A 230,686-nucleotide genomic window follows, 5' to 3' on the forward strand; every position below is an offset into this window, starting at 1 on the left:
TCGTAATTTTAGTTCATGGTGATGCTGCATTCCCTGGTCAAGGTGTTGTGTCTGAAACACTCAACTTAAGCAGATTAAATGCATACCAAACTGGCGGAACGATTCATGTTATCGCTAATAATGCAGTCGGCTTTACGACTGATAGCTATGATTCTCGTTCTACTAAATATTCAAGCGACCTTGCAAAAGGTTTCGATATTCCGATTGTTCACGTAAACGCTGATGATCCGGAAGCTTGTCTTGCTGCTGCTAACCTTGCGATCCAATATCGTACGTTGTTCAAAAAAGACTTCTTAATCGATTTAATCGGTTACCGCCGATATGGTCATAACGAAATGGATGATCCAGCAGTTACGCAACCACAAGTGTACAAAAAAATTAAAAATCACCCAACTGTAAGAGCAATTTATGCAGATCAATTACAATCTGCTGGCGTTCTGAATGCAGATGAGATTGAAACAATTACTCAGTTTATACAAGAGGAATTAAAGGCTGAATACGCACAAGTGCCGCCAGCTGATACGAGCGCTGCAACAATTCACGTTAAAGTTCCAGAGGTTGTTGCAAAAGGAATTCAACCGATTGATACTGGTATGTCAATTGACTCACTTCGTGCAATTAATGAAGGACTATTATCTTGGCCTGAAGGCTTTAACGTATATCCGAAAGTGAAGAAAATTCTTGAGCGTCGTAAAGATGCTCTTGAAGAGAACGGTAAAATTGAATGGGCACTTGCTGAATCGTTAGCATTCGCTTCTATTTTGCAAGAAGGTACGCCAATTCGTTTAACTGGTCAAGATTCACAGCGTGGTACATTCGCGCACCGTCATATCGTATTACACGATACTGATACAAACGAAACATATTCACCATTACACCGTTTACCGAACATTAACGCTTCATTCTCTGTTCATAACAGTCCGTTATCAGAGGCTGCTGTTGTTGGTTATGAATATGGTTATAACGTATTTGCTCCAGAAACTCTTGTTATGTGGGAAGCTCAATATGGTGACTTCTCAAATACTGCGCAAGCATTATTTGATCAATATGTTTCATCAGGAAGAGCAAAATGGGGTCAAAAATCTGGTTTAGTTCTTCTATTACCACACGGTTATGAAGGTCAAGGGCCAGAACACTCTAGTGCACGTCCAGAGCGTTTCTTACAATTAGCTGCTGAGAACAACTGGACGGTTGCAAACTTAACGAGCGCGGCACAATACTTCCATATTTTACGTCGTCAAGCATCTATCTTAGGAACAGAAGCTGTTCGACCGTTAGTGCTTATGACGCCAAAGAGTTTATTACGTCATCCACTTACGCTTTCAACTGCTAGTCAGTTAAGCGAAGGACGTTTCCAACCTGCTTTAGAACAAGAAAACCTTGGCACAAAGCCAAATAAAGTAAAACGTCTTGTTTTAAGTACAGGTAAAATGGCGATTGACTTAGCTGCAGAAATTGAGTCTGGAAAACATGAGTACAACTTAGATGAAGTTCATGTTGTTCGTATTGAACAGTTGTATCCATTCCCTGCTGAAAAAGTTCAATCTATTATTAAACGCTTTAAAAACTTAGAAGAAATTATTTGGGTTCAAGAAGAACCTCGTAATATGGGCGCATGGCATTACATGGCTCCAATTCTGTTCGAACTAGCTGGAGATAAAGTGAAAACAGGTTACATTGGACGCCCGGATCGTTCTAGCCCATCTGGTGGCGATCCATTCGCTCACAAAGCTGAGCAAGAACTAATTGTTGCACACGCTTTAGATGTGAAGTACAACTTCCGTCAAGATAAACAAGAAATTGAAGTTTTCAGCAACTGAAAATAACAATGAGTTTTTCCGGCTCGACTTGGGCAGATATTCTGCCCAAGTCGAGCTAACAAATGGAGATTACCGAAGATTAAAGAAGACAAAACACACCGTTAGGCAAATAAGGGGAGGACATTTAAAATGATCGAAATTAAAGTACCTGAGCTTGCAGAATCTATTACCGAAGGAACTATTTCACAATGGCTTATCAACGTAGGTGACAAAGTTGAGAAAGGTGGCAGCGTTGTTGAGCTTGAAACTGATAAAGTCAATGTAGAAATCATTGCAGAAGATTCAGGTATTGTATCGAAGTTACTAGGCGAACCTGGGGATACAGTTGAAGTTGGCGCAACTATCGCAATTTTAGATGCAAACGGAGCACCAGTTGCAGTAAGTACACCTGCACCATTGGCTGAGCAACCAAAACAAGAAACTACTGAAGCACCGAAAGCAGAAGCTCCAAGTGCTGAACAAAATAAAGTGTTGCAAGGTTTACCAAATACAAATCGTCCTATCGCATCACCAGCTGCTCGCAAAATGGCTCGTGAATTAGGAATCGACTTAAACGACGTACGCAGCACAGATCCACTTGGACGTGTGAGACCACATGATGTACAAGCTCACGCTGCAGCACCAACAGAAACACCAGCTGCTCCAAAACAAAGTCCAGCTCCTGCTCCAGTTGCAAAAACTGAATTCGAAAAACCAGTTGAGCGTGTGAAAATGTCCCGCCGCCGTCAAACAATTGCAAAACGTCTTGTAGAAGTTCAACAAACATCTGCAATGTTAACAACATTTAACGAAGTTGATATGAGTGCAATCATGGAATTACGTAAAGAACGCAAGGATGCTTTCGAGAAAAAACATGATGTGCGTCTTGGCTTTATGTCATTCTTCACAAAAGCAGTTGTTGCAGCATTAAAACAATTCCCATTATTAAATGCTGAAATTCAAGGCGATGAGCTTATCATTAAAAAATTCTATGATATCGGTATTGCAGTAGCAGCTCCAGATGGATTAGTTGTTCCAGTTGTACGTGATGCTAACCAATTGAACTTCGCTGAAATTGAAAGCGAGATTCGTAATTTAGGTCTAAAAGCACGTGATAACAAACTTTCATTAAAAGAGCTACAAGGTGGTACATTTACAATTACAAACGGTGGTGTATTCGGTTCTCTAATGTCTACACCAATCTTAAATAGCCCACAAGTAGGTATTCTAGGAATGCATAAAATCCAAGTACGTCCAGTTGCGATTGATAACGAGCGTATGGAAAACCGTCCAATGATGTACCTTGCACTATCTTATGATCACCGTATTGTTGATGGTAAAGAAGCAGTTAGCTTCCTTGTTGCTGTTAAAGATATGCTTGAAGATCCAAAATCATTATTATTAGAAGGTTGATAGATTAATAATCTATTAAAGGCTGTAGAATGAATTATTCTACAGCCTTTTTTTATTGTGTTCATACGGGACAAATCACACTACATAGACTAATAATGTATGCCTAAAGCGTAAGGGGGATAAACATGAATAACCTTCCAGTTCATGCAAAACTTAAAGCAAATAAGGATACTTTCTTCCTCCCCGATTCAAACGGGGGTGTTTACTTTCGAAATAACTCCAGTTCATTCCGTATGGATGGTGATGGAATTTATGACTGGATTGAGAAATTAATGCCTATGTTTAACGGTAATCACTCTTTGACAGAAATAACAGATGGTCTCCCTCTCCCCTATCAAAATCGTGTATTTGAAATTGGAGAGATTTTATATGAAAATGGTTTCGTCCGTGATGTAACCCAAGATGCTCCTCATGAATTAAACAGTGCGTTACTCGACAGGTACGCTTCACAAATTGAGTTTTTAGAAGCCGATTCTCATTCAGGCGCTTTAAAATTCGAGACGTATCGTGCGGCAAATGTCCTTATAATTGGTTCTGGGGATATGCTTACTTCCTTAGTTTCTTCTTTACTAGAATCCGGATTACCTAAATTTCATTACCTTGTCACAGATTATGCGGAAACAAATTACGACCGAATTCATGAACTAGTAGAACGTGCATATGAACTTGATGACAATGTATTTATTCAAGAAATAGATACTACAACGGATCGTCCTTTACATGAAGTATTCGAGCCTTTCGACTGGATTTTATACGTTTCTCAAAATGGAGATATTGAAAGTTTAAGAGCAATACATGCTATTTGTAGAGATGAGGGGAAAAATTTCATACCAGCTATTTGCTTATCAAGAGTCGGTTTAGCTGGTCCCGTCGTAATAGCAGATCGTGAAGAATGCTGGGAATCCGCATGGCATCGTCTACACGAAACTACTTTGCAAAATGAAAATCCGCCAGAGCCTTTCTCACCAATCACATCTGCAATGTTAGCAAATGTTATCGTTTTTGAATTGTTTAAACATGTCGCTGACGATTTACACCGGCAGCATAATCCTCAATTCTTTTTATTAAACTTTGAAACACTTGAAGGAAAGTGGCACCCTTTTATAAAGCATCTTCTCGCAACCGATGAAATCTTTACAATTGATACAGTGCAAAATCTTCAGGAAAACCTTGCCCATCGTTCTGGACAATATACTTCAACTGAACTTTTTCGTTTTTTTGATACATTAACTTCTAAAGAAGCTGGCATATTCCACATGTGGGATGAACAAGATTTGCACCAATTACCTTTATCACAATGCTATATTCAAGTTGCAAATCCATTATCAGACGGACCTAGCTCTCCCCTTCCTACTATAACTTGTGGTGGTTTAACTCATAATGAAGCACGCCGCGAAGCTGGTTTAACAGGAGTTGAAACGTATGTAGCTGAAATGATTCATCGTCTTATCCCCGAACATACTGATATCGGTATTGGTGCTGGGGAAACGATGACAGAAGGTGTATACCGTGCACTGCAAAAACATTTAAATAATAAGTTGTGTGAACGCCAATCACATATGTTAGCAGAGATTACAGAGCTTGATTTAACCGAAATTCATGATAAACATTGTAGGTTTTACTATGATGCTCTCTCTACAATCCATGAGATACCTAAAGTGGGAATGGGTGAGGAGTTACTCGGTTTTCCTGTCATTTGGATCGGTATAAATGATAGATGGTACGGTGCGGCAAATATTAATATAACATTGGCGTTAAGAAACGCTCTGCAACAAGCACTCCTTCATATTCAAAATGAAGAGATTCCTTATAAAGCTAATATTTTGCCGGAATCATCCGTTGTTTTATATAGTACAGATTCTGTTAGAGTAGCAATACAAGAAGAGGAAGAAATTCCAGGCGTCCAGTCTTTACAAGTTGCCTTACAAAATTTAGCGAAAAATAATTTTTATCCATTCGTTTTTGATTTAGCTATTGAATCATTTTTAAGAGACAACTTAGACGGTGTATACGGGGTATTAATTGCAAAGGAGGACGGTCTATGATTCAAAATATATTACTTACAGGAGATGGCTTACTTGCAGACTATGTACATGATCAATTATGCAAACAATATTCCATCATTCGTCAACATACAATTACAGACGAAATGCCTGAAAATATTCACCTCGCTCTCGTATTACATGACGGCTCTCTTTCTAATATTCATCATGATGCTGAGCTGACATTTCGTTCGAACCATATTCCGTGGCTTCGTGCATTTACTTCATTTGGTGAAGGCGTTATCGGTCCTTACATTGACCCTCTTGCAACGGGATGTACCCATTGTGCCGATGGACGACGCTTTATCGCTGGATTTGATCAAAAAGAAATGTGGGAACTACAGCGGAAATATGCGTTAAAAGCGGATAACGAGACGAGGCGTGATGTACGCGCTACTCAAAATGGTATGTTACAAATGTGCCAGCTCATTCATGCTGAAACGGAGAAAATATTAGCTCACGGACATTCTTCTTTAGAAAATGAACTCATTTTACTAAACTTACAAACGCTGCAATGTATGCGGCATTCTTTCCTTCCAGATCCTCTCTGTCCTGTATGTAGTAATTTACCTGATGATACTGCGGATGCAGCAGAGATTTCTTTACAACCGAGCTTAAAAACAAGTACTGAAGCGTATCGCTGTCGTTCTATTCATGAGCTAAACACATTTTTAACGAGAGACTATTTAGATTACCGGACTGGTATTTTGAATGGAAAAATGCAGCATTCTTTATTGCCATTTGCTGACGTCATTATAAACATGCCGTTACTGTTCGGAAATGAAGGTGTTGCAGGCCGAACTCATTCATTTGCACTGAGTGAGGCAACTGCTATTTTAGAAGGTTTAGAACGATATTGCGGTATGTCACCTCGCGGGAAAAAGACAAATGTGCATGGTAGTTTTCATGATTTAGAGGATCATGCACTGAATCCCCTCACACTCGGTGTACATACAAATGAACATTACAATCGTGATAGCTTTCCGTTTAAACCATTTGATCCTGATTATGAGCAAAACTGGGTATGGGGATATTCTTTATCACAAAACAGGCCCCTTTTAGTTCCAGAATCAATCGCTTATTATAGCCTCGGTCATCGAGATGCTTTCGTATATGAAACATCAAATGGATGTGCAATTGGTGGTAGTTTAGAAGAAGCAATTTTTCACGGCATTTTAGAAATTGTAGAGCGTGACGCCTTTTTACTCACTTGGTATACAGAATTACCTCTTCCCCGTCTTGATCTTAATTCAGCAAATGATACAGAATTAGAATTAATGATCCAGCGGTTACACACGATTACGGGGTATGAATTATACGCTTTTAACGCGACGATGGAGCATGGTATCCCGAGCTTATGGGTCATTGCAAAAAATACGCGTGACAATGGGATGAACGTTGTTTGTGCGGGAGGCGCTCATTTAGACCCAATCCGAGCTCTAAAAAGTGCGATTCACGAAATTGCTGGGATGTTACTTATAACAGATGAAGAGCTTGAACAAAAAAGAGAGAAATATGAAAACTGTTTACAAGATCCATATCTTGTTTCACAAATGGAAGATCATAGTATGCTGTACGGATTGAAAGAAGCAGAAGAACGTCTTCACTTCCTTTTACGTGAAGATTCTCCGGTGCAAACGTTTCAAGAAATGAGGGCATTACAATCATTTGATATGGATTTAACATCTGATCTTCATCAACTTTTAAACAGGTTACATCAATCCGGACTTGAAGTAATCGTTGTAGATCAAACCGTTCCCCTTATAGAAAAGAACGGCTTACATTGTGTAAAAGTAATAATTCCAGGCATGTTACCGATGACGTTCGGTCACCATCTCACTCGGGTTACAGGATTAGATAGAGTGTATACCGTACCGATGACACTTGGATATTGTGCTGAGCCTTTAACGAATGAAAGTTTAAATCCACATCCGCATCCTTTTCCATAATTCATAGCGAGGGGGAAATTTGATGCAACCTGATACTTTTTTACATCATCTCCATTTTTCTATTAATGAAATTATGTCGTCCGATAAAGAGATTGACTGGGAAGACGCACCACTTCCTTATAAATTATATCGAAATTTACCAGTAATCCCTCTCTCTTTAGAAATCCCATTAACTTTGCGGAATTCTTCTACTAAACCTAACTTAGAGGAAATCGGTCATTATCTTTGGTACTCATTTGGTTTAACACAATTATGTCAGCCTACTACTAACCTAGAAAATAATAAAACAACGACTCTATTTCGAAGATTCATCCCTTCTGGGGGTGCTTTATATCCAAATGAATTATATATGTATTTAAAAATTGATCATTATCCAGACGGCATTTACCATTACGACGCCGCGCACCACCGTCTTATCTTACTTCGTGAAGGAAATTTTGATTCTTATCTTACAGAAGCACTCGGCAATCGTTGTAACATACATTCTTGTTTTGGTGCTGCATTTGTATCCACTATGTTTTGGAAAAACTTCTTTAAATACAATAACTTTTCGTATCGTCTGCAAGGATTAGATAGCGGTGTTCTCATCGGTCAATTACTTGAATGCGCAAAACAATTTGGTTATACAAATGGTGTATATTTTCAATTTCTAGACCGGGCAATGAATCATTTACTTGGACTGTCAGAAGGTGAAGAAAGTGTGTATGCTGTTATTCCTTTAAGTACAGAACCGAATACAGATTGGTTTCACGATAATCATCACGAAAATAAAACTATTACTTCTCATGACTTGTTGCAACAAATCCCGCCTTTAACACATGAGCATTTCGTTCGCTCAAAGCATGTAGATGAATATCCGATGATAAAAAAAATAAACGCGGCATCTATGATTGAATCGACAGAACACTTCCAAACATTTACCTGTGAAGAACGACAACAATATAGTGCACACGCTGTACAGTTACCTAAAGTGGAACGTTTATCCTATGATTTCTTACATCTTTGTAAAAAGCGATATTCACCTGATGCTGACTTTACTTTAACAAAGTGGGATACTCGTTCACTTGCTACTTTATTACAAGAAGCGAGCCTCGCCTTCCCTTATTACAACGATCTTGATGGCAATTCTTTAAATGAAAATGCACGGGTCTCATTATATGGATGTTTTTATAACGTAGCAGGTATTGAAAACGGTGCTTACGCTTATAACAGTAATTCGCATTCCATACAGCCAATACGATATGGAGATCTTCGTTATCCCCTTCAATCAAGTATGACGATGGATAACGTAAACCTTTTTCAAGTACCACTTTGTCTACATGTAGTCGGAAAGAAAGATTACTATACACATACATTAGGCTATAGAGGATATCGTATTCACCAAATGGAAGCTGGTATACTCGTTCATAGACTTGTTTTAGCTGCGACCGCTATGGGAATGGGTGGCCATCCTTTACTTAGTTTTGATACAAATTCATGCGATCAATTGTACGGAATAGATGGCGGCAATGAAACGTCTCTCATTCAAATTCCGGTTGGGGCGTATCGAGCGCGTAATTGGTTGAAGGGGTATTTGTATAATTAGAAGCACGCCGGTTGATGGCGTGCTTTTTTTAGAGGAGTTAAATTATTAACAGCGAAATGAGTATATATTCTTACATAAAAAGGAGCGTTTAAATTGGGCATTTTACAACGTTTAATCAAACAAGCGAAAAACCCTCGTGGGACAATCGGTTCCTCAATGCTTTGTATTATGAACTCTGCACATACGAGACTAACAAATTGGGCTTTACAAAAAATACATATACGTGAAGATGCAGCTATTTTAGATATTGGTTGTGGGGGTGGTAAAACAATACATACGCTTTCGAGACTAACTCCGTTTGGGAAAATATATGGAATTGATTACTCCGATCAAGCTGTGAAAGATTCTATACATACGAATATGAAAGATGTACAAACACAAAAAGTAACTGTTCAAAAAGCAAGCGTCTCTTCTATTCCACATCATGCGAACTTCTTCGATCTCATTACCGCTTTTCAAACACACTACTTTTGGCCTGATGTGGAACAAGATATAAAAGAAGTATTTCGCGTCTTAAAACCGAACGGATCCTTTTTACTAATCGCTGAAACTTTCAAAATTCAATATCATATGGATAAATTTAAGACGACAGAAGAATTAGTAAACCTTTTTTATACGACGGGATTTAAAAGTGTAAAATGTTATGAAGAAAGAGGTTGCCTTTGCATAATAGGAAATAAATAAAAAGCAGACCTTTCAGGGCCTGCTTTTTCACTAGATTAATTTAAAGATACTCTTAATTTGTCTTGCAAATAACCAGTTTTTCGTACCGTAGTTATCATTTAGACTATCTAAATCGATAGATTTCCCGTTAGCAAACTTTAATTCTAACGTTGTATTTTTGTCATTTGTTTTTAAGTTGCTATTTGTAATATCATCATACTTTAATTTTTCAATCTCAATATACTCTTCCTTCTCTTCTCCGATAACGACGTGATCTTGGAAGAAGAACAATACTTCTACTTTCTTACCGAAACAAAATACGTTTTTCGTATAAATTAATGTCGCGTTATCAAGTCCGACACATACTTCTTTCATCTCTTCAACAACGTTTCCTAAGTCTTCTTCGTTTCTTGCATTTGACTCAGCAATCCATTCTTCGATTGTATTCATGTTAATTGCCATACTGTGCCCCCTGGTTCGTTCATTGCTTTATTAAAAAATAAATACTATATGACAATATAAGCGATACGTACTATGTTTTCAAGGGCGAACGGTATATTCAAAATAAAGTGAAACTTTAATCAGTGGTGGGGTCTTCATCCCCCACTGATTATCAGCCCTCACCAATCGGGCTTTTACGGGCAGTTGATCCCCCACCTAACTTCTTCGCTTTCGCTGGATTTTGAGGTGGAGATCTTACTGCCCACAAATAGCGGGATAAAGTTAAATTTCAAAGTAATATATCAGGGGCACCTATTTCATTATACTTTAAACGTCTGAACGAGGCATTCTTCACCATCAATTAGCTGTTTTCGTTCATCAAATTCAATGTTTAGCTCTCTATATACTTTCTCCCAAAAAGAAACAGCTGGTACATTTTTTGCAAGTTCAATAACGAAATATTTGCCCCGTTTCTCTTTTAGTAAGTTTTCAATGACTTGTTTACCGATTCCTTTTCCCTTGTATTGATTTAATATGAAAATATCATTAATACCAAAGTCGTTTTCTTTCTTCAAAAATGGACGTTCCAATAGTAATAAAAATCCTACAATACTATGATCAACTTTTATAAAATACGGAGTGATTCCGTCATTTTTCCAAAACATGTCTAAATCTTCGTATTCAAAAAACCCATCCGCTCCAATCTTTATATTAGTCGTAAATTTAGAGAGGTCATGAAGATATAGTGAATATAAGTTACGTAAAATCATTTTTTCTGATTCTTGAACTTTTTGAAGTACTACAACCATTTGTAAACTCTCCTTCCCTATATGTAACTATTTCCCAAACCTCTTTATTCGACAAAACTGATTACTCCCCTTTAACGAAAAAATAGCACTTAAAAAAGTGCTATTCCGCCCGCCTTGCCGCTTGTTGAATTGGATCCCAAACGCTGTTATATGGTGGTGCGTAACTTAAGTCGACATCTTCTAAATCGTGAATGCTCATTTTATTGAAGAGTGCCATTGCGATTACATCAATACGCTTATCTACACCTTCTTCTCCAATTACTTGTCCGCCTAACAATTGTTTTGTGTCAGAACGATATAGTAATTTCAAGTAAAGTGGTTTGGCATTTGGGTAATAACCTGCCATATTTGTGGAGTCTACTTTGACTGTTTTATACGGGATATGTAGCCCTTTTGCTTCTTTTTCATTTAAGCCTGTTCTTGCGAGCGTCAAATCCATAAATTTAATAATACCTGTACCTAACGTACCTTTAAATGCTCTTCGTTTATCAACCATATTGAGTCCAGCAAGTCGCCCTTGTTTATTGGCAGTCGTTCCGAGCGGGATGTGATCATGCATTTCCTTTATAACATGATAATGTGTGGCGCAATCACCAGCTGCATATACGTCCTGCACATTCGTTTGCATATATGCATTTACTTCAATTGCCCCTTTATGATTTGTACGTATATTTGTTCCTTCAATAAAATCGGTATTTGGCTTTACTCCAACAGATACTAAAACAAGATCTGCTTTATACGTACCTTTATCCGTTTCAATTTGTTCCACTCTTTCGTTTCCTTTAAATGCTTTTACATTTTCATTCGTTAAAATTTCAATATTATGTTTATCTGCTTCTTTATGTATATATTCAGCCATATCGGCATCATAAATCGTACCGATATGATCATTTCGCTCAATCATTCTTACTTTCTTACCAAGTTCTACAAATGTTTCTGCCATCTCCAGTCCAATCGCACCGCCGCCAATAATGGTTACATCTTCAACTTTATTCGTTTCTAACGTATGTAATATGCGCTCAGCATCAGGAATTGTTTTTAAAAGATGAACACCTTGTAGCTCTCGGCCTTCCCATTCTGGCATAACAGGGCGCACTCCAGTCGCAATTAATAAACGATCGTACGGAAATTCAAAAACATCTTTCGTCTTCGTATGCTCTGCGTACACCATTTTCTTTTCCGTATCTACTTTCGTTACCTCATGACGCACTTTCGCATCAATTCCATATTTATCACGAAACGTCTTCACATTGCGCGCAACTAATTTTTCAGTTGAAGCAATAGCACCACTAATCACATACGGCAATCCACACTGAGCGTACGAATAAATTTCACCTTTTTCTAACGTCACAACATTTGCAGTTTCATCGTTTCTAACAATTTGCATCGCTGCACTCATACCAGCTGCATCTCCGCCAATAATGACATAGTTCACTTTACCACTCCTTCTTTTTTACATACTCTTTACGTTTTCCATATTTTGTAGAAATAACACCTACTTCTATTGTAAAGAAAGAGAATTTCATCTTCAAATTTGGTGCACAAACCTATGCTTTACTAGGTAAGTGTCGTGTCTTATAAACAACATGTTTAATATGCTATAACAGTAGCTATGGAAAGTAGGTGAAACATACATGTGCGCTGGCCTTCTCGTCCAGCTTCCAGAGGAACCGATAGAACCGAGAACCGCCCTCCCGCTTGAACAAGAGTTTTCCATTAACACAACTTTATACAGTGCTCGTGCTTGGCTATCTGACAATGACACTTTCTCACAGACTATTTGGAAAGCGACTCGCTTCGCTTCTGCATCACACGCTGGCAAATCGATTTTCCCAGTCGGTACTGTTAAAATTGTAAATTTTTCTGAGGATACAATAACAGTTACTATATCCTCAGAATCAGATGATGCTCTCAAAATAATCGTCCCTCCTCGTTCCGAAGCTGCTTTAACGTCTAGTTCTTTATCTGATGTGCAAGCAAGTACATCAGGAGGAGCAAGCAAGGTCACATTCCTCTTTCATATCTTTTTCTCAAGGGATCCTGGTCCAGCTAAACAACCATAGAAAAGGTACAGTAATATACACTGTACCTTTTTCATGCACTCTATTCTCTTGATTTAATCAGTTCAACATTATAAGATTCTACACTCGTTAACGTTCCTGTAAAATATGGATTTTCTCTGTACCAAGACTGTTTTGAAAAATACGCTTGCATATCTTTCGTTTGAAACATATGTCCATGCCTTGCGTATATTTCATTTCTAGCAATTTTCAACTGTTCTTTCGATAAATATGTTAAGTCCGCACTCGTTAATTTTCGAATATCACTATCAGGGAAGATGAAACCATTATATACATAATGAGTAGTAGGCGGTGGAGTAACATTGTAAACAACTGTTTTTTCTACACTTTTCTTTTGAAATGGAAGATTATAAGTCGAAAGTGCTGTTACCGTTTCTACCTTTGTCGTTTCCCTTCCGCTTTCTCCATTTCGTTCTAAATAAATCGCCGCACTTCCATCAGTCGCTACCGGTCCCCACGTAATTTCTTCTCCAGTCAACGCAGTAACTGGCTTTTGATTCACGTACAATGTTGCACCAGGCGCATTCGTTTGAACTGTAATATATTGCCCTTGCAACGTTAAATCTACCGTTACATTATTTTGACTTTGTTTTATAAGTACAACCTTTTCCTCTCGTGATAGTTTTACATAGTCATTTTTATATTCCGCTTGAAACACTTGAGTCCCTGGAAGAAAGGGTCCATATTGCTTCTCAAACTTTTTGTCATTTGTCTTATCAATTTCTTTTCCGTTCATTTTTAAAGATGTACCTTTTTCATTTGAAAGCAGAGTCGTATAATACGTCTTCGCTTTCAATTTATACTGATCAAATATAAAGAAATACTTCCCGTCTTTCGTTAAAGAAAAATCTGCTCTTTCTATTCCATCCCCTTGTTTTTCACCTTGCCTCAAATATTCTTTCAATTCATTCACGTAAGATGGATTTTCTTTTATATATGAAAATAGAGGCGTTACACTCTCTCTTGTGACAATAACGGCTGGATCATCTGCCGTGATGATCTCAGCTAATTTCTCCCCGTCCCTCTCTTGTAAAATAGTAATCATTCGGTCTACTTGTGCTGTCTGCTTATAATACGATGATCCATACAAATACAATCCAACAATTACTATAACAAGTAAGGTTAAGAGTGTAATGCCAACTTTTGTACCGCCGCTCATTTTCTTCTTTACTACAAGACTTTCCCTCTTCATCCCGCAATTTTGGCAAAATTGCACTCCATCCTCAAAATGAGTCCCACACTTTGTACATACATTCATCCATTCAACCACCTTTTTGTTAGAAGCCAGTTAATCCCTGTGTAATGGTTTGAATTATCGTGCTAATGTAAGACCAAAGTACAATGAATGTTACGATTCCAATTAAAACATTTGCGATAATAAGTGTGTAAACAAGATCTAATCCGCCGTTGTCTAATTTTAATATGGCAACAGTTATACTAATCCCTATATAAGTTGTAGCTACAGATAATAATATCGGTAAGAAAAAGATTAATAGGAAACTAAAAAGAAAAGTAAGAACTAATATAGCGATAGCCGGCGTTGCTATCGTTCCCCATACGCCGAATACTTCAAGAAATGAAAAAGAAGATTTCATCATCTTACCACTTACAAAAATAATAAATCCGACAAACAAGGTTAAAATCAATAAAAAGAAAAAGACCGTTACAGCTTCTCCAAAAAATGTAGGAGTAGAAACATCTGGCACTAACGTTCTCGTAACTGCTGCCCCAGCACTCATTAATCTATAAAAAATACATGCTCCTAAAAAACAAATAAGTACAAGGCTTGCAATTCCATTTCGCACTTCAATATTTCCACTTTTCATAACGTCCGATGGTGATTTAAAAGCATTTTTAAAGAACTGAAAATAGCCACTTGCAAATTGTTTTGCTTGCTCTACTGTTTCATTTGGGCGAGTTTCCTTTACTTGTTCCTTGCGCGATTGCTGCCCTTCTTCCTGCCCACCAGTCGCTACCACTTCTTCCGTTAACGAATGTCCACAATTCCCGCAAAACTTTGCTTCAGCTGCATTTTCTGTATGACATGCCGGACATTTCATTCTCTCATCCCTCCTTAAGCATATACCTTATAGGGTGTTACAAATTCAATATATGACTTTGGACATAAAACATGACTACAAGAAAAAGAATATGAAATCCTTCTTTTAAACGAAACTATGTGTGCTAGTAATATAGAAAAATAATGTTATTATGAAACAGAGCAAATAACATTTTTAAAAGATTGGATGAAGACAGTGGAATTTGTAAACTCAATTTTTCAAACACTCCTTACAAGCGTGATTCAATTATTTTCTTTAATTGGTGTCGTCATTGTAATTGGATTTATATTAGGTTATTTAGAATCTCTCACACGAACGTATTGGTCGAGAGCTTTTGGTAGGAAAGGCTTCCTTTTAACTGCGTGGATTGGTGTCCCTATTCATGAACTTGGACATGCAATTATGTGTGTACTATTTCGTCATAAAATTGTAGCAACGCAGTTCTTCCCGACAGATACAAGTCAAGGTGCTCTAGGTTACGTACAACACCAATACAATCAAAAAAGCGTATATCAACGAATCGGGAATTTCTTTATCGGTATCGGTCCTATTATTTCTGGTATTACTGCCTTAATACTTTTAATGCGCTATTTCGTGCCAGATTCATATTCTTTATTTAATACGACTCTCGAAACAACTGTTGCATCGACTTCTATTAACTTAGACATGATCCAAAACATGCTACTATCGACGTTTATATTATTGAAAAGCTTATTTACATTTAACAATTTATTGAATCCTTCCTTTTGGTTATTTTTATTTATCGCCATTTGTATTTCCGCACATATCGCTTTAAGTAAACCCGACATTAAAGGATCAATAGACGGTGTCATCGTCATGTTTATCATATTATTTTTATTCAATATAATAGCAGGACTTTTTCAGTATGATAGTAACCAGCTAATCGGCAAAATGATGAAATATAATATGTATCTCATTGCATTTTCTAGTGTAGCGCTTCTTTTCTCTTGTATTTCTACACTTGTTAGTTTTGGGTTTTATAAAATAAGAGGAGGGCGTTCTTTTTGAACACCCTCTTCTCATTAATTATTTTTCTTATAATCACAATTCTCAACCTGAACACGAGCATGCCCCTCTTCATCGGTACACCATGATTGCGACTGAAAGGCAAGGAAAATACCTACCCACTCTTCCCTCTTCTCAAAATGAATAAGTAGTCCACCGTCTTGCCATATACCATCATCACCGTGCCATTTCTCTACATTTCCTTGATTCATATGAATATCGTGTATACCGTTTCCAGGTGTAAAGTGGAAATACGAATCCGGAACCTTTTCTTCTGGTCCCCACCTTTCACCAAACGCATAAATAATTGCTTTCTCATCTATTGCTCTTTTTATATAATGTTCTATCTTTTCATTTAAATCATTATCAACTCCTGCTCTTTCAGCAGGTAAAGGAATCATTTGATTCGAATCAAATAAATTACCTCTTACATAATCTAAAGCAACTTTGGGCTCGTTATTTTCCACTTCCGTAAAACCAAACGGTAATGTCGGTAAAATATGAATCGCCTCTGACCGAATATTTTCACTCGAAAAATATAAAACTTCTGACGGATAACTTTGCGACTTCACGTTAATTGCAATACGATAATCTACTTCTGCTTCGCCTTGTAAATGAACTTGATAATGAGGCGTTTTCCCTTTTCCAATCTTTGATTGTATAACTGTACCTTTTAACACACCATAGTTTTTTAAGGGCATACCTTTCATCTCCTATTCATTTAGTAGAAGCTTTTCATATTTAAAACATTATCCAGTCATAAAGAAAATCCTCCTATGTTAGGAGGATTTTTAATTTCTCAATATATACCAAAAAATAACTTCCACTACTACAAGCAACACCGCACCAAGGATCATTAACGTCGTCTTCTTTAATAGTTCATTTTCACGATACGGGATATTACATAAGTAAGCACCGAGTGTAATTCGTGATGGACAAGCGATTGTCGCTACTGATGATGCGGTGTTTTGAATTGTTGTGACGTATTGCCACGGAAGTGCTACGTTTTGCGCTGTTTGCATTTGCAGTTTTATAAACATTGCATTTGACCCTGCGTTACTACCAGTTAAAAAGCCGCCGATTCCGCCAATGAACGGAGCAACGAAAACGAAAAATATACCAAATGTTTCACCAGCTGTTTTTGCGAGTAATGAATGCATACCAGATGCGCCCATTAGTTCTGAAATTGCAATGAACATTGTCGTTGTAATAGCGAAAGGAATCCATTGTTTTATCGTTTGTGAGAGTGATTGTTTCATAATATTAGATGGAATGCGGAAGAAAATACTTGTAAACAAACAAGTCATGGCGAGCCAAAATCCTGGCGAATATAGTAGTTCTAGTTTGTAAGAGTATGATTTTAAATCGAGAACCGCATATGACCTGAGCAGATCATGTAATGCTGGAACGAGGCGAGATAGTAAAATACAAACTGTTAAAAATATATAAGGGCTAATAATTTTTATAATGGATACTTCCCTCTCCGTAGCCGCCGCATGTTCTGTTAAAAGGTGTTGTTCATTTTTCCCTTTTAATTTTATGATAAGAAAACCAAATGTAATGGTAACGATAGAACTTAATATCCCTGCTAGTTCAACACTTACGTATGCGTTAGAAAGATAGATTCCGAGAGAGAATAATAGAAAGAAACCGAATCCTTCCTTCCACTTTTCTATAACTGCCTGAAAGCCACCGACAACGTATAAAGAAAGGAAGATAAAGTATGCAAAAATCGGGATGCTTAATAATGCTGTATTTGTGCCAAGAGTTGTGAGCGGCATGTTAATAAGCTGCGAACCGATAATCGTACCTGTTGCCATCGCGCCCCATGAACTTGCAAGTAGACCGATAAACGAGAGCAGTACAGCTTGAAACGGTCTATAGCCTAACGAAAGAAAGATTGGCGCCGCAACCATAAAACCAATTCCGAACCCACTCACTGATTCAATGAGTGGACAAATACCAAAACACATTAGAAGCATTTGTAATAAGCGATCGTGTGTGACTTGTTCTAGAAAACGCGCTACTTGATCGATGTACCCCATTTTGTTCATGAGGTGAAATAAAAAAATACCGAAAAACAAAACGTATCCGACAATAAAACAAATTAACCAACCTTTAATCGTTGCGTGCACAGTTTCACTTATCCCTAATTGGAACGTTGGCGAAAGTAAAACGATTCCAACAGACACCGCATAAGAAATTAACGAGGACCTTAATGACGTTTGTTTAAATAAAAATAAACAAATGAAAATCATCATAATTGGGATAAGTGCCAACAATATGGCCATGTCATCATCTCTTTTCATTTAAAATACAATTTTTAACTATTATATAACAGATGTCATATTTTTCAATTGTTTTTACAACAGATTCAAAAAAGGAGCCGTTTGGCTCCTTTTTGAATCACTCCCATTTTCTTTTATCCTGAAAAACCGTCTGTTGTCCGATTATTTTTTCTAGCACAACAAACACAATATAAGCACATATTACTTGCAGTACAATATTCCCAAATTTCATTAATGAAAATGAATAAATCCCCCGAAATAACTCGTTTAATAACACAATCGAAACGATACTAAATAATTCTATACTAATCGAAAATATACATACTTCTAAAATAGATTGCTCTTGTATTCGATTTAATTGGGAAAAGATGAATACATATCCTAAAAACAGAGCCATCAACTCTATTTTCGTCATGCTAATGAGCCAAGCGTATAGTGGTACAGTTAAAAGAAGATATAGTAGTTTACGTCTTAGCATGCCTTCTCACCCTCTGAATTATATGTATTTTCTGTATATTTTAACATTTATTACGCAAAACAAAAAGAAGAGACTTATGCCTCTTCTTTTTGTTTTGCTGCCTGTATTAACTCACGTATTTTCTCTAGCTTTTCATTTTCTAAAAGCTCAATAACTTTACTTCCAACGACAACGCCATCACATATTGTAATCATTTCTTCTACATGTTCCTTCGTTGAAATACCGAACCCTGCCACTACCGGTAAATGCGTATGTGATTTTACTTTTTCTAAATAACTATGAATCTCATCTTTAAAGTTTTGACGTACTCCCGTTACACCCGCTACTGTAACGGCGTAGACAAATCCCTCTGATTCACTCGTAATTTTTTCAATTCGCTCAATTGGGCTCGTAACGGTAACGAGTGGAATTAAAGCTATATTCGCCTCACGAAGAAGTGGTACAATAATTTCTTGTTCTTCATACGGTAAGTCTGGAACGATTATGCCATCCACACCCGCTTCAAGGCAGTTCTCGATAAATCGTTCTTTCCCAAATGCAAGTACTGGATTTAAATATGTCATGAGTACAAATGGAATTTGAACTTCTTGCCTCACCTCTATTAATGCTTGAAAAATACCTTTTAATGTTACACCGCTATCTAATGCTCGTTTCCCTGCCCTTTGAATAGTTGGCCCGTCTGCGACTGGATCTGAAAATGGGATACCGATTTCAATGATGCTTGCTCCTGCTTCATCAAGAAAACGGATTCTTTCTTTTAACTTTTCAAGTCCACCATCTCCGCCCATTACGTACGGAATAAATGCTTTCTTACCATTTTTAAACGCTGCTTTAATTTTTTCTACTCCCATTTTTTACACCTCTTCCATATAACGTTTTATACTCTCTACATCTTTATCACCGCGGCCGGATAAACAAATGACAAGCCCCTCGTCTTGCTTCATTTGCGGCGCTAGTTTTAAAGCGTATGCAACAGCATGTGAACTTTCTAATGCCGGGATAATCCCTTCTTTTTTCGTTAATAATTGAAATGCTTCTAACGCTTCTTCATCCGTAATTGAGTGGTAAGAAACACGGCCGATGTCTTTTAGCAAGCTATGTTCTGGCCCCACACCCGGGTAATCGAGTCCTGCTGAAATAGAATGAGCTTCTTGAATTTGTCCTTCTTCATTTTGCAGAAGGTACATCATCGATCCGTGTAAAACACCGACGCTTCCTTTCGTTAAAGTTGCTGCGTGCTTTTCTGTATGAACACCTTTCCCAGCTGCTTCTACGCCGTAAAGGGCAACTTCTTCATCATGTACGAACGGATAAAACATTCCCATTGCATTACTACCACCACCAATACAAGCAACGACCGCTTCTGGTAATTTCCCTTCTAATGCTTCATATTGTTTCTTCGTTTCTTTCCCAATTACACTTTGGAAATCACGGACAATTTGCGGGAACGGATGCGGTCCAAGAACTGATCCCATAATGTAGTGCGTATCATGCACGTGTGAAACCCAGTAACGAAGCGCCTCGTTTACCGCATCTTTTAATGTGCCGCTACCTGCCGCTACGCTTTCTACTTTCGCTCCGAGTAATTCCATTCGGAACACGTTTAATTTTTGACGTCTCACATCTTCTTCTCCCATAAAGATCACGCATTCTAATCCGAGAAGGGCACATACAGTAGCTGTTGCAACTCCATGTTGTCCTGCTCCTGTTTCAGCGACAACTTTTTTCTTGCCCATTCGTACTGCAAGAAGTGCCTGACCGATTGTATTGTTAATTTTATGTGCGCCTGTATGATTCAAATCTTCACGTTTCAAATAAATTTTTGCACCGCCGCAATACTTCGTCATATTTTCAGCGAAATAAAGCGGTGTTTCTCTTCCTACGTACGTTTTTAAATAGTGATTTAATTCCTTTTGAAACTCTTCATCTTGCATCGCTTCTTTATATGCCTCTTCTAGTTCTAGTACGGATTGCATTAACGTTTCTGGAACGTATCGTCCTCCGTATATACCGTAGTGACCTTTTTCATCTGGATATGCGTAGTTCATTTGGAACACTCCTTCGCTTTTTTAATAAATTGTTTTATTTTCTTTAGATCTTTCTTTCCTTCTGTCTCTACTCCGCTACTCACATCGACCATATATGGCTGAACGGTTTGAATGGCTTCTTCTATATTAATGGTGTTTAATCCGCCAGCTAGTATCGTTTTCTCTCGCGACTCTTTTGGCATATGTGCAAGTAACTTCCATGAAAATTTCTTTCCATTTCCTCCATGAAACTTTTCTTTCGGACTATCAAACAATATATAATCCACTTCGTATGTTTGAGCGTTTTTCATATCGTCCTCCGAAGTCACTCCGAGCGCCTTTATAGACGGAATATTCAATCTTCTAATTTGATGATTGTCTTCATCCCCATGTAGCTGCACATGTGTTAACCCACACTCATCTGCAATTTTCTGGATCACTTCTACTGATTCATTTACGAAAACACCGACCTTTAACACGTTTGCTGGAAGCTCCTGAATGATTTCTTTCGCTAGCCCTGGGGTGATTTTTCGCTTACTTTCTGCAAAAACAAATCCAATTGCATCTGCTCCGTATTCGCAAGCATGTTTTGCTGTTTCAACATCAGTGATGCCGCAAATTTTCACTTTCATATGTTCACCTTACAGTCTTCAAAAAAGTTACTTATAGAAGATGATGTCATAAGTGCTTCTCCAACTAATACACCTTTTGCTCCAGCTCGTTTGACGCGAATAATATCTTCCTTTGAATGAATGCCGCTTTCACTAATCCAAAGTAATTTCTCCTCATTTAATCGTTTTCCAAGCTTTTCTGTTTGGCCTAGATCCACTTCAAACGTTTTTAAATTACGGTTGTTAATGCCGATAACGTGCGGATTTAATTGGATTGCAATTTCTAATTCCTGTTCATCATGAACTTCAACAATCGCTTCTAATCCTTTTTCTAGCACATAGTTATAAAGCTCGTTTAATTTCTCTTTTGACAATGCTGCAACGATTAATAAAATAAGATCTGCTCCTGCTTCATACGCTCTATCAATTTGGATTTTATCGATTATAAAATCTTTACATAAAAGCGGAATGTTACTTTCTGCTCTTGCCGTTTGTAAGTCGTGAAACGACCCTTTAAAAAATTGACCGTCTGTTAAAACCGAAACTGCTCCAGCACCGCATTCTTCATATGTTTTCACTTGTTTTGGCACATCAACGTGTAAATTAATATCGCCTTTTGATGGAGACGCTCGCTTTACCTCTGCGATTACAGTAAACTGCTCTAAAGCTTTTACAAGTGAGTGTGTTTTCCTTTTTTCTTTCACTGGTGAATATGTTTCATATAACTCCGCAACTTCTACTTTCTTTTGCTCTACAATTTTGTCTAAAATCGTCCCCATTTTAATTCACCCTTTCTAATTTTTCATGGCTTGCTGCAATTAATAAGTTTAGTTTGGCTAATGCTTTTCCAGAGTCAATGCTATGTGCCGCTAGTGTAATTCCTTCTTCAATCGTTTCTGCTCTTCCATTTGCGAAAAGGGCTAGACCTGCATTTAATAAAACAGTATCGCGATAGACACTCTTTTCTCCGCTTAATACTCCGAGCGTAATCTTTGCATTTTCTTTTGAATTCCCGCCTCTAATTTCTTCATTTTTCACTCTTGAAAAACCATATTTTTCAGGCTCAATACTCATTTCGATTATTTCATTGTCTTTTAAAATAGCGACGCAGTTTTCTCCTTGTAATGATGCTTCATCTAAAAAGCCACTTCCGTTTACGACGAGCGCTTGTTTTCTGCCAAGTTTCTGCAACACTTCCGCTACTGGCAATAACATATCTCGTTTATAAATACCGACAAATTGTGTTTCTAAGTTAACAGGATTCGTTAAAGGGCCAATTAAGTTAAAGATCGTTGGAACGTTTAATTCTTTTCTTATTTTCATAATGCGTCTTAATGCTGGATGCATCGCTGGTGCGAATAAGAAGGCAATTCCTACATTTTCTAATAAATAGTCAATCTCACCCGGCGTACAGCTTATGTTTACACCGAGTTCTTCTAATAAATCAGCACTTCCTGTTTTACTAGAAACAGCGCGGTTTCCATGTTTCGCAACCTTTACGCCAGCTCCGGCAAGTACAAATGCCGATGTTGTACTAATATTAAATGTTTGCGCACCGTCACCACCTGTTCCGCAATTGTCCATTGCCCCTTTTATATGATTTGAAAACGGTAATGCCTTTTCGCGAAGAGCACGAACGAGACCGTATATTTCTTCTGCTGTCTCACCTTTCGCTTTCAGCAATACTAGGAAAGCTGCAACTTCACTTTCCAATATGTTGTCACTTAATAAAAGGAGCCCTGCTTCATACATTTCTTCTTCTGTTAAATGTTGTCCCTCTACTAATTTTCGAAGATAACTGTTCATACTCTCTCCTCCTCTTTCACTTGTGCTAAAAAGGCACGTATTAATTTTCCGCCTTCTTCTGTTGCAATTGATTCTGGGTGAAACTGTAATCCGAAGAGCGGATAATAGTTATGACGAACTGCCATGATTTCTCCGTCATCCATCGCCGTCGCGAGTATGTCAAAGCATTGTGGTAAACTATTTTGCGCTGCGACGAGTGAATGGTAACGCATTGCCGTTAGCGGCTGCGTAACGTAAGAAAAGATTGACGTTCCGTTATGTTTCACACGTGATGTTTTTCCGTGTTTAATGCGCTCTGCTCTAACAATTTCTCCTCCAAATGCGGATATAATTGCTTGATGGCCAAGGCAAATTCCTAAGATGGGAACGTTCTTATAAAAGTGACGAATAACATCGATACAAATTCCAGCATCTTCTGGTTTCCCAGGTCCTGGTGAAAGCACAATTCCTTTCGGCTTCATCTCCTCTAATTGTTCAATTGTTATTTGATCATTTCTTACGACGACGATGTTTTCTTCGTACTCGCCTAATAGTTGATACAAGTTATATGTGAAGGAATCATAGTTATCAATCAGTACAATCATTTCATAACCTCCAAAAGCGCTCTCGCTTTACTTAATGTTTCCTCATATTCAGCAACCGGATCTGAATCGTAGACGACACCCGCTCCTGCCTGAACGTACGCTTTCTCATCTTTCACAACCATCGTTCGAATTGCTAGCGCCATATCAAGGTTTCCTGAGAATGAAATATATCCAACTGCTCCGGCATATACATTTCTTTTTTCATGCTCTAATGTATTGATAATTTCCATCGCCCTTATTTTCGGAGCTCCTGACACTGTGCCAGCTGGTAAACAATACGCTAGTGCATCAAATCCGCTCATTCGTTTTCGCAATGTTCCGTAAACTTCAGATACAATGTGCATAACGTGAGAGTATTTCTCTACTTTCATATATTTATCTATCGTCACAGAGCCAATTTCACTTACTCTGCCAATGTCATTTCGGCCTAGGTCCACAAGCATCATATGCTCTGCTCGCTCTTTCTCATTTCCTAACAGTTCTTTTTCGATTTCCTCATCTTCCTGCTTCGTTTTCCCTCTCGGCCTCGTACCCGCAATTGGGTTTGTCATCACCTTATCGTCTCTTACTGATAGTAAACTTTCTGGCGAAGAACCTAGAGCGACGTAATCTTGAAAATCGATATAGAACATATATGGTGATGGATTGGCAATTCGAAGTTTCCGGTATAATGCAAATGGATCTCCAATACATTCACTTTGCAAACGCTGGGATAATACAACTTGGAAAATATCTCCGGCCCGAATGTATTCTTTCGCTGTTTCTACCATTTCACAAAATTCTTTTTTCGTTATTGAAGAAGTAAATGATAACGATGATATTACTTCACTCACCTTCTCTTCTTCTCCGTTTAGCACTTCCTCTTTGTATCTTTGCAACCTCTCATATACTTCTTCATAAGAAGCTGATTCATCTTCTCTGAATACATATACAAACGATAGTTTTTGGCGTAAATGATCGTAAACGATACACTCGCGATACAGTAATACGTGTACTTCTGGAATATTTAATGGATCATGTAAGTCTACTCCTATATTTTCATACTGCCGAATTACGTCATAGCCGATATATCCAATCGCTCCTCCGCAAAACGGAAATGGACTCTCTACTTGTTCTGGTGCGATTACCTCTTCTAATACTTGTAATACGTTACCTTGCAATTTTTCTGTTTGCCCATACATCGTTCGTTCTACTTCTATACCGTCGCTTTTCACTTCTCCATAAGGATTACACCCTAAGTAAGAATAGCGCCCTTTATCTTGATGAAGCTGTGAACTTTCTAGTAAAAACTTTTTCTTACCCTTCATACGTCTATATAAAGAAATTGGCGTAATGCTATCTCCTTCTTCTTCAGCGATTACTAAAAATGTTTTTCCTTGTTCTTTTTGCTTCATAAATTCCTCTTTTGTCATCATGCCTTTCACCTCACTCTGAAAAATAAAAAAAGTCCCCTACATATCGAAATATGTAGAGGACGATAAATTTACCGTGGTACCACCTCATGTTGGACGCAAAAGCATCCCGCTTTATTCAGGTACAAAATATATACCTTATCCTTGTAACGGCGGAACCCGGGTTGCCTACTGAAAACAATTGTTCAGCATACCTCTCGTAAGCCCATTCCGTATATGGCACCGCACCGGGCTTCCACCTGCCCCCGGCTCTCTGTAACGTCTCCAATATACGTACTCTTCTTACTTAAACGATTTCATTTATTTAATTTTTTATACACAAAAAGGGAGTACTCATCCTATAGAAAGGACGGGTACTCCCGTGGTGCCACCTTAATTCGTTACGAATGTAACGCACTTTGCCGTATCAAAAAATAATACGTGTCTCTTATATCGATGAGATCATGTCGCCAAAGCCTACTTCTTTCGTTTCGGTTTGGAAGCTCCGAAGCCCATTCCACATCAATCCCATACTGATTCGCACCAACCATCAGCTCTCTGACATGTTCATCATGTGTACTCTTCTTCATCAACGCTTGCATTTTTTTAAGTTGCACTCATTATATTCCTCGCATTTCTAATAAGTCAATACTTTTTCAAAAAAAAATATTTTTTCTTCATCCAATATTATATTGACAAAACAACCGGTTTTTATGTAAATATAATAAATACTCTATTAAAATTACGGTTTTTTGTCAGAAAATCATATATTACAAAAGTGAAACATTGTCAAAAAACGCTTACATTTCAGAAAATTCATATTTCTGAATGGATTTTTCTGAATAATCATGATAGATTATAAATATGCATAACGCATCAAAAGACATGACAAAAGGAAGGGGAACTACATGAGTACGCAGATGTTAACTTTAACTTCTATCTCTATTTACATGCTCGGGATGTTAGTAATCGGCTATTTCGCCTACAAACGAACGTCCAACTTAACAGATTATATGCTTGGCGGGCGTACACTAGGCCCCGCAGTAACAGCATTAAGTGCTGGAGCATCAGATATGAGCGGTTGGCTTTTAATGGGCTTACCCGGTGCAATGTTTAGCGTTGGATTAAGTAGTAGTTGGATTGCATTCGGCCTAACATTAGGCGCATACGCAAACTGGCTATATGTCGCTCCTCGCTTACGTACCTACTCTGAAATTGCAAACAACTCTATTACTATTCCAGAATTTTTGGAACACCGTTTCCACGACAAATCTCACATGCTACGCTTAGTATCCGGACTTGTTATTATGATTTTCTTTACTTTTTATGTAGCTTCAGGATTAGTTTCAGGCGCTGTATTATTTGAAAATTCATTTGGTATGAACTATCATGTTGGATTATTCATTGTAGCAGGCGTTGTTGTAGCTTACACATTATTTGGTGGTTTCTTAGCAGTAAGTTGGACAGACTTCGTGCAGGGAATCATTATGGTTGTTGCTCTTATTCTTGTTCCTATCGTAACAATTATGAATTCACACGGACTTGGACCTGCATTTGATACAATTCGATCGGTAGATCCAACACGTTTAGATATTTTTAAAGGTGCCTCTACTTTAGGAATGATTTCTTTATTCGCATGGGGCCTTGGTTATGTTGGACAACCTCATATTATCGTACGCTTTATGGCAATTTCGTCTGTAAAAGAAATTAAAAGCGCACGAAGAATTGGTATGAGCTGGATGATTTTCTCTGTTGTCGGAGCTATGTTTACTGGTCTTATCGGTATTGCTTACTATTCACAACAAGAGTTGACATTATCTAACCCAGAAACAATTTTCCTTGAACTAGGAAAAATTTTATTCCACCCACTTATTACTGGATTTTTATTAGCAGCTATTTTAGCAGCGATTATGAGTACAATCTCATCTCAGCTTCTTGTTACCTCTAGTGCTATAACAGAAGATTTATATCGTACATTCTTTAAACGCTCTGCTTCTGATAAAGAGCTTGTATTTGTCGGTCGTATGGCTGTACTTGTTATCGCCTTAGTTGGGTGCGCATTAGCGTTTAAACAAAATGATACGATTTTAGCTCTTGTTGGATACGCTTGGGCTGGATTTGGTTCTTCATTCGGACCTGCTATTTTATTAAGCTTATATTGGAAACGCATGACAAAATGGGGCGCGCTTGCTGGTATGATTTCAGGTGCCGCTACAGTAATTATTTGGACTCAATTCAAATTCTTAAAAGATTTCTTATATGAAATGATTCCTGGTTTCGCTATTAGTTTAATAGTAATCATAATTGTTAGTTTACTAACTAAACCTTCAAAAGACGTTGAAGAGCAATTTGAGAATTTCGAAAAACAACATAGTCATAATCTATAAAAAGAAAGCTCTGCTGTTATCATAACAGCAGAGCTTTCCTTTTATTAAAGTTCGACAATCTTCTTTTCAAATTTAACAAATTCTTTATGTTTCGTTAAATTTAACATAACACTACTCATTTATAGTATTAGTATCAGCACTTATACAGAAAGGGGACTCCAACATGTTAGCAGCTTTCCAGCGACAACATATAAGAAAATTTTCACCTATCACAAATACTTCTACTTCTTGTTTAAACATACAACCTAATCCACCCAAAATTTCTATTGCTCCTTCTGTTATTTCAGTCATCGGTGTTCATATGGAAAAAAATAAGTTGAAAGTGAGAACTGGACAAAGCACTGAGTTATCAGCTTCCGTTTTGCCAGTGCAAGCAACGAATAAAGAACTTATTTGGACAAATATGAATGCTGATGTCATCACAATGTATCCAAAAGGTGATACGGTAGCGATTACTGGAAAAAGTGCAGGAAGAGCAGTCGTAATTGTTACAACTGCTGAAGGAAAATTCCGTGACCTATGCGTCATTCATGTACAACCTTATATGACAAATCCAAAGTAAAAGAGTGGCTTCATAGCCACTCTTTTATTTCATTTCAATGTGCGGATTTTTACTTTTCACAAAATTAATAAATTGTTCTTTATTTTTAGGAGAAATAATCTCTGTTTCATATGACCCGTAAACAATTTCAAGTCGATCGAATGATAAAGTGAAACTTTAATCAGTGGGGGGGTGTTCATCCCCCACTGATTATTAGTTGAACCAATCGGGCGTTTACGGGCAGTTGACCTCCCACCTAACTTCTTTGCTCCAGCTGAATTTTGAGGTGGGAGTTTTACTGCCCGTTAATGCGGGATAATGCATGGGCTGCTATTGGGTTTTTCGTATTTGAAATTTGTTTTATATCTCGTATAAATATGCGCTTTTTAACGAGACCTGATTTAATAGTAATTGTTTCTTCTCCGACAATATATTTTGTTGAAAACCAACTCCAAATAAATAATATTGCTAACGGAATTGTAAAAAATAAGAGAAAGTATTCTCTCCCTGCAAATATGGGAGCAAAACACGCTCCAATGACAACGAAAAAAATCGGATATAACCATACATCTTTTTTTGATGGAAATTCCACTAAACTTCCCCTCTCTTGATTTAAGTTAATGAATCCCCTCCTCTTCCCTATTACAATGAACACAACATTAGAATAGGAGGACGTATTATGACTGAGCGAAAATTCGCCTTATTTGCAGGCACTTCTCTTCTTATCATGGCATTCACTGCATTTTTTTCTTACGGTTTTGTTCACGGAAATCTCGTTGTACCAAGTAATGCGAGCACGACACTCCATAATATTCAAACTTCAAGTTCACTTTTCAAAGCAGAAATTTTCGGATGGATTATCATTTTTATTATGGATATTATCGCCTCGTGGGCTCTTTATTTCTTTCTAAAACCTATCCATGCTAGCCTCTCATTACTAGCTACCTGTCTTCGTCTTATGTATACAGCTATACTTGGGATTGCTATATTCAATTTAACATTTGTATTACTTCTTTCAAAAAGTACAGTTGCTAATTCAGAAGCATATACAATGTTATTTCTAGAAGCTTTTGAATACATTTGGTCTGTAGGGTTAATCATTTTCGGCTTACATCTTTTCGCTTTAGGATATGTAACTTTTCTATCTAAACAAATTCCGAAATTTATTAGTGTATTACTATTCATCGCTGCTATCGGTTATATCGTAATTCACGTCATGAATACAATGTTTTCACAATATGATGCGATGATTTCCATTCTTAATGTTGTCTTTCAACTACCGATGATCGCAGGTGAACTAGGATTTAGTATATGGCTACTACTTAGAGGTGGAAAAAACTCTACTGTTTGAGTCGTTTCTTAATTCTGCTTAATGATTCGGGCGTAATACCTAGATAACTTGCCAATTGATATTGAGGAACACGATCGATTAAATGAGGTCGTTTTTGTAATAATGATTTGTAGCGCTCTTCTGGTGTCGATGCAATAAATAATGTAAGTTCTTCTTGCACTTCACCAAAATTGTATTCAATCATTTGGCGCGTCATTTCTTCTAACTGTGAATATTTCTTATACATGTCCTTTTCACTATTAAGGTCACCGGTGACTACTATGCAGTCTTCTAAACACGTTAACGTATGCGGGGATGATTTATCTTGTTTATGATGGTTGAAATTTGTGATTGCTTGTTCTTCTGTATAAAAATTTGATGTAACTTCTTTTCCAGATTCATCTACACAATGTTGCCTCACGCATCCTTTTAATACAAAATAACATTTAGACGGAACATCTCCTTGTCCTAAGAGCACTGTTCCTTTTTTATATTCTGCAATTTGTAATTCTTCCACGATTATACGCTGCTGCTCTTCACTTAATGTTGTAAGCTTTGTCATGTATTTCATTAAAATATCTTTCATTTGGTCTCTCCTCCCCTTCTATATTTGTATGAGAAGCGTATGATGTAACTCCGCTATATATTATCTTTTTCATGCTATATGGCGGGAATTCCCCCTATTGATCTGTTTTATTTTCTGCATGGAACAAAAAAAGAGAAGTTACCAATAACTTCTCTTTTCGTATATTAGAATAGGCTCGTTATAATTCCTGTGTATAAGCCGGTTCGTTCACTACATTTTTTGCTGTTCGTTTTTGTTGCTGTAGTAAGAAAACAGATACACCAAACAATACGAGTATGCTGCCGATAATTTGCATTGCATTTAATTTTTCTCCAAGTAAGAAGAACGCTAGTATAGATGCCCCAACTGGTTCTCCTAAAATACTCATTGAAATTGTTGTTGCATTTACGTAGTTTAATAGCCAGTTATTAATGACATGTGACACTGTCGGCACAATCGCAAGTAAAAGAAAAACAGTCCAGTCCCACTTCGTATAACCTGTAAAAGGTACTTGCAGCACGATATTATAAATCCCCATAAAAATACCTGCGAATGCAAAAACTGTAAAGCTATAAATCCAGTGTGATACTTTCTTTACTGTCGTTTGTCCGATAAATAAATAACCGACAACCGCTATTACACTTAAAAAGGATAATATATCTCCATAAATTGCTTGTTTACTTAAACCTAAATCTCCCCAACCAATACACATTACACCTAATATAGCGATACCCATCGTCGCAATGGCTGAATAGGTTGTTCTTTCTTTAAATAAGAAAAAACCTCCAACTAAAGATACGATCGGTTGAAGTGCTAAAATAATCGTTGAACTAGCAACTGTTGTATGCTTTAAAGATTCAAACCATAAAAGAAAATGAAGCGCTAAAAAGAATCCAGATCCAATTAAAAATCCCCAATCTTTTATTTGAATCTTATGGAACTCTTTCCGCTTTTTCCAAACGATTGGCAGCATAATAAGTACGATAATCCATAATCGGTACATACTTAAAATAGAAGATGGTGCTGAGGACATCTTTACAAAAACTGCTGCGAATGAAATTGCTATAATAGAAATTGCTAATGGTAGTGCGATTGATTTTTCTTGTTTCAAACCCTGTCTCCCCTCTCACCTGTCAAAAATCCCACTTCATTATATCCGTTTTCTTTCATAACTTAAATACTAATTTTTTAGATTCTTCGTACCATTATGGTAAAATAGAAATTGAGGCACCTATTAGTGAATATTTCTTTCCTTTTCACTACAAGCGTCGCTCTTACAATCATAGTAAATTTTTATTTAGGGGGATATACATGAATCAAACAATAGGGAGAATTGAAGAAATTTCATTTTTTAGTACATCACTTCAAGAGGAACTTACACTTCTTGTTTATTTACCAGTAAATTACACACCTCTCCATAAGCATACGGTTGTTATTGCACAAGATGGTAGAGATTATTTTCAGCTCGGTAAAGCGCACCGTGTAATTGAGCGCCTTCGTGAAACTGAAGAAATTGACCGCACAATTATTGTCGGTATTCCATATAAAAATGTACACGATCGTAAGGAAAAATATTTCCCGAATGATGTAAAGAATGCTGCTTACATTCGCTTCCTTGCTCACGAGCTTGCTCCATATATTGATGAAAATTATCCAACGTATCAAATGGGTAAAGGACGCGTTTTAATTGGAGATTCTCTTGGCGGTACAGTTTCTTTCATGACTTCACTTATGTATCCGCATACATTCGGTAAAGTCGTTATGCAATCACCATTTGTTGATGAAACAGTCATGAACTTAGCAAAAGAATTCAAAGATCCACAGGCGTTAGAACTTTATCACATCATTGGGACAGAAGAAACAGCTGTAAAGCGTACAGACGGACAAGTATCTGATTTCGTAGAACCAAATCGCGAGTTAAATAAACTTCTTACAGATAGAAATTTCATCACGCATTATGAAGAGTTTGAAGGGAATCACACTTGGAAGTATTGGCAAGCTGATTTACCGAAAGCTTTCTCTCATATTCTATCACTGAAATAATAGAGAGCAGTATTCAGAATAATTTGATATAATAGATAAAGAGATTTATTTTTCTCAAAATCTAACTAGACTTACAAAGGGAGGAATTGGAACATGAAATTAGGCATTGTAATTTTTCCATCTAAAATGATTCAAGATAAAGCGAACGGATTGCGTAAACGTTATGATCCGCACTACGCATTAGTTCCGCCACATGTTACATTGAAAACACCCTTTGAGACGCAAGATGATCAACTGGAATCGATTGTAAACGAGTTACATACAATCGCAAGTAAAACGAACCCTTTCACCCTTCATGTTGGAAAAGTCGGTTCATTCGCACCTGTTAATAATGTCCTTTATTTTAAAGTAGAAAAAACACCTGAACTAACTTTCTTAAATGAAGAAATGCATAATGGTTTCTTTACACAAGAGCGTGAATACTCTTTCGTACCTCATTTAACAATCGGTCAAGACTTATCAGATGCAGAGCATGCTGATGTATTAGGTCGATTACGTATGAAAGATTTCTATTATGAACAACCAATCGATCGTTTCCACCTTCTATACCAATTAGAAAATGGAACGTGGACTGTACATGAAACATTCCACCTTGGAAAGGAGAACAACTAATTTGCACGCACAAATCGTACAAACAGACGAACAACTAAGAGATGCATTCTCTGTACGTAAGCAAGTATTTGTGAATGAGCAACGTGTTTCTGCAGAAGAAGAGTATGATGAGTTTGAAGAAATTTCAACACACGTTGTTATATATGATAATGATGTTCCAGTTGGTGCTGGCCGCTTCCGCATCGTTGATGGAGTTGGAAAGATGGAACGCATTTGCGTACTAGCTTCCCATCGCAAAAAAGGAATTGGCAAAATCATTATGGATGCACTTGAAGCATATGCGAAGGAAGAATCGCTACCAAAATTGAAACTTCATGCTCAAACGCACGCTGAAGATTTCTATAAAAAACTTGGGTATGCTACAAGTTCTGATGTATTTATGGAAGCCGATATCCCGCACGTCGTAATGATAAAAGAATTGTAAATTTGTAGCAGGAGGTAGCCCCTCCTGTTTTTTACATTGCTATTTTCTTTTTCTTCCGCTAAAGTTAAATGTTGATGCTATAGTTTTGAAGGTGAATATATGACACAAGAAAAATTTTCACAAAAATCGTTAACACACGCTGGCATTCCGCAAGCGACGTATCATATTCCGAAAACATCTACCCATTTAATTATGGAAGAAGATGCAGATGCGGCGTATTTCCGCGCTTTAGAACAGCAAGGTGTTTATTTAAATGAAAAACAGTTAGAAGCAGTGCGAACGACAGAAGGACCTGTCCTTACACTAGCTGGTGCTGGAAGTGGTAAAACATCTGTTTTAACAACTCGCGTTGGTTATTTAGTTAATGTAAAACATGTTCATCCGCGAAATATTTTACTGCTTACGTTTACACAAAAAGCAGCTGAAGAAATTCGAAGCCGTGTAGCGAATTTACCTGGTATGAATCATGCCGCGAGTAGCTATGTCGTTGCTGGTACATTCCACTCTGTCTTTTTAAAATTGCTTCGTAGTCAAGGATATAATCAGCAAATTTTAGCAAATGAAAAACATAAACAAATTATGATAAAGAAAATTTTGAAAGAATTGCGCTTAAAAGACGCTTATGATGCCGAAACGATACTCGCTATGATTTCACTTGAGAAAAATAAATTGAATCGTCCGAAAGATGTAAAAGCGAAAACACCGGTTGAACAAGAGTTCAAAGAAGTATACGAACGTTTCGAAGAGGTAAAACAACGATACAATTATATCGATTTTGACGACATCTTATTAGAAATGTATTATCTGTTAGAAAATAACGCTCCCCTGCTTACTCAATTACAAGAGCGTTTTCATTACATTGAAGTAGATGAGTTTCAAGATACGTCGTATGCACAATATGAAATTGTAAAATTGTTAGCCACGCCAAGAAATAATTTATTTATCGCAGGTGATGACGATCAAGCGATTTACGGCTGGCGAGGGGCAAGTCACCAAATTATTTTATCTTTTCCAAAGGAATTTGATAATACAACAATTATCGCGCTTAATACGAATTATCGATCTAATCCATTTATCGTCGGACTTGGAAATGAAGTTATTAAGCTCAATCAAGAACGTTTTGATAAAGAGCTATATTCTGTTCGTAACGATGGCATGCAGCCGTTTTATGCACGACCTGCGACAACTCTTGATGAAGCAAATCAAATTTTGCAACTCATTCAGGGAAAAGTAGATAGTGGTGAACGAAATTATAAAGATTTTTGTTTATTATATCGTACACATTCTGTAAGCCGTTCTTTACTTGATCAGCTTACGATTCATAAGATTCCATTTATTAAACATGGAGCGAGCCAATCTTTCTACGAACATTCTTTAATTAGGCCCGTATTAGATCACTTACGACTCGTGCTTGAACCGTTCCGCCTCGAATCACTTTCGAATATATTACCAACAATGTATATTGGCCGTGATGAGTGCATTTCATTTATTGAACGTGAACAATGGAAATATGGTGAGGGCCGGTTCCCTTCCCTTCTTCATTTCCTATTACTAAATCCAAGCTTGAAACCTTTTCAAGTTAAAAAAGTAAATGAACGCATCGATTTTATTAAATTTATAAAAGAACTTGAACCGAAAAAAGCATTGAAAGAAATTATTCATGGTAAAGGAAAATATTTAGAGTACTTACAAAGTAACGATCGTTCTTCCTTTACGATGCATAAGGACATACAAGAAGAAATGCTAGAAGAATTAATGGAATCAGCAACTCGCTTTACGGATATTCCAGCTTATTTACAATTTATTAATGAAGCAATTCAAGGTCAAAAAGAAATGGAAGCATTAAAAACAATGCCGCAAAAAGATGCCGTATCGCTTATGTCGATTCATAACGCGAAAGGCCTTGAGTTTCCATGCGTCTTTTTACTCGGAGCAAGCGATGGCATACTGCCACATACTTCTTCTTTAAAAGATGCCAATGACCGTGTGACGGATACTTCTGAAGCATTAGAAGAAGAAAGACGATTACTCTATGTCGCCATTACACGCGCTAAAGAAGAACTTTATATTTCCTCCCCGCAATTTTTCAGAGGAAAGAAACTAGATATATCTCGTTTTTTATATACTACGCGAAAAGATTTACCTGAAAAGACATCCATTAAATAAGGGTGTCTTTTTGCATATCACGTTATGTACATCCCCTCTATATAAATTCCCTGTTTCTATCCTGAGAATTAACGTAATATCAATCATATCCCGTTCATATTGTAATAGTGTATGTCAGAACTCACGATAAGGAGTGAACATAATGAGCTGCAATTGTAATGAAGATCATCATCACCATGATTGTGATTTCAACTGTGTATCAAATGTCGTTCGTTTTATACATGAACTACAAGAATGCGCAACTACAACATGCGGATCTGGTTGCGAAGTTCCATTTTTAGGAGCACATAACACTGCATCAGTAGCGAATACACGTCCTTTTATTTTATACACAAAAGCCGGAACACCTTTTGAAGCATTTGCACCATCTGCAAGCCTTACTAGCTGCCAATCTCCAATTTTCCGTGTAGAGAGTATAGATGATGATGACTGTGCTGTATTGCGGGTATTAACTGTAGTTTTAGGTGATGGTACCTCTGTGCCACCTGGTGACGATCCAATCTGTACATTTTTAGCTGTACCAAATGCAAGATTAGTATCAACCTCCTCTTGTATTACTGTTGATTTAAGTTGCTTCTGCGCTATTCAATGCTTACGCGATGTTTCTATATAAAACTGAATACTAATTTAAGCATGGATTGGGTGGCAGAATTATCTGCCACCCAATCCATGCTTAAAAGGTATTATTATGTATTTTTTATAAAATTGGGAACTTGTCTAGAACATAGAACCTGTCCTTTTCATTAACTAAAAGTAGAAACAGATAAAGGAGTGAAAAACATGTTCTCTTCTGATTGCGAATTTAATAACATTGATTGTGAGGCGCAACCAGCTAGTACACTACCTGCCTTCGGTTTTGCTTTCAACGCTTCTGCCCCTCAGTTCGCTTCATTATTCACACCATTACTATTACCTAGCGTCAGTCCAAACCCAAACATTACTGTTCCTGTAATAAACAATACAGTAAGTGTCGGAAATGGCATTCGAATTCAAGTAGCTGGTATTTATCAAATCAGTTATACATTAACGGTAAGTCTCGAAAATGTTCCTGCTCCACCAAATGCTGGCCGATTCTTCTTAACATTGGGCACACCAGATAACGTTATTCCAGGATCAGGAACAGCAGTCCGTGCCAACATTATCGGTACTGGCGAAGTAGACGTTTCTAGTGGTGTTATTCTTATTAACTTGAATCCTGGTGACTTAATTCAAATCGTACCAGTTGAATTATTTGGAACTGTAGACATCCGTGCTGCTGCATTAACAGTTGCACAAATTAGCTAGTAAAAAGCGGTATTTCTCCTTTGAAATACCGCTTTTTATATGTATAATAAAAAACACTCATAGTAACATGAGTGTTTCATTCTTCATAGTGTTTTATTATATTCTTTTTTTTCCACAATTACATCCTTTTTTCTTCACAAATCCTTGTTGTTGCAATTGTTCTTGATATGCCTGTTGTTGCGCTTGGTGTTGTTGCTGTATATTATACCACTGCTGCAGGTCATATGAATTTTGCCTTGGATTATTGCTCACAGCAAACATCTCCTCTACTGTCAATTCTGTCTATTTACTATATGAACAACTTCTTATTTCCGTTCCCTCATTCTTTTAAACTCCGCATTTTCTCGTATTATGAAAATATATTATTCTCCCATAAAATATCCTGTAATGGTTTCAATGATTGCTGCTGCACCTGCAATAGCTAATAATGCGAGTAACGGCTCCGCGACGATAGGGATCCAATTATATAAAACTAATAAAAAAGCACTAACCCATACACCTGTACACCAATAACAGCTTAATAATTCACCAATCCATTTTCTTAATCCTTTACCTTTTACTTTTGTAAACGTTGATACACTTCCATCAGGCTCCGTAATCTCTAATTCATCAATGAATGGTCTTCGCAAAAAGGCTGTAATTTTATCATAAACAATTAAACGAGTGAGCCTAAAAGCTGCTAACGCGAAAATAAAAAATAAAAGCCAGCTTGTAAACAGCATGATTCCACCTTCCCTTATCTTCTTTCGCCTATTTAAAAAAAAAGGTCTTGAGATTGTGACCAAATCTCCTCGACTCCAATATCTTATTAATGTAAATACAAACAAGAAGATAAGGAGTGACATTAATGAGTTGTAACGAAAATAAACACCATAGCTCTTCTCATTGTGTAGTTGACGTTGTAAAATTCATCAATGAACTACAAGATTGTTCTACTACTACGTGTGGATCTGGTTGTGAAATTCCATTTTTAGGCGCACACAATACTGCATCAGTAGCAAATACACGCCCTTTTATTTTATACACAAAAGCTGGAACGCCATTTGAAGCATTTGCACCATCTGCAAGCCTTACTAGCTGCCAATCTCCAATTTTCCGTGTAGAAAGCGTAGATGATGATAGCTGTGCGGTGCTGCGTGTGTTAACTGTAGTATTAGGTGATAGCTCTACTGTACCACCTGGGGATGATCCAATTTGTACGTTTTTAGCTGTACCAAATGCAAGACTAGTATCAACATCTACTTGCATTACTGTTGATTTAAGCTGTTTCTGTGCTATTCAATGCTTACGCGACGTTTCTATCTAATAAGTTAAATAAACTAAAAAACTATTTGGGTGGTAGAACACTTCTACCACCTTTACATATTTATAAACCGGCCATATCAATTGATTTGATATCTTCTATAGATAATCTAATATCTCTCATACTATTTGGCGGCATAATGACTACAATTCCATTACGATACGATATTATCGATCCGACATATGAGACTGTAGCCGTTTTTATTCTGCACCTTACTTTTGGAATATAATGAGGGCGGTTTAATAAAAAATGAATTTTTTCATCATTATTCATATCTTTGAATGATTTATTGTACGGGACCGTTCTCACCTGCTCTTGCTCTTCTTGTTCTGCGTGTTCTTCTTTTTCCTCTTCTTCTACTTGCTGATCTACTTGTTGTTCTTGTTGTTCTTGTTGTTCTTGTTGTTCTATTACCTCTTCCACAGCACTGCTCACAATATTTTCATTTCTATTACTTTGCTCTTTTGGATTTTCATTCCCGAAATTTGTCAGGATAATTCTTTTTATTTTCGGTGCAGCAAGTTCTAAACTTACTTGTGCAATATATAACAACGGTTTTCCAACTGTTGAACTTTTATTTTTATTCTTCACACTCGTCCCTCCCACTTCCATACGTAGCTGGATAAATCGTGTACTATTATAGTTATATTCATAACATGGCAAGAACTTTCGTTAAAAATCGTTCTTTCCAAGAACAAATAAAAAGGACAATCTCAACATTTAGAGACTGTCCTTTAAAAAATATAATGAATATTATATTTATCCTAGAATATGATATCCTGAATCAACGTGAATGTTTTCTCCTGTTACGCCACGTGCTAAATCACTGAATAGGAATACAGCTGTATCTCCAACCTCTTCCGGCGTTGTAGTACGACGAAGTGGTGCACGCTCCTCGATTTCTCTTAAGATTGAATTGAAATCGCCTACACCTTTTGCAGATAACGTACGAATTGGTCCTGCTGAAATAGCGTTGACACGAATGCCGTGTTGCCCTAAATCGTTCGCTAAATATTTCACGCTCGCTTCTAATGAAGCTTTTGCAACACCCATAACGTTATAATTTTTCACAACGCGCTCGCCGCCAAGATATGTTAAAGTTAAAATATTTCCGCCTTCTGTCATTACTTTCTTCGCTTCTCTTGCTACAGCTGTTAAAGAGAATGCACTAATATTTTGTGCAAGTAAAAATCCATCGCGAGAAGTATCTACAAATTCGCCTTTTAAATCGTCACGATTTGCAAAAGCAATACAGTGTGCAACACCGTGAATTGTACCAACTTCTTGCTTAATCGTTTCAAAGCAAGCTGTCAGTTCTTCATCATTCGTTACATCACAAGGTAATACAAGTGATTCTTGTCCTTCTAATGTGTCCGCTAATTCACGAACGTTTCTTTCTAAACGTTCTCCTGCATATGTGAAGATTAATTTTGCACCTGCATTATGCAAAGAGCGAGCAATTCCCCATGCAATACTTCTTTGGTTCGCAACGCCCATAACAACAAATGTTTTCCCTTGTAATAGTTCCATGATATATCCTCCCAGAAATACTTATACTTGTTATTAGTACCTGATACTATGATTATAGTAACATAAAACCGCTTAAAGGCAAACAAAAAAGTCATTAACATAAATTTGTTAATGACTTTTTGTTTCTATAAAAAAACGCTCTAAGCCTTCTTCCCAAGAAGGCATTTGTGCAAAACCATTTAACCTGAGCATACTATGTTGAAAGATAGAATATTTTGGTCTTGCAGCCGCCGATCCAAATTCTTCAGTTGAAACAGGTAATACATTCACTTTCATATTTGCATACAAAAATATTTTTTGAGCAAATTCAAACCAAGAACATGAGCCTCTATTTGATACATGATACGTACCGTATAAAGAAGTATGAATGAGCTTATTAATAATCATATTTAAATCTGCCACATACGTAGGAGAACCGATTTGATCCGCTACAACAGATATTTCTTCTCTTTCCTTACCTAATCGCATCATCGTTTTCACAAAATTATTTCCATACTTACCATATAGCCACGATGTACGAACGATAAAATATTTATTATGTAACTCTTTGACAAACTGCTCCCCCGCATACTTAGAAGCTCCGTATATATTTATCGGCGCTGGACTATAAAATTCATCGTATCCATCTGATCTGTCACCCTGAAATACATAATCGGTACTAATATAAACTAACTTTGCTCCTACTAATTGTGAAGCAACCGCTATATTTCGAGCTCCTATTGCATTGATTAAATAAGCAAGGTCCTGTTCTTTCTCAGCATGATCAACTTTCGTATACGCCGCACAATGAATAATTATATGTGGATTTATTTCTTGTACCACTTGCTGAACCCGGGATATATTTGTTACATCTAGTAACTTTTTATCAAATGGATATATGTCATATTCTTCAGGATTTAACTCTTCTTGCAGTTGCTTTCCTAATTGACCATTTGCTCCTGTTATGATAACTCGCTCTTTCATTTACATGCCCCTTACTGTTACTGTTCTTTTAGTGGTTTCCACCATTCCTTATTCTTTTCATACCAATGCACCGTCTCTTGTAGTCCTTGTTCGAACGTATATTTCGGTTCCCAATCAAATTCGTCCTTCATTTTCTCTGCATCAATCGCATAACGGCGATCGTGCCCTAAACGGTCCGTAACATATTCAATGTCTTTTTTTGTTTTTCCTAAGAGAGTAATAACTTGTTCCACAACTTCTACATTTGTTTTTTCGTTATTTCCACCTATGTTATATACTTCTCCTACACGTCCCTTATGCAAAACAATATCAATCGCACTACAATGATCTGTTACATGTAACCAGTCTCTTATATTTAAGCCATCACCATATAACGGTAGTTTTTTTCCTTCCAGTGCATTCGTAACCATTAATGGAATTAACTTTTCAGGATATTGGTACGGTCCATAATTATTGGAACAACGCGTTACTATAACTGGTAATTGATATGTTTTATAATAAGATAAAGCTATCATGTCGGCGCTCGCCTTACTTGAAGAATACGGACTATTTGGAGCTAACGGGGTTTCCTCAGTAAACTTTCCTGTTTTCCCTAAAGAACCGTATACTTCATCTGTTGATACTTGCACGAACTTAATATGTGGATACTTTTTCACTAATTCTAATAAAGTGACTGTCCCGATTACATTCGTATCATAAAAGGGAATCGGATTTTCAATACTACGGTCCACATGTGATTCAGCTGCAAAATTAACAATTACTTGCACATCACGCTCTTTAATAACATGCTCCAGCAGCTCTCCATTTTGAATTTTCCCTCTTACAAAAGAGTAATTAGGATGCTCTTGAATAGACTTTACATTATTCAAATTCCCGCTATATGTTAATGCATCGAAATTAATGATTTTATATGTTTCATAGCTTTGCAGCATGTAATGAACAAAATTACTTCCAATAAATCCAGCTCCACCTGTTATTAATATATTCATAAACAACTCTCCTACTTAAAAACTATCTTCATATTCCTGAAGTGGTGGTAATATTCGATCCTTATCAGATAAGATAGGGTTTGTTACCGGCCATGGAATTGCTAATTCTTTATCCTCCCAAAGTAATCCCGAGTCATGCTGTGCACTATAATACTCATCTACTTTATACATAACAATAGTATGTGGAACAAGCGTACAAAACCCGTGCGCAAATCCTTTTGGCACCAATAATTGCCGATGATTATCCGCACTTAAAATATATCCTCTCCACTGTTTAAATGTTGGTGAATCTTTTCGCAAATCAACGATAACGTCGTAAATTGCCCCTTGTATAACTTGAATGAGTTTCGTTTGTGCTTTCGGATTTTTTTGAAAGTGCAATCCTCGAATCGTTCCTGCCTGTGCTGAATAAGATATGTTATCTTGTACAAATGAATACGTAATCCCTAATGTTTCTAGCACCTTCTTATTATAACTCTCTGTAAAAAAGCCACGCTCATCTCCAAATAACCTCGGTTCTAACAATTTTGCATCGGTAAAGTTTGTTTCTACAACTTTCATATTCTCACCTATTCTCCGTTAAACTGTTTCCCAAAGTTTATATCTCGGGCTAACGTATTCGCCCTTTGAAGAGAAGCATGAGTTCCCGCATCCGTCCACCAGCCGCTCATTTCGTTATAAGTAAGTACCCCTCGTTTTAAATACCAATTATTTATATCTGTAATTTCAAGTTCTCCCCTTGCGGAGGGTTTTAATTCTTTTATATAAGCAAAAACTTTCGAATCATACAAATAAATTCCCGTAACAGCATAGGAACTTTTCGGTTCCATCGGCTTTTCTTCAATTTCAATTATTTTTTTGTTTTGAATATGTGCTACACCAAATCGTTCAGGATCTTCTACAGATTGAAGCAGTACTTTTGCACCTTCTTTTTGCTTTGTAAACTCTTCAACATACGGACGAATATCATCTGAAAAAATATTATCTCCTAATATAACTACCATGCGATCGTTCCCAATAAAATCCTCACAAAGCCCTAACGCTTGTGCAATTCCGCCCGCTTTATCTTGCACACGATACGTAAAGGACACACCAAATTCGTGACCACTTCCTAAGAAACTAACAACATCTCCCATATGTTCTTTACCTGTAATAATCATGATATCTGTAATCTCACATTGTTTCATCTTATATACCGCATGATAAATCATTGGATACCGCCCAACAGGAAGCAAATGTTTATTCGTTACTTTCGTTATTGGATATAGTCTCGATCCAGTACCACCTGCTAAAATAATTCCTTTCACCCTGCATCTCTCCCTTACGATGGAGATAATATATCTTTATAATGTTCTACAAACACTTTCCGGTACTTCTCGTATATATCCGCATCAAATTCATCTCCATTGTAATGAATACACCATAGATTTGCTTGATTAGGGATACCTACTAAATAACCAGCCTTTTGAAACTCTAAAGACTGTGACACATCATAAAAGTGGAATCCTTGAAACAAATCTTCGCGCCATGGAATATCAAACTGCGTTGCCATTAGCAAACCATCAATTGCCTGAACTGACATAAATGACTTATTTCCATAATACCCCTGGTCTAAATTTAATAATTGATAATTCCGTCTTCTGTACTCAATCACTTTCCCTACTAAATTTTTTCCTTCCCACCATATCCCATTACTCGGTAAAAATTGAGCACCAGCTACTCCAATTAAACCAAGCTTTTCATTATCTTTAAAAAGAGCAATGAGTGTATAAAACATCTCCCGATTAATAAGATAAGTATCTTGATGTATATATACTTTATACTTCGCCGGATATGAAAGTACTCGGTTGTACGCACTTGCCATACTTTTGGCATCTCGTATCGGAAAAATTTGCACAACATAACCAGGGGGAACAAAAATATTTCTTATTTGTCTCTCGCATTGCTTGAAAAGCTCTTCATTATTTATACAAACAACGACTAATATTGTATGATCTTTCATTTTTGTAGCCCCTTTATTCTTCCTTATTTACCTCTGACATATAGTGCTCCACAAATACTTTCCTATGCTTTTCATAGTTCGTCATATTCACATCGAAGTGATAATGAATACACCACGCATCACGTTGTACAGGTACACCGATTGTATATCCTGCTTTTTTAAATTCAAATGATTGAGATACATCATAGAAATCAAACCCGTCAAATATGTCTTCTCGCCATGGAATATCGTATTGTGTCGCCATCAATAAACCGTCAATACATTCAACAGGGATAAACGTTTTTGATTCATGAAATGGTTGCTCTAAACCTGCCATATAAAACAAGTCGTTCATATAACCAATGACTTTTCCAACAATCCCACGCCCTTCATTCCATACACCAGTTGGAGGAACATATTGCGCTCCTACCATCCCAATCATCCCAAGGTGTTCATGTTCCTCAAATAATTGAATTAATCCATATAGAAAAGCTCCATTTATAATAAAAACATCCTGGTGTAAATACACTTTATACTTCGCTGGATGTGAAATGGCTTGATTGTATCCGCTCGTCATACTTTTTGCATTTCGAATCGGCATAAATTGTACAAGATACCCAGGGGGTACTCCCAATTGCAATATATGTCGCACACATTGCGCATACAATTTCCGATCATTTATACACGTAACAAATAATATTGTTTTTTCGGCAGTACTCATACTTGTGATTTTTCTGCTTCAATAATATATTGAAACACAACTGTCTCAGCCATGAAGCCACTTCCAAGACGATATTTTTTACAAACTTCATATAACTCTTCAATAAGTGGCTCATACATTTTATGGTCAATATATACACGATCTACTTTACTAATAGAATATCCTGCTTTTAAAAACATTCTTAGCATTTCATTAAAGGTAAAGAAACGTACGTGCGTTTTATCTAGTAAGCCATATTCTGTATACGTCCAATTTCCAGAAAGTAAGGGAGCTAATACTGAAATGTGAGCAACATTTGGTATACTAGCTAAAATTACACCGTTTTGTTTTATATATGGTTTTACTTTTTCTATTACAGCCCACGGATCAAATAAATGCTCTAATACATCCCCAAATATGACGCAATCAAATTGCTCCTCCTCATACGGCATATCCATTGTCTCTATATCACCTAAAACAACATGATCCAGCTTTTCTTTTGCTTTTTCCGCTGCTTCTGGAAATGCCTCAATACCTGATACACGTGTGCCATTTTCTTTTATAGCCGCTCCTAATGCACCACTAGAACAACCAATATCAAGAACTTCTTTCCATTCCTTTTTTATATGCTTTAATACATTCGGATTCGCTGCATTATAATAATAATCGGATTTTTCTTCATATAAAGAACTTTTTTCGCGATTCATTTCACACACCCCTTATGCAAATTGAATTTGAAATATACATCTCATATGAACAGAATACATCTTACAAAGGATGTCACCTCTACTGATTTCATTACTAATACTCTAATATATAGCCAATCTATCATCATTAGAATAATAACAAGGTATTTCCTAAAAACAGCCTACATTACACTTTATATTGTTTATCAAAAACACCTCGAAAATATTTACGGTTATATTCGACTGCAGCATTATTCGGAACGTAAGAAGCTGCTAATTCATTGTAATAATAAGCTTTGTCTTGCTCTCCTAACTTGCTATAGCAAATACACATTTGCAAATATGGAAGCCATGTGTAGCTAGCTGGGCTGTGAAATGGACTATCCGCTGCTAGTGGTACTTCCGTTGCCAGTTTAAACCAGAAGATCGCCTCATTATATTTTTGTTGTTCCATGTATATATACCCTATTCTTGTACAATTCTCTCCTCTAGGGATATCGTACCGAAACGACTTTACACAAGATTCAATTGCCTTCTCCCACATTCCGATCTTTGCATAACAATCCCCTAACTTACCGCATGCATAAATTTTCTCTTCATACCATCCTTCGTCTTGATTTAGAAATGTTTCATAGAGAAGAACCGCATCGTTAAATTTTTCGTTATCCATAGACTCATTCGCGTAATAAAACAAATCTCTTGGACTCAATTCTTCTCCCGCCATTACAGTATTTTGAAAAATCTTCAAATTACGATTCGTCACTTCTTTTTCCTTTTTATGTGTAATAGCAACATTACTATTATAGATTTCACCGGAAACAGCTAAATACTCATGTACCTTACCAAACCATTGAAACTGTTTTTCACGCTTTACAAGTCGATATCTTTTTGTGCAATAAAGGGGGTTCCCGTTAGAATCCATTACAAGATGATACGGCATCGAAACAGCATCTACTTTAGCATCTAATTCTCTTTTTAAAAGTTTCAATGCTTCTTGAGCATTCTCTAATAATACGTCATCTGCATCTAGCCACAATATATATTCTTGCGTCGCTTTTGAAAAAGAAAAATTTCTCGCCGCCGCAAAATCATCAATCCACTGAAAATCATATATGTTAGAAGTATATTGCTCTACAATTTCTTTCGTTCGATCAACGGAACCTGTATCAACTATTACGATTTCATCAACGATTTCTTCTACCGCTTCCAAACATCGGGCTATTGTCTTTTCCTCATCTCGAACTATCATACATAAACTAATTGTAATGCCTTGCTTGTTCAATATAATCACCTTCTTCCAACTCAATCATATGTTATACAAATACAAAACTTTCCACTTTTTTATATTGTTCAAGTCATTTTAGAATTCTTTTCAATAATTCAAATGTCCGTGTCATTTTCTTACGAGTTTGCATCTACTATATAATGAAAGCTTTATGGAGGTGAATTTATGTCAAATAATAATTATTCAGATGGCTTAAATCCCGATGAATCATTATCCGCTAGTGCATTTGATCCTAATCTGGTAGGACCGACCTTACCACCAATACCACCATTTACACTTCCAACGGGACCTACTGGACCTACTGGACCTACTGGGCCTACTAGTCCTACTGGGCCTACTGGACCTACTGGGCCTACTGGACCTACTGGACCTACTAGTCCTACTGGGCCTACTGGACCTACTGGACCTACTGGGCCTACTGGACCTACTGGACCTACTGGGCCTACTGGACCTACTGGACCTACTGGACCTACTGGACCTACGGGAGACACTGGTGCGACTGGACCTACTGGGCCTACGGGAGACACTGGTGCGACTGGACCTACTGGACCATCTGGATTAGGACTTCCAGCAGGATTGTATGCATTTAACTCCGCTGCAATTAGCATATCTCTTGGAGTTAATGACCCCGTCCCATTTAATACTGTTGGATCTCAGTTTGGTACAGCAATTTCTCAATTAGATGCTGATACTTTCCTCATAAGTGAAACTGGATTCTATAAGATTACTGTTATCGCATATACTGCATTAGTAAGTGTATTAGGTGGTCTTGCAATTCAAGTGAATGGTGTTGATATCCCTGGCACTGGAACAAGTTTAATCTCACTTGGAGCACCTATCGTTATCCAAGCAATTACACAAATTACAGTAACTCCATCAATGGTTGAAGCGATTGTTACAGGGCTTGGATTATCGTTAGCTCTTGGTACAAGTGCATCCATTATTATTGAAAAAATTGCTTAATTTTTACTTAGCAGTAAAACTGATATCAGTTTTACTGCTTTTCAATTATGAATTCAATCATGAAACATTCACTACTCACATAATCATATTGTTGTATGACATTTTGCGGGAGGCACCAATATGGAAAACAAATCCGCTATTCAGCTTTATCTTGAGTTATTAAAGAAAACAATTTTGTTTGAAATATGGTTAGAATATGAACCATATTTACCTGCTACGTTACATATATCTAAAGAATTAACATATGAACCAGTTACAGTTCCACTCCCTTTATTTCTTAAACAGTACGCAGAAAATCATAATTTAAAAATCGTTGACCCTAACATTTCAAAAAGTGAACGTCAAGGTGGCAATGATTGGCCAAGAGCAGCACACAGTATGATCGGGCGAAAACGTATGAATCAATTACATGAGGCTATGGAAACTGTTGTCCGTGAAAATATAGAAGGTGACTTTATTGAAACTGGTGTATGGCGCGGGGGATCATGCATCTTTATGAATGGTTTTTTACAAGCAAACAACATCAAAAATCGTACTGTGTGGGTTGCTGATTCGTTTGAAGGTCTGCCAGAACCCGATTTAGAACAGTATCCGAAAGATTACGGTGATTATTTACACACATTCGATTACTTACGCGTTTCTTTAGAAAAAGTGCAAGAAAACTTTAGAAAATACGATTTATTAAATGATCAGGTGAAATTTTTAAAGGGTTGGTTTAAAGATACATTACCTTCAGCACCAGTAGAAAAAATTGCAATCGCCCGCCTTGATGGTGATATGTATGAATCAACGATGGATAGTCTTGTAAACTTATACGATAAAGTTTCAACAGGTGGATATATCATTATTGATGATTACGGATTAATAACATGCGCAGAAGCTGTAACAGATTTCAGAAATCAAAGAAACTTAAAAGCTCCTATTACTAAAATTGATGATTTCGGTATTTATTGGCGAAAAGAATAGCATAAAGTGAAAAATGTATTGGGGCTCCTCTACTAATAGCATAATAAAAAAGCAAGGGGCTCCTCGCCATTATCAGTTGTTTTAGAAACATTCTTTACATATCGTAATAGTTTAAATATCATTTTTCTCCTACTATAAAGTTTTAACTATATAGTAAAAACGGCAATGCTCTACTTTACTATAAGGAAGGAGTAAATTTATGAACGAAAATGAAAAGAAAGTCACATTACTCCCACCTCCAAAACTCGTTCAATATGTAGGTGGTGACTTCGAAGAGGTTGGAAACGAATTCATACAGTATTTTATTCAAATTGGTGATTTGAAATCAAATGAAACAGTGTTAGATATAGGTTGCGGTATCGGCCGAATGGCGGTTCCATTAATGAATTATTTAAGTGATGATGGAGCTTATTATGGATTTGACTTATTTAACGAGGGTATTACATGGTGCAAAAATAACATTTCAACAATCCGTAACAACTTCCATTTTGAACATGTCGACATATATAATCAGTTCTACAATCCAGAAGGAAAAGAAGATGCTTCCCAATACAAGTTTCCATATGAAGACGAGTCATTCGATTTTATTTTTTTAACGTCCGTATTCACACACCTCCTTCCGAAAGAATTAGAACACTATGTATCTGAGATTACACGAGTTCTGAAAAAAGACGGGAGATGTTTTATTACTTTCTTTTTAATTAATCCTGAATCATCCTATTACTTAAATACAGGACTAAGTGCATTAAATTTTTATCATCAAATTGACAATTGTTATGTTCTGAATAAAGATATTCCTAATTTCGCAGTTGCCTATCCTGAGGACGATATTCGCGTTCTATTAAATAAGTATGGGCTAGAAATAATGAATCCCCCCCATTATGGTTCATGGTGTAACAGAACTGAGTACACAAGCTATCAAGATATTATTCTTACACAAAAATTTTCTGAAAGGTAGTTGTATATGAATAATATAAAAAATCCGCCTCTCGTTTCCATCCTTATTCCCACCTATAATCGACCACATTATTTTAAAATTGCTCTAGAAAGTGCATTAGCACAGACGTATTCAAATATTGAAATTATTGTAGGAGACGATAGCACAAATAATGAAACAGAAAAATTAATATACAGGCATTATTTACATAAACATAAACATATAACGTACATTCGAAATGCTTCTACTCTAGGACAATTTAATAACTCCCTTATGCTCTTAGAACAGTCCAATGGAGAGTACATCAATTTCTTAATGGACGATGATATATTTTATAGTAATAAAATCGAAAAAATGATGTTCTATTTCCAACAAGACTTAGATCGGAACCTCGCACTTATCACATCCTATCGCACTTGGATTAACGATAATGGAGATATAATTGAACAACATTCCTCTATGAAAAAATTATGCGATGAAGATACTCTACTAAATGGGACAGATTTTGGAAACCGTATGCTTATAAAGGGACAAAATATTATCGGTGAACCTACAATTGTACTCTTTCGAAAACACCTATTAACAGAACCTTTCGGCACTTTAAATGGTAGAAAATATGGTTGTAGTGTTGATATGGCCTCTTGGATAAGTTTACTTTCAAAAGGTGATGCGATGTATATCACTGAGCCTTTAAGTTCATTCCGCCTTCATACTGGACAGCAAGTACATCATAAATTCCTTGAAGGCTGTGAAGATTTTTCACAGCTCGTTGTAACCTCGAAAAAGTATGGTTTCTTACAAGACGCCCAATATTATAAAAAGGGTTTGATAAGAGCTTACGGATGGTATAAAAATGCGGTCAAATTTTACAATCTATTTCCAAACCTCATTCCAGATATAAACACACATGCACGTCTTTCCTATTGTTTAAATATAATTACAAAAGAACTAAGCGCAAAATAGCACATCACAAGGGAGGAGCTATTCCTTCCTCGCGATGTATGACTTCCCACAAATAGTGGAATAAATGTATGAACAGTCTGCTTGCATATTATTTTTATCATGACGTCATCCATATACTTACTAGGTGATAGAAAGGACTACATACATTGAAACCAAATTCTCAATATCAAATAGACTACGTATTGCTATTCATCTTATTTGCCATTGGGACTGTTAGTTGCTTTGCTATTGCAAGTGCGCAAGCCTCTTTACCACCATTTTTGCAAAACGTAAATTTTGTACTAAAGCAAATTCAATGGTATTTCATTGGATTTATTGCTATTGGCGTTATTATGATTATCGATTTCGATCGTTATCAAAAAATTGCTTGGTATTTATATAGCTTTGCAATGGTATTACTTATTGGGCTAGAACTTCAAGTACCAGGTGCCCTTACAATTAAAGGCGCTACCGCTTGGTACAGGCTTCCAGGCATCGGAAATTTCCAGCCTTCTGAAATTATGAAATTATTTTTAATTATCGTCATTGGACGAATTATAGCAAATCACAATGAGAAATATTTTTCCAGAACAATACAGGGCGATTTTTTATTACTCGGAAAGATATTCGCAGCAAGTTTGCCACCACTACTCCTTATTGCAAAGGAACCGGATTTAGGGAATACGATGGTAATTTCAGCTATGCTCGCAGCAATGATACTAGTTTCCGGTATACGATGGCGTTTTATTTTCGGATTAGCCTCCGGCATTGTCACAGCGGGTTCTACATTAATATATATATTTTTTTCTCATACAGAGTTCTTTAAAACACACATTTTAAAAGAATATCAATTAAATCGCTTCTACGGCTGGTTAGCACCATACAAATATGATGCGCAAGGCTATCAACTAAGACAAGCATTCTTAGCTGCTGGATCAGGGGAAATGCAAGGAAAGGGTTGGGAAAATGGACAAGTATATTTTCCAGAACCACATACAGATTTTATTTTCACTAATGTCGCTGAACAATTTGGTTTTTTAGGTGCAAGTGTCATTATTTCACTTTTTTTCTTACTCATTTTCCGGATGATTCATATCGCTTTAGAAAGTAATGATCCTTTCGGTAGTTATATTTGCGCTGGTACAATCGGAATGTTTACTTTTCAAGTATTCCAAAATATTGGGATGACAATCGGATTACTTCCTATTACAGGGATAACATTACCCCTTATGAGCTATGGAGGAAGTTCGCTGCTTACATACATGATTGCGATTGGATTTATTTTAAATGTTCGCTCAAGAACAAAAATCTTTATGTTTAAATAAGCGACACAAAAAGCGGTACATTTTTATCTCTATCCTTTTTTAGATATACTAATGAAAAATATGATGGAGGTTTAAATATGAAATATGACATTATAGGGGATATTCATGGGTGCTTCCAAGAGTTTCAAAATTTAACGACGAAACTAGGATACAACTGGAATAGTGGCCTACCGATTCACCCTGACCAACGTCAGCTTGCGTTCGTTGGTGATATTACAGATCGCGGTCCTCACTCATTACGTATGATTGAAATTGTATGGGAACTTGTCATAAATAAAAAAGAAGCTTATTACGCTCCTGGAAATCACTGCAATAAACTATACCGATTTTTCCTTGGGCGTAATGTAACAATCGCTCACGGACTCGAAACAACTGCCGCTGAATATGAAGCACTATCTTCTCATAAGCAAAACATTATAAAAGAAAAGTTCATCACCCTTTATGAGCAATCCCCTTTATATCACATACTAGATGAAAAAAGAGTAATCGTATGTCACGCTGGGATTCGGCAAGATTACATAGGAAGACAAGATAAAAAAGTACAAACCTTTGTATTATATGGCGATATTACAGGAGAAAAGCATGCTGACGGCTCACCTGTCCGTCGCGACTGGGCGCAAGAATATAACGGGGAAACTTGGATTATATATGGACATACTCCAGTAAAAGAACCTCGCTTTGTAAATCACACAGTCAATATCGATACTGGTGCTGTATTTGGCGGAAAGCTAACCGGAATACGTTTTCCTGAAATGGAGACCGTTTCCGTCCCTTCCTCCCTGCCTTTTGTCGCTGAGAAATTCCGCCCAATTTCATAACTCCCCTTACTTAGTGCAATTCATGAATTGCGAGGGATTACCGTATTATTTAGGCACATCTCATATAAAAACTAGGTAATGTACTTAAAAAAAGATGCAATAAAGTGCATCTTTTTTTAAGTACACGGCATATACTGTCGCAGGAGGTGACAGAATGAAGAAAAAATCTTCTAAACAAAAAAGAAAATTCCCGCCTTTCTATCTGCCCATGTACGGAATTAACAATTGGTGTAGCATTCGAGCTGCAGCTTTAGAAGAACTGGACGAACAAGAATCATCAGAAAAAAGTAAAGCAAGAACAAAATATGTCTCTTTAGAAAATGCTGTAATGAGCCGCATAATCGATAATAGAAAAACAAAGATGCAGCAAAAACATAAACCTCTCTCTAATCATAATGAACAGGTAGTACAATCTGAGCAAACAGAGCAAAATACGGAAGAAAACATACCTGTAGCAATAAATAAAAAAGCGGAACCAGAAATTCCAGCTACTATTATAAATCAAGTAAAAAAAATAAAAGAAGCATTAGCCCCATCAAATGATATACAAACGGAAAAAACTATTATAATTCAGACCCCTACACCCGAAAATACAAAAGTTAAAAAAGGGAACCGGTATGCACATGCAGAAGGGCTTCACTCTAATGCAGAAGGTACAGCTTCACATGCAGAAGGGCTTCTTACACACGCAAAAGGCTCTTTCTCTCATGCAGAAGGATCAAAAACAAAAGCAACTGGACATAGTTCGCATAGTGAAGGAAGTGAAACGACAGCAGGCGGCTCTTATTCTCATGCGGAAGGAAAACATACAATTGCTTTAGGCGAAGCAGCACATGCAGAAGGAACCGCAACTATCGCTAACGGATTCTCTTCTCATGCGGAAGGTATGCATACATCAACAGCTCATTTTGCAGGCAGCCATATTATGGGGCGCTTCGGCACGGCAGAAGAATCTTATTCTTGGTTTATTGCAAATGGTACAAATGACACCGACCATAATATCGGTGCAAAATGGCTTGCTCACAACGGAGAAATGTATATCGATGGTGCTTCTTACAATGCAAGTGGAACGGATTTTGCACAAATGTTTGAGACAGCAGATCATAGTTCTATTGATGTCGGTCATTTCGTTACATTTAGTAGCGAAGAAAAAATTCGAAAAGCTACTTCAAATGATTTATTCATATTAGGAATATCTAGTGCTACTCCTGCTCTCATAGGAAATAGCGGTGCTTTAAGTTGGCAAAAACGCTATAAAACAGATAGCTTTGGAAAACGTCAATATGCGCGTACGGACACACAAGACACACAACCTCTTTTAAATACAGAATGGGATCCAGCTTGTAAATATATATCAAGAAGAGACCGTACTGAGTGGCTTCCTGTCGGATTAATTGGACAAATGTTAGTACGTGATGACGGTACTTGTGAAACACACGGATACTGTCTTCCAAATGATGACGGTATTGCTACAAAAGCTGAAAGTGGCTTTTTCGTTATTAAACGTACTGGTGAAAATCAAATTTTAATATTATTCCGCTAAAAAAGGGAACAAAATTCTTCATTCAGTAAGAATTTTGTTCCCTTTTAATTGTTATGTAAAGCGGATTGCATGTCATCTGGGATACATACGGTAAAAGTCATTTCCTTTTCTAAAATAGGGTGATAAAATGCCAAAGACGTACTATGAAGCGCTTGGCGTTTCATCACATCTCTTCGACCGCCGTATAAATCATCCCCGAGTAGCGGATGTCCTATATGCGCCATATGTACACGAATTTGATGCGTTCTTCCTGTTTCAAGCTCCAGTGCTACATGCGTCTTTTTAGAAGAACTTTCCATCACTCTAAAATGAGTAACAGCTCTTTGACCATCTTCACAGACAGTTCGCTCAATAATACTATCCGCTTTTCGTCCGATCGGTGCGTCAATCGTCCCTATCTCTTCTAGGATTATCCCATGAACGAGCGCTTCATACGTTCGTTTCACTCCTTTTTGTTGATGCTGCTTTGATAAAAGGTGGTGAACGAATCTATTTTTTGCAATTAACATCAGTCCTGAAGTATCACGATCGAGTCTCGTTACAATGTGCACTGTACTTGCAAGGTTCTGTTTATCATAATGATATAACAGAGCATTTGCAACACTTCCTGATGGATGCTCCCTAGACGGAATTGTTGACATATATGCTTCTTTATTTACAACAAGTACCGCATCATCTTCATATACAATATTCAAAGGAATGTCTTCTGCTTCCATCCCTTCACTTCTTTCCTCGAACGGAAAGAAGACCTGTAACTCTTCACCGGCTTGTAACTTGTAGCGTACACTCGTATGTTGACCGTTTACTTCAATAGCTCCGCCGTGAAACTTTATATCGGTTAAAGCAGCTTTCGAAATTCCTTTCGTTTTCAAAAACTCTCTAACTAAAGTCCCCTCATCTGCAAGCTGTATATCCCATTTCAATGTAAATCTGTTCAAATATATAAACCCTCTCTATTTATCTGCAACAAACGAATCACGGACACGTTTCCAGAACGGGAACGGACGGAAACGAACAAATCGTACTTTCTCGTTTGCAACGCGATACTGAATTGATTTCACATCTTGATGAACCATCGTCAAATGATCCACCGTAATTTGCAAGTTCATTCCTACAGCCGGCTTTAAAACGCATGTATGATGTTTCGGTAGCACGAGCGGCGAACCTACCGTACGAAATACACGATTGTTGATAGATGCCATTTCTGCAATTTGAATCGCTTCAATAGAAGGGTGAATAATCGCTCCGCCAAGCGCCTTATTATACGCGGTACTTCCTGAAGGAGTAGAAATACAAAGACCATCTCCGCGAAACGTTTCGAAATACTCTCCGCGTATTTCCACTTCTGTTACTAATGTACCTTCTGCACTTTTTACAGTCGCTTCATTCATCGCCAAATACTGCGACTCTTTACTACCATTCACATAGCGAATAATCACTTCTAAAAGTGGGTATTCAACCACTTGGAACGGTGTTTTAGCGATTGCAATCACCAACTTCTCTACTTCCGTCGGTAACCAATCTGCATAGAAACCTAAATGCCCTGTATGTACACCAACAAATGCGGTTTCATCTAATCGATTATAGTAACGATGGAATGCATATAAAAGCGTTCCATCTCCCCCAACAGAAATTACAATATCAGGTTCCTTTTCATCCATTGTAAACCCAAAATCTAACAAGTATTCTTTCATCGTACTTGCTAGTGTATCTGATGATTGATCTCCCTTTGACATAATTGTAAATTTCATCGCCCAACACCCTTTAGTTTATGATTCAGAATCTTTCGTTTCCTGCTTTCGTGAAAAGACCTTTTGCGCTTCTTGAATTTCAAGACGAATGGAAGACATTTCTTCATCTAATAAAAACGCCGCTTCCGCTGCACGTTGTAAGCGTATTTTAATATCTTCAGGAAAACGTCCACTATATTTGTAATTTAAAGAATGCTCAATCGTTGCCCAAAAATTCATTGCTAACGTGCGAATTTGAATTTCCACTAACACTTTTTTTTCTCCCTGTATCGTTTGAACAGGATAACTAATGACAACGTGGTAAGAGCGATAGCCGCTATCTTTCTTTTGCGTTACATAATCACGTTCTTCCACAATTTCAAAATCATTTCGTTTTCGAAGATATTCTACAACAGGCTTAATCTCATCAACAAATTGACACATCATTCGAAGGCCCGCAATGTCCTGCATATCTTCTCTAATTCGGTCTAGCGGTACATTTCTCTTCTCCGCTTTATCAATAATACTTGCAACCGACTTTACCCTTCCTGTTACAAACTCAATTGGAGAATGCTCCGTTAACATTGCAAATTGAGTACGCATTCCTTTTAGTTTCACTTTCAGCTCCGCCACCGCTTGGTGATAAGGCGCTAAAAATTCTTCCCAATTACGATTCATTTCAACCACCACCAAAATCAATCCATTTGCTTATAGAAACACTTTTTCTACAGCAGTTACTAGTTCTTCTCCGTAATTTGCATTACCTTCAATATTTTCAACTAAATATTCTACTTCTTCTTTTAATCCTTCTAATTCTATTTCAACATCATTCACGCGAATAAACATCGCTGTATCTTTATTCATCGCTTCATGCATTGCTTCCCAGCATGTATGCGGAATACTTACATAAATGAAAGATGATTCATTTTCTAAGATATATAAAAATGATAAATTGTCTGAGTCTACAAGTACGTGATTACGCGCACTTAACTCCTTTACCTCTATTTCAGTATTTTCCGCACAAAAAATAAGCGCATTCTCTCTCATTTCTACGCTCTTAACTTGAATTTTATTTTGCATGCTCAAACTCCTCCATCTCAACTTCCTGTCTTACTTAACAGTATTATTGTATCATAACATGGACGCAAACAAATAAAACATTGAACCAAATTTGCGAAAAAGCGATAATGTGGAAAGAATTATTTTTCAAAAGGAGCGTATATAATGACACAAGAAATTGAAATTGAATTTAAAAATATGGTTACAGAGAAAGAATTCCAAACATTATGCAAATCTTTTTCTATTGAAGCATTTACAAAACAAGTGAATCACTACTTTGAAACGCCTCACTTCTCTTTAAAAGATGCAGGCTCTGCACTTCGTATTCGTCATAAAGATGGAACTTATACATTAACATTAAAACAACCTGCTGAAATTGGTTTATTAGAAACTCATCAGTCTGTAACAGAAAAAGAAGCAAAACTTATGATGGAAACAAACACACTCATTCAAGGAACTGTAATGGATCAGCTACACAAATTACAAATTCCCGTTTCCGCTTTAACTTATATGGGTAGTTTAACAACAGAAAGAGCTGAAACATTATTTGAAGGCGGAACTCTTGTCTTTGATCATAGTTTCTATTACAATCACGATGATTATGAAATTGAATACGAAGTGCAAGATGAAAAGACCGGTAAAGCAGCATTTATAAGGTTATTAAAGCAACATAACGTACCAATTCGTCATACAAACAACAAAGTAAAACGCTTTTTCCTTGCCAAACAAAACGAAGAGCGCTAAAGTAAAATTTCCATCAGTGCAGAAGTGATTTACTGGTGGCTATGTTTCACCTTTTTTGGAAAGTGAAGATTTATTAGCAACATATAGAATAAGCAAAGAATGTTATGAAGGCTGTTTAGTTGCCCTTCATAACATTCCATTGCTACAATAGATATACATTTCATGGAAAAAGGAGTTTATAAAGGATGAGCAAGCAACCGATGACACCATTTGAAGCAATTGGCGGTGAACAATGCATTGCAACATTAGTGGATACATTTTATTCCTATGTCAGTGAACACCCTGACTTATCTCCGATCTTCCCGGATGATTTAACAGAAACTGCTAGGAAGCAGAAACAATTTTTAACACAATATTTAGGTGGCCCTAATTTATACACTGAAGAACATGGGCATCCTATGCTAAGAGCACGCCATCTTCCGTTTGAGATTACTCCAAAACGCGCAGAAGCTTGGCTATCATGTATGGAGCAAGCAATGGATGATACAGGAGTGCACGGTCATATAAGAGAGTTTGTTTTTGAACGTTTAGCATTAACTGCTCAACATATGGTCAATACTCCAAATGAAACAGGTGAAGTGTAATGGATAAGCAGGAAGCAAAGCATATAAATATGCCTTCTCCTTCCACATGCGAGCATAAATCTGTAGAAGCATATTTATTTATTGATCCACTTTGTAAAGATTGCTGGGATATCGAGCCATTTATTATTAAACTATGGCTTGAATATGGGAAATACTTCTCTATTCGTCATATCGTAACTGGAAAAGTGGACGGAGCAAACGCTTCCTCACACAAATGGAATAAACCTGCTAATATTCGATTTGTGTGGGAAAAAACAACAAGTTTACAAGGGTTTTCATGTGATGGAAAAGTACATATGCAAGAGGCATCGTCAACACCATATTTAGTTTCGATGGCAATTAAGGCGGCGGAGTTGCAAGGCCGAAAAGCAGGTTCGAAATTTTTGCGAAAACTCCAAGAATACATTCTTCTTGAAAATGTATCAAATCCTGACTGTGAATTATTGCTTACATGCGCTAAAGATAGTGGCATTGATGTAGAAGAATTTAAAAAAGACCTACACTCAGTTAGCGCAAAAAAAGCTTTCCAATGCGACCTGAAATTCACAAATGAGATGCATATTACAGAAATACCTTCCCTCCTATTTTTCCATGCAAATTCAGATGAGGAAGGTATTAAAATCGCAGGAATTTATTCCTATGATGTATACGTACAGTTATTAAAAGAACTTGTAAAATGCGAGATTGAGCCAGAGCCATTACCTCCTTTAGAGGTATTACTAGAAGCAACACAATTTATTTCTTCAAAGGAAATCTCATTTATATATGACTGCCCGCAGCAAGAAATAGAGCGCGAACTAAAAAAATTACAACTAAAACGAAAAGTACAAATGATTGAAGTGAAGTGCGAACGTTATTGGAAATGGATAGCAAAAGAAAAAGACCTGGTGTAAACACCAGGTCTTTTTCTTTACGGCTTATAAAAATATTAAAGGGGATGGGAGAAATTTTCACGTTCAAACAAAGGGGTATATGTTTGTATGTGAATTCGTTCACGCTTATTATATTACAAGATTCGACGTCAGATGACAACCCCTTTTGTCGAATTTCACATTTTTGTCACATTCTAAACGTTTTCATTCTTGAATAAGCTATAAAAAAAGCAATTTAGGAGGTTTCCTTATGAAAAAGTCTCATATTTTCCTTATCTTTCTATGTGTTATTGTTTCTTTTTTCTTGTATATCCTCTCTCTATTACAAGCTTTTCCTAAAATTATTGCCTTCCCTCTTTTATTCGGAGTTATCGTCATCGCTGTCTCTTATTTCAACTATAGAAAACGATTTAAAGGATTTTAATTACAAAAATAAGTCGTAAAAATTCCTTCAAATATAAAAAAAGCACCGAAAATCACCTTAATCATTCGACAAATATCGACATAGTTTGCTTTTGAGCAAATGTTCCAAACAAAAAAGACGAGGATGAAATCCCTCGTCTTTTCTCATTACTTCTCTTCAAACAATAGCGCTTCTAATTCATTTAATTTCTCTTCAAATACTTGTAATGCTTCTTTTACAGGTTCTGGTGATGCCATGTCTACCCCTGCTTTTTTCAACACTTCAATTGGGTAATCAGAGCTTCCAGCTTTTAAGAATTCATTAATGTAACGTTCTACTGCTGGTTGTCCCTCTTCTAAAATTTGTTTTGACAAAGCTGTCGCTGCACTAAATCCTGTTGCGTATTGATATACGTAATAGTTGTAATAGAAGTGCGGAATACGAGACCATTCTAAACCGATTTCTTTATCGATCACTAATGCGTCACCGAAATATTTCTTATTTAAATCATAGTAAATTTCCGTTAACATGTCTGGCGTAACAGCATGCCCTTCTTGTACTTTCTTATGAATAATATGCTCGAACTCTGCAAACATCGTTTGACGGAATACAGTACCACGGAATCCTTCTAAATAGTGATTTAATAAATATAGACGCTCTTTCTTATCTTCTGTCGTCTTCAATAAGTAATCATTTAGAAGTGCTTCATTACAAGTTGATGCTACTTCTGCAACGAAGATTGAATAATCACCATATACGTGCGGTTGTGTCTTCCTTGTATAGTAACTATGCACTGAATGACCAAACTCATGAGCAAGTGTAAATAAATTATTTACATTATCATGCCAGTTCATTAAAATATACGGATTTGTTCCGTATGCACCAGATGAATATGCTCCGCTTCGTTTTCCTTTATTCTCATATACATCTACCCAGCGATTCTCATATGCTTCTTTTAAAATTTCAACATATTCATCACCAAGTACATTTAAAGATTTCAATAACATTTCTTGTGCTTCTTCATACTTCACATTCATTTTCACTTCTGGTACAAGCGGTGTATATAAATCATACATATGAAGCTCATCAAGACCTAGGGCACGCTTACGAATATCAATATAGCGATGTAGTAAGTGTAAATTATCATTTACCGATTCAACAAGTTGATCATACACCGCTTCAGGAATATTATTATTACTTAATGCAGCTTGACGTGCAGAATCGTATTTACGAACGCGTGCATTGAAATTATTACGTTTCACAGCCCCACTTAACGTACTTGCAAATGTGTTCTTATATTTTCCGTACGTTTCATATACAGCTTTGAATGCATCTTCGCGCACACGACGATCATCACTTTCTAAAAATTGAATATAACGACCATGTGTTATTTCTACTTCTTCTCCATCCTCACCTTTAATAGATGGGAATTTTAAATCCGCATTATTCAACATACCAAATGTATTACTTGATGCACTCATCACTTCAGATGCTTCTGCTAATAACGCTTCTTCAGCTTCCGATAATACATGCGGGCGTTGACGTGTAATTTCTTCTAATGCATGCTCATATACACTTAGTTCTCGATTTTGTTGTAAGAATGATTGCAATGTATCTTCTGAAATAGCTAAAATTTCAGGCACGATATAAGCTGTGCTACTAGATACCTGTGAGTATAAATTTGTTGCGCGATCATTTAATGCTTGATACACAGAGTTTGTTGTATCTTGATCGTAACGCATATGTGCATATGTATATAGCTTACCTAATCTCATTGAAATTTCATCTTCATATTGCAATGCCTCAAGCAAATTGTCTGCAGAGTCACCAAGCTTCCCTTTAAATTCAGTTAACTTTGGCAATAGCTCTTTAATAGCTTGGAATTCTTTTTCCCATTCTGCATCTGTTTGGAAAATATCTTCTAATCGCCATGTGTTTGCTTCTTCAATCTCATTGCGATCTGGTAATGATTTTACTGTGTTTTGTTCAGCCATTCTTTAAGCCCTCCTTTAAATATCTCTACTTAAGTACAATTCGATTTTTCTTATGTAATTCCTTCACGATCAGTCTTTATTATATCCCCTTTTCCCTCTCTCATGTTGTACTTTGTCTCAAATAGAGATAGTGCATGCGCTAAGCAAATGTCATCATATTTCATAATTTCCTCCTCTGTTTTTAACAAAACAACATCTCTTATTTTTCGATACTTATTCGTACCTACTTTATTTAACACACCTATATAACATAAAAATGCCATATACTCTGCAACTGCTATCTTCCATATATGTTGTGCAAAATACGGAAGTAGACGCCTCTTCGTATATTTCGCTACATAATTACATGCGTACTGCAAGGAAATATACTCCCCTACCTTAAGCTTACTTATACACTTCATATAAAGAAAAGCTTGCCATATAAATGGATTTGTTTGAAAAGCAAATGAGGATGGAAGCGGAACACCGATTTCAGAAGGAAAACTCGCTGGGGTACATTTATATTGATATAAGAGGCGTAGTAGTGACTTATGATTATAATTCCAGATAGGTAAAGCGTTTTGCCGAAAATAGTTCTTTTTTCTCTTCCATTCTTGTCCTAATACCTCTTTCCGGAAAGGAACGGGAGAAAAGAGCATTTCAACAGTAGTCGTATCGGTTGGTAAGTAAATAGTATGTGAGAAAGAGACATTAGTAGAAAACGGAGTGATAAACGCACATTTCATAAACGATTTTTGTTTCGGGCAAAAGAAAATAAGAAATGGCTGAGGATAAGGTTGTAAGGCGAAAGCCATAAAAGAGGAAAATGTCATCCAATGGGCGGATTGCTTTTTCAACTGATTTCCACCGATTATCCAGATGACTTGTATACTAGCTTGCCAATACGAATATGTTCGCTTATAAAGCTGCTCTATGGAGAGATTTGCACATTGATATTCAATCGCAATTTTTCTATCCGCTCTCTCTACGTAAATATCTGGCCGTTGCTGGATTACCGGCAGATAATGCTCTATATCTACATGAAAATCTTGATGTTTTAACCATCTATATAACAATTCTTTACCGTGCATATGATACATAGATTCTGCTTCATAAAAGGCAAGACATGAATCCACTTTCTTATGAGCAAAATGCCACCTCTTCTGTTTTCCTAATTTCATTTGTACTTCTTTTCCGCAAGCTGTACAAAATAATTTTTCTCGTTTACGCATTTCGCGTAAAAGCTCTTCATCCCGGTTATATAATAGATGAATTTTTTCTCCGTTTTCTCTCCTTGCAATAAACATCACAATCACACCCTTTCAACTCCTTGTATTCTACAATTTACTACAAATTCCTCTCAAAAAAAGAGATGTCCTAAATTAGGACATCTCTTTCTATAATAAAGGTGACAATAACCGATACGTCGATTCAACAATCCGCCTATGAAGACGTCTTTTATGAAATCGGTCAACATGAATTTCACTGGACTCTTCTAAATCGTCTTTAAAATCTTGAACGAGCTTTCGAATGCTATCTGTATCATATAAAAAGGCATTTACTTCAAAGTTTAAATGAAAACTTCTCATATCCATATTAGCTGTCCCAATTGAAGCGAGATCCGAATCAACGATAACAACTTTACTATGAAGAAAACCTTTTTCATATTCATATATTTTTACTCCTGCATCTAATAACTCCGGAAAGTACGATCTTGATGCATAAAAGACAGTGCGCTTATCTGGCTTACTTGGCATTAACAAACGTACATCAATACCGGCAAGTGCAGCTACTTTTAATGCAGATAAAATATCATCATCTGGAATAAAGTATGGTGTTGCAATCCAAATCGATTTCCTAGCTGAAGCAATCATTGCAAAATATAAATGTTTAATTGTTTCCCATTTATTATCCGGTCCACCTCCAACAAGTTGGACTCCGCCCCAATGATCACCCCCAACTGCTTCCGCTTGTAAATATTCAGGTGCTAATACCGCCTCACCAGTCATATAGAACCAGTCTTGAAGAAAAATCAGCTGTAAACTTTGAACTGCTTCACCACGTAAATATAAATGCGTGTCTCGCCAAAAACCGAAATATTTATCCTTCCCTAAATACTCATCACCAATATTTAATCCCCCCACAAACCCTTCATTTCCATCTATAATAACGATTTTTCGGTGGTTTCGATAATTAATTTTATCGTTTAAAATTGGAAAACGCACAGGGAAAAATGGAATCATTTCTACTCCTGCATCATTCAATTCTTCAATATACGCATTTGATAATTTAAAGCTTCCAACCGCGTCGTATAAAAAACGAACGACAACGCCTTCTTGTGATTTTTTTATTAAAATATCTTTAATTTCTGTACCGAGCTTGTCATCACGCACAATGTAATACTCCATATGGATGTGGTGTTTCGCTCGATTTAACCCATCTAAAATTGCCTGAAACGTTTCATCTCCATTTGTTAATGTCCTCGTTTCAGTTTGAAATGAAATATTTAAAGCACCCAATCGATCAGCTAAACGAAATAACAATTCTTGATGCTTGTGGTCTCGTAAAATTCGTTCTTCGTAATCTTCGTGCCCCTTATATTGTAAAAACGCCTGTTCATCGAGTAGCGCCTTCTTTTGGAACATTCTTTTTCTGCGAAAGTTTTGTCCAAATAATAAATAAGCAAAGAACCCGAACACTGGAAAAATTCCTAGTACGATTAACCATGTAAGCGTTTTGGATGGATGTCTGTTTTCTAAGAAAATAACACATCCAATTAAAAATGCGGAAACCGTAAATAAAATACTAATAATACCTAAAATCGAAACGTCTTTTATACCAATGACATCCGAATAAAATGCTACATCAATAAACATGCGTAATGAAACAAATAATGCGAACAATAGTAGAAAAAAGAAAAGTAGTTTTAACGTGTTTTTCATCTCTTACCCCCTTACTAAGAAAACTTTCCTATTCTTCATAAAAAAAGCCGATTTCATACTATAGAAATCGGCCTACGTTTTAGAAGGAAAATGGTTACGAATTGTCTCAAGCGCATGCTCTTTCACAACTTGTTTTCCATACTCACTTACACGATGAATTGTTAAAGTAGATTCTTCCCCATATTCCAAAACAATACTTAAAATACGATCAATCTCTTCCTCATCATGTAGCACTTCATCGAATTCCACATATACATAATAGCGGTCCTCAAATGAATACAGTTCATCTTTTATATCTTCAAAAATTAGACGATGACTTAATGAAATTACATCTTCAAAATCATTAAACTTAATTAAAAAGCCAAACGTACCATCTTCATTAAAGTTTGTACCTGTCGGTTCTATTTCCTCTTCCTCTAATTCTTGCTGGAATAATGATTCGATTCCTTCATCTAAAGGAATATCTATAATTTTGTCTACACCTATTGGTAGTTCTAATTTTTGTCCATCCTTTGAAAGTTCTGCTTTCGTTACAAGTACTTCAATCCCTTTGTCGACTGCTTGCACTTGAATCCATAACGGTCCATCAATAAAGAAGTCATCATGATCGCGGGCCTCATCCATCATTTCCCAAAAGAGTTCTTCACTCCGTTCGCGGTCATACCAAATTTCTTCACGGTTAAACCCTCTGTCCTCTATATCAACGTACGTAATAAAAAATTTCATCGTATGATCGTTAATTCTTTCAATTTCCAAAATACAACTCTCCCTTCCTGTTTAGAATTGTTATGAAGGGATCCCCCACTCATATGACAAATCAATAGATTCTTGTACTCTCATTTTATGATAAGATTCTCCAGAATGGAAATAAAATCGATTTATTTTACAAAAATAGTTATATACCTATCCGCATTCGGCTACTTACATAAACTGAAACTTTAATTGATGGGGTCTTTGCTCATCCACGTTGATTATTAACCACGCTAATCGGGCATTTACGGACAGGAAAGCTCAAAACTAACTCCTTTTCTTTATAGCCGGATTTTGTGACGGAGTCTTACTATCCGCAGATAGTCGGCTAAATATCATTATTCCAATTCTCTGTTCACAAAAAATTTGGACATACATTTGCGGATTGCCTCGTACACTGTAATAAAGTGAAACTTCTATAAGAGAAGATTATTTAATCCCAAAGGGGCGGGATTAAAGCTAAACAAACTTTCTTCATCACATACATATCGCTTATTAAAACATCATAAATGGAGGCAGACGAATGGACTTAGAGTTTTTAACATCTGTACTAATGATCGTCGGTATCGATGTTGTACTAGGTGGTGATAACGCAATTGTTATCGCACTAGCTAGCCGAAATTTACCTGAATCAAAACGAAATAAAGCAATTTTGATTGGTACTATTTTAGCAATTGTGCTGCGAATTCTCCTCACAATACTAGCTGTCTATTTACTCGACATCCCATTTTTACAACTCATCGGCGGAGTTTTACTCACATTAATTGCAGTAAATTTACTAACTGATAACAACAACGATCTTTCTTCGATTAAAGGAAAAACGACTTTATTCCAAGCGGTGCGTACGATTGTATTCGCAGATCTCGTTATGGGGTTTGATAATGTTATTGCCATTGCGGGTGCAGCTCACGGAAGATTATTACTCGTAATAATCGGTCTACTCATTTCTATCCCGATTATCATTTGGGGTAGCAAACTTATTTTAATACTCATGGAACGTTTTCCGTTCCTCATTTTTTGCGGGGCAGCAGTTCTCGCCTATACAGCAGGAAAAATGATTACACATGAAGACAGACTTGCAACTTTTTTTCAGAACAACCCAAGTTTCACGGCAAGTATCCCTTACTTATTCATTTTCACCGTTTTATGCATCGGTATTATCGTTCAACGAGTTCGATTACGAAATGTGAAACATTAAAAGAAAACCTTCTACTATATAATAGGTAGAAGGTTTTCTTATTATTATAATTAATTTACAAGACGCTGTGCTTCACGCAATTGGAACGTTCTTACTGTACGTGGTAAGAAACGGCGGATTTCGTCTTCGTTGTAACCTACTTGAAGGCGCTTCTCGTCAATCATAATTGGACGACGTAAAATCCCTGGATAGTCACGAATCATCTTATATAAATCTTGAAGTGGTAAAGACTCTAAGTTTACATTTAATTCTTGGAAAACTTTTGAACGAGTAGAAATAATCTCATCCGTTCCGCTTTCTGTCATACGTAAAATCTCTTTAATTTCCTCAATCGTTAATGGATCTGAGAAAATATTACGTTCTGTATAAGGAATATGATTTTCCTCTAGCCATAATTTCGCCTTTCTACAAGACGTACAGCTTGGAGAACTATATAATGTTACCATACAAAGCTCACTCTCCTTAAAGAGTACAAATTCTGTACTAATTACAGTTTAAATTTCTAACTTCCGCAATTTTTCGCGATAACTTGTCTTATAGCAAAGTAAAAAATCGCAATTCATGTAAGCAACAATAATTACTTTTAATAAGTAACTTCTATAATCATTATACAATAGTTTTTGCAAGAAATATACAGTAAATTTACTGCTAGTTGAGAAAACTTCTCCGTGTATTCCACTGCTATGTAACATGATTATCCTCACTTAAACTGTCATCTAACAACAATCTTCAATCCTTTTGACGCCTGCTTTTTACAATATACTTCATGTTATATACGATTGTTTTTTCATAACATGAATCGCCTAAAAGAGAACGTTTTCTTACCTTTTCCCAATAATTCAATTGAGAAATGTAAGACCCAAAGCTAAAACAAAACAGGAACATTTGTTCTTATTTTAACAAATCTCATCACTCATGTCTATACGATTTCTAAAATTAATCAAAATTTTTCTGACATTTCTTTCTTTTTCACCTTTTATCTCATACAATAAAAATACAGACAGGCAAAGGGGGAATTTGCATATGATTGCTTTTTTTACTGATTTTATCATTGTTGCTACCCTCATCATCGGAATAACAGCATTGATTGGTGTCATTACAAATAGTATCGGTGAAAAACTCTTTGGTGGGAAAGAAAAAATGAAGTTTGTTAACAAAAGTTTAGATGTACAATTTGGCTGGAATCAAGTTGGCGGAAAAGGCATTTATAAAAAACGTACGTACTAAAAAAAGCAGGTAATCACCTGCTTTTTTTGTTATTTCTCTACTGATGCCCATTTGAAGCTTACTTCGCCACCATATTTATGGTTGTACATATCTTTAATTGTTTCTCTTTGTAAATATGCTCTACCACGTTGATATACTGGAACAATCGCAGCATCATCAAGTAACATTTTTTCTGCTTCTAATAAGTTTTTCCAACGAGCGTTTACGTCGCTTCCATCTTTCTTCGCTTTCATAATAATCTCATCGTACTTCGGATTAGAATACTTCATTTTATTTTGTGCCCCATCAGTTACGAACATATCAAGATATGTAACTGGATCTGGGAAGTCTGCACTCCATCCAGAGAATGACATTACAAAGTCGCCCGCATCTTCTAATTTTAGTTTTTGCGCGAATGGCTGTTGTTTAATTTTCACTGTTAATCCTGGTAAATTCTTTTCTAATTCACCTTTTAAATATTCACCAGTTTTCTTCGATAATTCAACATCTTCATTTAATAGCTCTAATTCAATTTCGTTTTTACCAAGCTCTTTTTTACCAGCTTCCCAATACTTTTTCGCTTCTTTTACATTTGGTTTTATAATATCTCCATTTTCAGCACGGAAATCTTTTTTATCCGGTCCTTTAATGAAATTGTCAGGAATTAATCCCGTCGCTGGCTTAGAACCATTATTTAATAATGTATCAACGAATGGTTTACGGTCAAAACCAAGAGAAATTGCTTTACGAATATTTTTATTTGCTAAAGCTGGATCTTTTTGATTTAAGCGAAGGAAGAATACAGAAGTATCTTCTACCGTTTTGAAATCTGGTTTCCCTTTATATTTATCGATGAACTCTGCTAATAACGTCGCTCGATCGACTGCGTTTGTTTCATATAAATTAATTGGCGTAGACGTATCTTTTACAATATTAAAGTTTACTTCCTCAAGCTTCACTTCTTTATTGTCCCAATATGATGGGCTCTTTGTCATTTTGAAGCTACGTTCATGTTGCCAATCACTTAATGTAAATGGTCCGTTATAAAGTGTTGTATTTGCTTCTAAACCAAACTGTGCACCTTGCTCTTTCACATACTTTTCATTCACAGGATAGAAGATCGGATAGACCATTAAATCAACAAGATATGGAATAGAATTATCCAATTCTACTTCTAATGTATGATCATCAATCGCTTTCACGCCCAATTGATCTGGACTCATCTCTTTTTTATTAATTTTCTCAGCATTTTTTATATCGTACATAATATACGCTGATTTCGCAGCTGTATCTGGGTTAATCGCTCTTTGCCATGCATATACGAAATCTTTCGCAGTTACAGGGTCACCATTTGACCATTTTGCATCTTCACGTAATTTAAATGTATACTTTTTACCGTCTTCTGACTTCTGGAATTCCTTGGCTACACCTGGCACTAATTTATCATCTTTCCCAAGGCGGTATAGACCTTCCATCGTATTATTCATTACTTTTGAAGAAACTGCATCAGCTGATAACGCTGGGTCCATCGTTGGAATTTCTTGTGTTTCAATCAAATTAATAACTTGCTTCGCACCGCTTTTCCCGCTATCCCCTTTTGCGTTCGCTTGCGGTTCATCTTTTTGATAGCCACATGCCCCTAAAATCATGCTCATCGCTACTGTTGATACTACAAAAACTGGTATCTTTTTTTTCATACTTCCACCCCTCCAAAAAATGTTAGCCCTTTCATTTTCAAACAGAAAGAAATATATATATGTTCTAATAATTCATATTATACACATAAATATATTTTTTGTATATTTATATTTCTATTTTATTAAAATTTTCTGTTAAAAAACAAATCTTTGAAAACGTTTCACATTGCTGTTTTCACTGACTGAAACGCCAAAAAACATTATTTTTATTTTTTTCTAAATTATCAGAGAAAAATAAATTTTATATTCTATAATATTTTATGTATAATTACCCTTCTCTTATTAACATAAAATGGGGGTCTCTTCATATTAAAAATATGTAGGTTAAAATGAGTGCAATGGCTATGAAAGTATGTTACGATACACTTTGCTAAAAATAGATATCGGTAAAGAGGGGACAGATATGACAGCAATTCACTCAAAAAGTGGGCCAACTGAGAAACTAAGTTTATTCCTATTAACATGGCCTATTTTTCTAGAAGTTTTTCTTTTTATGTTGATGGGGATCGCTGATACTTTTATGTTAAGTGCATTATCAGACGATGCTGTATCTGGGGTTGGTGCAGCGAATCAATATCTCCATATCGCTATTTTGGTACTAGAAGTAATCGGGAACGGCGCTGCAATCGTCGTATCTCAATACCTCGGTTCCAAACGTTTTATGGAAGCATCTAAAATATCAGCATTAGCAGTCACATTAAATTTAGTGGTCGGACTTGTTATAAGCGCTGCTTTTCTTTTATTTTCAAAACATATGATGATGGCAATGAATTTACAAGGCGATGTACTAACGTATGCACAAAACTATTTATCCATCGTCGGAGGAGCTATTTTCCTTCAAGCTATTATTAACTCATTAGCCGCAATTATCCGTGTTCACGGCTTTACAAAGCAGGCAATGTTTGTTTCGCTCGGAATGAATATTATTCATATCGCTGGAAACTACGTACTTATTTTCGGGAAATTCGGTTTCCCCGAACTTGGTGTACAGGGGCCGCGATTTCTTCCGCTGTCAGTCGATTACTGGCACTTATTGTGTTCTTCTGGTTACTATACCGTGTTATGGAATATCGTGTGAAATTACAATATTACTTCACTTTATCAAAAGAATACATTGGCAAAATATTAAAGATCGGCATTCCATCTGCATTCGAACAAGTCATGTATCAAGCTTGTCAAATTGTCTTCTTATATTACGCAACATACTTAGGTACGGAATCATTAGCAGCAAGACAATACGCTACTAACATTTCTATGTTCACTTATTTATTCGCTATTGCAATCGGTATGGGAACAGCAATTATTATCGGGCGCCTCGTTGGCGGTGGTGAAAAAGACGAAGCGTATGAACGCGTATGGAAAAGTGTAAAGTGGGCGATTGGTGTCACTTTATGTATGGTCGCTCTCGTTATTACATTCCGCACACAATTAATGGGACTATTTACAGATAATCCGCACATTATTACATTAGGTGCGTCAGTTCTTTTACTAAGTATACTACTTGAAACGGGACGTACGATGAACATCGTCATCATCAATTCACTTCGTGCAGCTGGTGATGCAAAATACCCAGTTTTAATCGGTGCATTCTCTATGGTGTTAATGAGTTTACCACTCGGTTACTTTTTCGCCTTCCATTTAGATATGGGGCTCGTTGGTATTTGGCTAGCGATTGCTATTGATGAATGGACGCGTGCCATTATTATGTTCTTTCGCTGGAGAAGTAGAGCGTGGGAACGTTATGCACTTGTTAAACCAAATGAGCAAGAAGAAAGTGTTTCTATTCAGGCACAGTAACACTTGTTTAATCAAGATGTAGTTATTAGTGAGCGAAATTTATATCGGCGATTCTTTCAATATATCGACTTATCGACAATTTTGACAACTCATTTATATAGTAGAAAAAAGCCACCCTTCCTTAATGGAAGAATGGCTTTTTTTATTATTGATAGATCTCTTTATATTTCTTATACTCCGCTTCAGAACATAATACGAAATGTCCTGGGCGAATTTCACGCATTGTTGGTACTTCGCTACCATAATCATGCTGAGTTGGATCGTATACGATACGTTTACGATTGCGCTCATAATCTGGGTCTGGAAGTGGAATTGCTGATAGTAGTGATTTTGTATATGGATGCATTGGATTCTCATATAACTCTTCACTTGTTGTCAGCTCGACGATTTGACCACGGTACATTACACCGATGCGATCACTAATGTATTTTACCATCGATAAATCATGGGCGATGAATAAGTATGTTAAACCTTTTTCTCTTTGTAACTGTTTTAGTAAGTTTACAACCTGCGCCTGAATCGATACGTCAAGTGCTGAGATTGGCTCATCCGCAATGATAAATTCAGGTTCTACAGCTAGCGCACGAGCGATACCGATACGTTGACGTTGTCCGCCCGAGAATTCATGCGGGAAACGGTTCGCGTGTTCTTTATTTAAACCAACTGTATTTAACAGCTCGTGAACACGGTCCATACGCTCTTTTTTGCCTTTTGCCAGCCCGTGAATATCAATACCTTCTGCGATAATATCCCCTACTGTCATACGAGGATTTAGTGATGCATATGGATCTTGGAAAATCATTTGCATTTTACGGTTGAACTTCTTAAGTTCTGCGCGTGATTTTTTACCATGTACATTTTCACCATCGAACAACACTTCACCAGCAGTTGCGTCGTATAAACGAATGATCGTTCTTCCAGTTGTCGATTTACCACAACCCGATTCTCCTACAAGACCAAATGTTTCTCCGCGGTAAATATCAAATGAAATATCATTAACCGCTTTGACAACACCACCACTCACGTCGAAGTGTTGTTTCACATTTTTTACTTCAATTAATTTCTCACGTTGTTTAGTCATGTTGTTCACCTGCTTTCATTTGAAGAATACGTTTTTCAACAACTGCGGGTGGTTTTACTTCTGGCGCTTGCTCATGAAGTAACCAGGTTGCCGCATAATGTGTATCACTTACTTTAAATAAAGGTGGTTCCATTTCAAAATCAATTTTCAGCGCCTGCGGGTTACGTGGTGCAAAAGCATCACCCTTTGGCGGTTTTAATAAGTCAGGAGGCGTTCCTGGAATCGCATATAGTTCGTCCTCTGAACCATCTAAGCTTGGCATAGACGCGATTAAGCCCCATGTGTATGGATGTTTTGGATTGTAGAAAATTTCATCAACAGTTCCAATTTCAACAACTTTACCAGCATACATAACCGCAACTCGGTCTGCAACGTTTGCCACTACACCTAAATCATGCGTAATGAAAATGATTGCTGCTTCTGTTTTTTGCTGAATATCCTTCATAAGCTCTAGAATTTGCGCCTGAATTGTAACGTCTAGCGCTGTTGTCGGCTCATCGGCAATTAATAATTTCGGATTACAAGCTAACGCCATCGCAATAACTACACGTTGTCTCATACCACCTGAGAATTGGTGAGGATATTGTTTTAAGCGTGCTTCTGGATTTGGAATACCTACAAGGTCGATTAATTCTAAAGCAACTTTACGTGCGTCTGCTTTACTCATCCCTTGGTGTTTAATAAGACCTTCCATAATCTGATTACCAATTGTCATCGTTGGATTTAATGATGTCATTGGATCTTGGAAAATCATCGCAATATCTTTACCGCGTACTTGCTGCATTTCTTTTTCTGTTAGTTTCGTTAAGTCACGACCTTCAAATACGATTTCACCGTTTTTAATACGTCCTGGAGGATTCGGAATTAATCCCATTAACGCTTTAGATGTAACTGATTTACCAGAACCAGATTCTCCTACAATCGCTAATGTTTCTCCTTTTTTTAAATCAAAAGTAACGCCGCGTACAGCTTGTACTTCACCTGCATGTGTATCAAAGGAGACTTGCAAATCTTTTACCTCTAGCAATGTTTTCATTTTTACTTCTCCCCTCTTTTACTTACGCATTTTTGGATCTAACGCGTCGCGTAATCCGTCTGCCATTAAGTTGAATGCTAAGATTAACATACTGATGACAACCGCTGGGATGAACATCATATGTGGATACGTTTGAATTGATTTATAACCATCGTTTACAAGAGAACCAAGTGATGCGAACGGTGGCTGAATGCCTAGCCCGATGAAGCTTAAGAATGCTTCACCAAATACCGCTGTTGGAATTGTAAACATTGTCATTACGATAATTGGTCCCATTACGTTCGGAATTAAGTGCTTCACAATTAACTGTGTATTTGTTGCCCCTAATGTACGAGAGGCTAATACATATTCTTGGTTTTTTAATTTTAGGATTTGTCCACGAACGATACGCGACATCCCTATCCAACCTGTAATTGCCATCGCGAGTGTAATCGACCAAATACCTGATCCCATAATGATTACCATTAAAATAACGATGATTAAGTATGGAATACCGTTAATAATCTCCATAATACGTTGCATAATATTATCTACTCTGCCGCCATAGAACGCTGAAATACCTCCGTATGCAACCCCGATTACTAGGTCAATCGCTGCTGCTAAAAGAGCGATATATAATGATACTCGTGTACCTTCCCATGTTCTTGTCCATAAATCACGGCCAAGATCATCTGTACCAAACCAGAAGTACTCTTTAATATCACGTTTTTCATATTGGTCAACACCATATTGATCTGTACCGTCAAATGGTAGCCAATGAATATTTTCAATCACTGGTATTTTCGGTGGCATTTTCGCACGACCTAAATCCTGCTCTTTATAAGAATGCTTACTTACCATCGGTCCTAAAATTGCTAATAGTACAATAAGCATTAATAATACGAAACCAAACATTGCACCTTTATGTTGGAACAAACGTCTTCTTACATCTTGCCAAAACGTTAAGCTTGGACGGGCAATGACTTCATTATCAACATTACTTTGATTGGCTGGTTGAAATAAATCTGGAGATAATTTTTGTACATCTTTCATCATTTTTTCCCTCCCGCTAAACGAATACGAGGATCAATAATTCCGTATAAAATATCGACAATGAAAATAACTAAGATGAAGATCGCACTATAGAAAATTGTAGTTCCCATAATAACTGTATAGTCATTTACTGTAATCGATTTAACGAATTGTTCCCCAAGTCCAGGTACAGCGTAAATTTGCTCAATAACTAGTGTCCCTGTAATTAATCCTGCGACCATTGGTCCTAAAATTGTTACAACTGGAATTAATGCGTTACGCAGTGCGTGCTTGATAATGATAACACCTTGGCTAATTCCTTTCGCTTTCGCTGTTAAAATGTAGTCAGCTTGCATAACCTCGATTAACTCTGCACGAGCGAAACGTGCGATTGTTGCGATAACTGCCATTGATAAGGCAATTGTAGGCATTACTGTAAACTCAGGTCCTTTCCAGAATGCTACTGGGAACCAACCAAGTTTTACCCCTACGAAATATTGTAGTAATGCGGCGAATACGAATGATGGTACCGACATCCCGAGTACGGAAATTATTGTCGCCCCATAATCGACCCACGTATTGTTACGAAGTGCCGCAACGATTCCTAAAATTAATCCGATAAATGTTCCTAATATAATCGCTTGTAAACCAAGTTGTGCTGATGGTCCAATACGATCCACAATCATATCTGTTACTGGGCGGTTATCATATTGGAATGATACCCCTAAATCACCTTTTGCTAAGTTACCTAAGTAACGTGCATATTGAACTGGTACTGGATCATTTAAACCATATTTTTCAAGAATGATTTCTTTTTGTGCCGGTGATAGTTTCTCCTGGTTTTTAAGCGGAGAACCCGGAAGTAATTTCATCAAAAAGAAAGTCAGTGTAGTAATTAAAAATAATGTCAAAGCCATGTACACGAAACGTTTTAATACATAACGTCCCATAGTCAAGCACCTCCCCGTTTTTCTCAAAAGCAATAAGATAGTTTGAAATATTCTTACTTTTATTTTTTTAAAATAAGAGCACATGCCCATCATAGGCATATACCCTTATTCATGATGGAAACCATTTTTAGTTTTTGAGTTCAACCCACTTATAGCTAAATTCTCCGCCATATCTATGTTCTAATAGGCCTGTAATTGAACTACGTTGTAAATATGCCTTTCCAGGTTGATATACTGGAGCAATCGCTGCATCTTCAAGCAGTTGTTGTTCTGCTTTTAATAGAGCATCCCAACGAGCTTGTACATCTACTTCTGTTTTGGCTTTCTTAATTAGTGCATCATATGCTGGATTTGCGTAATTCACTTTATTTTGCGAATTACCTGTTGTATACATTTCAAGGAATGACATTGGATCCATATAATCTGGACTCCATCCCGCATATGACATCGCATAATCTCCACTTGCTTCAAGTTTTAATTTTTGTGCAAATGGCTGCATTTTTGTTGAAACTGTTAAACCTGGTAAGTTCTTTTCGAATTGTCCTTTTAAATACTCTCCGATTTTTTTGGCATCATCAGTATCAAAGTTTAATAACTCTAACTCTACTTTATCTACACCAAGTTCTTTTTTACCAGCTTCCCAATATTTTTGAGCTTCTTTAACATCCTCTTTTATAAGCTTTCCGTTCTCTTCACGGAAGTCTTTTCCGTTAGGTCCTTTTGCCAAACCCTTCGGAACAAAACCATACATTCCTTCTGAACCATCGTTTAAGATAACTTTTCCGATATTTTCACGTTCAAAGGACATCGCAATTGCTTTTCGGATATTTTTATTTGCTAAAAACTTATTTTTTTCATTTAAGCGAATGAATTGTGTAGATGGTCTCTTAATTGTTTTAAAATCAGCATCTGATTTGTATTTATCTACAAACTCTGATGTTAATACTACACGATCAATTGCTTTTGTTTCATATAAATTTATAGCCGTTGAACGATCCTTAACAATATTGAAGTTTACTTCCTCAAGTTTTACTACTTTATTTTCCCAATACGTCGGGTTCTTCGTCAATTTGAAGCTTTGTTCATGCTTCCATTCATTTAAAACGAATGGTCCATTGTAAAGTGTCGTATTGGATTCTAATCCGAATTTATCTCCTTGTTCTTTTACAAACTTCTCATTCAAAGGATAAAATGTTGGATAGACTGTTAAACTTACAAAATAAGGAACAGGGTTGTCTAATTCCACTTCAAGTGTGTGATCATCAACGGCCTTTACACCAAGTTCTTCAACTGGTAACTCTTTTTTGTTAACTTTCTCCGCATTTTTAACATCAAATAGTATGTAAGCAAACTTGGCACCCGTATTTGAATCTACAGCTCTTCTCCAAGAATAAACGAAGTCTTTAGCTGTTACAGGCTCACCGTTAGACCATTTCGCATCTTCACGTAATTTAAATACGTACTTTTTACCATCCTCTGATTTCTCATAGGATTTAGCGACACCTGGAACGAGTTTATCATCTTTCCCCAGACGATATAATCCTTCCATTGTATTATTCATGATGTTAGAAGATGCTGCATCTGTTGATAACGTCGTATCCATTGTTGGAATCTCAGCTGTTTCAGTTAGGTTTAACACTTGCTTATTTGAGGCTTTTTCTTTTGCGCCTGCTTTGTTATCTTCTTTTTGATAACTACAAGCTCCTAACATACTCACTGTCAACGTTGATGCAATTAATAACGGTATCTTTTTCTTCATGTTGTATTGCCTCCCCTAATTGCACTTCCTGTACCCTCACTTGTAAAAAAGTAGAATTGAAAGAATAATCTCCAAGTTTCTACAATTTTCATTATACATATAATATGACGATTGTGAATATAGTTTTTTGTTTTTTTGTTAAAATTTTTAATAAATTATTTATTTTTTTATTTTTTTGTAAAGGAATACGTTAACATTGCTACCATCATCTTGAAATTAGGGATTCAATTGCGTATAATTTTCAAAAAATTATTTATATTACTTATTATAACTTTTATAGTATAATAATTCTAGTAATATTTTGACGGAGGGGAATATTTTGAATAAAGTTTTTTTTCATTCTTGTATACTATTTTTTGTAGCGATAATCGCTTCTAGTGTTGGCGCATTCCTCGTTTCATCTCAGTTTTTGTTGAATTTTGTCAACATCTCATTCTATATCTCATTGTTTTTTATTCTTATAGGTGGTTTTTTATACATATTTCAAAATGGATTTTTTAACGTAACAATTTACGCATTCCAAAGAGTATTTGGTACGAACAAAAAAATTGACTCTTTAATTGAAGAAGCAGAGGAACCTACCGATAAGAAAGAACGTATTTATAAAACATATTCATTCAAATGGACGTATCCGATTTGTATTACTGGTATCGTACTTGGTCTGTTCTCGACTCTCATTAGCTTTACTATTTTGATGTAGTTTGCAAACGCTATTCCATATGATATAATAATCAGCAAAACATTTTGTTATAAAACTTTAGTTCTTTCATATTAAAAGGGCTCAGTTAACAATAAATAAATTTATATGTATGCGATGATAAAGAAGAGTACATATTGAGGCAATTTCAGAGAGCTTGTGGCTGGTGTGAACAAGTAATTGTGCAATATGGAATGGGCTTTTGAGCACCAAACCGAACCGTGAGTAGTAGGCTTTGGCGTTATATCCAGACGTTATTATGGATCTGAGAGATTTCACTACGGTGAAATAATTAGGGTGGTACCGCGGTCCATTCGTCCCTATGTAATTTGGGATGAATGGGCTTTTTTGTATGCCTTCTCTTCCCTATCACACATTCAAATTTAGGAGGAATTACTTATGTCAGTTATCTTTTCTGGTATTCAGCCAAGTGGAACAATTACACTTGGAAACTATTTAGGAGCTATGAAGCAATTTACAGAGCTTCAAAACGAACACGACTGCTATTTCTGCATTGTAAACCAACATGCAATTACAGTACCTCAAGATCCAGTACAACTTCGTAAAAACATCCGCAGTCTTGCTGCACTATATGTTGCATGCGGCATCGATCCTGAAAAAGCTACTTTATTTGTACAGTCAGAAGTACCAGCACACGCTCAACTAGGATGGATCATGCAATCAGTTGCTTACGTTGGAGAATTGGAGCGTATGACACAATATAAAGATAAAGCTTCTGGTAGAGATTCAGTTCCGGCTGGATTACTTACGTATCCACCATTAATGGCTGCTGATATTTTACTTTACAACACTGAAATCGTACCTGTTGGTGATGATCAAAAACAACATATGGAATTAACACGTGATCTAGCAGAGCGTTTCAACAAACGCTTCCGTGAAGTGTTCACAGTTCCTGAAATTCGCATTCCAAAAGTAGGAGCTCGCGTTATGTCATTAACAGAACCTACGAAAAAAATGAGTAAATCTGATCCAAATCCAAAATCAATGATCAGTATGCTTGATGAACCAAAAACAATTGAAAAGAAAATTAAAAGTGCTGTAACTGACTCTGAAGGTATCGTGAAATTCGATAAAGAAAATAAACCTGGTATCTCTAACTTATTAACAATCTATTCTTCATTCTCTGGAAAAACAGTTGAAGAAATAGAAGCAATGTACGAAGGAAAAGGATACGGCGACTTCAAAGGCGACCTAGCACAAGTAGTCGTAGAAGCAATTCGCCCAATCCAAGACAAATATAACGAACTAATCAGCTCCCCAGAACTAGACGAAATTCTAGACAAAGGTGCCGAAAAAGCAAACCGCGTTGCATTCAAACAACTACGCAAAGTAGAAAACGCAATGGGATTAAGTAGAAAACGTAGGTAACTTATAAAGCGGAGGCGACTGCTTAGCCCTGACGGCTAAGGTTCTTTCCCACAGAAGGTGCTTTTTACCTTCTCGTGCGTGGGGAAGGTTCTTAGACGCGAAGGGCCGGAGCTGGATTTCTTAAAAAGCGGAAGCGGCTCGCTTAGAATGTGAGCGGGATGGAGCTCCTTCCTGCGAGGCGCTTTTTGCCTCGCAGGAAGGCGTGAAGCCACCAAACATTCTTGCCAACTCCATAAAAAAAACCGCCAATTGGCGGTTTTTTTTAATTTACCTTCTGCTCATTTTCCATTTCCCATAGCTTTTCAAAAAACGGCTGTCCTTTTATAAGACGCTCGCATAATTGTTCGTGCTTCTCAGACCATCCAGTTTTCGCTTCATCATAAAGTTTAGCCCAAATATCTTCAAATTCCATATGTTGAACCATTCCGTATGCTGATGGATCCCACTCTGTGAACCAATAGCGAATTTCAGCTGGATTTTTCGTTGTATGTAATTGATCTAACGCCATAAATAATAATTGTTTTAGCTGTCTTTCTTTACGAGTCAAGCCATTCATAATGAAAGGCGATGGTGATAAAATATGATGTTCTTTTTCAATTTCTTCTGCCTGGAACTCATACTTTTCTGCTTGCACATTTTCTACCATCTCATATACCATCTGCTCTTGACGAGGTATAAGCCTACTTTTTCTAATTGGCACATTATAGCCGATTGAATCAATCGCAATAATTCCTTTTCCATCTGTAACTACAAAACAATATTCTTGTTGCAAACGTTCGTGATTTTTACGAATATAAGCCTTATGATGTACGTCTTCCAATAACTTTTGCGGAAGCTCTAACAATTCGTTCTCGATGTAATGATATAATGTGGAATCTACTTTTAATAATGGCACTTGATCTAATAGCTCAATCGTATCATCTTTCCGCCATTCGTAAAAATGACAAACGTTATACCCATTCTCTTCACCTTCAAACCAATTTACCCATACATCATGTAGATATAACATTCTCTACCCCTCACTTCACTACTGTTTGTACCAATCATTATGTTCATTTTTGCTTAACTTTATTCCACTTGAGGAAATATATTCTAATTATTATTTTTTCTTCTATAATATTAAAAAAAACAAGAGATAGCTCTCCTGTTTTTTATGAAACATGAAATGTATTTGCTTTATTCAATATTCCTTTCGCATCTATAGATAATAAAGAAAGTGTATCTTCTCCTTCAAAAGCTACACAATCTTTTACAATATGGAATCCAAGTGCATAGCCAAGCATCTTCGGATAAGAATGAAATCCATTTAATAAGATGTCGTGCTCCCTTGTTCCTCGTTTTATACTTATTCTTTCATGTACAACGTTTTGCCAATAATAAATAGCCTCTTCTTTTGAAAGATACGTCGTCCACGGTGCATTGTTTTTTTCTGAATATCTTTCCGTTACTGCTTGCTCAGCTAGCCCTTCCATAATCATCGTATCAAGTAGTGTATACTCTGTTTCTTTCTTCTCAATTTGATGTAACCTGCATATGTGGTGATATTCATGCGCCAATAACACTTTTAGTTCTTCTACCGAGTTCCGTCCACATACGAACAAGAAAATAACGTGACGCATAGATAATCCAGCCCTACCGTTATACTCTTCTTGTACAGTTCGATTATAGGAATCTGATAATAAAATAAAGACAGGGACATCCGGACCTTTTAACCAATTTTTCAGTTTCTCATACTCCATACGTAACTCTTTCCAAATTTCCTTTTTCTCTAACTCTTTAATTTCCTGTTCTCCTCGCATAACCGGGCGATACATACCTTTAGAAATTAAAAAGCGATACAACCTTTCTTTTGGCAGCGGAATATACTTCGTAAACTTCTCACACAGCTTTTCTGGCCGTCCATAATATAGATGTAACCACTCAGCAGTTTCAATAATCCCCATCTTTAGCCCTCCTTTTTCTTATGTATATGCAAAAAGAGAAAAAGGCGTAAAAATAAATAAGGTGTTTTTTCGTAGTTTGTTACGAAAAAACACCTTATTCCATCTATTATTTATACGATTTAAATACTAATACTGCGTTATGACCACCGAATCCTAATGAATTACTCAATACCGCGTTTACTTCTTGATGTCTCGCTTCATTTGGTACGTAATCTAAATCACAATCTGGATCTGGCGTTTCATAGTTAATTGTCGGAGGAATCACTCCGTCTGTAATTGTTTTAATAGAGAAGATCGCCTCAACAGCACCCGCTGCTCCTAATAAGTGACCTGTCATTGATTTCGTTGAGCTAATCGCTACTTTATATGCATGCTCACCGAAAGTTTCTTTAATTGCCATCGTTTCATACTTTTCATTCGCATCTGTACTTGTACCATGCGCATTAATGTAATCAATATCTTCTGGCTCTAGACCTGCATCAGCTAAAGCTTGACGCATTGCACGCACTCCGCCTTCACCGCCAGGAGCAGGCATTGTAATATGGAACGCATCACCCGTTGCACCATAACCAGCAATTTCCGCATAAATATGGGCACCACGTGCTAACGCGTGCTCTAATTCTTCAAGAATAAGAATTCCTGATCCTTCACCCATTACGAAACCGCTACGGTTTTTATCGAATGGACGGCAAGCCGTCGCTGGATCTTCATTAAATGTTAATGCTTTCGCTGAACTAAATCCAGCGAATGCCATACTTGTTAACGGTGCTTCTGCTCCGCCCGTTATCATCGCATCAGCATCACCACGCTGAATTGCTTTAAATGCATCACCAATTGAGTTTGCACCAGATGCACAAGCCGTTACAGAACAAGTGTTAATTCCTTTTGCTCCGGTAGCGATTGACACTTGGCCTGCTGCCATATCTGGAATCATCATTGGTACGAAGAATGGACTCACGCGACGCGGACCTTTTTCAGTAAAAATCTTAAATTGTTCTTCATATGTTTCCATACCGCCAATACCAGAACCAATCCATACACCAATTCGAGGTCCGTTTTCTTCTGTAATTTCAAGCTTCGCATCCGCAACTGCCATTTTCGCTGCTGCTACTGCATATTGTGTAAAGCGATCCATACGGCGCGCTTCTTTTTTATCAATATATTTCTCAACTTCAAAGTCGTTAATTTCTGCTGCTACTTTTGCTGGAAACAGTTCTGGATCAATTCTTGTAAGTCGTCCGATTCCAGATACACCCTTTTTAATGTTTTCCCACGCTGTTTCAACATCTGTTCCGATCGGTGTAACAGCTCCTAATCCTGTAATTACGACCCTCTTTTTTTCCATACAAAATACACTCCTTTTTTTCTCTCAGTCCTTATTTACCCCAACGAAGAGCGACTGCTCCCCATGTTAATCCGCCGCCAAAACCGACTAGTATAATTAAATCACCATCTTGAATACGTCCATTTTGCAATTCCTCTACCATTGCAATTGGAATTGAAGAAGCCGATGTATTACCGAACTTTTCAATTGTCATACTCATTTTTTCTTTCGGTAAATTTAATCTCTCTCTTGCAGATTCCATAATACGAATATTCGCTTGATGTGGTACTAAGAAGTCCACATCCTCTTTCGTAAGTCCCGCTTTTTCTAACACGCGAAGACAGGAATCACCAAGTTGGCGAACAGCAAATTTAAAGACTTCTCTGCCGTTCATCATAACATACTCGTCTTGATAAAGATGCTTACCACCACTTCCGTCCGCTCCTAATTCGAATGAAAGTACACCTTTTCCTTCCGAAACAGCTCCCATTACGATAGCTCCTGCTCCGTCCCCAAATAGTACTGCTGTGTTTCGATCGTTCCAATCTACAATTTTAGATAGTTTGTCACTACCAACTACTAATACATTTTTATAAGTTCCCGTTTGAATAAATTGCTGCGCTGTAATCATTCCGTACATGAAGCCAGCACACGCTGCACTTAAATCCATTGCAGCTGCATGTTTTGCGCCAATCGCTTCTTGGATTACACAAGCTACTGCTGGGAATGCGCGATCCGGCGTTACTGTTGCCACTAAAATAAGATCGATATCCTCTCCGCTAATCCCTGCATCTTCAAGTGCTTTTTTAGAAGCCTCTACGGCCATATATGAAGTATCTATTGTATCATCGGCAATGCGTCTTTCTGCAATTCCCGTTCTCGTACGAATCCATTCATCAGATGTATCTACGATTTTCTCTAAATCGTGATTTGTGACTACTTTTTCTGGCACATATCTTCCGATCCCTAAAATGCCCACGTTCACATCGCAGCCCTCCGTTTTATATCAATTATTATGACTTGGTACTAATTTTAAAACATAAATGTACTTTTGTCTAGAATATATTTCAGCTAAAAAATAAAGACAGCGTATTACCAACTTTATTTTTCATTAAAAGAAACAAAAAAATCCCTGCCATTTCCAAATACAAATTATTCCATAAACTTATCTTTACTTCACTCAAAACAAAAAAGGCCCTTACCGCTTCTACATACGGCTCGAGCCTCTCTCCCTCTCAAAAAAGAAGGTTTTTTTATTCTTTATCAGCTTTCCCAAGCTCATATGCTTCGCTCATTACTTTCATCAATAGCTCTAACACCGGCTGTGCTTTCTCCATATCAAGTGCAATTCCATTATCATCTAAAATTGCCTTAGCTTCTGGTAAATGCTTCATTGCGATTTGTAAAAATTGCATGCTTTTTTCGTTCATATATGCTCTTCCTCTCCAATAAAACTTTCAATTTATAGTCCATTCAATAGTGTAACACGTACACTACCCTTCGTATAACTCTTTATATCTTTTCATATGTGCCAATTGTTTATTTAAACCAAATTCTAACGGCGTATTTTTTTTTAGAGAAACAACCTCTACCGCTTCATTTCTTATATCCTCATCTTTTTTGTTTACCTTACCATCTGCATGTAAAAGGCTCATACCTTTTTCCCATAATGCTTCTTTTCCACTAAGTAAATTATATATACCGAGGTGCTTTACATTCATTCCATTTTCCCATAAGTATTCACATACATCTTCAACGTAAAGTAAATCACTTCCTTTTTCTCCACTTACACAACGGCACTCTTTTTCATCAAGTTCTGATAAAATGAGCTGATGATACATCATAAACGACGGTTGCCATGGCCCATATAATGTAGGAACTCGATATGCACTATATTGTAATTCTCCTTTTTTCAACCCTTCTTCCACTTTCGAAAACAGACGTTTGTTTTCGGATTCTTCAGTGCTTCCTATTTCAATAGAAGAAATTAGATTTAACTTTACTTTATTTTTTTCACACATTCTTACGATTCGTTTTAAATATTGTAATATGACTCTTTCATTCCGAAAGCCACTTTGCTGATTCGGCTCATACAAACAAAAATAAACTGTATCGAAACTCTCTTCCTCTACCGATCGCCATCCGTCTTCATCCCTTATAGAATAGTACGTAAATAACGCATTTCGCCCAATCAACAATAATTTCTCTTCATTAATTTTTGTCATACTATCAAATTCATCAAAATCAAGACCATATACTTCTACTTCTTCCGCAATCATTTTATTCACAAGGTGATAACCTACAAACGTAAGTGCACCTATAATCAGCACGCGTTCCATACCACCAACCCTTTCCGCTTGAAACAAATAGCTCCTCATTTATGTATATGGGAGCTTCACAATTCTTCTTCATATTTTTTAAAGAAATCCGTCGTTTGTCTAACCATTTTATATTTCACATCTTGGAGATGGAATAAGACAGAAGTGTCACATTGATTGAATTGCCTCATTTTCTCGTATTTACGTAACAATTGTTTTCTTCCTCTTTTTTCTTGTGTTGATACGAAAATTTTAACCGGTACACAAGACGGCAGAAGCGCAAATGATTTCTTATTTATTTTTGATTCTAATTCTTCTTCTTTGGAATCATACGCCAAACTTAATTCTTTCACTAATCTTTTGTAAAAAAACTTATGCTCTTTTTCAAACTCCACATATTCTGGTAAATCTAAACACGGATTTAACATAACGACAGAACGTATACATTCAGGGTATTTATTCATCATCTCAAGTGCTACAAGTGCTCCCATACCATCTGCCATAATGTGCATTTTTGCATTTAATGTCTCTTTTCTTAGTACGACATCATACAAACGTTTCGCTAAACGTACAGCTCGATCGTTTCCCCAATGTCTTCCGTATAAGTTAGATGAAAAGACTGTATAGCCTTTTTCAATAAGGCCCTTTAAAAAATAAGCTCTCCCTGCATGCTGTGTCCATAAACTTGTACCATTCTCAATAAAGTAGTTGTAATCACCAAGAAGCATTACAGAAAATCCATTTGGCTTCTCCGGTAAATAAATTACACATGGTTCTTTTTCTAAGTAAAAAAAACGTTCCGTAATACTCATTTTTCCCCCGCCTTATTTTCTAAACGTATAAAAGTACTCTTTTATAATGTATGAACAGAATGCAAATTTGCGTTGAAAAATCTACAAATATTTTTCTATATTCTTTTTTCAATTGTGTTACAATAAGGACAGATTGAACGAATAGAGGTGTAAAATATGCGTTTCATTTGGGCATTAATTTGGTCGTTCGCGCTTGTACATATGATGAGCTACGTAATCGGCTCTATGACTGGCGGTACATACGATTTTAACCAAGCGTCTATTTTCTCAGTTGTTCTTGCGGTATTAGTATTAGCGATTTCAGCTGCGATTCCAAACGAGCCAGTAGAACAACACTAAAAAAAGAGTCCGGATTTTATCCGAACTCTTTTTTTATTTCACATGAACGACTAATTGGTTATTTTCAACATCGACCACTACATGACTATTGTCAGTAATCGTTCCTGCAATTAATTCTCTCGCTAATTTCGTCTCAACTTGACGCTGTACATATCGTTTTAATGGACGAGCTCCGTACATTGGATCGAATCCTGCTTCTACAACGAATTCTTTCGCTGCATCTGTTAATTCTACTGTAATGTGACGGTCAGCTAAACGGCCTTGTAGTTCTTTCACAATCTTATCAACAATACCTTTAATTTCATTCGTTGTAAGAGGTTTGAATAAAATAATTTCATCGACACGATTTAAAAATTCTGGTCGGAAATGTCCTCTTAATTGTCCCATTACAAGTTCTCTTGACTCTTCTTTAATCGATCCATCTTCTTCTAGCCCTTCTAATAAGTGAGCAGATCCAATATTTGAAGTCATAATAATAACCGTATTTTTAAAGTCTACTGTACGACCTTGTGAATCTGTAATGCGTCCGTCATCTAACATTTGTAATAAAATGTTAAATACTTCTGGATGTGCTTTTTCGATTTCGTCTAACAAAATAACAGAATATGGTTTACGTCTTACTGCTTCTGTTAATTGTCCGCCTTCTTCATATCCAACATATCCAGGAGGCGCACCAATTAAGCGTGACACCGCGTGTTTCTCCATGTACTCAGACATATCGATACGAATCATTTGCTCTTCACTGTCAAATAACGTTTGTGCTAATGTTTTTGCAAGCTCAGTTTTACCAACACCTGTAGGTCCTAGGAAAATAAATGAACCAATTGGACGATTCGGATCTTTAATACCAGCGCGTGCACGAAGAACTGCGTCTGATACTAAGCTTACCGCTTCCTCTTGTCCGATTACACGCTCTGATAAAATCTGCTCTAAGCGTAGTAATTTCTCGCGTTCACCTTCAACGAGTTTTGCGACAGGAATACCAGTCCAGCGCGAAACAATATCAGCAATCTCTTCTTCACTTACTTCCTCACGTAATAAACGATTTTCTTGTTTATTATGTGCGCCCATTTCTTCCGCTTCTTTTAACTCTTTTTCGATCGCTGGAATTTTCCCGTGACGAAGTTCCGCTGCTTTATTTAAATCGTAATTTCCTTCTGCTTCTTCTAACTCACGGCGCAAGCGCTCTAAATGTTCACGTAAGTCACGCACTTTATGAATGTCTTCTTTTTCTTTCTCCCATTTCGCTCGCATACCACTTGCAACTTCTTTTAAATCCGATAATTCACGTTGCAGTACTTTTAGACGTTCTTGACTACCTAAGTCCTTTTCTTTCCCAAGAGCAGCTTCTTCAATTTCTAATTGCATAATACGACGCGTTACTTCATCTAATTCTGTTGGCATGGAATCAATTTCTGTTCGGATTGTTGCACAAGCTTCATCAACTAGATCGATCGCTTTATCAGGTAAGAAGCGATCCGAAATGTATCGATCTGATAAAACAGATGCTGCTACAATCGCGCGGTCATGAATATTTACACCGTGATAAATTTCAAAACGCTCTTTTAAACCACGTAAAATTGAAATTGTATCTTCAACAGTTGGTTCTTCTGCTAATACTTGTTGAAAACGTCTTTCTAACGCTGGATCTTTTTCGATATATTTACGATATTCATCTAACGTTGTCGCCCCGATACAATGCAGTTCACCACGCGCAAGCATTGGTTTTAACATATTCCCTGCATCCATCGCTCCTTCTGTTTTACCAGCGCCGACGATTGTATGAAGTTCATCAATGAATAATAAAATACGCCCTTCACTCTTTTTAATTTCATTTAATACAGCTTGCAGACGCTCTTCAAACTCACCGCGGAATTTTGCTCCGGCCACAAGTGCACTCATATCTAAAGCGAAGATTGTTCTATCTTTTAATCCTTCTGGTACATCTTTTTTCACAATACGCTGCGCTAATCCTTCAACAATTGCTGTTTTACCAACACCTGGCTCACCAATTAAAACCGGGTTATTTTTCGTTTTGCGTGAAAGAATGCGGATCACGCGGCGAATTTCACTATCTCGGCCGATAACAGGATCAATTTTCCCTGCTCTCACTTCAGCCACTAAATCACGGCCATATTTTTCTAACGCTTCATAAGTTGCTTCTGGATTTTGACTAGTCACTCTCTGATTCCCCCGAACTGTCATTAAAGACTGTAATAAGTTATCTTTCGTAATATGAAATCTCGTAAATAATTGATTTATATCGCCTTTTTCTTCAGAAAAAGCAAGCAATACATGCTCGATTGAAATGTAGTCATCCTGCAATTTCTCTGCTTCTTTCCCTGCTCTTACAAGCAGTTGTTGCAAAGCACCTGTTACATATAATTTTCCCGCCTCTGCCCCGCTTCCAGTTACAGAAGGCTTTTTCTTAATTAAACTTTCGGCGCCTTGCTTTAACGCTTCTATATCGACATTCATTTTTTGAAAAATACGTACTGCTAATCCGTCTTGCTGCTCTAATAACGTAAGCAATAGATGAACAGTATCTACTTCTTGATGATGATGAGATACCGCTAAAGACTGAGCACTCATAATCGCTTCCTGCGTTTTCGTTGTCATTTGATTTAAGTCCATCTTTACCGTCCTCCAAATGTTTGACTTTCTTTGACCTTTAATTTGATTATACGCCAACTGACTTTTTTATACAATAATTTTGCTTATGTATTTCAAACTTATTATTGGAAAATACAAAAAGTAACATTCACTTTCCTAATCAAAAAAAGCCGCAATAATGATTGCGGCTTCTGTTACGGTTTTCTTTTATATGTCCACTGACGGTTATGATTCGTGTTATCTGGAAACTTTTCACCGGCAGTTAATTGTACCATTTGCGGATTTTTCACCATACTTCCCGTTTCACCAATTTCTACGTAAATGCCATCATTTGGCGCTTTTTGCCCTGAACGAAACCTGCGATTTTGTCCCATTTCCATTCTCCTTCCATGACGTCTTGCCTCATTAGTATATCCATTTTAAAAGAAAGCTTTTCTGTCATGTTTAGGAAACAAGTACTATGGTTTACCCATGTACATATATATAATTACACAAGCTTAAGCAGGAATTATTGGCATATTTGTTGAAAAAAAAGAAACCAACCTACTTTAGGCCAGTTTCAAAGGAGAGTCAAACATATACGAGAAGATTACATGTTCATTATAAGTCGCATCATTCAAACGATGTAACCCTTTTCACAATTTGTACATAATGAAAGAAACATTGTTTGAACTTTCTAAAAAGATGTTGACTTTTCCTAATTTCCAATGAGAAATAGTAGACACCACAGCGCTTCGCGACGTAAGATGGATATATAGTGAAACTTTCATTTACAGTAGTTTCACCCAGTCTAACCTCTTATTTCTGCATATAAAAAACGGAAATACAGATAGAAACAAAAAAATTATTATAAGAGGTGAAATTATGAATAAACAACATTTAATCGCATTAGACTTAGACGGAACTTTATTAACAGACAACAAAATAATTTCTCCAAGAACTAAAAACACAATTGCAAAAGCAAAAGAACAAGGACATATTGTTGTTATTTCAACAGGGCGTCCATTCCGCGCTAGTTACGATTATTATAAAGAGCTTAGCCTTAACACACCAATCGTAAACTTTAATGGCGCTTACGTGCATCACCCACTTGATTCAAGTTGGGGAACACATCACTCTCCTCTTGAACTTTCAACAGCGCAAGAAATCGTCCGAGCTTGCTTTGATTTCGGCGTAAAAAATGTCTATGCTGAAGTCATGGATGATGTGTATGTCCGTGAAATTGATGAAGATAAAAAACATATTTTTGAATTCGGTTCTCCAAATATTTTCACAGGAGATTTATTAAATATTTTAAATGACCATCCAACTTGCTTATTAATCGATGCACATGACGAGCATTCCGCTGCAATTCGCCAGCATTTAACAGATATGCACGCTGAAGTCATCGATCATAGAAAATGGGGTGCACCTTGGCCAATTATTGAAATTGTAAAAAGCGGATTAAATAAAGCTGTCGGATTACAAAAAATTTCAGGTCATTACAATATTCCTAAAGAGCGAATTATCGCTTTTGGTGATGAAGATAACGACTTTGAAATGATCGAATTTGCTGGTCATGGCATCGCAATGGGTAATGCAATTCCTGAGCTGAAATCACTCGCAAATCATACGACATTAACGAATGAAGAAGATGGGATCGCTCTATATTTAGAAGAGGTTCTTGGGTTGTAATCTAAAAATTCCCTGCTTATAGTTTCTCGCCAAACGCTCATACTATTATTAGACGCAAAAGTCAGCGCGTCGGTTGTTTTCAGCTAAATAAAGGGGGTTTTTCGAATGGGTAAAAAGAACAAATCAAAACGTTTTATCCAGCAAGGAGCCGATGCTGTTATGAAGCATGATGCAAGATTCCCGTACAGAGGTACATTAGCTGAGGCAGAAAAAGCAAGAAGTAACTCTTCATTTGGAGGGGTTTAAATGGGGAACTTACTATTCCAACAAGCTAGAGACGCTGTTGCAAGTGCCGTTTCTTGTTCAAGTGGCGCTGAACAACAGGAACTCGTTTATAGAGCAAAAAACTCTTTGCACTCTGCTTATGCAAACTCTTCAACTGCTGAAAAAGTTCAGCTACGCGAAATGCAGGAGCAATTGCAAAACATTACGAATTCGCATTAAAAAAAGAGGACCAGCTTTGGTCCTCTTTAATCTTTTCTAAACAATCCAAACACACCGACCGTTTGCAGTATATTTGTAAATGCACCTGGGTCTACTTGTTTAATAACCCTTTCTAATTCGTACAACTCGTAACGAGTAATCACAATCATTAACATTTCTTTATTTTCATTTGTATAAGCACCTGTTGCTGGTATAGTTGTAATCCCTCTCACTAAACGAGAGTGAATCGCTTTTCTCACATCTCCCCCGTTCTTTGTAACAATTAGTGCCGTAATCTTCACGTGACGGGTATGAATCGCATCAATAATTCTCGTTGATACATACAAAGTAACTAAAGTATATAATGCCTTTTCCCATCCATATACGTAGCCAGCAGCGATAATGATAAGTGCATTAAAGAAGAAAAAATACGTACCGACAGGCTTATCTTTTATTTTAGATAAAATCATGGCGATAATATCTAGGCCCCCTGTGGAAGCACCCCACTTTAAAGCAATCCCTACCCCAATCGCTGAAATAATACCACCAAAAATCGCATTCAATATGATATCGTTCGAAACCGCTCTAACTGGGATAATTTCTAAAAACAAAGTCATAAATACAACGCAAAGAAAACTAAAAAATGTAAAAGCCTTCCCAACCTTTTTCCACGCTAAAATAACGACAGGAATATTAAATAAACTAAACAATACACCCGTAGATATGTGAATAGATAAAAAGTCACCTAATATTTGTGATAATAATTGAGATAGTCCAGCAAAGCCACTCGCATATACTTTCGCTGGCGTTAAAAATAAATTCATCCCAATAGCATTTAATAAACCTGCAACAATTACAACGACTAACTTCTTAATAAGTTCGGTATAATTCAGCTTCAAATCCATTTTCTAATCCACCTTTATTATTCATGAATGCACCGCTATACATAGTCTTTACGAAAAAGGAAATGATAAACGTACAACGTTTAGAAATGGAGTTGATACATATGCCACATACGAGCGATAACGACAAAAAAGCACGCGATAATAATGCAAAGCGCACTCAAAAAAATGAACAAGAGCAAAAAAATATTCAGCAAGGAAAACGTGCATATTCTAAGAAAACCGATCACCTTTGATTACATCGTACATCAACATTAATGTTGATGTACTTTTTTTACATTTTACAGGGAAAAAACATTAAAAATTCACTTCATGTTCACTTCTATATTCTACAATAGCGATAACATATTCGGATGAGGTGTTAGCATGAAAGGAAAAAATATATTCATTATCACTGCACTAATAAGTATAATAATGCTATCTGCTTGCGGACAAAAAAATGACTCGGCCACAATCGCCACAACAACCAACTCAACCATTACGAAGAGCGATTTCGAAAAGCAATTAAAAGATCGCTATGGAAAAGACATGCTATATGAAATGGTAGCACAAGATGTTATCACTAAAAAATATAAAGTATCTGATGATGCGGTAGATAAAGAAGTAGAAAAAGCAAAAAATCAATATGGAGACCAATTCAAAGCAGCACTAGAAAATAATCGTTTAAAAGATGAAAAAGATTTCCAAGATCAAATTAGATTCAAACTCGCATTGAATGAAGCGATTAAACAAAGCGTTACAGAAAAAGATATAAAAGACCACTATAAACCAGAAATTAAAGCTAGTCACATTTTAGTAAGTGACGAAAATGAAGCGAAAGAAATAAAGAAAAAATTAGATACCGGCGCTTCATTTGAAGAGTTAGCAAAACAAGAATCTCAAGATTCATTATCAAAAGATAATGGCGGAGACCTCGGATACTTCGGGGCAGGCAAAATGACACCTGAATTTGAAAAAGCTGCCTACAAATTAAAACCTGGTCAAATTAGCAATCCCGTTAAATCACCAAACGGCTATCACATTATTAAACTAACTGATAAAAAAGATTTAAAACCTTACGATGAAGTGAAAGACTCTATACGTAAAGACTTAGAAGAAGAACGTATTGCCGACCCTTCCTTCGGTCAAAAATTATTACAAGATGAATTAAAAAAGGCGGATATTAAAATAAACGACAGTGACTTAAAAGATACATTTTCTCATCTTTTTGGGAAAGAGAACTAAAATAAAGCACAATCTTATTTGTTCAAATAAGGTCGTGCTTTTTAATCTTTCATCAATATGTTCAACTTTTACCGAACGCAAAAAGAACTATCTCTTCCCTAATAAACTTAGAGAAAAGATAGTTCTTTTTAGTCCACTTTATTTCTTAAAGTAAGTCCAACCTTCTTCTTGGTAAACCTTCTCTTCTTTCATCAACTTACCAAGTGCACGCTTAAACGCAGCCTTACTCATATTGAAACGTTCTTTAATGTCTTCTGGGTGGCTCTTATCCCAAAACGGCATCGCTCCGCCTCGTTCTTCCATATATGCATAAAGTACTGCAGCATCATCTTCCATTCCTTCTTCTTTACGAGGAAGAAGTGAAATGTTGATTGTACCGTCATCTTTTACGTCAATGATACGGCCTGTTACACGCTCACCGATGCGGACTTGTTCTTTTCTTTCTGTATGGTGTAAGAAAGCACGGAAATGCTCGTCAGTTAGTATGAATGAACCAACTTGAAGTGAGCGATACACACGTCCATTTACGTTTTTATTACGCATAGATGGCGTTGCATCTACGATAATTTCTTGCATATCACTGTCTCTTGCCGGAAGAGCAATTAAACGATCACGATTCGTTAATTTTAACGTACAATATAATTCGTCGCCTTCTTGAGGCCATACTGGCATATAAATTGGAAACTCATCAAGTGGAATTAGTATATCTTTTGATACACCAATATCAACAAACACACCTAAACTAGGAATAACTTCTACAACCTTTACCCAATTCCAATCATGTGTTGTAATAATTGGTTCCTTCATTGTTGCTGAAATACGATTTTGGTGATCAAGGTATAAGAATACATCAATCGTATCGCCTTCTGCAATTTCTCCAGCTAATTCGTTTTTATGTAGGAAGATTTCTTCCTCTTCGTTTCCAACCATATATCCGATTTCCGTTTCGCGTAAAACAGTTACCTGTTCAATCGATCCTAATTGCAAATACATATTTTTTAATTCCCTTCTATATATATAAAGTTATCTTTTTTATCATTCCAAACAAAAGTTAATTATAACACGATTTTTCCTTTATTTGTCCAACTGCCCAAAATTCACTATAATTAAATAAAGACTTTATCTATAGGACTATATTACCCTACGGATGATCCGTCAAAACACTTAAGTTGCAACACTCTATCTAATCGATGTATTTTCCGCTATACTTTAATATGTATATTACATAGCCTATTTAGGTGCATTAAAAGATAGAAATTTATTTGGAGGTGCTAACTATGGCAAAAGAGAGTTCTTTTGACATCGTTTCGAAAGTAGAATTACCTGAAGTAACAAACGCAATTAACATCGCATTAAAGGAAATCCAAAACCGATATGACTTTAAAGGTAGTAAAAGTGATATTAAATTAGAAAAAGAAGTACTTGTTTTAACTTCTGATGACGAGTTCAAATTAGACCAAGTAAAAGACGTTCTAATTGCTAAACTTGTAAAACGTAACGTTCCAATTAAAAACTTGGACTACGGAAAAGTTGAAACTGCATCTGGTAACACTGTTCGCCAACGTGCAACTCTGCAACAAGGTATCGATAAAGATAACGCGAAAAAAATTAACAACATCATTAAAGAAATGAAATTAAAAGTAAAAACACAAGTACAAGATGACCAAGTACGCGTAACAGCGAAAAGCCGTGATGACTTACAAGCAGTAATCGCAGCCGTTCGCAGCGTTGACTTACCAATCGACGTACAGTTCATTAACTACCGCTAAAAAGAAACCTCCTCTATTCAGAGGAGGTTTTATACTTATTACGAGCAACAATATATTGCTTTATCAAATGATTTTTCTGGAATATACACTTTATCATTTTCAATTTTGTATTTAATATTATTTCTTTTAAGAACCGCTGTATCGACAGAATGAACACTATCGCCCCACTGAACAAATTCCCCATCGTCACCGTTGTCCCAAAAATACAAACTTACGAATACGATAAGAAGACAAAAACATAGAGCGAACAACTTCTTTCTCCTCAAATACCTCACCTCATCTTGAACTGTAAACGGACTACCAAAAAGAAGAGTTATTCATTTCCGTTTCTTTTTAACCGCAATTAAAAAAGTAATAAATAATACGTTCACACCAACTATTAAGGAGATAAATAACCAATTCACACCTGTTTCTTCACTAACTTTATACACATTCGATTCCTCACGCTTTAAAACGAGATAAAAATTCCCGTTTTCTTCTCTTATAATTTCGTCTTCTAACAAGCCTCTTAACTCTTGTTTTTCACCAATTGCACTTACAGGCAAGGAAACCTTTTGTGTTTCTTTCGTATTATTAATCGCTACTATCGTTACTTCGTCTTTATACTTCCGTTTTAATATACTCATTCCATCTTTATCATATAGAAGTTCAAACGTACCGCGTCGTAAAGATGGTCTCGTTTGTCTAAGTTCACCTAGCTTCGTTATGTGCTGCATAAACTTTTCATCCGATTTAAAATCCATTAATCGTCTATTATCTGGAGCATCCCCGCCATCTAATGCAATTTCAGTTCCGTAATAAAAATTCGGTATCCCCGGGGATGTATATAAGTAAGTGAGCGCTAGTTTTAAACGGGACGGCGGGTAATACATATTTTCTTTTGCAATACGCGCAAATCGCTTTGTTTCTTGATTATCTAAAAACGTAGCGAATTCCTCTTCTTTTCCACTCACATCATATAAAGGTTTCACAGACATATCTGCTTTTGAAAATGACTCTACTATTTTTTTATAGTACTCATTATCTTCCTTTGTCATAATGTGAAAATCTTTCTTTACCTTCTGCAAATCCTTTTGCACTTCATCCCAAAAAGCACGTGGCTTTTTGTCACTATGTATCACATAACTTCCGTCTAAATCAACTTCTTTTATCCACCATTTCATCGAATCTATTAATTGTTGTTCATTTTCTTCATACGGAAATTGAAAGACAACTTTCATTCCTTTTTGATGAGCCACTTTTACAAGTTCTTTCACATCATTTTCTGTTCCGAAATGTTCATTTACTTTTTGAATGTTTCGAACGCCTAATCCATCATACTTTTCACTTTCAAAAAGCGGCGAAAGCATAATGGTAGTAAATCCCATTTCTTTTATGTAGTCCAATCTTTTTATAATTCCTCGTATATCTCCGCCTTGATACCCTTCTAAATTACCAACATCTAACTGTTTGTCATTTTTCGGTTCTCCATTATTGAAACGATCAATCATAATGGAATATATAACTTCATCTCGCCATTCCCTTTTTTCTTCCGCAAAAGTATGTACTGGTACAAACAAAATAACAGCTAAACAAAAACAAATGAATAGTTCCTTAGTCCATATTTTTTTCACACGCATCCCCCAAACTTCTAATTGTAAGAATATTATACCAATTATTAGAACAAATCGCATACGTTGATTTTATCCCTCCAAAATACATAATGTCAGGTTTTCTAACATCACTTAAAAAGTTTTCTGAATTTTTAGTTGATTTTTATTTTTATTTCGAATATGATATGAAACATAACGAGACGATGTTATTTTTTCTAACATCATAGGAGGAGAGAGAATGAATACGGGAGATACAGTTTTTATTTTTGTAACTACAGTAATGGTCATGTTGATGACACCAGGATTGGCACTTTTTTACGGGGGCATGGTTCGCAGTAAAAACGTACTCAGCACGACAATGCACAGTTATAGCGCAATGGCTATCGTTTCAATTCAATGGATTGTTATCGGTTATTCTTTATCATTCGGACCAGATTGGCACGGACTTATTGGCAATCTCGATTGGTTCGGTCTAAACGGAGTTACCTACGCACCAAATCCAGACTACTCATCTACTATTCCTCACAATTTATTTATGATGTTCCAACTCATGTTCGCTATTTTAACTCCCGCTTTAATTTCAGGTGCATTCGCCGAAAGAATGCGATTTTCTGCCTTTCTTATTTTTATCCTGCTTTGGACAACAATCGTTTACAACCCTGTCGCTCATTGGGTGTGGGGCGTTGGCGGATGGCTGAGAGAACTCGGCGCATTAGACTTCGCTGGCGGTAACGTCGTTCATATCACATCTGGAGTTGCTGGTCTTGTATTAGCTATTTTCCTAGGAAAACGAAAAAACATAAGCGGTACCTCTCCTCATCATTTACCATTTACAATGTTAGGCGCAGGCTTACTCTGGTTCGGCTGGTTCGGTTTTAACGTCGGTAGTACATTATCTTTAAATGACGTAGCTTTAACTGCATTTATTAATACAAATATAGCCGCCGCTGCCTCCGCTCTAACTTGGATGCTTTCTGAATGGTTCTTCCAATCGAAGCCAACTGCGATGGGAGCTGCTTGCGGGGTTGTTTCTGGTTTAGTCGCAATTACGCCAGCTTGCGGATTCGTTACACCTTTCTCCGCTCTTCTTATCGGAGCAATTGGCGGTATATTATGTTTCGGTGCCGTCTTCTTCTTAAAAAACAAATTCGGGTACGACGATACACTTGATGCATTTGGATGCCACGGCATCGGAGGAACTTGGGGCGGTATTGCAACTGGACTTTTCGCAACAACTTCTATAAATAGCGATGGTGCTAACGGATTATTTTACGGAAACGCAGCTCTCCTTTTCAAACAACTTATAGCAATCGGAGCAACATATGCATTCACGATCATAATGACGTACGCCATTATTAAGGCTATTAACTTCTTCCTTCCTGTTCGCGTCGATGAGCACGAAGAACAAATGGGGCTTGATATTTCGATGCATGGGGAGAAAGCTTATGAGTATGTAGAAAAATCCGCAAATTAAAACGAAAAAGGTGTACTCCGTTCTAACACGGGGTACACCTTTTTCGTATATTCATAACGATACAATTACCCAAACTATTGGTATATAAATATCTTTATCTATCTATTCATATAAGTATCTTATCTTTTCAATAGCATATTTAAAACAAGTTGCACAGCAACAGCATCATCTAAATAACCGATAGGAAAAATGTAATCTGGAATCACATCGACTGATAGAATAAAATAGATGAGAGCACTTCCCATTAAAGCTAGTTCTAAAGGTGTCCCCTTCTTTTTCGTAAATCTCTCATACAATTCTTTCAAATCATTAATAAATGGTCCAATACTACTTACCTTCAGAATCTTCTCAGTAAACCCCTTTTCAATCGTTTCTTTTCCTTCTTCTGTTTGCGAATATTGTTCGTAATTAGCCAATTGTTGCTCTACATTCGCGATACTAAACTTTTGATCATATAGCTGTGAAGATTCAAGTAAATGTTCAATGTTATTAATGGATACTTGAATATCAGATTGTTCTTCCTGCTTTGTTTCAATAGAATAACCTGCCGCCACAAATAAATCTGCAATCGGAATACCAAGGCAATCTGCAAACTTTTGCAAATGCTTCGGATTTGCTTTTCGCTTACCATTTATAATCATTGAAATAGTAGCAGTATCAATTCCAGTAAGCGCACTCAGTTTTCGCATTGACAAAGACTTTTCCTTCAGTAATTCTTTTAATAACAACCCAAGATTACTTCTTTCAGTTCCTTCAGACATATTCCATTCCCCTCTATTCATGAGAATAATCATAGTTGACACACGCAATATAACTACAACTTCTATACAATCATATTAACAAATTTTTTTGCCGAGTTACAAGATGGGAATTCACAATATATGTTTACATTTTGTAAACATATATTACAACTCATAAAATAAAGCCACCTCAAAAAATCGAAATTTTTCAAGACAGCTTCTTCTGCAAAGTTTAATAGCGTAACTTATTGCAACCATTTTCTCAATAAAAAAAATATGAAACTACAAGCAATATAAGAACTAATAAAAATGAAAAATGCAACTAGAAATGACTGGTGCAAGGAAAAAGTTAGCACTGTTAATAACGAAGACAAAAAGAATATATCTAATAAAATAAAATATCCTGAACTTAAAACACTTTCTACTAATTGTAATTCAGCCTCAAGTTCAGAGTACTTCAACCTTTTATAAAGCAATCTCACTTTCTCTCACCTTCTATTCATCTGATGTTAAAACTATCATCCCTTTCTCTTTCTATAAAGTGAAACTTTAATCAGCGGGGTTTTGCTCATCCCCACTGATTATCAGCCCGCAAATAGTGGGATAAATCAATCAAAAAATGCAGCAAATGCAATAATTAATAGTAACGTTCCGCTGATCAATGTTCCAAATTGTTCTAAAGTAAATTTCCCAATACGAACGTGAGCTATCTTTCTCCCTAATGCAACTCCGCCCCAAACCGTTATGAAACTACCAATTGCCGCAGCAACACATATTGCTATCGGATTCAAACCGAATAAACCAGCACCTAATCCGTTCGTTAATGCATTCGCAGACAGACCAATGCCAAGAAAGATAGATTCTACAAATCCGATTCCTCCAGATTCACCTATATTTTTCGTTAAACCATTTATTTCCGTAGATGCTACTTCACCTTCCGCTCCTTCAGCTACCACCTTACGCGGAATTGCTAATAATACAATTCGAAGACCAATAACAACTAATAAGAAAGAACCAATGACTACTGGCATAATCCCAGGCAAAATTTTTGAAAGCCATAATCCAAAATAAATCCCGGCCACACTAAACAAAAAGCAAATAACCGAAATGATAAGATTAGAAAAATGGCTAATTCGTATGTTGCGAATCCCATAAGAAATTCCTACCCCTAAATTATCGATACTTGATGAAAACGTTAATGCTAATATCATCATCCATGCCGCCATTTAATTCTTTCACCCCTTCATAAACTTTATAATACTGAACATTCCGAAAATTAGCGCGACATACATAGTATGGAATATGAATAAGGGAGATAAGACTCCCTATATCCCTTCCATTTTGTACTCCTCCCTTAAAAGCGAGGGAGAGTGAACCATTTCATAATATTCATACGGTTTTCTTTTCCCTTTTTACGAACCGAGTGAAAAATTTCACCAGTGAAAGATCCCATTTTCGTAGCAATCTCTTTTTGCATCGCTTTATTTTCCGACGCTGCTTTTACACTTAAATCTAATGCCTGTTCAAAGTGCTCTAACGCTTTTTCCAAATGGTGATCTACATCTTTTTCTACATCTTTTTCTACATCTTTATGCATCATGTTTAATCTCCTCCACTTCATCTTGCGCTTGTTCAGCTGCCGCTTCTATCACTTCGTGTTCATCAGTAATGTCATCTTCCACATAAGAAAGTTCTTTCTCAAATTGCTTTTGCATTCTATCCATTTTCGCTTCCACAATAATATCTTCTACTTCCTCTTTAATTGTTTCAAAAGTAGACTTCACACCTCTTGCCCCCGATTCAACAAGTGGACGAAGTGTATTTCTTACGACAGGTAATAAAGCGGCACTCGCTAGCGCTAAAGTAGATCCAATAACAACTTTTCGTATCATGTTCATTGCTCCTTTACACTGTTTTTAATAATGCAGGTTCAGAAACTACTGGTTTTACTAAATCAGTATTCTTATATGAAACTAATTTAATAATAGGTTTCGCGATTTGAGACACTGTGCCCGCTACGAGAAGAACAGGTATCCATTGCGCGAGCGTTAACGGAACGGTATGGAATATACGAGCTAACGCAGGTACATATATAGCTGATAATAATACGAGCCAAGACGTTCCTAACGCTGCAATAAAGAAACGGTCTTTTGACCAATCACGAATTGTTTCTTCTGATCCCTCTTGTCTCCAAGAGAAAGTTTGAATGAGCTGCCCGGCAACTAAAGCTGCAAATGCTGATGTTTGTGCTACTGGAAGAGGTACTCCAGCCGCTAAACTAATACCAAATACAGCGAGCGAACCTACCCCAAGCAATACTCCTCTTGTAATAACTTTTTTGTACAAATCTTTATCAACAATATCTTGGCGTTTCGTTTGCTTCGTTTTGTTTCCAGGGTTTACAGCTAAAATCATCGCTGGTAAAGCATCGGTAATAAGATTCATTAATAAAATTTGAATTGGCACTAACGGAATTGGCATTCCCGCTATAACAGCAGCACTAGTCACTAACACTTCCGCTAAATTCCCCGTCAATAAACAACCAACTGCTTTACGAATATTTCCGATGATTGTTCTACCTTCTTTTACCCCTTCAACAATTGAACCGAAATGATCCTTTTTCAAAATCAAATCAGCAGCTTCTTTCGTAACTTCTGTTCCGGTTTGCCCCATCGCAATACCGATATTCGCCTTTTTTATAGCCGGTGTATCATTTACACCATCTCCAGTCATCGCGACGATTTGACCGTCGGATTGGAAGGCAGTTACAATTCGTAATTTGTGAGCCGGGGTAACACGAGCAAACACAGATGTGTTTTTCACAACTTCTTTTAATTCTTCATCTGCCATGCTATCAATTTCTAATCCCGTTAAAACACGATCTTCACGATTCCAAATTCCAGTTTGTTTCGCAATAGAAATCGCCGTAGTCGGATGATCTCCCGTAATCATTACTGGCCTCACACCTAACTCAATCGCTTCACGAATACTCTCTTCCACTTCAGGTTTTGGCGGATCGATCATACCGACTAATCCAACAAAAGTAAGATCATCACTTTCGCCATTGCTGTACGCAAAACCTAATACTCGTAATGCTTGTTTTGCAAACTCTTCATTTTGTTGCAAAATAACTTCTTTTTGCTTATCACATAACGGATATATTTGACCGTTATCTTGATACCATTTACAACGAGTAAGAATCGCCTCTACAGAACCTTTTGAGAACTTATATAACCCTTCAGCGTTACTCTCTTTACAAACAACACTCATAATTTTCGTCTCTGAATCAAATGGTTCTTCATGATGGCGTTCAAACGACGCCATACCTTCCTGTAATGCCCCCGCTTTCGAAGCTAAGCTTAATAAAGCTCCTTCAGTCGGATCACCTTTTACAACCCACAAATCATCTTCCTGCTCTAATTTACTATTGTTACAAAGGACACCAATCTGAAGAATACGAGCTAAATCTGGATTTTCTAGCGGCATATTTTCCGTTTTATGATAAATAGCCTCTTCTATCTCCGTATCTACAGCAGCAGCGACTTTAGATGAAGTTACATCAGCAATCGTCCCTACTGGTTCATACCCATCACCGGTTACACTCCATAAACGATTCGGCGTAGCAATTACTTTAACCGTCATTTCATTTTTCGTAAGAGTTCCCGTTTTATCAGAACAAATAACCGTCGTTCTGCCAAGTGTTTCTAAACTCGAAAGCTTTCGAACGAGCGCATTTTGCTTTTGCATACGGAATATACCCGCACTTAAAGCAATCGTAATCATAATTGGTAATCCTTCCGGAACAGCAGAAGCAGTAAGAGCAACCGATGTTGTAATCATTTGCGTAATTGGCAGTCCCCTTAGTAGCCCCGCCACAAGTACAAGACCGCCAGCTACAAACGCTCCTTTAATAAATGTTTTACTAATAGATGTCACCTTTTGCTGCAGCGGCGTAGGCTCTGTTTCTTCCCCTTTCATTAAGGAGATCATATAGCCCATCTCTGTATGCATACCTGTTTCCACTACAATTGCTACCGCTTTACCTCGTGTTACAGACGTCCCCATAAAGAGCATATTGTTTCGTTCTGCTAACGAACACTCTTCTAACACAGCGTCCGCTTTCTTTTCAACTGGAAGTGATTCTCCCGTTAACATCGCTTCGTTAATTTCTAAGTTCCAAGAGTTAACAACGCGAAGATCAGCAGGTACACGGTCTCCCGCTTCAAGGCAGACAATATCTCCAGGAACGAGTTCACTACTTGATATTTCTATTTCCGCTTCTTCTCGTATTACTTTACAAATAGGGGCTCGGAATTGATTTAAAGCCTCAACTACCTTTTCCGCCTTCCGCTCTTGAAGCGTCCCAATTATTGCATTTACAACGAGAATTGTCCCCATCGCTAATCCATCGAACCAGCCACCAGATACAACAGATAATCCAGCTGCTCCGAGTAAAATAAGCGATGTAAATTCTTTAAATTGGCCCATAAACGATACAATCCAAGGAACTGACGGTTTCGGTTCAATTTGGTTCATTCCGTATTCTTCTTTTCGCATATTTACTTGTGCATTACTTAATCCATATTGCTTCTCAACTTGTAATCTATTCATTACTTTTTCTTGATTAAATGTATACCACGGAATTTGATCTTGTTTGGCAGGAATCACTTTTGGCTGAGAAGAATCCATTTTCGACAATTCTCCATAAGAAAATATCTTCTCGCTCATTCTTTTCGCCCTAGATACAAACGTTAACGATAAAGCATTTGCAAATAAGGCGATTACAGGTGCTGTGAATATAGACCAAACCGCTAACATCTCTCCCACCACATTCCACACTTTCGCTGCGCGGAAATGCTCATTCACCAACATATTGATTCGGTTTGCATACGCTGTAGATTGAGAGATATTTTTTATTTCTTCAAATGATATAGTCGGAAAATCGGTATTTTGATCAGTTGCAAATAATACCTCTTCTCCATTTGAACGAAGCAATTTTACCCGTTCGACAGCATCACCCTGCTGCCAGCTATCATCCACACCATAATGAGAAAGAATGTTACGATTTACATGTAAACTATTTTGCAAAACGCCTATACTCCATTTGTTTTCATGTAACCCATTCACTACTTCTTTGAATTCAGGAATAATAGTAACCTTTGATCCAACTAGTAGACCGAGGCATTCTTTATTTTTAGCGACGTACTGAACTTGGAATCCTTCTTTTTCAAGCCTCTTCGCTTCCAGCTCATACGCACTTATATCTACACCATTTCGCTCGGCAAAATCTTTACTTCCGAAAAAGGAAGTTATTCCTTGAATTTCACCTTTTATTCCTTCATTCTCTACTTGAACTTCAAACGCTTTTCTTAACGTTCTTCCAGTTTGCGTAGCCCGTTGCACGACTTCCTCTTTCCATACATGCTCACTTTTCTCAATAAGAGAAGCCACCGTGCACCAAACTTGCCCTTCATTTTCATCTTGCGAAATACAACTCATCCCCTCTGCTGAGGCCTGGAATATACGAGATGTATCATCTAATACTATCTTTTTTGTTCGAGACAATTGCGATAACGACCCACCGCTTGGAATGACATATCCTCTTTCTCTCGCGACGAGGTCACCTTGTCGCCACGCATATTCTGCCGATGAGACAGCTGGTTTCGGATTAGCCGCTAACAACACTGCCATTCCACGCAAAGGATTTCTAGTGAAGGCCCAAGTTGCTCCTCCAAAAATCATTCCCCACTTTGATTGTTTTTCACTATACGCTTTAATCTCTGGCGAGAGGAGATTTTCTTTATACGCTTCATTTTCTTCGTTTATGTTTGCTTGACTACGCTTCCAATTCAAGTAGTTTAATAGACTAAGGCCGGCAAGCACGACAATATTCTCCCGCGCAAGCGCAAGTGCAAGAGTCCCTACACCAAGTACAAGATCAGAATTCACCTTTTTGCTAGCAACCATTTTCTTAAATCCTCGTTTAAGAAACGGATAACCCGTCACAACGGATAAAGCTCCGGATGCGTAAAAAAGACCCGGACTTCTAGCTAAAGCTGATCTACCCATAAGTAATTGTTTTATGCCGAAAGCACCTAATCCGACAACTGAGAGCGCTAACGGTAATGGCACACCTTCATCCTTTTTTCTATGAACAGTGGCAGAATCACGAGAAACTACACTAGATGAACAATCTATTAATTCCTTCTTTTCGTCACTGTTATTTGTACTACTTTTCTTTCGCTTCGTCACTTGTTCTTCTATAAGCTGAATTATTTTGCAAATGTTATGTAGAGATGTCTTGTTGGTATCGTAAGTAATAAGGGCTCTCCCTGTAGAAATTGAGGGCCGTACTTGATAAATACCTTCCTCTTGACTAAATCGATCTAATATCAAGTTCGCCATGTTCTTATTGTATTTTAGCTTGTAAATTTCAATTCGAATTCTTCCAGGTAACGATCGTATAAATCTCGCTTTTAATGATTTACTTTGCATCATCATCCTCCTTATCGTCTTGAAGGAAGTAAAAAGATTTATTGCTCATGTAGTACTTAAGGACTGACGGGCAAATTTTCATAATCTATATTTTGCTCAGAATGATACGCATTTACACGAGAAACCCATTTTTCCTGGAATTTAGAAATTGTATTTGGAACAGCTTCTACCGCTCCTATAATTGGTGATACTGTTTTCACAGCCACTTTACGTGCCGCTTCTTTCACTTTTGGCAAAGCTTCTTCCATTTCTGAACCAGCACTTTGCATTTGTTCTTTCGCACCAAGAAAGGCTGATACTGTTTTTACTGCAAGTTTTCGTAATCCCTTTCTCGCTTTCGGTGACGCCAATATAACCGCTGCTACCCCAACCGCTATACCGATTGGTGATTTCATAAATCGAAACATGTACATTTCTCCTCACTTAATTTTTTTCAAATCCGCAAAATAAAACAAACCTATACAGCTAAGTACACATATAATCCACTTAACCACATCCTTTTTTTGTAAAAAGTATATATTGAGTATATATTTTTGTTTGTAGTATTTCAACAAATTATTAGTTTTTTGTAAATTTTATGTTAATTCTGAAATTTTTTTGTGAACTTTTCTATTCTTATGCAAGGATACAGGTAATATATTCCATGTTATTCTTACTCAATTGTTGAGATTATATTGAGAATTCATTTTGTTTTTTTACAAATTACAAACTAAGACATGCACTTTTATGAAACAAATTTTATATACTATAAAAAATGCCTCAGGGAGTGATTTTCATGAGCTTATCCTATTGGAAATACGCTATTCTTAATCATATCACTGCAAACTTTCGTACCTTCTTATTCAATATCATTGTCGCTATTTTAGGTGAAATCGCACTCTTTCTTGTCCTCAGTTTTATCCCAAAAAGATTTCATAAATTTTTCGCATAAAAAAGCCTGAGTTCCTATCTACTGTAGAACTCAGGCCACTTAGCTTTATTAAATATAGGGGACTTGTTACATAGTGCTTACTTGTGTTTATATTCGCGCCTCTCAATACCCCATCTTGTATTATAAGAAATATATCAGCGATTCTTTCAATATATCGATTTACCAACAAATTCCGACATGGTGAAAATGAAAAATACCAAGGCATGATTTACGAATCACCGTACTTCCTTTTATTCATACTCAATATAATAAGAAACGCAATCGCTATTACAACTAAAAAGCGAACTGGATTAAACGGTGATAAATAAAAGAGATCATCTCAAGTACCATTAACCCTATCTCAATTTGAAACAGCTCGGCCATCGCTTTATTTCCCAATCGCTATAAACATTTTTATAATAGCAAACACTACAAATAAAAAGACACTTAACGCAATAATAAAAATCGCAACATTCATGAAATACATCTCTTGTATGTAAAATTTATTTGATAAGAGTATAAAATCTTTTACACATCATATAAAACATCTTTTACAAAAAAAGACGACCGAAAATTCTTCCGGTCGTCTTTTCCTATTTACTTCGGAGCATTCCCTACATATTGCGTAATATCAACATTTAAAGCTTGCGCTAAGCGCATTCCATACTCTTGATCTGCACGGAAGAAGTTACAAACAGCTAGTAATTTTGTGCGTTCATTTACGTCTTTTAAGTCATTTGTTAAATTTGCAATTAAGTTGTCTTGCTCTTCTTTAGAGAATGAACGGTAACGCTCACCCGCTTGCTTGAAGTCATTTGGTTTGTCAATTTTTTCACGAGATACATAGCCTTCTACATTCATAGTTGAATCATGGTAAGTTGGGTCTTCAACTGGATTTTCAGCATGACGGCTCGGTTCGTAGTTAATTGTAGATGGATTTTGATTAATTTGCATCGCACCATCACGTTGTTGGTTGTGAACAGCTGCATACGGGCAGTTAACAGGAATTTGTAAGTAATTCGCACCAAGGCGGTAACGCTGTGTATCTGGGTAAGAGAATAAACGACCTTGCAATAATTTATCTTCAGATGGTTCAATACCATTTACAGTTGCACTTGGAGAGAACGCCACTTGTTCTACTTCCGCAAAGAAGTTTTTCGGGTTACGATTTAACGTCATCGTCCCTACTTCAATTAATGGGAAACGATCTTCTGGCCATACTTTCGTCGGATCTAATGGATCGAAATCTAAAGAATCCGTTTCTTCTAGTTGCATCACTTGTACGTGTAAATCCCACTTCGGATAATTTCCTTTTTCGATTGCATCGAACAAGTCACGAGTTGCATGGCTGAAGTCTTTTCCTTGTACTTCTTGCACTTCTTTCGCATTTAAATTACGTACACCTTGTTGTGGTTTCCAATGATATTTAATGTAAACAATTTTTCCTTCTGCATTAATCCATTTAAATGAATGGACACCGAAACCTTCCATTTCACGGTAGTTTGCTGGCGTTCCATAATCAGAAAATACCCATGTCATCATATGTGTAGATTCTGGAGTTAACGTCATGAAATCCCAGTAACGATCTGGTGTTTGAACATTTGTATCAGGTGCTGGTTTCAAAGAATGCACCATGTCCGGGAATTTAATTGCATCACGAATGAAGAAAACTGGTAAATGGTTACCTACGATATCGTAGTTCCCTTCTTCTGTATAAAATTTAACAGCGAACCCTCGTGGATCACGCGCTGTTTCTGGAGAACCTTGACCATGAATAACCGTTGAGAAACGAACGAATACAGGTGTTTCAGTTCCTTCATTTTGTAAAAACGCTGCTTTCGTATATTGCTTCATGCTGTTTTTCGTTACGAATACACCGTGAGCACCTGCACCACGTGCATGCACAACGCGCTCTGGAATACGTTCACGATCAAAGTGAGCCAGTTTTTCTACTAAATGATAGTCTTCTAACAATACCGGTCCACGGCGACCGGCTGTACGAGAATTTTGGTTATCTCCAACCGGAGCACCTTGGTTTGTTGTTAAGCGATTATTTGGATTAGTCATGGGGGATCCTCCTCTTTCTTTCCTAGTAATTATTATTTATTTAAAATTATTATAAACTAATTATTATTCAAAAATAAATCCTTGTCAACTATTCCCTTCATTTTTTTGGAAACAATTTCAGCTAAGCAATCAATAAATACAGATTGTGAATTAGGCATATTCGGTCTAAAATATGCAGCATTTAATTCATCAGTTACAACTTTACATTCATAATCGTTGTCATATAAAACTTCTAAATGCTCTGCCACAAAGCCAACTGGACAATATACGAAAGATTCATATCCATGTTCTTCATATAAATCTCTCGTTAAATCTTGCACATCTGGCCCAATCCATGGATCAGGGGTATTTCCTGCACTTTGCCAACCCGTTGTATAATGCTTTATACTGGCTTCTGCCGCAATTAAATCCGCTGTCTGCTGTAATTGCTCTACGTAAGGGTCTCCATCAGCAATAATTTTCTCCGGTAAACTATGTGCAGAAAAAATAACAATTGCCTTCTCTTTATCTACAATGTTAGCAAACGTTTCTTCAATTTGATTTGCCCAATAAGAAATAAACTTCGGTTCATCGTACCATTGCTCAATCGGTTCAATAACAGGCCCACCTATTTCTTTTGATAGGCGAATTGCACGGTCATTATACGCTTGAATGCTAAATGTAGAATAGTGCGGTGCTAATACGATACTAATCGCCTGCTCAATTCCATCTTTCTTCATCTCTTCTACTGCATCTTCAATAAACGGAGTAATATGTTTTAAACCTAAGTAACAAACAAATTCATACTCTGTATACATTTTATTCAATGAATCTGTTAATTTATGTGCCTGCTCTTTCGTTATTTTTGCAAGTGGTGAAATTCCGCCAATCGCTTTATAGCGCCCGATTAAATCTTGAAGCGCTTCTTCAGACGGCTTACGCCCATGACGGATATGTGTATAATATGCCTCTACATCATCTAATGACTCCGGCGTTCCATATGCCATTACAAGCAAACCTATTTTCTTCTTCGTCATCTATATAACACCTCAATTTTGTCCCGCGTTAACGGGCAGCAAGACTCCCACCTCAAAGTTCGGCGAGTGCAAAAAATTTAGCCGGGAGATCAACTGCCCCTAAACGCCCGATTAGTTCAACTAATAATCAGTGGGGATGCCCCCACTGATTAAAGTTTCACCTTATAAATGAGAATCCTTTTCAAGAACATTTGTTTCCAATTATAACAAGTAATAATAAGTACGTCAAAATAATTATTCTAAATAAGTATTATTTCTAATATGATTTTGAATTTTATATGACAATTTTTTTAATAAAATAGCGGCTCACATAAGTGTAAGCCGCTTTTCTTCTATTCCTTAATATTTACCCCATATTCTTTAAACCAAACATGAATTTGTGCTAAATGGGCTAAAAGCTGAGGTCCAGTCATTAATTGACCGAACCAAGGCGATTGGAATGCACTTCCGCCAGACTCAATCAATCCACTCAGCTGCTCTTTATCGAATAGTTCGTGTAAAATTGATCCTTTATCCGTTAATAAATCTTGTAGCCATACTGTTACTGCTTTCGTATAGTATGGATTATGCGTTTTCGGATACGGACTTTTCTTTCTATACAATATATCATTTGGAAGTAATCCTTCTAATGCCTTACGCAATAGACCTTTTTCGCGGTTTTTATACATTTTCATTTCCCAAGGAATATTCCACGCATATTCGACAAGTCGGTGGTCCGCAAATGGAACGCGTACTTCTAAGCTTGCCCCCATACTCATACGGTCTTTTCTGTCTAATAATGTTGTCATAAACCAAACCATGTTCAAATAAAATAATTGTCGTCTCTTTGCTTCTAGCGGGCTTTCTCCCTCTAAAATCGGAACTTCTTGAATGGATTCTTCATAGCGTTGTTGCACATATTGTTGTAAATTTAATTTATTTCTCCATTCTTTCTTTAGAAGTTGTTCGCGCGCCTCTGTAGAGCGCATCCACGGAAATGCACTTGATTGTAAATCATCTTCTCTATAAAACCACGGATAGCCACCAAATATTTCATCTGCACATTCTCCAGATAAACCGACGACAAAATCTTGTTTTATTTCACGGCAAAACCATAATAATGAAGAATCAATATCTGCCATACCTGGCAAATCACGAACGAGCACTGCTTCTGTTAAATACTGTGCTAGTTGTTCATTTGAGATGACACAACGGTGATGGATTGTTTGAAATGTCTCAGTCATTAAATTAATAAATGGAGCATCTGAATTGGGCTGAAATGCATTCGCTTTAAAGTATTTTTCGTTATCTTCATAGTCAATAGAATACGTGTGCAATTGACCTTTCCCTGATCTTTCATATTCTTTTGCGGCAATTGCTGTTATTGCACTTGAATCTACACCGCCCGATAAAAATGTGCATAACGGTACGTCAGAAACGAGTTGCCTTGTAATTGCATCTTGTAATAAAAAGCGTGTTTTCTCTACTGTTTCTTCAAAGGAATCTTCATGTGTTTTACTTTCTACATTCCAATATCTCCATATACATAAACCGTTCTTTGAAAATGTCATCGCATGGCCTGGGCGCAATTCTTTAATACCAGCATAAATACCATGACCAGGCGTTCTAGATGGTCCAAGACCGAATATTTCTGATAATCCTTCTAGCGTTACTTCCGCCTTCACCTCTGGATGCGCCAGTATCGCTTTTAACTCTGAACCAAATAATAATCGTCCACTATCATATTTATAAAAAAGCGGTTTTACACCTAATCGATCTCTTGCAATAAACACTTGTTCTTTCTGTTCATCCCATACTGCAAACGCATATATACCGTTTAAATGATCGACACATTCTTCTTTCCATTCGATATAAGAAGCTAATAATACTTCCGTATCAGAATGACCTTTGAATGTGTACCCTCTTCTTAACAACTCCTTCCGAATGTCTTCTGTGTTATACAGTTCACCGTTATAGCAAATGGCATAATTCGTTTCATCCTTTAAACAGGTCATAGGCTGTTTACCACCTTCAGGATCTACAACGATTAACCGTTTATGCCCAAATGCGACGTTTCCTTTTATCCAAACTTTGTTATCATCTGGACCACGTTTCGCTAGCGTTTCCGCCATTTTCGTCACGACGTCCCTTTCCCCTTCTAATGAGCGCTTATAATCCACCCATCCTGTAATCCCGCACATAAGAATCATCCTTCCTAATCTAATATCTGTTTCTAAACGTGCAGTAATCCCCACCCTATGAGTGCGGATACATAAAAACAACAAACTTGACGATAACTAACTATTCATATATGGAATAGCAGTTTCACAGTGTAAAGCGTGTTTTATTGTATGCCCACCTCTCTTTAGGTGTGTCTAGTTATAAAGAACGTACGAACTGTCCATAACAAGAATAACTATTTCTATAAAAGGAGAAATGAACTATGGTACAACGCAAACATATTTTGTATAACCAGCCGCGCGCTCATACAGTCGGTAATGTAGAATATATAAACAATGAATGGGTATTCTTTGATGATGAAAATGATGAAGCATTTTTATTAGAAGATATTATCCAAGATGGCTTTGAACTTTTGTATAACAACAATTGGCTACCAGCCCGTTTCTATGAACAAGATGTATTACAAATCGCCAACGAACAGCATCATTTGCAAAATGGAGAAATGATACGAATTAGAAAAAAATTACTTCTTAGCTATAATGAATGGCTTGAGGAGTTACCTGACTCTGTCTTTACATTATTAACTGAGGCATTACAATCGCTTCATTACTCTTTATATGATTGCATGTATTGTCATAATTATTTATCCTTCTTGCCGAAAGAGGAAGCATGCGAAGGAGTAAATATTCTTTTATTTGATAATGAAGAGATGATTTGTACACTGCAGCACCATTTCGTTCGTCACGCTATGTCAAATAAAAACATGTTCCGTTTTACGAAAGTAAACGGAGAAGAGTTACATATTGATGCAACATAAAGTGAAACTTTAATCAGTGGGGTATCCCCCACTGATTATTAGCCCTCATCAATCGGGTATTTACGGGATAAAATAAAAATAAAACCACCTTATCTCCCAAACATTTGAGATCATAAGGTGGTTTTATTTTTATTTGAATACGTACCAGCCAAGCGGTAATTTTAGTCCTAAGTATAATACCGCTACTAGCGCGACAATAAATAAGCCCCAAACCGCCCCTGTTGGTTTGTTTTTGCTCATTTTTACAAGAACCATTTCCATTCCACCGATAACTAAAATACCAGCTAGCATTTTCATGCCATACCACATGTGCATGCTACCTGTCGCCGTCTTCACAATACTCATGTACAACATGAAACCTGTCACAATAATGATAATATACATAAGGCGAAGCCCCATATGTACACCTTTACCTTTTCTTCCTGCTGAATAAAGTGAATACGCAACGAAGAATAAAATTAATCCTAACGCCCATGCTGTAATATGCATATGTATCATCGTATCCCTGCCTCCTCTTTTTCACTCTATATGATAACATGTTCATTTATTTTCAGGAAATGTTTCGCTTTTTTACATTTAAATGCTATAATATTTAGAGTATTTACAAACTTCTTGTAATAACAAAAGGGGGAACAATCATGATTCAAACTAAGGATATTATCGAACTTACAGACACATACGGAGCAAATAACTACCATCCACTTCCAATCGTTATTTCTAAAGCAGAAGGCGTTTGGGTAGAAGATCCTGAAGGAAACCGCTATATGGACTTATTAAGTGCATATTCTGCAGTAAACCAAGGTCATCGTCATCCAAAAATCATTAACGCTTTAATTGACCAAGCTAATCGAGTTACGTTAACTTCTCGTGCTTTCCATAGCGATCAATTAGGTCCTTGGTACGAAAAAGTTGCGAAACTAACAAATAAAAATATGGTACTTCCTATGAATACAGGCGCAGAAGCTGTTGAAACTGCAATTAAAACAGCTCGTCGCTGGGCTTACGATGTGAAAAAGGTAGAGGCAAACCGTGCAGAAATCATCGTTTGTGAAGATAACTTCCACGGACGTACAATGGGTGCTGTTTCTATGTCATCAAATGAAGAGTACAAGCGTGGATTCGGTCCAATGCTTCCTGGCATTATTGTAATTCCTTACGGTGATTTAGAAGCGTTAAAAGCTGCGATTACACCAAATACAGCTGCATTCATTTTAGAGCCAATCCAAGGTGAAGCAGGAATTAACATTCCACCAGCTGGTTTCTTAAAAGAAGCTTTTGAAGTATGTAAAAAAGAAAACGTTTTATTCGTAGCAGATGAAATCCAAACAGGCTTAGGCCGTACTGGTAAAATATTTGCTTGCGACTGGGACAATGTAACTCCTGACATGTACATACTTGGTAAAGCACTTGGCGGCGGCGTATTCCCAATCTCTTGTGTTGCAGCAAACAGCGACATTTTAGGCGTATTCGAGCCAGGTTCTCACGGTTCTACATTCGGTGGTAACCCACTTGCATGTGCTGTTTCTATCGCAGCTCTTGAAGTATTAGAAGAAGAAAAGTTAACAGAGCGTTCTCTTCAATTGGGAGAAAAATTAGTTGGGCAATTAAAAGAAATTGATAACCCAATGATTACTGATATTCGTGGTAAAGGTTTATTCATCGGTATCGAATTAAACGAGCCAGCTCGTCCTTACTGTGAACAACTAAAAGCAGCTGGTCTATTATGTAAAGAAACACACGAAAACGTAATTCGTATTGCACCACCTCTAGTAATCTCTGAAGAAGATTTAGAGTGGGCATTCCAAAAAATTAAAGCTGTACTATCTTAATCATAGTGGGGTTGTCCTAAAATATAGGACAACCCCTTTCTTTTTTTAGTAATTTACCGTAAAATAAAATTGAATATTCCGTCTTCTTAAAAAAGGGGGTAACTGTATGCTGTTGAAATACGGTAAACATATTAACTATTTAGCTACAATTTTTATTTCTATGGCATTCATCGGCTTCATATTATCTACAACTTTACTCAGTCATTATTCAACTCCTAATACATTCACACTACTTAAAACATCATTTTGGACTGCTGTTTTCCTTACAATTATCGGTTTTGGCCGCGAAAGAAGCGCAATTGCAGTTATGCTAATTGGAATTTGCACTTTAGCATTAATCGGATTGTATATTTTCGCCATTATAGATTACTCTGTTAATCCGCGACCATAGAAAAGAGCTATCTTATGAAAGATAGCTCTTTTTCATTTCACAATATTTCTAAGCGTACCAATTCCCTCTACTGTAATAACAACTTCATCACCAGCGTGCAAAAACTTCGGCGGTGTAAAACCTTTACCAACACCAGCTGGTGTCCCTGTTGCAATGATATCTCCCGGCTCTAATGTCATGCCTTTACTTATAGTTGAAATAATTTCTTCTACTGAAAAAATCATTTCTCTCGTATTTGAAGTTTGCCTTACTTCTCCATTTACCACCGTTTCAATGTGTAATTCATTCGGCGTTCTAACCACCGATTTATGAATTAAATACGGTCCCATCGGACAAAATGTATCGAAACTTTTCCCTAGGAAAAATTGTTTATGTTTCCTTTGAATATCCCGAGCAGTTACATCATTTATAACTGTATATCCAAAAACATGGTCAAGAGCTTTTTCTATTTTTATTTGTTTCCCTCGCTTACCAATAATGATTGCTAGTTCCCCTTCATAGTCCAGTTCATTCGTTGCATGAGGGTGACCATTAATTTGCTCATCAATTCCGATCACTGTTGTTGGCGCTTTTGTAAAGATCATTATATTTTCAGGGATAGACTCTACTCCGCCCATTTCCACCGCATGCTCACGATAGTTCTTTCCAACACAAAGAATATTTTTTCTCGGCCTTGGAATCGGTGCTAATATTTTCACTTCTGCTAACGGATAATACGCCGCTTCCGCATTTTCCTTCGCCCAATTTACAATATCGTACACCTTCTCAAGGCATTCACTTCCTCTTTCAATACACTCTAACATAGTAATCGGGATCGTAACCTTTTCCCCTTTTTGTCTTTGCGCTTCTCTTAAATGTAAGACTCTATCTTCCTCTTCATCCACAATACCTACAAATACCTTTTCTTCTTTCTTAGCCGTTACAAAACGCAATATTTCCACTCTCCATCCTAAAACTCATACCCTTTAATTGTATTCGCATCCTTAAGAAAAAAACCTTCTTATACACGCTAATTTTTACAATATTCAACCATTATTATATTTGTTCCTCATCCGTTATTTGACATAAAATGTAGAAATTATACTTTTTTTAGCGAAGATGTTTCTTTTTTATGGGATTTTTGTATAATATGTACTACATATATACATAAAATTTATTGAGAGATGGAGCCGATTTCAATGTTTGAGCAAGCTATCGAAAAAAAACGCGAAAAAATGATCTATTTTGCTGAACGCTACGGAATGACTTCTCAAAAAACAGTGGATTGTAGCCAAGAACTGGACAGGCTCTTAAATGTTGTTTGGCCTATACACACAGATTGCACACACACTCAAATGTTCGAAACACATACGCAATAACGTATGTGTTTCTTTTATTTCAAAAAAATACACATTTTATTGAAAACGCCCATACAATAGTAGAAAAGAAAATTTTAAAAACGAAAGGTGTTTTGTATGCCAGCTATGGTCGGACATATTCGTATCGTTAATATTGGATCAAGTGGTATTTTTCACATTGGAGATGTATTTGCGATTAGGCCTATTAGTTATTCACGCGCTTTTGCTGGGGCCGGCTCCTTTAATGTTGGGGATAACGTCTCTGTCTACAATTATCAAAGTTCAACGACTGTCAATGATTCAGATGTAATCGATCAAGCAATAATTGGTTCGAACTAAAGGAGGCGATTGCTTTGAATTTTTATGTGAACCAAAGTATCATCATTAACAGCATTAAAATCGATAGCATTACGACCTCTTCCGTTTTTCAAATTGGAACTGCAGGTAGTATTAAGGCTCTTTCTAAATTCTCAAATACTGGCGGATTTACAGAGCCGCTTCGCCCTTTAAGTGCGAAAGGACAAATTATTTCCATTAAGCCTTCAACTAGTTCTTCTTAGACCAGCATTATCATAAATATATAGCAGTAATATACCCTCCCTATTGAAAAGGAGGTTTCACAAAATGAATCAAGATATATATACTTACCTAAACCAACTTCAGCAAGCTCTTCAAATACAGCAGCAAACTATTCTAAATCTTGAAGATCAAGTTCGCCTACTACAAGAAGAGCTTAATGAGTTAAAAAGTCGTCCCTCCTCTTCTATAGGAAAAGTGGAATATAAATTCGATCAATTAAAAGTAGAAAATTTAAACGGTACTTTAAATATTGGCTTGAATCCATTTTCAACAAAAGGGCAACAAATTGAAGATTTTCAAGTGGATACAGAAACATTAAAAGTAAATCCTGAAACAGAAACAAATCCAGACTTTTATCAAGGTATCCTCCAAGAAATGCATCGCTATTTAGATGAAGAAGCATATAGTCGAATTCTCCATTTTGAACAAGAAGAGAGAACGCCGCTTGATGAGATGTATCGACAAATGATGGTGGATGACATAAAAAAACAGATGGAACATAGACTTCCATATTATTTATCACAAGTTCAATCGTATGAGGGTATTTCCACAGATCCCGATTATTTACGAGACATCATTATTCAAGCGATGAAACAAGATATTGACAAGGCGTTCCTTTCCTTTATTCAACACATACCGGGCAATTTCCGAAAGGAGTGAGTATGTATGAATTTAAATGTTGTAAACCGCGAGTTAAAAGTAGGCCAGATTAAAATGAACGGGGTTTCTTCTTCCGCATTATTTTTAATTGGAGATGCAAACCTCCTCATCCTTTCTTCTATTCTTGATACGCCATTCGAATCCGTTACAGAGGGACCATTTGTACCATTAGTAACAGATGTCCCTCCGACTCCAGGTTGAGGAGAGGGAAAATTATGCTCCGTCATACTTCAATAGTACAAAATGTTTCTATCATTTCTATGGGGGTTGCAGCTGTCTTCCAGGCCGGGGATGCTAATCAAATAGAATTAAAAAATAGAGCGCTTATCGTTCATCGAGAAATCCCTTGTTATATAAAAGGTGAAGGTCGTTTTGATGCGTTTGAAATCTTTACAGATGAACACATTACAATTCCAAAGCGAACAACAGATGTAAAAATGAACATTGTAAATGAGTGCCCTTTCATTGAAGTAAATGATGTTCACTTGCGAACAATTTTAAATTCCGCGTGCTTCCAAATTGGCAATGTTGACTATGTTTTTAATAATTCTCGTACGCTACAAATCCGCCAATTTATTACTGATGAACCTTCCCCTAAATAATTCATATAGTAATTAAAAAGCTTAGTAAAGTAGGTGGATGGTATGCCTTCGGTTGTAGGAAATCTTGTCGTTCAAAACAGTAACGGCTCTTTCAACTTAGGAGATTTTTATAACGTGTCTCCGAAAGAAAATACGAAAGCTTATAACGGCTCTGGGGCTTCCAATGTCGGATTTGTCGTCAACACTTTTAACGGCGTTAGTGCAACAAATACATTCGATTCGGACGTTGCAGACCAAGATCAAATTGGAACAGCGTAAAAAAGAAACAGCTTTTAGCTCTATTTTGTGTAGAGCTAGGGCTGTTTCTTCTATTTTTAACATCTTACATATTTACGTTTGAATCCGAGTCTTCCTCTATCAAGTTCTTTATGAATACTTTCGTGAGCATTTAGAAAACTGCTTTTCTTATTGTCCCGTTTTAGCTCCACTATGCCTACTTCCTTTGCAGTTTCAACTGCCTTTTCATGTAGCGGCACATATGAAATCCCCACGGTGTTTAGAAAATTATTCATAGCGGATTTCGTACGTTCTGGCGCAACATGAATTGCATTTTTTACAACTTCTAGCATATTGGCAATCTTACTTTCGGAAAATTCATGGTCTTTTCGATTCCCTAAAAGCCAGCAGTAGCAACTCCAACCCGCTGACATTCTTAGTTCGTCACCACTTGCAATCCATTTATCAGCCACGTCTTGTGCAAAATCTGATTCAGATAAAGTTACTGCCACCACATAATCGGACAACATATAAAAGTACGCCCCATCCATCCAACGATTAAAATCCGATTCGTTCATAGTTTTTGGATCTGCAATAATGCCTGCAAAGTACATCGCATCATAGTTACCTGTAGCATAAAGCTCTTCAGCTAAACTTTGATTGATTTTTATTTTCTTCGCGATTGGTTTCATAGCACCTGTAGCTACTCCAAAAAGTGGCTCCTTTGCACCATTGGATATGTATATTTTTTTAGTCCGTTCCTTGCCGAGAGTTTCAAGCTCTTGCATTACTGTTTCGAAATCCATAGTATTGCACTTCCTTTCTTACTATTATAATCAATTCACTTATATTCTTTATCAAGTTCTCTACACTTCATAAATTCATCTGTTAAAGCGTTTTGCCCATCGATTTAAGATTTTCAAAATGAGATTTCGTTATACGCGTTTATCCGGCTAATTAATACCAATTATATAAACTAATCATTAGTTAAGATGCTACTCCTCACTAATGATTAGTTTTTCTTTATTTAAATGATAATCCCTTATCTACTAAAGCCGCTCTCAATTTAGGTAAAGATGCCGGTCCTATACCGTGCAGTTTCAAAATTTCTTTTTCACTGTACTTTGAAAGTTCTTCTTCAGTGTGAACTCCATAGTGTTCTAACGCTCGCCTTGCTGGTGCTGAAAGAAGAGAAAGAAAGCCTTCTTTTGGCTTTCTCTCTTTCTCACAGGTTGGACAAGTTGGGCAATCGCTACTTTTATAATACTCGTGTCCTTGATCACAAGTTCTTAACGTCGCCATACTCCATAACCTCTTTCTAAGCTCTATTCCTCAACCTTTACAACATGGTTCCCATCAAAGAAGTATAAACACTTCTCTTTCACAGGATGTTTTAAGCTTTTCTCGAGTGCTTTTGCATATAGTGAAAGCTGCACTTTGTATCGGTTTTCTAAAATTGGTTTCGCTTGATCAAATCCACCTGGAAACTTTCCTTCAATCGTATCTGTTTTAAAGTCGATTAAAGTAATTCCGTCTTCCTCTTCGATCATACAGTCGATAACCCCTTGGACAAGTATTGTTTCGCCTTTCTTCCCTTGCCAATCTTGATACGCTTCTTCTGCTGAAAGCATCATCGTAAATGGTACTTCACGCTCAACACTTTTTGCTGCTAGTACCCTTTTTCCTAAGTCACTATCAAAGAATGAAATGACTTTTTCAATCGCTATTTCTTCAGCTTGTTCAAATGTTAATAGTTCTGTATTTACCATTCTTGCAATTTGTTCTTGAAGAACTTCAATCGTAATTGGTTTCTTCAAATCTACATGTTGCATAACGGCATGGACTGCTGTCCCTCGCTCAGCGTACGTTAGTCCTTTTTTCTCCATAAAGCGCGGACGTGTTTTAATTGGTGCACGAAGTTTTTTAATAAAGGCGTTATCGCTACCTTCTTCAGACTGATAATTTCTCTTTATTTCTGTAACAGATTGTTTCGCACGGTGCGATGTTGCGTCCTCATACCCGTATTCCCACATTAATCTATCGTACACTTCTTCTTTCCGTTCACTTTCTAACGGAACAGCCTTTTTCTCACGAAGCGCTTCTAACAATTCTTGTTTCTCTTCTTGAACTGGTTCTGGTGCAAGTAAATCTTTTCCGTCAACAACTTCTACTTTCCAGCTAGTGTCATACTCATAAATATCACCTGGAATATTTCCTTGTCCTAGTTCAAGAAGCATTTCACTATCACGGTGTCTATATAATGAAGGTGCAATCCAGTCTAAATAGCAAGACGCTCCGGCACGTATATGGTCTGGTAATAACCATTCACTATGCTCCCGCGCATCGAGCCATTTTTCCATTTCCTTATTGGCATCCTTAACTGTTCCGATTAAAATTAGCTTCTCTTTTGCACGCGTTAACGCTACGTATAATACGCGCATTTCTTCCGCAATTAATTCCATTTTCATTTTACGCTTAATCGCTAGTTGTGATAATGTCGTATATTTAATTCGTTTACGAGGATCGATAAATTGTGAACCGAAACCGAAATCTTTATGAAGTAAGAAGCGTTTCATTAAATCTTGTGTATTAAAGCGACGACCAAGTCCAGCTACAAATACGACTGGGAACTCTAGCCCTTTACTTTTATGAATCGTCATAATGCGAACAACGTCTTCTTGTTCTCCAAGAGCTCTCGCCGTTCCCATATCATCTCCGCGTTCTAAAATACGCTCAATAAAACGTAAGAAGCGGAATAATCCTCTAAACGATGTTGCTTCATATTGTCTTGCACGGTCATATAGTACGCGTAAGTTTGCCTGCCTTTGCTTTCCGGCTGGTAAACCGCCGACAAAGTCGTAATAGCCTGTCTCACCGTACACTTTCCAAATTAAATCGGAAAGTGATTGTTGTCGCGCAAATTCACGCCACCCTTGCAGTAGGTTATAAAACCACTCTAATTTATCATGCAATTCTTGTTCTTCTTCAAGCGGTGCTCCTTTTAAGAATGAACTCATCACTTCATAAAATGAACCTTTCTTTCCGTGAGCACGAAGCGTTGCAAGTTCTTCGTCATTCAATCCAACGATCGGTGAACGAAGTACAGCTGCAAGCGGAATATCTTGCATCGGATTATCAATAACGCGGAATACGTTCATCATAATATTTACTTCTGTCGCTTCAAAGTAACCAGTCGCAAGGTCAGCATATACCGGAATTCCTTGTAATTTTAACTCTTCCATAATTTGCGGCGCCCACGGCATGGAGCGAAGTAAAATAACGAAATCACGGTATTGTACTTGGCGCATACTATCAGTTTTACGATCATACACTTCATAACCTGAATCGACCATTGCTTTAATACGCTGCGCCATAAGACGAGCTTCAAGCTGTGCTTTTTCTACTTCGGCACCTTCTTCTCCGTCTTGCACTTCTTCTTCTGTTTGCTGAATACATAATAGCTCTGCCGCTACATCTCCACCTTCTGGATAGCTAGCACCTAGCTTTAATTCAGCGTCAGCATCATAATCAATTTCTCCGACTTCTTCGCCCATAATTTGTTTGAAGATAAAATTCGTACCAGCTAGTACTTCATGACGGCTACGGAAGTTTTTCGCTAAGTCAATCTTCATTCCGCCGTCTAATCCTTCTTGTGTGAATCGTTTGTATTTCCCTAAAAACAGTCCTGGTTCTGCTAGTCGGAAACGATAAATTGACTGTTTCACGTCACCTACCATGAACAAGTTACCTTCACTCTCAGAATCTTTCGTTACGAATTTGATAATTGATTCCTGTACGAAGTTCGTATCTTGATATTCGTCGACTAGTACTTCAGCAAATTTATTACGATATTGAAGCGCTACTGCTGATGGCTTCATCTCACCATTTTCACTTTGTTCACTTAAAATTTGTAAACAGAAATGCTCTAAATCTGTGAAATCGACCATTCCTTTATCTCTTTTAATCGCTTGGAAACGCTCTGTAAATACTTTTACAAGCTTCACGAGTTTTTCTAATACAGGATGCATATCTTGAAAATCTCGTAAGAAACTTTCAGGTCTGCGGCTAAATAGTTCTTCTTGTAATTTCTTTACTTCATCTTTCGCTTTATTACGAAGAGAATCTACTTGTTTTACAACATCTTCGTTGTAATCACTTTTCTTAATACGCTTTAGCGTTTGCCACGATACGTTTTGCATCGCTTCATAAACGCTTGTCCATGACCCACGAGCTGCTGAGGATAACGTTCCAAGTAAAGCTAAATCCGCTTGTAACGTTTCAACGCGAGGCGCCGGACCGTCAGGAAGCATTGCGAGTTCAGTCGCTTTACGAATATGCTCTTCCGCTGTTTCCAGCTGGAATTTCACATCTTCCAATAAGTAAGAAGCGTACACTAAATCTTCAATCGTCTTTCCTTCCACGTCGTATGCTTCTACTAATTTATCAAGCCATTTTTCCGGGTTTGGATGCGCTCTTGATTCTGTATGAAGCGCTAAAATCATTCGTTGTAAGTCATCGTCACTACGATCGCTCGTATAACGATCAACGAGTTCAAAGAAAATACTATTATCTTCGATTCCATACTCTTCTTCTAATATGTCATCTAGCACTTCTTCTTTTAACAATTCATTTTCTGTTTGGTTCGCAATACGGAAACGAGGATCGACATCAAGCATGTAGTAGTATCCTCTAATCACTTGTAAACAAAATGAATGGATTGTTGAAATGGAGGCTTTATTTAATAAGCTAAGCTGCTTTCTTATATGCTGTGAACCTGGCCCATCAATTAATACTTTTTCTAACGCTTCTCCAATTCGATTTTTCATTTCTTGCGCCGCTGCATTCGTAAATGTTACAACGAGCAGGCGGTCGACATCGACTGGATTTTCCTCACTTATAATCTTTTTAATAATACGTTCAACTAATACTGCTGTTTTCCCTGATCCTGCTGCTGCCGCGACTAAAATGTCACGTCCGTTCGCTACAACCGCTTTCCACTGGTCATCTGTCCATTGACTACCTTCTGGTTTCTGAGGCCAATTTTCTATCATTCTCCGCCAACCTCCTCTCTAATTTTCTCCATTGCTTCGCTATCTTTCATATCTTTTAACGTACGGAATTGATTATCTTCAAGTGATTCATCAAACTGACAAACAGATTTAAAGTTACAGAACGTACAAGCCGCTTTATTCCCCTTTTTGTAAGGAGCAATATCGATAACACCTTCTGTGATGTCTTTTCCGATATTTTCAAACGAGTGGTGTACATATTTTTGAAGTACGTTAAATTCTTGTTCACTTGCAATGCTAGAACGCGCACTAAAACTACCATCTTTTTTCAGACCAGCAGAAATAATATCAGAGCTTCCTGTTGAAAGTTTATTATCCATTAAACGAACAACGTCAGCATCTCCTAGTACGAGCCCTTTCATTTTAAATTTCTTTAAAATTTCTTTCTCAATTTCTTCTTCAGATGCATCGCCTTTCATCTCAACAATCGGGTTATGAATATGGAAATACAATACACCCGCCGGTGATGCAGTACCACCCTTTTTCATCCACGTATGTGCATTTGAAGTAACAACATCTAAATACGTTAACATTTGAAGCGCGAGTCCGTAATACACTTCTGTTAAATCTAACGCTTTCGAACTTGATTTATAGTCAATAATACGAAGGAACGTACCACTCTCATCTTCCGCCTTATCAACACGGTCAATACGGCCCACTACTTCCATCTTCACACCATTTGGCAACGCAAATTCCATTGGCGGAAGCGATCCAGTCCCGCCCATACCGAACGGTACCTCTAAATCAACTGGTACAAAACCACTAGACTTCGCATGTTCACGAAGAATAAGTGATGTACGGAAAATGATTTGTTGTAGTTTTTGTTTTAAATAGAAATGACGGTTTGAACTTAATAAAATTTGTCTTTGTAATAATGGTGCAATTTCTTCTATTACTAAAGTAGAAAGATGCTCACACTCTTTTATTGATAAATCTGCCCAAGTACGGTTTTCACGTAATAACCTGTCTGCAATTCTCTTCAGCGCTGCATGGAATAGTTCACCGATATCTGGCGCATCAAGTTTGAAAATATCACGCTCTCTTAGCGATAAACCGTGCTGTGCGAAATGAGCGTACGCACAACGGTTAAATAATTCCATACGAGAAACGCTTCCCTTAATTGTATCTCCATATAAATCCCTACTTACAGCTGTACTTAATTTCTGTGCACGATTTCGGTAGAATAAACTCGATAACACGCGGCTACTTTTTTGCTTCCATTCATCGGAAGTAACGTAGAAGTTATATACATCCCACCAAAAGTCTAAATTACCTTCAAATCCGTATCGCTTCCATGTTTGCAGCTGCTGCATGACATAAGACAATGTCACTTCTGGCGTTGCCACGTATGAAATTTGTTCCGAACGTGATAAGTCATTTACGTCATTTGTAATAAATGATTCTTTCACATCAGGGAACATTCTTTTTATTTTCTTAATAAAGCTAGACGCAAGTAATGTCTTCCCTTCCTCATCTGCAAGCGGACAAGAAATGTATACCTTCTCCGATGCCCTCGTCACCATTTGATACATAACGAACTGTTCTTCTAATAAAGTTTGTCTCGTCGTTGGTGCTAATTCGATACCTGCAGCGGTGAGAACATTTCTTTCCTCATCAGAAAGCATACCTTCATCCATAGGCGCTGCTGGAATCACACCTTCGTTTACTCCAATAATGAACGTCGCTTTAATATTGGATAATCTAGAATGATCAATGTTAGCAACTAACACTTGATCTAATGACGGCGGAATGTTCGCAAATTGAAGTGCCTCAAGACCTGTCGACATAACCTCCGTGAACATAGATAGTGACATTTTCTCCTCACCAAGCATCTCAACGAACGTATCAAGAAGATTCATCACTTCTTCCCATACTTGCTCATGGTCTGTCGCAAATAAGAAATCTCCATTTTCTTCTGCACGAACACGTAATTCTTCTAGTTTTTTCGGAACGTCAAGCTCCTCTAAAAATAAATATACCGCTTCGCACATTTGCATAACTGTTCCAGCACGCTTCAGTCTTTTTTGCATACGAATAACTGGCGTTCTTACAACGTCACGAAGTCGATTTATTTTCTCTTCCATTTCACGTTCACTATCTGTTATCATTTCGCTCGCATCATCAAGAGAACGATAGCGGCGATACATCCACGGATCTTCAGAAGTCCATCTCTTCCCTTGTACACCGTATGCTAAACAATAGTTTTCGAACTCATCCATCTCTTCGCGCATCGCTTCTTTTTTTACACCTAATGGATATAAAAGCTCTGTTTTCACACAGCGGAATACCGCATCATAACGCCAATTCCCGCTAATAATCTCTAAAGCCGAACGAATACATTCTACTAGCGGATGATGTGACATCGGGCGTTTTTCATCGATGAAATGCGGGATATTATAATCCGTAAATAACGTTCGCATTACATCGTAATAACTTTCACCATTACGAAGAAGGACTGCGATATCTCGGTAACGATAGTCTTCAGCCGCCACAAGTCTTCGAATTTCACGAGCAACACCTTCTATTTCAGCCCGTAAATTAGCTGCTGTACTAATTGTCACACTCGCTTCACCGTGAAACTTTTCATTTGGACGCGCTTCGTAATGCATTTCTAAATGTGCTAATGCTTGCGAATGAAAACGAGGCTGTTCCATAAGTGGAATTGTTTTTTCAACCTCTATTTTCTCTTCACGCGCTACTTGTTTTATTCTTTCATACGTTAACGTCGTTTCATAAAATAAATCTAGTTCATTCACTGGCTGCGCTAACGTTTTTTCATCTATCGTTAATGTTATTGTTACTCTAGTTCCTAATCTCATTAGCCCTCTAACGATTTCTAGCTCTTGAGGGGAAAATGAATGGAATCCATCTATATAAATTTCCGCGTCTTTTACATACTCAGAGTCTGAAAGCTTCTCAATTAATAATTGTAAGTAGTCTTCTGAATCTAAATATTTTCCGATTAAAGCACGTTCAAAATCATCATATAGTAACTGTAAATCATACACTTTATTCGCTAGTAGCTTTTGCTCTGCACTACTACTATGCGCATCTAATTGTTGCCACATTTCATATACGTTAGATGGCGTCACATTGTAACGTTTAAACTCCGCAATCATACTACCAAGATGTTCAAAAAAGCCGTTTTGCTCCGCTGCTTTTTGAAACACAGATAGTCCATCTTTACGAGATTCTACAATTTTACGAAGCAACATATGTACACCAGCTTCATCAATATGAAGACGACTCGCTCCGCCAACTTCTTGCAGCACCTTCCACGCTAATCGCGAAAAACTAAAAACTTGTGCCCGAATAGAACCTCTTACCTCTTCGCTCCCAATTAACGCCTGCTGCGTTTGGAATGTCATCTGTTCTGGCACAAGATATAATATTGTTTTCCCTCTTGGGCGCTGCTTTAACTCTTCTTGCACTTCGTGTAAACAAAGTGTACTTTTTCCACTTCCAGCTCTACCAATCACAAATCGAAGTGACATGTAACCCCACCTTTCACTTACATAACGAACGTTAGTTTGCTACCATAATTGTATTATAGGACACGAAAAAAGACAAACCGAGTTGTTTGCCTTTTCCTATACTACTATTCATTATATCAACCTTTTGAAAAATTCGTTTGCACCTCTTGAATCGGCCAATATCGTAAATCAACTTTACCAACAACTGTATCTGCTTTCACAAAACCGAAGTGCCTACTATCCCAGCTACCAAGGCGGTTGTCACCAACTACAAAAATAGAACCAGGTGGTACAAACTTTTCTTTCGTTAATTCTTCTAATTTAAAATCACCTGTTAATTGCCGTCCATTTGTCTCTTTCTTATACGCCTCTAAATAAGGTTCCTCCACGAATTGTCCGTTTATATATAGTTTATCATGCTTATATTCGATATGATCACCAGGTAAACCGATAATTCGCTTTACATAGTCCTCTTTTTTATTCGCATGAAAAACGACGACATCAAACCTGTTCAAGTCCCCTACTTGATAACTCACCTTATTCACAACGAGCATATTTCCATCTTGCAATGTCGGCATCATTGACTTCCCCTCTACAACGTACGTTGAAAAGAAAAACGTTCGAAAAAATACAGCTAATAGTACACCAATTAAAATTGTTCTTATCCACTCTAGCCCTTCTTTTTTCAAAGTTTTCTTCATTCGCTTCTCCCCTCGCCCTTTAATAATGAAGCTTATCTTTACAAAGAAGACTTTTCCTAATGTAGTTCTAACTTTACTTCAATTTTTTTACCTACATACCATAAAATAAAAATAACAATACCAACAATAACCGATTTCACCGGATTATGAATAAATGACACTAAATCATGACCGATATACGTTAAAATAAAGATCATAACAAGCTTTCCAAATGCTAATGCTAGTCCAAACTGTTTTACGCTAACGCGAGACAAACCAGCTACAACGTTTATAAGCGCAGATGGTGTGAACGGAAAACAGAATATGACAAAGATTGGCGCAAATCCTTTTCTTTCAATCCATCCCATCGCCTTTCGCACTCTCTCATGTTTATTTACAAAAGAAAAGAAACGCGTTCTTCCAAAGCTACGAATGATGAAAAATACAAGCATTGCACCAATTACTGATCCAAGCCACGAATAAAGAAAACCGAACCAAAAACCAAATGCAACAGCATTCGCCAGTACAAACACAATGAGAGGCAATGCTGGAATAAGCGCCTCTATCATCGGTAAACCAATACCAAGAAGCGGCCCGAACGCTTTATAACTTTCAACAATGTGATCCATATTTTCTGGTGAAAAATATTCTTTGATTGTTTGAAAATCCATTCTACACTTTACCCCTTTACTCTAATTACTACCTCTACTGTATCATCGCTTAAATGAAAGAGGAAATGGTAGATACGACATATGGAGATGTATTTATTAAAGTTTCCATATCATTCGCTAGAATTCCTTCATTATTATGCTATGATAATCTTTCAATATTCGACAAGGTTTGTTGTATGTTTGGTTGTTTGAGGAACAATATTTTTTGATGATTTTTCCGGTAAATGAAATTATAACGGCGATTTTTCAAATTTATCGACCACAACTCAATTTTCATCAGCGATTTTCCGATAAAAACGGACTAATAAAAAGGACGGGGATTCCCCCATCCTCTCACACTTCGCCTTCCCTCACAAAATACACTTTCTCATAGGCTGGCGTTAATTTAGATTCTTCACTTTTATCAATCTCTTTAAAACAAGGATTTCCTTGTTTTTTCTTACGGTCTTCATACTCTGTCCGTAATTTCGCCGTACGATTTTGCTGATTTTCAAAGCTGCTTTTGGATATTTCTAATTTCACAGCGAAACCATTTATAAATCTAATAATAAGATTTCCATCTTTTAATTCTTTATTATTTTCAATATGAAAATGAGACAACCACGCACACTCTTTTCTAGAATAAGAATACGTGGGGAAAAAATAAAGTTGATCTGTCGGGCTAACTGCGATAGGAGCTTTATGTGTAATACTAGTTAACTCCTTCGTTCCTTCTTTTCTTCCAAAAAAACTAGAACCATGTTTCCGGCAACTTCTCTCTATAATATCGAGAGGTTTTTGAAATACGAAAAAAGAATCTTCCATTTCAACAATTCGCGTAACCACTTTCTTTTCTCCTAGAACAACAGGAAGTAAGGCCATCGTATTTTTACTTACAACATAATTTTCGACATAACGTTCCACTTTACTTTCCATATTCTACTATCTCCTTTTTCTATTTATAGTAGCAGCTGCATGTATAATTTTAGCACCTATGAAAAGGAAATGCTTTACAGATTCCCCTTTTTTACAATACTTTATCATTTATCAAACATTTATTAAATTTAAAAGTAACTATATAATAATAAAATAATTTGAACCTGTACAAAAATTATTCATACTATCTATAAATATTTATAATCGCTTCCTCTTTTCACATCATTACAACAATTAACTTTGCTATAATTAAAATATAAATCCAATATATGGAGGTCTATTATGGAAGAAAAGCAAGATCATCCAACAATTCAAATGAAAAATAGTAGCATTGTTATCGTAAAAAATTCAGCGAGTATTATATTCGGTTTATTTTTTATTTTACTGTTCTTCGCGAAGCCTTTTCGTAAATCTAATTGTCCAGAATGTAAGAAACGTGAAAAGAAAAAAGCTGTGAAAGAACACTAAAAGGCCTTCCTTTACGGAAAGCCTTTTTACATACCGATTACCATTTCCTTCATTCTTCTTCATCCTCAAAAAAAACTACTATTTTTTCTTCCTCATATTCACATGTTCTTCCAAGATTCTCTGTATCTCTTTCGACCTGTACTATGATTATATATGGTTCTTGATTTAAATACCGAGAATGAGACTTCCTCAAGTCAATTACCGTCACTTTATCATTTTCATAAGCTTTCGAATACACCTTTATTTCTTCAATCGTACTTTTTAGGCTGTCTTTATTACTAATATAATATCGTATATCTCAACAACAAAAAAAAGGATGGCATAAGCCATCCTTTTTTCTATGATAAACTATAAAATTATAGTTTGATTACGTTTTTAGCTTGAGGTCCACGGTTGCCTTCTTCGATTTCGAAGCTAACTTTTTGGCCTTCTTCTAAAGATTTGAAACCTTCAGTTTCGATTGCAGAGAAATGTACGAATACATCGTTTTCGCCTGGAACTTCGATGAAACCGAAGCCTTTTTCGTTGTTAAACCATTTTACTTGTCCTGTAACTGTCATAATTATTTCCTCCTAAGAAAATACATTTTATTATTTAGTCTTCATGTATAAAAAAAGAATCCACACATTATCAAATTCGAAACATAAACTAGTTCTCACATACTTTTCCCCGTTTGTTTTCGGCACTTGATAATATATGGATTGCTTAATTTAATTATTCAACTGGTATTATCATAGCATACTTAAAATAGAATGTACAATCCTTTTTAAAAATAAAATTTCTAAATTTTATTATTTCTTATAAAATATAACCACACCTATTCTAATAAGGAGGCGTATATGGCAGAAATAATCCCTGAAAAAACATTAAAGAGAATTGAAAAAGATCTTAAAAATAACAACCTTGGAAAAGCAAGAGATAGATTACACGGATTAATCGCTACTTATCCGAATGAATTAGAACTTAGAAAAAAACTCGGTGATATTTACTTTACATTACAATACCCAGAAATGGCTGGCCGGTATTGGTATCTTGAAAAAGAGAAAACAGATGTTATGCACGCGGCATGTCTACAATTTGAAAAATCGATGGGAAACGACCCTTATCATATTGTACGTGCTTTAAAATTCAAAGGAGATCGTAACATTATTACAGGACTACACACCGAACATCCTTTACAGCCATTGCAGAAAAAAGTGGTAGAGGAACTAATTGATGATTATGAAGAAACATGGAAAGACAAACTATTTACATGGGGCTGTCTAGCATTATTCGCATTCCTTCTTTTTACTGCTATCGTTGGTATATTCACTATATTAGATTGGATATTTTAAATAGAAGTAGATGCCTATAACAGGCACCTACTTCTATCATTATTTCGTAAACTGTTCTTCTTCCGTAGATCCTTTTAAAGCAGTCGTTGATGAAGTACCGCCCGTAATTACTTGTGCTACTTCATCAAAGTATCCTGTTCCTACTTCGCGTTGATGGCGCGTTGCAGAGTAACCATCTTTTTCTGCTGCGAACTCTGCTTGTTGTAATTCAGAGTACGCTGCCATGCCGCGCTCTTTATAACCACGCGCCAATTCAAACATGCCGTAATTTAATGAATGGAATCCAGCAAGCGTTACGAACTGGAATTTATAACCGTATGATGCAATTTCTTTTTGGAAGCTTGCAATCGTTTTTTCATCTAACTTTTGTTTCCAGTTAAATGAAGGGGAGCAGTTGTAAGCGAGTAGCTTCCCTGGATATTTCTTATGAATTGCGTCTGCAAAACGTTTTGCATCTTCTAAATTTGGCTCCGACGTTTCACACCAAACGAGATCTGCATACGGCGCATACGCTAAACCACGTGCAATTGCTTGATCAAGACCTGCTTTCGTACGATAAAACCCTTCTGGTGTTCTTTCACCTGTAATAAACTCTTGATCAACTGGATCGATATCGCTCGTAATTAAATCTGCCGCATCTGCATCTGTTCTTGCGACGATAATTGTTGGTACACCCATTACATCCGCAGCAAGACGTGCCGAAATTAAATTACGCACCGCTGTTTGCGTCGGTAATAATACTTTTCCGCCTAAATGCCCGCATTTTTTCTCTGAAGATAATTGGTCTTCAAAATGCACGCCAGATGCACCCGCTTCAATCATTCCTTTCATTAGTTCAAATACGTTTAACTGTCCACCAAAACCAGCTTCAGCATCCGCCACAATTGGGACGAAATAATCCGTATCACCGCTACCTTCCATATGCTGAATTTGATCAGCACGTTGAAGTGTTTGGTTAATTCGCTTTACAACAGCTGGTACACTGTTCGCTGGGTATAAGCTTTGATCAGGATACATATGTCCAGAAAGATTCGCATCTGCCGCTACTTGCCAACCGCTTAAATAAATTGCTTTTAATCCAGCCTTCACTTGTTGCATCGCTTGGTTTCCTGTTAATGCCCCAAGTGCATTAACATAATCTTCTGTATGAAGTGATTTCCAAAGCTTCTCCGCACCGCAGCGCGCTAACGTATGTTCAATATCAATTGATCCGCGCAGACGAATTACATCTTCAGCTGAATATGGACGTGTAATCCCTTTCCAGCGTGTATCTAACTCCCAACTTTCTTGCAATTTATCAATTCTTTCGTTTTTCATATGTTCCATCCCCTTTTCTTGTTTCTTATAAAATTTCATAACCCGGTAATGTTAAAAACGGCATGAACTCGTTATTACGAACAAGGTTTGTAAACAGTTTTGTAGCTTCTGCAAATCCCCCTTTCTTAAACGCTTCCTTACCAATCTCTCTTTCTATTTTTGCTAGTTCTTCTTCTTTCAATTCTTCCATCAATTTAAAAGTGATATCACGGCCATCACTTAGCTTTCCACCCTCATGACGAATCCACTGCCATACTTGTGCTCTTGATATTTCTGCTGTTGCTGCATCTTCCATTAAGTTATAAATTGGAGCTGCTCCCCGCCCGCTTAACCAAGATGCAATATATTGAATACCGACGTTAATATTCGTGCGAAGCCCACTTTCTGTAATCGTTCCCATCGGTACTTCTAATAAGTCCTTTTCTGTTACACGTATTTCTTCACGCTTTCTAAAAATTTGATTTGGCGTTTTCATTATGTGATTAAATACTTCCATTGCAACCGGTACAAGTCCCGGGTGGGCAACCCAAGTCCCGTCATGTCCATCTAAAGCTTCGCGCTCCTTATCAGCACGCACTTTCTCAAAAGCCGCCTCATTTGCTTCTGGATCATTCTTAATTGGAATTTGCGCTGCCATCCCTCCGATTGCTGACGCATTACGGCGATGACACGTTTGAATAACTTTCAAAGAATACGCGCGCATAAACGGCGCTGTCATCGTGACTTGCGCTCTATCTGGAAGTAAAAATTCATTATGATTTCGGAAACTCTTTAAGAAACTAAATATATAATCCCATCGTCCGCAGTTTAAACCCGCAGAATGATCTCTTAGTTCATACAAAATTTCATCCATTTCAAATGAAGCGTGAATCGTTTCTATTAACACAGTCGCTTTAATCGTTCCGTTCGGAATACCGATATACTTTTGAGCGAATACGAAAACGTCATTCCATAATCTTGCCTCTAAGTAACTTTCCATTTTAGGTAAATAAAAGTATGGCCCACTTCCTTTTGCTAAAAGCGTCTTCGCATTATGGAAAAAGTACAATCCAAAATCCACCAAACTGCCAGACATGTTCTTGCCGTCAACTTGCATATGCTTTTCTTCTAAATGCCACCCTCTCGGACGCACGATTAAGACAGCCGTTTTACTATTTAAACGATATTCTTTTCCGTTCTCATTTTTGTGTGAGATCGTTCCCCTAGTAGCATCTCGTAAGTTAATTTGGCCTTCAACAGCATTTCTCCAAGTTGGCGCATTCGAATCTTCAAAGTCTGCCATAAAAAGATGTGCTCCTGAATTTAAAGCGTTAATGACCATCTTTCTATCTACTGGTCCAGTAATCTCCACACGACGATCCTCTAAATCTTTCGGAAGCTCAGCGATTGTCCAATCACCTTCACGTATATGCTTTGTTTCTTCTAAAAACGTAGGAAACTCCCCTGCATCAATTCTTTTTTGTTTCTCCACACGCTTTTGTAAAAGTTCCGTGCGGCGTTCATTGAAATTTCCATGTAGTTTCTTTAAAAAACTAAGCGCCTCAGGTGTCAATATTTCGTTGTACGCTGATAACATTTCTCCAACGAGTGTAACCCGTGAAGTTTGCGTCGACATATTAGCATCCCCTTCTTAAACTGTTTTATAACAGATTTGATTTTATGTTTTATATTATATAACAAATCTTCAGAAAAGGAAGTTTTTTTTGAAAATTTAATGATTTTTTTACAAAACTGTATTTATCCAGTATTATCTCAACAAAAAAAGAGTCAGTGTTATATAACACTGACTCTTTTTTATAAATTATTGTTGCTGATCATTTAAAATTGCTTTGTATAGGAACTGTGCATATTGTTCACGTGTTACTTTCATACCCGGAGCAAAGTTTCCTGAACCAACACCTAATGAAATACCATTTGAACCTACTGCATTAATTGCTTCAGCTGCCCAATGGCCTGCTGGTACATCTTTAAATCCTGGTGTACCTTTCACTTTTAAATCAAATGTTTCCATTAAAATTTTTGCCATTTCCGCACGTGTTAATGTATCTTTTGGTCTAAAGTTTCCACTACCATCACCTTTAAAGATCTCTAGTTCTGTTAATGCTAAAATTTCAATCGGGAACATTGTTGAATTGTCATCAACGATATCTTTATATGGACTCACAAACTCATGATCTTCATCAAAGTATTGATCTCCATCAATCGTACGATAAATTAACGCTGCCACTTGCTCACGTGTTACATTATCACCAAAACCGAATCTTCCATCTCCGTAACCAGCAACGATTCCCCAATCTGCTAGATTTTGGATCGCTTCATAAGACCAATGCCCCTTCGGTACATCTTTAAATGCAACAGAAGAAGCTTGTTGTTGTTTCACAGCTACTTCAGCATTTGCTGTAGTACCTTGTGTGCTTAATCCAATTCCACCCATAATTGTTAAAGCTGTTGCTACTTTTAAAATCTTTTTCTTCACTGTATTCTCTCCCTAAAAAAAACATATTTTTTTCTAATATAAAGAATTCACGAAAAAGTAACAATACACTTATCCATATAAGTTTTGTCTAATTTGTGAACTGCATTTCATATAATTATCTTTATACTTAGTGAACAATGAAGTTACTAAACCATACTTTTTCAACATAAAAAGTAACTAAAATTAACCTATTTTTTCCACACGATACTATTCACCAAACTGTTAACAGCAGAATAAATATACAAATAAACAATTTAAAACAAGAAAAAAGCGCGTTATCTTCGCGCTTTTTTAAAAAAATATACTATGTCAATATAATTTTACGTTATTCGCTTTTTAAATGAAAGTTAATAATAGCTTTATATAAAAATGTTGCATATTGCTCACGTGTTACAACTTTATTCGGTTCAAACTTTCCATTTCCTGTTCCTACTATGACATTATTAGATTGCAAGGCACTAATTGCATTTTTCGCCCAGTAATTATTTGGTACATCTTTAAATGTATGCCGTTGCTTCACTTCAAAGGAATATGTCTTTGTAAGAACTTGCGCTACTTCTGCACGTGTTATTGTTTCTCTAGGTCTAAAGTTCCCCTTCTCATCACCTTTAAAAATACCGCGTTCTGTTAATGCTAAAATTTCATTTGGAAACATTGTTGATCTTTCAGAAATATCATTATACGGATTTTTTAACGGTCCTTCATGTTTTATATTAAGTGCGCGATATAGTACTGCCGCCACTTGTTCACGTGTTACGTTATCACCTACACCAAACTTTCCATTTCCATAACCTAGCATAATTTTATTATACGCCGCATCTAGAATATAATCATATGCCCAATGGTTTACTGGAACATCGTCAAATACAATCATTTCAGGATATTCTTCTGCTTTTATGTTAGGAACATTTGTACTTACCAATAATCCACCCATAATAGTCGCTGCCGCCATTACACGGAACATTTTTTTCTTCATTGTCCTCGCTCCTTCATTTCCACTTTATTAAAAGTGGAACATAATAGACTAAATTCTTTCCCATATTACATATGCTGTATTTGCAAGCCCTATGTAATATATTACATTTTTAACATCTATTATTTTGAAGATTACTAGGAGAGCCAATTCGCTCTCAATTCCAATTGGGTATTCTGAATTGCATGCAAATCATTTGAAGATATATTCTCATCTTTGCGCTCTAGTTTCTCTTTTTCAGTTTCAAAAAGGATAAACAAAAGATTTTGCAAAGATATTATATATACAATATTCTACTATCTACTAATCAAGTCCTTCACTTATAAAAATTTCACTTTATAGACAAAAAAGCGCAAATATCATATTTGCGCTTTTTCCAGCTTCATTGATTAATCGTTTGAATGGAATCTAAAAATTGCATTATATAAAAACTTTATCTTTCAGACAAAAAGCACAAGTATAATCTACTTGTACTTTTTTTATACTCTTATTTATTCCCATTTCCCTGGTGAATTATCAATTGATCGTTGTAAAAACTTCGCAAATTGCCCACGTGTAACGAGCATTTCAGGCTCGAACTTGCCATCTCCCGTTCCTACCGCAACTTTATTAGACTGCAATGCGCTAATTGCATCTCTTGCCCAATGGTTTTCTGGTATATCTGTAAATGTATGTGGACGTTTCGCTTTCAACTCATATGCTTTCGTTAAAATTTGTGCTAATTCTGCACGAGTCAGTGTATCTTTCGGACGGAAATTTCCATTTTCGTCCCCTTTAAAAATACCGATATTTGTTAAATGAAGGATTTCGTAAGGAAACATTGTTGATTTCCCACTAATATCTCCATATGGATTTTCATTAAACACACTTCGCTTTAAATGAAGTGCACGATGTAGCACTGCCGCTGCCTGTTCACGTGTTATATTATCTTCTACACCAAACTTACCATTTCCATATCCATACATAATTCGATGATATACTAAATTCGTAATTTCATCATATGCCCAATGACCTGTTGTTACATCATCAAACTCTATCATAATATCAGGACCAGATTTTTGGATAACGTCTGTATTTGCAGATACACCATTTGCACTTACAAATATTCCTCCCATTAAAGTTAGTGATGTCGCTATCTTTACTAGCTTTTTCATCTCTCTCATCTGCCTTTTCCTTTATTTTCCTACAATTTATATTGTACAAAAAATCAGGGAATTATCAATAGAATGCAGACTAATTATTTAAAATTCGGAATACAAATTTTCTTTTATCGCTATTTTTTCATCCTTCGTTTTTCGAAAAGTAAATACCATTCCTACAAATATGAGGATAATCCCCACTACTTGCATACTAGTCGGTCTAAATCCGGTAAAGACTGTATCTAATAGTATTGCAACCGCAGGATCTAAAAATACTAATACAGAAATTAATCTCGTCGATAAATCTCTTAAACTGTCAAAAAATAAGTAATATACAAATCCCGTATGTATAAGTCCTGTCGCTGTAATCATCATCCAGTTCATCTCTGTTAACCCTTGAAATTTGCCAAAATCTACGAATGGTAGCAATAAAAATATACCTAAAAACGTTTGTAAAAATGTCATCGCATATGCACTCGTATGCTTAATTCCTTTTCCGAACAACGTTGTAAATGCATAAAATAAAGCTGCAAGAAGCGCCCACACCATTCCAGACGACATAAGTTTCTCAAGCGACATACTTCCATCTACCCCAGCTACTAAAACTGTACCGATGAAACATATGACAATGGACAGAACCGCAAATGCTGTTAGCCTCTCTTTAAATACAATACTACCAATCATTAATACGATAATCGGTGCAAGATGATACACAGAAATCGCAATTGTAATCGACATGACTTCAAACGCTTTAAATAAAAATACCCAGTTAAAAACGAGAAATACACCACAAGCTAATATTTGTATGGTCTCTTTTTTGTTCCATTTCTCACTTCTGTATTGCCCCGTTACTAACCAACATAATGCTAAAAATAAAGTCGCACAAATACAACGAACGAATACTAATTCAAAAGACGGTAAACCAGTTTGCACAGAAAAGAATCCAATCGATCCGAAAATAGACATCGAAAGAATCATTTTTATAGCTGGCATTGATTTTGAATGAAACAAACTATTAACCTCCTAAATATTTCACTGAATATTCCACATATTATACACTATAATTTCCCAAAATTCGAATACTCCACAATAAAAAGAAGCAGTATCCTACTGCTTCTTCTGTTTTTCATATTGTTCAAACGTATGAATTCTTTCAAAAATTGGTGGATGTGTGTATAAGAAAAACTTCACTAACGCAGGCGGATTCACTTGGCTTAAGCTTGTTTTTGATAAATATTGAAAAGTTTTCACACCTGATTCCCCATCTTTCGTCATATCTAAAGCGTATTGATCTGCCGCCCGTTCTTCTATACGAGAAACGTAGTTTGTTGCTGGTTGTGATGCAAAGGATAGTACAGAAGAAATTAAGAAAAATAAAGGTAAAATCGAGAAACATGCCATTTTTGAAACTTTCAGCGTATCTCCCCATTTTCGAATACACATATTTATAATACGACTAATTAAATACATACCTATAAACGATAGCAACACATAGCTCGCAACGCCCCAATATATATGTTTCATTACGTAATGTCCCATTTCATGAGCCATTATAAATAAAATCTCTTTATCTTTTAATTGCTTAAGCGTCGTATCCCACATTACGATACGCGAGTTAAGGCCTATTCCTGTTACATATGCATTTAACGAATTCGTTTTTTCCGACATATTTACTTCATATACGTGTTTAGCTGGAATATCAGCTTTATCTGCCATGGCTAAAATTTTCGTTTCTAATTCTTTATTTTTCAGTGTCGAGAAATCGTTGTACAGCGGATCAATAATAACAGGTTGCACGAACGTTAAGAAAATTGTAAACGGTACAGAGAGCGCCCATCCTGCTAGCCACCATCTCTTCGGAAATTTACGAATGAGCCATAAAAGAACTGTAACAATGAGTAACATCGTCGCATAATTCACCCAAAAATCGATAACGTGATCTTTTATCCAGCTTTGTGTACTTTGCGTGGAAATACCGTAATCAACCGACACTTTACGCCCAATCCATTGCATCGGTAATGCAAGGACTGTTGTCAGTAATGATAAATAAAAGAAATAAATCGCAACTTGTAAGACATTTATTTTGGTCGTTTCCTTCGACCATTTCTCAAACTTTTTTGAAATACCGAGCACAAGTACAAACAATAAAATAATCCATTCAAGAGGCGTCGCTAAAAAGTACAATAAGTTTTTCACGCGCGAATAATCTTGGCTTAGCGTAAGCTCCCTCGCATTCATAAAAGTCTCTGGATCTGCCCTCGTTCCTTTATACATGTCCGGAATGAGTTCATGATTCCATCCAAATAAATACCAATATATAAGTAACGCAAACCCAGCGTACAAAAAAAGCGACCACCCAATAACTTTCCTCACGCTATTCCCTCCTCTATGCTGCCTGTCTATTATTATTGTAAGTTCGTACTTTCAAAATTAGAACAAGCTAATCGTGAGAATTGTTCTAACTCGTTCAATTTATATAAAAAAAACTCTTCTATTACAAGAAGAGTTTTACCTATTTTCTTCGGCTCATAATCTAGTATAAGACATGTACTTATAAACAAGCCCCTTTTACATATCATACTATTCCTTACGGGAGCACATCTATTAACAAACTAAAATCTTGCAAAGAAAAAGAACTATATTTCATAATACCTTGTACAGTTAAAAGTAAAATAAGACCAATCACACACATATAATTTATACTTTCTTCATGCTTTTTCTCAGCAACTACTCCGCCCGTTATACATAAAATCCCTAATAAATGGAGCGCTAAATACATAAAAAAGTAAGCTTCCTCCCAGCGAAGAACAACATTTACTGTCGTAATCAATACTAAACTCAGTACAATCAAATAAAAAAACTTATTTGACGATATTGTTTCATTCATATAATTTTATACATCCCTTTCAAATTTCGAATTAATGATGTTTCAAAGCTATAAAGTAAATGATTGTTTTCATGCCATAAAACAAAAGGAAAGCCACCATTACTTTCTCGAATACTTTATGAACCCACATATACTTCTCTTCATTTTTTTTGAAGATGCGCTTCATCATTTCTTCTACAATTAGACCAAATATTAGTAAAACCCCTAACACAATAAGAAGAGAAATAATATTTCCTTTTAAATGAGTACTAGAAAATAAGTAATACTCTGGAAACACAATTGTATCTACTACAGGTTGCACCCAATGACAAACGCTTTTATCACACATATCTGTAAGAGACGTAGACTCTATAATATCTTTCAATATTTTTTCAAACGTTTTCTTCATCTTACTTACCCCCCACTACATCTGAAAAACTCTTTCCCTGCTCTACATATATAGCTGGCACTTCTTTACTCCAATATTTGCGATTCACAAATAAAAAGATGAGTACTAAGTTTAATCCTGCTATAAAAATAATTAATCCTGGAAAGAATGTCGTATAGTTCGAAAAATCGGCAAAACTCATTATCTTTTCTCTGCTTACTAGAAAAGAAGCACATAGCACAAACGCATTGTTTAACATATGAATGGCAATTGGCATGAGTAAGCTTTTCGTACGAATATATACAATTGATAGTACGATGCTAAACACAACTGCGCCCAGGAAATCAACATGTAAGCAAGCAAATAAAAGTGCTACAACGACCATCGCTATACTAGTACCCCATTTCGCTGCAAAACGCTGTAGTAAAAATCCTCGAAAAACAAATTCTCCGACAATAGGTGCGATAAATACGACCATAATAAATTGATATACATATCCCCCAGTACTATCTATAATCGGTTCATGCAAGGCATTCATAATAAAATCTGGTGTAATCCATGCAAAGCTATACATATACAAAATAAGATAGCCGTAACTAAAAATACATAGCATAATTGCGATGTACAAAACTTGCACTAGGTTAAATGTTTCGTTTCTATTAATAAATAATGAAAATGAAACACGATGCTTTCTATATCCGTAAAACAGCCATATTATTGGAAGGATATAAAATATAAGCATATTTATAAAAGATGAATTCTGTATATGAAATGTATTTTCTAGCACTTCATTACTACTTCGTGCTATTAAAATTAATAATGCAAATACAATTAAAAAATATCTAGCTCGCATCGTTTGAAACGGATTCACATTCATCTCCTCCCCATGTTACTTTTATCATATCATTTGAATCTTAATTTTTTGTGAAAGAAAACCTTAAAATTCCCTTAAAAATTCCATAAGTTACAAAAAGATGATATGATATTCGAGGAAATTAGGAGGGATTCATATATATGTATCACGCAAATATTTTACTTGTTGATGATGAAACAGCAATTTTACAATTACTAACTACCATTCTTAAAAAAGAAGGTTTTTCTCATATTACAACTGCAACATCTGCGGAACTAGCCTTATCTCTCATTGAACAAAACAATTACGATTTAATCATTTTAGATGTGATGCTTCCCAGACAGTCCGGTTTTGACATTTGTCCGATCATTCGCCAAAAAACGGATTGCCCGATCTTCTTTCTAACAGCGAAAACTTCTGATTTAGATAAAGTATCTGGATTTTCATACGGTGCCGATGATTATATTACGAAGCCATTTAATCCACTTGAAGTAGTCGCTCGTATGAAAGCACAACTTCGAAGGCATATGAAGCAAAGCGTACAAGAACAAAAAACACACTCCATTTCATTTGGGAGATTTGAAATTAATCAACATTCTGCGGAACTAACAGTAGATGGGAACGTTGTCGAATGTTCCGCTCAACTCTTTCAATTACTACTCTTCTTTTGTGAGAATCCGAACTACGTATTTTCGAAGGAAGAATTATACGAAAAAGTTTGGGGAGCTCCTGCCTATAATGGAGATGATAATACTGTTATGGTTCACATTCGAAAACTACGTGAAAAAATTGAACAAGATCCAAGCAAACCAGAATACATAAAAACAGTTCGTGGACTTGGCTATAAGTTCATTACAAAGTAGGTTAAAGATATGAATTTTAATAAGAGACTTATAATCCAGTTCATTTTACAACATGTTTTTGTCTTAGTTACGTTACTTATCGCAGTAGTTGCTTCTTTTTCTTATTTAATTTTTCTTCTTAATAGTACTTTATATGAACCTAATATTTCTGATTATGATACCTTTACAATCTCCGAATATATTTCTTCTGAAGACAATAACATTACTTTAAAATCTAAGGTAAAAGATTTAATAAAAGAAAAGAGTGATTGGCTTCAAATTGTAGATGAAGATGGAAAGGTCCTTTACAACTTTAATACGCCTAACGATGTTCCTACCTCTTACACAAAGACATCCTTACTTACGTATTTACAGAATAGCAGCAACAGTATTTATAAATTTAACTATTGGGAAATTAAATTAGAAGAGAAACCAGTGATCGTTATTTACGGTGCCAAACTAAAAAGTAATGCTTTACTAAAAACGATACAACAAGGGCATCCTTCTTTACCATTAAATGAATTTGCACTAACTGAACAAGAAAAACAATTAATTTCTAAAGAAAAAGCAACACTGCAAGTATTTAATAACAATGGCGAAGAAGTTTTTTCCTATCCAACTGGGAAGAAAAAAACATTTTCGGCTATAAAAACGGCTCTTAATGAAAAAGAACCATGGAATTATAAAGAAAATACATCTAGTTTTTACGATTCAAATAGCGGTCATCTCGTCGTTGTATCCGCCCCAAACGCTCATTATTATCCAGATGATGAATTAGATGATATATTTACCAAAAAACTTCTAATCGGATGCAGCTTAATCCTCCTTATTGTGTTTGTTTATTTAGTCATTCTTTCAATTTGGTACGGAAATAAGTTTGGAAAGCCTTTATTACACACGATGCGCTGGCTTAAAAACATAGCCGGAGGAAAATATGAAGAACCTGTTAGTAAAAAAGGCAAACCTGTTCGATTCCGGCGCCCAGGTAAAGAAAAATGGTCGTTCCGCATATTTAAAGATGTTACAAACTCACTAGAGCACCTTTCTATTACTTTGAAAAAGAACGATGCAATGAGAAAAGTACTGCAACAAACACGTGAAGAGTGGATTAGCGGCCTGACGCATGATCTAAAAACACCGCTTAGCTCTATATACGGCTATGCATTATTACTAGAATCGAAACAATATAATTGGACTGATCAAGACATTCAACAATTTGGCCATGTAATGAAAGAAAAATCTCAATATATGACTACATTAATTGACGACTTAAGCTTAACATATCAATTAAAAAATGATACTCTGCCTGCGCAACACGTAAATGTTGAGATTAATCAGTTCGTCCAAAAAGTATTATTACAATTTATTAATAACCCGACACTACAAAATCAAAACATTGAATTTGTGCCAAGTTCAAGCAAAATCCAATATTTTATTGAAGAAAAATGGTTCCAACGTATTATCGAAAACCTACTCGCAAACGCTGTAAAACATAATAATGAAACGACAAACGTAATCGTAAAACTTTCACAAAATACAAATTCATTTACACTATCTATTTCAGATGATGGAAAAGGTATGGACGATAAAACGAAAGAACTTCTATTCGAGCGATATTACAGAGGAACGAATACAGAAGAAAGCAACATCGGAACTGGACTTGGCCTCGCCATTACAAAACAGCTCGTTCTTGCTCATAACGGAACGATCTCCATTGATAGTGAACTGGGAAAAGGAACGACGATTATACTTGTGTTTCCGGTGTAGCATGCTAGTAAATGAAATTATATCGACTTAACTACAAAATACGCCAGTAGTAGCAACCTATTAATAAAAGAAGATCGTCCAAAAATACCTTTTGGACGATCTTTCTTTCTATTATTTCTTCTTCACCGGTATCCAAAGTTCAATTTGAGCAAATTCACTTTTATCTGCATGGGAACGTTCATCGTATAGTTCAAACTCTGTAACTCCGCAATGTTCATATCCTGAATGCGGGAACCACTCTGAGAATACAGCATTCCACGTTTGGTGAATAGACGATACCATTTCTTCATGAGGAACTTTCGGCGTTGTAAATACTGCATATGTCGCCGCTGGGAATGTACGCTTTGCAACTTCATTTGGTACATTTTCAAAGTCTGTAACTTCCATTCCAATAATATAAGTGAAGTCCCCTGTTTCTAAATTAAAATCAGTACATAATCCTAGCTCTACCCATTGGCTCGTATCTTTACGATTCGGAATCGTCGTTCCAAGATCTTTTTGTAAATAGTCTTGCCAAAATGCTGGGATATCTTGATGGTTTTTTCCTTCTTTACTTGTCGTCTTCAGCTCATAACCCGCCATTAAAAATTCTGGTTTATTTACAATACGATATTCCATTTGTATGCCCCCTAAATATGGATTTAATTTTCTTTGTTTTACATTCACTCTATAATACATTGGTGTTTCAATTTCTTGTTTTCGATATTCACTTGGTGTCATTTGAAATAATTTTTTAAAGGCTCTCGTGAACGTTTCGTGAGATTGAAAGCCATGCTCAAATGCGACATCAATAACTTTTTCATCCGTATGAGAAAGTTGATAAGCTGCCCGGGCTAACCTCCTCTTTCGAACATACTCCATTACTGTATCGCCTACTAACGCCTGGAATACACGATGAAAATGCGACTCAGAAAAACCTGCAACACGTGCCAAATTACGCAGCGTTTGTTTTTCCATTACATCTTCCTCAATATAATCAATTGACCTTTGAATTTGTGTTTCATAGCTTTCCATCTCTGTTCACCCGCCTTATATGTATTATGATAAAAGAGAATCCTATCCAATTCTTGACGTTTTTTACTATAATTCCATAAAAAATTGTAACTTTTTTATATGTATTTCGTTGTTATGTATGAAGGGAGGGAAATGTAGTGAAATGCAAACAATCATTAGAAGAAATTTACTCAGAGCATATGCAAGATTTATTTCGCTATCTTCTCTCCCTAACCGGAGATTCTCATAGTGCTGAAGATCTCATGCAAGAAACATTTTACCGAATGCTCGTCCATATTGACTATTATAAAGGAGAAGAAATTAGGCCGTGGTTATTTACAATCGCCTACAACGCCTTTATCGATTGGTACCGAAAAGAAAAAAAGTATAAAACAACGCAAATTGAAGAATTCCATTTACCAAACGTGCCAAGTACAGAACACTCTTATTTCGTAAAACATGAGATTGCTAGTTGGTTACAAAGTATATCTTCTCTTCCGCTCGAAAGACGAAATGTGTTACTACTACGAGATTACTACGGATTCTCCTATAAGGAAATAGCAGAAATGACTAACCTCTCGTTAGCAAAAGTAAAAATTGAATTACACCGAGGACGAAAAGAAACGAAAAGCATAAAGGAGTGATACAGATGGGTTGTACAGAGTTTAAAAAACTGTGGGAGAAATACGAAAAAGGAACGCTCACACATGATGAACAAGAACGGTTAGAAAGTCATATTGAGACTTGCGAAGAGTGTGAAGTGCACCTGGATGAATTGCTTGCGAAGAGTGAACCAGTAAAGAAAAGGTTGCCTCCAAAAGATCTTAAAGTTCCATTTTGGAGGATTAAGTGGAAACATCGATTACAAACGGTTGGTTTTATACTAGCAATTTGTATCGTTATATATATGATTGGCGGAGTATTATCTGCCTTTTATTTTCAAGCTGATAATGATAAACGACTAAAAGAAATACGAGATGTTCCTTCTCTTGCACTTGAAGCAACTATCCCAAATAGCCGCGTTATGGGCGTGGGAACAAGTGTAGAAGCTTTCTTTCGAACAAACAGCCAATTTGATTTAGTCAAAACGATTGGTAAAAAAGAAATGCCACTCGGTTCAATAGAAACAAGCAGCTTCTTATCTTCTTTAAATATCACACATAAATCTTGGGTGAATATGCACTATCAATCGAACATCCACTTTGTTCATCCAAAAATAAAACAAGGTGATTATTTGAAAGAAGCATCTAAAAAGGTTTGGGATACACTTGCAAAGGTACATGAGGGAACCGTTGCAGAAGTAGCAATATCTTTTGACAAACCCTACACTTTACAGGAATTAGAACCACTTTTATATGGCGTATTTGAAGCACAAGAACTCCCTCCAACTCCTGTATGGTACGCTTTAGATACGGGACAAGAAAGAATAAACGAAGAAGATTTCATCCTATCTGGGGACGACTTTATAGGATTTCCAGAACATATAGGATTCCTTGATGATGAAACAAAAAATCTGAAAACGCAAGAGGATAAAGTTATTGAAATGATGCGGATTCTTTCTACGCATGAAAAAACTGTAAGTAAAGTTGCCATGCTTCCTGAGGAGCAGCTGAACTTAGATAAACGTTATAAATATGTAAAAGATAACGGCGTAAAAGTATACGGAATGGTCATTACTGGCCCTTCGAAAGAATTATTAAAATTACAAAACTCTCCGCACGTACGTTATGCGACTCTTGGAGATATTGAGGTTTGGAATTGGTTTGATCATTAATGAGAAAAAGGTAGAGCATCCCTATTGGATGCTCTACCTTTTTTACTCAGAAATCACTTTCACATACATCCCTCTTACTGCTTTTTCATAAGCGATATCGCTCATCTGTCTTATGTTTTCTGACACAATAGACGATTGAACAACTTCCCCTTCATGAAGTAACGGAGGATCAATAAGACGTACTTTATTTTTCTGATATAGATCATAATCATTTCTATCTTCTTCTACTTTTACATTCGGATGAACTTTGCTTAATAACGCACGTACTTCTGTATCTTTACATAGCTGCAATTTCGATATAAGCTCATGATCTTCAAGAAGAAAATCATCTGGATGGATTATCTTTTTATGAAGAGCTAACTTTAACGTTTTAGCTAACATATCGTTTCCATAAATATTCATTGGTTTCATAAAGAAATCGATTACCTCTTTGTAATACGTCTTCGTAAACCATTCAGCAAGTTCAATATTTTGAAGAACCATTTTCCCATTAACTTCAATTAAATCATCTAAAAAATTTTGAGCTTCTTCTAAAGAAATATATCCATATGTAAACATATCTCTCAATGTGTAATCCACTCGGTCTGCACATAATTCCGGTGCGGATCTTTCAAGTAATGTCCACTTCGAATCATCTAACAAAATATCTTCATAGTTATAACCATGTTTTGAAAGAATCGCCGGGATTTCCGAGTTTTTCACGACAGAACTAAATATTTCTTCATGATAACTTTCATTTTCGTTATCAAAAACATAATCGATCACATGGGAAAAAGCAGTATGCGATACATCATGCAGTAAACCAGCAATCTGTTCTTCTACTGAACCACCAAGTTTTTTAATTAACAACATCGCACCAACTGAATGATCAAAGCGCGTTACATTCCATTTCTCATTCATTAAGTAACTTGCTCCGGCTTGATGAACCCCTTTCAGCCTTTGCACAGGTTTACTTAAAATTAATTCTTCTAACACTTTATCTACTTTAAACTCACCGTATATGACATCTGATATGATCACTTAAGATCCCCCTTTTCAAGCAGAGTCTTCTTATAGTATCTCTTTTTTCAGAGAGTAAATAAAGAACTTCACTCGAATATTTTGTGCCTTTAAATTAAAAATAGAGAGCACTCAGCTCTCTATTTCACATACCTATTCAAACGTAACTTCCACCTGCACAATCTCAGATCTACTTCCCAGTCTAAGCGGTGGTCCCCAGAATCCAAATCCAGAAGAAACAATTGCGTGGAATGCACCTTTTTGTGCGTATCCCCAGTCTAGTTCGTACATTCTTCTCGTCACAATATGGTTCGGCGCCATTTGTCCGCGATGCGTGTGACCGGATAATAATAAATCAACGCCGGCGTCCGCTGCCTGCTTTAATTCAAATGGCTGGTGATCCATTGCGATAACAGGAAGCGATTTATCTACCGTACTCATTAGGTTTTCAAAACTTTGACGATCACGCTCTGTTTTATCCCTTCTTCCGACGAGATAAAAATCATCTTCAATTGTAATGACTTCATCTAAAAGAATACGAATATCAATCTTATCCATCTCTTGTAAAAACTCAGGAACAGCTCGGCCGTAATATTCATGGTTTCCTAACACACCATATACGCCTAATGGAGCTTTCATCTGTTTCATGATTGGTCCCATATTTTTTTGAATGAACACACCTGGATGATCATCGATAATATCACCCGGCAGTAAAATAATATCGGGTTTCATTTCATTTACATGACGAACGAGTCTCTTTAAATGAGCAACTCCAGACAGTTTACCGAAATGCATATCAGAGGCCATCGCAATGCGTAAACTTTTACGCCCTTCTACTTTTTTCGGTATGTGCACTTCGTACTTTCTTACTACTGGACTATATGCGTTGAATACTCCATACGCAAAAATAAAGATGAACGCAAGTAACACGGCCGATCCTGTCCAAACAATTGCCGTCTCTTTCTCCATTGAAAACTGTAGAAGGAAAACTATAATATCGGCTAACGGCAATAACATAAGCGCGTATTGTATAACCGCAAACCAAATTGAACCGACCGTTCGCAGGAAAGGAAGGAATTTAAACACTTGTACGAGAATGTACGCATATGAAATAAGTCCAACTATGAAAGCGTAATATCCCCAAGATTCCCAGCCGAACACCGTACTGAGCCAAATCCATCCGTTCCAGCCGATGTAAAACATAAGTAGTGTGTATACAATTAAAATAGTGAATATATTGAGATAACGAAAATTTTTCACTGCTAGCCTCCTTATTGATTTCTTCTATTATATCTTGTTATGTGCCTAGAACGTAAATAGTAAGCAAATCAAAGTTATTTTCCTCTTACTTGTAATCTTCCCGCATTATCATACACTTCTCTTTATAACCGCTATATTTAAACCACCTTTATTTTTTGATTTTACACTTGTGAGAGTTAATACTCACATGTATATTTATAATAAAGTGAGCATGAATCCGTTTCAATGACCACATTTAATTATTCGAGTATTAATACACACATTACAAGATTTGTGTATTAAAGAACGGGGGAACATATGGAGAAAATCGATAGAAGAATTATAAAATCACAAAACGCCATTCAATCTGCATTTATAGAAATGTTAATTGAAGATGGCTTTGACGAAATTACAGTAAAAAACATTACAGAAAAAGCAAACATCGGGAGAAAAACCTTCTACCTACACTACCTAGATAAATACAATTTATTAGACAAAATTGTGGACGACCATTTAAATCAATTAAGAGAAATATGCGATATAAAACAAACAAAAGGTTATATAGAAGGAACTGTCATATGGTTTGAATACTTCAAAGAACACAAACCATTTTTCGCAGCGTTATTTAGAAGCAACAGCACATTATTATTTCAGAAAAAGTTACTAACTTTTATCATGGGTGAACTAGAGAAAAAACTAAATACAAATACGTCAGTAAATAAAAACATTGATAAGCATATCGTTTTAAAATTTTTAGGAACTGCTGTAATGGGGATTTTGGAATCTTACGTGTTAGACGAAATTGATAGTGATATTGAATATGTTGCGACGCAGGTTGGGGAATTGATGAGGAGGAATATATAAAAATCAGACATTCATGCAAACAAAGAAAAGCTGCACCTACAAATACTCATATAGGTGCGGCTTTTCACTATTAAATCACAAAATCCTCCGGAATAAACACTTTCACTTCTCTCGGATATACGTATACAAAATCACCTGTTTGAATGCCTAGCTGCCTAAACTGTTCTTTACTAATCTCTGCTTCTAGATACTCATCTGTTCCGTCGCGCTTCAATTCTACATATACGACAGGGCCAACTGCGTGAGAGTATGATACTTTCGCTGGAATTGCATCTACACTTTGTTTCGTACGAGAGATTGATAGATGATGTGGCCTTACGTATCCCACTCCGTCTACGTTTGAAACGTGCTTATGCTCTGGTGCTTCTAGTTCCACTGATCCTACATTTAGCTTACCTTTATGAACGCGGCCGTGAAATAAATTCACGTTTCCTAAAAAGTCATATACGAACGGACTTGCTGGTTTTTCATACACTTCTTCCGGTGTTCCCATTTGTTCAATGCGCCCTTCATTCATTACAACGATGCGGTCCGCAACGTCTAACGCTTCTTCTTGATCATGCGTTACGAATACGCTCGTAATTTGAAATTCGTCATGTAGTTTCCGGAGCCATCTTCGCAATTCTTTCCGTACTTTCGCATCAAGTGCACCGAACGGTTCATCTAACAATAAAATTTTCGGTTCGACTGCAAGTGCCCGGGCTAGTGCGATACGTTGGCGTTGTCCGCCAGATAATTGCGCTGGATAACGTTTTGCGAAACCATCCATTTTTACTAGTTTCAATAGTTCTGTTACTTTTTCTTTTATTACTTCAGCTGAAGGTCGTAAGTTTTTCTTTCTTACTTTTAAACCGAAAGCGACATTTTCAAATACATTCATATGTTTAAAAAGTGCATAGTGCTGGAAGACGAAACCGACTTGCCTGTTTTTCACGTGAATATCAGTTAAATCTTCTCCATCAAATGAAATGGAGCCTCCATCCGCTTCTTCTAGTCCTGCAATAATTCGTAATAACGTCGTCTTCCCAGAACCTGATGGGCCTAATAAAGCGACCAGTTCACCTTTTGGAATATCCAAATGAATGTCTGTCAGCGCTTGAAATGTACCATATTGTTTTGATACATTTTGAATTTGAATACTCACCGCACTCACCCCTTATTGTCTTTTTTCCATTCTCCATTCAATCCAGTTTTTTATAACGAGCGTAAAAACTGCGATGAGTGACATTAAAGTCGCCACAGCGAACGCTGCTGAAAATTGATATTCATTGTACAAAATTTCAATATGAAGCGGCATCGTATTTGTAACGCCGCGCACGTGACCAGACACAACGGAAACTGCCCCGAACTCACCAATAGCCCGGGCGTTACATAAAATCATGCCGTATAAAAGGCCCCATTTTATATTTGGTAATGTAACTCGCCAAAACATTTTCCAGCCGCTTGCGCCAAGTGATAGAGCTGCTTCTTCTTCACTTTTCCCTTGCGCCTGCATGACCGGGATTAATTCACGCGCAACGAACGGAAACGTAACAAAGATTGTCGCAATGATAATACCAGGGACAGAGAAGATGAGTTTTATCCCATGTTCCATTAACCATCCGCCAAAGGCTGCACGAGGTGTAAAAAGTAAAACAAATACTAATCCCGCAATGACTGGTGATACAGCAAACGGCAGTTCAATAAGAGATAATAATAGTTGCTTTCCTTTAAATTGAAACTTCGTAATAAGCCAAGCCGCTGCTATTCCGAATATCGTATTCAGCGGCACAACGATTAAAGCAACGAGAAGTGTTAACCTGATTGCCAAAAATGCTTCTTGATCTGTTACTGCGGCAATATATACATCAATTCCTCGTTCGAATGCTTTCATAAAAATTGTCACGAGCGGCAGTAATAGAAAGAGAGATAAAAATAAAACTGTTATCGTAATGAATAGAATGGGTACAAACTTAGATTCTTTTTTAACTGATACGCTTTTTACTATTTTCTTTTCTAATAATGTTGGTTCCATTTTCTCCCCTCCTATTCGCTTTTCAGTTCATGCCTTCTACTCCAAGTTTGAATCATATTAATAAGTAGTAGGAAAAGGAGAGAAATAATAAGCATCACAGCCGCTACAGCTGTTGCTCCTGCATAATCATATTGTTCTAGTTTCGTCATAATCATAAGCGGTGCAATTTCTGTTTTCATTGGCATATTACCTGCAATGAACACGACAGATCCATATTCCCCTAACGCCCGCGCAAAGGCGAGTGAAAAACCAGCAAGTAGAGCCGGGAATATTTCTGGTAAAATGATTTTCAAAAATATTTGGAAGCGTGATGCCCCTAGACTAGAAGCTGCTTCTTCTACTTCTTTATCAATACTTTGCAGCACTGGTTGCACCATCCGAACGACAAAGGGCAAACCAATAAACGTAAGCGCCACAATAATGCCTAGCTGGGTAAAAGCTACTTTTATATGAAACACATTAAATATTTTTCCGATCCAACCATTTTCCGCATAAAGCGTCGTAAGTGTAATACCAGCTACTGCAGTCGGAAGAGCGAATGGTAAATCTATTAGTCCGTCTAATAACCGCTTCCCTGGAAATGTGTAGCGGACGAGTACCCAAGCAATTAATAAACCGAAAATGGCATTTACGATTGCCGCTACAAGTGAAGTTGTGAGACTTACTTGATACGAATGCAACACGCGCTCACTCGTTATAACTTGTGCGAACTTCTTCCAGCCTAGCTGCGAAGTTTGAATAAATACGATAGAAAGTGGTATAAGTACGAATAAACTCATATATAGCATTGTAAATCCAAGAGATAATCCAAACCCTGGTAAAACACGCTTCTTCCTCATATAACGTCACCTCATCCCCCCTTATTTTTTATACATTTGATCGAATACACCGCCATCATTAAAATGCTTTTCTTGTGCTTTTTTCCAGCCTCCAAATAGTTCATCAACTGTAAATAATTGAACTTTCGGAAATTGTGATGCATACTTCTCTGCTACTTTTTCATTACGAGGGCGATAAAAGTTTTTCGCCGCAATTTCTTGCCCTTTTTCTGAATACAAATATTCAAGATATCCTTCTGCTACTTTTTTCGTTCCTTTTTTATCAACGACTTTGTCTACAACTGCTACTGGTGGCTCAGCAAGTATACTAATCGAAGGTGTTACAATTTCAAATTTATCTTTTCCAAGTTCTTTTTGTGATAATAACGCTTCATTTTCCCAAGCGATTAACACATCACCAATTCCTTTTTCAACGAAAGTTGTTGTTGCCCCACGTGCCCCTGAATCTAGTACTTCTACATTTTTATAAATTTGGCCGACAAACTCTTTCGCTTTGTCTTCACTATTGTCATACTTCTTCAGCGCATATCCCCACGCACCTAAATAGTTCCAACGTGCTCCTCCAGATGTTTTTGGATTCGGTGTAATGACAGACACACCTTTTTTCGTTAAATCATCCCAATCTTTAATTCCTTTCGGGTTTCCTTTCCTCACAAGAAATACAATCGTTGATGTGTACGGAGTAGAATTATCCGCAAGTCGCTTCTGCCAATCTTCTGCTAGTTGTTTCTTCTTACTAATCGCGTCAATATCATAAGCGAGCGCTAGCGTTACAACATCTGCTTCTAAACCGTCAATAACGGAGCGTGCCTGACTTCCTGATCCCCCGTGTGATTGCTTTACATTTACTGTCTGACCATGTTTCTCTTTCCAATACTTCGCAAAGTCTTTATTAAAATCTTGATACAACTCACGCGTCGGGTCATATGAAACATTTAAAAGTTCAACCGTCTTCTTGTCTCCGCCTCCTTCAGAATTACTAGTGGATGTTGCCGAACCACACCCTGATAAAAGAACAAATGCCGACAATAAGACACCTGTACTTTTCATAAACGCTGTCTTACCCCACTGTTTCATATATAAAGCCCCCTTAGTTTGTACAATAGAAAAAGGCACACAATCTATTCACAAAAGTGAACGTTGTGCGCCTTCAGTTTCTCTGATGAGCTTCTATTGTATTCTGTTTGATTTCTTTTCATTTTAATTCCGTAATTCATATGTGTCAACTTGGAATTTGTTTTTTCTTAATAAATTAAAATCAGTGAGGATAGTCCCCCACTGATTTTAGTTTCAACTTTATCTCTTCAACTTATCAGTCTTCGCAATAAATTGAGCTGCTTCTGCGCGGCTTACCGCTTTATCTGGAGCCCAGCCATTATCTGTTCCAACTGAAATGTTTTCTTGGATTAAAATATTGGCATACTTCGCACCCCAATGATCTTTTAAGTCCGCAAATTCTTTTGGTAGTTTAATATTTTCATTTCTTTCTAATTTATATGCATTCACAAGCATAGAAGCCATTGATGCACGGTTAATTAGCCCGCTCGGATTAAAGTTACCCTTATCATCACCTTTTACAATGCCAGCTTTTTCAACTGCTGCGATGTAAGGTGTAGCCCAATGATTTTGAGCATCGCGGAATGATGGCTTCGCATCTTTATTAATTTCTAACCCTAAAACAGTAGCTAATATTTTTGCTGCTGAACCACGATCGATATTTTCAGCGGGTGCAAATGTACCATCTGGCTTACCGTGTACTGCCTCTTTGTCTACTAAATATTGAACTGACTCTTGTGCCCAAGTCGGTACATCTGAGAACTTAGATTTCTTTTCAATTGCACTCGCATCGATTTCAAACTGTATTAGATATTTATGATCATATTTAATTGCTGGAATTAATATATGCATTTGCATATTATATTTTTTCGAGAATTCGCCGATTTCAAATTGAACAACTTTCGTACCATTATTTGCTTTATCTTCAGAAATTACTTTTACATCATGGAATGTCCCTAATTGATTCTGATCTTCTACTCTAAGATACTGGAAATAGCTACTATCTTGCACTGTTAACGTCACGATTTTTTTATCGCCTTGTATTGTTACTTTTGCATTTTTTAAATATGTTGAAGCAACCGATGTTTCATTCGTTTTATCTTTATAAGTTTTTAAAATAACGTCATATGTACCATCTGCAAGTTTACTATCTGCCTTCATTTCAATCACATCTGCTTTTGCAATCGGCGCATTGAAACCACTTAGTGGAACTGCTAAAGTTGCTGCTATAACTAATGCATTAATATATTTTTTCTTAATCATTATCAACATGACCTCTCTCTTTATATGAATATACCTAACATACTCATCATATTGATAATGATTATCAATGTCAAATAAATAATTAAACAAATAATACCTATTTATTACACAAATATGCTTTCCGATCATTTTTAAACAATAAATAATGAGCAGTATGCACTTTTCTCTCTAAATAGTCTATTGAATACGTACCCGATGGATCCACTAAATCCCCAATCGCCCCTGAAAGGTGATCGATTACCTTTTGCAATGTTTCTAAGTTCTTCTTTTCACTCTCCATATTCATTTCATCCATAATGTCACAAATAAGATATTGTACTTTCCGTAAGCGTAATTCCTTCTGCTCCACGTATATCTCCTCCTTATTAGCAATATTACGTTTTAAATATATGGGCTTATAGCTTAACCAATTCTAAAAAATAACGTGAAACTTTAATCAGTAGGAATTTTGTCCATCCAAACTAATCCAGCTTTTTTGGACAAAAAGATATCCATCTCTATACATGTAGTCATAGTGATGGATATCTTTATTTTTATACTTGCAATGCCTTCTCTCTCAAAGCTCTTCTTAACAATTTACCAGTTGTATTCTTCGGCAATTCTGTTAAAAACTCAATGCTTTTTGGCACTTTATATTTCGCTAAATGTAACGTGCAATAATGCATTAGTTCTTCTTCTGTTACGTTCGTTTGTTTCAGAACGACGTAAGCTCGCACTGCTTCTCCTAAGTTTTCATCAGGAACGCCAATTACGACAACCTCTGCTACAGATTCGTGTGTATATAATACTTCCTCTACTTCACGAGGGTATACGTTATAACCACCAACTAAGACGATATCCTTTTTACGATCAACGATATAGAAGTAACCTTCTTCATCCCTTTTCGCTAAGTCTCCTGTATACAGCCAGCCGTCTTTCAATGTCGCTGCTGTATCTTCTGGTGCGTTATAGTATCCTTTCATAACGTTAGGCCCGCGAACAATTAATTCGCCAACTGCACCAACAGGTACTTCTTCCCCAAGTTCGTTCACAATTTTATTTTCTACATGCCAAATATTTGTACCGATCGACCCAGGTTTACGCGGACGATCTAGTGGGTTAAAACAAGTAACTGGTGATGCTTCTGATAAACCGTATCCTTCTGAAACGATAACGTCAAAACGTTTTTCAAAGTTTTGCAGAAGCGCAACAGGCATTGATGCACCACCTGAAATACAAAGGCGAAGCGTCTTTACATCTTCTGCGCTTGCTTCTTCAAATAAATATAAATAATTGTACATCGTCGGTACACCAGCAAAAATCGTTGGTTCATACGTACGACAAATACGGAATACTTCTTTCGGACTAAACTTCGGTAACATTAAAATTGTTGCCCCGTTCACAATCGGCGCATTTACCGCAACCGTTAAACAGAACACATGGAACATCGGCAGTGCCGCAACGACGCGATCGTCCGCAGTATATTGTAAATACGACGCCACATCGCTTGCATTACTATATAAATTTTTATGCGTTAACATAGCGCCTTTTGGCTTTCCAGTTGTACCTGAAGTGTATAAAATAACAGCTACATCTTCTTCCTCTAGTTCAGGACCTTCGTAAGTTATATCTCCAGTTCCTATAAAACTAGTAAACGTTTTCATTTTTTCAGTTTCTGTATGAGTAAAATCTGATGAGGTTTCGCATATGATGATGTTTTCAAGTGAAGGAAGTCTTGTTGTAAGAGATTGTATAACAGGTAGAAGGACGTCGAGTACAATGATTGTTTTTACATCTCCATTTTGTAAAATATAATGTATTTCGTCTGCTGTATAAATTGGATTAATCGGAATGACAGTTGCTCCGGCTTTCATCGTTCCGTATAAACCGACTAAAAAATGTGGTGAATTTCCAACAGCTAATGCGACATTGTCCCCTTTTCCAATGCCCATTTTTGCTAAATTGCTTGAAAACCTAGTGACCACTTTGTTTAATTGGTCATACGAGACCGACTGATCCATAAATATGTATGCCGGTTTATCCCCCTTATTTTTTGCCGTTTCAGCCAAAGATTGAACGAGATTCACACAAATCCCACCTTTATAAAATTTAGAATATTTAAAAATTCTAAATTAATTATATTAAAAGAAAATTAAAGTGGCAAGTGATATTCTATTAACTGCATATACACGGAGCATCTTCTGTTGAATTTATTTGGGAGGATAAGGGAATTCCACTTACCAGCAAATTATTAAACTAGCACAGAAATCATTTTAGGATAATATGCACTCATCTTCTCTCTAAGTTTTTCAACTTCCTCTTTATTTAAAGCCATATGCTCCCCATACAAATTGAGAGCGTCCGCTCCATTTTCATGAATGTACACTGTAACATATAATGTCGGCAATCCTTTATTGTCCTCATCTATCGACAAGACGAAATCTGGCGTTTTACCAACGGTACTAAACGTTTCATTCCTTTTCCATTTCTTATTTTTAAACATAGTTTGTATATCATCTATCTTTCGTTTGTTATCTGTATGCGTAAAATATATGACATTATCCTTCGCAGGCTTTCCAATAGATAAGAGTGTGCGACTTGAGGACGTTTCATCGTTACAAGCTGTCATTCCGATGACGAAGCTGAGCAATAATACGACGTACATTACTCTTTTCATTTCGATCCGCCTCCTTTTGAATATATATATTCCTTTACGAGGGGCAAATGTCCTGTGATTTTATGGTAAATGAAATTATATCGGCGATTTTTCGAATATATCGACCGCAACTCAATTTATATCAGCGATTTTTAAAATATATCGATTTACCGACAAAGCCTGACAACCTAAACAAAAAGAAAGAGGCTGCCCTTTATGACAACCTCCCTCATTTTTAGAAGAATAAATGTAAGAAATCTTCTGTTGTAATATTACCAAAGTAGCGCGCGATATCTACGCCTTCTAAAGCCACAGTGAATGCATCTTTATCAAATTGTACGCCTGTTAGACGCTCTTCAATGTCATGAACATCTAGTGATCCGAAGAAGTCACCGTAAATTTTGCATTCTGTTACTGTTCCTTTTTTCACTTCAAGACGAACGTCAACTTGTCCAACTGGGAAGCGGTGTGAATGTTGTAAGTTGAACTTCGGAGATTTTCCGTAGTTCCAATCCCAATTTTGGTAACGTTCTTCAGAAAGCTTATGGATTTCTTTCCAATCATTTTCTGTTAATTCATACGTTGGAATTTCTGTTTCACCTTCGAAAATTGTTTCTAGAAGAAGTTGTCTAAACTCTTCTGTCGTCATTTTTTCGTTTAAGAACTCTGTAATGTTCGCAACGCGGCTACGGATTGATTTAATGCCTTTTGATTGAATCTTATCCATTTTCACTTTTAACGCTGATACGACGTGATCGATTTCAGAGTCAAATAGTAACGTACCGTGACTGAACATACGACCTTTCGTTGAGAACTGCGCGTTACCTGAAATTTTTCTGCCTTCAGCTAAAATGTCGTTACGACCACTTAGTTCTGCATTTACACCTAATTTACCAAGCGCTTTCGTTACAGGTTCTGTGAATTTTTTGAAGTTGCTGAAACTGTCTCCATCATCTTTCGTAATAAAGCTGAAGTTTAAGTTTCCTAAATCATGATATACTGCGCCTCCGCCTGATAGACGACGAACGACATGAATGCCTTGTTCTTTTACGTAATCTGCATTAATTTCTTCTACTGTGTTTTGGTTTTTACCAATGATAATCGAAGGTTTGTTAATGTAGAACAGTAAATATGTTTCGTTAATATCTAAATTCTTCACACAATATTCTTCAATTGCTAAGTTTATTCTAGGATCTGTAATCCCTTTATTATCAATAAATAACATCGTATCACCTCATGAGTTCCAAACGTAGCCACTATGCGCTAGCGTAATATGGCCACTGAAAATTTGTTTTGCTTCTGTTACTAAATCAGATGGATTGCCTGTATGCGGTAAGTGCGTTAATAAAAGTTCTTTTACATTTGCATCTTTCGCAATACTTGCCACTTCTGTACTATTCATGTGTCCTGCTTTTGCAGCCTCTTGATGTGCATACATATTACATTCACAAATGAAAAAATCAGCATCTTTTGTGAACGGAATAAATTCAGGAATATAACTGGAATCTGCGCTATATACTACAGCGTCATCACCTGCTGTAATGCGCATCGCAAAGCATGTAACAGGATGAACAGTTTTTAAGAATGAAATGGAGAACGGTCCAACTTGAAGTGTTTCTTCTGGGTTGTACGCGATTCCTTTCGTATGCGGTTCATGTGTTAAAGAATGGAATCCATTCTCATCAAACGTATGACCGTATATTGGCAGTTCCGGTAGTTGTCCCTTTGTCACACTCGTAATTAATCTCGCATATTGCAATACCCCAATGTCTGCAACATGATCGTGATGATAGTGCGACAGTACAACTGCATCTATATCAGATGGTGTTATATATTTTTGAAGCTGTGCTAGTACACCACTGCCACAGTCTACAAGTAAACGAAAACCATCGTGTTCAAACAAATACCCCGACGTTGCTTCTCCCGCTTCTGGAAAGCCGCCCCAAAAGCCGACAACAGTCATTTTCATATGTATCCATCCTTTCTAAAACCGAGTAGGAATGCATGTTTTACGTACATCCTACATTGTTAACTATAATCCATTTCCTAAACTTTTTCATTAATTTTCAATTTTGTTATAAAACAGTTGTTGACTTTTGTTTTTTGTACTAATACAATGATAGTAAGAAATGGAAATGGAGGGATTGACATGATCGATCAACCAATGGAGTTTTTCAGAAATTTACCGACGAAAACTTGTGCACACTGTGGAAAAGAAATTGATGAGCAGCACGAAGCATACCATAACAAATGTGACGATTGCGTTCACGAAGAATAGTAGTTTGTGAACATAAAAAAACCTAGCAGACATAGTCTACTAGGCTAATAACATCGTATCCTTCATCGTTGAACCTTTCACCAAGAGCTCCAGTTCAAACTCATACAATTCTTTTTTTCGATAATTTTTCGTATGGATTTTATCCATCATTAGGTCGACAACTTTTCGAGCCATCTCATCGATTGGCTGTTCAATTGTCGTAATACCTGGTTCTGTAATTTGTGATAAAATTTGATTATCAAAACCAATAACAGCGAGATCCTCTGGAATACTCCAATTATGGCGTTTCGCCTCTGAGATAATTCCAGCTGCAACCTCGTCGCCTCCTGCCAAAATCGCGGTAGGATTTTTTTTGTCCTTTAATACTTCATGGAATATTCGTTTTCCATCGTCCCAAGAGAAAGCGTTTTCAAGAAAGTCGATCGCTTCTACTTCTCTACTCTTTTCAGTAATAGCGCGTAAAAAGCCCATTTTCCGCTGTTGGCTAACTACTTTTGTTTCGTTACCACGGCAAAAAATAAGATTACGATAGCCTTGTTCTAGCACATGATTGGCAGCTATGTATGCACCTTGCGCATGATCAAACTTCACTGTCGGAACATTTGCTTCCTCAATATATTCATTACATAACACGATTGGACCGTGTTGTAAGTATGGCTCTACATCTTCCCACGGATTTTCTAGTGAACATAGAATAATCCCATCTACTTGTTTCGTAGATAATAATTGTAAATACTCCATCTCTTTTTCCGGTAAATATCTTGTTTGACAAATAATCAGTTTATATTTATGTTCAGAAGCAGCAATCTCGATTGCTTCAATAAATCTACTGAAGAAAGGATTTGTAATCCTTGGAACAAGCACCGCAATTGTTTCTGTTTTTTGTTTACGAAGCCTTCTCGCCGCAGAATTAGGAACGAAGCCTAAGTGCTTCATCGCTAATTGAACCCTTTTTTTCTTCTCATCTGAAACATATGGATGATTATTAATCACCCTAGAAACCGTTGTCCTTGATAACCCCGCTAATTTCGCCACGTCCTCGATAGTCGACACGAAATTTTCCCCCTTTGCATGAAAACGTTTTCTTATCCTGATTATATAGTATATTATTGGAAACTGCAATATAGGTTCTTATGATTTTACTATATTAATATTATACATAGGGAAAAGTCTGTTAACTGCAGGAAATTACACACTACTTTTAGAATTTCACAATATGCATATGAAAAAAGATGTACATACCATAACGCATATACACCTTCTTACTTAATAAGAATTCTATTCAATATAAAAAGCCATCAATACGTCGTCTCCATATGATCCATCTTCATATTTAATTTGCTTTCTTTGCCTTCCTTCTTCTACAAAGCCAGTTCGTTTATACACTTTAATTGCTCTATCATTAATAGAAACTACGCCTAAGCAAATTTTCTCTAAACCTTTCTGCCCTTTAGCCCAACTAATAAGAAATTCAATTAGTTTCGTACCAATGCCTTGATTACAATACGCCTCCCTAATCCCCATTCCCATTGTGCCTGCATGTCGTAACCGTTCTAGTTCATATCGTTTGAAAACCAGAAAGCCAACCACCTTACTATCTACCTCGTAAACTATATAAAGGTTGCCTTTTTCACTACTTGTCTGTATCTTTTCTCTTTCTGAATCAATATCATTTGGTAATTTATTTGGAGATGATATAAAAAACTTTGTAGTAGTTTCTGATAAGATAATTTCTTTTCTAATATCCATAATTGATTCCGCATCAAGCTCTTTTGCTAATCGTATCACCGAATCACCTCGTACCTTTTTCTTTTAAAAATAATATTGGAACTATCAAACTAAGAATCTCTAAAACGCTCAATATGCAACATTACATATTGAGAATCTTTTCACTTTTGATACAATATCCTTACATCTATATAAAAGGAATGCATAAAATGAATCCAATTTTAACAGCTGCAAAACAACTATTACATAAAGACGAAGTTATTATATCTACTTTAAATTGTTCACTTACTGGCTATATTATTACGCATAAAGTTCCGTATCCGGGCATGCTATTTGCTACTAATAGAAGAATTCTCTTTTTTAGCCAATATAAAAATACATTAATTTCCGAATTTGAGTATGAAAAAATTGTATCTATAGAAACGAAGAGAAGAATCTTTGATAAAAAAATAATATTTTATTATGAAGATGAATATATAACGGTGGGATACATTACAAGTTCAAATATTGAAGAATTCATAGACTTACTACAAAGAAAAATGCAAGACTAGCGCGGGCTACTAATCGGGCATTTACGGGCTGTTGATCTCCCACCTAGCTTCTTTGCTCCAGCCGCATTTTGAGGTGGGAGTTTTACTGCCCGGCAAATAGCGGGATAAAGGGTGGTTTGTCCATATCCAAACCACCTTTTTCATACAAGCTTATAATTATACTTCCCACCTATCCTTACGGTTTAGCTATTTCCTGCATAAACCCAGCCATGCTCGCTAATAAACTAGTGAAAACGAAAAGTACAATAATAAGAGGGATAAGTTTGTCTTTATTTAAATTCGTTATCGTTTTTAAACCTATTCCTAATAAAACGTAATACCAAATATTAAATATATCTATTCTTTGAGCGATTGTATGTAGAATCATATTATCTGTTGCTATTGCACCTAAACCTGTATAAGATATCTCATACCCACTTAGAGAAAATGCAATTAATCCGTTTAAAATCATCCCTAATCTTAATACAAACGAAGCATAAATGATTATCGGGAATGTTTCTTTATAGTTAATATCAACTCCAAAGAAAATCATAATGTTCTTATAGAATATAGGTGCAAAAAGTATAGCTACGATTCCACTGACTGCTGAAAATCCAAATGTAGTAAAGAAAGTTATGTATTTCGGAACAGTAAATCCCGTTTTATCATGAAACATACTGAGTGCAGGATTATTTAAAGAATTCCAAGACATTAAGGCACTTGAAATTATAATAAGCACAATTAAAAAGGCTAGTGGAAAGAATATATTTCTTTGATTCTTCATCCTTTTGAATTGTAGTGTTGGCGAAGTGAATATCCCAAAAATCGATGGTTTTCCAGAAATCTCTTCATGCATAAGACTACTAGCTTGCAAGAAAATTCCCCTTCCTCATTACATTTATAACTCTTCCCATTTCCTCCATACTTCTCTCTCATTTATACGATACACATTATCCTCCCGATCCATAAATCCATGCACGATAAACTCTCGTCTAATCGTACAAAAATCATCATGATATTGTTTTATGAATGTATTAATTTCTTTTTCCGTATACTGATTTTCAGCGTTTAATTTGCTAATCAAATGTTCTAATAACACTAACTTTTTCTTCTTTTGACCTGGAATCGATTTTAAACGATTCTCTTTATCAAAAAAGTTACGAATGGTCGTATCCCTAAATTTCATTTCGCTTTCGGTCATTTTGTTGTCCTCCATCAGTTTTTATGTAATAAAACTTTATTGTCTGTCCTTACTATTCTTCTTCATTCTTTTACTTACAACATCCATAAAGTAATACCCACTAATTAGCACATAGTAAATTACAAGTATTCCTAGTGCATCTTTCATATTTGTATATTTTTCTTTATGAAACAAGATAGGTGAAAGGGCGTAAACAAGAAAGATGATTAGCGGATTTACGATAAAATAATAAGTAAGATTTCCTTTCATCGTATCAACTCCCATGTAATATACTTCTATTCAAATTGTTGCAATTCCTGTTCTTTCATTTAGCCTAAACATGAGATATGGTAAAATTAAGGAGAAGGGGGGCTACAAATGACATTCCACTCTAAAATTGATAAATTTTTCTTATTTATTATCTTTTTTGCTATTTTCACCATAGGTGCTTCAACACTGCTTCCTCTCTTCTTTGATGATGAAGCTACTACTACAGACTTATACATTCTACTATCTATTTTCTTTGTATCTTCTGAATTCCTATTATGGAGTTCCTTTTCTATTACATATACATTCTATGAAAACCACTTATTTGTTAAAGGTGGTCCATTTCGAAGTAAGATTCCGTACGTTCATATAACGAAAATCTCAAAAACAGATAACATTTTAATTGGATATCGTATTCTCTCTTCGAAAGATTGCTATGAAATTTTTTATACATCAGGAGCTTGGAGAAGTGTAAAAATCTCACCAAAAGATCCTGAAAAATTCATATCCGAACTACAAAAAAAATGCCCTGCACTAAAATAAAAAAAGCACCAAAAAGGTGCTTTTTTCCCTACGCTTCAACCGATTGATTCTCAGCAATATTTTTAAACTGTCGTTTGTGCATCCACGTTAATGAAGCAATTGTTCCAAGTGATAATACAACGATAAAGATCATTAATATTCCTATATTTTGCCACATGAAGTTAAAATCACCGCTCGATACAACTGCTTTAAATCCTGATACAGAGTATGTCATCGGTAGCCAAGCATTAAATGGTTGTAAAAACTTAGGAATCAATTCTAACGGGAATGTTCCAGCGCTTGTTGTAAGCTGCATAATTAATGTTATGATGGCGATGAAACGCCCTGCATCACCGAAAGCTGTTACTAAACATTGAATTAATGCGATGAATGCCAAACTTGTAACGATGCTAAAGAGTATAAAGTACGGAATACTTTGTACTTCTACACCTAATCCGAACAGTAATATGACATCTGCTACTATTGCTTGAATAATACCGACTGATAGTAATACGCCGAACTTACTAATAAACCAACTAAATCCTGATTTCGGAACACCGACTGTATCGCGTAATGGGTATACGATAGATAATAGTAATGCCCCAACGAATAAACCGAGCGATAAGAAGTACGGCGTAAATCCTGTTCCGTAGTTTGGAACTTCCGCCATTTTCTCTACCTTTACTTTTACAGGACTTGCAAACATATCATACGTTTTATCCGTTCCTTTTACTTCCCCTGTTTTTTCTGCCCCTTCACCAAGTTTCTCAGCAAGTTCACCTGAACCATCATTTACTTTCACAAGTCCATCTGTCACTTTTCCGGATCCGTCTGTTAGTTTATTTACTCCGTCGATTAGCTGGCTTGAGCCAGTTGACATTTTATTTAGCCCACCATTTAGAGTACCTAAGCCAGTTGTTACTTGACCCGATCCATCTGCTAATTGATTTACTCCACCTGACATTTGATTTGCTCCTACAGATAATGTTCCTAAACCGCTTGTTACTTGGTTTGAACCGTCTTCTAATCTGGTTACTACTAGAGATACTGTGCCTAAACCACCTGTTACTTGACTTGAGCCATCTGCTAATTGAGTGATTCCACCTGCCATTTGGTTTGCTCCTACAGATAATGCACCTAACCCTTCTGTTACCTTTCCAGATCCATCTAATAATTGATTTACCCCATCAATTAATTGCCCTGATCCGTTTTTTAATTTATCTGCACCTACTTTAGCATTACCTAATCCTTCACCTAATCCATGAAACTTACTTACAAATTCGTTTTGCGCATTCGTTAATTTCTTAATACCACTCGTTAAATTTCCCACCTCCTCTGGATTCGGCATTTTGCTTTGCATTCCACTTGTCTTTTCACCGATTTCACCTTTTAATTGTTTTACTTCTTCATTTAATTTGTTTGTTCCACCTGCTACTCCGGCAGCTTTCTGCTGAACTGTCGCCGTACTTTTTGCAGCATTTGTTATAAATGGCTGTAACTGCTCTTGGTATTCTTTCGGTAAACTTTCAATTTGCTTTTGTAAATTCGCAACATCTTGCGCTGCAGTTTTTGCATCCCTTGCTGTTGATTGAGTGAGTTCATTTAACTGATTTACATTTTCTCCAGCTCCATCTATTTTCTCATTTACTGTATTCAATATAGAAGGAACTTTCGACTGCATTTCCCCTAATCCTGCAACAGAGTTTTGTACTTTATTATTTAACTCTTGCAAACCCTTTTGAATCTCCTGAGAACCTTTCTCTAATTGACTTTGCCCTCCCGCAAGTTTTTCCATACCATTTGATAGTTCAGTTGTTCCTGTTTTTAATTCATCTGTTTTACTTACCATTGTGTTCAAACCGTTTGTTACTTTCTCAGATCCACTTCGCAATTCGCCAATTCCTTTTTGCATTTCACCCGTTTTGCCATTTAATATATTTAAACCATCTGTTACTTTTCCAGATCCATCTTGTAATTTCCCTATACCTGTTTTGCCATTTAACGTATTTAAACCTGCTGTTACTTTTCCAGATCCATCTTGCAATTTCCCGATACCTATTTGCATTTCACCTGTTTTGCTATTTAGCGTATTTAAACCGTTTGTTACTTTGCCTGACCCATCTACTAATTTATTAGATCCATCTGCTAATGTCTGAACTCCATCTTTCATCTCCCCAGATTTCCCTTGAAGTGTATGGAGTCCATCCGTCACTTTACTTGAGCCATCATGCAACTCACTAGCTCCATCATGTAACTTATTTGCTCCGTCCGCTCCATCCGCTAACCCTTTTGAGACGTCTTTAATGGAATCAAACATTTTCTCTGCATATGTTTTCGTTAACGTGCTTGATACTTCACTTTTAATTTTTTCAATGGCTGTTCCGCCAATTTGTGAAGATAAGAAGTTCAAACTTTCATTTGGAATATATTCTAAGTTCAATGGTTTCGGATCGTCTTTTAATAAAGTTGTAGCGTTACTTGAGAAGTCATCTGGAATACGGACTAACATGTAATACTTTCTGCCTTCCATTCCCTCTTTCGCTTCTTTTTCACTTACAAATTCCCATTTAAAACTTTTATTATCTTTTAAGTTATCAACGAGCCCTTTCCCGACCTCAATTGGTTTCCCATCAAGTTCTGCACCTTTATCTAAATTGACTACCGCAACTGGTAAGTCATCTAGCTGTTCATACGGATCCCAAAAAGCCCATAAAAACATACCCGCATATAAAATCGGTACAAATAAAACCGCAATGATTGGGATTAATATTTTTTTACTTTTTATAATCTCTGCAAATTCTTTGCTAAGCAACTTATGCCATTTCATAATTTATCCCCCTTTTTAAAAATGACCAAAATCAACATTTGGTCATTTTTATGCAAACAAAAAGGCTATATTCTGTTCATACATATGCCTCATCCCCGAATTTATACTATGCAACTATTCCTCATTATGAAATTTCTTTCTCTATTCCCCCCTTAATTAAACATATGACTTTTTTGTTCAATTAGTCATTTTTTATAAAATTAAAAGGATTATCTTAATTTGACAATCCTTTTAGTAAATACAGTTCGAATAACTCCGATATTTTTTCTTTTTCTAACGGTTCATGATTTTTTTCCCAATCAAAAATAAGCGATACGTATAGGCGAAGCATAATAAACGCTGTAATTTCTGGATCGCATTTGCTAATTTCACCTTTTTCAATTGCAATCTCTAAATAAGATTGAATGACAGAAACGATTTCCACATCTACTTGTTGCATCACTTCTTGTACTTCTTTCGTTCCCATATCGCGCTCTTCTTGAATTAATTTAATCATGAGCTGATGTTCTTTTCTAAATTCTAATATGCTATATAATGCTCTATGTACATTTTCAAAAAATGAAATATCTGAACGAATTGCATTTTCTGCAACTTGCTTCATTTCTGTAATTAAATTAGAGATAATTTCGCCAAATAGTTCTTCTTTATTTTTGAAAAAAGTATAAATTGTTCCTTTTCCTACATTCGCTAACTTCGCTACTTGATCCATCGTTGTTGCTTTATAACCGAACGCTGAAAAAGACTTTGTTGCAGCTTCAATAATAGAACGCTTTCGATCTATCGCCACATCTTCACCTCCAAAAATGACCAATTGGATAATATAGTCAATCAGTACATCTTTGATATTACCACACGCTTACATTCTATACAAGTTCTCTTTTTTATTATTCCCAGTATAAAAAAATTCCAGTCAAATTATATAATACTGTCCATAGTGTATCAAAAAGTATACTTGTATGGAAAGCTAGAATATATTCATAACAATTTCTTTATCTCACTCAATTTTTTTTGTAATTGAATCCTTCTGTTACGAATGTTTTCTTCTTCTATTAGTAGAGAATCCATATGATTTGTAAGTTTAACTAATACTTCATCTATTAGTTTCTTGTCCCCACATCCTAATGAACTTTTCAGCTCAAATATTAGTTGAATGTCTTTCAAGCTCAATCCCATCTCTTTTAATTCAATAATAACTTGAAAATCTAATATCTCTTTTTCACTATACTCTTTCCTATTATTTATCCGAGTTGGAACAATTAAATTTAAGTTTTCATAGTGTCGAACTGTATCTTTTGTAGTACGTAGGAACGTAACAAATTCTCCAATTCTCATTTTTCCACTTCCTTTGCATCATGTATTGACAGGGGGTTAACCCCGTATCTTTTAATGAAATCATATTTTAATAACATAAAAGGAGGAATTATTTTGAATATCTTTTCATGTAGTAGTAGTATTTTAGCTATCTTTTACGCTTCTCTTCTTATTGTAGCTGGGTTAACTCATTATAAAAAGAAAAGTATCCCTACATACTCTGCTGTCAGCATTACCATATCGGGAATAACACTGCTCGTATCAAGTATTTTAATCTTTTTCATTCCCCACATGATATTTTTATTAATTTTATCTCTGATTACTGTACACATTTTAACAATCCGAAATGGTTATTATCTTTATGGTAAAATCCATATACATCATCATCTAATACGGGGATGCATCTCTTGCATAATCATAGTATTTTACACTCTTTAAATCTAAACTTTTCATAAAATAGTACAAGATGCCCCAAAAGTTAAAACCTTAGGAGCATCTTTTACTATTTCAACATAGAAAGCATGCTTTTCTCTAACTCTTATTTATTTACATTTTTATCAAATACTGCTTCTCTTCGCTTTTCTAAACTATGATTAATAATGAAGGTTCGATACGCACTATTTTTCCCTTTTGCAGAGACAATCATCTTCTACAGTTAAACCTTACTTAACAACACATAAATTTCTCTTTTTCTAATAATCAAATAAAAAAGCAAGAAAATCCTTACAATTAATAGTAATATAGACAGTAGACAGATTTATAAAAATAGTGGAGGCTTTTTCAGTCATGATGCGTGCACTTCGTTTAAATATAAAGCAAGCTTTTTGTAGCCGGGTTTCTTTAATTATTATGTTTAGTGGATTAGTTCTTATTTCTATTTATCATTATTATTATGTAATTCGTTATTTAGGAGACGCAGCGGACGGGACTATGGCAACTGCTTTTAAATGGATCGGGTTTCGTGATAATGAAATGGATGTTTATTTATTATTACTGCCTGTTATTGCAAGTTTACCATTTAGTACAAGTTACAATTCCGATAAATCCGATGGTTTCAAATCTTTTATAAGTAAGGAAATTTCCCTATTCTCGTATTCCTTTACAAAATATATCGTTACATTTTTCTGCGGTGGATTTCTTTATACTTTACCGTTCATTCTTTCTTTATTACTTTGCAAATTAACCATTCCAAATGGAGATCCCACCGTTGGTACTAGCATGATAAACGGCAACGGAATGTTCGCAGAGTTATATTTCTCTTCTCCCATCACTTATATTTCTCTATATATTGGGATTAATTTTTTATTCGCTGGTTTAATGGCCCTCTTAGGTTTAGCAGCGTCCACATGGTCACAAAAGGATTACATGGCACTTCTATTTCCATTTGCAGTTACTTCCATTCCTTTCGTCCTACTAAATACAATATTCCCTACAATAGGCGGAGCACCTATTCACTTATATGATCCGAAACAACCATTACACGGGATGTCACCGTACATTTTACAATGTACATTTTTCTTCCTTGTCAGCTTATTCATGTACATAAAGGGATTACAACGGGACAAAAAAAGATATATGAGAAGACTTCAAAAACGAGATCGATGTAGAAAAGCTTTTCAAGTAATTTCAGACTAAGTAATTAAAACGACTAAGAGCGTAATTCCCTATGTGAGATCGGAATTACGCTCTTATTCGTTTACATGTATCAAATGCATACTTTCACTACTCTTCTTTTACGGCGTACCAGCCAATCCCCACAAAATAACAACCGCCGCAAAATAAATTGCTTTAATAGCTACCACTAAACATAATGAAATAATTGCATATTTACTTAATTCTCTTCTCGCACCTATTAAAGTAAAAATAACCGCCAAACTAAACGTTACATAGGAAGTTGCTGTATTTATTAAGTAATACATACTATCTAGATTCTGTGTAAGCCCTGTTATATCGGCTACAAACTGAAGCATGACGATTGTACTAAAAAAAACCGCAAGCTGATTCATTAATTTCCCATTTATTCGTGCTTGCATCGTTGACCTCCTTAAAAAACTAAATATTCAATTAATTTTATCATGAATTTTATAAAAAGGGGGATCTATATATAATCTCGAGTGATTAGTTATATTCTCTTTTTAAATAAAATGATCACTGCTAAAGCCATAGAAAATCAACAATTTAAATTAAGTTATGATTTGCATATGGATAAACATAAATAGTCCACATTACCTTGGAAAGGGGCGTTTTGATCATGCAACCTAAAATTCATACTTGGAAAAGTTATATGTTTTTAACCTTTAGCCTATTCAGTACTATTTTAATGTTTTCACTTGTTCCTGTCTTAGATCGATTTGGTCCCAATACAGTTACTCCTATGACGTACGCAATATTATGCGGAACCATTTTATCTATAATAATGGCTATCATTTCATTTATTAGTCCTTCTGAAAAGAAAGTATTACCTATTATAGCTTCAGTGGTCACTCTTTTGAATATTTTACTTATTGGCTCTGTTCTCTTATCTGGTTACCTTTTTACTAAATAAGCATATAACATTAGCAATTGGAGGTATTTCATTATGCAGCCTAAAAAGAACGCTTATTTACCTAAGCGTTCTCCTACTTTATGAAGCCTTCTTCAAATCAATTTGAGCAAGTACTGGATCGTGGTCACTTACACGGCCATGTTCTTTCATAATGTTTGAGTTTAAGTGTATTGGGTCTACAATTGTGTGCGGTGCGATGTTATTTGTTACTAAAATATGATCTAACACTTGTGCGTTACCTTCATGAATGTACGTGTAGCGATTCTCTTTCGGCACTGTGTTTAACATATCTTTTAATATCGTTCCTTGCAGTGCTTCTAGTGGTTTAGAGAACTCGAAATCGTTCATATCACCTAATACAACAACTGGTGCATTCGTATTCTTTTTCTGAATACCTTGTACGACTTGATTCACTTCTTGTGCTAATTGAACTCGTTTTTCTTCACTCTTTAATACGAGCGGCTGCACTTTTCCAAATGGTGTTGCATCTCCTAGTTTTGAGTTTAAGTGATTTGCGATGACAACAACGTTTTGTCCTTGGAATGTAAATTCTGCAGCTAACGGTTTACGTGTACTTTCAAATAAAGGATTTTCGTCTCCAATACGAACTACATTTTTATCTAGTAACTTCGGTACTGTCGCTAATTTCACACGAGATGGGTTATAGAAGAAACCGACGCGAATATTAGCTCCAGGTGCCCCGCCGTCTTGATTGTTGTTCGGCGCAATTTCTACATACTCATACTTCGGTCCACGAATTTCTAATACAGCATCAATGATACGTTTTGCGCTTAAAGATGCATCTGTTGTACCATCATTGATTGCTCCATTATTATCTTGCATCTCTTGTACACCGATAATATCAGGCATTTTTAAATTATATTTAATAGAATAAGCTAACGCTTTTACTTTTTCATCTGTTGTTTCTTTTTTGTTAGCTGAGAAGTTTTCAATGTTATATGTAGCAACTGTTAACTTATCAAGACGCGGCTGAATATTTGCCCCTACTTGCTTAAATCCGCCGTCCACTACAGATGGTAATTCCGTTACTGGCGAAATGCGGAACGAACCGTAGTCATATCCTACTACGCCTGTTATATCTCCAGTGAATGTATCGCCTACTTTCGCGACATAATCACGAGGTACTTTTACAGAAAGGCGCTCTGGATTTAATTGCTCTTTATCTAATAAAGGTGTACCATACTTCGTTACCACTTTATCTCCGCCATTTTTTACTGTTACATATAAATTACCGTTTTTCTGCGGAGCGATAATTTTTGGCGTTGGCATCGTAACGCGCATACCTTCTACACTTTCATAAAAATCGATTGCATCTTCATTTGGATCAAATAAACCGAATGCATCATTATCGATAATTTGATCAGGGATTTTCACACCGTTTTCTCCTAATACAATCGGCGCTGGTAAAGGTTGATCTTTTGCGATTACAGCAACGCGACTCGCCTTAATTTCCGTCGTCGTTAAGTCTGTTTCAAATCGCTCTGCATATCCAGGTCCAACATATTCTTCTACTTCTCCATCAACTTGGACAAGATCTCCTACTGCTACATTCGCATCTTTTTTGTATACGTAAATACCTTCAGAAGTAGCTGGATCTTCGTCTGGCTGATTATCTTCTACATAAAAACCATTTTTATCGAGCGCTGTTACAACACCCTCTACATTTCGTACTTTTTTTCCATTGTAAGGAGAAATATGTGATTTCCCTTGAATATCATGGATACGAACTTGTTCATTTGTGACGATTATAAATGAAAATGTTGAAACCGCTGAAGGAGTAAGCCCTTCTTTTTCTGCGATTGCTTTCACTACACTATTTTCATTCATTATAATTTGTCCGTTATAACGAACGCTTTTATTTGTAGGATTAGAACCATCTAACGTATAGTAGATTGTTGCTCCTTCTGTGCTCGTTGTTAATGTTACCGCTGTTCCTTTAGCAACTTCCCCGCCACCAGGCGAAGCTACTACATCGCTAACACGGTTTTGTTCTTCCCCTTGAAACTTATGAGCTGTTACCGATTTTAAACCGGGGCTACCAAAATATAATTCAAGCGTCCCTGTTAGCTGAACTTTCTTTCCGATATTTTCAGGATGATCTTTCACATTTACTGCCGATCTCACATCGCCTTTTGGCAACTGAACAGGCATGATTTTGTCTGGATTCGTTTCGTTTGGCGAATCAGCAATTGCCACGTTTGTATCATCAAACTTAGCCGGATCTTTCGTGTATTTAGAAGGACTCTGCGTATACCCAACGATATATCCTTCCACTATCCCCTTCGTTTTCCCTTGCTGCTTAAATACTTGAATTGCTTTCTCTACCGACATAGAAGTAGTTTCTTCCGCCTGCGCTAAAGTTCCAGTAAATGAAAGCAATAGCAATAATGATAAAAAGATACTTAACAATTTCTTCACAGCCATTTTCCTCTCCCTAATTCATATTTTCTCAGCATTTCTATCATATCAAATGATTCGTTATATAGAACTATATTTCGACAAGTTTTACACAAAATTTATTTAATTTACAAGTTTTCAAACTATAACACAAAATAACTTATATAGGTTTATTAACTAACAGGTATCTTATTCAATAAACAAACCGCCTTCAATCTAATTGAAGGCGGTTTGTTTGGAATATTTTAATTTGCGACTAATTCAGTCTCGATTACTTTCTCTAAATGAGTTAGCACACACTTTGCAGCTCTCTCACCTTGCTCAATGCAATCTGGAAGACCAGCGCCAGCGTAAGAACTACCTGCCAAGTACACACCTGGCAACTCGCTTTCCATAAATGTTGTGAGCTTCTTCATTCGGTCTTTATGACCTACTGTATATTGAGGCATCGCTTCTTTCCAGCGGCTTACAATTGTAAACTCTGGATCCTCTGTAATATCCATTGTCTTTTGTAAGTCCTCTAATACAAGCTGCACAATTTCTTCGTCCGTTTGTTCAACAATCGCTTCATCACCTGGGCGTCCGACGTAACAACGAAGAAGCGTTTTTCCTTCTGGCGTTGTATGTGGCCATTTTTTATGTGTCCACGTACACGCCGTAATCGTGTAATCACTATTTCTTGATACGACAAATCCGGTACCATCAATATCGCGCTGAATGGCAGACTTCGGGAAAGCAAGCGCCACGTTTGCAACGGATGTAGATGGAATGTTACGGAAGAAACGAAACTGCTTGTACTGTGCAAACATAGATGGCAATACTTTATGTGGTGCTGCAACTACAATCGCGTCTGCTTCCATTTCTTTTCCGTTACTAAGAGTAATCGTATAGCCATCACCAAGTTTCGCAACTTTCTCAATACGCGTTCCTTTTATTACCATATTATTAGGAATCTTCACTTCAAGAGATTCTACTATAGATTCTAAACCGGTTTTCACAGTTTTAAAGATTCCTTTTTTCACTTCAGCCTTCTCTTGCTTCGGAGCGAGCGTACGCATACCGAGTGAAATACTACGGTGCTCCTGTTCGATTTGATAAATTTGAGGGAATGTTGACATTAAACTCATTTCATCAATATCCCCTGCATATATACCAGATAATAATGGCTCAATTAAATTTTCAACGACTTCATTTCCGAGGCGATGTCTGAAAAACTGCCCGAGTGATTGATCAGAAACTGGTTTTGACCTTGGCATTAATAAGTCAAAACCAGCTCTTAATTTACCAATTGGGGAGAACAATCCGGAAAATAGAAACGGCGTAATTTGCGTTGGAATTCCCATCATTGATCCGCTCGGCATTTTATGTAACCGATTATTTACAAGGATAAATGATTGACCGGCCTTATTATTTACAAGTTCATCGCCAAGTCCTAATTCTTTCACTAATTTAGCTGCACCCTCTTTTTTTGCTAAGAAAGAATCAGGGCCACGTTCAATTGTAAATCCATCTTTTTGAACGGTTTGAATTTTCCCGCCAAGTTTACCAGACGCTTCTATAAGCAATGTATCTATCGGCAAGTTTTTTTCGCGAATTTCTTTTTGTAAGTAATACGCTGTCGATAAGCCTGTTATACCACCGCCGACGATCACAACTTTTTTCCTCAAGTAAGCTCCCCCTTTCTTCCTACAATGCAGATTCTTTTTTCTTTAATACAACATCTGCTAAACAGTCAATAAATGCATCCGATGCGTTTGGCATTTCTGGACGATAATATTTTGCGCCAATTTCATCCGTTACAACTTTACACTCAAAGTCATTGTCATATAAAACTTCTAAATGTTCCGCAACAAATCCAACTGGTGCATATACGAATGAACTGTAGCCGTACTTTTCATTTAATTCTCTCGTTAAATCTTGTACATCTGGACCAATCCAAGGATCTGGTGTATTTCCGGCACTTTGCCAGCCAACTGCATAATTTGCTACTTCAGCGCCTCTTGCAATATAGTCAGCTGTTTCATTTAGTTGATCTGGATATGGATCGCCCAGTGCGATAATTTTCTCTGGTAAGCTATGTGCAGATACGATTAACACAGCTTTTTCACGTTCTGCTTCTGACATACCGTTATATATACCTTTCACTGCATCGACCCAATACTGAATAAATTTCGGTTCTTTATACCAGCTATCGATGCCGTGAATTGTTAAGTTTCCAAGTTTTTCTGCTTCTTCTTGCGCTCGTCCTACATACGACTTCACGCTAAAAGTAGAATAATGAGGGGCAAGAACGAGTGCAATTGCATCTTCTATTCCATCTTTATGCATAGCTTGTACTGCATCTTCAATGAACGGTTCGATATGTTTTAAGCCAAGATACATGTGGTACTCTACTTCATCTTGTACTTCATTTAAACGCGTCTCTAACTTTTTAGCTTGCTCTAATGTAATAGTAGCTAAAGGAGAAATACCACCAATTGCACGGTAACGCTCTGTTAAATCTTCTAGCATTTCAGGACTTGGCTTTCTTCCTCTGCGAATATGTGTATAGTAACGTTCAATATCTTCTTCTTTATACGGCGTTCCGTATGCCATTACAAGCAAACCAATTTTCTTTTTCATACAGCCAATCTCCTTTACTTCGCTAACTGTTCTTTAGAGTATTCATGAATAAATGTAGTTAAGCGTTTTAATGTATCTGGATTTACTTCTGGGAATACACCGTGACCTAAGTTAAAGATATAACCAGGCTCTTTCACCCCTTGATCTAAAATACCTTTTACATGTTCTTCAATAACAGACCATGGTGCTAGTAAGAACGAAGGGTCCATATTTCCTTGTACCGCCTTGTGAACACCGCGGGCGCGTGCTTCTTCAATCGGTAAGCGCCAATCTAAACCTACTACATCAAGAGGTAAGTCGTGCCATTCATTCACTAAATGTGCAGCACCTACGCCATGCATAATCATCGGAACACCCATCGGGCGAACTTCTGCAAAAATACGCTCCATCGCTGGTTTAATAAATATACGGTAATCCGCTACATTTACTGTTCCAACCCAAGAATCGAAAATTTGAACCGCTTTTGCTCCTGCGTTAATTTGCGCTTTTAAATATGTAATAACCATATCTGCAAGCTTATCCATTAATGCGAACCAAGCTTTCGGCTCTGCATACATGAACGCTTTCGTATTATGGTAGTTACGAGAAGGACCGCCTTCAATCATATAGCTCGCTAACGTAAATGGAGCTCCTGAAAAACCGATTAACGGTACATCTAACATTTCTGTCGTTAATAAACGAATTGTATCTAGTATGTAAGGTACGTCATCTTCTGGATTGATTTCCCCTAATTTTTCTACATCTTGTAAAGAACGAATTGGATTATCGATTACTGGGCCAATACCAGATTTAATTTCCACATCAACACCAATTGCAGGTAGTGGTGACATAATATCTTTATAAAGAATTGCTGCGTCTACGTTATATTGATCAACTGGCAACTTTGTAACATAAGCGCATAATTCTGGATTATGTGTAATTTCAAATAAAGAATATTTCTCTTTTATCTTTCTATATTCCGGCTGTGAACGACCTGCTTGACGCATATACCATGCTGGTACATACTCTGTACGTTCCCCCCTACATGCTTTTAAAAATGTCTCATTTATAGTTCTTACCAAGACCCTTGCTCCCTTCCCTACCAATGCTTTTGCTTTAAATACGTTCTATTCCGATATTTATCTTTTTTTACTATACAGCTTGTAAAAACAAAATGCATAACATTATGTACGTTGTTCATGAAATTGACACAAATGTTCGTAAAACCGCTTACTATTTTCACAACATTCTTATTATAGCACAGAGAAAAACTACGGTTTAGCTACTTTTGACTTTTCTCCTTCACGGTTCGTTTGTGTGTTAAATGGCACAACGTAAAAACTCGGTTTTGAGAATATGTTAATAAACTTTTCCTCATATTTCCCAGCTCCTTTTACCGTCCCAACATGAGTATGAATTCCTTTTTCAACTTTATAAATCCGGTACATAATTCGCTCATCAGGAAGCGGCGTCCAGCTTAGTTTCATCGCAAATAAACCGAAAGGACTAAATGCTAGTTTTGCTTCCACGTTTTTAATCTTATCTAAACGAATTGGCAGTCCAATTGTTTCAACACCTTTTGGCCTATGAAAACTCGCTTTATCTTGTATGTTTGCTTTCATTAAAATCTTTTTAAATAACATCGTTGCAGATGCATTTCCATCTTGTAATTGATGCTCTTTATCGGTGCGGTCATAGCCAATCCAAACTGCCCCTACTAAATTCGGTGTATATCCTACAAACCACATATCGCGCGCCCCCCGATCATCATTCGGCAATGAAGTTGTGCCTGTCTTTCCAGCTAAAGCTCCATTATATACACCAGCTTTCGCCGTACCTTCTTTCACAACTCCTTCCAGCATCTTTGTCATGTACCATGCCGTTTGCTTTGAAAAGACTTTCGTTTCAGCTTTTGATGATTCTCCAATAACTGCACCGTGTCTATTTAACACTTTATCAATAACGTGTGGTTCAATAATATTCCCGTTCGCTAAAAAAGAGCGGTACATTTTAACAAGATCAAATGGAGAAACACCATTTTTAAGCCCGCCAAGTGCCGTGCTTAAACCTGAGTCCGCAATATGAACATTTCCTTTCTCTAAATATTGCTTTCCCTCATCTACCCCTAATTCATTTAATAAAGAAACAGCTGGCACGTTTGCTGATTCTAATACCGCATCGTACATCGTCATCTCTTTCGTATACTCATGATTATAATTTCGAGGTTCATAGCCTTCAAACGAACTTTTTTCATTCGTTAATAAAGAATATGGATTATATTTTTTCGTCTCAAGTGCTGGTCCATACACGATAAGCGGCTTTAAAACAGAACCAGGCTGCCTTTTTGCAAAAACACGATTAAGCCCTCTCGGAACATACTCTCTTCCGCCAATTGCTGCTTTAATTCCGCCAGTTTGGTTATCCATTAATAAAAATGCACCTTGCGCCCCGTTTTCTTTACCAGGGAAATTTCTCGCATCTTGAAACTGGTTATATGCTACCTTTTGAATTTTTTCATCCATCGGCACGACAAACGTATACCCTCCGCGAAGCACTTCTTGATGAGACAAACCATATAAACGTGCTGCTTCATCTATAACCATATCGATATACGGCATATATGCGAGTTCACGCTCATCTGAATTTTTATAAAGAGCGATTGTTTTCCCTTGATAACGAACACTATCTTCCGCTGTTAAATAGCCTTGTTTATGCATAAGTGACAAAACAAGATCACGGCGTTCCTTACTCTTTTCTGGAGATAAGTACGGTGAATAGCCATTTGGCGCTTTCGGAAGTCCTGCAAGCATCGCCCCCTCTTCTACTGTTAAATCTTCTACATTTTTATTAAAATACAACTTTGCCGCCGCTTGAATTCCATATGCTCCATGGCCAAAATAAATATGGTTCATATACATTTCAAGAATTTGCTGCTTCGTATATTTTTGCTCTAATTGAAGAGAAATTGCGACCTCTTTCAATTTACGTGTAAATGTTTTTTCGCGAGTTAAAAAGACATTTTTAGCTAGTTGCTGCGTAATCGTACTACCGCCTTCCACCTTCTCTCCAGCTAACGCGTCTTTATAAAGCGCCCTAAATATAGAAGGATAATCAATTCCTTGATGCTCATAAAAACGAGAATCCTCCACCGTAACAAATGCTTGCTGCACATACTTTGGAATTTCTTCGATCGGCACGAGCTCTCTATTTTCTACATATAATTTCGTAATTTCTTTCCCTTTCTGGTCAACGATACGTGATGAAGAGTGGAAAACAAGCTGCTTTTCATCCATCATATAGCCACCAGCTAACACAATAAGTTTATAAAGTACAATTGCTACTACAAACGTTGCTAACCCGCCTAATAAAGTCCACTTTGCTTTCTTCATACATCGGCCTTCTTTCCAAATGATGGTACATTTATTATTTGAAAAAGAAGTATCTTTATGTATATAATCTTCGAAGTTTTTTAAGAGAATTGATATAATAGAGACAAACTATAAAGGGGGCATTAAAATGAAGGCTATTATTTCATACGAAACACCTCTAGAACAAGCACATTTCACTGCAAAAAATAACGAAAAAGATATGTTTTATAAAGAAAATACAGAAGAATCTGTAGAATCGGCACTTCAGTATGACGTATTAGACGCTGTTGGAGAATTTAAAGGACAACCTGGCTATATCGTTTGTAACAACATTTCGGTAACAGACGAAGGTCGCCCAGTATTTGAAAACCGTTTTAAAAACCGCGCAGGCCTTATCGAAAACGAACCTGGTTTCCAAGCGATCCGCGTTCTTCGCCCATTAAGTAACGATACATATGTCATCTTAACGATGTGGGAAACTGAGCAAAACTTTAAAGACTGGACAGAATCACGTTCATTCGAAAACGCTCATAAAAAACGTCCTGCACAAGCAGAGGGACAAGCTCAGGCTCAGGCGCATCCACATGCAGAACAGCAAAAAAGCATTTTCTCTCGTCCTTCTTTCGTGACTACTTTTGATGTTTTAGTTTAATTAAAAAGTAGTACAACACCGGCAATACGTGAAATTATATTAACGATTTTCCGAATATATCTATCACATCTTGAAATATATCAACGATTCAACTAAAGACATCGATTTAACGACAAAAAAGGAAACACCGTTACACACCGGTGTTTCCTTTTTCTTTATACCAATTATATATGCGAAGCGCGTCTTCTTTTCGCATATGCTTCACTTTATAACCATGTCCTGCCACCGCTAAAGCAGCTGTACATAACTCGTCTTTCTTTTGAAAATGCGACTGATTATATCCGACTACTTGAACATGCCTTCTTCTCATGATTCCTGTGTATTTCGCGAGACCTCGGTGCACCATTACTAACTGATTTTCTCGTATCATATATCCACCACTTTTATATCTAGCGTATGCAAGTAACCTAAATACGATAAATAGTGGTATCAGGGTGAATAACGCAATATTTTGTTTAAAATATATACTCGCACCGGCGATCGGCACTGTGAGTACGGCACTTGTAATCCATCCCATAATAATATAACGGCGCAATGCAGCCTTCGGTAAAGGAACGATTTCTTCTTCTATTTCATATGGCAACTGTAAATAGGCAAGTAACTGCTGTACATCTTTTTTCTTCATAAAAGGATGTAACATCACTTCATTCCCTGCCGCTTCTATACTTTGAATGACTTCCACTTCGACAGAGCAATAACCGAAAGGCTGGCGGAGAATTCCTTCTTTTACAGTAATCGCTTGAATGCGGTGTAATTTTAACACAAACTCTTTCTTATCAAATAACCCTTGAACGATGCGAATTTCATTTCCGTTTCGCTCAATTTTAAAGTTCGCGTATTTTAATGCATAGCCAGCCGTAGAAATGACCCACGAAATTGCCATTAAAATCGCGGCCATAACGATTAATTCATATACACCGTTATCCATCACATACGCTTCCACTTTATTTATGAGCCATTCTGGAAGAAATTGATTAAACTCTGTGTAAATAAGAAGTAATCCAGAAAACACTAATCCGAATCTACCAGACGTAATGGAAGCTACTAAAATCTCTTTCATCGTTAACTGATAAATCGTCTTACTTTCTTCTGCCATGGGTACTTCTTCACTCGCAGCGCTTCTTTTTTTATTTAATAAAGCAATCAGTTCCTTCGCTTCATCTTCTTTAATACCAGCTAACATCACTTCCGGCTCACTACCGCCGCCCGCTACTTCTATATTTAATTTCGTAAGCCCAAGCATTTGATAAATGACATTAGAAGATGTACTAATGTTTTGCACACGGTCTTTATTTAAATAACTTTCCTTCTTCACAAAAACACCGTGTTTAATATGTAGAATATTATTTTCAACCCAGTATACTTTGAAAAACCATTTTACAGCTGAAAAAATAGCCATAATAAATAATACAAACAAAAGAACAAGATGTAAGAAATACCAAGGTTCTACTTCACCATCTGAACGAAATAAAACAAGAAAAATAAAAGGCAACAAAGTCGCAATTCGAATACCTAATAATATCGTAATCGGATGTTGCCTCTTATACATCCTCATCACTCACTTTCGCAAGCTCTCCAATTTGTCTTTTCAGCTGTTCTGCTTCTTCTTTCGTTAAGCCTGGAATACTATGAGAAGTTGCCGCTGTTGAAATATGTAATTCTGCTAAATTATACTTTCTCATAATTGGTCCTTGCTCAATCGTTACGTGCTGCACGCGCATCATCGGAATAAGTACTCGTTTTACAACGAACATTCCCTTTTGAATCTCAATCTCTTCTTCATTTAATCTGTAACTATAATAGCGTTGACGTAAATTTGGAAATACAAAATAATCAAGTGGGATAAATGTAATAGCACCTGTTACTAATAGTCCAAACAACCAGCCCCACCAGTTAAAATTGATCATAAAAAAGAAATACGCAATTACGACTGCTAGTATAACTGCCGCCCCAATTAAAGCGTGAATTCTCCACACTTTCAGCATATTAGAATGAATCTCCCTTTCTAACGGCTGCATCTCATCACTCCAATTATATGAATTTATTAATTATATATTAGTTGGTATATACATATTTGTAAAATTATAGTTTTCACATCGTATCGATCATTTCTTTAAAATTCCCTTCATTAATCGAATACACATGAAACTGAATGTAATCTATTTCATTCGTATTAGGACGGGCATATGGCAAAATGTTAAATTTAGAAGCTGATCTTCCTAACATATCTACAATCATTAGAGAAACGTCAATATATTTGAAGTCTACACGGAATACTACTGCTTCTCCCGTAAATTCATAATCTTTAATCGCGTCATAAGATTTATTCGCACTTATAAGCGTCACTTTTAGTAGTTGGTTTAAATTTTCTGGTTTGAAATTAATCATATACGTAGCTCCTTTTTTCAATAAAACACTATAAAAACAGTGTAATCTTTTACTTTCATAGCTTCACACATTCATTATATTAAAAATAAAGCTAGTTTTTTATAATTTTTTTGATATAATTACTTACGGGAAACGGGAAGATTTTTATCTTCCCTTGTGTTTTTATTTGCATCTAGTACTTTTGCTAGATGCCTTTTTTATATCATTTTACATAACTTCTTATAGTAAGAGGATGATTCCATTGAAAAAATTTTCTATTAGCTATTTAACATGCTTACTAGTTTTCTCCGTCATTGTAAATGTTTTACAGTATACACGAGTTCCCAATTTTGCAGATTCATGGGGACCAATTTGGGTATCAATCATTATGTATATTATTCTTGGCAGTATCCCCGTTCTTATCGGTTGTTTATTAGGTGAATTTTGTTATAAAAAAATAAAAAGAAGTCATGAATTAAAAATCGGCATTCCTTTATTTATACTGCTAGGTATTTCCTACAATCATTTATTCTTTACATGGTTTAACGACAGAGATTTTCTATCCTTTAATTTAAATGCCTTTCTGGATACTGGCCTTCCTATTACTGTATCATCTTTATTGTTTTATCTTATAAGACGTCGTTAATTCTTTCATCATTGCATAAAAAAATGTTATTACTCTTGTTACATTGAGTAATAACATTTTTATTTAAAGCTATTTAACAAATTTGCTTCCAACTAGAATCCTTCACATCTTCACTATTCGGCTTTCTAACTAATCCAACAAAACATTCCTCGCAAGCACCAAATGCAATGAAATTTTTCTGTGCTTGCCTTAACGAGGGCTTATTTGCTCCGCCTTCAAAGTCATGATCGTTAAACTGAACAGGATCATCTTCCCAATAACATATATTACAAATTTCATATGTACCTGGTGGTTCTTCTTCTAACATTTTATATCCGCAGCATGGACAAGTGCATTTCATTGGATCACTCCATTATTAACTTGTTTTTTCTCCCATATATTCCGGCCCACAAAGAATGTAACAGCGCAAATCATAGTTATTACCATGAAAAAAATATTAGAATCTTCATATGTAGTTGGAATTCCTACCGTTACGAAAACAATACTAAAAGCTAAAAGTAAATATAATAATAAAGATATAATATAGCTTAGTTTAAATCGTAAAATGATACCTCTAAACAATAGCTCACCAAGAAGACAGCCACCTAAAATGATAGGTGCTCCAAAATACAATGTAAGGACTCCCATTTGCGCAGTAGATTGAATTATTTTTCCAATTATGTTCGGCGAAGTCATCTCATCATTTTTTCCCATCCTATCATATAAATCAAGTGCCGATGCTGAAATAAAGAAACTTAATATAGCAAATGAATACGGTATTAAAAATTTGCTCAATCTCATTCACCTCACTTTTTCCTTTACATATATTATTCATTATTTTCTATCATTTTTACATAAAAAAATAACCCTCTATGCTAAAACATAGAGGGAAGAATTTCTATATAAAAACCTATACCTTATATCCTGAAGTGAATCCCGAAAACAGAACACATATCAAAACACCTCAACCATCTGCTCCCTATATTCTTTAGGGTAGATGGTTTAGATGCTTTATTAGAAAGTAGTACCTTCTTTTTTGTAATATTCTTTTGAAATCTCTTCATAAAACGCTGCCGATGTCGAATAGAAATAAGGTACTAACCATAAGAAACCGATTCCTAAAGTAAGAATACTTAAAATGAACCAACCTAAGAAACTTAAGCATAGTAAAAAGTAATCCATTTTATGTCCATTCATCATACGACGACTTTCAGTAATCGCTTGATTCGCTGTATATTCTGGATGATCGTTCAAAATAAAATATGTCATAGAATAAGAAAATGATTTAATAATACCTGGAATAATAAGAAGTAATGTCCATAGAATCAAGTACACATTCATTAGTAAATATGTTAAAAACGATTTCATAAACTTACTTCCATCGTTAAACCATCTAAATATATGACCAATACGAGCATTAGTCCCACGAATTACATTTAAAACAAAATAAGAAGCACCTATTGTTAACGGACCGATAATAAACATTGCAATAATAGTTACTGTAAGCGACTCATTTGCTTCTTCCCAACCCCAAAGCATCGAGAAAATACCTGTGGTTAGAATTTCAACAGCTCCAATAAGGATTCCGACTAATAAGGTTGCCCCTACCGCTAATCCCCATTTTCCTTTTAATGCATCAAGTGCTTCTCTTTTTAACTGACTTATCATATATAGCCTCCTAATACTTTTTCTATATTAGTATACCATTTATATCAAAAATTCCACAGATTTCCCTTAAATAGAAGTATACTACTTTTTTTGATATGTATTGATATATGTGTGCTGTAGCTGTACTAATACATGGATTAAGTCACTCATTTTCCTATAACAAAAAAGCCTGCCTTTCATAATAGGCAAGCTTTTTCAAGTTAATTCTCACTTATTCTCTTCTTATACCAATCCTGCATTCTCTCCGCATCTTCAAATCTCGTATGTTCTAATTTATAATTCGATGATGCACTAGAAAAATTATAGGTACATAAATCCGCTCGTCGCTGGAAATATGATTGTGTTTTTTCAATTGATTGGACGTGTCTTCTTCTGACAAGTCCTGTATGTTTTCCAATACTACGATGTACAATCGTAATTTGCTCTCCATTTACACTATAACCATTTGTTTTAAATGTTGCGTATCCAAGTGTAAAGATGAGGATAGCGAGCGGTAACAACGCCCACATAATGTAATACTTTTCAAAGTAAATGCTTATTCCCGTAAGCGGGATTGCTAGCATTGCGAAGAATATAAAACTATCAATTAAGTAACGGCGCAAGGCTGCTTTTGGTAATGCAATAATGTTTGTATTCAGTTCATATGGTAATTGTAAATGAGCGAGTAACTGTTGCACGCGATCTTTTCGAATAATCGGATGCAGCGTGACTTTGTCTTTCTCTTCTCCCATTCCCTTACTTTGAATGACTTCTACTTGCACAGCACAATAACCGAATGGCTGACGTAAAATACTTTCTTTTATCGTAATACCTTGAATACGGTGCAATTTTAGTACAAGTTCTTTCTTTTCAAGCAAACCTTGAGAAATACGAACTTCATCGTTTTTTCGATTTACTGTGAAGTTTCCGTGTTTTAACGCATAACCAATTGTGGATATCATCCAAGAAACGACAAGTAAAATAGCTACCATGTAAATCCAGCCGTATATATCATGATCCATTACATACGACTCTACGCTATTTTTTATCCATTTCGGAATGTATTCATCTACTTGGTTATAAACGAAAAATATTAAAGAGAATAACAATCCAAATTGACCAGATGTAACAGATGCTAATAAAATTTCTTTCAAAGTTAATTTGTACTCTGTCGCTTGCTTTTCCTCAGTCATAACTTCTTTTTCTACTACTTCTTCTGATGTTTTTTCTGCTTTCACTTCTGGAGTTGGCTCATTTAGTAAGGAAATAAGCTCCTTCGCCTCATCTTCCGTAATACCAGCTAAGCTTACTTCTGCATCATCGCCTCCACCAGCTGTTTCGATTTGAATTTTCTTTAAACCAAGCATTTGATATAACACGTTTGAACTTGTATTAATCGTTTGAACACGTTCTTTATTTAAGTAGCTCTCCTTCTTCACAAAGAGCCCTTGTTTAACATGTAATACGTTATTTTCAACCCAGTATGTTGTGTAATACCATTTTTCAAACGCTGAAAAGACGGTGAGTAAACCGAATCCAGCGGGAATTAAATACCAAAATGGAAACTTTCCATTTAAACTAAACATGAAAATAAGTAATGGTATAAAGTCTGTTATTTTTAATTCTAATAACATCGTGATTGGATGCTGCCTCTTATACATCCTCATCACTCACTTTCGCTAATTCTGCGATTCTCGTTTTTAACATTTCTGCTTCATACATCGTTAAGCCTGGAATGCTATGCGAAGTTGCCGCTGTTGAAATATGTAATTCTGCTAATCCATGTTTTCTCATAATTGGTCCTTGTTCAATTGTAACGTGCTGTACACGAATCATCGGTACTAATACGCGCTTTACGACGAAAAGACCGTGCTGAATTTCAAGCTCTTCTTCATTTAATTGATAGCTATAATAACGCTGACGTAGTTTCGGGAATACGAAATACGAAAATGGTGCTAGCGCAACTGTTAACCCAACCATCACATACAAAATCCACGCCCACCAATCAAACTTTATCATGAGGAAAAGGTATACTAAGATGACGAGAATACCTATCCCTTCTTCAATTACAGCACGAATTTTCCACACCTTGACCATGTCAGGATGAATTTCATTTTTCAATGGATCCATGTAACCACTCCAAATCTATTAATCTAATATATGAATACTCTCAATCTATATTTTACATAACTTTACAAAAAATTGAAATTTAATTATCTTTCTTCTCAGGAATAAAATATCCGAACCAAAGTAACCACACGAAACCGATTAATGCAAACCAACCTTTATCCGCTTGAAAAGATTCAATCATACCTGGAATTTTATAAATGCCAATAAATCCAAGAAAACCGAGCCACCAGTTTTTTTGCATTTTCATCTTTAGTCCTCCTTCATTACATTTTTCACATTTCGAATCCAAATTTCTTTATACTTTAACTGGAATCCTATTAATATGTAATTACTCATATTATCAATAACGAGCGCTAACGTATGCGCATTTTCTTCTGTTCCATGTTCTGACACAACACCAAGTTCCACACCTTGCTTCAATAAATCGTGGAATCCATTTAAGAAATCTTCTTGTATTTCAAATAAGCGTTTCTGATACTTTTCATTTCGCGTCGCAGTTACGATGAATTCATTTATAACGCGTAATATGCCTTCTTGACCTTCATACTCAGACAACATATGTAAACCATCTGCTATTAACTTTTCTGCAAAGTTTTCTTTCGTATACTGGTCTTTATCGAAGTAATTTACGAAATAATATTCAGAAAAAATTTCTTCAAATAAAAAATCTACTAACACTTCTTTAGACGGAAAATGATAATAAATGGCTGGCTTTGATATGCCTACTTCTTTCGCAATCATGGAAAGACTCATTTTCTCAATGCCATGCTCTGCCATGAGTTTAAATGATGCCTCTACAATGTGCTGCGATGTTTGTAAATTTTTTGTCATACTGTACCTCACTTATTTTTACTTACCGGTCGGTAAGTAAATTGTAAAATGAAAATGAATGATTTGCAAGTTTTCTTTATTAAAACTACTATATGGTACTTTCTTGATCTACATTATGGATCCGAGCCATATTCCTCAATAATTACTACAGTAATCTTTAATCCATTTAAACCACAAAAAGCACCTTTATGAGTGCTTCTTGTAATCTAATATTTAGGACCCATGTAATCATAACTTTGGTCCAGCGCTTTTAGTAAATCAATCGCACCCTTTAACTCTCGTTTATCAGCCTCTAATTCTTCCATCCTTCTTTCAATATCTTTTTTAAAAGATTCTAAATCACTAATGGCTTTTTTCCCTACTCCAAGTTGAGACCAGCTTGATAAGAGTAAATCATGTACAGTACTTACCACTCTTTTATTATGGTTTAAGTCTTGAATCATATGGTCAAATTGTTGTAAAGCTTGGCTCAATGCTTCTTCATTTAAGTAAATCCTCGGCATCCTAATCTTCTCCCTTAATATTGTTGATCCGTCTTCTTATAATCATCGGCTTTCTTCTCAATAAAATCTGAAATTTCCGTTGCTGTTCGTATGTACCAAAAACTTAAATGCTCTACATGTCCACGTATATTATTTACTTTAGCTTCTACCCGTCTACTTTCAGCTGTTTCTAATAATGTCATCATATTAGAAATTAACCTCGGTACTCTATCTTGAAATTCTTGCGCATTTCGCTTCATATCTCTTACGGCCTTTTCCAAATTCTCTACAACCACACGAATCTCTCCCCCGCCTAATAACGAGCCCGGTGAATCATAAACTCTTTCATTCGTGTCTACATTTAACAAGTAGTTATTGGATAAAGACCCATTCTCTCCAAACCGGAAGTTCTGATCTGTTTGATAATGATAACCAGGGCCACTTATCGAATTCAAAAATCGGGTAACATCCATCCCAAGCTTTTGCTGTAATGATAGCTTTGACATTTCTTCTTTCGAAATTGGTGGTGTTACCGCATAAGTAGATCCTATATGACTTTCATATGCACCAAATGGTCCATAGCCAATTGAATCATTTCCGTGAACAACACTTACAATTCTATTATTAAACTCACCATTATTTGCTTTCTCTTGTAAATCAGGCGGTAACAAATGTTTTGCACTCGGCGCATTCCACGACAAACATCTTACACTATCATTAAATGCTGCAACATATTCAGCCAAAGCGCCACCTAACGAATGACCTGTCGTATATATCTCGACATCATCCCTATCCTTGTATGTATCCGTTACTTGTTTCATGACTCTTTCAGCTTGTTCGAATTGATTGTGTGTTTCCCAACGTTGATGCTCTTCATTCCAATATTTCTTTGAATCTGCATTCTCAGTCCCTGCTACAGGAGGTGCTGCCGGTTCATGAACACCTTCTCGTAATACAAAATGATTTACATCCGCTTTGGCATCCTTCATACCTTCCCCTGGCTTCATCGGAATGCCTAAAGAGTTTTTCTCTATAATTTTATCCCCTTCTGTACCTCGGAAAGCTACCATAACTTGCTTTTTCCCATCCACATCTCGTTCAAAGACTACTGCGTCCATTCCGGTTTGTTTGTCGTGGAATGTTTCACGGACCTTCCATGTTTGTAAAGTATCATCATTCGCATTATTCACTGTAATTTCATTTCTTAACTCTTTATCTGATTTATACGCATCTTTAGCCATTCGATAAAAGCTTAAATCTAACACTTCTTGTGTATTTTTGCTATCCAAAGTATTCCCTCCTTGGGATATTTAGTATATTCTAAATTATAGAACAACATTAACGGAGGGTAAACATGAGAATTAAAATCCGAAAATTTACCTTTTTTGTCTTTTTTATCTTTGTAAGTACAATAATTGGGGGATGTAATATGCAGGAAAATAATAAAGAAAAACAAATAGTAGATAAAGCAACAGAAAAAACAATTAATTACTTTAAAGAGAAACAAAATTTAGATGTAACTATTACTGATTACAGGTTCCCTTCTAATGATCTAGAATCAGTCTTCATAACTGGTCATATCAAAGATGATGAAAGCAAGGAATTCACTGCTACAATAGATTACAATAATAATTATAATGTTGGTTCTGTTTCAACGAATTTTTCTCTAAAAAAATAATACAATATGGATAAAAAAATGAGGAAATAGCATTAAAAGTAAAAGCAGAAAAGATCGCAATCCAACATTTTAAAGAAGATAAAAAGCTAGGTGTCACAGTGACAAGAGTGGAATTCGCCCCCTCAGATTTTTGGGTGATTTTTGTATCAGGTCATGTAACAAATAATCCAAACCGTAAAATAACTGCAGATATAAATTATAAAAATAAGGTTGAAAGTATTAGTTATGATAACTGAAATTAATATGAAAATAAAGTATATTTTTGTTGGCCCTTTATATTAATTCCAATTATTTCATATGTATATAAAGGATGAGATCAATATTCAATAAGCTCAACTTCTAACATTAAAAATTTAGAAGCAATGTATCAAACTTTTGGGCACCTAACAATAAGGTGTCTATTTTTATTTTCAAAAGGAACCCCTCAAATAATTCTTAAAAACCTAGATTGATTTGAACCTATTAAAACATTTTAAAGTTTCTCTTCTACAACATTTGATATATCCCTAATTTAGGAACCAATGATTGGAGGAGAATTATGTTGCATAAAAGATTGTTTTTTTATTTAGTTTTCATTTTCATTATTACTACCTTAGGAGGCTGTAATAATGAAAATAATACCGAGGAAGAAATCATTAATAAAGCAAAAGAAGAAACCATTCAGTATTTCAAAAAAACAGAGGGCTTAGATGTAACAATTACTGGTCATGAATTTGGACCAAAAGACTTTCAAACTATCTCTATATCAGGCTATGTGACTAATGATAAAACTAAAGAATTTACTGCTTCAGTTGAATACGCAAATAATTATCATATCGGCGCTATTTCAACCACCAAAAATTTAGAGCTTAAAAACTAATAATCCAGGCACTTTAGAGTGCCTTTTCTTTATACTTCACCACACAATATTCAGTGAATATAAAATTTATTGAAGAGGAATATAACGCAACATTCATGGAGTGATTATTCGTGAAAAAGTATGCTATAAGATTATTCTTTATTTTTACACTTATTCTTTTAGGAGGATGTACGATAGATCAAAAGAATGAGGAACAACAAATCGTTAATAAAGCAACAGAAACAACCATTCAATATTTTAAAGAAAAAGAGACTTTGGAAGTGACTATTACGAATCATCGATTTCCTTCTAATGATATCGAAACTATTTTTATGACTGGTCATATCAAAGATGATACAAATAAGAAATTTACTACTTCAATTGATTATAAAGATGATTATAATATCGGTTCTATCTCTACTACTAATTTCAGCCTAAAACACTGAAAAGACAATCTGAAATTTTCCTTTTAAACATTAATCATTAGAACAAAAAAGACATCCTAAATGTGTGATTTAGGATGTCTTTTTTATAAAACAAATCAATTCCTATTTAGATAAACGGTAAAAAGTTTCATCTATATTTCCAACTCGTAACCGTAAATCATTATTCATCATCCACAATAATATACGCTGTTCTGATTGGCCCATGCACACCTACGACAAGGTTCATTTCAATATCCGCGCTATTTGATGGACCAGAAACGAAGTTCACACAAGCCGGCAAGTTTTTTCCCGCTTTACTTTGATCATGAATCAGTTTTGTAGCTTGGGTTAACCTTGGTACGATCGTACTTTTAGGAACGATTGCAATATATGACTCTGGAAGCAAACTAACATGTCTTCCTTTTAACCCATCATTAAATAGTACAACGGTTCCTGATTCCGCCAGAGTCATATCACTGAACGTAATGCCAAGGTCAGCAGCTTTCGCAAATTTTATGTCCTCTTCTTTATCACCTAATCCCCATGCACGAAAATGTGTTGTGCCTTCATTGTTGAAACATGAAGTGAGACCGTACTCATTAAAGCGCTCATCGTTCGAATACATAGCAGATTTGATATTCCATTCTTTTATTAAAGATTGAAATGTTTCAACAAGACTTTCCTTTGTTGTTCGCTTTACTTCTGTATGAATCACTTCACAGTGCTCCATTAACTGTAATACAAGTTCGTCTTGTGTGAGTCCATCAAAAACATTCCACTGCGGGGAAAAAGACCATTTCGGTTTTTCCACTGCTTCTGGGCGTTTCCTACCAAGCTTTTCTGATAATTGGAGTAAAAATTCCTCACGATTTTGGATTGCCATCATCGTTCTCCTTTTCGTGTTTTTCAAACCACTCTCGAAACGGTTGTTTTTTCGGAACTGGAAAATCTCTCGCGTCCGTCCAAGCTTTTAATGGCCCAATGCCGCGCTCAATCTTATCCCCTTTTGCGAGAGGTTTTAATGCATACGGAGCGCTCTTCGCAGCAAAAGAAAATAATCTAGGACTCTTCACCGCTTTTTCAAAACCTTTCATAGCCACGTTCCAAGCTACGGGTGATTGTTTTTCTTCTACGATGCGGCTACGATGTTTAATTAATAAGTCATGTAACGGGATTTTCACTGGACACGCTTCTGTACAAGCACCACAAAGGCTAGATGCATAAGGTAAATCCTTATATTCATCATATCCCCCTAAAAGCGGTGTTAGCACAGCTCCAATTGGCCCTGGATAAATAGAGCCGTATGCATGTCCACCAATATGCCTATATACAGGACACACATTAATACATGCCGCGCAACGAATACACTGAAGAACACTTTGGAATTCTGTTCCTACAATATCGGAACGACCATTATCAACAATGACTAAATGAAATTCCTCAGGTCCATCTGTCCCGCCAGGCTCAGTTAATCCTGTAATATAACTTGTTAACTTTTGTCCTACAGAACTTCGGCATAGAAGTGTGACTAAAACATCAAGCTCTTCCCATGTCGGAACAATACGTTCCATCCCCATAACTGTAATCAACGTTTTTGGAAGTGTCGTAGTAAGTCTTGCATTTCCTTCGTTTGCTACGATAGAAATTGACCCAGACTCCGCAACAGCAAAGTTACATCCAGTCACTCCTATATCCGCTGCAAAAAAATCATCACGTAAATAATCTCTTACAAACCTCGCCATTTCCGTAGGGTCAGATGTTCCAGTGTAATTTAACTTTGTTTTAAATATTTCACAAATGTGTTCTTTATCTTTGTGAAGGCACGGAACAACAATATGCGAGGGAGGATCGTGGTCGTTCACTTGTAGAATAAATTCAGCAAGATCTGTTTCTAACACTTCCGCTCCAGCTTCTTCAATCGCTTCATTTAAACTAATCTCTTCTGTTACCATCGATTTTGATTTCACAATTTTTTTCGCATTTTTCTTTTTTACAATCTCTTTTACATATTCCCTTGCGTCTTCTGCAGTCTTTGCAAAATAAACGAAACCACCGTTTTTCTCAATATTTTCACTTAGCTGATGTAAATAATAATCAAGGTTTTCCAATGTATGCTTTCGAATTTCTTCTCCTAAAGCTCGCCATTCCTCCCAATTCCCAAGACTCTCAGTAGCTTTTAATTTCTTAACTCTAAGACCATCTTGCGCTTTCCTGACAGCCTGTCGCATAAATTTATCCCCAATGCCTGTTTCAGTACGCTTATGAAAGGGATCGTTCCCAATTCTCATTCCCATCTCTATATCCCCCTCTTATTTTCGATCTTCATTTAATACTTGAGCAATATGTTTTACATCAATTGGATAGCCATTGCGTGTTAAACGTCCTTTTATATTCATTAAGCAGCTACAATCCATCCCAATTAACAATTCCGCACCGGTTTCCATAATATGCTTTACTTTTTCCTCAACCATTTGCTCAGAGATTTCTGGCATTTTCACCGAGAATGTCCCTCCAAATCCGCAGCAATCATAATTATGTGGTAGTGAAACAACTTCCAGTCCCTTTACACATTTCAATAATTTTTGCGGTGGTTCCTTAATCCCCATTAACCGGCTCATATGACAAGATGTATGAACCGTTGCTTTTTTATGAAGCTCCGCACCTAAGTCTTCTTTCCCTAATACTTCAACAAGAAATTGTGTGAATTCATACGTTTTATTTCCAAGTTCCGTAGCCTTTTTCTTCCACTCCGCTTCACTTTCAGAAAATAAGCTAGAAAACTCGTGAACCATCATAGCGCAAGACCCCGATGGTGCCACAACATATTTTGAACTGGAAAAAGCTTCAATCATATGTTTTGCAGCTGTTTTTGTTTCTTTCACATACCCGCTATTATAAGCAGGTTGTCCGCAGCAAGTTTGAGTTTTTGGAAAATCAACTTCACACCCTAAATCTTCAAGAATTTCCACAACATCTTTCCCTACTTCTGGATAAAAAACATCTGCAACACAAGTAATAAATATTGATACTTTCATATTTTGCACCCCTAAATACAGTAAAGTAAGCTCAAGTAACTTTATAACCAAATCCACTTCATATGTATATTATTGGTAAAAAAATAAAAAATATGAATAGAAACAAAAAAAGACTCTCAAATTTGAGAGTCTTTTTTATCTGTTTAGAACTTCTTTTTCTAAAATTAGCGAATATGTATCCGTACGACGATCTCTTAAAAATTGCAGTAGATTACGTGCTTCATTAATTTCCTTTGTATCAATTTTTTGGATGAGTATTCCTTCCTCATCCTCTAAAGAACAAACAATTTCCCCCATTGGATTACTAATAAAACTTCCTCCATAGAAACACATGTCCTTTTCTTTTCCAACTCGATTTACAGCTGCAACAAATACACCGTTATGAATACTATGAGCTGAAATAGCTTTTGTCCAAATTGGTTTTGTTGATAGTTCTGGATAATCTGGTTCCGAGCCAATTGCGGAAGGGTAAAATAATATTTCTGCCCCTTTTAGTGTCAAAATTCGTGCCACTTCAGGGAACCATTCATCCCAGCAAATCCCGATTCCTATTTTTCCATACTTTGTACTATATACTGGATATCCTGTATTTCCTGGTGTGAAATAATATTTTTCATGGTAACTCGGTCCATCTGGAATATGATTTTTACGTGTTGTTCCTAAATATTTACCGTCAGCATCAAACACTGCTGCACTGTTAAAGTAAATCCCTTGCGCCACCCATTCATAAAAAGGAACAATTATAACCACATGAAGTTCTTCCGCTAACCTTTGCATCGCTTGTAATGCTTCATGTTCAAAAGGAATTGCCAGTTCATAATTACAAACTGAAACGCTTTGAGCAAAGTATTCAGCATGATATAACTCCTGTAAACAAATAATCTTGGCTCCCTTTTTTGCCGATTCTCTTACCTTTTCTATTGTTCTTTCTATATTTCCCTTAATATTTTCATTACACGCTAATTGAACTAGCCCAATTGTCACTTCATTCATTCTCTTCTCCCCTCCCCATTAATTCTTAACACTTTCTTTTTCATCCCGAAAAACTATATTGCCATTTACCATTGTAAAAATAACCTTAGCATCTTTAATTTCTTCCACCGGTACAGTAAACAAATTCAGATCTAGCACAACTATATCAGCTAGCTTCCCTTCTTCTATTATGCCTAGTTCTTTTTCACGAAATGAGGCATAGGCAGGAGTATACGTGTATGCTCGTAACGCTTCCGCTAATGATATTTTCTCTTGCGAATTCCATTCCACACCTTCATCATCTAGCCTTGTTACAGCGCGGTATATTTCTGGTAACGGATTTATTGTAACAACAGGATAATCGCTGCCAAATACAAGCTTTGCTCCTGCGTCCATTAATGTTTTCATCAAGTAATTGTATTGCATTCTTTCTGATCCAATTAACCTACTATACACTTCTCTGCTTGTAAGATTAATATGTTCAGGTTGAATAGACGCCAGCACTCCTAATTTTTGAAACCTCTCAATATCATTTGGATGAATCATTTCGACATGCTCAATTGCGTGCCTCGCATCTCTTTTTCCATTCTGTATTTCAGCCTCTTCGAAAGCATCTAATGCTAAACGTACAGCCCCATCTCCTATTGCATGAAATCGTACGCGAAAGCCCTCCTTGTCAGCATCTACTGTCCATTTTTTTATGATTTCTGGTGGATATGTAGTATGCCCTCTTGTCGTTTCTTCATTATATGGTTCAAGTAAATATGCCGTATAACTAGTTGTTACTCCATCAATAAATTGTTTAAACCCACAAAATTGAACCATGCTAGATTTGTATTTTTCCTTTAAGGATTTTGCTAAGTTTAAATCTCCATTTAGCGGAGCAACAAAATGAATTCTCGTTGTTAACTTTCCTACCTTTTCAAATTCATCATATAACTCCGCTTCTTCTACGCCCATTTCTGGTATCCTCAATAAATCATGCACAGAGGTTACTCCATATTTCGCAGCTTCTATTAAAAAATTTTGAAGCAATGTCCTATTGCGTTTAGAGTTAAACTGCAATACGCTAGTTGCTAACCCCACTGCATTTTCCTTTAAGACTCCTGTTGGCTCACCATTTTGATCCCTAACGATTTCTCCATATGGTGGACTCTTAGTTTCTTTATTAATCCCTGCCATTTCAAGTGCTTTACTATTTAACCAAACACTATGAAATTCAGCATGGTATAAAAAAACTGGTCGATCTGCAACATACTCATCCAATATCATCCGATGTGGCTCTTCATGAATTTCCCACAAATTCTGTTCCCAACTGCTTCCAATTACACAATTTATCTCTTTATTTCGTTCAGCAAATTCCTTTACAAACTTTCCAACTTCTCTAGCTGAACGCGCATGAATTAACTGTACTCCTTCACTCACTAGACTTCCTAACATTAAATGAATATGGAAATCATGAAATCCAGGCATAATAAGCTGATTTCCAAAATCATGTACAATTGTGTCTGTATCTACATAACTATGAATATCTTCTTTCGGAACAAGAGCAATAATCTTATCATCCTTAACAATAATTGATGCCGGGATTGGTGCTTCTCCTATACCTGTAAATACAGCATGACTACTTAAAATCATATCCGCTTTTTTTCTCATAAATCTCCCTCCTAAATAGATACTTCTTTTCCATCTTCTTTTGGCAATTCATCAAAATTCATCTGTGGTGGTTGAACACGGAAGAATTTTGTTATATATAGAAGATATGCAATCCCTATAATGGTCCATAGTCCTCCTAGTATGAGAGACATCTTGTCCAAATCACTCCACAATTTAATTGTTATACATGCACCAATTAATGGTATTAATAAATAGAGAATTGTAGATTTTAATGACCTTTTTCCTCCCTTAATAAAATAATGTGCAATGACGGAAATATTCACAAATGTAAAAGCAATCAATGCACCGAAGTTAATAAAAGATGTAATTGTAACAAGGTCAGTAAATAGTGAAACCAGCGCAAAAATACTCACTAAAATAATATTTTTGATAGGCGTTTGAAAACGCGGATGTATATAGGCAAAAAATGATTTTGGCAGTACAGAGTCCCTCCCCATTGCATATAAAATACGCGAAACACTAGCATGAGAAGCTAACGCGGATGTGAATGAAGTTACAACCATTCCTGCAAGAAACAAAGCATTAAATAAATTTCCGCCTAGCATTCTAGCGATTTCAGCAGCTGCCGTATCTAAACTTTTATATGCCAAATAGTCTGGATGTATTAAATGTGCTAGATATGAGACGATAATATAGCACATACCAGAAAAACAAATGACAAAGAAAATCGCTTTTGGAATGGTTCTTTTCGGTTGAATTGTTTCCTCTGCAAAAGTGGTTAAAGCATCAAACCCTAAAAAGGATAAACAAAGTACAGATGCCCCTGAAAATGCTGCAATTATTGAAGAATCTGGATTCATAAACGGTTTTAATGAAAATAATGTTCCTTCTCCTGTTCCATTAAGAAGTGAATGAATACATAGAGCGCAAAAAACTATCAATACGATATATTGGAATCCTAAAAAAATCATATTCATCGTAATCGTTACTTTGGTCCCTACAACATTAATTACTGTCACAATTACAATCATCGCAATAATCCATATACTAGAAGGAATAGAAGGAAGATATTCCGATAAATAGAGTGAAATAATGAGGAAGTTGATCATGGGGATAAACAAATAATCCATTAAAATTACCCAACCAACCATGAAACCTAATCCTGGGCTTAATGACTTTTGTGTATACGTATAAGCTGATCCCGAAATTGGATACGCTTTTGTCATTTGTCCATAACTATATGCTGTAAATAACATCGCACATAGTGCAAGTATATAGGCTGTTGGTATCACTCCTTTTGATAAAGATTCCACTACCCCAAACGTAGTAAATACCGTTAATGGTGCCATATAGGCCAAACCTAGCAATACAAGTTGAAAAAAAGTCAATGAACGCTTTAACTGAATATCATCTTTCACTTTTCAACCCCCTTCATCTTTGCAACTTATCTATGCAATTTCCGTTCCATTTTGTGACCATATAGAAAAATCATTATTTTCTCATGTTATAAAGCAAAAAAAGGATAAATTCCCCACGGGAAAATATCCTTTTCTGCATAATTTATGAATACTTGCATACTTTCCGTACGTCAGAAATATTAAAAAAATAAAAAATCCCGCGTGAAATTAAACTTAGCTTGATGGGTATGGTGCGAGAATCCTAAAAGAAAAAAGCACCCTAAATTACACATTTAGGATGCCTTCTTTTTATAAATTAATTTAATTTCTATTAAGCAATCGCATACGATAACAATTCATCGTCACTTCCCCAAGCCTTTGCAACAATTGATAATTCGCATATGCGCCGACTGGGGCACCGATGATTGGTACGAGCTGAAGCATTTTTGCTAAATCGATATAGTCTCGGTACTCCGTTTGGAACTTTTCCCAGTCCATATGATTTTCTTCTTCTGTATCCCACGTTTCGATTGCTTTCCATATTTCTTTTCGGTGATCGTCACTTGAAAAGGCAAGTTGAAAAACGTGAAGGATAAAAAGGCGCTCCTCTTTGTTACTCGTATCAAATCCGTACAATGTTGCGGCATCGAATAAAAATTTAATTTTAATGCCGAGTAAAAGCGGAAAGTCGGCAAGGCCAAGGAGAATACCACCTGCTCCTGTTCCAGCTCCTTCTGCCGCTGCTACTTTTTTATATTCGTCCATTTTTTTACGGACTTCATCGTCACGTCTTTGCAGCGACCAAGTCGTTTCTTTTAGTTTCGGCTTTATAAAGTTTGATCCGGCGCTAATCGTTTGTACCATCATCCGAATCGTTTCTGTTAGTACCTTTTGCACTTTCGCCGGAATAAGTTGTTGTACTTTCGTCTGCACTTTCTTTGAGAACCGTGTCATCATAGAAGAATCTTTCATGAATGTAGCTTTCCACTGCTCCAATTCTTTTATAACCTTCTCTTCATATGTAATCATAGGTTCATTCCCTTCAATTTAAACGCTCAATGCGCTTTGCACCGTATTGATAAACGAAACCAATACTAAATAATATGCTTACTACAAATAAAATGCCGGTCATAATGAAATCTTTCGTCGCAAGTGCAAATAAAATTGTAAATACAGCACTGCCGATAATAAGAATCGCATTTAATAAAGTAAGAAAATCGTTCTTCTTCTCGTCTCCCCCTACCGGATATAAATCAAGCCAAACTTTCATGCGGTGATGTTTCCAAAGGGTTAATAGCTGGTAACCGATTAAGTATAAGAAGATAAGACTAACGATAAATCGGCCATATAAAAACGGAATGAAGTAAAGAATAATCCCGCCAAGAGCAAGTAAACGCACATATAAGCCAAAATAGTTACCTGATCTTAAAAATGTTCTCGTATATAAGTATAAATATGTACGCTTCTCACCGATCATCGAAAGAATGAAATCAAGCCATTTTCGGCGTGATACTCTCTCTTTTAACGCCGGTACATCAACGAACATATTCGCAATGCGGTACAGCAGCATCATTTTTTTACCTTCTTCAGAAATTAAATACTCCCAGTTCAGCGGCTTTCCTTTCACCTTTTGATGCATAACAGCAAGGTATAGCACCATTAAAAAGACAATTACACCGGTAAAAATGACTGAAGTACGTTCTACAAGGAAATACACAAATAAGCCGTTTAGGATAAAACGAATGAACCAATCTGCTTTTTGAACGCTTTGATCTGTTAAAAATGATTTTTCCCACGCTACGAATAAATTCCACGCTTTTACAATGACAAACGCGATTACAATCCATATGTAAGCCGCTCCTGTTTGTTTCATTTGCTGGAAATATAACGGGGCAAGCGCAGCTGCTACCATTGCGATTATGTATAACTGAATCATAAACGTAAAGAGAAATGCCTTTGTAAAGTAAGGCTTTAACTTTTCTTCAACTGGCAGCAAATACACGAGGTCCGCTTCTTTTAATAACGTTTGGATGGACCCAGCTGTTAATACGAGGCCAAGTAAGACTGCCATAACAAACGCTGTCGGAAATGAAGGTGTTAACGTTTGTAACCATTGCTGGTAATAATACGCTCCTGCGCCAATGATAAATACGAAAATAAATTTCAAATGGTCATTAAATACGTATTTACTATATGTACGAACTTCTTTTAGAAAGTGCCGAAATCGTTCTTTCCATAACGCTGTGCTATTCATAATCTTCTTCCTTTGTTAATGCAATGTAAATATCATCTAACGTTGCACCAGGCATGTTAAACCCAGATTGAAGTTCTGCTAATGTTCCCATCGCTCTCACTTCACCTTGATGCAAAATAATGAATGAATCACAATAGCGTTCTGCTGTCGCTAAAATATGTGTACTCATTAAAATACCCGCACCACTCTTTTTCATTTGATCCATCATTTGAAGAAGCGATTGAATCGCCAACGGATCAAGACCAACGAAAGGTTCGTCCACAATGTAAAGAGATGGCTCCACTAAAAATGCACTCATAATCATTACTTTTTGTTTCATCCCTTTTGAGAAATGAGACGGAAACCATTTCAAACGATTTTTCATGCGAAACTCTTGTAATAGTTGTCCTACGCGTTCTTCATATTGTTTTTCATCTACACCGTACGCCATCGCTGTCAATTTCAAATGCTCTTCTAACGTTAACTCATCATATAATACTGGCGTTTCTGGAATGAAGGAGAAACTAGAACGGTACGCTGTCATATCATCACGAATTGTTTTCCCGTTAATTGTGACAGTTCCTTTTTTCGGCTCCATTAAACCGATGATATGTTTAATTGTCGTACTTTTACCAGCTCCATTTAAACCGATTAAGCCGACAAGCTCGCCTTTATTAACAGAGAACGAAACATTTTGCAGTACAGGTCGTTTCGTATATCCTCCTGTAACATTTTCTACACGCAATAACTCGCTCATACGACACCACTTTCTTCATTGATATTCATTCACTTTTGTAAGAAATGTATATATTCATCTTACCAAAAATCATGGTACACTACATAGTATCGATGCCTTCAAAAAAAAATTTAAATTTCTTGGCATATATTTTTACGAAAGCGGACATCATAATTAGTGAAGAAGGAACACATTGAAAAAGCAACCACCAATTGATGAGTATAACAACACAGTGAAGTCATCATGAAATGGGGTGTCCAAATTGGACAATGAAATTTACACATAACCAGATAATTTGTTTCATTTTCGAAACGGGGTGTCTCCGAAAGAGCATATACTGTTTTAAAAAATAAACAATTTCATTTTAAAAAAAGATTGCAATTCATTTCACTTGAAAATGGGGTGTCTACGGCAGAAACTTTAGCCGATTTACCGTGCATTTCTTAAATAAATGAGGTGTCTGCGAACCGTAAATTATAAAAAATGTTTTTTCAATCCCTCTTCAGAAAACAGGAAGCTGAGTCAGCTTCCTGTTTTTCGTGTTTGTTCTCCTATGTAATTATGGTAAAATACGGCTAAGGCTATTTGAAAGGATGAGATTGATGAATCATACAGCGGACAATTGTATTTTTTGTAAAATTATTGACGGGCAAATCCCTTGTTCAAAAGTATACGAAGATGAACATGTGCTTGCATTTTTAGATATTAGTCAAGTAACAAAAGGACATACTCTTGTTATTCCAAAAGTTCACAGACAAGACATTTTTGCGTTAACGCCAGAAATCGCATCACATATTTTTGCTGTCGTTCCAAAAATCGCAAATGCAATGAAAGCAGAATTTAATCCAGTTGGCTTCAACTTGCTTAACAATAACGGCGAAAAAGCTGGACAAACTGTATTCCACTTCCACCTTCATTTAATTCCACGCTACGGTGAAAACGATGGTTTCGGTGCTGTTTGGAAATCACACCAAAATGAATACACTATGGAAAATTTACAAAACATCGCAAGTACAATTGCAAATAGTGTGAAATAGTGCCACTATAATAAGAAGTAATACATAACAAGCCTATCCCTTTGGCATGTATACCCTATGGCTTGTTTCTTCACAAAAAATGCCGAGGATATAATTTTTTGTGCATAGCACTTACAAGAGAGAAAAGTTCACTTTTCTTCCCCCTTGTCTTAAAGATATGCACAGTTTTATACATCATGAATACGAACGAAAAATAAGGAGGTTTCCTTTTATGTCAAAAGCTAAATCCTTTATTACAGGTGTAATTTGCGGCGGAGCAGTTGCTGGACTAGCCGTTCTTTTCTCAACTCCTTCTTCTGGTAAAGCTATGCGCGGTAAGCTGAAAGAAAAAGGAACTGATATTAAAAAGACATTAGCTGATATTACAGCTGATACGAAGTTGTTAAAGCGCCAAATCGTTGAAACTGCTTCAGAAGGTAAAGAAGTATTTCAAGAACTAAAAGACGATATGCATGACACGCTTTCTAACTGGAAACAAGATATTTCTCAAAACAAACGACATATTGAAAAAGAAATTTTAGACATTCAAAAGTCAATTGAGAAACTACAAGAAGCCGTTCCAGAAAAAGCGTAAACATATTCCTGCTTAGTTTTTTGCATATAACAAATATTTTTTATACGAATCGACCTTGACACGGTATATCACATAGATATGCCGTGTTTTTATGCATTTACAATATCTGTTATCACTTAACATGTACAGACAACACATGTATTCTTGACTCATAAAACGCTTCCATAGTTATGCATGATTTGTATAGAATGTCATTTTTCCAAAAAATTTTCACAATTCTCACAAAAAGACTTTATTAATTTTTATTTTACTGGCATAATAGATAGTAATGAAAAAGAATGTTAAAGTGGGTGAGTAAATGAAAAGTGGAGAAAAAGATTACTCGGTAAAAGAAGCGATGATTTTCAGCCAACGCATTGCTCAATTATCGAAAGCGTTATGGAAATGCGTAGAGAAAGATTGGCAACAGTGGATTAAACCTTACGATTTAAACATTAATGAGCATCACATTTTATCAATCGCTTATCATTTAAAAGGGGCTTCTATTTCTGAGATTGCTAAGTTTGGGGTTATGCACGTATCAACGGCGTTTAACTTCTCTAAAAAGCTAGAAGAACGCGGCTATCTTGTATTCTCGAAAAAAGAAGATGATAAACGAAATACGTACATTGAAATTACAGACAAAGGGGAAGAATTACTACTTCGCTTAATGGAGGAGTATGATCCTGAAAATAATTCTGTGTTTAATGGGGCTCTTGCACTTCGTAATTTTTATGGTAAGTTCCCAGAAAATATCGAACTTATCGCGATCCTTCGCAATATTTACGGACAAGACTTCATCGATATTTTTGAGAAATCATTAGAAAATATTGAGGAGAACTTTACGGAGACCGATCAAAAATTAGTTAAGAAATAATCTATTTATCCTTTCGCAATCATGCGTAAGAATTCATTCATAAGTGGTTTAAATAAACCTTGTTTTGCTAGCGCTTCCGCAGTTTCGTGTACTTCGAGCTGATGTGGAAGCGCTTTTTCAAATTGATCTAATAGCGCGTCGAACAATAGAAAGCCTTCTGCTTTCTCCTTTACGTATTGTTCGTTCATCTTTTCACAAAGATTTAGTATACGTTCAATATCTTTTTTACGAGCTTTTTTCTTTATGATTAAAGAATAAAATGGACACTTTTCTTCATCAATCATTTTAAATAGTAGGTCTACGTAATATTCAGCTTGTTCTAGTCTTCTTACAACGTCCATTTTCTCCCTCGCTTCCTAACACAAAGTCTTCTATTTCTGAATTTTGTAACACGAACAAAATATCGTATGATACAATATATAAAGTATATGTATTTTAGCCAAAAGGAGGTCTCGCCTCATGACTCTTATAACCGTTGTTTTTGTCGCATTTGCACTTCTTGTTATATTTTACACGAATTTCATGACACATACACTGTGTGAGCGAAAACAAATATCTGCGAGCCGCCAGCCAGGTGTCTTTCGAGTTATTAATGTATGTATTACCATTCTATTAATTTCTAGTTATGTAGAAATTATATTTCATGGAAAGTGAGGAAGGAAAGCCCCTTCCTCATTTTTTTCCTCTATAAGCAAATTATACCTACTATAACTAATAAAATAAACAGTACAAGTAATAAAATAAGTTTTGAATTCATCCCCCATCCCCTCCTCCTTTCTGTATATGCAACATGCGCCCAATATGGCACCCCTTCAAAATCTGACACAAACTGGTTAAAATTTCTTTATCAATAGGAAAACAGGTCGAAATATGATATATTAAATTTTGTACATATTGCTTATACTATGAAATAAACGACACGCATCTAAACTTTATCCTCAGCCTCGGTAAGCCCTGTTAAGCGCGCTTTACCAACATAAAAAGCAAAAGTATCAGTGAGACTTAATCGGGCTCTTATGAACCAAAATTCATCGGTGTAGGATAAATTAAAAATACATAATAGTAGGAGTGTTTATCGAATGAAGAAAGCTATGCTTGCCTTAGCCGCAACAAGTGTAATCGCATTATCAGCATGTGGAACATCATCATCATCAGACAAAATTGTTACATCTAAAGCTGGTGACATCACTAAAGAAGAGTTCTACAATCAAATGAAGACACAAGCTGGTAAACAAGTACTAAATAACATGGTTATGGAAAAAGTACTTATCAAAAACTACAAAGTCGATGAAAAAGAAGTAGATAAAAAGTACGATGAAATGAAAAAGCAAATCGGTGATCAATTCGATACACTAATGAAACAGCAAGGTCTTAAAGAAGAAACAGTTAAAAACGGTGTTCGCGCTTCATTAGCTCAAGAACAAGCAATTGAAAAAGCAATCACTGATAAAGACTTAAAAGCAAAATATGAAGACTATAAGCAAGAAATTAAAGCAAGCCATATTCTTGTAAAAGATGAAGAGACTGCTAAAAAAGTGAAAGAAGAACTTGCACAAGGTAAATCTTTCGAAGAGTTAGCGAAAAAGTACTCTGAAGATCCAGGTTCAAAAGAAAAAGGTGGCGACTTAGGATTCTTCGGACCAGATAAAATGGTTAAAGAATTCGATGAAGCTGCTCGTAAGCTGAAAAAAGACGAAGTAAGTGAACCAGTAAAAACACAGCATGGTTACCATATCATTAAAGTAACTGATACTCATGCTGACAAAACTTTCGATCAAGCAAAAGCTGACATCAAAAAAGAAGTAGTTCAAGAAAAAACACAAGACGCTCAATTTATGAACGATCTTATGATGAAAGAAATCAAAAAAGCTGACGTAAAAGTTGACGATAAAGATTTGAAAGATCTTTTCGAAGAACCAAAAGCTGACGCTAAAAAAGAAGAAAAGAAATAATGAAAAGCTCGGGCTTAGCCCGAGCTTTTTTGTATGTATAAATATTTTTTCAAATAAGAAGTATCCCTATTTTACGTTAAATGAAATTATATCGACTTACCGACAAAATCAGACAGGAGTCCCCTCTCCCCTTGTAAAAAGGAAAACAAAAAAACCTCGGTTCCACCGCATACGGAACCAAGGTTTATCTTATTATCATTGATTAAATTAAAAAACTATGGTAAATTAGTACAGAAACGCATTCATCAAAAACAACAGAATGTATTTATCCGTATCTTAATTGTACACCAAAACACATCTTCAGTCAACCTCTATTTTTCACTTTTAAAGGAGTGCTTACGTATGAACAAAAAACTTGATTTAGAGCAAAAACGATTAGATACCGTAATAGAAACGATTACGGAGCAAATTGATAAACTGGAAAACGAAACTGGCAGACGCCGGGCAGAAGTAATCAACATTCGTAAACACTTCTGGGATGACGTTAAAGTTAATACTGATACTTTTGACGATTATCTTGAAACAGTTATCAACTTAAGGCAACAAGCTCAGTCACTAGCTGTCACACAAATTACCCATAAGCACACCTTTAATCGACTTGCCGCATTAAGACGTATGCATAAAGCACCTTACTTTGGGCGAATTGATTTCAAAGAAGAAGGAGAATCTGCTGCGGAGAAAATTTATATCGGCGTAGCTACACTTACTGATGCAAGCGGAGAAAACTTTCTTATATATGACTGGCGCGCACCTATTTCGAGTGTGTACTACGATTATCCACCAGGACCGGCTGAATACAGTACACCAGGCGGCGTAATTCACGGTAATGTGGAGAAAAAATTACAATACATTATTCAAAATGGCGAAATTGATTCTATGTTCGATACGAGCCTTACAATTGGCGATGAAATTTTGCAACAAGCGCTCGGAAAAGGTACAAACAAACATATGCAAAGTATCGTTGCTACGATTCAGCGCGAGCAAAATGAAATTATCCGTCACGATGAAGGCCGACTACTTATCGTTCAAGGAGCTGCTGGTAGCGGTAAAACGTCAGCTGCATTGCAGCGAATTGCCTATTTACTATATAAATATCGCGAGTGGTTAAAAGCAGATCAAATCATCCTCTTCTCCCCTAACTCTATGTTCAACAGTTACGTTTCTAACGTATTGCCAGAACTAGGTGAAGAGAATATGCAGCAAGTTACATTCCAGGAATATTTAAACCATAGACTAAGTAAGTCATTTGACGTTGAAGACCCTTATGAGCAATTGGAATATATGTTAACTGAAACGAATAGCCCTACCTATAAAACGAGAAATGCGAGCATTCGATTTAAAGCATCTACTCAATTTTTCGAGATGATTAGAGCGTATAGACAATCTCTTGAATCTTCAGGCATGCTATTTAGAGGAATGAAATTTAGAGGAAAACTGATTGCCTCTGCTAAAGAAATCACAGAGCAATTTTATAATACTGATTCCTCCCTCCGCTTCCATAATAGAATTGAAAAGTTAACGGATTGGCTAAACAAACAAATAGATGCAATCGAAAAAACAGAACTGAAAAAACCTTGGGTAGAAGAAGAAATTGAACTGCTTAGTAAAGATGAATACCAAAAGGCTTATAAATATTTACAGAAAAAAGGCGAGTTTGACGACAACTCCTTTAATGATTTTGAGAAAGAAACGAAAGTACTTGGACGTATGATTGTCCGTAAAAAATTGAAGCCGCTTCGTAAAGGCGTTCAAACATTGCGCTTCATCAATTTCACAGGCATATATAAACAACTCTTCACAGATGCATCATGGGTTACTGGGGAAAAACCGAAAGAGTGGGATGACATTTGCTCATTAACAGTAAACATGCTCGATGAAGGAAAGCTATATTACGAGGATGCGACTCCATTTTTACTTTTAAAAGAGTTAATTGAAGGCTTCCAAACGAACAGATCGATTAAACACATACTCGTAGACGAAGCGCAAGATTATTCGCCATTTCAGTTCGAGTTTTTAAAACGTCTCTTCCCTGCTGCAAGAATGACTGTACTCGGAGACTTTAACCAAGCGATATTTGCCCATGCGAGTGAAGCAGTGAATTTCAATACACTTACTAGCTTATACGGACCAGATGAAACGAACGGCATTAACTTAACTCGTAGCTATCGCTCAACAAAACCGATCATTGAATTTACACGTGCTCTTGTACCAGAAGGCCTTCACATTCACGCCTTTGAACGTGAAGGCGAAAAACCTACAGTAACTAAAATATCGAATAACAGCGAACTGCACGAGCATATTACTGCCAAAGTTGCTGAACTACAAAAACAGCAGCACAATACGATCGCAATTATATGTAAATCTGCAGCTGAAAGCGCCGCTGCCTACGAAGCACTTAGTCATATCGAGAATATTAAACTCGTGAAGAGTAACTCAGCCGAGTATGAACAAGGCATTGTCGTGATCCCTGCTTACTTAGCGAAAGGTATCGAATTTGATGCTGTTATTATTTACGATGCTTCTAAAGATGTGTACAGTGATGAAAGCTTACGTAGATTGTTCTACACTGCTTGTACGCGCGCAATGCATGAGTTGCAACTTTATAGCGTTGGCGAAGTTAGTCCTTTTATACTCGGGGCTGATTTGGAGAGTTTTGAGCTTATAACGAAAACACCTTGATGATTCAAGGTGTTTCTTTTTTATGCAGGATTTACACCTTTACAATAGAATATATCATTTTAGAAAAAGCTAAGGAGTGACAAGATGAACCATTATTTTATTGCTATTTATGACGGCGTGTTTCCTACCGGAAAATTACATACCATTTTACAGTCTAATCCTACTTTTACCGACCTAAACGTCCGCCCTCTCGAAATCTCATCACCAAGACCTTTCACATTATTAGTTGGCGCAGAACACGATGCACTCACAACTGGCCTTACAGATAAATACCATTTATTAACGAAAGAGTTGCAAGAACTAGAAGAACAAGAAAAGTACTATTACGTATACGATTATAAAATCAGAAAGACTATCGAGAACCCTAGCGAAAAATGCTTCCCACTAGCTACAATCCATATAAGTGTTACGAAATTCCATAAGATGATTCAAAAAGTAAAAGACTTAAAACGCCCTGTATTTGCAGGTTATAACATTACTTCTCATGATGCAGACATACTTACGATTGATGTACTTCTATCTTCACCTTTATTGGATCCTAACACTTCTGAAAAAGATGCAGAAGAATACGCTTACTTGCAACAACTAACTGAATCAATCTCTCGTTCTGAATTATGTATTTCTATTAAAGAAAGTGCACTTATTTAAACACGGAAAAGAGGGTTATTTATCATAACCCTCTTCTACTATCTATTTACGTTTGTACTTGATCATAATAATGAATTCTTTTATATACAACTTATATAAGTATTAAGGTGTTTTTCTCATTCTAAACGGCATATCTTTACGCCGATACACACTCAGCACAATCCCCATTATAAATGCATGAAACAGAGTTGGTACTAATCCATAACTAATAAAAGGTAATGATATAGAAACACGTGGTAATATCCCGAGGATCATGCCAACGTTACAAATAAAATGGATTGCAAACAGAGTCACTCCACCAACGAGAAGCAATTTACCATAACCATCATTTATTTTATAAGCTATGTTCATTATTCTTACTGCAAAAAGAGAAAGAATCAAGACAAGAACTAGCGCAAGCACATATCCATAATAGTAAGTCAAACTCGCGAATACAAAATCAGTATGGGCAGCAGGGATAGACTTTATATTTCCATATGTGCCAAACCAACCTGCTGAGGACATCGCCTCTTGTAAACGTAAATCCCATTGATCATGCGCTGGGTTTATAAATCCTAAAATTCTAGCTATCCGGTATTCTTTTACGGCAGACCAGGAAAATAGATCCCTAATAATAAAGGGTAAAATTGGTAAAATCGTAATAAGCCATGCCGTTTTCTTTCCTAGCTTACTCCACCAAAGCATAACGAATACCATCGTAATGTAGATGAAAATTGGTAAAAGAATTGATATAGTTGAAAATAGATATAAAGAAAATACGTACAACATGAGAAGATGCATAAACTTTAACCTACTATTATTGAAAAAAGAAGCCCAAGCTAGAAAGAAGAATGGTATCGTCATTAAACAGTCAATTTTGATGGGGCCGATTTTTATTATTGCTTCCCCAATCACGTAACCAGTCGGAAAACATTTTATCATTAACAAGATAAGTACACCGATTGTATAAAACAGCCACCCGAGCCTCTCTAACTTCCGATAATCAAGCAGCATGATCCCAACAGCTGTTGCAATGCCGAGAATAACAGAAATTACTTTGTTCATTAGTAAATCGTTCGTATGCCCAAGAGCGATTATTGGTAAAAACCCTAGCCCCATAGCAGCCACTAATAAAATAAGTAAGAACCAATCCACCTTTGGCTTATGCAGTTTATTAAGTTCTTGCCCTAGTTTAATCGGACTTCCCATTTGTTCCACAGCTTTATTTTCAGCAACTTCCTCACTTAATCCTTTTTCTGTCCATGTGTTCTTCGCCTGTTTTAAGTGAAACTCTAGTTCAGTTGCTACAAAGCTCTTTGCTTCTTTTGATTTAATATGATTCGTAACTTCGCTTACAAAATGCTCCCCTTTTTTATTCAATTTCGCCTCACTCCTGTACTAAGCCTTTTAATATAAATTGTACCTTCGTAGCATTTTTCTCTGCCTTTCGCAGCATCTTTCTTCCTTTATCATTTAATTGATAATATTTCGCTCCTGCATGATCCCAGCTTGATTGGATAAAACGATTCTGTTCTAGACGATGTAATACGGTATATAAAAAACCTTCATTTCCTTCGAATTTTCGAATCCCTCTCCCTCGTAGTAGCTGTGACAATTCGTATCCTGTTTTTTCATTACTGAGAAGCTGTAAAATCACTAAAGAGATGTCCTCTTCCTTTTCGTGTGAGGCATTGATTTTTTCACGCACCTGCTTTCGATGTTGATCAGAAAAACTCAAATGTTTAAACGTTGTATTCTCCATTGATTTTCGCAGGCCTTTTAATCGATCTTCCATTTGATTATTCCTCCAATCCTTTCTTCAAAAGCTCCTTCGCTTTTTTCAGTCTCGTTTTTATCGTGTTTTCTTTCACGTCTATTACAATGGCAATCTCTTTAATTGGTAATTCTTCATAATAAAATAAATAAATGACTTCTCGATATTTTATCGGTAAATTCATTACCGCAGAAGCGAGCTCACGGTCCTCCGCATTTTGAATGACAGTTTGTTCGACACTATCATTTTGAACCCCCATATAAGCAGAGTCATCCTCTGTCACGATAACCTTTTTGTTATACCAACTTTTTATGTAGTCCTTACATTGATTAATCGCAATTCTCCATAACCACGTTTTCACATTCGACTTCCCTTTGTATGTATGAAGAGATTTATAACATTTCACAAATATATCTTGCGTTACATCCTCAGCGACTTCTTTATTATTCACATATGAATACACAAGCTGTAAGACTTCTTGTCCATACTTGTTCATGATTTCATCGATAAGGAGTTCCTTATCTTCTATTTCAAACGCTTCTACCGTTAATTCATCCACATCATTTCCTCCTTCCCATATATTAGACGACGCACGCCATGGAAAAGTTTTATAAATCCATAAAAAAACAAAACGGTTGGCAATGTCCATACCGTTTTGTTCATCCTCTACTATTTAATTTTTCTAAAACAAAACTTTTAATATTCCCCGCACTTTTTATAGCTTGCGATACGTCTGTTTTATTAAGTTCTTCAAAATAAGGATATCTGACTTCAATCGCATAACTATTTAACTCTGCACAATCATCTATTAAATCATTGAACTCCATATTAAATTCAGCACATTCCTTTACTAACAGCAATGAATTATGCGTTTTAGACGGATGAGTTCCTTTAAACGTTAAATACCCCTTTAGATATTTCTCAGCACACTGTTGACAATGATAACAGATAATTGCAAAAGGAATAGGCATTAAAGACAATAAATGATTAGAAGCTCTAAGATCTAAATCTGCAATTTCAAACCATGAATTTGCCTCACTGAAATTTTTCATACAATACCTTACCTTCTTCAGCAATCTTGTATTCCATTGTTACAGGATTACCAGAACGCTCATTAAATTCTTCAGAACCGTAAACAAGTAAATCGACTGGTGTTTTCATTACATCGAATATACTTAAATTCAATTTCTTTAAGGCTTCTCTTTTCCTCTTACCAATACCATCAACCACTACACACAAATCAAAATCACTATCCTCATTAGGCATACCGTAAGCATGAGACCCAAATAAAATAATTTTATTAACATCAGAAAGAGAGGAAGTCATTTTATCTACTAATTGATTTAACTCTTTTTGAACATTAGTATCCATTCCATTCACCTCTTTAAATTAATCCTTCTCAATAAATCCTAGCTGTAGAAGCAAATCAATAAATTGATTCATTTCAACTCTAATACACTACTACAATTGTTAAGTTATTCAAACGATATAATAATACTTATTATACCTTTCGTATCCATATCCTGTTAAGCAACAAAAATCTACACTCAGTTAATTTCAGTACACTCTGTACAAATATAATAAAACAAAAAACCGCATGAGGACTCTCCCTCACGCGGTTTATTTTTAAACTAACGCAGCCGCCTGCTCTTGTTGATCCACAGGAATTACAGCATCGCTTAACGCTTTTTCTAATTCAGCTGTGTATTTCATTTCGACGCTATCATCATTTATGGCGCCAATAAAGACAGATTACGCAACAGTTTCATAACAGTATGAATAAATAAACACCTATTACGAGTATAAAAAATCGGCTCACTACATAATACCTATGTTTTCAGTGATACTCTATTACCACCGAACTAATTTATATAATTTTAACTACATGATAGCAAGTTAATTTTCAAATATCTTCTTGCGCATAACCCTAAATTTATTATCCATTTGTATCAGGCTTATAAATAAAAGATATCCTATCGATGCACCGAGCATATTTATAGAAATTCGCCACACATCAAAAACATCAGACAAAGTTAGTAAATGCAATATCTCCCAAGCAAAAAAGGTCATAGCATACCACTTACAAGCTTTCTTATAGTTCGTCACTTTATTGATCAACACTGGAACGAAAAATCCAAATGGAACTACCAATATTATATGTTGTAAAACAGTTAGCCAATACGTTGAGTTCCCCCAAGGACCTGGATGCGCAATAAAATCTTTAACTTGCCAAAGTGTTATTCCAAAAAGCTGCAATAACGTTTCTAAATCAGATATATGTAAAAATTGCTGCCAAAATTCAATCGGATGATAAACAGTTCCACCTGTCAAACTACGAATAGAGTCAAATGTAGAAGTTGAAATAACTGTTCCTAAAAAGACGATAAAACAAATCATTATATAAGGAATACATAAAATTTTTGATAATATCTTTAATGGTCTAGGAACTTCGTATACCGATTGATTAATCCCTAAACCAATAACTTTTGATTCTCCAAAAGTTTGAATCGCTTTATACACCGCTTCTTTTTCATTCATACCTTGTTCCATATATTCTTCTTTCAAGCTGTTCAAGTGATCATATATTTCTAGAAATAACTCATCCTGTTCAATATTACTAAGTTCTGAATAAGCTAAAATGGACTGAATATACTCATCAAATTCACTCATAAATAACTCCTTTCTGACAAGCTTGAATTAATGATGTTACACGCTCCCAAGAGTTCACTTTCTTCTGCAATTCTTTTTTCCCTTTACTTGTAATAGTATAAAATTTCCTTTTCATCCCATTCTCAGATTCATTCCAATAAGATTCAAGAAACTCCTTTTTTTCTAATCGCTTTAAAGCAGGATACAAAGTTCCCTGCCCCATACTATACAAATCTTCACTTGCATCCTTTAAACTTTGGGCTATTTCATATCCATATGTATCACGTTTTGCAATGATAGAAAGTAATAAAATATCTATACTTCCCTTCAAGATTTCTTTGTCCAACAATAACACCTCCTTATATACATCGTATAACAACATATGTCGTTATGCAACACAATTGAAATAATACCCCATAAAAAAAACCACCTAAAGGCTCCCCTTCAGGTGGTTCTCTATTTTACGCTAACGCAGCTGCTTGCTCTTGTTGATCTACAGGAATTACAGCATCTGTTAATGCTTTTTCTAGTTCTGCAGTGTATTTCATTTGCTCTTCTTTGCTCCAGCCTAGTTTTGCAGCCATGTAGTTGATTACTGCTTCTTTCCACTCATATACCCAGTGGATGTTGAAGAATACAGCGCCTCTGCGGCGTACGAAGAAGTCAACTGGTTTTGCTGTCATTTCGTAATCCATTGCGTATACAAGCGGGATTAGAACGTCAAGCGGCATGTTGTATTCTTTCGCTTCGTCTTTATGTTTCTTCGCTAAGTCGAACAGTACGTCTACGTTAGAGCCATAGAATTTCGCGAATTCTTCTGCTTGCGCTGTCGTTAAACCGTATTTCGTACCTTCGCCTGCTTTTTTCGTAACGAATGCTGAGAATCCATGTGAACCACTTACATGTCCACCAGAGATTGGCATATGTTTCGTGTCGCTCTTCGGATATGCACTATGACCTTCTTTTTGTAATAGATTCGTTACGTAGTCTACTACCATTTCAGCCATTTTGCGGTATCCTGTTAATTTACCACCTGCGATTGTAATTAAACCAGATTCAGAAGTCCAAATTTCATCTTTACGAGAAATTTCAGATGCATTCTTACCTTCTTCATAAATTAACGGACGTACACCAGCCCAGCTTGACTCCACATCTTTTTCTGTAATTTTCACGCTTGGGAACATGTAGTTAATCGCATTAATGATGTATGTGCGATCTTCTGTTGTCATGTGTGGTACAGCTGCGTCTTTATCATAGAACGTATCTGTTGTACCTACGTATGTTTTTCCGCCGCGAGGAATCGCGAACACCATACGTTTATCTGGTGTATCGAAGTAAATTGCTTGCCCTAACGGGAAACGTTTTTGATCAATTACTAAGTGAACACCTTTTGATAACTGAAGTACTTTCCCTTTTTTAGAGTTATCTTTTTCACGAAGTGTATCTACCCAAGGACCAGCTGCGTTTACAATTTTCTTACCGTAAACTTCATATACTTCTCCGTCTAGTAAATCGATTACACGTACACCGCATACTTTTCCATCTTTATATAAGAAACTGTCTACTTTTGCGTAGTTAACAGCTTTCGCACCGTGTTCAATTGCTTCTTTCATTACTTCAATTGTAAGACGCGCATCGTCTGTACGATATTCTACGTAGTAACCGCCGCCTTTTAACCCTTCTTGTTTTACAAGAGGCTCTTTGTTTAGCGTTTCCTCACGGTTAAACATCTTTCTGCGCTCGCTTCGTTTTACACCTGCTAAGAAGTCGTATACACGAAGACCAATTGATGTACTGAATGATCCGAACGTGCCGCCTGTATGGAACGGAAGTAACATCCACTCTGGTGTTGTTACATGGGGACCGTTCTCATATACGATCGCACGCTCTTTCCCCACCTCTGCTACCATTTTCACTTCAAGTTGTTTTAAATAACGTAGACCACCGTGTACAAGTTTCGTTGAACGACTTGATGTACCTGCTGCAAAGTCCTGCATTTCAAACACAATTGTTGATAACCCGCGTGTTGCTCCATCTAATGCAATACCAGAACCAGTAATACCTCCACCAATTACGATCACATCTAACTCTTGTTTATTTACTCCGTTTAATACGTCTTTACGTTGTTTACTTGAAAATTTCATGGTAATTCCTCCCTTTGATAACGAAAAAAGAGACCACGAACTCCGCTATAGATTTCGCCTCTATAGCGTGTTGTGGTCTCTCCAAATCTCCTACCGAATTATTAACTTGTCATCATTATAACACTGTTTATGATTATTTGAAAGCTTTTGTTGCTTCAATTGCTTTTTTCCATCCAGCATATAGCTCTTCGCTTGTTTCCGCTTCCATCGTTGGTTCAAAGCGTTTGTCCATATGCCACTGTGCTTTAATTTCATCTTGGTTTTTCCAGTATCCAACCGCAAGACCAGCTAAGTATGCTGCACCTAAAGCTGTCGTTTCATTGATCACTGGACGCTCTACAGGAACGTCTAAAATATCACTTTGGAACTTCATTAAGAAGTTATTTTTAACTGCTCCGCCATCAACGCGTAATGTATTTAGTTCAATACCTGAATCTGCTTCCATTGCACAAAGTACATCTTTCGTTTGGTATGCTAAAGATTCTAGCGTTGCACGAATGAAATGCTCTTTCGTCGTACCGCGCGTTACACCAAACATAGCGCCGCGTACTTCACTATCCCAGTACGGTGTACCTAAACCTACGAATGCTGGTACAACGTATACACCTTCAGTTGATGCAACGCGTGATGCGTACACTTCACTCTCACTCGCATCTTTAAACATGCGCATTCCGTCACGTAACCACTGAATTGCAGAACCTGCTACGAAAATACTTCCTTCTAATGCGTAGTTTACTTTACCATCTAAACCCCATGCAATTGTTGTTAATAGACCGTGCTCAGAAGCTACTGCTTTTTCACCTGTGTTCATTAACATGAAGCAACCAGTTCCGTACGTGTTCTTCGCCATACCTTCACCGAAACAAGCTTGTCCAAATAACGCTGCTTGCTGATCACCAGCTACACCTGCAATCGGTACATTTTGACCGAAGAAGTGATAATCAATTGTTTCTCCATATATTTCAGATGATTGACGTACTTCTGGAAGCATGCTCTTTGGTACTGTTAACATGTCTAGAAGCTCATCATCCCACTGTAAGTCGTGAATGTTAAACATTAATGTACGTGATGCATTTGAGTAGTCTGTTACGTGCGCTTTACCGCCAGACAATTTCCACACAAGCCACGTATCAATTGTTCCGAATAATAACTCGCCGTTTTCCGCTTTCTCTCTTGCACCTTCAACGTTATCTAAAATCCATTTTACTTTCGTACCAGAGAAGTATGCATCAATTAAAAGACCTGTTTTTTCGCGAACCATCTCGCTATAACCTTTTTCTTTTAACTCATCACAAATTTCAACTGTTTGACGAGATTGCCATACGATTGCGTTATAGATTGGTTTTCCAGTTGCTTTATCCCATACAACCGCTGTTTCACGTTGGTTCGTAATACCGATACCAGCGATTTGTTCTGGTTTTACATCCGCTTCACTTAAGCAAGTTGCGATAACTGCTAAAATAGATCCCCAAATTTCTTGTGCGTTATGCTCTACCCAGCCTGGCTTTGGAAAATGTTGTGTAAATTCTTTTTGAGCTGAATGAACGATTTTTCCTTCTTTATTGAAAAGAATTGCGCGTGAGCTTGTTGTTCCTTGGTCTAATGAAAGAATATATTTTTTCATATCGGTTTCCCCCTATGCTACTTTTCTACTTTTTGTAGTAGTTCCACTTTTTTTACTTGTCATATAAGAGATTGCTAGTACAATCACAGTTGCAATAATTACATAAATAAGTGCTGAATTTTGTTTTCCTTCAAATACAACTTGATGGAATAATCCTGCAAGTGATCCACCTAAAATTGGACCAACTACTGGAATCCATGCATACTTCCAATTTGAACCGCCTTTTCCTGCAATCGGAAGGAAGAAGTGTGCAATACGCGGACCTAAATCACGAGCCGGGTTGATTGCGTATCCTGTTGTTCCACCTAATGATAAACCAATACTTACAATTAAGAAACCTACGATAAATGGATTTAAACCCTCTGCAAATTTATTTGCTCCAATTGCTAATATACCAAATACTAAAACGAATGTTCCAATCATTTCACTTAAAAGGTTTGCAAATGTGTTCGGAATTGCTGGACCTGTTGCAAATACACCTAACTTTGTTCCTGGATCTTCTGTTTCTTTCCAATGTGGTAAGTAGTGTAAATATACGATAACTGCCCCGATAATTGCCCCAATCATTTGTGCTGCGATATACATAGGTACATCACTCCATGGGAACGCTCCCTTAAAAGCAAGTCCTATTGTTAAAGCTGGATTCAAATGTGCTCCACTAATTGATCCAACTGCATACGCTGCCATAGCAACCGCTAGACCCCAACCCATTGTAATTACAATCCAACCAGAATCTTTCGCAAACGATTTCTTTAAACTTACACCAGCACAAACGCCGCCCCCAAGTACGATTAACAACGCTGTCCCTATTAATTCCCCTAAAAATGCTGACATAAAATCCCTCCACAATCAATTTAAATGCGTTCAAATGTGATAGAGGTAAAATGAATGGCCATTCGTTTTTTTCAAAAGAAAAAGATCCACAGCTTACATGCTTCTATATAATATATAGAAACAATAAAATGTGGATCTCTTCTTTTCTCCGTCACGTTTATTAACTTGTCTATAATGTTAACCTCTAATGAAAGCGGTGTCAACAGAATCTTTTCACATTTTCGTCACTTTTTTTGGTAATGTTTCCATAGTTCTTTTTTCGATGTCGTAATTGCTGTCGCGCCAGCATTTAACGCTCTTTCAACGTCCTCGACAGTTCGAATAAAGCCACCCGCTAAAATCGGTACGCCTGTACGCTCTTTCACTTCAGCAATCACACCCGTTAGCGCACCAGGAAGCACCTCTATATAATCCGGCTTCGTTTTTTCTAGCAAATTACAGCTCTTTTCCATCGCACTAGAATCAATTAAAAAGATGCGTTGAATTGAGACAACACCTTTTTGCTTCGCCTTCATAATTACACTCGCCTTTGTCGATAATAACCCATACGGTTTATATTCTTGGCATAAAAATTCCGTCGCATGCCCATCACTTTGTAACCCATGGATCAAATCAACATGTAAAAATACTTTTTTATTATGCTGCTTCGCAAGTGACACAACACTCTTCAATTGACCGACATGAATATCTAAAATAACGATATACTCATACGAACTATGTAATAGCTTTTCCAAATCTTTAATTTGCCTCACTGCCGGCAAAATCTTTTGCTCATGAAATTCCATTCTAAATGTCCCCTTCTTTATATCATCCTATCCTTTATAGTACACAATTTGGGTGAAAAGAACAGCTAGTGTAGGGGATTTCTTACAAATCTTTCTCTTATCTATATATTTTCTTCAACTTATCAGAAACCGTACCACCTATAACCATTAATATGAGGGGTAAAAAATTCATTACATACGGTGCATCTGCTACAAGTGTAATGCTCGCCCCGGCAAACTTATTTAACATCCATACAGCGATTTTTGCAATAAACAAAAATACGCCCATCATAAATAAACTATCGAAAAACACCTTCCATTTTGGATATGCTAATTGCTTACTATCCTCAATTACTTTCTGCGTCAACTCTTCATCACTCCTTAGCAGTTCATCAATTGTAATACCGAACAGATCGCTTAAATGAATAATAATTTCAATGCTCGGATAGTTCTTTCCCGTTTCCCATTTCGAAACAGACTGTCTACTTACATGAATTTTTTCAGCCAAATCATTTTGCGACCAATTTCTTTTTTCCCTTTCTTCTTTCAAACGTTCACTAAAAATCATACTGTGTTTATCACCTCTCTATGTCTAGTATGGTCAAATAAATGATGAAGAGTAAAGCTAGTTATCGTTGCGTAACCTGTGCAACTTGTGCGTTACAGCTTGTAATGGCACTATTGCATACTTTATATCACGCTGGTTTTATATACTTTTCTTCTATAATAATTTCCCGAACAATAATACAAAGAACGGATACTAGTAAAGACTAGATTAGGCATAAAAAAATACGTCACCCCTTCTTATCATTCTCCAGAAAGAATAACGCAAAGTTTCATTTTTAAACCTTTTCATCCAAAAGAAAAGAAGCTAGCAATAAATTGTTAACTTCTCAGCTGAAAGTAAAATATTATCTTTCCTTATCTTCTAATATCTAGATTGTGATTGAATATTTGTAAGATGAACATCAAACATATCAATTATTTCAAGAAATCTATCAGCTTCACGGAAAACATGGTCTGCTAATAATGGATGAATGATACTCTTTATTTTACATTGCTCAATTAAATCACGTGCTGTTTTCTTAAAATCCCGAAGAGATGTAACCGACACACGATTTTGATTTAAAAATTGATCTAAAAGAGGGACTGTTTGGGATTGTGGTTTCATAGATTCTAAGTCAATTGCTTGATACATCAATTCATCAAAATCATTACTAAAATTCCGTGCTGTATCTACAAGCTTTCTTTCCGATGGATCAAGAAGATGACCAATAAATTTAGCATGGTCTGCCATAATCCTTAAAAAGAAAACATTTTCTTTAATAATAGCATCAGGAAGAGCATCTAATTTACCCTCATTTAATTCCATTAAACGTTTTCTAAAATAATCAGCTTCCCTACTTGTGTGGTCAACTAACAGTGGAAAGTTATTTTGTCCTGGCAATTTACATGTGAGAATTAACCCTAAAATTTTCCGTTTAAATCCCCAAATATTAGTTGCGGCTTGTTGTACTTCTGAATTAAATCTTTTTATTTGCTCAGGATCTGTTTCATTTGTATAGGAATGCGCTATTTGTTCGATATGTTCAAACAATCGATAAAATTGATTAGCCTCTTCGATTAGTTGAGTATCCTCACATCTAAACCCTAAGCGAAGAAAAAAAGAATGCTCCTTCATGATTCTAGACCAAAAACGAATTTCATTTAATGAACGCTCAACAAACATTACAGACGTAACACCCGTATCAGGATGTAATGATGTTTCATCCCTATGCTTTCTTAATCCCCCCCAGTAAATACTGCGCTAGTTCCATTCTTATGAGTAAACATATATATAAATACCATCAATAAAGGTTCATGATGAATATCGTATACATGTAAAATTAAACTAATATAACCTTATCTTGATGAACATATACTGCTCCTTCAAAAGAAAAAAGGCTACCATCTAGATATAAAGTTCTCCTAGTTGGTAGCCTTTCAAAATTTTTATTAAAGCAAAACCGAATCTTTATCACTATCCTGATTACGTTTCTCTCGTTCTTCTTCTAAGCGCTTCATATATACTTCGCCTTCTTTTTCGATAAAATCGTTATCCATCTCTTGCTCTTTTTTTGAAGTATATAAAACCATGTAGCCACTCAATACAATCCCAATGATTACAAGATAAATCCACCATGGTAAAGTTTCCACTTTCGTTCATCCCTTTCCTTAGACAAGCCTTATTAGTTTCACTCTATGAGGAAAGAAGTGGATTTATGCTTAAATTTTTATTGTGGATTCTCCGCGAAGAACGCTTGTACATATTCCATAAACTCGATTGGCTCTTGACGAAACGGTGCGTGATATCCTTTTTCAATGATATGAAACGTACTATTTGCAAATAACTCATGATACAGTTCACCATTTTTCCAAGAGACGCTCTTATCGTGTCGTCCCCAAATAATTAAAGTCGGTACCTTAATTTTATCTGCTTCCATCGCAATGCGGCGCTCTCTCATTTTCGTAAGCTGATCATAATGCTCTTTATCATCACGACTATTTTTCACTTCATTTTTATTATAATCCGTAATCTCTGTTACAGTTTGTAAGTCCGTCGATAGCGGCGGCACTTCATAACTTTCTTTTTGCTGGAAAGATTCAATCCCTGTAGAATCCGCTAAAATGAGATGGGTAACCGCGTCCGGATATAAATACGCTAAATTAAGGGACATCTCTCCCCCCATCGAATGACCAAGTACCGCAAACTGATCGTATCCGAGCTTCTTCATTAGCTTATAATATAAATTCACTTGCGCAGGAAACGAATACTGAAAATCAATCGGCTTAGAAGAACGCCCAAATCCTAAAATATCAACTGCAATAATCGTATGATCTCTCGCAAGTTCCGGATAAATATCACTAAACCCATCTGAAGAACCACCGAATCCGTGAAGCATAAGTAAAGGCGGTTTTCCCTCACCAATTTGCTTAAAATAGATCGTCTGTCCATCAATCTGCGCCATACTCTCTTTCGTATTTATCTTCATCATAACAGTATCCTTCACTTCTTCAACCTTCGCAATCGGCTTATCAACGAAGTTACATACTATTAATAAAACAAGAACAATACCGCTAATCATATAAAACTTAAACCGTTTCAAAATCCCCGTCTCCTTTCTCATGTTGCTATTTAAAGTTTTTACATTTTTTGGTTGTTTTATGATTAATTTCAATTGTAACCGACACAGTTACAATTATATCGAAAAAATATTACTCACTGCCACTACTAATGGTTACTTTGTAACTATTATAGTTACATATAAAAAGTAAGTCAATTATTTTATCTGCGTTAACGGGCAGTCCGATTAGTGTGAGCTAATAATCAGTGTGAGATGAACCATCAAAAATTGTTTGCTCAGCGCTATTTGGTGCTAGCTTCCTTTGACTTGGTCGGACAATTGGATATCCGAAAGAAGGCTTGTTATCACTATACTTAGTGTCCCTTACTTCTTTTAGTTAATAAAAAACGCAAGCTTCTTTTGATTAGAAGTTTGCGTTTTTTATCGTATACTTTATTTTTCTTCTTCACGAGCCAAATCGATTACAACATCTTTTCCATCAACATCTTTTAATAACACTTTAAAATGATTCACATTATCAAAAGTAGTAACATCAAACGTTTTCACTTTAATTGTTTTCCCATTATCCCCAGCACTTGAGTACCCCTTCAACGTTGACTTATATGTTTTCCCTTTTTCATCCATAAGAATTACACTATCAATTGTTTTTATCTGACGTTTTATTTCTTCATCATCTCCAGAAGAATCACGTTCAAATGTGATATTCGTCCCTGTTGGTAGTACTTCTGCAGACACTATTTTTACAGACTCAGGTTGTTGTTTAGGAACAAAATGAATCTCTTGATTTCCTTTAAACTTCGAGTCTAATTTTATTCCCCCTTGCCACTTCCCTTGAATTTCCTCATTAAGTTGCATACCATTCTGATGCCAAACTTCTATATTTTCTTTTACAGTATTTGATTGAGCTTCTGCTTCTGTCCTGTAAGAAACATCTTTATTTTCTAATGGCGCAAACAAAGATATAGAACTAATATTAAAGTTTAGACTATCAATGTTATCAATTGAATTCATAGGATGGAATATTAAATTATAAGTTATTTCTCCCTCTTCTTCACCTGCCTGAATACTCCATTCGCTACCTCCCAACATCTTACTATTTTCATTTGTTAACCCTTCTGTGTATTCCGCCTTCTCTATATATCGTCCTTTATCATCTGTTAAATCGTACTTCATTCTTAAATCTGTCATTTTACTTATTAGACTTTTATCTTCAAATTTCAATTGTAAAGAAACTGCTATTTTAGATTTATCATACAGTACATTTTTAATTTGAATTGTAACACCATTATCCTTCATCACATTATTCTCATCTACTTTTTGTATATATCCATTATCTGCCGCTTTTTGAACTCCCTGATCTTTCGTAAAAAAGTATTTCTTTACTACAGCTAATGCTGAATCACCATACACGCCAACTCCAACACTTGCTCCAACAATCGTTAGCCCCGCTATCATTGCTGCAACTATTTTTTTATGAGAGGATGTTTGTTTTTGTTTCTTACTTTTTCTAATTTCTTCAAAAGCAAGTTCTTTTTTCTTCAAAACACTAGTAGGAATTGTTACATCATCATTTAATGCTTCTTCTAATTTATGTTCGAATTGACCATTCATTTTAAATTCCCCCCATTGTTTACATTCTCCCACTCTTCTTTTAAATAATATTCTTTTAATTGTTGCCTTGCTCTATGTAGTCTTGATTTAATCGTTCCTTCTTTTTCATTTAAAATCTCTGCAATTTCTTTTGTTTTAAATTTATTTACATAATAGAGTACGATTACTAATCGATACTCCACACTTAAATAACTAAGCATATTGTCAAATTCAAGCTTTTGTTCAATATTTTCTTTTACAACTTGATCTCCCTGTACCTTCCCATAATCATCCACATATAAAACCCTATTTTTTCGTACTATATCATTACATTTATTCATTAATATTTTCGTAATCCATGTTTTAAAATAACCTGGTTCTTTTACCGTTTTTAAATTTGTAAAAGCAGACAAAATCGTTTCCTGTATTGCATCTCCTATATCTTCCTCACTTTTCAAACGTGCTTTTGCCACTTTATACATTTGTGGCATTAATATATCAATTACCTCAATAAAGGCTTCCTCATCACCTTTTTGAGCCCGCTTTATAAGCAGCTCCATTTTAAATTCCCCCTTAGAAATCTACCATTTATGTTTTATATAACTATTAGACTGTATATACCTTAAAATGGTTGCAAGAACTTCTAAATAAAGTGAAACTTTAATCAGTGGGGGGTTCTTCATCCCCCACTGATTATTAGTTGAACCAATCGGGCTTTTATGGGCAGTTGATCACCCACCTAACTTCTTTGCTTTCCCTGAATTTTGAGGTGGGGATCTTACTGCCCATTAAAGCGGGATAAAAATAACCTTAGCTCAGCAAATACCCGAACTAAGGTTACTTTAAGTACAGTGCTTCATGATTCTTATTATATCTCGGCTCAAGTTAAACAATAGAGTGTATATCAAAAATGGATTTCCTGAATACTGCCGAATTAGAACCGTAAAAACGAGTTTATGAAATCGTACACTTTGTTTCCACTCTTGATTTTCACATAATGAAAAAAAAGCGCTGAACAAACATCAGCACTCTTCCTCATCATCCTCGTTATTCATACAAATTTGTTCCGCTATTTCTTGTACCCGTTCCATCGTTATTCCTTCTCTAAACTCCACTGCTAGAGGATGGTCTGTCGGCTCTAGTTCAATATAAGGACGAATGCCATCGGCTCTCGGATGAACCATCGTTTTTAAATTTACTGTTTCCAACTCATATGGTAAATCCGTCGAAAGCCACCCAAACATTGGCTCTAATAATTGTTGTTTATCCCAAAATTCATTCACCTTATCAAAATTCGCTTCACTTAATGAAACCCATACACCCCATATGAAATGTTCATCTGTACCAATGATAGGAATTTCAATACTCCCTCGCATAAAGAAGTGTTCTCCATCCATCACGCATAAATCATCGTTCATTTCAAATCTATCTTCTCGCTCTTCAGGTTCAGCATCATAATAATAAAAAGGAGCTGCTGATCCATAGCTCGTTGGAATTTCTTCATGATATGTACCGCAGCATCTACAAGTATACCCACTTATTTTCGTCATTCTATTCCTCCATCAGTTTTACATTCATTTTAGCAAAATACTTATAAAGCGAAAACAAAAAAAGCAAGCAGTTCCAGCTATCAGCTAAAACTACTTGCTCTCCTACTTATTCTCTCTATTGTTACTCTTTAATAAATTCCTTCGTGCTTCTTACTGTATCAATTGGACGAACTAATTTTTCAATTTCTTCACGTTTCGGCTCTAGGAACGGAGGTAATGATAATTTTTCGCCAAGTGTTTCGTATGGCTCATCTCCCATAAATCCTGGGCCATCTGTTGCAAATTCAAATAAAATTTGTGGTGCAACTCTTGCGTATAATGACTCGAAGAAGTGACGATCTACATATCCAGATGACGGAAGGCCAACGCTACCGATTCTCTCAATCCATTCTTCTAATACAGAGCGATTTTCTACGCGGAATGCAGCATGGTGCACTGTACCAAATCCTTGTTGTGCTTCAGGAAGAACCGTATTATGTTCTACAATAACAGAAGCACCGTTTCCGCCTTTGTTTACTTCAAATAAATAGAATTCTCCTTCTTGCGCAATCTCTTTAAATAATAGAACTTTCTCTAACACTTCTTTAAAGAAACTAAAGTTTGCAATGCGGATAAATACAGGCCCTAAGCCAGTAATTGCATATTCTAATGGAACTGGACCGTTTTGCCACGGTGTACCTGATTCTATCCCGTTATCAAGTTCATCTGAAATTAATTGATAATGTTGATCATCAAAGTCAACGAACGAAAGAGTTTTCTTACCAAATTGCTCTTTAATTCCTGTATGCTCCACTTCAAGACGTTCAAAACGGTTCACCCAATACGCTAGTGCTGCATCAGTTGGAACGCGGAATGAAGTTTTTGAAATTTCATTTGTACCATGTACTCCTTTTGGAACACCTGGGAAGTCAAAGAATGTCATATCTGTTCCTGCACTACCTTTATCATCAGCGAAGAATAAATGGTACGTTTGGATATCATCTTGGTTTACTGTTTTTTTAACTAAACGCATTCCTAAAACATGAGTGAAAAATTCATAGTTCTTTTCTGCACTACTTGTAATTGCTGTAACGTGGTGAATTCCTTTTAATTGGTTCATTTTATATTCCTCCAATGGTTTTAAATTGTATATTTTCTCTTCTATTATTTCTCTTCAATAGGTGCTAATTTCGCTTCAATTTCTGCTCGCTTTTCTTCTAAGAACGGCGGTAGATCAAGTTTTTCTCCCAAATGCTCTACATCTCCATCAACTGTAAATCCTGGTCCATCTGTCGCAATTTCAAATAGGATTCCGTTTGATTCGCGGAAGTATAAGCTTTTAAAGTAGAAACGGTCGATAATGCCTGAAGAATGGAAACCTTTTTGTATCACCTGTTCTTCCCAATAAGCTAGCTCCGCATCGTTTTTTACACGAATTGCTAAATGGTGAATGCTACCGCGGCCCGGCTTTTCAGTAGGACCATCTAAATATTTCACAACGATTTCTCCGAAGGCTTCTCCTTTAATAGACTGGAAAATCGCTTCTTCATCGCTTCTGCTAACTTCTGTATAACCAAACATCTCTGTAAGTGTACTCGCCAATTTATCAAGTCTACGCACTGTCATTTCCACAGAACCCATTCCTTGAATTTGATGCTGTGCAGGAACTTCTGATTTCTCCCAAGTTTCCCAGTGCTCCACTTTTTCTCCGTTTGAAACGAGTAGCACGAGACGAAGTCCTTCCGCATCCTCAAATTGCAAAGCAGGACGATTTGCATATATTGTTATTTCACTATGTTTTACAGCAAATTTCTCAAATCGCTCTTTCCAGTAATGTAAACTTTCCTCTGAAGGAACGAGTAATCCGATTCGCGTAATTGCATTCGTACCACGGTACGTTTTTCCTACTAAAGGCATTTCAAAAAATGATAGTTCCGTACCTGGACTCCCTGTTCTATCTCCGTAAAATAAGTGATACATGGACGGATCATCTTGGTTTACCGTCATTTTCACACGGCGTAAACCAAGCACGTTTTTATAAAAATGGTTATTCTCACTTCCGTTTTTTGTAACCATTGAAATGTGATGATGCCCTTTAATTTCATACATTGATAATTCCTCCGTTTCATTTTACTAGTCAAGTGATACCTAAAAAATAATATGCTTCTTAGCTTTTCAATTTATTCTCATTATGTCTTTGTAAATTCATCTTAGTTTTTACTAAATAAGTTACTTCGTTTTTTTAATCGAAAGCAACTGAGTATATGTTTTTCATATGACTCAATCACTTTCGTTACTATCACTTTACAACTCAAGTGATTAAAAAGCAAGTGATTTATCTCAAATTCGAGATATTTTTTATTAAATAATATTTTAGGATAAAGAATCGTTAATTGCTAAATGTTTTTTGAAGCGTTTATTTACATATTGACGATAATAAAATCACTTCATTTCAATTTGAAAAACACAATAGTCTACAATCAGTGCCGGATTCCCCACACTGATTATAGTTTCGTTTTATATGTTCCAAAAATCACTATTTATATCACTGTTATATTTATAATCAATCTTTTCTTTACCACACTTTTCGCACTTATAAAAATTAGCTGTGCCCATCTGCCCTGTTTTAAAGTTTTCACTATCCTGAGTTTTAATAAATTTATATTTGTGTATACATTTAGGTTTTTTTACTTTATCCAGCCATTTGTCTAGCATAAAGTGATCACTCCCCTTTAAAGAATATTCCTCATACACCTATACATTTAGAGTAACCTACAAAAGATTTCCAATCAATGAGCACTTTCTCTTGCCTTCTTTGCATCACATCGTATGCATTTTTTTGTTAAAGATCTTTACTTTATTGTAAACAGATTCTCAACCATTAGCTTTACACCGGCTAATTCAACATTAATTCCCTGCAGTTTCTTCTCTTATCAGGCAATAAAAAATGGTGTGAAAACTTAATTTCACACCATTTTTTATAACTATATTGTCATTCCATATTTAATAAGGCAATTTTAATTATGGAACGTCGGTTTATAGAACGAACGATTATCAAGAGCAAAGACACGCTCAGTGTATTCACCTGGTTTTGTGCGTCCTAATGCGCGGTCCATCATGTTCATTTTTGCATCTAAGTTATCGATGTAGTGCAGAATTTCTGCTTCTTTTACTAATGGTGGTTTTGGACTACCCCATTCTGCTTTTCCGTGATGGGAAAGGACGATGTGCTGAAGGATTAATACTTCTTCTGCATCGATGTTCAGCTCGTCTGCTGCTTTACCAATTTCGTTCACCATAATTGAAATGTGGCCAAGTAAATTCCCTTCTAACGTATAAGTTGTAGAGATTGGGCCAGATAGCTCAATTACTTTACCAAGGTCGTGTAAAATAACGCCCGCATATAGTAAGTCTTTATCTAAAGATGGGTACAGTGCAGAAATTGCTTTCGCTAAATCTAACATTGATACAACATGGTACGCTAGTCCAGATACGAACTCGTGATGATTTTTCGTCGCTGCTGGATATTCTAAAAATTCATTTTGATGCTTATTTAACAAATGTCTTGTTAGACGCTGAATGTTCGGGTTTCTCATTTCAAATATGTATTGCGTAATTTTCTCAACCATATCTTCTTTTTTTACTGGAGCTTTTTCTACGAAATCCGAGATGTCCGTTACTTCATTTTCATTCGCAACACGAATTTGTTTCACACGTAATTGAATACGTCCTTTGTAGTTTAGAATATCTCCAGCTACTTTAACGATTGTTTCCGCTACATATTGTTTCTCAACTTCTGGCGATACGTCCCATAGCTTCGCTTCAATATCTCCACTTGGATCTTGTAAGATTACTGTTAAAAATGGTTTCCCATTGCTTGCTAGACCTTTTGTCGCTGTTTTAATTAATAAGAAAACATCGACTTGTTCACCAACTTCATATTCTGCAATTTTCTTTTTCATTCGAATTCCTCCACCAAATCAATTACTTTTAGTATAGCATACTACAGCTCATTTTCTTTACGCTTACGTGTTAATTTTATAATCTGTTTTTCTGTAAAATACGTTAATAAATGCGCATGACATGTAAAGAAGATGACTTGTCTATCTTTCGCAATTTCCTTTATTAGTTCAATCGTACGATTCGTCCTTACCGCATCAAAATGTACGAAACTATCATCAATAATAAATGGATAATCATGCTCAAACGTTTTCGCTAACGCAAATCGTAACGATAAATATAATTGCTCCGCTGTCGCTTGGCTTAGTTCATGACTGTAAAAACGCATACCGTCATTACGCTCAACGATGAACGGTTCCGCCTGTGACGGTGAAAAGATTTTAATATATCGTCCGCCTGTTAAATAGACGAAATACTCTTCTGATTTTTGTAAAATACGCGGAAGATGTACTTCGTGATAATATTGCTTCGTTTTCGTTAATACTGTCTTTGCCGCCGCGTATGCAGCCCACTTCTTCACTTGTTCACGTACTTGCGCTTTTTTCATTTCCCACTCGTGCATTAAATCACCATACGTACTGCCTTCTTCTAAATTCGCAATTTCTATTCGATGCTTCGCAATACGCTCTGTCAGTTCTTTTTCCTTTGTAAGACAGTTTTGCACGGCTGTCAGTTCTTGCTTTAACTTTTCGTCATAACCGTCAGCCTCATAATGCTCAGCTAATGACAAACTCGTTAAGCGCTGTTCTAAAAGATCAATTTGAGGTAATAAACGCCCCATTTGCTTATCCGCATCTTCACGTTTTTCTGCCCGCTTACCTGCTTCTAAAAACATCTCTTCATCTGTAGATTCTGCGATATGCCATAAGTTATCTCGTTCTACTAAAAGTTGTTTTAATTGCTCTTGCATGAACTCATATTCTTCTCGCCATTCCGCCAGCTTCTCTTTCAGCTGCTTACAAGTTTGGCGCTTCTCTTTCTCATTTTGCATACGACTTTGCGCCTCATGCAAATTACTATACTCCGTGCTACCGATAACAGTTTCTAGTTTATGTTCAAATTGCGTAATCATTTCATATAATGAAGATTTCCGCTCGCCTTGTTTATCTAGCTCACGATATAATTGCTGCATTTTTTCAATACGCTCAAACGCTGGCAACATGTGCGCATACGTAAAAAATTCAGGGAACATATAGCGCGTTTTATACGCATCTACTTGTTCTCCTATTTGGAAAGTTTCTCTCTCCCATTCTTCATACGATGAAACGACTTTATCATAAGCTCGTTCCATTTGCTGCAATTTATAAGACTCCCGCTCAAATAACTTTCGAATCTCTTCATCCTTTTCTAACTGATAACGAACGGACATCGCTTCTTCACTTTGCCTTCCGCCAGCACTTTGCTGAAGAGTAAGGAGCTCTTCTTGTAATCCGCTTGATGGATCTTTATATAAAACGAGTGCTAAAACAATCCCTACAAAAACAATGACACTAATAAATAATAGCGCGCGGTTATCTATAAATAGACTCGTGAATAAAACAAGCGTGTTAATAAGAAGTAAAAGAAGACAAACTCTTTGCCACTGTTTTTTCTTTTGCTGAGCTGCCCCTGCTTTCTCTTCATACTTACGCTTCATTCTCTCTGCGCCCATACCGATAAACGCCGCATCTTGAAATGACTTTTCTTTCTCAACTAACGTATTTCGTTCTTCATCCGCTAACATTTGTTTCTGAATCTGTCTTATATTTTCTTCTTGCTCTTCTAATTGCTCCTGAGCCGTTTTAAAACGTTCATCTAGTTGTGCTTTTTGCGATTCTAATTCACGCGCCTTTTGCACAGTTTGCGTAATTAATTCTTTCGTCGCTAAACTTATATCAAATGAAAGAACCGTCTCTTGTTCAAAAGTGGCTCCAATTTGTTGCTCTAGTTCTGCGATTTCTTCTTTTATATTCGCAATACTTCCCGTCATATCACGCATTTCTTGGCGTGCATTTTCATAAGACATGTGCTGCATACGAAGTTCTTCTACGTAACTTTCTTTTTGTAAAAATACTTCATCTATTTCTGTGGAATCAATTTCTGATTGCACTGCTTCTATCTTTTTTTGAAGTGAATCTACTTGTACTTGGAGCGGTTCTATCTTTGCCTTTACCGCCTCATAGCGCGCCATTCCGTTTACAGGAAACTGCCCGTTCTCGTTTTCTAACACTTTCTCGTGCGCACTCTTTTCAATAACGAGAGGCTCAAGCGCTGCTAATATTTCATAGTCTTGCTTTCGTCTTTCGGTACTCTCTTTCTCCGCACGAACAAAAGCAAGTTTCTCTTCACTTTCTTTTAACTGCTCGACCTGTTTTTCATACGTGCCAATCTTCCCTTGCCACTCTTTCATCTTTTCCTCAATTTTCTTCATCTCTTGCAGTGACACGTTAATTTCAGGATTACGACCACTCGGCTTAAAGCGCTGATTCATTTCTTTTTCTAATTTTTTATCTAACTGCAATAACGCATCGCTTCCGACTGCACTTGCCGAAAATAAATAATTACCGATATCCGCTTCGCCCAATTGATGAATATTTTGCAAACCATGCATATCAAATGAAAAAACAGAATCAAATAAGCTTTCATTCACACCGCTTAATATATCGTTTAAAATATCTTCGCCGCCAGTTTTCCCGTCTTCAAAATAAACGGTCACCTCACCAGCTGCCGTCTTTGGCAATCGTTCAATTTTTAAACGGCCGTACTTTTCTGTTTGAACAGTAACTGCTCCGCCATACTTCCCGCCTTCTTTCGGTTCATAACGGCGCTGTCCTCTCGTTGGAAAACCGAATAAAATACTTTTCATAAACGAGCGAATTGTCGATTTCCCCGCTTCATTTTCACCGTACAGTACCGTCAGCATTGACAGATCCATTTCCACATTTTCTAGTTTTCCATAGCCATAAATATGGAGTTTTTCAATTCTCATTTTTTATCCCTCTCTTGCTGGAATAATTGCTCTAAAATAATATTTTCCGCTTCCTTTTGAATCTCTTTCTTCTCTTCTACCGTAAAAGCTTCAATGCTATTACGCGCTACAGGAGATGTCCAAATGGTGCGCAACACTCCGTCCATATTTGTAAAAGCTTCTAACTCTTTTAGCACACTACCGACGAAATGATTTTCCTCTTTCAAACGTTCAATTTCCGCAAAAGAAACCGTCTCATTTTTCCACTTCATCGCATACACGAAATCTTTTCGCTCTTCGCCAGCTGCTAAAATATGAAAAATCTCTTCCACGCGCTTGTCTTCACGCAAATAAGAAGAAAGTGGCCCCTGCCCTGTAAATACGACAGTTAAAAGCGTGCCTTCCTCTTCTCTTCGGCATTCATTCATCGCACTTGACGCGCTCGTCATAAGATCATCAACAGTTTCAAGTCCATCGATACTCACTTCTATCTCATCCCATACAACATCCGCCGTATGGAAAAATGAACAATGCGATCCTTGTTTCGTGAGTTCAATAAGGTATGCACCTTTCTCGCCTGTTTCCTTACGATGACGTCCTTGTATATTGCCTGGATAAATAATATACGGCTCTTCTGATAGAATTTCACGTTTATGTATATGGCCAAGAGCCCAATAATCAAACTGCTTTTCTTTCAGCTCACGAATTTGAAACGGTGCATAGCGATTATGCTCTGCATCCCCTTCCACACTTCCGTGAAGCATACCAATATGAAAAGGCGCATCACTCATTTTCGTATACTGCGCTGTCATATTATCCGTTACCGCTTGCTGCAAATAACTAAACCCATAAATAGAAGCTAACAGCTCACCATTTTTATAAAATGATTTCTCTTCCACATAAGGCTCCGTAAACACATGAACATTTTCCGGAAACTCAATTGCTGCCCAGCTTCCCCCTAAATGATCATGATTACCATGAATAATAAAAACAGGGATATCGTACTGCGAAAGTCTCTTCATTTGCTCGCGCACAAACACTTGCGCCCTCAAACTTCTCGTCTCCGCATCATACAAATCCCCGGCTAGCAATACGAAATCAACGCGCTCTTGAATCGCTTTATCAACAATACGCTCGAACGATTCAAACGTACTCTGCTTCATTCTCTCCCAAACAGACTGCGCAACATTCATCTCCATCCCTTTAAACGGACTATCCAAATGCAAATCAGCCGCATGTATAAACTTCACTTGTTTCACAAATAACGATCCTTTCTTTTTCCGTACTTTACTACGAATAGTAAATCTAGTGCCCATAAAACTTTCACTCTGCCCCGTATTAACTGGCAGTAGACAAAGAAGCTAATTTGAAAGCAAACTGCCCATAAATACCCGATTGGTTCAACTAATAATCAGTGGGGTGAAATAACTCCCC

Annotated in this window: 236 protein-coding genes, 5 pseudogenes and 3 other annotated features (1 of these 244 only partly in view); of the genes and pseudogenes, 76 read left to right on the forward strand and 165 right to left on the reverse strand. The window is 36.4% G+C overall.

All coding sequences use genetic code 11. The annotated features are described in order from the left end of the window. The 6 genes from odhA to SJY24_RS24145 form a co-directional block, all read left to right on the forward strand. On the forward strand, positions 1 to 1,820 hold the 3' portion of the coding sequence (gene odhA / locus SJY24_RS24120) for a 2-oxoglutarate dehydrogenase E1 component (RefSeq protein ID WP_377866443.1). The gene continues 1,048 nt to the left of window position 1, outside the view; 1,820 of the gene's 2,868 nt are visible here — the last part of the coding sequence; its start codon lies beyond the left edge, outside the window; it ends in the stop codon at positions 1,818 to 1,820. A 129-nt stretch (positions 1,821 to 1,949) separates the two neighbouring features. Then, on the forward strand, positions 1,950 to 3,212 hold the full coding sequence (odhB, locus tag SJY24_RS24125) for a 2-oxoglutarate dehydrogenase complex dihydrolipoyllysine-residue succinyltransferase (protein WP_377866444.1): 1,263 nt from the start codon (positions 1,950 to 1,952) through the stop codon (positions 3,210 to 3,212). A gap of 125 nt (positions 3,213 to 3,337) precedes the next feature. Next, entirely contained in the window at positions 3,338 to 5,257 is a 1,920-nt protein-coding gene (locus SJY24_RS24130; protein WP_377866445.1) for a putative thiazole-containing bacteriocin maturation protein, read from the forward strand. Further along, positions 5,254 to 7,203 carry a TOMM precursor leader peptide-binding protein gene (locus tag SJY24_RS24135; RefSeq protein WP_377866446.1) on the forward strand — a complete coding sequence of 650 codons (1,950 nt, stop codon included), beginning with the start codon at positions 5,254 to 5,256 and terminating at the stop codon, positions 7,201 to 7,203. Before SJY24_RS24130 ends, SJY24_RS24135 begins: the two co-directional genes overlap by 4 nt. Positions 7,204 to 7,225: 22 nt before the next feature. After that, positions 7,226 to 8,788, forward strand: coding sequence for a SagB family peptide dehydrogenase (locus SJY24_RS24140; protein WP_377866447.1), 1,563 nt, complete (start codon positions 7,226 to 7,228; stop codon positions 8,786 to 8,788). Between the two features lie 93 nt (positions 8,789 to 8,881). Beyond that, the gene (locus tag SJY24_RS24145) at positions 8,882 to 9,472 is read left to right on the forward strand and encodes a class I SAM-dependent methyltransferase (protein WP_377866448.1); all 591 of its coding nucleotides are present in this window, start codon (positions 8,882 to 8,884) and stop codon (positions 9,470 to 9,472) included. A gap of 30 nt (positions 9,473 to 9,502) precedes the next feature. Here SJY24_RS24145 and SJY24_RS24150 read toward each other — a convergent pair whose 3' ends face one another. From SJY24_RS24150 to SJY24_RS24160, 3 genes are all read right to left on the reverse strand, one after another. Continuing rightward, on the reverse strand, positions 9,503 to 9,913 hold the full coding sequence (locus SJY24_RS24150; protein WP_377866449.1) for a DUF3908 family protein: 411 nt from the start codon (positions 9,911 to 9,913) through the stop codon (positions 9,503 to 9,505). A 299-nt stretch (positions 9,914 to 10,212) separates the two neighbouring features. Next, on the reverse strand, positions 10,213 to 10,701 hold the full coding sequence (locus tag SJY24_RS24155) for a GNAT family N-acetyltransferase (RefSeq protein ID WP_377866450.1): 489 nt from the start codon (positions 10,699 to 10,701) through the stop codon (positions 10,213 to 10,215). A 100-nt stretch (positions 10,702 to 10,801) separates the two neighbouring features. Then, positions 10,802 to 12,136, reverse strand: coding sequence for a CoA-disulfide reductase (locus SJY24_RS24160; protein ID WP_377866451.1), 1,335 nt, complete (start codon positions 12,134 to 12,136; stop codon positions 10,802 to 10,804). Positions 12,137 to 12,335: 199 nt separating this feature from the next. Between SJY24_RS24160 and SJY24_RS24165 the strand changes: the two genes are divergently transcribed. Beyond that, positions 12,336 to 12,764 carry a hypothetical protein gene (locus SJY24_RS24165; protein ID WP_377866452.1) on the forward strand — a complete coding sequence of 143 codons (429 nt, stop codon included), beginning with the start codon at positions 12,336 to 12,338 and terminating at the stop codon, positions 12,762 to 12,764. Between the two features lie 40 nt (positions 12,765 to 12,804). Here the strand turns inward: SJY24_RS24165 and SJY24_RS24170 are convergent, their stop codons facing one another. Further along, entirely contained in the window at positions 12,805 to 14,040 is a 1,236-nt protein-coding gene (locus tag SJY24_RS24170; RefSeq protein ID WP_377866453.1) for a TcaA 3rd/4th domain-containing protein, read from the reverse strand. Between the two features lie 19 nt (positions 14,041 to 14,059). Beyond that, a complete protein-coding gene (locus SJY24_RS24175; RefSeq protein WP_377866454.1) occupies positions 14,060 to 14,842 on the reverse strand; it encodes a zinc ribbon domain-containing protein in 783 nt (260 codons plus the stop codon). A 195-nt stretch (positions 14,843 to 15,037) separates the two neighbouring features. On the opposite strand from SJY24_RS24175, the gene SJY24_RS24180 reads away from it, so the two are divergent. After that, positions 15,038 to 15,871 carry a hypothetical protein gene (locus tag SJY24_RS24180; protein ID WP_377866455.1) on the forward strand — a complete coding sequence of 278 codons (834 nt, stop codon included), beginning with the start codon at positions 15,038 to 15,040 and terminating at the stop codon, positions 15,869 to 15,871. Between the two features lie 14 nt (positions 15,872 to 15,885). Here the strand turns inward: SJY24_RS24180 and SJY24_RS24185 are convergent, their stop codons facing one another. The 10 genes from SJY24_RS24185 to trpE all read right to left on the reverse strand — a co-directional run bounded on the left by SJY24_RS24185 (position 15,886) and on the right by trpE (position 25,077). Continuing rightward, positions 15,886 to 16,569: a DUF2278 family protein gene (locus SJY24_RS24185; RefSeq protein ID WP_377866456.1), complete on the reverse strand. Its 684-nt coding sequence runs from the start codon at positions 16,567 to 16,569 to the stop codon at positions 15,886 to 15,888. 90 nt (positions 16,570 to 16,659) lie between these two features. Beyond that, positions 16,660 to 18,159 carry an L-lactate permease gene (locus tag SJY24_RS24190; RefSeq protein ID WP_377866457.1) on the reverse strand — a complete coding sequence of 500 codons (1,500 nt, stop codon included), beginning with the start codon at positions 18,157 to 18,159 and terminating at the stop codon, positions 16,660 to 16,662. 115 nt (positions 18,160 to 18,274) lie between these two features. Beyond that, positions 18,275 to 18,634: a DUF4029 domain-containing protein gene (locus SJY24_RS24195; RefSeq protein ID WP_000946156.1), complete on the reverse strand. Its 360-nt coding sequence runs from the start codon at positions 18,632 to 18,634 to the stop codon at positions 18,275 to 18,277. Positions 18,635 to 18,708: 74 nt separating this feature from the next. Next, complete coding sequence (trpA, locus tag SJY24_RS24200; protein ID WP_377866458.1) at positions 18,709 to 19,485, reverse strand: tryptophan synthase subunit alpha; 777 nt, start codon at positions 19,483 to 19,485, stop codon at positions 18,709 to 18,711. 3 nt (positions 19,486 to 19,488) lie between these two features. Beyond that, positions 19,489 to 20,682, reverse strand: a complete 1,194-nt coding sequence (gene trpB / locus SJY24_RS24205; RefSeq protein ID WP_001105044.1) for a tryptophan synthase subunit beta — start codon at positions 20,680 to 20,682, stop codon at positions 19,489 to 19,491. Beyond that, complete coding sequence (locus SJY24_RS24210) at positions 20,679 to 21,293, reverse strand: phosphoribosylanthranilate isomerase (protein WP_000865130.1); 615 nt, start codon at positions 21,291 to 21,293, stop codon at positions 20,679 to 20,681. The genes trpB and SJY24_RS24210 overlap by 4 nt, the downstream gene beginning before the upstream one ends. Next, a complete protein-coding gene (gene trpC, locus SJY24_RS24215) occupies positions 21,290 to 22,051 on the reverse strand; it encodes an indole-3-glycerol phosphate synthase TrpC (RefSeq protein WP_242399736.1) in 762 nt (253 codons plus the stop codon). Before trpC ends, SJY24_RS24210 begins: the two co-directional genes overlap by 4 nt. A 1-nt stretch (position 22,052) precedes the next feature. Next, positions 22,053 to 23,078: an anthranilate phosphoribosyltransferase gene (trpD, locus tag SJY24_RS24220; protein WP_377866459.1), complete on the reverse strand. Its 1,026-nt coding sequence runs from the start codon at positions 23,076 to 23,078 to the stop codon at positions 22,053 to 22,055. Further along, a complete protein-coding gene (locus SJY24_RS24225; RefSeq protein WP_071770280.1) occupies positions 23,075 to 23,662 on the reverse strand; it encodes an anthranilate synthase component II in 588 nt (195 codons plus the stop codon). Before SJY24_RS24225 ends, trpD begins: the two co-directional genes overlap by 4 nt. Then, positions 23,659 to 25,077 carry an anthranilate synthase component I gene (gene trpE / locus SJY24_RS24230; protein WP_377866460.1) on the reverse strand — a complete coding sequence of 473 codons (1,419 nt, stop codon included), beginning with the start codon at positions 25,075 to 25,077 and terminating at the stop codon, positions 23,659 to 23,661. The genes SJY24_RS24225 and trpE overlap by 4 nt, the downstream gene beginning before the upstream one ends. A gap of 52 nt (positions 25,078 to 25,129) precedes the next feature. Beyond that, positions 25,130 to 25,374, reverse strand: a binding site (T-box leader). A 42-nt stretch (positions 25,375 to 25,416) separates the two neighbouring features. Next, positions 25,417 to 25,655: a binding site (T-box leader), on the reverse strand. Between the two features lie 306 nt (positions 25,656 to 25,961). Here trpE and putP point away from each other — a divergent pair. Beyond that, a complete protein-coding gene (gene putP, locus SJY24_RS24235; protein ID WP_000107197.1) occupies positions 25,962 to 27,440 on the forward strand; it encodes a sodium/proline symporter PutP in 1,479 nt (492 codons plus the stop codon). 163 nt (positions 27,441 to 27,603) lie between these two features. Beyond that, positions 27,604 to 28,002 (forward strand): Ig-like domain-containing protein, encoded by a 399-nt coding sequence (locus SJY24_RS24240; RefSeq protein ID WP_098318822.1) that lies wholly within the window; start codon positions 27,604 to 27,606, stop codon positions 28,000 to 28,002. A 24-nt stretch (positions 28,003 to 28,026) separates the two neighbouring features. Here SJY24_RS24240 and SJY24_RS24245 read toward each other — a convergent pair. After that, positions 28,027 to 28,149 (reverse strand): annotated as a pseudogene (locus SJY24_RS24245) (PH domain-containing protein); the annotation flags it as partial. 151 nt (positions 28,150 to 28,300) lie between these two features. Next, positions 28,301 to 28,573, reverse strand: a pseudogene (locus SJY24_RS24250) (PH domain-containing protein); the annotation flags it as partial. A gap of 87 nt (positions 28,574 to 28,660) precedes the next feature. Between SJY24_RS24250 and SJY24_RS24255 the strand changes: the two are divergent. Beyond that, a complete protein-coding gene (locus tag SJY24_RS24255) occupies positions 28,661 to 29,332 on the forward strand; it encodes a DUF4386 domain-containing protein (protein ID WP_377866461.1) in 672 nt (223 codons plus the stop codon). On the opposite strand, the gene SJY24_RS24260 is transcribed toward SJY24_RS24255, so the two are convergent. Both SJY24_RS24260 and SJY24_RS24265 read right to left on the reverse strand, forming a co-directional pair. Then, positions 29,322 to 29,897 (reverse strand): Crp/Fnr family transcriptional regulator, encoded by a 576-nt coding sequence (locus SJY24_RS24260; RefSeq protein ID WP_377866462.1) that lies wholly within the window; start codon positions 29,895 to 29,897, stop codon positions 29,322 to 29,324. The genes SJY24_RS24255 and SJY24_RS24260 overlap by 11 nt on opposite strands. 178 nt (positions 29,898 to 30,075) lie before the next feature. Next, positions 30,076 to 30,987: a DMT family transporter gene (locus tag SJY24_RS24265; protein WP_377866463.1), complete on the reverse strand. Its 912-nt coding sequence runs from the start codon at positions 30,985 to 30,987 to the stop codon at positions 30,076 to 30,078. A 200-nt stretch (positions 30,988 to 31,187) separates the two neighbouring features. Between SJY24_RS24265 and SJY24_RS24270 the strand changes: the two genes are divergently transcribed. The 6 genes from SJY24_RS24270 (at position 31,188) to exsF (ending at position 36,405) form a co-directional block, all read left to right on the forward strand. After that, complete coding sequence (locus SJY24_RS24270; protein WP_377866464.1) at positions 31,188 to 31,919, forward strand: alpha/beta hydrolase; 732 nt, start codon at positions 31,188 to 31,190, stop codon at positions 31,917 to 31,919. A gap of 93 nt (positions 31,920 to 32,012) precedes the next feature. Continuing rightward, complete coding sequence (locus SJY24_RS24275) at positions 32,013 to 32,531, forward strand: YjcG family protein (protein WP_113733636.1); 519 nt, start codon at positions 32,013 to 32,015, stop codon at positions 32,529 to 32,531. A gap of 1 nt (position 32,532) precedes the next feature. Further along, positions 32,533 to 32,955 carry a GNAT family N-acetyltransferase gene (locus SJY24_RS24280; RefSeq protein WP_377866465.1) on the forward strand — a complete coding sequence of 141 codons (423 nt, stop codon included), beginning with the start codon at positions 32,533 to 32,535 and terminating at the stop codon, positions 32,953 to 32,955. 99 nt (positions 32,956 to 33,054) lie between these two features. After that, on the forward strand, positions 33,055 to 35,121 hold the full coding sequence (locus tag SJY24_RS24285) for an ATP-dependent helicase (RefSeq protein ID WP_377866466.1): 2,067 nt from the start codon (positions 33,055 to 33,057) through the stop codon (positions 35,119 to 35,121). Between the two features lie 142 nt (positions 35,122 to 35,263). Continuing rightward, positions 35,264 to 35,734 (forward strand): spore coat protein CotY, encoded by a 471-nt coding sequence (gene cotY, locus SJY24_RS24290; RefSeq protein ID WP_113769138.1) that lies wholly within the window; start codon positions 35,264 to 35,266, stop codon positions 35,732 to 35,734. A gap of 167 nt (positions 35,735 to 35,901) precedes the next feature. Then, positions 35,902 to 36,405 carry an exosporium protein ExsF gene (gene exsF / locus SJY24_RS24295; RefSeq protein WP_377866467.1) on the forward strand — a complete coding sequence of 168 codons (504 nt, stop codon included), beginning with the start codon at positions 35,902 to 35,904 and terminating at the stop codon, positions 36,403 to 36,405. A 76-nt stretch (positions 36,406 to 36,481) separates the two neighbouring features. On the opposite strand, the pseudogene SJY24_RS24300 reads toward exsF, so the two are convergent. Then, positions 36,482 to 36,666 (reverse strand): annotated as a pseudogene (locus tag SJY24_RS24300) (cytochrome C oxidase subunit III). A gap of 101 nt (positions 36,667 to 36,767) precedes the next feature. Continuing rightward, on the reverse strand, positions 36,768 to 37,127 hold the full coding sequence (locus SJY24_RS24305; protein WP_000899662.1) for a DUF1360 domain-containing protein: 360 nt from the start codon (positions 37,125 to 37,127) through the stop codon (positions 36,768 to 36,770). Between the two features lie 125 nt (positions 37,128 to 37,252). On the opposite strand from SJY24_RS24305, the gene exsY reads away from it, so the two are divergent. Beyond that, positions 37,253 to 37,711, forward strand: a complete 459-nt coding sequence (gene exsY, locus SJY24_RS24310; RefSeq protein ID WP_377866468.1) for an exosporium assembly protein ExsY — start codon at positions 37,253 to 37,255, stop codon at positions 37,709 to 37,711. A gap of 60 nt (positions 37,712 to 37,771) precedes the next feature. On the opposite strand, the gene SJY24_RS24315 is transcribed toward exsY, so the two are convergent. The 10 genes from SJY24_RS24315 to SJY24_RS24360 all read right to left on the reverse strand — a co-directional run bounded on the left by SJY24_RS24315 (position 37,772) and on the right by SJY24_RS24360 (position 45,842). Further along, positions 37,772 to 38,320 (reverse strand): spore coat CotO family protein, encoded by a 549-nt coding sequence (locus SJY24_RS24315; RefSeq protein ID WP_377867303.1) that lies wholly within the window; start codon positions 38,318 to 38,320, stop codon positions 37,772 to 37,774. A gap of 147 nt (positions 38,321 to 38,467) precedes the next feature. Further along, complete coding sequence (gene fabI / locus SJY24_RS24320; RefSeq protein WP_000421885.1) at positions 38,468 to 39,238, reverse strand: enoyl-ACP reductase FabI; 771 nt, start codon at positions 39,236 to 39,238, stop codon at positions 38,468 to 38,470. 108 nt (positions 39,239 to 39,346) lie between these two features. Further along, positions 39,347 to 40,201, reverse strand: a complete 855-nt coding sequence (gene rfbD / locus SJY24_RS24325; protein ID WP_377866470.1) for a dTDP-4-dehydrorhamnose reductase — start codon at positions 40,199 to 40,201, stop codon at positions 39,347 to 39,349. A gap of 17 nt (positions 40,202 to 40,218) precedes the next feature. Beyond that, complete coding sequence (gene rfbB / locus SJY24_RS24330) at positions 40,219 to 41,190, reverse strand: dTDP-glucose 4,6-dehydratase (protein WP_377866471.1); 972 nt, start codon at positions 41,188 to 41,190, stop codon at positions 40,219 to 40,221. Between the two features lie 15 nt (positions 41,191 to 41,205). Continuing rightward, a complete protein-coding gene (rfbC, locus tag SJY24_RS24335) occupies positions 41,206 to 41,751 on the reverse strand; it encodes a dTDP-4-dehydrorhamnose 3,5-epimerase (RefSeq protein ID WP_377866473.1) in 546 nt (181 codons plus the stop codon). Positions 41,752 to 41,759: 8 nt separating this feature from the next. Beyond that, positions 41,760 to 42,497 (reverse strand): sugar phosphate nucleotidyltransferase, encoded by a 738-nt coding sequence (locus SJY24_RS24340; RefSeq protein ID WP_377866475.1) that lies wholly within the window; start codon positions 42,495 to 42,497, stop codon positions 41,760 to 41,762. A gap of 14 nt (positions 42,498 to 42,511) precedes the next feature. Then, a complete protein-coding gene (locus tag SJY24_RS24345) occupies positions 42,512 to 43,192 on the reverse strand; it encodes a glycosyltransferase family protein (RefSeq protein ID WP_377866476.1) in 681 nt (226 codons plus the stop codon). Positions 43,193 to 43,205: 13 nt separating this feature from the next. Then, on the reverse strand, positions 43,206 to 43,892 hold the full coding sequence (locus SJY24_RS24350) for a glycosyltransferase family protein (protein WP_377866477.1): 687 nt from the start codon (positions 43,890 to 43,892) through the stop codon (positions 43,206 to 43,208). Next, positions 43,889 to 44,578, reverse strand: coding sequence for a class I SAM-dependent methyltransferase (locus tag SJY24_RS24355; RefSeq protein WP_098499962.1), 690 nt, complete (start codon positions 44,576 to 44,578; stop codon positions 43,889 to 43,891). Before SJY24_RS24355 ends, SJY24_RS24350 begins: the two co-directional genes overlap by 4 nt. A 166-nt stretch (positions 44,579 to 44,744) precedes the next feature. After that, the gene (locus tag SJY24_RS24360; protein ID WP_377867305.1) at positions 44,745 to 45,842 is read right to left on the reverse strand and encodes a glycosyltransferase; all 1,098 of its coding nucleotides are present in this window, start codon (positions 45,840 to 45,842) and stop codon (positions 44,745 to 44,747) included. 165 nt (positions 45,843 to 46,007) lie between these two features. Between SJY24_RS24360 and SJY24_RS24365 the strand changes: the two genes are divergently transcribed. The 7 genes from SJY24_RS24365 to SJY24_RS24395 all read left to right on the forward strand — a co-directional run bounded on the left by SJY24_RS24365 (position 46,008) and on the right by SJY24_RS24395 (position 53,336). After that, positions 46,008 to 46,805: a BclA C-terminal domain-containing protein gene (locus tag SJY24_RS24365; protein ID WP_377866478.1), complete on the forward strand. Its 798-nt coding sequence runs from the start codon at positions 46,008 to 46,010 to the stop codon at positions 46,803 to 46,805. A 120-nt stretch (positions 46,806 to 46,925) separates the two neighbouring features. Continuing rightward, positions 46,926 to 47,771, forward strand: a complete 846-nt coding sequence (locus SJY24_RS24370) for a TylF/MycF family methyltransferase (RefSeq protein ID WP_377866479.1) — start codon at positions 46,926 to 46,928, stop codon at positions 47,769 to 47,771. Positions 47,772 to 47,970: 199 nt separating this feature from the next. After that, complete coding sequence (locus SJY24_RS24375; RefSeq protein WP_377866480.1) at positions 47,971 to 48,729, forward strand: class I SAM-dependent methyltransferase; 759 nt, start codon at positions 47,971 to 47,973, stop codon at positions 48,727 to 48,729. 6 nt (positions 48,730 to 48,735) lie between these two features. Further along, positions 48,736 to 49,671 carry a glycosyltransferase family 2 protein gene (locus tag SJY24_RS24380; RefSeq protein WP_377866481.1) on the forward strand — a complete coding sequence of 312 codons (936 nt, stop codon included), beginning with the start codon at positions 48,736 to 48,738 and terminating at the stop codon, positions 49,669 to 49,671. A 146-nt stretch (positions 49,672 to 49,817) separates the two neighbouring features. Continuing rightward, positions 49,818 to 50,975: an FtsW/RodA/SpoVE family cell cycle protein gene (locus tag SJY24_RS24385; RefSeq protein ID WP_098499967.1), complete on the forward strand. Its 1,158-nt coding sequence runs from the start codon at positions 49,818 to 49,820 to the stop codon at positions 50,973 to 50,975. A gap of 77 nt (positions 50,976 to 51,052) precedes the next feature. Next, on the forward strand, positions 51,053 to 51,793 hold the full coding sequence (gene prpE / locus SJY24_RS24390) for a bis(5'-nucleosyl)-tetraphosphatase PrpE (RefSeq protein WP_377866482.1): 741 nt from the start codon (positions 51,053 to 51,055) through the stop codon (positions 51,791 to 51,793). Positions 51,794 to 51,947: 154 nt separating this feature from the next. Then, on the forward strand, positions 51,948 to 53,336 hold the full coding sequence (locus SJY24_RS24395) for a peptidase G2 autoproteolytic cleavage domain-containing protein (protein ID WP_377866483.1): 1,389 nt from the start codon (positions 51,948 to 51,950) through the stop codon (positions 53,334 to 53,336). A 44-nt stretch (positions 53,337 to 53,380) separates the two neighbouring features. Here the strand turns inward: SJY24_RS24395 and SJY24_RS24400 are convergent, their stop codons facing one another. The 4 genes from SJY24_RS24400 to SJY24_RS24415 are packed head-to-tail and all read right to left on the reverse strand — an operon-like array spanning position 53,381 to position 56,146. Beyond that, complete coding sequence (locus tag SJY24_RS24400) at positions 53,381 to 54,274, reverse strand: RluA family pseudouridine synthase (protein WP_377866484.1); 894 nt, start codon at positions 54,272 to 54,274, stop codon at positions 53,381 to 53,383. A gap of 15 nt (positions 54,275 to 54,289) precedes the next feature. Beyond that, positions 54,290 to 55,087, reverse strand: coding sequence for an NAD kinase (locus tag SJY24_RS24405; protein WP_377866485.1), 798 nt, complete (start codon positions 55,085 to 55,087; stop codon positions 54,290 to 54,292). Positions 55,088 to 55,105: 18 nt separating this feature from the next. After that, positions 55,106 to 55,744, reverse strand: coding sequence for a GTP diphosphokinase (gene yjbM, locus SJY24_RS24410; protein WP_002201371.1), 639 nt, complete (start codon positions 55,742 to 55,744; stop codon positions 55,106 to 55,108). A gap of 30 nt (positions 55,745 to 55,774) precedes the next feature. Next, positions 55,775 to 56,146: a UPF0738 family protein gene (locus SJY24_RS24415; protein WP_002149812.1), complete on the reverse strand. Its 372-nt coding sequence runs from the start codon at positions 56,144 to 56,146 to the stop codon at positions 55,775 to 55,777. Positions 56,147 to 56,290: 144 nt separating this feature from the next. On the opposite strand from SJY24_RS24415, the gene SJY24_RS24420 reads away from it, so the two are divergent. From SJY24_RS24420 to SJY24_RS24435, 4 genes are all read left to right on the forward strand, one after another. Beyond that, the gene (locus SJY24_RS24420) at positions 56,291 to 56,869 is read left to right on the forward strand and encodes a CYTH domain-containing protein (RefSeq protein WP_377866486.1); all 579 of its coding nucleotides are present in this window, start codon (positions 56,291 to 56,293) and stop codon (positions 56,867 to 56,869) included. A gap of 185 nt (positions 56,870 to 57,054) precedes the next feature. Then, positions 57,055 to 57,453 carry a globin domain-containing protein gene (locus tag SJY24_RS24425; protein ID WP_000043388.1) on the forward strand — a complete coding sequence of 133 codons (399 nt, stop codon included), beginning with the start codon at positions 57,055 to 57,057 and terminating at the stop codon, positions 57,451 to 57,453. After that, a complete protein-coding gene (locus SJY24_RS24430; protein WP_002158882.1) occupies positions 57,453 to 58,346 on the forward strand; it encodes a ClpXP adapter SpxH family protein in 894 nt (297 codons plus the stop codon). Before SJY24_RS24425 ends, SJY24_RS24430 begins: the two co-directional genes overlap by 1 nt. Before the next feature lie 229 nt (positions 58,347 to 58,575). After that, complete coding sequence (locus tag SJY24_RS24435) at positions 58,576 to 58,749, forward strand: hypothetical protein (protein WP_000748141.1); 174 nt, start codon at positions 58,576 to 58,578, stop codon at positions 58,747 to 58,749. Between the two features lie 146 nt (positions 58,750 to 58,895). Here the strand turns inward: SJY24_RS24435 and pepF are convergent, their stop codons facing one another. The 4 genes from pepF to mecA all read right to left on the reverse strand — a co-directional run bounded on the left by pepF (position 58,896) and on the right by mecA (position 64,399). After that, the gene (pepF, locus tag SJY24_RS24440; RefSeq protein ID WP_377866487.1) at positions 58,896 to 60,722 is read right to left on the reverse strand and encodes an oligoendopeptidase F; all 1,827 of its coding nucleotides are present in this window, start codon (positions 60,720 to 60,722) and stop codon (positions 58,896 to 58,898) included. A gap of 50 nt (positions 60,723 to 60,772) precedes the next feature. Beyond that, the gene (locus tag SJY24_RS24445; RefSeq protein ID WP_377867306.1) at positions 60,773 to 62,008 is read right to left on the reverse strand and encodes a competence protein CoiA; all 1,236 of its coding nucleotides are present in this window, start codon (positions 62,006 to 62,008) and stop codon (positions 60,773 to 60,775) included. 90 nt (positions 62,009 to 62,098) lie between these two features. Continuing rightward, the gene (locus tag SJY24_RS24450) at positions 62,099 to 63,643 is read right to left on the reverse strand and encodes a cardiolipin synthase (protein WP_377866488.1); all 1,545 of its coding nucleotides are present in this window, start codon (positions 63,641 to 63,643) and stop codon (positions 62,099 to 62,101) included. A gap of 72 nt (positions 63,644 to 63,715) precedes the next feature. Further along, positions 63,716 to 64,399: an adaptor protein MecA gene (mecA, locus tag SJY24_RS24455; protein ID WP_000402127.1), complete on the reverse strand. Its 684-nt coding sequence runs from the start codon at positions 64,397 to 64,399 to the stop codon at positions 63,716 to 63,718. A gap of 517 nt (positions 64,400 to 64,916) precedes the next feature. Between mecA and SJY24_RS24460 the strand changes: the two genes are divergently transcribed. Next, positions 64,917 to 65,591: a TerC family protein gene (locus SJY24_RS24460; RefSeq protein WP_377866489.1), complete on the forward strand. Its 675-nt coding sequence runs from the start codon at positions 64,917 to 64,919 to the stop codon at positions 65,589 to 65,591. A 50-nt stretch (positions 65,592 to 65,641) separates the two neighbouring features. Here the strand turns inward: SJY24_RS24460 and spx are convergent, their stop codons facing one another. Together spx and SJY24_RS24470 are read right to left on the reverse strand one after the other, a co-directional pair. Next, positions 65,642 to 66,037: a transcriptional regulator Spx gene (gene spx, locus SJY24_RS24465; RefSeq protein ID WP_000258267.1), complete on the reverse strand. Its 396-nt coding sequence runs from the start codon at positions 66,035 to 66,037 to the stop codon at positions 65,642 to 65,644. A gap of 450 nt (positions 66,038 to 66,487) precedes the next feature. Further along, the gene (locus tag SJY24_RS24470) at positions 66,488 to 66,688 is read right to left on the reverse strand and encodes a dithiol-disulfide isomerase (RefSeq protein WP_377866490.1); all 201 of its coding nucleotides are present in this window, start codon (positions 66,686 to 66,688) and stop codon (positions 66,488 to 66,490) included. On the opposite strand from SJY24_RS24470, the gene SJY24_RS24475 reads away from it, so the two are divergent. Then, complete coding sequence (locus SJY24_RS24475; RefSeq protein ID WP_377866491.1) at positions 66,615 to 66,818, forward strand: hypothetical protein; 204 nt, start codon at positions 66,615 to 66,617, stop codon at positions 66,816 to 66,818. The genes SJY24_RS24470 and SJY24_RS24475 overlap by 74 nt on opposite strands. A gap of 29 nt (positions 66,819 to 66,847) precedes the next feature. Here SJY24_RS24475 and SJY24_RS24480 read toward each other — a convergent pair whose 3' ends face one another. After that, a complete protein-coding gene (locus SJY24_RS24480) occupies positions 66,848 to 68,494 on the reverse strand; it encodes a peptide ABC transporter substrate-binding protein (RefSeq protein ID WP_098772417.1) in 1,647 nt (548 codons plus the stop codon). 352 nt (positions 68,495 to 68,846) lie between these two features. On the opposite strand from SJY24_RS24480, the pseudogene SJY24_RS24485 reads away from it, so the two are divergent. Continuing rightward, positions 68,847 to 70,291 (forward strand): annotated as a pseudogene (locus SJY24_RS24485) (MATE family efflux transporter). Positions 70,292 to 70,436: 145 nt separating this feature from the next. Here the strand turns inward: SJY24_RS24485 and SJY24_RS24490 are convergent. The 5 genes from SJY24_RS24490 to SJY24_RS24510 form a co-directional block, all read right to left on the reverse strand. Continuing rightward, a complete protein-coding gene (locus tag SJY24_RS24490) occupies positions 70,437 to 71,372 on the reverse strand; it encodes an ABC transporter ATP-binding protein (RefSeq protein WP_000166341.1) in 936 nt (311 codons plus the stop codon). Continuing rightward, entirely contained in the window at positions 71,365 to 72,408 is a 1,044-nt protein-coding gene (locus tag SJY24_RS24495) for an ABC transporter ATP-binding protein (RefSeq protein WP_000854345.1), read from the reverse strand. Before SJY24_RS24495 ends, SJY24_RS24490 begins: the two co-directional genes overlap by 8 nt. An 18-nt stretch (positions 72,409 to 72,426) precedes the next feature. Then, positions 72,427 to 73,443, reverse strand: coding sequence for an oligopeptide ABC transporter permease (gene opp3C, locus SJY24_RS24500; RefSeq protein WP_377866492.1), 1,017 nt, complete (start codon positions 73,441 to 73,443; stop codon positions 72,427 to 72,429). After that, positions 73,440 to 74,369, reverse strand: coding sequence for an oligopeptide ABC transporter permease (gene opp3b, locus SJY24_RS24505; protein ID WP_000534165.1), 930 nt, complete (start codon positions 74,367 to 74,369; stop codon positions 73,440 to 73,442). Before opp3b ends, opp3C begins: the two co-directional genes overlap by 4 nt. A 127-nt stretch (positions 74,370 to 74,496) precedes the next feature. Beyond that, positions 74,497 to 76,128, reverse strand: coding sequence for a peptide ABC transporter substrate-binding protein (locus tag SJY24_RS24510; RefSeq protein ID WP_377866493.1), 1,632 nt, complete (start codon positions 76,126 to 76,128; stop codon positions 74,497 to 74,499). A 319-nt stretch (positions 76,129 to 76,447) separates the two neighbouring features. Between SJY24_RS24510 and SJY24_RS24515 the strand changes: the two genes are divergently transcribed. Next, entirely contained in the window at positions 76,448 to 76,828 is a 381-nt protein-coding gene (locus SJY24_RS24515) for a DUF3899 domain-containing protein (RefSeq protein ID WP_044741196.1), read from the forward strand. Between the two features lie 105 nt (positions 76,829 to 76,933). Continuing rightward, positions 76,934 to 77,150 (forward strand) — a binding site (T-box leader). A 74-nt stretch (positions 77,151 to 77,224) separates the two neighbouring features. Next, positions 77,225 to 78,214, forward strand: a complete 990-nt coding sequence (trpS, locus tag SJY24_RS24520; protein WP_000110997.1) for a tryptophan--tRNA ligase — start codon at positions 77,225 to 77,227, stop codon at positions 78,212 to 78,214. A gap of 262 nt (positions 78,215 to 78,476) precedes the next feature. Here the strand turns inward: trpS and SJY24_RS24525 are convergent, their stop codons facing one another. The 7 genes from SJY24_RS24525 to SJY24_RS24555 form a co-directional block, all read right to left on the reverse strand. Continuing rightward, positions 78,477 to 79,223: a YjbA family protein gene (locus tag SJY24_RS24525; protein WP_377866495.1), complete on the reverse strand. Its 747-nt coding sequence runs from the start codon at positions 79,221 to 79,223 to the stop codon at positions 78,477 to 78,479. Positions 79,224 to 79,365: 142 nt separating this feature from the next. Next, the gene (locus SJY24_RS24530) at positions 79,366 to 80,157 is read right to left on the reverse strand and encodes a DUF2268 domain-containing putative Zn-dependent protease (RefSeq protein ID WP_377866497.1); all 792 of its coding nucleotides are present in this window, start codon (positions 80,155 to 80,157) and stop codon (positions 79,366 to 79,368) included. Positions 80,158 to 80,263: 106 nt separating this feature from the next. Further along, entirely contained in the window at positions 80,264 to 81,502 is a 1,239-nt protein-coding gene (gene fabF, locus SJY24_RS24535) for a beta-ketoacyl-ACP synthase II (RefSeq protein WP_377866498.1), read from the reverse strand. Between the two features lie 31 nt (positions 81,503 to 81,533). Continuing rightward, positions 81,534 to 82,466, reverse strand: coding sequence for a beta-ketoacyl-ACP synthase III (gene fabH / locus SJY24_RS24540; protein ID WP_001100550.1), 933 nt, complete (start codon positions 82,464 to 82,466; stop codon positions 81,534 to 81,536). 268 nt (positions 82,467 to 82,734) lie between these two features. Continuing rightward, on the reverse strand, positions 82,735 to 82,911 hold the full coding sequence (locus tag SJY24_RS24545; protein WP_001003336.1) for a ComZ family protein: 177 nt from the start codon (positions 82,909 to 82,911) through the stop codon (positions 82,735 to 82,737). A gap of 63 nt (positions 82,912 to 82,974) precedes the next feature. After that, entirely contained in the window at positions 82,975 to 83,847 is an 873-nt protein-coding gene (locus SJY24_RS24550) for an NAD-dependent epimerase/dehydratase family protein (RefSeq protein ID WP_377866500.1), read from the reverse strand. Between the two features lie 29 nt (positions 83,848 to 83,876). Next, a complete protein-coding gene (locus SJY24_RS24555; protein WP_377866501.1) occupies positions 83,877 to 84,611 on the reverse strand; it encodes a lipase family protein in 735 nt (244 codons plus the stop codon). Between the two features lie 156 nt (positions 84,612 to 84,767). Between SJY24_RS24555 and SJY24_RS24560 the strand changes: the two genes are divergently transcribed. Further along, positions 84,768 to 84,950, forward strand: coding sequence for a YjzD family protein (locus tag SJY24_RS24560; RefSeq protein ID WP_001211112.1), 183 nt, complete (start codon positions 84,768 to 84,770; stop codon positions 84,948 to 84,950). Positions 84,951 to 84,983: 33 nt separating this feature from the next. On the opposite strand, the gene clpB is transcribed toward SJY24_RS24560, so the two are convergent. Both clpB and SJY24_RS24570 read right to left on the reverse strand, forming a co-directional pair. Next, entirely contained in the window at positions 84,984 to 87,584 is a 2,601-nt protein-coding gene (clpB, locus tag SJY24_RS24565) for an ATP-dependent chaperone ClpB (RefSeq protein WP_377866502.1), read from the reverse strand. Between the two features lie 173 nt (positions 87,585 to 87,757). Further along, a complete protein-coding gene (locus SJY24_RS24570) occupies positions 87,758 to 87,937 on the reverse strand; it encodes a YjzC family protein (protein ID WP_000531422.1) in 180 nt (59 codons plus the stop codon). A 490-nt stretch (positions 87,938 to 88,427) separates the two neighbouring features. On the opposite strand from SJY24_RS24570, the gene SJY24_RS24575 reads away from it, so the two are divergent. The 3 genes from SJY24_RS24575 (at position 88,428) to SJY24_RS24585 (ending at position 89,681) form a co-directional block, all read left to right on the forward strand. Then, on the forward strand, positions 88,428 to 89,237 hold the full coding sequence (locus SJY24_RS24575) for a Cof-type HAD-IIB family hydrolase (protein ID WP_377866503.1): 810 nt from the start codon (positions 88,428 to 88,430) through the stop codon (positions 89,235 to 89,237). Between the two features lie 105 nt (positions 89,238 to 89,342). Next, complete coding sequence (locus SJY24_RS24580) at positions 89,343 to 89,483, forward strand: hypothetical protein (RefSeq protein WP_000516816.1); 141 nt, start codon at positions 89,343 to 89,345, stop codon at positions 89,481 to 89,483. Further along, the gene (locus SJY24_RS24585) at positions 89,484 to 89,681 is read left to right on the forward strand and encodes a DUF3813 domain-containing protein (protein WP_000527405.1); all 198 of its coding nucleotides are present in this window, start codon (positions 89,484 to 89,486) and stop codon (positions 89,679 to 89,681) included. It begins immediately after the preceding gene. A 26-nt stretch (positions 89,682 to 89,707) separates the two neighbouring features. On the opposite strand, the gene SJY24_RS24590 is transcribed toward SJY24_RS24585, so the two are convergent. Continuing rightward, a complete protein-coding gene (locus SJY24_RS24590) occupies positions 89,708 to 90,565 on the reverse strand; it encodes a YitT family protein (RefSeq protein WP_000364458.1) in 858 nt (285 codons plus the stop codon). 101 nt (positions 90,566 to 90,666) lie between these two features. Between SJY24_RS24590 and SJY24_RS24595 the strand changes: the two genes are divergently transcribed. Both SJY24_RS24595 and prsA (SJY24_RS24600) read left to right on the forward strand, forming a co-directional pair. Next, positions 90,667 to 90,798: a DUF3941 domain-containing protein gene (locus tag SJY24_RS24595; RefSeq protein ID WP_001120851.1), complete on the forward strand. Its 132-nt coding sequence runs from the start codon at positions 90,667 to 90,669 to the stop codon at positions 90,796 to 90,798. Between the two features lie 130 nt (positions 90,799 to 90,928). Continuing rightward, positions 90,929 to 91,786, forward strand: a complete 858-nt coding sequence (gene prsA / locus SJY24_RS24600; RefSeq protein ID WP_377866504.1) for a peptidylprolyl isomerase PrsA — start codon at positions 90,929 to 90,931, stop codon at positions 91,784 to 91,786. A 138-nt stretch (positions 91,787 to 91,924) separates the two neighbouring features. On the opposite strand, the gene SJY24_RS24605 is transcribed toward prsA (SJY24_RS24600), so the two are convergent. Beyond that, positions 91,925 to 92,779, reverse strand: a complete 855-nt coding sequence (locus tag SJY24_RS24605; protein WP_044741160.1) for a CvfB family protein — start codon at positions 92,777 to 92,779, stop codon at positions 91,925 to 91,927. A 284-nt stretch (positions 92,780 to 93,063) separates the two neighbouring features. On the opposite strand from SJY24_RS24605, the gene SJY24_RS24610 reads away from it, so the two are divergent. Beyond that, positions 93,064 to 93,555, forward strand: coding sequence for a YajQ family cyclic di-GMP-binding protein (locus tag SJY24_RS24610; protein WP_078204661.1), 492 nt, complete (start codon positions 93,064 to 93,066; stop codon positions 93,553 to 93,555). 38 nt (positions 93,556 to 93,593) lie between these two features. Here the strand turns inward: SJY24_RS24610 and SJY24_RS24615 are convergent, their stop codons facing one another. Together SJY24_RS24615 and SJY24_RS24620 are read right to left on the reverse strand one after the other, a co-directional pair. Then, positions 93,594 to 93,821 carry a hypothetical protein gene (locus SJY24_RS24615; protein ID WP_377866505.1) on the reverse strand — a complete coding sequence of 76 codons (228 nt, stop codon included), beginning with the start codon at positions 93,819 to 93,821 and terminating at the stop codon, positions 93,594 to 93,596. Between the two features lie 51 nt (positions 93,822 to 93,872). After that, positions 93,873 to 95,228, reverse strand: a complete 1,356-nt coding sequence (locus tag SJY24_RS24620; RefSeq protein WP_377866506.1) for an alpha-amylase family glycosyl hydrolase — start codon at positions 95,226 to 95,228, stop codon at positions 93,873 to 93,875. A 157-nt stretch (positions 95,229 to 95,385) separates the two neighbouring features. Between SJY24_RS24620 and SJY24_RS24625 the strand changes: the two genes are divergently transcribed. Continuing rightward, positions 95,386 to 96,621, forward strand: a complete 1,236-nt coding sequence (locus SJY24_RS24625; protein WP_377866507.1) for an ammonium transporter — start codon at positions 95,386 to 95,388, stop codon at positions 96,619 to 96,621. Positions 96,622 to 96,740: 119 nt separating this feature from the next. On the opposite strand, the gene SJY24_RS24630 is transcribed toward SJY24_RS24625, so the two are convergent. The 11 genes and pseudogenes from SJY24_RS24630 to asnB all read right to left on the reverse strand — a co-directional run bounded on the left by SJY24_RS24630 (position 96,741) and on the right by asnB (position 110,029). Then, a complete protein-coding gene (locus tag SJY24_RS24630; RefSeq protein WP_377866508.1) occupies positions 96,741 to 97,382 on the reverse strand; it encodes a helix-turn-helix domain-containing protein in 642 nt (213 codons plus the stop codon). 224 nt (positions 97,383 to 97,606) lie between these two features. Next, entirely contained in the window at positions 97,607 to 97,843 is a 237-nt protein-coding gene (locus SJY24_RS24635; RefSeq protein ID WP_377866509.1) for a hypothetical protein, read from the reverse strand. Positions 97,844 to 97,969: 126 nt separating this feature from the next. Next, positions 97,970 to 98,587: a sporulation membrane protein YtaF gene (gene ytaF, locus SJY24_RS24640; protein WP_377866510.1), complete on the reverse strand. Its 618-nt coding sequence runs from the start codon at positions 98,585 to 98,587 to the stop codon at positions 97,970 to 97,972. Between the two features lie 128 nt (positions 98,588 to 98,715). Beyond that, a complete protein-coding gene (locus SJY24_RS24645) occupies positions 98,716 to 98,958 on the reverse strand; it encodes a hypothetical protein (RefSeq protein ID WP_377867307.1) in 243 nt (80 codons plus the stop codon). Continuing rightward, positions 98,951 to 99,253: a hypothetical protein gene (locus tag SJY24_RS24650; protein ID WP_377866511.1), complete on the reverse strand. Its 303-nt coding sequence runs from the start codon at positions 99,251 to 99,253 to the stop codon at positions 98,951 to 98,953. Before SJY24_RS24650 ends, SJY24_RS24645 begins: the two co-directional genes overlap by 8 nt. A 13-nt stretch (positions 99,254 to 99,266) precedes the next feature. After that, complete coding sequence (locus SJY24_RS24655) at positions 99,267 to 103,856, reverse strand: cation-translocating P-type ATPase (RefSeq protein ID WP_377866512.1); 4,590 nt, start codon at positions 103,854 to 103,856, stop codon at positions 99,267 to 99,269. 56 nt (positions 103,857 to 103,912) lie between these two features. Next, positions 103,913 to 104,263 (reverse strand): YtxH domain-containing protein, encoded by a 351-nt coding sequence (locus tag SJY24_RS24660; protein ID WP_048369714.1) that lies wholly within the window; start codon positions 104,261 to 104,263, stop codon positions 103,913 to 103,915. Positions 104,264 to 104,995: 732 nt separating this feature from the next. Then, positions 104,996 to 105,244 (reverse strand): annotated as a pseudogene (locus tag SJY24_RS24665) (hypothetical protein). 119 nt (positions 105,245 to 105,363) lie between these two features. After that, positions 105,364 to 106,833, reverse strand: a complete 1,470-nt coding sequence (gene katB, locus SJY24_RS24670; protein WP_377866513.1) for a catalase KatB — start codon at positions 106,831 to 106,833, stop codon at positions 105,364 to 105,366. A 56-nt stretch (positions 106,834 to 106,889) separates the two neighbouring features. Further along, positions 106,890 to 107,849, reverse strand: coding sequence for a ferrochelatase (gene hemH / locus SJY24_RS24675; RefSeq protein WP_377866514.1), 960 nt, complete (start codon positions 107,847 to 107,849; stop codon positions 106,890 to 106,892). Between the two features lie 332 nt (positions 107,850 to 108,181). Further along, positions 108,182 to 110,029 (reverse strand): asparagine synthase (glutamine-hydrolyzing), encoded by a 1,848-nt coding sequence (gene asnB / locus SJY24_RS24680; RefSeq protein WP_377866515.1) that lies wholly within the window; start codon positions 110,027 to 110,029, stop codon positions 108,182 to 108,184. Positions 110,030 to 110,271: 242 nt separating this feature from the next. Here asnB and SJY24_RS24685 point away from each other — a divergent pair, with 242 nt between their 5' ends. Beyond that, positions 110,272 to 110,826 (forward strand): DUF2777 domain-containing protein, encoded by a 555-nt coding sequence (locus SJY24_RS24685; RefSeq protein WP_377866516.1) that lies wholly within the window; start codon positions 110,272 to 110,274, stop codon positions 110,824 to 110,826. 129 nt (positions 110,827 to 110,955) lie between these two features. On the opposite strand, the gene SJY24_RS24690 is transcribed toward SJY24_RS24685, so the two are convergent. Continuing rightward, a complete protein-coding gene (locus SJY24_RS24690; RefSeq protein WP_002149884.1) occupies positions 110,956 to 111,324 on the reverse strand; it encodes a YisL family protein in 369 nt (122 codons plus the stop codon). 140 nt (positions 111,325 to 111,464) lie between these two features. On the opposite strand from SJY24_RS24690, the gene rocD reads away from it, so the two are divergent. Beyond that, positions 111,465 to 112,655, forward strand: coding sequence for an ornithine aminotransferase (gene rocD, locus SJY24_RS24695; protein WP_377866517.1), 1,191 nt, complete (start codon positions 111,465 to 111,467; stop codon positions 112,653 to 112,655). A gap of 106 nt (positions 112,656 to 112,761) precedes the next feature. Next, positions 112,762 to 113,046 (forward strand): hypothetical protein, encoded by a 285-nt coding sequence (locus SJY24_RS24700; protein WP_377866518.1) that lies wholly within the window; start codon positions 112,762 to 112,764, stop codon positions 113,044 to 113,046. Between the two features lie 32 nt (positions 113,047 to 113,078). Here SJY24_RS24700 and SJY24_RS24705 read toward each other — a convergent pair whose 3' ends face one another. Then, complete coding sequence (locus tag SJY24_RS24705) at positions 113,079 to 113,978, reverse strand: fumarylacetoacetate hydrolase family protein (protein WP_377866519.1); 900 nt, start codon at positions 113,976 to 113,978, stop codon at positions 113,079 to 113,081. A 246-nt stretch (positions 113,979 to 114,224) separates the two neighbouring features. On the opposite strand from SJY24_RS24705, the gene SJY24_RS24710 reads away from it, so the two are divergent. From SJY24_RS24710 to gerPF, 7 genes are all read left to right on the forward strand, one after another. Then, entirely contained in the window at positions 114,225 to 114,404 is a 180-nt protein-coding gene (locus SJY24_RS24710; RefSeq protein WP_002087032.1) for an aspartyl-phosphate phosphatase Spo0E family protein, read from the forward strand. 96 nt (positions 114,405 to 114,500) lie between these two features. Then, positions 114,501 to 114,722: a spore germination protein GerPA gene (gene gerPA, locus SJY24_RS24715; protein ID WP_001111190.1), complete on the forward strand. Its 222-nt coding sequence runs from the start codon at positions 114,501 to 114,503 to the stop codon at positions 114,720 to 114,722. A 14-nt stretch (positions 114,723 to 114,736) separates the two neighbouring features. Further along, the gene (gene gerPB, locus SJY24_RS24720) at positions 114,737 to 114,943 is read left to right on the forward strand and encodes a spore germination protein GerPB (RefSeq protein WP_002116962.1); all 207 of its coding nucleotides are present in this window, start codon (positions 114,737 to 114,739) and stop codon (positions 114,941 to 114,943) included. Between the two features lie 64 nt (positions 114,944 to 115,007). After that, positions 115,008 to 115,622 (forward strand): spore germination protein GerPC, encoded by a 615-nt coding sequence (gerPC, locus tag SJY24_RS24725; RefSeq protein WP_098763178.1) that lies wholly within the window; start codon positions 115,008 to 115,010, stop codon positions 115,620 to 115,622. 6 nt (positions 115,623 to 115,628) lie between these two features. After that, positions 115,629 to 115,823 (forward strand): spore germination protein GerPD, encoded by a 195-nt coding sequence (gene gerPD, locus SJY24_RS24730; RefSeq protein WP_001052805.1) that lies wholly within the window; start codon positions 115,629 to 115,631, stop codon positions 115,821 to 115,823. A gap of 14 nt (positions 115,824 to 115,837) precedes the next feature. Further along, entirely contained in the window at positions 115,838 to 116,224 is a 387-nt protein-coding gene (locus tag SJY24_RS24735) for a spore germination protein GerPE (protein WP_377866521.1), read from the forward strand. A gap of 42 nt (positions 116,225 to 116,266) precedes the next feature. Continuing rightward, positions 116,267 to 116,482 carry a spore germination protein GerPF gene (gene gerPF, locus SJY24_RS24740; protein ID WP_001141566.1) on the forward strand — a complete coding sequence of 72 codons (216 nt, stop codon included), beginning with the start codon at positions 116,267 to 116,269 and terminating at the stop codon, positions 116,480 to 116,482. Between the two features lie 56 nt (positions 116,483 to 116,538). Here the strand turns inward: gerPF and SJY24_RS24745 are convergent, their stop codons facing one another. From SJY24_RS24745 to SJY24_RS24775, 7 genes are all read right to left on the reverse strand, one after another. Beyond that, positions 116,539 to 117,246, reverse strand: coding sequence for a DNA alkylation repair protein (locus tag SJY24_RS24745; RefSeq protein WP_377866522.1), 708 nt, complete (start codon positions 117,244 to 117,246; stop codon positions 116,539 to 116,541). A gap of 217 nt (positions 117,247 to 117,463) precedes the next feature. Beyond that, complete coding sequence (locus SJY24_RS24750; protein WP_377866523.1) at positions 117,464 to 117,742, reverse strand: RNA polymerase alpha subunit C-terminal domain-containing protein; 279 nt, start codon at positions 117,740 to 117,742, stop codon at positions 117,464 to 117,466. A 23-nt stretch (positions 117,743 to 117,765) separates the two neighbouring features. Further along, entirely contained in the window at positions 117,766 to 121,491 is a 3,726-nt protein-coding gene (addA, locus tag SJY24_RS24755) for a helicase-exonuclease AddAB subunit AddA (protein ID WP_377866524.1), read from the reverse strand. After that, complete coding sequence (gene addB / locus SJY24_RS24760) at positions 121,488 to 125,003, reverse strand: helicase-exonuclease AddAB subunit AddB (protein WP_377866527.1); 3,516 nt, start codon at positions 125,001 to 125,003, stop codon at positions 121,488 to 121,490. Before addB ends, addA begins: the two co-directional genes overlap by 4 nt. Before the next feature lie 116 nt (positions 125,004 to 125,119). Next, positions 125,120 to 125,683 carry a signal peptidase I gene (gene lepB, locus SJY24_RS24765; RefSeq protein WP_377866529.1) on the reverse strand — a complete coding sequence of 188 codons (564 nt, stop codon included), beginning with the start codon at positions 125,681 to 125,683 and terminating at the stop codon, positions 125,120 to 125,122. A 56-nt stretch (positions 125,684 to 125,739) separates the two neighbouring features. Next, positions 125,740 to 126,333 carry a TVP38/TMEM64 family protein gene (locus tag SJY24_RS24770; RefSeq protein WP_377866530.1) on the reverse strand — a complete coding sequence of 198 codons (594 nt, stop codon included), beginning with the start codon at positions 126,331 to 126,333 and terminating at the stop codon, positions 125,740 to 125,742. A 333-nt stretch (positions 126,334 to 126,666) separates the two neighbouring features. Next, positions 126,667 to 127,248, reverse strand: coding sequence for a competence protein ComK (locus tag SJY24_RS24775; protein WP_377866532.1), 582 nt, complete (start codon positions 127,246 to 127,248; stop codon positions 126,667 to 126,669). A 282-nt stretch (positions 127,249 to 127,530) separates the two neighbouring features. Between SJY24_RS24775 and SJY24_RS24780 the strand changes: the two genes are divergently transcribed. Further along, on the forward strand, positions 127,531 to 127,716 hold the full coding sequence (locus SJY24_RS24780; protein WP_377866533.1) for a hypothetical protein: 186 nt from the start codon (positions 127,531 to 127,533) through the stop codon (positions 127,714 to 127,716). 49 nt (positions 127,717 to 127,765) lie between these two features. On the opposite strand, the gene SJY24_RS24785 is transcribed toward SJY24_RS24780, so the two are convergent. Next, positions 127,766 to 128,011 (reverse strand): hypothetical protein, encoded by a 246-nt coding sequence (locus SJY24_RS24785; RefSeq protein ID WP_308021525.1) that lies wholly within the window; start codon positions 128,009 to 128,011, stop codon positions 127,766 to 127,768. Between the two features lie 61 nt (positions 128,012 to 128,072). Beyond that, on the reverse strand, positions 128,073 to 128,276 hold the full coding sequence (cspA, locus tag SJY24_RS24790; protein ID WP_000218989.1) for an RNA chaperone/antiterminator CspA: 204 nt from the start codon (positions 128,274 to 128,276) through the stop codon (positions 128,073 to 128,075). Positions 128,277 to 128,555: 279 nt separating this feature from the next. On the opposite strand from cspA, the gene SJY24_RS24795 reads away from it, so the two are divergent. Further along, on the forward strand, positions 128,556 to 129,050 hold the full coding sequence (locus SJY24_RS24795; RefSeq protein ID WP_377866534.1) for a DUF6584 family protein: 495 nt from the start codon (positions 128,556 to 128,558) through the stop codon (positions 129,048 to 129,050). Between the two features lie 39 nt (positions 129,051 to 129,089). On the opposite strand, the gene aceA is transcribed toward SJY24_RS24795, so the two are convergent. The 10 genes from aceA to SJY24_RS24845 form a co-directional block, all read right to left on the reverse strand. Then, the gene (aceA, locus tag SJY24_RS24800; protein ID WP_377866536.1) at positions 129,090 to 130,367 is read right to left on the reverse strand and encodes an isocitrate lyase; all 1,278 of its coding nucleotides are present in this window, start codon (positions 130,365 to 130,367) and stop codon (positions 129,090 to 129,092) included. 25 nt (positions 130,368 to 130,392) lie between these two features. Further along, positions 130,393 to 131,982, reverse strand: a complete 1,590-nt coding sequence (gene aceB, locus SJY24_RS24805) for a malate synthase A (RefSeq protein WP_377866537.1) — start codon at positions 131,980 to 131,982, stop codon at positions 130,393 to 130,395. A gap of 186 nt (positions 131,983 to 132,168) precedes the next feature. Further along, the gene (locus tag SJY24_RS24810; protein WP_377866538.1) at positions 132,169 to 132,843 is read right to left on the reverse strand and encodes an S-layer homology domain-containing protein; all 675 of its coding nucleotides are present in this window, start codon (positions 132,841 to 132,843) and stop codon (positions 132,169 to 132,171) included. Between the two features lie 325 nt (positions 132,844 to 133,168). Next, entirely contained in the window at positions 133,169 to 133,819 is a 651-nt protein-coding gene (locus tag SJY24_RS24815) for an S-layer homology domain-containing protein (protein WP_377866539.1), read from the reverse strand. A gap of 488 nt (positions 133,820 to 134,307) precedes the next feature. Continuing rightward, positions 134,308 to 134,979, reverse strand: a complete 672-nt coding sequence (locus tag SJY24_RS24820; RefSeq protein ID WP_377866541.1) for an S-layer homology domain-containing protein — start codon at positions 134,977 to 134,979, stop codon at positions 134,308 to 134,310. Positions 134,980 to 135,057: 78 nt separating this feature from the next. Continuing rightward, entirely contained in the window at positions 135,058 to 135,966 is a 909-nt protein-coding gene (locus tag SJY24_RS24825) for a DMT family transporter (protein ID WP_377866542.1), read from the reverse strand. 96 nt (positions 135,967 to 136,062) lie between these two features. Then, a complete protein-coding gene (locus SJY24_RS24830; RefSeq protein WP_377866545.1) occupies positions 136,063 to 137,328 on the reverse strand; it encodes a M48 family metallopeptidase in 1,266 nt (421 codons plus the stop codon). Between the two features lie 214 nt (positions 137,329 to 137,542). Beyond that, positions 137,543 to 137,842 (reverse strand): hypothetical protein, encoded by a 300-nt coding sequence (locus SJY24_RS24835; protein ID WP_016104139.1) that lies wholly within the window; start codon positions 137,840 to 137,842, stop codon positions 137,543 to 137,545. A gap of 31 nt (positions 137,843 to 137,873) precedes the next feature. Continuing rightward, positions 137,874 to 138,230, reverse strand: a complete 357-nt coding sequence (locus SJY24_RS24840; RefSeq protein ID WP_131929237.1) for a hypothetical protein — start codon at positions 138,228 to 138,230, stop codon at positions 137,874 to 137,876. Between the two features lies 1 nt (position 138,231). Further along, positions 138,232 to 139,080: a CPBP family intramembrane glutamic endopeptidase gene (locus tag SJY24_RS24845; protein WP_377866546.1), complete on the reverse strand. Its 849-nt coding sequence runs from the start codon at positions 139,078 to 139,080 to the stop codon at positions 138,232 to 138,234. A 143-nt stretch (positions 139,081 to 139,223) separates the two neighbouring features. Between SJY24_RS24845 and SJY24_RS24850 the strand changes: the two genes are divergently transcribed. Both SJY24_RS24850 and SJY24_RS24855 read left to right on the forward strand, forming a co-directional pair. Continuing rightward, on the forward strand, positions 139,224 to 139,925 hold the full coding sequence (locus SJY24_RS24850; protein WP_377866547.1) for a response regulator transcription factor: 702 nt from the start codon (positions 139,224 to 139,226) through the stop codon (positions 139,923 to 139,925). A 9-nt stretch (positions 139,926 to 139,934) separates the two neighbouring features. Next, entirely contained in the window at positions 139,935 to 141,671 is a 1,737-nt protein-coding gene (locus SJY24_RS24855) for an ATP-binding response regulator (protein ID WP_377866548.1), read from the forward strand. 111 nt (positions 141,672 to 141,782) lie between these two features. On the opposite strand, the gene SJY24_RS24860 is transcribed toward SJY24_RS24855, so the two are convergent. Beyond that, positions 141,783 to 142,685, reverse strand: coding sequence for an AraC family transcriptional regulator (locus SJY24_RS24860; protein WP_377866549.1), 903 nt, complete (start codon positions 142,683 to 142,685; stop codon positions 141,783 to 141,785). Between the two features lie 137 nt (positions 142,686 to 142,822). Here SJY24_RS24860 and SJY24_RS24865 point away from each other — a divergent pair, with 137 nt between their 5' ends. Together SJY24_RS24865 and SJY24_RS24870 are read left to right on the forward strand one after the other, a co-directional pair. Next, on the forward strand, positions 142,823 to 143,308 hold the full coding sequence (locus tag SJY24_RS24865) for an RNA polymerase sigma factor (RefSeq protein WP_377866550.1): 486 nt from the start codon (positions 142,823 to 142,825) through the stop codon (positions 143,306 to 143,308). 5 nt (positions 143,309 to 143,313) lie between these two features. After that, positions 143,314 to 144,438: an anti-sigma factor gene (locus SJY24_RS24870; RefSeq protein WP_377866551.1), complete on the forward strand. Its 1,125-nt coding sequence runs from the start codon at positions 143,314 to 143,316 to the stop codon at positions 144,436 to 144,438. Between the two features lie 42 nt (positions 144,439 to 144,480). On the opposite strand, the gene SJY24_RS24875 is transcribed toward SJY24_RS24870, so the two are convergent. Together SJY24_RS24875 and SJY24_RS24880 are read right to left on the reverse strand one after the other, a co-directional pair. Beyond that, positions 144,481 to 145,458, reverse strand: coding sequence for an HD domain-containing protein (locus SJY24_RS24875; protein WP_377866552.1), 978 nt, complete (start codon positions 145,456 to 145,458; stop codon positions 144,481 to 144,483). 132 nt (positions 145,459 to 145,590) lie between these two features. Continuing rightward, on the reverse strand, positions 145,591 to 146,697 hold the full coding sequence (locus tag SJY24_RS24880; RefSeq protein ID WP_377866553.1) for a metallophosphoesterase: 1,107 nt from the start codon (positions 146,695 to 146,697) through the stop codon (positions 145,591 to 145,593). Positions 146,698 to 146,994: 297 nt separating this feature from the next. Between SJY24_RS24880 and SJY24_RS24885 the strand changes: the two genes are divergently transcribed. After that, positions 146,995 to 147,540, forward strand: a complete 546-nt coding sequence (locus tag SJY24_RS24885) for a TetR/AcrR family transcriptional regulator (RefSeq protein ID WP_377866554.1) — start codon at positions 146,995 to 146,997, stop codon at positions 147,538 to 147,540. Positions 147,541 to 147,610: 70 nt separating this feature from the next. Here the strand turns inward: SJY24_RS24885 and SJY24_RS24890 are convergent, their stop codons facing one another. The 10 genes from SJY24_RS24890 to SJY24_RS24935 form a co-directional block, all read right to left on the reverse strand. Beyond that, the gene (locus tag SJY24_RS24890; RefSeq protein ID WP_377866555.1) at positions 147,611 to 148,684 is read right to left on the reverse strand and encodes a sulfate/molybdate ABC transporter ATP-binding protein; all 1,074 of its coding nucleotides are present in this window, start codon (positions 148,682 to 148,684) and stop codon (positions 147,611 to 147,613) included. Positions 148,685 to 148,696: 12 nt separating this feature from the next. Next, positions 148,697 to 149,554, reverse strand: a complete 858-nt coding sequence (cysW, locus tag SJY24_RS24895) for a sulfate ABC transporter permease subunit CysW (RefSeq protein ID WP_000433837.1) — start codon at positions 149,552 to 149,554, stop codon at positions 148,697 to 148,699. 11 nt (positions 149,555 to 149,565) lie between these two features. Further along, positions 149,566 to 150,393: a sulfate ABC transporter permease subunit CysT gene (gene cysT / locus SJY24_RS24900; protein ID WP_016128915.1), complete on the reverse strand. Its 828-nt coding sequence runs from the start codon at positions 150,391 to 150,393 to the stop codon at positions 149,566 to 149,568. 21 nt (positions 150,394 to 150,414) lie between these two features. After that, positions 150,415 to 151,470, reverse strand: coding sequence for a sulfate ABC transporter substrate-binding protein (locus SJY24_RS24905; RefSeq protein WP_071744573.1), 1,056 nt, complete (start codon positions 151,468 to 151,470; stop codon positions 150,415 to 150,417). Between the two features lie 219 nt (positions 151,471 to 151,689). Next, positions 151,690 to 152,712 carry an S-layer homology domain-containing protein gene (locus tag SJY24_RS24910; RefSeq protein ID WP_377866556.1) on the reverse strand — a complete coding sequence of 341 codons (1,023 nt, stop codon included), beginning with the start codon at positions 152,710 to 152,712 and terminating at the stop codon, positions 151,690 to 151,692. Positions 152,713 to 152,809: 97 nt separating this feature from the next. Next, a complete protein-coding gene (locus SJY24_RS24915) occupies positions 152,810 to 153,061 on the reverse strand; it encodes a hypothetical protein (RefSeq protein ID WP_377866557.1) in 252 nt (83 codons plus the stop codon). A 184-nt stretch (positions 153,062 to 153,245) separates the two neighbouring features. Then, complete coding sequence (locus SJY24_RS24920; RefSeq protein WP_377866558.1) at positions 153,246 to 154,778, reverse strand: fatty acid--CoA ligase family protein; 1,533 nt, start codon at positions 154,776 to 154,778, stop codon at positions 153,246 to 153,248. A 164-nt stretch (positions 154,779 to 154,942) separates the two neighbouring features. Beyond that, entirely contained in the window at positions 154,943 to 155,368 is a 426-nt protein-coding gene (locus SJY24_RS24925) for a hypothetical protein (protein WP_377866559.1), read from the reverse strand. 214 nt (positions 155,369 to 155,582) lie between these two features. Further along, the gene (lplA, locus tag SJY24_RS24930; protein ID WP_000897293.1) at positions 155,583 to 156,572 is read right to left on the reverse strand and encodes a lipoate--protein ligase; all 990 of its coding nucleotides are present in this window, start codon (positions 156,570 to 156,572) and stop codon (positions 155,583 to 155,585) included. 9 nt (positions 156,573 to 156,581) lie between these two features. After that, the gene (locus SJY24_RS24935) at positions 156,582 to 157,316 is read right to left on the reverse strand and encodes an MBL fold metallo-hydrolase (RefSeq protein ID WP_377866560.1); all 735 of its coding nucleotides are present in this window, start codon (positions 157,314 to 157,316) and stop codon (positions 156,582 to 156,584) included. Positions 157,317 to 157,496: 180 nt separating this feature from the next. On the opposite strand from SJY24_RS24935, the gene yhfH reads away from it, so the two are divergent. Next, positions 157,497 to 157,625, forward strand: a complete 129-nt coding sequence (gene yhfH, locus SJY24_RS24940; RefSeq protein WP_000567010.1) for a protein YhfH — start codon at positions 157,497 to 157,499, stop codon at positions 157,623 to 157,625. Between the two features lie 39 nt (positions 157,626 to 157,664). Here yhfH and SJY24_RS24945 read toward each other — a convergent pair whose 3' ends face one another. Continuing rightward, on the reverse strand, positions 157,665 to 158,678 hold the full coding sequence (locus SJY24_RS24945) for a LacI family DNA-binding transcriptional regulator (RefSeq protein WP_071744567.1): 1,014 nt from the start codon (positions 158,676 to 158,678) through the stop codon (positions 157,665 to 157,667). A gap of 225 nt (positions 158,679 to 158,903) precedes the next feature. Then, complete coding sequence (locus SJY24_RS24950) at positions 158,904 to 159,413, reverse strand: GNAT family N-acetyltransferase (protein WP_088292310.1); 510 nt, start codon at positions 159,411 to 159,413, stop codon at positions 158,904 to 158,906. Positions 159,414 to 159,562: 149 nt separating this feature from the next. Here SJY24_RS24950 and SJY24_RS24955 point away from each other — a divergent pair, with 149 nt between their 5' ends. Beyond that, positions 159,563 to 159,904: a PH domain-containing protein gene (locus SJY24_RS24955; protein WP_377866561.1), complete on the forward strand. Its 342-nt coding sequence runs from the start codon at positions 159,563 to 159,565 to the stop codon at positions 159,902 to 159,904. Positions 159,905 to 160,079: 175 nt separating this feature from the next. Here the strand turns inward: SJY24_RS24955 and yknW are convergent, their stop codons facing one another. Genes yknW through SJY24_RS24970 form a run of 3 tightly spaced genes read right to left on the reverse strand, consistent with a single transcriptional unit; the run spans position 160,080 to position 161,333 of the window. Continuing rightward, a complete protein-coding gene (gene yknW / locus SJY24_RS24960) occupies positions 160,080 to 160,757 on the reverse strand; it encodes a YknW family membrane protein (protein ID WP_016128909.1) in 678 nt (225 codons plus the stop codon). A gap of 24 nt (positions 160,758 to 160,781) precedes the next feature. Next, positions 160,782 to 161,084, reverse strand: coding sequence for a DUF2087 domain-containing protein (locus tag SJY24_RS24965; RefSeq protein ID WP_016101573.1), 303 nt, complete (start codon positions 161,082 to 161,084; stop codon positions 160,782 to 160,784). A 36-nt stretch (positions 161,085 to 161,120) separates the two neighbouring features. Continuing rightward, complete coding sequence (locus tag SJY24_RS24970) at positions 161,121 to 161,333, reverse strand: hypothetical protein (RefSeq protein ID WP_377866562.1); 213 nt, start codon at positions 161,331 to 161,333, stop codon at positions 161,121 to 161,123. A 108-nt stretch (positions 161,334 to 161,441) separates the two neighbouring features. Here SJY24_RS24970 and SJY24_RS24975 point away from each other — a divergent pair, with 108 nt between their 5' ends. After that, complete coding sequence (locus SJY24_RS24975; protein WP_377866563.1) at positions 161,442 to 161,873, forward strand: PH domain-containing protein; 432 nt, start codon at positions 161,442 to 161,444, stop codon at positions 161,871 to 161,873. Between the two features lie 28 nt (positions 161,874 to 161,901). On the opposite strand, the gene SJY24_RS24980 is transcribed toward SJY24_RS24975, so the two are convergent. The 3 genes from SJY24_RS24980 to SJY24_RS24990 form a co-directional block, all read right to left on the reverse strand. Further along, positions 161,902 to 164,679 carry a YhgE/Pip family protein gene (locus tag SJY24_RS24980; RefSeq protein WP_377866564.1) on the reverse strand — a complete coding sequence of 926 codons (2,778 nt, stop codon included), beginning with the start codon at positions 164,677 to 164,679 and terminating at the stop codon, positions 161,902 to 161,904. Between the two features lie 214 nt (positions 164,680 to 164,893). Next, positions 164,894 to 165,466: a TetR/AcrR family transcriptional regulator gene (locus tag SJY24_RS24985; protein ID WP_000963368.1), complete on the reverse strand. Its 573-nt coding sequence runs from the start codon at positions 165,464 to 165,466 to the stop codon at positions 164,894 to 164,896. A gap of 188 nt (positions 165,467 to 165,654) precedes the next feature. Further along, positions 165,655 to 166,011 carry a MerR family transcriptional regulator gene (locus SJY24_RS24990; protein ID WP_329762750.1) on the reverse strand — a complete coding sequence of 119 codons (357 nt, stop codon included), beginning with the start codon at positions 166,009 to 166,011 and terminating at the stop codon, positions 165,655 to 165,657. A gap of 765 nt (positions 166,012 to 166,776) precedes the next feature. Here SJY24_RS24990 and SJY24_RS24995 point away from each other — a divergent pair. Further along, entirely contained in the window at positions 166,777 to 167,625 is an 849-nt protein-coding gene (locus tag SJY24_RS24995; RefSeq protein ID WP_377866565.1) for a hypothetical protein, read from the forward strand. Between the two features lie 98 nt (positions 167,626 to 167,723). Here SJY24_RS24995 and SJY24_RS25000 read toward each other — a convergent pair whose 3' ends face one another. Then, positions 167,724 to 168,023 carry a hypothetical protein gene (locus SJY24_RS25000; RefSeq protein WP_001148896.1) on the reverse strand — a complete coding sequence of 100 codons (300 nt, stop codon included), beginning with the start codon at positions 168,021 to 168,023 and terminating at the stop codon, positions 167,724 to 167,726. 218 nt (positions 168,024 to 168,241) lie between these two features. On the opposite strand from SJY24_RS25000, the gene SJY24_RS25005 reads away from it, so the two are divergent. Next, on the forward strand, positions 168,242 to 168,535 hold the full coding sequence (locus SJY24_RS25005) for a hypothetical protein (RefSeq protein WP_377866567.1): 294 nt from the start codon (positions 168,242 to 168,244) through the stop codon (positions 168,533 to 168,535). A gap of 78 nt (positions 168,536 to 168,613) precedes the next feature. Here the strand turns inward: SJY24_RS25005 and SJY24_RS25010 are convergent, their stop codons facing one another. The 5 genes from SJY24_RS25010 to SJY24_RS25030 form a co-directional block, all read right to left on the reverse strand. Next, positions 168,614 to 170,980: a DUF6359 domain-containing protein gene (locus SJY24_RS25010; protein ID WP_377866568.1), complete on the reverse strand. Its 2,367-nt coding sequence runs from the start codon at positions 170,978 to 170,980 to the stop codon at positions 168,614 to 168,616. Between the two features lie 218 nt (positions 170,981 to 171,198). Beyond that, positions 171,199 to 172,620: a protoporphyrinogen oxidase gene (hemY, locus tag SJY24_RS25015; RefSeq protein WP_377866569.1), complete on the reverse strand. Its 1,422-nt coding sequence runs from the start codon at positions 172,618 to 172,620 to the stop codon at positions 171,199 to 171,201. 19 nt (positions 172,621 to 172,639) lie between these two features. Next, the gene (gene hemH, locus SJY24_RS25020; protein WP_000726807.1) at positions 172,640 to 173,575 is read right to left on the reverse strand and encodes a ferrochelatase; all 936 of its coding nucleotides are present in this window, start codon (positions 173,573 to 173,575) and stop codon (positions 172,640 to 172,642) included. 14 nt (positions 173,576 to 173,589) lie between these two features. Further along, positions 173,590 to 174,636, reverse strand: coding sequence for a uroporphyrinogen decarboxylase (gene hemE, locus SJY24_RS25025; protein ID WP_377866570.1), 1,047 nt, complete (start codon positions 174,634 to 174,636; stop codon positions 173,590 to 173,592). A 189-nt stretch (positions 174,637 to 174,825) separates the two neighbouring features. After that, entirely contained in the window at positions 174,826 to 176,943 is a 2,118-nt protein-coding gene (locus tag SJY24_RS25030; protein WP_377866571.1) for a transglycosylase domain-containing protein, read from the reverse strand. 127 nt (positions 176,944 to 177,070) lie between these two features. On the opposite strand from SJY24_RS25030, the gene hmoB reads away from it, so the two are divergent. After that, a complete protein-coding gene (gene hmoB / locus SJY24_RS25035; RefSeq protein ID WP_000644084.1) occupies positions 177,071 to 177,574 on the forward strand; it encodes a heme-degrading monooxygenase HmoB in 504 nt (167 codons plus the stop codon). A gap of 130 nt (positions 177,575 to 177,704) precedes the next feature. Here the strand turns inward: hmoB and SJY24_RS25040 are convergent, their stop codons facing one another. The 3 genes from SJY24_RS25040 to SJY24_RS25050 form a co-directional block, all read right to left on the reverse strand. After that, complete coding sequence (locus SJY24_RS25040) at positions 177,705 to 179,123, reverse strand: PH domain-containing protein (RefSeq protein WP_377866572.1); 1,419 nt, start codon at positions 179,121 to 179,123, stop codon at positions 177,705 to 177,707. Further along, complete coding sequence (locus SJY24_RS25045) at positions 179,116 to 179,592, reverse strand: PH domain-containing protein (protein ID WP_001182715.1); 477 nt, start codon at positions 179,590 to 179,592, stop codon at positions 179,116 to 179,118. The genes SJY24_RS25040 and SJY24_RS25045 overlap by 8 nt, the downstream gene beginning before the upstream one ends. Before the next feature lie 73 nt (positions 179,593 to 179,665). Continuing rightward, positions 179,666 to 179,962 (reverse strand): protoporphyrinogen oxidase, encoded by a 297-nt coding sequence (locus SJY24_RS25050; RefSeq protein WP_377866573.1) that lies wholly within the window; start codon positions 179,960 to 179,962, stop codon positions 179,666 to 179,668. Positions 179,963 to 180,203: 241 nt separating this feature from the next. Between SJY24_RS25050 and SJY24_RS25055 the strand changes: the two genes are divergently transcribed. Next, on the forward strand, positions 180,204 to 180,587 hold the full coding sequence (locus SJY24_RS25055) for a hypothetical protein (protein WP_377866574.1): 384 nt from the start codon (positions 180,204 to 180,206) through the stop codon (positions 180,585 to 180,587). Between the two features lie 73 nt (positions 180,588 to 180,660). Here SJY24_RS25055 and SJY24_RS25060 read toward each other — a convergent pair whose 3' ends face one another. The 9 genes from SJY24_RS25060 to SJY24_RS25100 all read right to left on the reverse strand — a co-directional run bounded on the left by SJY24_RS25060 (position 180,661) and on the right by SJY24_RS25100 (position 186,897). After that, a complete protein-coding gene (locus SJY24_RS25060; protein ID WP_377866575.1) occupies positions 180,661 to 180,927 on the reverse strand; it encodes a CPCC family cysteine-rich protein in 267 nt (88 codons plus the stop codon). Continuing rightward, positions 180,924 to 181,361: a hypothetical protein gene (locus tag SJY24_RS25065; protein ID WP_377866576.1), complete on the reverse strand. Its 438-nt coding sequence runs from the start codon at positions 181,359 to 181,361 to the stop codon at positions 180,924 to 180,926. Before SJY24_RS25065 ends, SJY24_RS25060 begins: the two co-directional genes overlap by 4 nt. Positions 181,362 to 181,580: 219 nt before the next feature. Continuing rightward, positions 181,581 to 182,234: a DUF975 family protein gene (locus tag SJY24_RS25070; protein WP_377866577.1), complete on the reverse strand. Its 654-nt coding sequence runs from the start codon at positions 182,232 to 182,234 to the stop codon at positions 181,581 to 181,583. A 200-nt stretch (positions 182,235 to 182,434) separates the two neighbouring features. Further along, on the reverse strand, positions 182,435 to 183,874 hold the full coding sequence (locus tag SJY24_RS25075) for a PH domain-containing protein (protein WP_377866578.1): 1,440 nt from the start codon (positions 183,872 to 183,874) through the stop codon (positions 182,435 to 182,437). After that, entirely contained in the window at positions 183,867 to 184,343 is a 477-nt protein-coding gene (locus SJY24_RS25080; RefSeq protein ID WP_000371347.1) for a PH domain-containing protein, read from the reverse strand. The genes SJY24_RS25075 and SJY24_RS25080 overlap by 8 nt, the downstream gene beginning before the upstream one ends. Positions 184,344 to 184,422: 79 nt before the next feature. After that, on the reverse strand, positions 184,423 to 184,590 hold the full coding sequence (locus tag SJY24_RS25085) for a hypothetical protein (protein ID WP_377866579.1): 168 nt from the start codon (positions 184,588 to 184,590) through the stop codon (positions 184,423 to 184,425). Positions 184,591 to 184,592: 2 nt separating this feature from the next. Continuing rightward, positions 184,593 to 185,174 carry a TetR/AcrR family transcriptional regulator gene (locus SJY24_RS25090; protein ID WP_377866580.1) on the reverse strand — a complete coding sequence of 194 codons (582 nt, stop codon included), beginning with the start codon at positions 185,172 to 185,174 and terminating at the stop codon, positions 184,593 to 184,595. A gap of 206 nt (positions 185,175 to 185,380) precedes the next feature. Beyond that, entirely contained in the window at positions 185,381 to 185,677 is a 297-nt protein-coding gene (locus SJY24_RS25095; protein WP_377866581.1) for a hypothetical protein, read from the reverse strand. 14 nt (positions 185,678 to 185,691) lie between these two features. Continuing rightward, positions 185,692 to 186,897: a lipase family protein gene (locus SJY24_RS25100; RefSeq protein WP_377867308.1), complete on the reverse strand. Its 1,206-nt coding sequence runs from the start codon at positions 186,895 to 186,897 to the stop codon at positions 185,692 to 185,694. 113 nt (positions 186,898 to 187,010) lie between these two features. Between SJY24_RS25100 and SJY24_RS25105 the strand changes: the two genes are divergently transcribed. The 3 genes from SJY24_RS25105 (at position 187,011) to SJY24_RS25115 (ending at position 188,618) form a co-directional block, all read left to right on the forward strand. After that, positions 187,011 to 187,334 (forward strand): hypothetical protein, encoded by a 324-nt coding sequence (locus SJY24_RS25105; RefSeq protein WP_001220548.1) that lies wholly within the window; start codon positions 187,011 to 187,013, stop codon positions 187,332 to 187,334. 538 nt (positions 187,335 to 187,872) lie between these two features. Further along, positions 187,873 to 188,193: a DUF1433 domain-containing protein gene (locus SJY24_RS25110; RefSeq protein ID WP_088007533.1), complete on the forward strand. Its 321-nt coding sequence runs from the start codon at positions 187,873 to 187,875 to the stop codon at positions 188,191 to 188,193. Between the two features lie 110 nt (positions 188,194 to 188,303). Then, on the forward strand, positions 188,304 to 188,618 hold the full coding sequence (locus tag SJY24_RS25115) for a DUF1433 domain-containing protein (protein ID WP_377866582.1): 315 nt from the start codon (positions 188,304 to 188,306) through the stop codon (positions 188,616 to 188,618). A gap of 160 nt (positions 188,619 to 188,778) precedes the next feature. Here SJY24_RS25115 and SJY24_RS25120 read toward each other — a convergent pair whose 3' ends face one another. The 9 genes from SJY24_RS25120 to ecsA form a co-directional block, all read right to left on the reverse strand. Continuing rightward, positions 188,779 to 189,480 (reverse strand): LutC/YkgG family protein, encoded by a 702-nt coding sequence (locus tag SJY24_RS25120; protein WP_377866583.1) that lies wholly within the window; start codon positions 189,478 to 189,480, stop codon positions 188,779 to 188,781. Continuing rightward, positions 189,461 to 190,891, reverse strand: coding sequence for a LutB/LldF family L-lactate oxidation iron-sulfur protein (locus tag SJY24_RS25125; RefSeq protein WP_377866584.1), 1,431 nt, complete (start codon positions 190,889 to 190,891; stop codon positions 189,461 to 189,463). The genes SJY24_RS25120 and SJY24_RS25125 overlap by 20 nt, the downstream gene beginning before the upstream one ends. 15 nt (positions 190,892 to 190,906) lie before the next feature. Beyond that, positions 190,907 to 191,632, reverse strand: a complete 726-nt coding sequence (locus SJY24_RS25130) for a (Fe-S)-binding protein (RefSeq protein WP_377866585.1) — start codon at positions 191,630 to 191,632, stop codon at positions 190,907 to 190,909. Positions 191,633 to 191,767: 135 nt separating this feature from the next. Continuing rightward, positions 191,768 to 192,625, reverse strand: a complete 858-nt coding sequence (locus SJY24_RS25135; RefSeq protein WP_377866586.1) for a carbon-nitrogen hydrolase — start codon at positions 192,623 to 192,625, stop codon at positions 191,768 to 191,770. An 18-nt stretch (positions 192,626 to 192,643) separates the two neighbouring features. After that, positions 192,644 to 194,260, reverse strand: a complete 1,617-nt coding sequence (locus tag SJY24_RS25140) for an amidohydrolase (protein WP_329762768.1) — start codon at positions 194,258 to 194,260, stop codon at positions 192,644 to 192,646. An 11-nt stretch (positions 194,261 to 194,271) separates the two neighbouring features. Further along, positions 194,272 to 195,639 carry an APC family permease gene (locus SJY24_RS25145; RefSeq protein WP_329762769.1) on the reverse strand — a complete coding sequence of 456 codons (1,368 nt, stop codon included), beginning with the start codon at positions 195,637 to 195,639 and terminating at the stop codon, positions 194,272 to 194,274. A 300-nt stretch (positions 195,640 to 195,939) separates the two neighbouring features. After that, positions 195,940 to 196,647, reverse strand: coding sequence for an ecs operon protein EcsC (gene ecsC, locus SJY24_RS25150; RefSeq protein WP_377866587.1), 708 nt, complete (start codon positions 196,645 to 196,647; stop codon positions 195,940 to 195,942). Between the two features lie 13 nt (positions 196,648 to 196,660). Continuing rightward, positions 196,661 to 197,872: an ABC transporter permease gene (locus SJY24_RS25155; protein WP_377866588.1), complete on the reverse strand. Its 1,212-nt coding sequence runs from the start codon at positions 197,870 to 197,872 to the stop codon at positions 196,661 to 196,663. Next, positions 197,865 to 198,608, reverse strand: a complete 744-nt coding sequence (gene ecsA, locus SJY24_RS25160) for an ABC transporter ATP-binding protein EcsA (protein WP_377866589.1) — start codon at positions 198,606 to 198,608, stop codon at positions 197,865 to 197,867. The genes SJY24_RS25155 and ecsA overlap by 8 nt, the downstream gene beginning before the upstream one ends. A gap of 581 nt (positions 198,609 to 199,189) precedes the next feature. Here ecsA and SJY24_RS25165 point away from each other — a divergent pair. From SJY24_RS25165 to SJY24_RS25175, 3 genes are all read left to right on the forward strand, one after another. Continuing rightward, positions 199,190 to 199,624, forward strand: a complete 435-nt coding sequence (locus tag SJY24_RS25165) for an HIT family protein (protein WP_377866590.1) — start codon at positions 199,190 to 199,192, stop codon at positions 199,622 to 199,624. 211 nt (positions 199,625 to 199,835) lie between these two features. Continuing rightward, positions 199,836 to 200,198 (forward strand): YtxH domain-containing protein, encoded by a 363-nt coding sequence (locus SJY24_RS25170; protein ID WP_144534632.1) that lies wholly within the window; start codon positions 199,836 to 199,838, stop codon positions 200,196 to 200,198. Positions 200,199 to 200,496: 298 nt separating this feature from the next. Further along, positions 200,497 to 201,054: an HTH-type transcriptional regulator Hpr gene (locus tag SJY24_RS25175; protein WP_000834921.1), complete on the forward strand. Its 558-nt coding sequence runs from the start codon at positions 200,497 to 200,499 to the stop codon at positions 201,052 to 201,054. Between the two features lie 5 nt (positions 201,055 to 201,059). Here SJY24_RS25175 and SJY24_RS25180 read toward each other — a convergent pair whose 3' ends face one another. Next, positions 201,060 to 201,395, reverse strand: coding sequence for a YhaI family protein (locus tag SJY24_RS25180; RefSeq protein ID WP_377866591.1), 336 nt, complete (start codon positions 201,393 to 201,395; stop codon positions 201,060 to 201,062). Positions 201,396 to 201,513: 118 nt separating this feature from the next. On the opposite strand from SJY24_RS25180, the gene SJY24_RS25185 reads away from it, so the two are divergent. From SJY24_RS25185 to SJY24_RS25200, 4 genes are all read left to right on the forward strand, one after another. Next, the gene (locus SJY24_RS25185; protein WP_000172693.1) at positions 201,514 to 201,708 is read left to right on the forward strand and encodes a hypothetical protein; all 195 of its coding nucleotides are present in this window, start codon (positions 201,514 to 201,516) and stop codon (positions 201,706 to 201,708) included. A 425-nt stretch (positions 201,709 to 202,133) separates the two neighbouring features. After that, positions 202,134 to 203,006: a peptidylprolyl isomerase PrsA gene (gene prsA / locus SJY24_RS25190; protein WP_377866592.1), complete on the forward strand. Its 873-nt coding sequence runs from the start codon at positions 202,134 to 202,136 to the stop codon at positions 203,004 to 203,006. A gap of 342 nt (positions 203,007 to 203,348) precedes the next feature. Beyond that, the gene (helD, locus tag SJY24_RS25195) at positions 203,349 to 205,685 is read left to right on the forward strand and encodes an RNA polymerase recycling motor HelD (RefSeq protein ID WP_377866593.1); all 2,337 of its coding nucleotides are present in this window, start codon (positions 203,349 to 203,351) and stop codon (positions 205,683 to 205,685) included. Between the two features lie 84 nt (positions 205,686 to 205,769). Further along, on the forward strand, positions 205,770 to 206,333 hold the full coding sequence (locus SJY24_RS25200) for a hypothetical protein (protein ID WP_377866594.1): 564 nt from the start codon (positions 205,770 to 205,772) through the stop codon (positions 206,331 to 206,333). A gap of 102 nt (positions 206,334 to 206,435) precedes the next feature. Here SJY24_RS25200 and SJY24_RS25205 read toward each other — a convergent pair whose 3' ends face one another. The 24 genes from SJY24_RS25205 to SJY24_RS25320 all read right to left on the reverse strand — a co-directional run bounded on the left by SJY24_RS25205 (position 206,436) and on the right by SJY24_RS25320 (position 230,511). After that, positions 206,436 to 207,692 carry an FtsW/RodA/SpoVE family cell cycle protein gene (locus SJY24_RS25205; protein WP_377866595.1) on the reverse strand — a complete coding sequence of 419 codons (1,257 nt, stop codon included), beginning with the start codon at positions 207,690 to 207,692 and terminating at the stop codon, positions 206,436 to 206,438. 7 nt (positions 207,693 to 207,699) lie between these two features. Beyond that, positions 207,700 to 208,107 carry a PadR family transcriptional regulator gene (locus SJY24_RS25210; protein ID WP_377866596.1) on the reverse strand — a complete coding sequence of 136 codons (408 nt, stop codon included), beginning with the start codon at positions 208,105 to 208,107 and terminating at the stop codon, positions 207,700 to 207,702. Between the two features lie 4 nt (positions 208,108 to 208,111). Next, positions 208,112 to 208,645 (reverse strand): sigma-70 family RNA polymerase sigma factor, encoded by a 534-nt coding sequence (locus tag SJY24_RS25215; protein WP_000344025.1) that lies wholly within the window; start codon positions 208,643 to 208,645, stop codon positions 208,112 to 208,114. Positions 208,646 to 208,745: 100 nt separating this feature from the next. Beyond that, positions 208,746 to 209,138, reverse strand: a complete 393-nt coding sequence (locus SJY24_RS25220; protein WP_377866597.1) for a HEPN domain-containing protein — start codon at positions 209,136 to 209,138, stop codon at positions 208,746 to 208,748. Further along, entirely contained in the window at positions 209,122 to 209,457 is a 336-nt protein-coding gene (locus tag SJY24_RS25225) for a nucleotidyltransferase domain-containing protein (protein WP_377866598.1), read from the reverse strand. Before SJY24_RS25225 ends, SJY24_RS25220 begins: the two co-directional genes overlap by 17 nt. Before the next feature lie 525 nt (positions 209,458 to 209,982). After that, complete coding sequence (locus SJY24_RS25230) at positions 209,983 to 210,756, reverse strand: VanZ family protein (protein ID WP_377866599.1); 774 nt, start codon at positions 210,754 to 210,756, stop codon at positions 209,983 to 209,985. Beyond that, positions 210,749 to 211,081 (reverse strand): PadR family transcriptional regulator, encoded by a 333-nt coding sequence (locus tag SJY24_RS25235; RefSeq protein ID WP_193654607.1) that lies wholly within the window; start codon positions 211,079 to 211,081, stop codon positions 210,749 to 210,751. The genes SJY24_RS25230 and SJY24_RS25235 overlap by 8 nt, the downstream gene beginning before the upstream one ends. A 115-nt stretch (positions 211,082 to 211,196) precedes the next feature. Beyond that, entirely contained in the window at positions 211,197 to 212,879 is a 1,683-nt protein-coding gene (gene glpD / locus SJY24_RS25240; RefSeq protein ID WP_000672838.1) for an aerobic glycerol-3-phosphate dehydrogenase, read from the reverse strand. A 133-nt stretch (positions 212,880 to 213,012) separates the two neighbouring features. After that, positions 213,013 to 214,503: a glycerol kinase GlpK gene (gene glpK, locus SJY24_RS25245; RefSeq protein ID WP_377866601.1), complete on the reverse strand. Its 1,491-nt coding sequence runs from the start codon at positions 214,501 to 214,503 to the stop codon at positions 213,013 to 213,015. Between the two features lie 12 nt (positions 214,504 to 214,515). Continuing rightward, on the reverse strand, positions 214,516 to 215,337 hold the full coding sequence (gene glpF / locus SJY24_RS25250) for a glycerol uptake facilitator protein GlpF (protein WP_377866603.1): 822 nt from the start codon (positions 215,335 to 215,337) through the stop codon (positions 214,516 to 214,518). Between the two features lie 224 nt (positions 215,338 to 215,561). After that, entirely contained in the window at positions 215,562 to 216,122 is a 561-nt protein-coding gene (gene glpP, locus SJY24_RS25255; RefSeq protein WP_000394293.1) for a glycerol uptake operon antiterminator GlpP, read from the reverse strand. A 97-nt stretch (positions 216,123 to 216,219) separates the two neighbouring features. Next, entirely contained in the window at positions 216,220 to 216,669 is a 450-nt protein-coding gene (locus tag SJY24_RS25260; RefSeq protein ID WP_377866604.1) for a helix-turn-helix domain-containing protein, read from the reverse strand. A gap of 360 nt (positions 216,670 to 217,029) precedes the next feature. Beyond that, a complete protein-coding gene (locus tag SJY24_RS25265) occupies positions 217,030 to 217,830 on the reverse strand; it encodes a DUF2935 domain-containing protein (RefSeq protein ID WP_377866605.1) in 801 nt (266 codons plus the stop codon). A 266-nt stretch (positions 217,831 to 218,096) separates the two neighbouring features. Then, complete coding sequence (locus tag SJY24_RS25270) at positions 218,097 to 218,297, reverse strand: sporulation YhaL family protein (protein WP_002087191.1); 201 nt, start codon at positions 218,295 to 218,297, stop codon at positions 218,097 to 218,099. A 77-nt stretch (positions 218,298 to 218,374) separates the two neighbouring features. Further along, on the reverse strand, positions 218,375 to 219,247 hold the full coding sequence (locus SJY24_RS25275; RefSeq protein WP_377866606.1) for an alpha/beta fold hydrolase: 873 nt from the start codon (positions 219,245 to 219,247) through the stop codon (positions 218,375 to 218,377). A gap of 411 nt (positions 219,248 to 219,658) precedes the next feature. After that, complete coding sequence (locus SJY24_RS25280) at positions 219,659 to 220,837, reverse strand: DUF4179 domain-containing protein (protein ID WP_377866607.1); 1,179 nt, start codon at positions 220,835 to 220,837, stop codon at positions 219,659 to 219,661. Next, entirely contained in the window at positions 220,834 to 221,376 is a 543-nt protein-coding gene (locus tag SJY24_RS25285) for an RNA polymerase sigma factor (protein WP_377866608.1), read from the reverse strand. The genes SJY24_RS25280 and SJY24_RS25285 overlap by 4 nt, the downstream gene beginning before the upstream one ends. A gap of 462 nt (positions 221,377 to 221,838) precedes the next feature. Further along, on the reverse strand, positions 221,839 to 222,366 hold the full coding sequence (locus SJY24_RS25290; protein WP_377866609.1) for a DUF2199 domain-containing protein: 528 nt from the start codon (positions 222,364 to 222,366) through the stop codon (positions 221,839 to 221,841). A gap of 121 nt (positions 222,367 to 222,487) precedes the next feature. Further along, positions 222,488 to 223,465: a ring-cleaving dioxygenase gene (locus SJY24_RS25295; RefSeq protein ID WP_377866610.1), complete on the reverse strand. Its 978-nt coding sequence runs from the start codon at positions 223,463 to 223,465 to the stop codon at positions 222,488 to 222,490. A 44-nt stretch (positions 223,466 to 223,509) separates the two neighbouring features. Then, positions 223,510 to 224,454, reverse strand: a complete 945-nt coding sequence (locus tag SJY24_RS25300) for a ring-cleaving dioxygenase (protein WP_377866611.1) — start codon at positions 224,452 to 224,454, stop codon at positions 223,510 to 223,512. Positions 224,455 to 224,862: 408 nt separating this feature from the next. Then, complete coding sequence (locus SJY24_RS25305; protein WP_377866612.1) at positions 224,863 to 225,060, reverse strand: hypothetical protein; 198 nt, start codon at positions 225,058 to 225,060, stop codon at positions 224,863 to 224,865. Positions 225,061 to 225,362: 302 nt separating this feature from the next. After that, entirely contained in the window at positions 225,363 to 226,307 is a 945-nt protein-coding gene (gene yhaM / locus SJY24_RS25310) for a 3'-5' exoribonuclease YhaM (protein WP_000726647.1), read from the reverse strand. A gap of 41 nt (positions 226,308 to 226,348) precedes the next feature. Beyond that, positions 226,349 to 229,273, reverse strand: coding sequence for an ATP-binding protein (locus tag SJY24_RS25315; RefSeq protein ID WP_377866613.1), 2,925 nt, complete (start codon positions 229,271 to 229,273; stop codon positions 226,349 to 226,351). Next, a complete protein-coding gene (locus SJY24_RS25320; RefSeq protein ID WP_377867309.1) occupies positions 229,270 to 230,511 on the reverse strand; it encodes a metallophosphoesterase family protein in 1,242 nt (413 codons plus the stop codon). The genes SJY24_RS25315 and SJY24_RS25320 overlap by 4 nt, the downstream gene beginning before the upstream one ends. Positions 230,512 to 230,686 lie beyond the last annotated feature (175 nt).

The sequence above is a fragment of the Bacillus sp. R86525 genome, assembly GCF_042466195.1.
Classification (GTDB): Bacteria; Bacillota; Bacilli; order Bacillales; family Bacillaceae_G; genus Bacillus_A; species Bacillus_A nitratireducens.

What these genes read in the sequence shown, in the direction of transcription:
- odhB (WP_377866444.1), top strand. Translation starts at nt 1,950, where the DNA reads ATGATCGAAATTAAAGTACCTGAGCTTGCAGAATCTATTACCGAAGGA.
- SJY24_RS24130 (WP_377866445.1), top strand. Translation starts at nt 3,338, where the DNA reads ATGAATAACCTTCCAGTTCATGCAAAACTTAAAGCAAATAAGGATACT.
- SJY24_RS24135 (WP_377866446.1), top strand. Translation starts at nt 5,254, where the DNA reads ATGATTCAAAATATATTACTTACAGGAGATGGCTTACTTGCAGACTAT.
- SJY24_RS24140 (WP_377866447.1), top strand. Translation starts at nt 7,226, where the DNA reads ATGCAACCTGATACTTTTTTACATCATCTCCATTTTTCTATTAATGAA.
- SJY24_RS24150 (WP_377866449.1), bottom strand. Translation starts at nt 9,913, where the DNA reads ATGGCAATTAACATGAATACAATCGAAGAATGGATTGCTGAGTCAAAT.
- SJY24_RS24155 (WP_377866450.1), bottom strand. Translation starts at nt 10,701, where the DNA reads ATGGTTGTAGTACTTCAAAAAGTTCAAGAATCAGAAAAAATGATTTTA.
- SJY24_RS24165 (WP_377866452.1), top strand. Translation starts at nt 12,336, where the DNA reads ATGTGCGCTGGCCTTCTCGTCCAGCTTCCAGAGGAACCGATAGAACCG.
- SJY24_RS24170 (WP_377866453.1), bottom strand. Translation starts at nt 14,040, where the DNA reads ATGAATGTATGTACAAAGTGTGGGACTCATTTTGAGGATGGAGTGCAA.
- SJY24_RS24175 (WP_377866454.1), bottom strand. Translation starts at nt 14,842, where the DNA reads ATGAAATGTCCGGCATGTCATACAGAAAATGCAGCTGAAGCAAAGTTT.
- SJY24_RS24185 (WP_377866456.1), bottom strand. Translation starts at nt 16,569, where the DNA reads ATGCCCTTAAAAAACTATGGTGTGTTAAAAGGTACAGTTATACAATCA.
- SJY24_RS24190 (WP_377866457.1), bottom strand. Translation starts at nt 18,159, where the DNA reads ATGGCCATATTGTTGGCACTTATCCCAATTATGATGATTTTCATTTGT.
- SJY24_RS24195 (WP_000946156.1), bottom strand. Translation starts at nt 18,634, where the DNA reads ATGCTAAGACGTAAACTACTATATCTTCTTTTAACTGTACCACTATAC.
- trpA (WP_377866458.1), bottom strand. Translation starts at nt 19,485, where the DNA reads ATGGGAGTAGAAAAAATTAAAGCAGCGTTTAAAAATGGTAAGAAAGCA.
- trpB (WP_001105044.1), bottom strand. Translation starts at nt 20,682, where the DNA reads ATGAACTACGCATATCCAGATGAAAAAGGTCACTACGGTATATACGGA.
- SJY24_RS24210 (WP_000865130.1), bottom strand. Translation starts at nt 21,293, where the DNA reads ATGAAAGTGAAAATTTGCGGCATCACTGATGTTGAAACAGCAAAACAT.
- trpC (WP_242399736.1), bottom strand. Translation starts at nt 22,051, where the DNA reads ATGGGGACGATTTTAGACAAAATTGTAGAGCAAAAGAAAGTAGAAGTT.
- trpD (WP_377866459.1), bottom strand. Translation starts at nt 23,078, where the DNA reads ATGAACAGTTATCTTCGAAAATTAGTAGAGGGACAACATTTAACAGAA.
- SJY24_RS24225 (WP_071770280.1), bottom strand. Translation starts at nt 23,662, where the DNA reads ATGATTGTACTGATTGATAACTATGATTCCTTCACATATAACTTGTAT.
- trpE (WP_377866460.1), bottom strand. Translation starts at nt 25,077, where the DNA reads ATGATGACAAAAGAGGAATTTATGAAGCAAAAAGAACAAGGAAAAACA.
- putP (WP_000107197.1), top strand. Translation starts at nt 25,962, where the DNA reads ATGAGTACGCAGATGTTAACTTTAACTTCTATCTCTATTTACATGCTC.
- SJY24_RS24240 (WP_098318822.1), top strand. Translation starts at nt 27,604, where the DNA reads ATGTTAGCAGCTTTCCAGCGACAACATATAAGAAAATTTTCACCTATC.
- SJY24_RS24255 (WP_377866461.1), top strand. Translation starts at nt 28,661, where the DNA reads ATGACTGAGCGAAAATTCGCCTTATTTGCAGGCACTTCTCTTCTTATC.
- SJY24_RS24260 (WP_377866462.1), bottom strand. Translation starts at nt 29,897, where the DNA reads ATGAAAGATATTTTAATGAAATACATGACAAAGCTTACAACATTAAGT.
- SJY24_RS24270 (WP_377866464.1), top strand. Translation starts at nt 31,188, where the DNA reads ATGAATCAAACAATAGGGAGAATTGAAGAAATTTCATTTTTTAGTACA.
- SJY24_RS24275 (WP_113733636.1), top strand. Translation starts at nt 32,013, where the DNA reads ATGAAATTAGGCATTGTAATTTTTCCATCTAAAATGATTCAAGATAAA.
- SJY24_RS24285 (WP_377866466.1), top strand. Translation starts at nt 33,055, where the DNA reads ATGACACAAGAAAAATTTTCACAAAAATCGTTAACACACGCTGGCATT.
- cotY (WP_113769138.1), top strand. Translation starts at nt 35,264, where the DNA reads ATGAGCTGCAATTGTAATGAAGATCATCATCACCATGATTGTGATTTC.
- exsF (WP_377866467.1), top strand. Translation starts at nt 35,902, where the DNA reads ATGTTCTCTTCTGATTGCGAATTTAATAACATTGATTGTGAGGCGCAA.
- SJY24_RS24305 (WP_000899662.1), bottom strand. Translation starts at nt 37,127, where the DNA reads ATGCTGTTTACAAGCTGGCTTTTATTTTTTATTTTCGCGTTAGCAGCT.
- exsY (WP_377866468.1), top strand. Translation starts at nt 37,253, where the DNA reads ATGAGTTGTAACGAAAATAAACACCATAGCTCTTCTCATTGTGTAGTT.
- SJY24_RS24315 (WP_377867303.1), bottom strand. Translation starts at nt 38,320, where the DNA reads ATGGAAGTGGGAGGGACGAGTGTGAAGAATAAAAATAAAAGTTCAACA.
- fabI (WP_000421885.1), bottom strand. Translation starts at nt 39,238, where the DNA reads ATGGAACTATTACAAGGGAAAACATTTGTTGTTATGGGCGTTGCGAAC.
- rfbD (WP_377866470.1), bottom strand. Translation starts at nt 40,201, where the DNA reads ATGAAAGAGCGAGTTATCATAACAGGAGCAAATGGTCAATTAGGAAAG.
- rfbB (WP_377866471.1), bottom strand. Translation starts at nt 41,190, where the DNA reads ATGAATATATTAATAACAGGTGGAGCTGGATTTATTGGAAGTAATTTT.
- rfbC (WP_377866473.1), bottom strand. Translation starts at nt 41,751, where the DNA reads ATGAAAGTTGTAGAAACAAACTTTACCGATGCAAAATTGTTAGAACCG.
- SJY24_RS24345 (WP_377866476.1), bottom strand. Translation starts at nt 43,192, where the DNA reads ATGAAAGATCATACAATATTAGTCGTTGTTTGTATAAATAATGAAGAG.
- SJY24_RS24350 (WP_377866477.1), bottom strand. Translation starts at nt 43,892, where the DNA reads ATGAGTACTGCCGAAAAAACAATATTATTTGTTACGTGTATAAATGAT.
- SJY24_RS24355 (WP_098499962.1), bottom strand. Translation starts at nt 44,578, where the DNA reads ATGAATCGCGAAAAAAGTTCTTTATATGAAGAAAAATCCGATTATTAT.
- SJY24_RS24365 (WP_377866478.1), top strand. Translation starts at nt 46,008, where the DNA reads ATGTCAAATAATAATTATTCAGATGGCTTAAATCCCGATGAATCATTA.
- SJY24_RS24370 (WP_377866479.1), top strand. Translation starts at nt 46,926, where the DNA reads ATGGAAAACAAATCCGCTATTCAGCTTTATCTTGAGTTATTAAAGAAA.
- SJY24_RS24375 (WP_377866480.1), top strand. Translation starts at nt 47,971, where the DNA reads ATGAACGAAAATGAAAAGAAAGTCACATTACTCCCACCTCCAAAACTC.
- SJY24_RS24380 (WP_377866481.1), top strand. Translation starts at nt 48,736, where the DNA reads ATGAATAATATAAAAAATCCGCCTCTCGTTTCCATCCTTATTCCCACC.
- prpE (WP_377866482.1), top strand. Translation starts at nt 51,053, where the DNA reads ATGAAATATGACATTATAGGGGATATTCATGGGTGCTTCCAAGAGTTT.
- SJY24_RS24395 (WP_377866483.1), top strand. Translation starts at nt 51,948, where the DNA reads ATGAAGAAAAAATCTTCTAAACAAAAAAGAAAATTCCCGCCTTTCTAT.
- SJY24_RS24405 (WP_377866485.1), bottom strand. Translation starts at nt 55,087, where the DNA reads ATGAAATTTACAATTATGTCAAAGGGAGATCAATCATCAGATACACTA.
- yjbM (WP_002201371.1), bottom strand. Translation starts at nt 55,744, where the DNA reads ATGAATCGTAATTGGGAAGAATTTTTAGCGCCTTATCACCAAGCGGTG.
- SJY24_RS24415 (WP_002149812.1), bottom strand. Translation starts at nt 56,146, where the DNA reads ATGCAAAATAAAATTCAAGTTAAGAGCGTAGAAATGAGAGAGAATGCG.
- SJY24_RS24420 (WP_377866486.1), top strand. Translation starts at nt 56,291, where the DNA reads ATGACACAAGAAATTGAAATTGAATTTAAAAATATGGTTACAGAGAAA.
- SJY24_RS24425 (WP_000043388.1), top strand. Translation starts at nt 57,055, where the DNA reads ATGAGCAAGCAACCGATGACACCATTTGAAGCAATTGGCGGTGAACAA.
- SJY24_RS24430 (WP_002158882.1), top strand. Translation starts at nt 57,453, where the DNA reads ATGGATAAGCAGGAAGCAAAGCATATAAATATGCCTTCTCCTTCCACA.
- SJY24_RS24435 (WP_000748141.1), top strand. Translation starts at nt 58,576, where the DNA reads ATGAAAAAGTCTCATATTTTCCTTATCTTTCTATGTGTTATTGTTTCT.
- pepF (WP_377866487.1), bottom strand. Translation starts at nt 60,722, where the DNA reads ATGGCTGAACAAAACACAGTAAAATCATTACCAGATCGCAATGAGATT.
- SJY24_RS24445 (WP_377867306.1), bottom strand. Translation starts at nt 62,008, where the DNA reads ATGTTTATTGCAAGGAGAGAAAACGGAGAAAAAATTCATCTATTATAT.
- SJY24_RS24450 (WP_377866488.1), bottom strand. Translation starts at nt 63,643, where the DNA reads ATGAAAAACACGTTAAAACTACTTTTCTTTTTTCTACTATTGTTCGCA.
- SJY24_RS24460 (WP_377866489.1), top strand. Translation starts at nt 64,917, where the DNA reads ATGGACTTAGAGTTTTTAACATCTGTACTAATGATCGTCGGTATCGAT.
- spx (WP_000258267.1), bottom strand. Translation starts at nt 66,037, where the DNA reads ATGGTAACATTATATAGTTCTCCAAGCTGTACGTCTTGTAGAAAGGCG.
- SJY24_RS24475 (WP_377866491.1), top strand. Translation starts at nt 66,615, where the DNA reads ATGATTGCTTTTTTTACTGATTTTATCATTGTTGCTACCCTCATCATC.
- SJY24_RS24470 (WP_377866490.1), bottom strand. Translation starts at nt 66,688, where the DNA reads ATGACACCAATCAATGCTGTTATTCCGATGATGAGGGTAGCAACAATG.
- SJY24_RS24480 (WP_098772417.1), bottom strand. Translation starts at nt 68,494, where the DNA reads ATGAAAAAAAAGATACCAGTTTTTGTAGTATCAACAGTAGCGATGAGC.
- SJY24_RS24490 (WP_000166341.1), bottom strand. Translation starts at nt 71,372, where the DNA reads ATGACTAAACAACGTGAGAAATTAATTGAAGTAAAAAATGTGAAACAA.
- SJY24_RS24495 (WP_000854345.1), bottom strand. Translation starts at nt 72,408, where the DNA reads ATGAAAACATTGCTAGAGGTAAAAGATTTGCAAGTCTCCTTTGATACA.
- opp3C (WP_377866492.1), bottom strand. Translation starts at nt 73,443, where the DNA reads ATGATGAAAGATGTACAAAAATTATCTCCAGATTTATTTCAACCAGCC.
- opp3b (WP_000534165.1), bottom strand. Translation starts at nt 74,369, where the DNA reads ATGGGACGTTATGTATTAAAACGTTTCGTGTACATGGCTTTGACATTA.
- SJY24_RS24510 (WP_377866493.1), bottom strand. Translation starts at nt 76,128, where the DNA reads ATGAAGAAAAAGATACCGTTATTAATTGCATCAACGTTGACAGTGAGT.
- trpS (WP_000110997.1), top strand. Translation starts at nt 77,225, where the DNA reads ATGTCAGTTATCTTTTCTGGTATTCAGCCAAGTGGAACAATTACACTT.
- SJY24_RS24525 (WP_377866495.1), bottom strand. Translation starts at nt 79,223, where the DNA reads ATGTTATATCTACATGATGTATGGGTAAATTGGTTTGAAGGTGAAGAG.
- SJY24_RS24530 (WP_377866497.1), bottom strand. Translation starts at nt 80,157, where the DNA reads ATGGGGATTATTGAAACTGCTGAGTGGTTACATCTATATTATGGACGG.
- fabF (WP_377866498.1), bottom strand. Translation starts at nt 81,502, where the DNA reads ATGGAAAAAAAGAGGGTCGTAATTACAGGATTAGGAGCTGTTACACCG.
- SJY24_RS24545 (WP_001003336.1), bottom strand. Translation starts at nt 82,911, where the DNA reads ATGAACGAAAAAAGCATGCAATTTTTACAAATCGCAATGAAGCATTTA.
- SJY24_RS24555 (WP_377866501.1), bottom strand. Translation starts at nt 84,611, where the DNA reads ATGAGTATTACGGAACGTTTTTTTTACTTAGAAAAAGAACCATGTGTA.
- SJY24_RS24560 (WP_001211112.1), top strand. Translation starts at nt 84,768, where the DNA reads ATGCGTTTCATTTGGGCATTAATTTGGTCGTTCGCGCTTGTACATATG.
- clpB (WP_377866502.1), bottom strand. Translation starts at nt 87,584, where the DNA reads ATGGACTTAAATCAAATGACAACGAAAACGCAGGAAGCGATTATGAGT.
- SJY24_RS24570 (WP_000531422.1), bottom strand. Translation starts at nt 87,937, where the DNA reads ATGGGACAAAATCGCAGGTTTCGTTCAGGGCAAAAAGCGCCAAATGAT.
- SJY24_RS24575 (WP_377866503.1), top strand. Translation starts at nt 88,428, where the DNA reads ATGAATAAACAACATTTAATCGCATTAGACTTAGACGGAACTTTATTA.
- SJY24_RS24580 (WP_000516816.1), top strand. Translation starts at nt 89,343, where the DNA reads ATGGGTAAAAAGAACAAATCAAAACGTTTTATCCAGCAAGGAGCCGAT.
- SJY24_RS24585 (WP_000527405.1), top strand. Translation starts at nt 89,484, where the DNA reads ATGGGGAACTTACTATTCCAACAAGCTAGAGACGCTGTTGCAAGTGCC.
- SJY24_RS24590 (WP_000364458.1), bottom strand. Translation starts at nt 90,565, where the DNA reads ATGGATTTGAAGCTGAATTATACCGAACTTATTAAGAAGTTAGTCGTT.
- SJY24_RS24595 (WP_001120851.1), top strand. Translation starts at nt 90,667, where the DNA reads ATGCCACATACGAGCGATAACGACAAAAAAGCACGCGATAATAATGCA.
- prsA (WP_377866504.1), top strand. Translation starts at nt 90,929, where the DNA reads ATGAAAGGAAAAAATATATTCATTATCACTGCACTAATAAGTATAATA.
- SJY24_RS24605 (WP_044741160.1), bottom strand. Translation starts at nt 92,779, where the DNA reads ATGTATTTGCAATTAGGATCGATTGAACAGGTAACTGTTTTACGCGAA.
- SJY24_RS24610 (WP_078204661.1), top strand. Translation starts at nt 93,064, where the DNA reads ATGGCAAAAGAGAGTTCTTTTGACATCGTTTCGAAAGTAGAATTACCT.
- SJY24_RS24620 (WP_377866506.1), bottom strand. Translation starts at nt 95,228, where the DNA reads ATGCGATTTGTTCTAATAATTGGTATAATATTCTTACAATTAGAAGTT.
- SJY24_RS24625 (WP_377866507.1), top strand. Translation starts at nt 95,386, where the DNA reads ATGAATACGGGAGATACAGTTTTTATTTTTGTAACTACAGTAATGGTC.
- SJY24_RS24630 (WP_377866508.1), bottom strand. Translation starts at nt 97,382, where the DNA reads ATGTCTGAAGGAACTGAAAGAAGTAATCTTGGGTTGTTATTAAAAGAA.
- ytaF (WP_377866510.1), bottom strand. Translation starts at nt 98,587, where the DNA reads ATGGCGGCATGGATGATGATATTAGCATTAACGTTTTCATCAAGTATC.
- SJY24_RS24645 (WP_377867307.1), bottom strand. Translation starts at nt 98,958, where the DNA reads ATGCATAAAGATGTAGAAAAAGATGTAGAAAAAGATGTAGATCACCAT.
- SJY24_RS24650 (WP_377866511.1), bottom strand. Translation starts at nt 99,253, where the DNA reads ATGATACGAAAAGTTGTTATTGGATCTACTTTAGCGCTAGCGAGTGCC.
- SJY24_RS24655 (WP_377866512.1), bottom strand. Translation starts at nt 103,856, where the DNA reads ATGCAAAGTAAATCATTAAAAGCGAGATTTATACGATCGTTACCTGGA.
- SJY24_RS24660 (WP_048369714.1), bottom strand. Translation starts at nt 104,263, where the DNA reads ATGTTTCGATTTATGAAATCACCAATCGGTATAGCGGTTGGGGTAGCA.
- katB (WP_377866513.1), bottom strand. Translation starts at nt 106,833, where the DNA reads ATGACTAATCCAAATAATCGCTTAACAACAAACCAAGGTGCTCCGGTT.
- hemH (WP_377866514.1), bottom strand. Translation starts at nt 107,849, where the DNA reads ATGACGAAGAAGAAAATAGGTTTGCTTGTAATGGCATATGGAACGCCG.
- asnB (WP_377866515.1), bottom strand. Translation starts at nt 110,029, where the DNA reads ATGTGCGGGATTACAGGATGGGTGGATTATAAGCGCTCATTAGAAGGG.
- SJY24_RS24685 (WP_377866516.1), top strand. Translation starts at nt 110,272, where the DNA reads ATGGTACAACGCAAACATATTTTGTATAACCAGCCGCGCGCTCATACA.
- SJY24_RS24690 (WP_002149884.1), bottom strand. Translation starts at nt 111,324, where the DNA reads ATGATACATATGCATATTACAGCATGGGCGTTAGGATTAATTTTATTC.
- rocD (WP_377866517.1), top strand. Translation starts at nt 111,465, where the DNA reads ATGATTCAAACTAAGGATATTATCGAACTTACAGACACATACGGAGCA.
- SJY24_RS24700 (WP_377866518.1), top strand. Translation starts at nt 112,762, where the DNA reads ATGCTGTTGAAATACGGTAAACATATTAACTATTTAGCTACAATTTTT.
- SJY24_RS24710 (WP_002087032.1), top strand. Translation starts at nt 114,225, where the DNA reads ATGTTTGAGCAAGCTATCGAAAAAAAACGCGAAAAAATGATCTATTTT.
- gerPA (WP_001111190.1), top strand. Translation starts at nt 114,501, where the DNA reads ATGCCAGCTATGGTCGGACATATTCGTATCGTTAATATTGGATCAAGT.
- gerPC (WP_098763178.1), top strand. Translation starts at nt 115,008, where the DNA reads ATGAATCAAGATATATATACTTACCTAAACCAACTTCAGCAAGCTCTT.
- gerPD (WP_001052805.1), top strand. Translation starts at nt 115,629, where the DNA reads ATGAATTTAAATGTTGTAAACCGCGAGTTAAAAGTAGGCCAGATTAAA.
- SJY24_RS24735 (WP_377866521.1), top strand. Translation starts at nt 115,838, where the DNA reads ATGCTCCGTCATACTTCAATAGTACAAAATGTTTCTATCATTTCTATG.
- gerPF (WP_001141566.1), top strand. Translation starts at nt 116,267, where the DNA reads ATGCCTTCGGTTGTAGGAAATCTTGTCGTTCAAAACAGTAACGGCTCT.
- SJY24_RS24745 (WP_377866522.1), bottom strand. Translation starts at nt 117,246, where the DNA reads ATGGATTTCGAAACAGTAATGCAAGAGCTTGAAACTCTCGGCAAGGAA.
- SJY24_RS24750 (WP_377866523.1), bottom strand. Translation starts at nt 117,742, where the DNA reads ATGGCGACGTTAAGAACTTGTGATCAAGGACACGAGTATTATAAAAGT.
- addA (WP_377866524.1), bottom strand. Translation starts at nt 121,491, where the DNA reads ATGATAGAAAATTGGCCTCAGAAACCAGAAGGTAGTCAATGGACAGAT.
- addB (WP_377866527.1), bottom strand. Translation starts at nt 125,003, where the DNA reads ATGTCACTTCGATTTGTGATTGGTAGAGCTGGAAGTGGAAAAAGTACA.
- lepB (WP_377866529.1), bottom strand. Translation starts at nt 125,683, where the DNA reads ATGAAGAAAACTTTGAAAAAAGAAGGGCTAGAGTGGATAAGAACAATT.
- SJY24_RS24770 (WP_377866530.1), bottom strand. Translation starts at nt 126,333, where the DNA reads ATGGATTTTCAAACAATCAAAGAATATTTTTCACCAGAAAATATGGAT.
- SJY24_RS24775 (WP_377866532.1), bottom strand. Translation starts at nt 127,248, where the DNA reads ATGGAAAGTAAAGTGGAACGTTATGTCGAAAATTATGTTGTAAGTAAA.
- SJY24_RS24780 (WP_377866533.1), top strand. Translation starts at nt 127,531, where the DNA reads ATGGAAGAAAAGCAAGATCATCCAACAATTCAAATGAAAAATAGTAGC.
- cspA (WP_000218989.1), bottom strand. Translation starts at nt 128,276, where the DNA reads ATGACAGTTACAGGACAAGTAAAATGGTTTAACAACGAAAAAGGCTTC.
- SJY24_RS24795 (WP_377866534.1), top strand. Translation starts at nt 128,556, where the DNA reads ATGGCAGAAATAATCCCTGAAAAAACATTAAAGAGAATTGAAAAAGAT.
- aceA (WP_377866536.1), bottom strand. Translation starts at nt 130,367, where the DNA reads ATGAAAAACGAAAGAATTGATAAATTGCAAGAAAGTTGGGAGTTAGAT.
- aceB (WP_377866537.1), bottom strand. Translation starts at nt 131,982, where the DNA reads ATGTCGACGCAAACTTCACGGGTTACACTCGTTGGAGAAATGTTATCA.
- SJY24_RS24815 (WP_377866539.1), bottom strand. Translation starts at nt 133,819, where the DNA reads ATGAAGAAAAAAATGTTCCGTGTAATGGCGGCAGCGACTATTATGGGT.
- SJY24_RS24820 (WP_377866541.1), bottom strand. Translation starts at nt 134,979, where the DNA reads ATGAGAGAGATGAAAAAGCTAGTAAAGATAGCGACATCACTAACTTTA.
- SJY24_RS24835 (WP_016104139.1), bottom strand. Translation starts at nt 137,842, where the DNA reads ATGAATGAAACAATATCGTCAAATAAGTTTTTTTATTTGATTGTACTG.
- SJY24_RS24840 (WP_131929237.1), bottom strand. Translation starts at nt 138,230, where the DNA reads ATGAAGAAAACGTTTGAAAAAATATTGAAAGATATTATAGAGTCTACG.
- SJY24_RS24850 (WP_377866547.1), top strand. Translation starts at nt 139,224, where the DNA reads ATGTATCACGCAAATATTTTACTTGTTGATGATGAAACAGCAATTTTA.
- SJY24_RS24855 (WP_377866548.1), top strand. Translation starts at nt 139,935, where the DNA reads ATGAATTTTAATAAGAGACTTATAATCCAGTTCATTTTACAACATGTT.
- SJY24_RS24860 (WP_377866549.1), bottom strand. Translation starts at nt 142,685, where the DNA reads ATGGAAAGCTATGAAACACAAATTCAAAGGTCAATTGATTATATTGAG.
- SJY24_RS24870 (WP_377866551.1), top strand. Translation starts at nt 143,314, where the DNA reads ATGGGTTGTACAGAGTTTAAAAAACTGTGGGAGAAATACGAAAAAGGA.
- SJY24_RS24885 (WP_377866554.1), top strand. Translation starts at nt 146,995, where the DNA reads ATGGAGAAAATCGATAGAAGAATTATAAAATCACAAAACGCCATTCAA.
- cysW (WP_000433837.1), bottom strand. Translation starts at nt 149,554, where the DNA reads ATGGAACCAACATTATTAGAAAAGAAAATAGTAAAAAGCGTATCAGTT.
- cysT (WP_016128915.1), bottom strand. Translation starts at nt 150,393, where the DNA reads ATGAGGAAGAAGCGTGTTTTACCAGGGTTTGGATTATCTCTTGGATTT.
- SJY24_RS24905 (WP_071744573.1), bottom strand. Translation starts at nt 151,470, where the DNA reads ATGAAACAGTGGGGTAAGACAGCGTTTATGAAAAGTACAGGTGTCTTA.
- SJY24_RS24910 (WP_377866556.1), bottom strand. Translation starts at nt 152,712, where the DNA reads ATGATTAAGAAAAAATATATTAATGCATTAGTTATAGCAGCAACTTTA.
- SJY24_RS24925 (WP_377866559.1), bottom strand. Translation starts at nt 155,368, where the DNA reads ATGAAAAGAGTAATGTACGTCGTATTATTGCTCAGCTTCGTCATCGGA.
- lplA (WP_000897293.1), bottom strand. Translation starts at nt 156,572, where the DNA reads ATGTTATTTATTGATAATAAAGGGATTACAGATCCTAGAATAAACTTA.
- SJY24_RS24935 (WP_377866560.1), bottom strand. Translation starts at nt 157,316, where the DNA reads ATGAAAATGACTGTTGTCGGCTTTTGGGGCGGCTTTCCAGAAGCGGGA.
- yhfH (WP_000567010.1), top strand. Translation starts at nt 157,497, where the DNA reads ATGATCGATCAACCAATGGAGTTTTTCAGAAATTTACCGACGAAAACT.
- SJY24_RS24955 (WP_377866561.1), top strand. Translation starts at nt 159,563, where the DNA reads ATGAATCCAATTTTAACAGCTGCAAAACAACTATTACATAAAGACGAA.
- SJY24_RS24965 (WP_016101573.1), bottom strand. Translation starts at nt 161,084, where the DNA reads ATGACCGAAAGCGAAATGAAATTTAGGGATACGACCATTCGTAACTTT.
- SJY24_RS24970 (WP_377866562.1), bottom strand. Translation starts at nt 161,333, where the DNA reads ATGAAAGGAAATCTTACTTATTATTTTATCGTAAATCCGCTAATCATC.
- SJY24_RS24975 (WP_377866563.1), top strand. Translation starts at nt 161,442, where the DNA reads ATGACATTCCACTCTAAAATTGATAAATTTTTCTTATTTATTATCTTT.
- SJY24_RS24980 (WP_377866564.1), bottom strand. Translation starts at nt 164,679, where the DNA reads ATGAAATGGCATAAGTTGCTTAGCAAAGAATTTGCAGAGATTATAAAA.
- SJY24_RS24990 (WP_329762750.1), bottom strand. Translation starts at nt 166,011, where the DNA reads ATGAGAATTGGAGAATTTGTTACGTTCCTACGTACTACAAAAGATACA.
- SJY24_RS24995 (WP_377866565.1), top strand. Translation starts at nt 166,777, where the DNA reads ATGATGCGTGCACTTCGTTTAAATATAAAGCAAGCTTTTTGTAGCCGG.
- SJY24_RS25000 (WP_001148896.1), bottom strand. Translation starts at nt 168,023, where the DNA reads ATGCAAGCACGAATAAATGGGAAATTAATGAATCAGCTTGCGGTTTTT.
- SJY24_RS25005 (WP_377866567.1), top strand. Translation starts at nt 168,242, where the DNA reads ATGCAACCTAAAATTCATACTTGGAAAAGTTATATGTTTTTAACCTTT.
- SJY24_RS25010 (WP_377866568.1), bottom strand. Translation starts at nt 170,980, where the DNA reads ATGGCTGTGAAGAAATTGTTAAGTATCTTTTTATCATTATTGCTATTG.
- hemH (WP_000726807.1), bottom strand. Translation starts at nt 173,575, where the DNA reads ATGAAAAAGAAAATTGGTTTGCTTGTAATGGCATACGGAACGCCGTAT.
- SJY24_RS25030 (WP_377866571.1), bottom strand. Translation starts at nt 176,943, where the DNA reads ATGAAGAAAGCAAAGTGGACTTTATTAGGCGGGTTAGCAACGTTTGTA.
- hmoB (WP_000644084.1), top strand. Translation starts at nt 177,071, where the DNA reads ATGAAGGCTATTATTTCATACGAAACACCTCTAGAACAAGCACATTTC.
- SJY24_RS25040 (WP_377866572.1), bottom strand. Translation starts at nt 179,123, where the DNA reads ATGTATAAGAGGCAACATCCGATTACGATATTATTAGGTATTCGAATT.
- SJY24_RS25045 (WP_001182715.1), bottom strand. Translation starts at nt 179,592, where the DNA reads ATGCAGCCGTTAGAAAGGGAGATTCATTCTAATATGCTGAAAGTGTGG.
- SJY24_RS25050 (WP_377866573.1), bottom strand. Translation starts at nt 179,962, where the DNA reads ATGATTAATTTCAAACCAGAAAATTTAAACCAACTACTAAAAGTGACG.
- SJY24_RS25060 (WP_377866575.1), bottom strand. Translation starts at nt 180,927, where the DNA reads ATGAAATGCACTTGTCCATGCTGCGGATATAAAATGTTAGAAGAAGAA.
- SJY24_RS25070 (WP_377866577.1), bottom strand. Translation starts at nt 182,234, where the DNA reads ATGATAAGTCAGTTAAAAAGAGAAGCACTTGATGCATTAAAAGGAAAA.
- SJY24_RS25075 (WP_377866578.1), bottom strand. Translation starts at nt 183,874, where the DNA reads ATGTATAAGAGGCAGCATCCAATCACGATGTTATTAGAATTAAAAATA.
- SJY24_RS25080 (WP_000371347.1), bottom strand. Translation starts at nt 184,343, where the DNA reads ATGGATCCATTGAAAAATGAAATTCATCCTGACATGGTCAAGGTGTGG.
- SJY24_RS25085 (WP_377866579.1), bottom strand. Translation starts at nt 184,590, where the DNA reads ATGAAAATGCAAAAAAACTGGTGGCTCGGTTTTCTTGGATTTATTGGC.
- SJY24_RS25090 (WP_377866580.1), bottom strand. Translation starts at nt 185,174, where the DNA reads ATGACAAAAAATTTACAAACATCGCAGCACATTGTAGAGGCATCATTT.
- SJY24_RS25095 (WP_377866581.1), bottom strand. Translation starts at nt 185,677, where the DNA reads ATGCCGAGGATTTACTTAAATGAAGAAGCATTGAGCCAAGCTTTACAA.
- SJY24_RS25100 (WP_377867308.1), bottom strand. Translation starts at nt 186,897, where the DNA reads ATGGCTAAAGATGCGTATAAATCAGATAAAGAGTTAAGAAATGAAATT.
- SJY24_RS25105 (WP_001220548.1), top strand. Translation starts at nt 187,011, where the DNA reads ATGAGAATTAAAATCCGAAAATTTACCTTTTTTGTCTTTTTTATCTTT.
- SJY24_RS25110 (WP_088007533.1), top strand. Translation starts at nt 187,873, where the DNA reads ATGTTGCATAAAAGATTGTTTTTTTATTTAGTTTTCATTTTCATTATT.
- SJY24_RS25120 (WP_377866583.1), bottom strand. Translation starts at nt 189,480, where the DNA reads ATGGCAATCCAAAATCGTGAGGAATTTTTACTCCAATTATCAGAAAAG.
- SJY24_RS25125 (WP_377866584.1), bottom strand. Translation starts at nt 190,891, where the DNA reads ATGGGAATGAGAATTGGGAACGATCCCTTTCATAAGCGTACTGAAACA.
- SJY24_RS25130 (WP_377866585.1), bottom strand. Translation starts at nt 191,632, where the DNA reads ATGAAAGTATCAATATTTATTACTTGTGTTGCAGATGTTTTTTATCCA.
- SJY24_RS25135 (WP_377866586.1), bottom strand. Translation starts at nt 192,625, where the DNA reads ATGAATGAAGTGACAATTGGGCTAGTTCAATTAGCGTGTAATGAAAAT.
- SJY24_RS25140 (WP_329762768.1), bottom strand. Translation starts at nt 194,260, where the DNA reads ATGAGAAAAAAAGCGGATATGATTTTAAGTAGTCATGCTGTATTTACA.
- ecsC (WP_377866587.1), bottom strand. Translation starts at nt 196,647, where the DNA reads ATGATTACATATGAAGAGAAGGTTATAAAAGAATTGGAGCAGTGGAAA.
- SJY24_RS25155 (WP_377866588.1), bottom strand. Translation starts at nt 197,872, where the DNA reads ATGAATAGCACAGCGTTATGGAAAGAACGATTTCGGCACTTTCTAAAA.
- ecsA (WP_377866589.1), bottom strand. Translation starts at nt 198,608, where the DNA reads ATGAGCGAGTTATTGCGTGTAGAAAATGTTACAGGAGGATATACGAAA.
- SJY24_RS25165 (WP_377866590.1), top strand. Translation starts at nt 199,190, where the DNA reads ATGAATCATACAGCGGACAATTGTATTTTTTGTAAAATTATTGACGGG.
- SJY24_RS25170 (WP_144534632.1), top strand. Translation starts at nt 199,836, where the DNA reads ATGTCAAAAGCTAAATCCTTTATTACAGGTGTAATTTGCGGCGGAGCA.
- SJY24_RS25175 (WP_000834921.1), top strand. Translation starts at nt 200,497, where the DNA reads ATGAAAAGTGGAGAAAAAGATTACTCGGTAAAAGAAGCGATGATTTTC.
- SJY24_RS25180 (WP_377866591.1), bottom strand. Translation starts at nt 201,395, where the DNA reads ATGGACGTTGTAAGAAGACTAGAACAAGCTGAATATTACGTAGACCTA.
- SJY24_RS25185 (WP_000172693.1), top strand. Translation starts at nt 201,514, where the DNA reads ATGACTCTTATAACCGTTGTTTTTGTCGCATTTGCACTTCTTGTTATA.
- prsA (WP_377866592.1), top strand. Translation starts at nt 202,134, where the DNA reads ATGAAGAAAGCTATGCTTGCCTTAGCCGCAACAAGTGTAATCGCATTA.
- helD (WP_377866593.1), top strand. Translation starts at nt 203,349, where the DNA reads ATGAACAAAAAACTTGATTTAGAGCAAAAACGATTAGATACCGTAATA.
- SJY24_RS25200 (WP_377866594.1), top strand. Translation starts at nt 205,770, where the DNA reads ATGAACCATTATTTTATTGCTATTTATGACGGCGTGTTTCCTACCGGA.
- SJY24_RS25210 (WP_377866596.1), bottom strand. Translation starts at nt 208,107, where the DNA reads ATGGAAGATCGATTAAAAGGCCTGCGAAAATCAATGGAGAATACAACG.
- SJY24_RS25220 (WP_377866597.1), bottom strand. Translation starts at nt 209,138, where the DNA reads ATGAAAAATTTCAGTGAGGCAAATTCATGGTTTGAAATTGCAGATTTA.
- SJY24_RS25225 (WP_377866598.1), bottom strand. Translation starts at nt 209,457, where the DNA reads ATGGATACTAATGTTCAAAAAGAGTTAAATCAATTAGTAGATAAAATG.
- SJY24_RS25230 (WP_377866599.1), bottom strand. Translation starts at nt 210,756, where the DNA reads ATGAGTGAATTTGATGAGTATATTCAGTCCATTTTAGCTTATTCAGAA.
- glpD (WP_000672838.1), bottom strand. Translation starts at nt 212,879, where the DNA reads ATGAAATTTTCAAGTAAACAACGTAAAGACGTATTAAACGGAGTAAAT.
- glpK (WP_377866601.1), bottom strand. Translation starts at nt 214,503, where the DNA reads ATGAAAAAATATATTCTTTCATTAGACCAAGGAACAACAAGCTCACGC.
- glpF (WP_377866603.1), bottom strand. Translation starts at nt 215,337, where the DNA reads ATGTCAGCATTTTTAGGGGAATTAATAGGGACAGCGTTGTTAATCGTA.
- glpP (WP_000394293.1), bottom strand. Translation starts at nt 216,122, where the DNA reads ATGGAATTTCATGAGCAAAAGATTTTGCCGGCAGTGAGGCAAATTAAA.
- SJY24_RS25260 (WP_377866604.1), bottom strand. Translation starts at nt 216,669, where the DNA reads ATGATTTTTAGTGAACGTTTGAAAGAAGAAAGGGAAAAAAGAAATTGG.
- SJY24_RS25265 (WP_377866605.1), bottom strand. Translation starts at nt 217,830, where the DNA reads ATGTTTGTTGAGCGTTCATTAAATGAAATTCGTTTTTGGTCTAGAATC.
- SJY24_RS25280 (WP_377866607.1), bottom strand. Translation starts at nt 220,837, where the DNA reads ATGAATGGTCAATTCGAACATAAATTAGAAGAAGCATTAAATGATGAT.
- SJY24_RS25285 (WP_377866608.1), bottom strand. Translation starts at nt 221,376, where the DNA reads ATGGAGCTGCTTATAAAGCGGGCTCAAAAAGGTGATGAGGAAGCCTTT.
- SJY24_RS25290 (WP_377866609.1), bottom strand. Translation starts at nt 222,366, where the DNA reads ATGACGAAAATAAGTGGGTATACTTGTAGATGCTGCGGTACATATCAT.
- SJY24_RS25295 (WP_377866610.1), bottom strand. Translation starts at nt 223,465, where the DNA reads ATGAACCAATTAAAAGGAATTCACCACGTTACAGCAATTACAAGTAGT.
- SJY24_RS25300 (WP_377866611.1), bottom strand. Translation starts at nt 224,454, where the DNA reads ATGTATGAAATTAAAGGGCATCATCACATTTCAATGGTTACAAAAAAC.
- SJY24_RS25305 (WP_377866612.1), bottom strand. Translation starts at nt 225,060, where the DNA reads ATGCTAGACAAATGGCTGGATAAAGTAAAAAAACCTAAATGTATACAC.
- yhaM (WP_000726647.1), bottom strand. Translation starts at nt 226,307, where the DNA reads ATGAAAAAGAAAATTGCAGAATATGAAGTTGGTGAACAAGTCGATGTT.
- SJY24_RS25315 (WP_377866613.1), bottom strand. Translation starts at nt 229,273, where the DNA reads ATGAGAATTGAAAAACTCCATATTTATGGCTATGGAAAACTAGAAAAT.